Origin of the sequence: Asanoa sp. WMMD1127 (genome assembly GCF_029626225.1) — a bacterium.
In the GTDB taxonomy this organism is placed as follows: domain Bacteria; phylum Actinomycetota; class Actinomycetes; order Mycobacteriales; family Micromonosporaceae; genus Asanoa.
The window spans coordinates 112,129-339,091 of record NZ_JARUBP010000001.1; the positions used below are offsets into that span (position 1 = coordinate 112,129).

221 protein-coding genes, 3 tRNA genes, 1 pseudogene and 1 riboswitch (2 of these 226 running past the window's edge) are annotated in these 226,963 nt (G+C 71.7%); of the genes and pseudogenes, 110 read left to right on the forward strand and 115 right to left on the reverse strand.

The window, feature by feature from the left end:
• Positions 1-883: the 3' portion of an aspartate-semialdehyde dehydrogenase gene (locus O7635_RS00645; RefSeq protein WP_278078413.1), read on the forward strand. 140 nt of this gene lie to the left of the window's left edge; the window shows 883 of its 1,023 coding nt (coding positions 141-1,023); its start codon lies beyond the left edge, outside the window; the stop codon is at positions 881-883.
• Here the strand turns inward: O7635_RS00645 and O7635_RS00650 are convergent.
• A complete protein-coding gene (locus tag O7635_RS00650; RefSeq protein ID WP_278078414.1) occupies positions 840-1,619 on the reverse strand; it encodes an AraC family transcriptional regulator in 780 nt (259 codons plus the stop codon). The genes O7635_RS00645 and O7635_RS00650 overlap by 44 nt on opposite strands.
• 29 nt (positions 1,620-1,648) lie before the next feature.
• On the opposite strand from O7635_RS00650, the gene O7635_RS00655 reads away from it, so the two are divergent.
• Positions 1,649-2,071, forward strand: coding sequence for a PPOX class F420-dependent oxidoreductase (locus tag O7635_RS00655; RefSeq protein WP_278078415.1), 423 nt, complete (start codon positions 1,649-1,651; stop codon positions 2,069-2,071).
• On the opposite strand, the gene O7635_RS00660 is transcribed toward O7635_RS00655, so the two are convergent.
• Positions 2,068-3,417, reverse strand: a complete 1,350-nt coding sequence (locus O7635_RS00660) for a pitrilysin family protein (RefSeq protein WP_278078416.1) — start codon at positions 3,415-3,417, stop codon at positions 2,068-2,070. The two genes, O7635_RS00655 and O7635_RS00660, sit on opposite strands and share 4 nt — an antisense overlap.
• A 70-nt stretch (positions 3,418-3,487) precedes the next feature.
• Entirely contained in the window at positions 3,488-4,780 is a 1,293-nt protein-coding gene (locus O7635_RS00665; protein WP_278078417.1) for a pitrilysin family protein, read from the reverse strand.
• A gap of 41 nt (positions 4,781-4,821) precedes the next feature.
• Between O7635_RS00665 and O7635_RS00670 the strand changes: the two genes are divergently transcribed.
• Positions 4,822-6,294: a metallophosphoesterase gene (locus tag O7635_RS00670; protein ID WP_278078418.1), complete on the forward strand. Its 1,473-nt coding sequence runs from the start codon at positions 4,822-4,824 to the stop codon at positions 6,292-6,294.
• Here O7635_RS00670 and O7635_RS00675 read toward each other — a convergent pair.
• Positions 6,277-6,564 carry a GlsB/YeaQ/YmgE family stress response membrane protein gene (locus O7635_RS00675; protein WP_278078419.1) on the reverse strand — a complete coding sequence of 96 codons (288 nt, stop codon included), beginning with the start codon at positions 6,562-6,564 and terminating at the stop codon, positions 6,277-6,279. The genes O7635_RS00670 and O7635_RS00675 overlap by 18 nt on opposite strands.
• Positions 6,561-6,959: a YidB family protein gene (locus O7635_RS00680; protein WP_278078420.1), complete on the reverse strand. Its 399-nt coding sequence runs from the start codon at positions 6,957-6,959 to the stop codon at positions 6,561-6,563. Before O7635_RS00680 ends, O7635_RS00675 begins: the two co-directional genes overlap by 4 nt.
• 149 nt (positions 6,960-7,108) lie before the next feature.
• Here O7635_RS00680 and O7635_RS00685 point away from each other — a divergent pair, with 149 nt between their 5' ends.
• Positions 7,109-9,559 carry a penicillin-binding protein gene (locus O7635_RS00685; RefSeq protein ID WP_278078421.1) on the forward strand — a complete coding sequence of 817 codons (2,451 nt, stop codon included), beginning with the start codon at positions 7,109-7,111 and terminating at the stop codon, positions 9,557-9,559.
• A 48-nt stretch (positions 9,560-9,607) separates the two neighbouring features.
• Complete coding sequence (locus O7635_RS00690; protein ID WP_278078422.1) at positions 9,608-10,519, forward strand: aminoglycoside phosphotransferase family protein; 912 nt, start codon at positions 9,608-9,610, stop codon at positions 10,517-10,519.
• Here the strand turns inward: O7635_RS00690 and O7635_RS00695 are convergent.
• The 4 genes from O7635_RS00695 to O7635_RS00710 form a co-directional block, all read right to left on the reverse strand.
• Positions 10,506-11,447: a thioredoxin gene (locus O7635_RS00695; RefSeq protein WP_278078423.1), complete on the reverse strand. Its 942-nt coding sequence runs from the start codon at positions 11,445-11,447 to the stop codon at positions 10,506-10,508. The genes O7635_RS00690 and O7635_RS00695 overlap by 14 nt on opposite strands.
• Positions 11,444-12,649, reverse strand: coding sequence for an epoxide hydrolase family protein (locus O7635_RS00700; protein WP_278078424.1), 1,206 nt, complete (start codon positions 12,647-12,649; stop codon positions 11,444-11,446). Before O7635_RS00700 ends, O7635_RS00695 begins: the two co-directional genes overlap by 4 nt.
• A gap of 161 nt (positions 12,650-12,810) precedes the next feature.
• Positions 12,811-13,026, reverse strand: a complete 216-nt coding sequence (locus O7635_RS00705) for a hypothetical protein (protein WP_278078425.1) — start codon at positions 13,024-13,026, stop codon at positions 12,811-12,813.
• Between the two features lie 2 nt (positions 13,027-13,028).
• On the reverse strand, positions 13,029-13,319 hold the full coding sequence (locus O7635_RS00710) for a DUF6158 family protein (protein WP_278078426.1): 291 nt from the start codon (positions 13,317-13,319) through the stop codon (positions 13,029-13,031).
• Between the two features lie 99 nt (positions 13,320-13,418).
• Between O7635_RS00710 and O7635_RS00715 the strand changes: the two genes are divergently transcribed.
• From O7635_RS00715 to O7635_RS00730, 4 genes are all read left to right on the forward strand, one after another.
• Positions 13,419-13,883, forward strand: coding sequence for a hypothetical protein (locus tag O7635_RS00715; RefSeq protein WP_278078427.1), 465 nt, complete (start codon positions 13,419-13,421; stop codon positions 13,881-13,883).
• Between the two features lie 22 nt (positions 13,884-13,905).
• On the forward strand, positions 13,906-14,235 hold the full coding sequence (locus O7635_RS00720) for a DUF3817 domain-containing protein (protein WP_278078428.1): 330 nt from the start codon (positions 13,906-13,908) through the stop codon (positions 14,233-14,235).
• A 347-nt stretch (positions 14,236-14,582) separates the two neighbouring features.
• A complete protein-coding gene (locus O7635_RS00725) occupies positions 14,583-14,792 on the forward strand; it encodes a DUF397 domain-containing protein (RefSeq protein WP_278078429.1) in 210 nt (69 codons plus the stop codon).
• Between the two features lie 199 nt (positions 14,793-14,991).
• Positions 14,992-15,846: a helix-turn-helix transcriptional regulator gene (locus O7635_RS00730; RefSeq protein ID WP_278078430.1), complete on the forward strand. Its 855-nt coding sequence runs from the start codon at positions 14,992-14,994 to the stop codon at positions 15,844-15,846.
• Between the two features lie 275 nt (positions 15,847-16,121).
• Here O7635_RS00730 and O7635_RS00735 read toward each other — a convergent pair whose 3' ends face one another.
• The 7 genes from O7635_RS00735 to O7635_RS00765 form a co-directional block, all read right to left on the reverse strand.
• Entirely contained in the window at positions 16,122-16,619 is a 498-nt protein-coding gene (locus O7635_RS00735) for a DUF6232 family protein (RefSeq protein WP_278078431.1), read from the reverse strand.
• Positions 16,620-16,950: 331 nt separating this feature from the next.
• Positions 16,951-18,234, reverse strand: coding sequence for an ABC transporter substrate-binding protein (locus tag O7635_RS00740; protein ID WP_278078432.1), 1,284 nt, complete (start codon positions 18,232-18,234; stop codon positions 16,951-16,953).
• 9 nt (positions 18,235-18,243) lie between these two features.
• Positions 18,244-19,365: a branched-chain amino acid ABC transporter permease gene (locus O7635_RS00745; RefSeq protein WP_278078433.1), complete on the reverse strand. Its 1,122-nt coding sequence runs from the start codon at positions 19,363-19,365 to the stop codon at positions 18,244-18,246.
• Positions 19,362-20,246: a branched-chain amino acid ABC transporter permease gene (locus O7635_RS00750; RefSeq protein ID WP_278078434.1), complete on the reverse strand. Its 885-nt coding sequence runs from the start codon at positions 20,244-20,246 to the stop codon at positions 19,362-19,364. The genes O7635_RS00745 and O7635_RS00750 overlap by 4 nt, the downstream gene beginning before the upstream one ends.
• The gene (locus O7635_RS00755) at positions 20,243-22,114 is read right to left on the reverse strand and encodes an AMP-binding protein (protein ID WP_278078435.1); all 1,872 of its coding nucleotides are present in this window, start codon (positions 22,112-22,114) and stop codon (positions 20,243-20,245) included. Before O7635_RS00755 ends, O7635_RS00750 begins: the two co-directional genes overlap by 4 nt.
• A complete protein-coding gene (locus O7635_RS00760) occupies positions 22,111-22,887 on the reverse strand; it encodes an ABC transporter ATP-binding protein (protein WP_278078436.1) in 777 nt (258 codons plus the stop codon). The genes O7635_RS00755 and O7635_RS00760 overlap by 4 nt, the downstream gene beginning before the upstream one ends.
• Positions 22,884-23,636 (reverse strand): ABC transporter ATP-binding protein, encoded by a 753-nt coding sequence (locus O7635_RS00765; RefSeq protein WP_278085339.1) that lies wholly within the window; start codon positions 23,634-23,636, stop codon positions 22,884-22,886. The genes O7635_RS00760 and O7635_RS00765 overlap by 4 nt, the downstream gene beginning before the upstream one ends.
• A gap of 387 nt (positions 23,637-24,023) precedes the next feature.
• Positions 24,024-24,150, forward strand: a riboswitch (cyclic di-AMP (ydaO/yuaA leader).
• An 8-nt stretch (positions 24,151-24,158) separates the two neighbouring features.
• Here O7635_RS00765 and O7635_RS00770 point away from each other — a divergent pair.
• Entirely contained in the window at positions 24,159-25,115 is a 957-nt protein-coding gene (locus O7635_RS00770) for a C40 family peptidase (RefSeq protein ID WP_278078437.1), read from the forward strand.
• Positions 25,116-25,179: 64 nt separating this feature from the next.
• On the opposite strand, the gene O7635_RS00775 is transcribed toward O7635_RS00770, so the two are convergent.
• From O7635_RS00775 to O7635_RS00795, 5 genes are all read right to left on the reverse strand, one after another.
• Positions 25,180-26,121: a hypothetical protein gene (locus O7635_RS00775; RefSeq protein ID WP_278078438.1), complete on the reverse strand. Its 942-nt coding sequence runs from the start codon at positions 26,119-26,121 to the stop codon at positions 25,180-25,182.
• A gap of 87 nt (positions 26,122-26,208) precedes the next feature.
• Positions 26,209-27,159, reverse strand: a complete 951-nt coding sequence (locus O7635_RS00780) for a sigma-70 family RNA polymerase sigma factor (protein WP_278078439.1) — start codon at positions 27,157-27,159, stop codon at positions 26,209-26,211.
• A 369-nt stretch (positions 27,160-27,528) separates the two neighbouring features.
• Positions 27,529-28,440: an N-acetylmuramic acid 6-phosphate etherase gene (locus O7635_RS00785; RefSeq protein WP_278078440.1), complete on the reverse strand. Its 912-nt coding sequence runs from the start codon at positions 28,438-28,440 to the stop codon at positions 27,529-27,531.
• Entirely contained in the window at positions 28,437-29,342 is a 906-nt protein-coding gene (locus O7635_RS00790) for a MurR/RpiR family transcriptional regulator (RefSeq protein ID WP_278078441.1), read from the reverse strand. The genes O7635_RS00785 and O7635_RS00790 overlap by 4 nt, the downstream gene beginning before the upstream one ends.
• A gap of 36 nt (positions 29,343-29,378) precedes the next feature.
• The gene (locus O7635_RS00795) at positions 29,379-30,410 is read right to left on the reverse strand and encodes an NAD-dependent epimerase/dehydratase family protein (RefSeq protein ID WP_278078442.1); all 1,032 of its coding nucleotides are present in this window, start codon (positions 30,408-30,410) and stop codon (positions 29,379-29,381) included.
• Positions 30,411-30,484: 74 nt separating this feature from the next.
• On the opposite strand from O7635_RS00795, the gene O7635_RS00800 reads away from it, so the two are divergent.
• Positions 30,485-31,165, forward strand: a complete 681-nt coding sequence (locus O7635_RS00800) for an SDR family NAD(P)-dependent oxidoreductase (RefSeq protein WP_278078443.1) — start codon at positions 30,485-30,487, stop codon at positions 31,163-31,165.
• Here O7635_RS00800 and O7635_RS00805 read toward each other — a convergent pair.
• Positions 31,095-31,832 (reverse strand): dTMP kinase, encoded by a 738-nt coding sequence (locus O7635_RS00805; RefSeq protein WP_278078444.1) that lies wholly within the window; start codon positions 31,830-31,832, stop codon positions 31,095-31,097. The genes O7635_RS00800 and O7635_RS00805 overlap by 71 nt on opposite strands.
• Before the next feature lie 135 nt (positions 31,833-31,967).
• On the opposite strand from O7635_RS00805, the gene O7635_RS00810 reads away from it, so the two are divergent.
• The 10 genes from O7635_RS00810 to O7635_RS00855 all read left to right on the forward strand — a co-directional run bounded on the left by O7635_RS00810 (position 31,968) and on the right by O7635_RS00855 (position 41,160).
• Positions 31,968-32,546 carry a nucleotidyltransferase family protein gene (locus O7635_RS00810; RefSeq protein ID WP_278078445.1) on the forward strand — a complete coding sequence of 193 codons (579 nt, stop codon included), beginning with the start codon at positions 31,968-31,970 and terminating at the stop codon, positions 32,544-32,546.
• Entirely contained in the window at positions 32,543-32,785 is a 243-nt protein-coding gene (locus tag O7635_RS00815; protein WP_278078446.1) for a BON domain-containing protein, read from the forward strand. Before O7635_RS00810 ends, O7635_RS00815 begins: the two co-directional genes overlap by 4 nt.
• Positions 32,782-33,528: a metallophosphoesterase gene (locus O7635_RS00820; RefSeq protein WP_278078447.1), complete on the forward strand. Its 747-nt coding sequence runs from the start codon at positions 32,782-32,784 to the stop codon at positions 33,526-33,528. Before O7635_RS00815 ends, O7635_RS00820 begins: the two co-directional genes overlap by 4 nt.
• A 5-nt stretch (positions 33,529-33,533) precedes the next feature.
• Complete coding sequence (locus O7635_RS00825) at positions 33,534-33,677, forward strand: GPGG-motif small membrane protein (RefSeq protein WP_278078448.1); 144 nt, start codon at positions 33,534-33,536, stop codon at positions 33,675-33,677.
• 182 nt (positions 33,678-33,859) lie between these two features.
• Complete coding sequence (locus O7635_RS00830; RefSeq protein WP_278078449.1) at positions 33,860-34,684, forward strand: MHYT domain-containing protein; 825 nt, start codon at positions 33,860-33,862, stop codon at positions 34,682-34,684.
• 240 nt (positions 34,685-34,924) lie between these two features.
• The gene (locus tag O7635_RS00835) at positions 34,925-36,271 is read left to right on the forward strand and encodes an ABC transporter substrate-binding protein (protein WP_278078450.1); all 1,347 of its coding nucleotides are present in this window, start codon (positions 34,925-34,927) and stop codon (positions 36,269-36,271) included.
• A gap of 89 nt (positions 36,272-36,360) precedes the next feature.
• Positions 36,361-37,410, forward strand: coding sequence for a sugar ABC transporter permease (locus tag O7635_RS00840; RefSeq protein ID WP_278078451.1), 1,050 nt, complete (start codon positions 36,361-36,363; stop codon positions 37,408-37,410).
• A gap of 76 nt (positions 37,411-37,486) precedes the next feature.
• The gene (locus tag O7635_RS00845) at positions 37,487-38,452 is read left to right on the forward strand and encodes a carbohydrate ABC transporter permease (RefSeq protein WP_278078452.1); all 966 of its coding nucleotides are present in this window, start codon (positions 37,487-37,489) and stop codon (positions 38,450-38,452) included.
• A gap of 42 nt (positions 38,453-38,494) precedes the next feature.
• Entirely contained in the window at positions 38,495-39,517 is a 1,023-nt protein-coding gene (locus O7635_RS00850) for a LacI family DNA-binding transcriptional regulator (RefSeq protein ID WP_278078453.1), read from the forward strand.
• A gap of 32 nt (positions 39,518-39,549) precedes the next feature.
• A complete protein-coding gene (locus O7635_RS00855) occupies positions 39,550-41,160 on the forward strand; it encodes a glycoside hydrolase family 13 protein (RefSeq protein ID WP_278078454.1) in 1,611 nt (536 codons plus the stop codon).
• Positions 41,161-41,346: 186 nt separating this feature from the next.
• Here O7635_RS00855 and O7635_RS00860 read toward each other — a convergent pair whose 3' ends face one another.
• Together O7635_RS00860 and O7635_RS00865 are read right to left on the reverse strand one after the other, a co-directional pair.
• On the reverse strand, positions 41,347-42,786 hold the full coding sequence (locus tag O7635_RS00860) for an MFS transporter (protein WP_278078455.1): 1,440 nt from the start codon (positions 42,784-42,786) through the stop codon (positions 41,347-41,349).
• Between the two features lie 35 nt (positions 42,787-42,821).
• Complete coding sequence (locus tag O7635_RS00865) at positions 42,822-43,895, reverse strand: LysR family transcriptional regulator (protein ID WP_278078456.1); 1,074 nt, start codon at positions 43,893-43,895, stop codon at positions 42,822-42,824.
• A 357-nt stretch (positions 43,896-44,252) separates the two neighbouring features.
• On the opposite strand from O7635_RS00865, the gene O7635_RS00870 reads away from it, so the two are divergent.
• The gene (locus O7635_RS00870) at positions 44,253-44,576 is read left to right on the forward strand and encodes a hypothetical protein (RefSeq protein ID WP_278078457.1); all 324 of its coding nucleotides are present in this window, start codon (positions 44,253-44,255) and stop codon (positions 44,574-44,576) included.
• Positions 44,577-44,883: 307 nt separating this feature from the next.
• Here O7635_RS00870 and O7635_RS00875 read toward each other — a convergent pair whose 3' ends face one another.
• Positions 44,884-45,951 carry a LysR family transcriptional regulator gene (locus tag O7635_RS00875; RefSeq protein WP_278085340.1) on the reverse strand — a complete coding sequence of 356 codons (1,068 nt, stop codon included), beginning with the start codon at positions 45,949-45,951 and terminating at the stop codon, positions 44,884-44,886.
• 390 nt (positions 45,952-46,341) lie between these two features.
• On the opposite strand from O7635_RS00875, the gene O7635_RS00880 reads away from it, so the two are divergent.
• Positions 46,342-46,779 (forward strand): hypothetical protein, encoded by a 438-nt coding sequence (locus O7635_RS00880; protein ID WP_278078458.1) that lies wholly within the window; start codon positions 46,342-46,344, stop codon positions 46,777-46,779.
• Positions 46,776-47,066 carry a hypothetical protein gene (locus O7635_RS00885; protein ID WP_278078459.1) on the forward strand — a complete coding sequence of 97 codons (291 nt, stop codon included), beginning with the start codon at positions 46,776-46,778 and terminating at the stop codon, positions 47,064-47,066. The genes O7635_RS00880 and O7635_RS00885 overlap by 4 nt, the downstream gene beginning before the upstream one ends.
• A 75-nt stretch (positions 47,067-47,141) precedes the next feature.
• On the opposite strand, the gene O7635_RS00890 is transcribed toward O7635_RS00885, so the two are convergent.
• From O7635_RS00890 to xylA, 3 genes are read right to left on the reverse strand one after another with little or no spacing between them, the layout of a single operon-like run.
• Complete coding sequence (locus tag O7635_RS00890) at positions 47,142-51,488, reverse strand: AAA domain-containing protein (RefSeq protein WP_278078460.1); 4,347 nt, start codon at positions 51,486-51,488, stop codon at positions 47,142-47,144.
• Positions 51,489-51,527: 39 nt separating this feature from the next.
• Entirely contained in the window at positions 51,528-52,931 is a 1,404-nt protein-coding gene (gene xylB / locus O7635_RS00895) for a xylulokinase (protein ID WP_278078461.1), read from the reverse strand.
• Between the two features lie 11 nt (positions 52,932-52,942).
• Entirely contained in the window at positions 52,943-54,130 is a 1,188-nt protein-coding gene (gene xylA, locus O7635_RS00900; protein ID WP_278078462.1) for a xylose isomerase, read from the reverse strand.
• An 89-nt stretch (positions 54,131-54,219) separates the two neighbouring features.
• Here xylA and O7635_RS00905 point away from each other — a divergent pair, with 89 nt between their 5' ends.
• Positions 54,220-55,392 carry an ROK family transcriptional regulator gene (locus tag O7635_RS00905; RefSeq protein WP_278078463.1) on the forward strand — a complete coding sequence of 391 codons (1,173 nt, stop codon included), beginning with the start codon at positions 54,220-54,222 and terminating at the stop codon, positions 55,390-55,392.
• Here the strand turns inward: O7635_RS00905 and O7635_RS00910 are convergent.
• Positions 55,382-55,849 (reverse strand): MarR family transcriptional regulator, encoded by a 468-nt coding sequence (locus O7635_RS00910; RefSeq protein ID WP_278078464.1) that lies wholly within the window; start codon positions 55,847-55,849, stop codon positions 55,382-55,384. The genes O7635_RS00905 and O7635_RS00910 overlap by 11 nt on opposite strands.
• A 56-nt stretch (positions 55,850-55,905) precedes the next feature.
• Here O7635_RS00910 and O7635_RS00915 point away from each other — a divergent pair, with 56 nt between their 5' ends.
• The gene (locus O7635_RS00915; protein WP_278078465.1) at positions 55,906-57,045 is read left to right on the forward strand and encodes a PP2C family protein-serine/threonine phosphatase; all 1,140 of its coding nucleotides are present in this window, start codon (positions 55,906-55,908) and stop codon (positions 57,043-57,045) included.
• Here O7635_RS00915 and O7635_RS00920 read toward each other — a convergent pair.
• The 3 genes from O7635_RS00920 to O7635_RS00930 form a co-directional block, all read right to left on the reverse strand.
• Positions 57,039-58,472 carry a sugar transferase gene (locus tag O7635_RS00920; RefSeq protein WP_278085341.1) on the reverse strand — a complete coding sequence of 478 codons (1,434 nt, stop codon included), beginning with the start codon at positions 58,470-58,472 and terminating at the stop codon, positions 57,039-57,041. The two genes, O7635_RS00915 and O7635_RS00920, sit on opposite strands and share 7 nt — an antisense overlap.
• 227 nt (positions 58,473-58,699) lie before the next feature.
• On the reverse strand, positions 58,700-60,451 hold the full coding sequence (locus tag O7635_RS00925; protein WP_278078466.1) for a VWA domain-containing protein: 1,752 nt from the start codon (positions 60,449-60,451) through the stop codon (positions 58,700-58,702).
• Positions 60,452-60,598: 147 nt separating this feature from the next.
• Positions 60,599-61,672, reverse strand: a complete 1,074-nt coding sequence (locus tag O7635_RS00930) for a lactonase family protein (protein ID WP_278078467.1) — start codon at positions 61,670-61,672, stop codon at positions 60,599-60,601.
• 66 nt (positions 61,673-61,738) lie between these two features.
• On the opposite strand from O7635_RS00930, the gene O7635_RS00935 reads away from it, so the two are divergent.
• From O7635_RS00935 to O7635_RS00950, 4 genes are all read left to right on the forward strand, one after another.
• Positions 61,739-62,383: a GntR family transcriptional regulator gene (locus O7635_RS00935; RefSeq protein WP_278078468.1), complete on the forward strand. Its 645-nt coding sequence runs from the start codon at positions 61,739-61,741 to the stop codon at positions 62,381-62,383.
• Positions 62,384-62,385: 2 nt separating this feature from the next.
• The gene (locus tag O7635_RS00940; protein WP_278085342.1) at positions 62,386-63,090 is read left to right on the forward strand and encodes a (Fe-S)-binding protein; all 705 of its coding nucleotides are present in this window, start codon (positions 62,386-62,388) and stop codon (positions 63,088-63,090) included.
• Between the two features lie 73 nt (positions 63,091-63,163).
• A complete protein-coding gene (locus O7635_RS00945; RefSeq protein ID WP_278078469.1) occupies positions 63,164-64,600 on the forward strand; it encodes a LutB/LldF family L-lactate oxidation iron-sulfur protein in 1,437 nt (478 codons plus the stop codon).
• Entirely contained in the window at positions 64,584-65,219 is a 636-nt protein-coding gene (locus tag O7635_RS00950) for an LUD domain-containing protein (RefSeq protein WP_278078470.1), read from the forward strand. Before O7635_RS00945 ends, O7635_RS00950 begins: the two co-directional genes overlap by 17 nt.
• A gap of 3 nt (positions 65,220-65,222) precedes the next feature.
• On the opposite strand, the gene O7635_RS00955 is transcribed toward O7635_RS00950, so the two are convergent.
• The 6 genes from O7635_RS00955 to O7635_RS00980 all read right to left on the reverse strand — a co-directional run bounded on the left by O7635_RS00955 (position 65,223) and on the right by O7635_RS00980 (position 72,149).
• Positions 65,223-66,002 carry a hypothetical protein gene (locus O7635_RS00955; protein WP_278078471.1) on the reverse strand — a complete coding sequence of 260 codons (780 nt, stop codon included), beginning with the start codon at positions 66,000-66,002 and terminating at the stop codon, positions 65,223-65,225.
• An 83-nt stretch (positions 66,003-66,085) separates the two neighbouring features.
• Positions 66,086-68,359 carry a glycoside hydrolase family 6 protein gene (locus O7635_RS00960; RefSeq protein WP_278078472.1) on the reverse strand — a complete coding sequence of 758 codons (2,274 nt, stop codon included), beginning with the start codon at positions 68,357-68,359 and terminating at the stop codon, positions 66,086-66,088.
• 233 nt (positions 68,360-68,592) lie between these two features.
• A complete protein-coding gene (locus O7635_RS00965) occupies positions 68,593-69,780 on the reverse strand; it encodes a DUF6596 domain-containing protein (RefSeq protein WP_278085343.1) in 1,188 nt (395 codons plus the stop codon).
• Between the two features lie 13 nt (positions 69,781-69,793).
• A complete protein-coding gene (locus tag O7635_RS00970) occupies positions 69,794-70,147 on the reverse strand; it encodes a YciI family protein (RefSeq protein WP_278078473.1) in 354 nt (117 codons plus the stop codon).
• Between the two features lie 11 nt (positions 70,148-70,158).
• Positions 70,159-70,488 (reverse strand): hypothetical protein, encoded by a 330-nt coding sequence (locus tag O7635_RS00975; protein WP_278078474.1) that lies wholly within the window; start codon positions 70,486-70,488, stop codon positions 70,159-70,161.
• 5 nt (positions 70,489-70,493) lie between these two features.
• Complete coding sequence (locus O7635_RS00980) at positions 70,494-72,149, reverse strand: sodium:solute symporter family protein (RefSeq protein ID WP_278078475.1); 1,656 nt, start codon at positions 72,147-72,149, stop codon at positions 70,494-70,496.
• 180 nt (positions 72,150-72,329) lie between these two features.
• Between O7635_RS00980 and O7635_RS00985 the strand changes: the two genes are divergently transcribed.
• On the forward strand, positions 72,330-72,989 hold the full coding sequence (locus O7635_RS00985; protein ID WP_278078476.1) for a hypothetical protein: 660 nt from the start codon (positions 72,330-72,332) through the stop codon (positions 72,987-72,989).
• Between the two features lie 47 nt (positions 72,990-73,036).
• Here O7635_RS00985 and O7635_RS00990 read toward each other — a convergent pair whose 3' ends face one another.
• Positions 73,037-74,293: a hypothetical protein gene (locus tag O7635_RS00990; RefSeq protein ID WP_278078477.1), complete on the reverse strand. Its 1,257-nt coding sequence runs from the start codon at positions 74,291-74,293 to the stop codon at positions 73,037-73,039.
• Positions 74,294-74,310: 17 nt separating this feature from the next.
• Positions 74,311-74,886 (reverse strand): hypothetical protein, encoded by a 576-nt coding sequence (locus O7635_RS00995; protein ID WP_278078478.1) that lies wholly within the window; start codon positions 74,884-74,886, stop codon positions 74,311-74,313.
• Between the two features lie 235 nt (positions 74,887-75,121).
• Between O7635_RS00995 and O7635_RS01000 the strand changes: the two genes are divergently transcribed.
• The 10 genes from O7635_RS01000 to O7635_RS01045 all read left to right on the forward strand — a co-directional run bounded on the left by O7635_RS01000 (position 75,122) and on the right by O7635_RS01045 (position 88,774).
• The gene (locus O7635_RS01000) at positions 75,122-77,854 is read left to right on the forward strand and encodes a nitrate- and nitrite sensing domain-containing protein (protein ID WP_278078479.1); all 2,733 of its coding nucleotides are present in this window, start codon (positions 75,122-75,124) and stop codon (positions 77,852-77,854) included.
• A complete protein-coding gene (locus tag O7635_RS01005; RefSeq protein WP_278078480.1) occupies positions 77,855-78,289 on the forward strand; it encodes a roadblock/LC7 domain-containing protein in 435 nt (144 codons plus the stop codon).
• Positions 78,279-78,662 (forward strand): DUF742 domain-containing protein, encoded by a 384-nt coding sequence (locus tag O7635_RS01010; RefSeq protein ID WP_278078481.1) that lies wholly within the window; start codon positions 78,279-78,281, stop codon positions 78,660-78,662. The genes O7635_RS01005 and O7635_RS01010 overlap by 11 nt, the downstream gene beginning before the upstream one ends.
• Positions 78,643-79,245 carry an ATP/GTP-binding protein gene (locus O7635_RS01015; RefSeq protein WP_278078482.1) on the forward strand — a complete coding sequence of 201 codons (603 nt, stop codon included), beginning with the start codon at positions 78,643-78,645 and terminating at the stop codon, positions 79,243-79,245. The genes O7635_RS01010 and O7635_RS01015 overlap by 20 nt, the downstream gene beginning before the upstream one ends.
• 34 nt (positions 79,246-79,279) lie before the next feature.
• On the forward strand, positions 79,280-79,732 hold the full coding sequence (locus tag O7635_RS01020) for a VOC family protein (RefSeq protein WP_278078483.1): 453 nt from the start codon (positions 79,280-79,282) through the stop codon (positions 79,730-79,732).
• Between the two features lie 224 nt (positions 79,733-79,956).
• A complete protein-coding gene (locus O7635_RS01025) occupies positions 79,957-80,214 on the forward strand; it encodes a hypothetical protein (RefSeq protein WP_278078484.1) in 258 nt (85 codons plus the stop codon).
• Between the two features lie 495 nt (positions 80,215-80,709).
• Positions 80,710-81,948 carry an IS256 family transposase gene (locus O7635_RS01030; RefSeq protein WP_278078485.1) on the forward strand — a complete coding sequence of 413 codons (1,239 nt, stop codon included), beginning with the start codon at positions 80,710-80,712 and terminating at the stop codon, positions 81,946-81,948.
• A 2,387-nt stretch (positions 81,949-84,335) separates the two neighbouring features.
• On the forward strand, positions 84,336-85,910 hold the full coding sequence (locus tag O7635_RS01035; protein WP_278078486.1) for an ATP-binding protein: 1,575 nt from the start codon (positions 84,336-84,338) through the stop codon (positions 85,908-85,910).
• Positions 85,911-85,921: 11 nt separating this feature from the next.
• A complete protein-coding gene (ddaH, locus tag O7635_RS01040) occupies positions 85,922-86,692 on the forward strand; it encodes a dimethylargininase (protein ID WP_278078487.1) in 771 nt (256 codons plus the stop codon).
• A gap of 39 nt (positions 86,693-86,731) precedes the next feature.
• A complete protein-coding gene (locus tag O7635_RS01045; protein WP_278078488.1) occupies positions 86,732-88,774 on the forward strand; it encodes an MDR family MFS transporter in 2,043 nt (680 codons plus the stop codon).
• Here O7635_RS01045 and O7635_RS01050 read toward each other — a convergent pair.
• Complete coding sequence (locus O7635_RS01050) at positions 88,771-89,739, reverse strand: SDR family NAD(P)-dependent oxidoreductase (RefSeq protein WP_278078489.1); 969 nt, start codon at positions 89,737-89,739, stop codon at positions 88,771-88,773. The two genes, O7635_RS01045 and O7635_RS01050, sit on opposite strands and share 4 nt — an antisense overlap.
• Before the next feature lie 73 nt (positions 89,740-89,812).
• Here O7635_RS01050 and O7635_RS01055 point away from each other — a divergent pair, with 73 nt between their 5' ends.
• The 7 genes from O7635_RS01055 (at position 89,813) to O7635_RS01085 (ending at position 95,185) form a co-directional block, all read left to right on the forward strand.
• Positions 89,813-90,805 (forward strand): AraC family transcriptional regulator, encoded by a 993-nt coding sequence (locus tag O7635_RS01055; protein ID WP_278078490.1) that lies wholly within the window; start codon positions 89,813-89,815, stop codon positions 90,803-90,805.
• A complete protein-coding gene (locus O7635_RS01060) occupies positions 90,798-91,700 on the forward strand; it encodes an NAD(P)-dependent oxidoreductase (protein WP_278078491.1) in 903 nt (300 codons plus the stop codon). The genes O7635_RS01055 and O7635_RS01060 overlap by 8 nt, the downstream gene beginning before the upstream one ends.
• 10 nt (positions 91,701-91,710) lie before the next feature.
• Positions 91,711-92,103, forward strand: a complete 393-nt coding sequence (locus O7635_RS01065; RefSeq protein ID WP_278078492.1) for a VOC family protein — start codon at positions 91,711-91,713, stop codon at positions 92,101-92,103.
• A gap of 95 nt (positions 92,104-92,198) precedes the next feature.
• Complete coding sequence (locus tag O7635_RS01070; protein ID WP_278078493.1) at positions 92,199-92,549, forward strand: YciI family protein; 351 nt, start codon at positions 92,199-92,201, stop codon at positions 92,547-92,549.
• Between the two features lie 3 nt (positions 92,550-92,552).
• Complete coding sequence (locus O7635_RS01075) at positions 92,553-93,809, forward strand: RNA polymerase sigma factor (protein WP_278078494.1); 1,257 nt, start codon at positions 92,553-92,555, stop codon at positions 93,807-93,809.
• Positions 93,802-94,206: a tRNA (N6-threonylcarbamoyladenosine(37)-N6)-methyltransferase TrmO gene (gene tsaA, locus O7635_RS01080; protein ID WP_278078495.1), complete on the forward strand. Its 405-nt coding sequence runs from the start codon at positions 93,802-93,804 to the stop codon at positions 94,204-94,206. The genes O7635_RS01075 and tsaA overlap by 8 nt, the downstream gene beginning before the upstream one ends.
• 34 nt (positions 94,207-94,240) lie before the next feature.
• On the forward strand, positions 94,241-95,185 hold the full coding sequence (locus O7635_RS01085; RefSeq protein ID WP_278078496.1) for a zinc-binding dehydrogenase: 945 nt from the start codon (positions 94,241-94,243) through the stop codon (positions 95,183-95,185).
• Positions 95,186-95,247: 62 nt separating this feature from the next.
• Here the strand turns inward: O7635_RS01085 and O7635_RS01090 are convergent, their stop codons facing one another.
• A complete protein-coding gene (locus O7635_RS01090) occupies positions 95,248-96,027 on the reverse strand; it encodes an NAD(P)H-binding protein (RefSeq protein WP_278078497.1) in 780 nt (259 codons plus the stop codon).
• A 104-nt stretch (positions 96,028-96,131) separates the two neighbouring features.
• Here O7635_RS01090 and O7635_RS01095 point away from each other — a divergent pair, with 104 nt between their 5' ends.
• Genes O7635_RS01095 through O7635_RS01105 form a run of 3 tightly spaced genes read left to right on the forward strand, consistent with a single transcriptional unit; the run spans position 96,132 to position 98,021 of the window.
• Entirely contained in the window at positions 96,132-96,824 is a 693-nt protein-coding gene (locus O7635_RS01095) for a hypothetical protein (protein ID WP_278078498.1), read from the forward strand.
• A 54-nt stretch (positions 96,825-96,878) separates the two neighbouring features.
• Positions 96,879-97,487 carry a tyrosine-protein phosphatase gene (locus O7635_RS01100; RefSeq protein WP_278078499.1) on the forward strand — a complete coding sequence of 203 codons (609 nt, stop codon included), beginning with the start codon at positions 96,879-96,881 and terminating at the stop codon, positions 97,485-97,487.
• A 36-nt stretch (positions 97,488-97,523) separates the two neighbouring features.
• On the forward strand, positions 97,524-98,021 hold the full coding sequence (locus O7635_RS01105; RefSeq protein ID WP_278078500.1) for a hypothetical protein: 498 nt from the start codon (positions 97,524-97,526) through the stop codon (positions 98,019-98,021).
• A 318-nt stretch (positions 98,022-98,339) separates the two neighbouring features.
• Here the strand turns inward: O7635_RS01105 and O7635_RS01110 are convergent, their stop codons facing one another.
• Positions 98,340-98,879 (reverse strand): snapalysin family zinc-dependent metalloprotease, encoded by a 540-nt coding sequence (locus O7635_RS01110; protein WP_278078501.1) that lies wholly within the window; start codon positions 98,877-98,879, stop codon positions 98,340-98,342.
• 199 nt (positions 98,880-99,078) lie between these two features.
• On the opposite strand from O7635_RS01110, the gene O7635_RS01115 reads away from it, so the two are divergent.
• Both O7635_RS01115 and O7635_RS01120 read left to right on the forward strand, forming a co-directional pair.
• A complete protein-coding gene (locus O7635_RS01115) occupies positions 99,079-99,234 on the forward strand; it encodes a hypothetical protein (RefSeq protein WP_278078502.1) in 156 nt (51 codons plus the stop codon).
• A gap of 88 nt (positions 99,235-99,322) precedes the next feature.
• Positions 99,323-100,135: an alpha/beta hydrolase gene (locus O7635_RS01120; protein WP_278078503.1), complete on the forward strand. Its 813-nt coding sequence runs from the start codon at positions 99,323-99,325 to the stop codon at positions 100,133-100,135.
• Positions 100,136-100,152: 17 nt separating this feature from the next.
• Here O7635_RS01120 and rnhA read toward each other — a convergent pair whose 3' ends face one another.
• Positions 100,153-100,605 carry a ribonuclease HI gene (gene rnhA, locus O7635_RS01125; protein ID WP_278078504.1) on the reverse strand — a complete coding sequence of 151 codons (453 nt, stop codon included), beginning with the start codon at positions 100,603-100,605 and terminating at the stop codon, positions 100,153-100,155.
• Between the two features lie 33 nt (positions 100,606-100,638).
• Between rnhA and O7635_RS01130 the strand changes: the two genes are divergently transcribed.
• Positions 100,639-101,070: an SRPBCC family protein gene (locus O7635_RS01130; protein ID WP_278078505.1), complete on the forward strand. Its 432-nt coding sequence runs from the start codon at positions 100,639-100,641 to the stop codon at positions 101,068-101,070.
• Positions 101,067-101,621, forward strand: a complete 555-nt coding sequence (locus O7635_RS01135; protein WP_278078506.1) for a TetR/AcrR family transcriptional regulator — start codon at positions 101,067-101,069, stop codon at positions 101,619-101,621. Before O7635_RS01130 ends, O7635_RS01135 begins: the two co-directional genes overlap by 4 nt.
• Positions 101,622-101,630: 9 nt before the next feature.
• Here the strand turns inward: O7635_RS01135 and O7635_RS01140 are convergent.
• Positions 101,631-102,854, reverse strand: a pseudogene (locus O7635_RS01140) (MFS transporter); the annotation flags it as partial.
• A gap of 83 nt (positions 102,855-102,937) precedes the next feature.
• Here O7635_RS01140 and O7635_RS01145 point away from each other — a divergent pair.
• A complete protein-coding gene (locus O7635_RS01145) occupies positions 102,938-104,131 on the forward strand; it encodes an FAD-dependent oxidoreductase (protein ID WP_278078507.1) in 1,194 nt (397 codons plus the stop codon).
• Positions 104,132-104,373: 242 nt separating this feature from the next.
• Here the strand turns inward: O7635_RS01145 and O7635_RS01150 are convergent, their stop codons facing one another.
• From O7635_RS01150 to O7635_RS01160, 3 genes are all read right to left on the reverse strand, one after another.
• Positions 104,374-105,462 (reverse strand): hypothetical protein, encoded by a 1,089-nt coding sequence (locus O7635_RS01150; RefSeq protein WP_278078508.1) that lies wholly within the window; start codon positions 105,460-105,462, stop codon positions 104,374-104,376.
• 402 nt (positions 105,463-105,864) lie between these two features.
• Positions 105,865-106,632 carry an ABC transporter ATP-binding protein gene (locus O7635_RS01155; protein ID WP_278078509.1) on the reverse strand — a complete coding sequence of 256 codons (768 nt, stop codon included), beginning with the start codon at positions 106,630-106,632 and terminating at the stop codon, positions 105,865-105,867.
• Complete coding sequence (locus tag O7635_RS01160) at positions 106,629-107,540, reverse strand: TIGR03560 family F420-dependent LLM class oxidoreductase (protein WP_278078510.1); 912 nt, start codon at positions 107,538-107,540, stop codon at positions 106,629-106,631. Before O7635_RS01160 ends, O7635_RS01155 begins: the two co-directional genes overlap by 4 nt.
• Positions 107,541-107,708: 168 nt before the next feature.
• On the opposite strand from O7635_RS01160, the gene O7635_RS01165 reads away from it, so the two are divergent.
• The gene (locus tag O7635_RS01165; RefSeq protein WP_278078511.1) at positions 107,709-108,719 is read left to right on the forward strand and encodes an ABC transporter substrate-binding protein; all 1,011 of its coding nucleotides are present in this window, start codon (positions 107,709-107,711) and stop codon (positions 108,717-108,719) included.
• 53 nt (positions 108,720-108,772) lie between these two features.
• Positions 108,773-109,531: an ABC transporter permease gene (locus O7635_RS01170; protein ID WP_278078512.1), complete on the forward strand. Its 759-nt coding sequence runs from the start codon at positions 108,773-108,775 to the stop codon at positions 109,529-109,531.
• Between the two features lie 7 nt (positions 109,532-109,538).
• Here O7635_RS01170 and O7635_RS01175 read toward each other — a convergent pair whose 3' ends face one another.
• Positions 109,539-110,729, reverse strand: coding sequence for an ABC transporter substrate-binding protein (locus O7635_RS01175; protein ID WP_278078513.1), 1,191 nt, complete (start codon positions 110,727-110,729; stop codon positions 109,539-109,541).
• Between the two features lie 398 nt (positions 110,730-111,127).
• Here O7635_RS01175 and O7635_RS01180 point away from each other — a divergent pair, with 398 nt between their 5' ends.
• Genes O7635_RS01180 through O7635_RS01195 form a run of 4 tightly spaced genes read left to right on the forward strand, consistent with a single transcriptional unit; the run spans position 111,128 to position 115,473 of the window.
• Complete coding sequence (locus tag O7635_RS01180) at positions 111,128-114,046, forward strand: nitrate- and nitrite sensing domain-containing protein (protein WP_278078514.1); 2,919 nt, start codon at positions 111,128-111,130, stop codon at positions 114,044-114,046.
• Entirely contained in the window at positions 114,043-114,459 is a 417-nt protein-coding gene (locus tag O7635_RS01185) for a roadblock/LC7 domain-containing protein (RefSeq protein ID WP_278078515.1), read from the forward strand. The genes O7635_RS01180 and O7635_RS01185 overlap by 4 nt, the downstream gene beginning before the upstream one ends.
• Before the next feature lie 53 nt (positions 114,460-114,512).
• Entirely contained in the window at positions 114,513-114,878 is a 366-nt protein-coding gene (locus tag O7635_RS01190; protein WP_278078516.1) for a DUF742 domain-containing protein, read from the forward strand.
• Entirely contained in the window at positions 114,859-115,473 is a 615-nt protein-coding gene (locus O7635_RS01195; protein WP_278078517.1) for an ATP/GTP-binding protein, read from the forward strand. The genes O7635_RS01190 and O7635_RS01195 overlap by 20 nt, the downstream gene beginning before the upstream one ends.
• A gap of 22 nt (positions 115,474-115,495) precedes the next feature.
• Here the strand turns inward: O7635_RS01195 and O7635_RS01200 are convergent, their stop codons facing one another.
• Positions 115,496-116,440, reverse strand: a complete 945-nt coding sequence (locus O7635_RS01200; RefSeq protein WP_278078518.1) for a sugar phosphate isomerase/epimerase — start codon at positions 116,438-116,440, stop codon at positions 115,496-115,498.
• Positions 116,441-116,673: 233 nt separating this feature from the next.
• Here O7635_RS01200 and O7635_RS01205 point away from each other — a divergent pair, with 233 nt between their 5' ends.
• Together O7635_RS01205 and O7635_RS01210 are read left to right on the forward strand one after the other, a co-directional pair.
• On the forward strand, positions 116,674-117,711 hold the full coding sequence (locus tag O7635_RS01205; RefSeq protein ID WP_278078519.1) for a glutathione S-transferase C-terminal domain-containing protein: 1,038 nt from the start codon (positions 116,674-116,676) through the stop codon (positions 117,709-117,711).
• A 33-nt stretch (positions 117,712-117,744) separates the two neighbouring features.
• Entirely contained in the window at positions 117,745-119,088 is a 1,344-nt protein-coding gene (locus O7635_RS01210; protein ID WP_278078520.1) for an MFS transporter, read from the forward strand.
• Here O7635_RS01210 and O7635_RS01215 read toward each other — a convergent pair.
• The gene (locus O7635_RS01215; RefSeq protein ID WP_278078521.1) at positions 119,085-119,543 is read right to left on the reverse strand and encodes an SRPBCC domain-containing protein; all 459 of its coding nucleotides are present in this window, start codon (positions 119,541-119,543) and stop codon (positions 119,085-119,087) included. The two genes, O7635_RS01210 and O7635_RS01215, sit on opposite strands and share 4 nt — an antisense overlap.
• A gap of 97 nt (positions 119,544-119,640) precedes the next feature.
• On the opposite strand from O7635_RS01215, the gene O7635_RS01220 reads away from it, so the two are divergent.
• Entirely contained in the window at positions 119,641-120,870 is a 1,230-nt protein-coding gene (locus O7635_RS01220) for an alpha/beta fold hydrolase (protein WP_278078522.1), read from the forward strand.
• Here O7635_RS01220 and O7635_RS01225 read toward each other — a convergent pair.
• From O7635_RS01225 to O7635_RS01235, 3 genes are all read right to left on the reverse strand, one after another.
• On the reverse strand, positions 120,867-121,763 hold the full coding sequence (locus O7635_RS01225) for an IS5 family transposase (RefSeq protein WP_278078523.1): 897 nt from the start codon (positions 121,761-121,763) through the stop codon (positions 120,867-120,869). The two genes, O7635_RS01220 and O7635_RS01225, sit on opposite strands and share 4 nt — an antisense overlap.
• A 126-nt stretch (positions 121,764-121,889) precedes the next feature.
• The gene (locus tag O7635_RS01230) at positions 121,890-122,309 is read right to left on the reverse strand and encodes a hypothetical protein (RefSeq protein WP_278078524.1); all 420 of its coding nucleotides are present in this window, start codon (positions 122,307-122,309) and stop codon (positions 121,890-121,892) included.
• 85 nt (positions 122,310-122,394) lie between these two features.
• Positions 122,395-123,084, reverse strand: coding sequence for a hypothetical protein (locus O7635_RS01235; RefSeq protein WP_278078525.1), 690 nt, complete (start codon positions 123,082-123,084; stop codon positions 122,395-122,397).
• A gap of 140 nt (positions 123,085-123,224) precedes the next feature.
• Between O7635_RS01235 and O7635_RS01240 the strand changes: the two genes are divergently transcribed.
• Positions 123,225-123,992, forward strand: coding sequence for a maleylpyruvate isomerase family mycothiol-dependent enzyme (locus tag O7635_RS01240; protein WP_278078526.1), 768 nt, complete (start codon positions 123,225-123,227; stop codon positions 123,990-123,992).
• Here the strand turns inward: O7635_RS01240 and O7635_RS01245 are convergent.
• From O7635_RS01245 to O7635_RS01260, 4 genes are all read right to left on the reverse strand, one after another.
• Positions 123,989-124,537, reverse strand: a complete 549-nt coding sequence (locus O7635_RS01245) for a DUF305 domain-containing protein (protein ID WP_278078527.1) — start codon at positions 124,535-124,537, stop codon at positions 123,989-123,991. The two genes, O7635_RS01240 and O7635_RS01245, sit on opposite strands and share 4 nt — an antisense overlap.
• A gap of 151 nt (positions 124,538-124,688) precedes the next feature.
• Complete coding sequence (locus O7635_RS01250) at positions 124,689-125,402, reverse strand: lytic polysaccharide monooxygenase (protein ID WP_278078528.1); 714 nt, start codon at positions 125,400-125,402, stop codon at positions 124,689-124,691.
• A gap of 160 nt (positions 125,403-125,562) precedes the next feature.
• Positions 125,563-127,311, reverse strand: a complete 1,749-nt coding sequence (gene ctaD, locus O7635_RS01255) for a cytochrome c oxidase subunit I (protein ID WP_278078529.1) — start codon at positions 127,309-127,311, stop codon at positions 125,563-125,565.
• A gap of 92 nt (positions 127,312-127,403) precedes the next feature.
• Entirely contained in the window at positions 127,404-128,585 is a 1,182-nt protein-coding gene (locus O7635_RS01260; RefSeq protein WP_278078530.1) for an FAD-dependent monooxygenase, read from the reverse strand.
• An 85-nt stretch (positions 128,586-128,670) separates the two neighbouring features.
• Between O7635_RS01260 and O7635_RS01265 the strand changes: the two genes are divergently transcribed.
• The 4 genes from O7635_RS01265 (at position 128,671) to O7635_RS01280 (ending at position 131,965) form a co-directional block, all read left to right on the forward strand.
• A complete protein-coding gene (locus tag O7635_RS01265) occupies positions 128,671-129,375 on the forward strand; it encodes a TetR/AcrR family transcriptional regulator (protein WP_278078531.1) in 705 nt (234 codons plus the stop codon).
• A gap of 77 nt (positions 129,376-129,452) precedes the next feature.
• On the forward strand, positions 129,453-130,154 hold the full coding sequence (locus tag O7635_RS01270; RefSeq protein WP_278078532.1) for an acetate uptake transporter: 702 nt from the start codon (positions 129,453-129,455) through the stop codon (positions 130,152-130,154).
• Positions 130,155-130,205: 51 nt separating this feature from the next.
• The gene (locus O7635_RS01275) at positions 130,206-130,943 is read left to right on the forward strand and encodes a ThuA domain-containing protein (RefSeq protein ID WP_278078533.1); all 738 of its coding nucleotides are present in this window, start codon (positions 130,206-130,208) and stop codon (positions 130,941-130,943) included.
• Positions 130,943-131,965 (forward strand): Gfo/Idh/MocA family oxidoreductase, encoded by a 1,023-nt coding sequence (locus tag O7635_RS01280; protein WP_278078534.1) that lies wholly within the window; start codon positions 130,943-130,945, stop codon positions 131,963-131,965. Before O7635_RS01275 ends, O7635_RS01280 begins: the two co-directional genes overlap by 1 nt.
• Before the next feature lie 27 nt (positions 131,966-131,992).
• On the opposite strand, the gene O7635_RS01285 is transcribed toward O7635_RS01280, so the two are convergent.
• From O7635_RS01285 to O7635_RS01300, 4 genes are all read right to left on the reverse strand, one after another.
• Positions 131,993-133,135: an XRE family transcriptional regulator gene (locus O7635_RS01285; RefSeq protein ID WP_278078535.1), complete on the reverse strand. Its 1,143-nt coding sequence runs from the start codon at positions 133,133-133,135 to the stop codon at positions 131,993-131,995.
• The gene (locus O7635_RS01290; protein ID WP_278078536.1) at positions 133,128-133,832 is read right to left on the reverse strand and encodes a hypothetical protein; all 705 of its coding nucleotides are present in this window, start codon (positions 133,830-133,832) and stop codon (positions 133,128-133,130) included. The genes O7635_RS01285 and O7635_RS01290 overlap by 8 nt, the downstream gene beginning before the upstream one ends.
• 559 nt (positions 133,833-134,391) lie before the next feature.
• Positions 134,392-135,627, reverse strand: a complete 1,236-nt coding sequence (locus O7635_RS01295; protein ID WP_278078537.1) for an Ig-like domain-containing protein — start codon at positions 135,625-135,627, stop codon at positions 134,392-134,394.
• Positions 135,628-135,770: 143 nt separating this feature from the next.
• The gene (locus O7635_RS01300; RefSeq protein ID WP_278078538.1) at positions 135,771-137,042 is read right to left on the reverse strand and encodes an Ig-like domain-containing protein; all 1,272 of its coding nucleotides are present in this window, start codon (positions 137,040-137,042) and stop codon (positions 135,771-135,773) included.
• A gap of 329 nt (positions 137,043-137,371) precedes the next feature.
• Between O7635_RS01300 and O7635_RS01305 the strand changes: the two genes are divergently transcribed.
• Positions 137,372-137,447: transfer RNA gene (locus O7635_RS01305), tRNA-Lys, on the forward strand.
• A gap of 322 nt (positions 137,448-137,769) precedes the next feature.
• On the forward strand, positions 137,770-141,045 hold the full coding sequence (locus O7635_RS01310) for a S8 family serine peptidase (protein ID WP_278078539.1): 3,276 nt from the start codon (positions 137,770-137,772) through the stop codon (positions 141,043-141,045).
• A 58-nt stretch (positions 141,046-141,103) separates the two neighbouring features.
• Here the strand turns inward: O7635_RS01310 and O7635_RS01315 are convergent, their stop codons facing one another.
• On the reverse strand, positions 141,104-141,400 hold the full coding sequence (locus O7635_RS01315) for a hypothetical protein (protein ID WP_278078540.1): 297 nt from the start codon (positions 141,398-141,400) through the stop codon (positions 141,104-141,106).
• A gap of 497 nt (positions 141,401-141,897) precedes the next feature.
• On the opposite strand from O7635_RS01315, the gene O7635_RS01320 reads away from it, so the two are divergent.
• Complete coding sequence (locus O7635_RS01320; RefSeq protein ID WP_278085344.1) at positions 141,898-142,836, forward strand: permease; 939 nt, start codon at positions 141,898-141,900, stop codon at positions 142,834-142,836.
• On the forward strand, positions 142,833-143,555 hold the full coding sequence (locus O7635_RS01325; protein ID WP_278078541.1) for a TIGR03943 family protein: 723 nt from the start codon (positions 142,833-142,835) through the stop codon (positions 143,553-143,555). The genes O7635_RS01320 and O7635_RS01325 overlap by 4 nt, the downstream gene beginning before the upstream one ends.
• 3 nt (positions 143,556-143,558) lie before the next feature.
• Here the strand turns inward: O7635_RS01325 and O7635_RS01330 are convergent, their stop codons facing one another.
• A complete protein-coding gene (locus O7635_RS01330) occupies positions 143,559-144,506 on the reverse strand; it encodes a hypothetical protein (RefSeq protein ID WP_278078542.1) in 948 nt (315 codons plus the stop codon).
• Positions 144,507-144,960: 454 nt separating this feature from the next.
• Between O7635_RS01330 and O7635_RS01335 the strand changes: the two genes are divergently transcribed.
• From O7635_RS01335 to O7635_RS01350, 4 genes are read left to right on the forward strand one after another with little or no spacing between them, the layout of a single operon-like run.
• Entirely contained in the window at positions 144,961-145,848 is an 888-nt protein-coding gene (locus tag O7635_RS01335) for a zinc ABC transporter substrate-binding protein (RefSeq protein ID WP_278078543.1), read from the forward strand.
• Complete coding sequence (locus O7635_RS01340; RefSeq protein WP_278078544.1) at positions 145,848-146,666, forward strand: ABC transporter ATP-binding protein; 819 nt, start codon at positions 145,848-145,850, stop codon at positions 146,664-146,666. The genes O7635_RS01335 and O7635_RS01340 overlap by 1 nt, the downstream gene beginning before the upstream one ends.
• Complete coding sequence (locus O7635_RS01345) at positions 146,659-147,555, forward strand: metal ABC transporter permease (RefSeq protein ID WP_278078545.1); 897 nt, start codon at positions 146,659-146,661, stop codon at positions 147,553-147,555. The genes O7635_RS01340 and O7635_RS01345 overlap by 8 nt, the downstream gene beginning before the upstream one ends.
• Positions 147,556-147,573: 18 nt before the next feature.
• Entirely contained in the window at positions 147,574-147,918 is a 345-nt protein-coding gene (locus tag O7635_RS01350; protein ID WP_278078546.1) for a metalloregulator ArsR/SmtB family transcription factor, read from the forward strand.
• A gap of 3 nt (positions 147,919-147,921) precedes the next feature.
• Here O7635_RS01350 and O7635_RS01355 read toward each other — a convergent pair whose 3' ends face one another.
• From O7635_RS01355 to rpmB, 4 genes are all read right to left on the reverse strand, one after another.
• On the reverse strand, positions 147,922-148,593 hold the full coding sequence (locus O7635_RS01355; protein ID WP_278078547.1) for a hypothetical protein: 672 nt from the start codon (positions 148,591-148,593) through the stop codon (positions 147,922-147,924).
• 91 nt (positions 148,594-148,684) lie between these two features.
• Positions 148,685-148,987: a 30S ribosomal protein S14 gene (gene rpsN / locus O7635_RS01360; RefSeq protein ID WP_278078548.1), complete on the reverse strand. Its 303-nt coding sequence runs from the start codon at positions 148,985-148,987 to the stop codon at positions 148,685-148,687.
• The gene (rpmG, locus tag O7635_RS01365) at positions 148,987-149,154 is read right to left on the reverse strand and encodes a 50S ribosomal protein L33 (RefSeq protein ID WP_278078549.1); all 168 of its coding nucleotides are present in this window, start codon (positions 149,152-149,154) and stop codon (positions 148,987-148,989) included. Before rpmG ends, rpsN begins: the two co-directional genes overlap by 1 nt.
• Positions 149,154-149,390 carry a 50S ribosomal protein L28 gene (gene rpmB, locus O7635_RS01370; RefSeq protein ID WP_278078550.1) on the reverse strand — a complete coding sequence of 79 codons (237 nt, stop codon included), beginning with the start codon at positions 149,388-149,390 and terminating at the stop codon, positions 149,154-149,156. The genes rpmG and rpmB overlap by 1 nt, the downstream gene beginning before the upstream one ends.
• A 15-nt stretch (positions 149,391-149,405) precedes the next feature.
• On the opposite strand from rpmB, the gene O7635_RS01375 reads away from it, so the two are divergent.
• Complete coding sequence (locus tag O7635_RS01375) at positions 149,406-150,677, forward strand: GTP-binding protein (RefSeq protein ID WP_278078551.1); 1,272 nt, start codon at positions 149,406-149,408, stop codon at positions 150,675-150,677.
• Positions 150,678-150,733: 56 nt separating this feature from the next.
• Here the strand turns inward: O7635_RS01375 and O7635_RS01380 are convergent, their stop codons facing one another.
• From O7635_RS01380 to O7635_RS01425, 10 genes are all read right to left on the reverse strand, one after another.
• Positions 150,734-151,375 (reverse strand): choice-of-anchor M domain-containing protein, encoded by a 642-nt coding sequence (locus O7635_RS01380; protein ID WP_278078552.1) that lies wholly within the window; start codon positions 151,373-151,375, stop codon positions 150,734-150,736.
• Positions 151,372-152,025 (reverse strand): choice-of-anchor M domain-containing protein, encoded by a 654-nt coding sequence (locus O7635_RS01385; RefSeq protein WP_278078553.1) that lies wholly within the window; start codon positions 152,023-152,025, stop codon positions 151,372-151,374. The genes O7635_RS01380 and O7635_RS01385 overlap by 4 nt, the downstream gene beginning before the upstream one ends.
• A gap of 137 nt (positions 152,026-152,162) precedes the next feature.
• On the reverse strand, positions 152,163-152,567 hold the full coding sequence (locus O7635_RS01390; RefSeq protein WP_278078554.1) for a transcriptional repressor: 405 nt from the start codon (positions 152,565-152,567) through the stop codon (positions 152,163-152,165).
• Positions 152,568-152,681: 114 nt separating this feature from the next.
• Positions 152,682-154,229, reverse strand: coding sequence for a TIGR03773 family transporter-associated surface protein (locus O7635_RS01395; protein ID WP_278078555.1), 1,548 nt, complete (start codon positions 154,227-154,229; stop codon positions 152,682-152,684).
• Positions 154,226-155,263 (reverse strand): DUF916 domain-containing protein, encoded by a 1,038-nt coding sequence (locus O7635_RS01400; RefSeq protein ID WP_278078556.1) that lies wholly within the window; start codon positions 155,261-155,263, stop codon positions 154,226-154,228. Before O7635_RS01400 ends, O7635_RS01395 begins: the two co-directional genes overlap by 4 nt.
• A gap of 2 nt (positions 155,264-155,265) precedes the next feature.
• On the reverse strand, positions 155,266-156,666 hold the full coding sequence (locus O7635_RS01405; RefSeq protein WP_278085345.1) for a choice-of-anchor M domain-containing protein: 1,401 nt from the start codon (positions 156,664-156,666) through the stop codon (positions 155,266-155,268).
• A 148-nt stretch (positions 156,667-156,814) separates the two neighbouring features.
• Positions 156,815-157,669 carry an anchored repeat-type ABC transporter permease subunit gene (locus tag O7635_RS01410; RefSeq protein ID WP_278078557.1) on the reverse strand — a complete coding sequence of 285 codons (855 nt, stop codon included), beginning with the start codon at positions 157,667-157,669 and terminating at the stop codon, positions 156,815-156,817.
• Position 157,670: 1 nt separating this feature from the next.
• Positions 157,671-158,441, reverse strand: a complete 771-nt coding sequence (locus tag O7635_RS01415; protein ID WP_278078558.1) for an anchored repeat-type ABC transporter ATP-binding subunit — start codon at positions 158,439-158,441, stop codon at positions 157,671-157,673.
• Positions 158,438-159,322 carry a choice-of-anchor M domain-containing protein gene (locus O7635_RS01420; protein ID WP_278078559.1) on the reverse strand — a complete coding sequence of 295 codons (885 nt, stop codon included), beginning with the start codon at positions 159,320-159,322 and terminating at the stop codon, positions 158,438-158,440. The genes O7635_RS01415 and O7635_RS01420 overlap by 4 nt, the downstream gene beginning before the upstream one ends.
• A gap of 16 nt (positions 159,323-159,338) precedes the next feature.
• A complete protein-coding gene (locus O7635_RS01425; RefSeq protein ID WP_278085346.1) occupies positions 159,339-160,874 on the reverse strand; it encodes an anchored repeat ABC transporter, substrate-binding protein in 1,536 nt (511 codons plus the stop codon).
• Positions 160,875-161,005: 131 nt separating this feature from the next.
• Here O7635_RS01425 and O7635_RS01430 point away from each other — a divergent pair, with 131 nt between their 5' ends.
• Positions 161,006-162,121 (forward strand): hypothetical protein, encoded by a 1,116-nt coding sequence (locus O7635_RS01430; RefSeq protein WP_278078560.1) that lies wholly within the window; start codon positions 161,006-161,008, stop codon positions 162,119-162,121.
• A gap of 1 nt (position 162,122) precedes the next feature.
• Here O7635_RS01430 and O7635_RS01435 read toward each other — a convergent pair whose 3' ends face one another.
• From O7635_RS01435 to O7635_RS01450, 4 genes are read right to left on the reverse strand one after another with little or no spacing between them, the layout of a single operon-like run.
• On the reverse strand, positions 162,123-163,037 hold the full coding sequence (locus O7635_RS01435) for a phosphotransferase (protein ID WP_278078561.1): 915 nt from the start codon (positions 163,035-163,037) through the stop codon (positions 162,123-162,125).
• Between the two features lie 52 nt (positions 163,038-163,089).
• On the reverse strand, positions 163,090-164,385 hold the full coding sequence (locus O7635_RS01440; RefSeq protein ID WP_278078562.1) for a hypothetical protein: 1,296 nt from the start codon (positions 164,383-164,385) through the stop codon (positions 163,090-163,092).
• A gap of 27 nt (positions 164,386-164,412) precedes the next feature.
• The gene (locus tag O7635_RS01445) at positions 164,413-165,159 is read right to left on the reverse strand and encodes a DUF899 family protein (RefSeq protein WP_278078563.1); all 747 of its coding nucleotides are present in this window, start codon (positions 165,157-165,159) and stop codon (positions 164,413-164,415) included.
• Between the two features lie 21 nt (positions 165,160-165,180).
• Complete coding sequence (locus tag O7635_RS01450; RefSeq protein ID WP_278078564.1) at positions 165,181-165,372, reverse strand: hypothetical protein; 192 nt, start codon at positions 165,370-165,372, stop codon at positions 165,181-165,183.
• 88 nt (positions 165,373-165,460) lie between these two features.
• On the opposite strand from O7635_RS01450, the gene O7635_RS01455 reads away from it, so the two are divergent.
• Positions 165,461-166,309, forward strand: coding sequence for an alpha/beta hydrolase (locus O7635_RS01455; RefSeq protein ID WP_278078565.1), 849 nt, complete (start codon positions 165,461-165,463; stop codon positions 166,307-166,309).
• Here the strand turns inward: O7635_RS01455 and O7635_RS01460 are convergent.
• Entirely contained in the window at positions 166,297-169,239 is a 2,943-nt protein-coding gene (locus O7635_RS01460) for a BTAD domain-containing putative transcriptional regulator (protein ID WP_278078566.1), read from the reverse strand. The two genes, O7635_RS01455 and O7635_RS01460, sit on opposite strands and share 13 nt — an antisense overlap.
• Before the next feature lie 394 nt (positions 169,240-169,633).
• On the reverse strand, positions 169,634-170,314 hold the full coding sequence (locus O7635_RS01465; RefSeq protein WP_278078567.1) for a hypothetical protein: 681 nt from the start codon (positions 170,312-170,314) through the stop codon (positions 169,634-169,636).
• On the opposite strand from O7635_RS01465, the gene O7635_RS01470 reads away from it, so the two are divergent.
• A complete protein-coding gene (locus O7635_RS01470) occupies positions 170,307-171,353 on the forward strand; it encodes a hypothetical protein (protein WP_278078568.1) in 1,047 nt (348 codons plus the stop codon). The genes O7635_RS01465 and O7635_RS01470 overlap by 8 nt on opposite strands.
• Before the next feature lie 62 nt (positions 171,354-171,415).
• Here O7635_RS01470 and O7635_RS01475 read toward each other — a convergent pair whose 3' ends face one another.
• Both O7635_RS01475 and O7635_RS01480 read right to left on the reverse strand, forming a co-directional pair.
• Positions 171,416-172,711 carry a PHB depolymerase family esterase gene (locus tag O7635_RS01475; RefSeq protein WP_278078569.1) on the reverse strand — a complete coding sequence of 432 codons (1,296 nt, stop codon included), beginning with the start codon at positions 172,709-172,711 and terminating at the stop codon, positions 171,416-171,418.
• Between the two features lie 131 nt (positions 172,712-172,842).
• Positions 172,843-173,714 (reverse strand): IS5 family transposase gene (locus O7635_RS01480; RefSeq protein ID WP_278078570.1). Its coding sequence is split into 2 segments (ribosomal slippage): positions 172,843-173,354 and positions 173,354-173,714, totalling 873 coding nucleotides; the frame shifts between segments, so codons are not numbered across the junction.
• A gap of 566 nt (positions 173,715-174,280) precedes the next feature.
• Between O7635_RS01480 and O7635_RS01485 the strand changes: the two genes are divergently transcribed.
• Positions 174,281-174,553, forward strand: coding sequence for a winged helix-turn-helix domain-containing protein (locus O7635_RS01485; RefSeq protein WP_278078571.1), 273 nt, complete (start codon positions 174,281-174,283; stop codon positions 174,551-174,553).
• A gap of 258 nt (positions 174,554-174,811) precedes the next feature.
• Here O7635_RS01485 and O7635_RS01490 read toward each other — a convergent pair whose 3' ends face one another.
• Entirely contained in the window at positions 174,812-175,066 is a 255-nt protein-coding gene (locus O7635_RS01490; RefSeq protein ID WP_278078572.1) for a hypothetical protein, read from the reverse strand.
• 161 nt (positions 175,067-175,227) lie between these two features.
• Positions 175,228-176,049 carry a helix-turn-helix transcriptional regulator gene (locus O7635_RS01495; RefSeq protein ID WP_278078573.1) on the reverse strand — a complete coding sequence of 274 codons (822 nt, stop codon included), beginning with the start codon at positions 176,047-176,049 and terminating at the stop codon, positions 175,228-175,230.
• 155 nt (positions 176,050-176,204) lie between these two features.
• On the opposite strand from O7635_RS01495, the gene O7635_RS01500 reads away from it, so the two are divergent.
• On the forward strand, positions 176,205-177,617 hold the full coding sequence (locus tag O7635_RS01500) for an aldehyde dehydrogenase family protein (protein WP_278078574.1): 1,413 nt from the start codon (positions 176,205-176,207) through the stop codon (positions 177,615-177,617).
• Between the two features lie 29 nt (positions 177,618-177,646).
• Complete coding sequence (locus tag O7635_RS01505) at positions 177,647-178,459, forward strand: DUF72 domain-containing protein (RefSeq protein ID WP_278085347.1); 813 nt, start codon at positions 177,647-177,649, stop codon at positions 178,457-178,459.
• On the opposite strand, the gene O7635_RS01510 is transcribed toward O7635_RS01505, so the two are convergent.
• On the reverse strand, positions 178,456-178,929 hold the full coding sequence (locus tag O7635_RS01510; protein WP_278078575.1) for a carboxymuconolactone decarboxylase family protein: 474 nt from the start codon (positions 178,927-178,929) through the stop codon (positions 178,456-178,458). The genes O7635_RS01505 and O7635_RS01510 overlap by 4 nt on opposite strands.
• Before the next feature lie 411 nt (positions 178,930-179,340).
• On the reverse strand, positions 179,341-180,159 hold the full coding sequence (gene map / locus O7635_RS01515) for a type I methionyl aminopeptidase (RefSeq protein ID WP_278078576.1): 819 nt from the start codon (positions 180,157-180,159) through the stop codon (positions 179,341-179,343).
• Positions 180,160-180,217: 58 nt separating this feature from the next.
• Between map and O7635_RS01520 the strand changes: the two genes are divergently transcribed.
• Positions 180,218-180,487 carry a helix-turn-helix transcriptional regulator gene (locus O7635_RS01520; protein WP_278078577.1) on the forward strand — a complete coding sequence of 90 codons (270 nt, stop codon included), beginning with the start codon at positions 180,218-180,220 and terminating at the stop codon, positions 180,485-180,487.
• A 75-nt stretch (positions 180,488-180,562) separates the two neighbouring features.
• On the forward strand, positions 180,563-181,060 hold the full coding sequence (locus O7635_RS01525; RefSeq protein ID WP_278078578.1) for a hypothetical protein: 498 nt from the start codon (positions 180,563-180,565) through the stop codon (positions 181,058-181,060).
• 42 nt (positions 181,061-181,102) lie between these two features.
• Here the strand turns inward: O7635_RS01525 and O7635_RS01530 are convergent, their stop codons facing one another.
• The 7 genes from O7635_RS01530 to dhaK form a co-directional block, all read right to left on the reverse strand.
• On the reverse strand, positions 181,103-183,844 hold the full coding sequence (locus O7635_RS01530; protein WP_278078579.1) for a BTAD domain-containing putative transcriptional regulator: 2,742 nt from the start codon (positions 183,842-183,844) through the stop codon (positions 181,103-181,105).
• A 94-nt stretch (positions 183,845-183,938) separates the two neighbouring features.
• A complete protein-coding gene (locus tag O7635_RS01535) occupies positions 183,939-184,790 on the reverse strand; it encodes a fumarylacetoacetate hydrolase family protein (RefSeq protein ID WP_278078580.1) in 852 nt (283 codons plus the stop codon).
• Between the two features lie 78 nt (positions 184,791-184,868).
• Complete coding sequence (locus O7635_RS01540) at positions 184,869-185,159, reverse strand: HPr family phosphocarrier protein (RefSeq protein WP_278078581.1); 291 nt, start codon at positions 185,157-185,159, stop codon at positions 184,869-184,871.
• Positions 185,143-185,544 carry a dihydroxyacetone kinase phosphoryl donor subunit DhaM gene (gene dhaM, locus O7635_RS01545; RefSeq protein WP_278078582.1) on the reverse strand — a complete coding sequence of 134 codons (402 nt, stop codon included), beginning with the start codon at positions 185,542-185,544 and terminating at the stop codon, positions 185,143-185,145. Before dhaM ends, O7635_RS01540 begins: the two co-directional genes overlap by 17 nt.
• A complete protein-coding gene (locus O7635_RS01550; RefSeq protein WP_278078583.1) occupies positions 185,541-187,205 on the reverse strand; it encodes a putative PEP-binding protein in 1,665 nt (554 codons plus the stop codon). Before O7635_RS01550 ends, dhaM begins: the two co-directional genes overlap by 4 nt.
• Entirely contained in the window at positions 187,202-187,837 is a 636-nt protein-coding gene (dhaL, locus tag O7635_RS01555) for a dihydroxyacetone kinase subunit DhaL (RefSeq protein ID WP_278078584.1), read from the reverse strand. Before dhaL ends, O7635_RS01550 begins: the two co-directional genes overlap by 4 nt.
• Positions 187,837-188,823, reverse strand: a complete 987-nt coding sequence (gene dhaK / locus O7635_RS01560) for a dihydroxyacetone kinase subunit DhaK (protein WP_278078585.1) — start codon at positions 188,821-188,823, stop codon at positions 187,837-187,839. The genes dhaL and dhaK overlap by 1 nt, the downstream gene beginning before the upstream one ends.
• Positions 188,824-189,048: 225 nt before the next feature.
• Between dhaK and O7635_RS01565 the strand changes: the two genes are divergently transcribed.
• The 6 genes from O7635_RS01565 to O7635_RS01590 all read left to right on the forward strand — a co-directional run bounded on the left by O7635_RS01565 (position 189,049) and on the right by O7635_RS01590 (position 195,023).
• Positions 189,049-189,690, forward strand: a complete 642-nt coding sequence (locus O7635_RS01565) for a histidine phosphatase family protein (protein WP_278078586.1) — start codon at positions 189,049-189,051, stop codon at positions 189,688-189,690.
• Between the two features lie 4 nt (positions 189,691-189,694).
• Entirely contained in the window at positions 189,695-191,065 is a 1,371-nt protein-coding gene (locus O7635_RS01570; RefSeq protein WP_278078587.1) for an FGGY-family carbohydrate kinase, read from the forward strand.
• Positions 191,062-191,658, forward strand: coding sequence for a histidine phosphatase family protein (locus tag O7635_RS01575; protein ID WP_278078588.1), 597 nt, complete (start codon positions 191,062-191,064; stop codon positions 191,656-191,658). Before O7635_RS01570 ends, O7635_RS01575 begins: the two co-directional genes overlap by 4 nt.
• Positions 191,655-193,079 carry an FGGY-family carbohydrate kinase gene (locus O7635_RS01580; RefSeq protein ID WP_278078589.1) on the forward strand — a complete coding sequence of 475 codons (1,425 nt, stop codon included), beginning with the start codon at positions 191,655-191,657 and terminating at the stop codon, positions 193,077-193,079. The genes O7635_RS01575 and O7635_RS01580 overlap by 4 nt, the downstream gene beginning before the upstream one ends.
• Before the next feature lie 3 nt (positions 193,080-193,082).
• Positions 193,083-194,048 carry a 2-hydroxyacid dehydrogenase gene (locus O7635_RS01585; protein ID WP_278078590.1) on the forward strand — a complete coding sequence of 322 codons (966 nt, stop codon included), beginning with the start codon at positions 193,083-193,085 and terminating at the stop codon, positions 194,046-194,048.
• 306 nt (positions 194,049-194,354) lie between these two features.
• Entirely contained in the window at positions 194,355-195,023 is a 669-nt protein-coding gene (locus O7635_RS01590; protein WP_278078591.1) for a hypothetical protein, read from the forward strand.
• On the opposite strand, the gene O7635_RS01595 is transcribed toward O7635_RS01590, so the two are convergent.
• From O7635_RS01595 to O7635_RS01610, 4 genes are read right to left on the reverse strand one after another with little or no spacing between them, the layout of a single operon-like run.
• The gene (locus O7635_RS01595; protein ID WP_278078592.1) at positions 195,020-195,622 is read right to left on the reverse strand and encodes a M23 family metallopeptidase; all 603 of its coding nucleotides are present in this window, start codon (positions 195,620-195,622) and stop codon (positions 195,020-195,022) included. The genes O7635_RS01590 and O7635_RS01595 overlap by 4 nt on opposite strands.
• Entirely contained in the window at positions 195,619-196,287 is a 669-nt protein-coding gene (locus O7635_RS01600; RefSeq protein WP_278078593.1) for an alpha/beta hydrolase, read from the reverse strand. The genes O7635_RS01595 and O7635_RS01600 overlap by 4 nt, the downstream gene beginning before the upstream one ends.
• 22 nt (positions 196,288-196,309) lie before the next feature.
• Positions 196,310-196,627: a multidrug efflux SMR transporter gene (locus O7635_RS01605; protein WP_278078594.1), complete on the reverse strand. Its 318-nt coding sequence runs from the start codon at positions 196,625-196,627 to the stop codon at positions 196,310-196,312.
• Positions 196,628-196,629: 2 nt separating this feature from the next.
• Complete coding sequence (locus O7635_RS01610; protein WP_278078595.1) at positions 196,630-198,657, reverse strand: molybdopterin-dependent oxidoreductase; 2,028 nt, start codon at positions 198,655-198,657, stop codon at positions 196,630-196,632.
• Positions 198,658-198,761: 104 nt separating this feature from the next.
• On the opposite strand from O7635_RS01610, the gene O7635_RS01615 reads away from it, so the two are divergent.
• Both O7635_RS01615 and O7635_RS01620 read left to right on the forward strand, forming a co-directional pair.
• Entirely contained in the window at positions 198,762-198,965 is a 204-nt protein-coding gene (locus tag O7635_RS01615) for an antitoxin (RefSeq protein WP_347405254.1), read from the forward strand.
• Positions 198,966-199,002: 37 nt separating this feature from the next.
• On the forward strand, positions 199,003-199,389 hold the full coding sequence (locus tag O7635_RS01620) for an MmcQ/YjbR family DNA-binding protein (RefSeq protein WP_278078597.1): 387 nt from the start codon (positions 199,003-199,005) through the stop codon (positions 199,387-199,389).
• Positions 199,390-199,393: 4 nt separating this feature from the next.
• On the opposite strand, the gene O7635_RS01625 is transcribed toward O7635_RS01620, so the two are convergent.
• Positions 199,394-200,383: a hypothetical protein gene (locus O7635_RS01625; RefSeq protein ID WP_278078598.1), complete on the reverse strand. Its 990-nt coding sequence runs from the start codon at positions 200,381-200,383 to the stop codon at positions 199,394-199,396.
• Between the two features lie 53 nt (positions 200,384-200,436).
• Between O7635_RS01625 and O7635_RS01630 the strand changes: the two genes are divergently transcribed.
• Together O7635_RS01630 and O7635_RS01635 are read left to right on the forward strand one after the other, a co-directional pair.
• Positions 200,437-200,946 (forward strand): SigE family RNA polymerase sigma factor, encoded by a 510-nt coding sequence (locus O7635_RS01630; RefSeq protein WP_278078599.1) that lies wholly within the window; start codon positions 200,437-200,439, stop codon positions 200,944-200,946.
• Positions 200,943-202,226 carry a hypothetical protein gene (locus O7635_RS01635; RefSeq protein ID WP_278078600.1) on the forward strand — a complete coding sequence of 428 codons (1,284 nt, stop codon included), beginning with the start codon at positions 200,943-200,945 and terminating at the stop codon, positions 202,224-202,226. The genes O7635_RS01630 and O7635_RS01635 overlap by 4 nt, the downstream gene beginning before the upstream one ends.
• Here O7635_RS01635 and O7635_RS01640 read toward each other — a convergent pair.
• From O7635_RS01640 to orn, 3 genes are all read right to left on the reverse strand, one after another.
• Complete coding sequence (locus tag O7635_RS01640; protein WP_278078601.1) at positions 202,223-203,023, reverse strand: hypothetical protein; 801 nt, start codon at positions 203,021-203,023, stop codon at positions 202,223-202,225. The genes O7635_RS01635 and O7635_RS01640 overlap by 4 nt on opposite strands.
• A 109-nt stretch (positions 203,024-203,132) precedes the next feature.
• A tRNA-His gene (locus O7635_RS01645) sits at positions 203,133-203,208 on the reverse strand.
• Between the two features lie 82 nt (positions 203,209-203,290).
• Complete coding sequence (gene orn, locus O7635_RS01650) at positions 203,291-203,881, reverse strand: oligoribonuclease (RefSeq protein WP_278078602.1); 591 nt, start codon at positions 203,879-203,881, stop codon at positions 203,291-203,293.
• A 75-nt stretch (positions 203,882-203,956) separates the two neighbouring features.
• Here orn and O7635_RS01655 point away from each other — a divergent pair, with 75 nt between their 5' ends.
• Positions 203,957-205,144 carry a glycosyltransferase 87 family protein gene (locus O7635_RS01655; RefSeq protein WP_278078603.1) on the forward strand — a complete coding sequence of 396 codons (1,188 nt, stop codon included), beginning with the start codon at positions 203,957-203,959 and terminating at the stop codon, positions 205,142-205,144.
• Positions 205,145-205,267: 123 nt separating this feature from the next.
• On the opposite strand, the gene O7635_RS01660 is transcribed toward O7635_RS01655, so the two are convergent.
• From O7635_RS01660 to O7635_RS01675, 4 genes are all read right to left on the reverse strand, one after another.
• Positions 205,268-207,877 (reverse strand): hypothetical protein, encoded by a 2,610-nt coding sequence (locus O7635_RS01660; protein ID WP_278078604.1) that lies wholly within the window; start codon positions 207,875-207,877, stop codon positions 205,268-205,270.
• A 153-nt stretch (positions 207,878-208,030) separates the two neighbouring features.
• Positions 208,031-208,747 carry a YcnI family protein gene (locus O7635_RS01665; protein WP_278078605.1) on the reverse strand — a complete coding sequence of 239 codons (717 nt, stop codon included), beginning with the start codon at positions 208,745-208,747 and terminating at the stop codon, positions 208,031-208,033.
• 12 nt (positions 208,748-208,759) lie between these two features.
• Positions 208,760-210,412: a copper resistance protein CopC gene (locus O7635_RS01670; RefSeq protein WP_278078606.1), complete on the reverse strand. Its 1,653-nt coding sequence runs from the start codon at positions 210,410-210,412 to the stop codon at positions 208,760-208,762.
• Positions 210,409-211,017 carry a zf-HC2 domain-containing protein gene (locus O7635_RS01675; protein WP_278078607.1) on the reverse strand — a complete coding sequence of 203 codons (609 nt, stop codon included), beginning with the start codon at positions 211,015-211,017 and terminating at the stop codon, positions 210,409-210,411. Before O7635_RS01675 ends, O7635_RS01670 begins: the two co-directional genes overlap by 4 nt.
• A 124-nt stretch (positions 211,018-211,141) precedes the next feature.
• Here O7635_RS01675 and O7635_RS01680 point away from each other — a divergent pair, with 124 nt between their 5' ends.
• From O7635_RS01680 to O7635_RS01710, 7 genes are all read left to right on the forward strand, one after another.
• Entirely contained in the window at positions 211,142-211,735 is a 594-nt protein-coding gene (locus O7635_RS01680; RefSeq protein WP_278078608.1) for a sigma-70 family RNA polymerase sigma factor, read from the forward strand.
• 67 nt (positions 211,736-211,802) lie between these two features.
• Positions 211,803-212,297, forward strand: a complete 495-nt coding sequence (locus tag O7635_RS01685; protein WP_278078609.1) for a MauE/DoxX family redox-associated membrane protein — start codon at positions 211,803-211,805, stop codon at positions 212,295-212,297.
• A gap of 3 nt (positions 212,298-212,300) precedes the next feature.
• A complete protein-coding gene (locus tag O7635_RS01690) occupies positions 212,301-213,014 on the forward strand; it encodes a thioredoxin domain-containing protein (protein WP_278078610.1) in 714 nt (237 codons plus the stop codon).
• Complete coding sequence (locus tag O7635_RS01695) at positions 213,014-214,174, forward strand: hypothetical protein (protein WP_278078611.1); 1,161 nt, start codon at positions 213,014-213,016, stop codon at positions 214,172-214,174. The genes O7635_RS01690 and O7635_RS01695 overlap by 1 nt, the downstream gene beginning before the upstream one ends.
• A complete protein-coding gene (gene bcp / locus O7635_RS01700) occupies positions 214,171-214,641 on the forward strand; it encodes a thioredoxin-dependent thiol peroxidase (RefSeq protein WP_278078612.1) in 471 nt (156 codons plus the stop codon). The genes O7635_RS01695 and bcp overlap by 4 nt, the downstream gene beginning before the upstream one ends.
• Positions 214,642-214,694: 53 nt before the next feature.
• Positions 214,695-214,769 (forward strand) — tRNA-Leu (locus O7635_RS01705).
• A 438-nt stretch (positions 214,770-215,207) separates the two neighbouring features.
• A complete protein-coding gene (locus tag O7635_RS01710; protein ID WP_278078613.1) occupies positions 215,208-215,378 on the forward strand; it encodes a hypothetical protein in 171 nt (56 codons plus the stop codon).
• A gap of 1 nt (position 215,379) precedes the next feature.
• Here the strand turns inward: O7635_RS01710 and O7635_RS01715 are convergent, their stop codons facing one another.
• Positions 215,380-215,751: an STAS domain-containing protein gene (locus O7635_RS01715; RefSeq protein ID WP_278078614.1), complete on the reverse strand. Its 372-nt coding sequence runs from the start codon at positions 215,749-215,751 to the stop codon at positions 215,380-215,382.
• Between the two features lie 61 nt (positions 215,752-215,812).
• Positions 215,813-216,253 carry an ATP-binding protein gene (locus O7635_RS01720; protein ID WP_278078615.1) on the reverse strand — a complete coding sequence of 147 codons (441 nt, stop codon included), beginning with the start codon at positions 216,251-216,253 and terminating at the stop codon, positions 215,813-215,815.
• A 342-nt stretch (positions 216,254-216,595) separates the two neighbouring features.
• Between O7635_RS01720 and O7635_RS01725 the strand changes: the two genes are divergently transcribed.
• Entirely contained in the window at positions 216,596-217,852 is a 1,257-nt protein-coding gene (locus tag O7635_RS01725; RefSeq protein ID WP_278078616.1) for a PP2C family protein-serine/threonine phosphatase, read from the forward strand.
• Here the strand turns inward: O7635_RS01725 and O7635_RS01730 are convergent, their stop codons facing one another.
• From O7635_RS01730 to O7635_RS01740, 3 genes are all read right to left on the reverse strand, one after another.
• Positions 217,853-218,215, reverse strand: coding sequence for an STAS domain-containing protein (locus tag O7635_RS01730; RefSeq protein ID WP_278078617.1), 363 nt, complete (start codon positions 218,213-218,215; stop codon positions 217,853-217,855).
• Between the two features lie 323 nt (positions 218,216-218,538).
• Entirely contained in the window at positions 218,539-219,843 is a 1,305-nt protein-coding gene (locus tag O7635_RS01735) for a hypothetical protein (protein ID WP_278078618.1), read from the reverse strand.
• A gap of 489 nt (positions 219,844-220,332) precedes the next feature.
• Positions 220,333-221,190 (reverse strand): alpha/beta hydrolase, encoded by an 858-nt coding sequence (locus O7635_RS01740; protein ID WP_278078619.1) that lies wholly within the window; start codon positions 221,188-221,190, stop codon positions 220,333-220,335.
• A gap of 324 nt (positions 221,191-221,514) precedes the next feature.
• Here O7635_RS01740 and O7635_RS01745 point away from each other — a divergent pair, with 324 nt between their 5' ends.
• The 3 genes from O7635_RS01745 (at position 221,515) to O7635_RS01755 (ending at position 226,385) form a co-directional block, all read left to right on the forward strand.
• Positions 221,515-222,315, forward strand: coding sequence for a hypothetical protein (locus O7635_RS01745; RefSeq protein ID WP_278078620.1), 801 nt, complete (start codon positions 221,515-221,517; stop codon positions 222,313-222,315).
• 327 nt (positions 222,316-222,642) lie between these two features.
• A complete protein-coding gene (locus tag O7635_RS01750; protein ID WP_347405255.1) occupies positions 222,643-224,985 on the forward strand; it encodes a non-reducing end alpha-L-arabinofuranosidase family hydrolase in 2,343 nt (780 codons plus the stop codon).
• A gap of 80 nt (positions 224,986-225,065) precedes the next feature.
• Positions 225,066-226,385, forward strand: a complete 1,320-nt coding sequence (locus tag O7635_RS01755) for a ricin-type beta-trefoil lectin domain protein (protein ID WP_278078621.1) — start codon at positions 225,066-225,068, stop codon at positions 226,383-226,385.
• A gap of 54 nt (positions 226,386-226,439) precedes the next feature.
• Here the strand turns inward: O7635_RS01755 and O7635_RS01760 are convergent, their stop codons facing one another.
• Positions 226,440-226,607 carry a hypothetical protein gene (locus O7635_RS01760; protein WP_278078622.1) on the reverse strand — a complete coding sequence of 56 codons (168 nt, stop codon included), beginning with the start codon at positions 226,605-226,607 and terminating at the stop codon, positions 226,440-226,442.
• A gap of 166 nt (positions 226,608-226,773) precedes the next feature.
• On the opposite strand from O7635_RS01760, the gene O7635_RS01765 reads away from it, so the two are divergent.
• Positions 226,774-226,963, forward strand: the start of a protein-coding gene (locus O7635_RS01765; RefSeq protein WP_278078623.1) for an alpha/beta hydrolase. Its footprint extends 608 nt past the window's final position; 190 of the gene's 798 nt are visible here — the first part of the coding sequence; its start codon is at positions 226,774-226,776; the stop codon falls past the right edge of the window.

The following is a 226,963-nucleotide window of genomic DNA, read 5'->3' on the forward strand; positions in this document are numbered from 1 at the left end:
CGCCGAGGTCACCGTCGAGGACGCCGACACCGCTGACTACCGCGGGCTCGACGTGGTGCTGTTCTCGGCCGGCAAGGGCGCGTCGAAGACGCTCGCGCCCAAGGTCGCCGAGGCCGGCGCCGTGGTGATCGACAACTCGTCGGCCTGGCGGATGGACCCGGCGGTTCCGCTGGTCGTCGCCGAGGTCAACCCCCACGCGATCGCCGAGCGTCCGAGGGGCATCATCGCCAACCCCAACTGCACCACGATGGCGATCATGCCGGTGCTCAAGCCGCTGCACCGCGAGGCCGGGCTGGTCGCCATGGTCGTCGCGACCTACCAGGCGGTCTCCGGCGCCGGGCTGTCCGGCGTCGCCGAGCTCGACGAGCAGGTCCGCAAGGTCGTCGAGCGGGCCGCCGAGCTGACCCACGACGGCGCCGCGGTCGAGTTCCCGGAGCCGCGGCAGTTCGCCGAGCCGATCGCGTTCAACGTGCTGCCGCTGGCCGGCGCCGTGGTCGCCGACGGCTCCGCCGAGACCGAGGAGGAGCAGAAGCTCCGCAACGAGAGCCGCAAGATCCTCGAGATCCCGGGCCTGCGCGTCTCCGGAACCTGCGTCCGCGTGCCCGTCTTCACCGGCCACTCCATGCAGGTCAACGCCCGCTTCGCGAGCGAGCTGAGCCCGGCCCGGGCGGCCGAGCTGCTGGCCGACGCGCCCGGCGTCGCCGTCGACGACGTGCCGACGCCGCTCAAGGCCGCCGGCCGCGACCCGTCCTACGTCGGGCGGCTGCGGGCCGACGAGACCGCCGACAACGGCCTGGCCTTCTTCGTCTCCAACGACAACCTGCGCAAGGGCGCCGCGCTCAACGCGGTCCAGATCGCGGAGCTGGTGGCCCAGGCAGGCTGACGTGGTTGCGCTCCCGCGCCAGCGGTGAATAGGCCGTCGGCGTCAGCCCCGTCAGGGCGCGGAAGTCGTTGACCATGTGCGCCTGGTCGAAATAGCCGACCTCGTGCGCGGCCCGGGCCCAGTCGCGGTCCGGGCCGCCGACCGCGCCGAGCAACCGCTGCAGGCGCGCCACCCCGGCGTACCTCTTCGGCGTCAGCCCCACCCGGGCGAGGAACCGCCGCCGCAGGCTGCCGGTCGTCACGCCGAGCCGGTCACTCACCGCGCCCACGTCGAGCCCGCGACCCAGCCCCACGGCCGCGGCCGCCACGCGCCGGTCGACCGACGACAGCTCCGCCCGCCGGACCAGCTCGGACTGCAACAGCCCGAGCGCGGCCTGCGGTGAGGCCTCGCACAGCCGGTCCCGCAATCCAGACCACCCGAGATCGACGACCGGCTCGTCCAGCGCGTCCACCGGCCCGACGAACGGATATGCCCCTCCGGGCCGGAACACCACGCACACACAACGCCGCTGCTCCGCGGTGGAGATCTCCAGCGGCCCCGCCTGCGGAGGACAGAACCCGACTCCGCCGCGCACGTGTCGCCGCCCACCGGCGTACCAGCTCAGCTCGTCGGACGACAGATTGACCACCAGCTGAGCGTGACCAGTCGGCACCGTCCGCTCGCGCCCCGCCGGCAGGTCACTCTCGTAGTAGCCGATGCTCGAGACGAACGGCGCCAACTCCGGGCGGACAGGCATGACCCCAGTCTGCCGCGCATGATGGAGGCGTGCACGAGGTCTTCCACGAGCTGCTGAGCAGCCGCGACGCGGGCGTGCTGGCGACCATCCAACGCGACGGACGCCCGCACCTGTCCAACGTCAACTACACCTACGACCGGGCGGCGGGCACGATCCGCGTCTCGGTCACCGACCACCGGCAGAAGACGGTGAACCTGCGCCGCGACCCGCGCGCGAGCCTGGAGGTCACGACGCCCGACCTGGGCCGGTACGCGGTGGCCGAGGGCCGGGCCACGCTCTCCCCAGTGGCGGCCGACCCGCACGACGCCACCGTCGACGAGCTGGTCGACATCTATCGCCGCATCGCCGGCGAGCACCCGGACTGGGCCGAGTTCCGCGCCGCGATGGTCACCGACCGCCGCGTCGCCCTGACCCTGCACGTCGAGCGCCTCTACGGCTGGCCCAGAAGCTAGACCGCGGCCACGACCACGTCTCCCAGGCCCGTGGCTTCGAGTTCGGAGCGGATCACGGCCGCGTCGCCCTCGATGACCAGGGTGATGCCGTCGGGGTTGAGGTGGGCGGCGGTGGCGGCGGAGACCTCGTCGACGGTGGCGTGCAGCAGCGACTCCCGCAGCCGCGCGTGATAGTCGTCGGGCAGGTCGTGCACGACCAGCGTCGACAGCGCGCTCGCGTAGGCCCGCGGCGTCTGCAGGCCCACCGACAGCTGCCCGGCCCGCCAATCGCGGGCCACCGCCAGCTCGGGCTCGGTGACCCCTTCGGCCTGCGTACGGGCGATCTCGCCGACCGCGTCGACCAGGGCCGGCGCGGTCACCGCGGTCTGCACGCCGGCGCTGACCACGAACCGGCCGAACCGGCGCGACAGGCCGTATTCCGAGCGGATGCCGTAGGTGTAGCCGCGCACCTCGCGCAGCAGGTGGTTGAGCCGCGAGGTGAACGCGCCGCCGAGCACGATCGCGCCCAGCGTCATCGGCACGTAGTCGGGGTGCGAGCGGTGCGGCGCCGGGTGCCCTAGCCGCAGCGTCGACTGCACCGAGCCGGGCCGGTCGACCAGCACGATCCGGCGGGCCGAGCGCGCCGCGACCGGGAACGGGTCGCCGGCCAGCGGCGCGGCCTCGGTCGCCCCGGCGAACGCCGAGCGGCCCAGCGCGTCGAGGTCGATGCGGGACAGGTCGCCGACGACGAGCAGCGTGCCGGGGGCGGCGAACCAGGCGCGGTGGAAGGAGACCACGTCGTCGACCGAGAGCGCCGCGACGGACCGCGGGTCGCCGGAGAGCGGCCGCCCGTGCCGCACCTCGTTGCCGAACAGGTCGGCCCGCAGCACCGCGTCGGCCCGCGGGCCGGGGTTGGCCCAGTAGAGCCGCAGCGACTCGGCCTCGTCGTCGCGGACCCGTTCGACGTCGGCGGGGTCGAGCCTGGGCCGGCGGACCGCCTCGGCGAGGAGGTCGACCGCGGCCGGCAGCGCCGCGACCGGCACCTGGACGGTCGCCGCGAACGAGTCCCAGTCGACCGAAAGCGACAGGTCGGTGCCGAGCGACTCGAGAGCGACCGCGTAGTCGGCGGCCGACCGCGCGGTCGTGCCCTCCTCCAGCGCCTTGGCCAACACCTCGGCCACGCCCTCGACACCGAGCGACTCCCGCCCGCCACCGGCGTCCAGCAGCAAGGAGGCGACCGCCAGGTTGTGGCCCGGCAGGTCGGCGGCGACGATCGACCCGCCCGCCACCGTGCGCCGCACGACGGTCGGGAACCGGTAGGGCCGCGGCGTCCCCGGCTCCGGCCGCTGCGCAACAAGCTCCGTCATGCGCCTGCCTCGCTTCGCTCGGAGGAGCATGACTTGGCTACTGAGCCAAATGATTCGGTCGCAAGCTCCCTCATGCCACAGCCTCCATCGGCTCGTACACCAGCGTCACTCGGTCTTCGGGGCGCAGCACCCGGCGGGCCACCTCGGCCAGGTCGTCGGCGGTCACGGCGCGCCAGCCCGGCAGGCGGGCGCCGACCAGCGCCGGGTCGCCGAACAGCGTGGCGTAGCGGCTGAGCAGGTCGGCCCGGCCGTCCACGGTGGCCACCGAGGTCCACCAGTCGGTCTCCAGCAACGCCTTGGCCCGGGTCAGCTCGGCCTCGGTGACACCACCCGTGACCAGCTCGTCGACCACCTCGGCGAGCGCGGCGCCGAGCCGGGCGGCGGTGACGCCGGGGCGGGCGGTGGCCGAGACGATCAGCGGCGCGGGGGCATGGGCGAGGTCGACGCCGTACGCGGAGACCGTGTCCGGCTGTGCGAGCCGGGCGCCGTCGGCGAGCAGCCGGTAGAGCCGGCTCCCCCGGCCCTGGCCGAGCACCGTGGCCAGCACGGTGATCGCGTCGTAGTCCGGGGTGCCGTAGGGCGCGGTGCGGTGCGCCAGGTAGACCCGCGGCGCCGGCACCTCGGCCGCCACGACCGACGAGACCGGACCGGCCCACCCGGCCAGCGACCCCGTCGGCGCCGGCGGCCGCCCGTCGCCGGCCGGCACACCGCCGAAGTATTTCGCGGCCAAGGCAAACACCTCGGCCGGGGCCGCGTCGCCGACCACGGTCAGCACCGCGTTGTCGGGCCGGTAGTAGGTGCGGTGGAACGCCTGGAACGTGCCCAGCTCGGCCGCGTTCAGGTCGTCCATCGAGCCGATGGTCGGGTGGTGGTAGGGGTGGCCCTCCGGGTAGAGCAGCGGCAGCAACCGCAGCCAGGCGTCGCCGTAGGGCACGTTCTCGTAGCGCTGGCGCCGCTCGTTCTTGACCACGTCGCGCTGGTTGTCGAGGGTTTCCTGGACCAGCGCCGGCACCAGCCCGCCCATCCGGTCGGCCTCGAGCCAGAGCGCGAGCTCCAGGTGCTCGGCCGGCAGCGTCTCGAAGTAGTTGGTCCGGTCCGGGTTGGTCGTCGCGTTCAGCGAGCCGCCGTTGCCCTGCACCAGTCGCATGTGCTCGGTCTTCGGCACGTTGACCGATCCCTCGAACATCAGGTGCTCGAAGAGGTGCGCGAAGCCGGTCTGCCCGTCGGGCTCGTGCCGCGACCCCACGTCGTACCAGAGGTTGACCGCCACGACCGGCGCGCTGCGGTCCTCGCTGACCACCACGCGCATGCCGTTGGCGAGCCGGGTGGTCTCGATCGGCCAGGGATAACCCGTCTCGGACATGCAGCGACGTTATCCGATCAGCGCACCGGGATACTTGTCCGGTGCACAGCGAGCCGTACCTCCTGGACCCCTCGGCCGACGGCGTGCACGTCCTGTGGCACACCGGCGCGCACGCGACCGGCGCGGTGCTGATCGGCGGGCGGCGCGTCGAAGCGACCAGCTCCGCGCTGGTCACCCTCCACGACGACCAGGATGTACGCACGACCGTGCACCGGCACTGGGCGCTGGTCACCGGGCTCGGGGCGGCCGCCCGCACCCCGTACCGCGTGGTCTCGGACCTCGCCGGCGGCGACCGCGTCGAGTCGGCGACCTACTCACTGGCGCCCGCGGTCCCGCCCGGGCGGCCGGCCCGGCTGCTGCTCTCCAGCGACCACCAGATGTGGCGGATGACCCCGGCCAACATCGAGAAGGTGGCCGAGACGGTCGGGGTGGAGCTCGACGGCGTCCTCTTCGCGGGCGACATGGTCGGTGTGCCGGACCGGGCGGCCGACTGGTTCGACCCGCCGCGGGGGTTCTTCGCCAGCCTGACCGGGCGGGCCGACACGGAGATCGCCGGCCGGCGCTATCGGGGCGCGCCGCTGTTGCAGCACACCCCGCTGTTCCCGGCGATCGGCAACCACGAGGTGATGGGCCGCCGGGCCCGGCACCGCACGCTCCAGGCGCGCTTCGACGACCCGGCGCCGGATGCGTGGGACACGGCCACCTACGAGGCGCTGTTCCCGGTGCCCCGCGGCCCGGACGGCCCCCGCTGGTGGTCCCGCACCGTCGGCGACGTGTTCGTGGTCGCGCTGTTCGTCACCCGGGCGTGGCGGGACGCGGTGGCGACCTACGCCGAGCCGCCCGACCGGGCCGGCGATCCGATGGGCGGGCAGTTCCGCTACGCGCGGGTCGACGCGGGGTCGCCCCAGTACGGCTGGCTGGCCGGTGAGCTGGCGTCGCCGGCGGCCCGGGCGGCCCGCTACCGGGTGGTGCTGTTCCACCACGCCAGCCACGGGCTCGGCGCCCACTGCGTCCCGGCCTACACCGACCCGGTGCCCGACGGGGCGGGCGGCTACGCGTACCCGATCGCGGACGACGTCGTGCTGCGTGACCTGGCGCCGCTGTTCGCCGCCGCCGGGGTCGACCTGGTCGTCAACGGGCACTCGCACCTGTGGAACCGGTTCCGCGACCCGGCCGGCGTCAACTGGCTGGAGACGTCCAACGTCGGCAACTCGTACGGCGCGTTCCCCGACCGTGGCGACCCGGGCGGGCTGGCGGCGGTCATGCCCACCGTCGCGCCGCTGGCCGGCCCCGACGGGGCACCGCTGCCCTACGTCGCCGACAACGACGTCACGGTGTTCTCCGTGCTCGACTCGGGCGCCGGCGTGGTCCGGTCGTACCGCTTCGACACCCGCCACCCCGACGGCCCGGTCGTCCTGTTCGACGAACTGCCGCTTGAAAGGAACGGCCCGTTCCTAACGCTTTCCGCATGGGAACGGGCCGTTCCTAACGCCGAGCTACCGCTGCTCGAGTGATCGTTTGGCCGCGTCGCGGGCGGCCAGGCGGGTGAAGATCCAGACGAAGAGGATCGCCAGGCCGATCTGGATGCCGTGCCGGATCCAGTCGATGCCGCGGGTCTCACCGACCCCCAGGAAGTCCGCGATCACGCCGCCGACCAGCGCGGCGATGAAGCCGATGGTGATCGTGGCCCAGATCGAGATGTTCTGCCGCCCGGGCAGGATCAGCCGGGCGAGCGCGCCGATGATCACGCCACCGATGAGCGCCCAGAGCAAAGTGCCGATCATGCGTGGTCCTCCCTCGGTTCGCCCAGGAGGATCTGGTTGAACACCTCCTGGAGCGTGCTGGCGTCGGGCAGGGCGCCGGCCGGGCTGGCCCGGTCGACGATCTGGGGCAGCAGCTCGGCCAGCGTGTCGGCGGCGTGCTGCGGCGTCAGGCCGGCGTCGTCGGCCGAGGCGTCGAGGTTGGCCGCGCCCAGCGCGTCCTGGATCTGCGTCCCGGTGACCTCCCGGTTGGGCCCGATGTGGATCCACGACTGGACCTGCTGCTGGAGCCCACCCTGCTGGAGCTGGTCGAGCAGGCGGTTGAGGTCGAGATCGTCACCCGTTCGGCTCAGCACGCTGAGCAGCAGCCGGCGCACGCGTTCGTTCTGCGCCAGCTTGGTGATCTGGTCCAGATCCATCCCCCGCTCCATATCTGGCTTTTGCCCGTTTATAGGGAGGTTAAGCGGCGTGTCGGGGCGGTGGTGACCGGATTCACGCATCCCGACCCGCAACCGGGAGGGCGATTGACGCGTCTGGTCCAATACACGCCAAACGACCCGGGGGTCCTATGCACGCGCACGAAAACAGCCGGTTTCGCAATATCGCCACACTGGCCGCGGTCGGTGTGCTCTCCGGCGTGATCGTGGCCGCTGCGGCGTTCCCCCTGGCGGCGGCGTCCGGCCTGATCGCCAAGGCGGGCGCGATCTCCTTCGACGAGCTGCCGGCGAGCTTCACCGTCAAGCAGGCGCCCCAGGCGACCCAGGTGTTCGCCCGCGACGGCAAGACCCCGCTGGCGACGTTCTACGACGAGAACCGCAAGGACGTGCCGCTCTCGGCCATGGCGCCGACGATGGCGCAGGCCCTGGTGGCCGCCGAGGACCAGTCGTTCTACCGGCACAACGGCGTCGACGTGCGCGGCCTGACCCGGGCCGTCGTGGTCAACAAGACCACCGGCGCCCAGCAGGGCGGCTCGACCCTCGACATGCAGCTGGTCCGGATGCTCGCCACCTACTCGGCGACCGAGCCCCAGCAGGTCGTCGACGCGACCGAGAAGAGCACCAGCCGCAAGATCAAGGAGAGCCGGCAGGCCCTCGCGCTCGACAAGGAGCTCGGCAAGAACGGCGTGATCGAGCGCTACCTCAACATGGCGCCGTTCGGGCACAGCACCTACGGCGTCTACGCGGCGTCGAGCTACTACTTCGGCAAGACGCCCGACAAGCTCACCCTGTCGGAGTCGGCGCTGCTGGCCGGCGTGATCCGGGCGCCCAGCGTCTACGACCCGATGGACGAGGGCCAGCGGCCGCAGACCCTCGAACGGCGTGACTGGGTGCTCGACCAGATGGTCAAGACCGGCGCGATCAGCGCGGCGCAGGCTACGGAGGCCAAGCAGGTCGAGCTCAAGTTCGTCGGCAAGACGCCGAGCAACGGCTGCACCGCCACGACGCCCAACGACTTCGGCTTCTTCTGCGACTACTTCCAGCGCTGGTGGCTCGAGCAGGAGGCGTTCGGGAGCACGACGTACGACCGGGAGCGGCGGCTGCGCGGCGGCGGCTACCGGGTCGTGACGTCGCTGGACCCGGCCGTGCAGAAGGCCGCCCACAAGAACGTCACCGAGCAGCTCAGCGTCAACCGCAAGGAGGCGCTGATGGTCGCCGCGGTCGAGCCGGGCACCGGGCGGGTCCGGGCGCTGGCCACCAACCGGACGTTCGGCATCGACAGCTCGTCGAACCCGAAGAACAAGCCGCACAGCAACCCGGCCGAGGCGGAGCGCGGCGTGCGCGGCACGTACCCGGTGACCGCCAACCCCCTGATCACCGGCGGCGGCGGGGTCAACGGCTACCAGGCCGGGTCGACCTTCAAGATCTTCGCGGCGGTGGCGGCCCTGCAGAAGGGCATGCCGCTGGCCACGGAGATCAACGCGCAGCAGGTCTACCGCTCAGGCTACTACGCTCCGCAGGGCGAGCCGGGCAGCTGCAGCGACATCCCGCGCTACTGCCCGACCAACGACAACTCGCGCATGGCCGGCCGGCACGACATGTGGAGCGCGTTCGGCCAGTCGGTCAACACGTACTTCGTGCCGCTCGAGGAGCAGGCCGGCGCGTACAACACGATCCAGGCGGCGAAGGCGCTCGGCATCCGCTTCCTGGCCCCGTCGGAGGCGGCGCACGCCGCCGACAAGGCGGCGGCCGACACGTGGGGCTCGTTCACGCTGGGCGTCTCGGCCACGACGCCGCTCGACCTGGCCAACGCGTACGCGACGCTGGCCGCCGACGGCAAGCACTGTCAGCCGACGCCGGTGGAGCAGATCGTCGACTTCGAAGGCGCCAAGATCGATGTCGGCAACCCGCGCTGCGACCAGGCGGTGCCGACCGAGGTGGCGCGCGGCGCGATCGACATCGCCCGCTGCCCGGTGGGCGACAAGTCGGCGTTCGGCCAGTGCCGGGGCTCGACCGCCGGCGAGGTGCGCGACATCGTCGACCACCCGGTGGCCGGCAAGACCGGCACCACCGACAGCGACCGCACCGCGTCCCTGGTGGTCACCACGACGACGCTGGCCGTGGCCGGCATCATGGCGGACCCGGACTGGCCGGAGACGCCGGAGAACATGGACCACGACAAGATCAACCCGGCGGTGTACGAGACGCTGGCGGACGCGATGAAGGGCAAGCCCAGCGTCGACTTCCCGGCGCCCTCGCGGAACACCGCGTACGGGAACCAGAAGACCATCCCGGACGTGTCCTGCGACTCGGTCGACGAGGCGCGCAACCGCCTGCGGGAGGCCGGCTTCGAGGTCAAGGTCGACGAGGCCCGGGTGCCGTCCAACTGCCCGGAGGGCACGGTCGCCTACAGCGACCCGAACCGCCGCAGCGTCGAGGGCGCCACCGTCACGTTGAAGATCAGCGGTGGCCGGCCGGCGACGAACCCGAGCAACGAGCCGACGAACCCGAACGGCAACAACGCACCACCCGCCGACGGCAACCGCCCGGGCGACAACATCCTGGACGGCATCTTCAACTAGCGTCGCCGCCCGTCCCGCGCAGGCCCACTGCGGTGGTGGGATGGGCGGGTGCGGTGGTTGACGGAGTGCACGGCCGAAGGCGTCACCGCGGCCCTGCGCGAGGTCGTGCCGCGGCTCGGCGACGGACCCGTCGAGCTTCGTGACCGCGCCGTCGAGGACGACCCGCTGTGGTGGTCCTCGACGGCCGTCGTGAGCGGGCGCTACGTGGCCAAGTTCGCCTGGTCGCGACCGGCCGCGCAGCGGGTCGCGCACGAGCTGCGCGTGCTGAGCGCGCTGGCGAGGGAGCCCGCCGTCCCGTGCCTGCCGCAGGTCGTCGCGGCCAGCCTGGACCCGGTGCTGCTGGTCACCGAGCGCGTGCGCGGCCGATCGCTGTTCGCGGTGCTGCCGAGGCTCGACCCGGCGTGCGCCGGCCGGCAGCTGGCCCGGTTCCTCGCGGCGCTGCACGACACTGCGACCCGCGCCCGCGTCGACGACGCCGTCGGCCCACTGCCCCAGGCCCGGCATGGTCCCCAGCACCCCGTCGCGACTAGGGAGCTGCACGACCGGCTCGGCCCCTTCATCCGGCCCGACCAGCGGTCTCAGGTCGGGGATTGGTGCGACTGGGCCGATGCGACGCTGGTGCCACCCCGGCCGAGCGTGCTCGTGCACGCGGACCTGCACGGCGACAACCAGGTCTGGGCGGGCGACCGGCTCCGGCTGGTCGTCGACTTCGAGACCGCCGCCCTGGCCGAGCCCGAGTACGACCTGCGCGCCCTCGGCGGCCCGGGCCTGCTCGGCGCCACCGTCGCCCATTACGAGCGGATCAGCGACCGCCGGCTCGCGGTGGACCGCATCCTGGCCTGGCACCTGCGCACCACGCTCGGCGACGTGCTGTGGCGCGGCGAGGCCGGTCGGCTGACGCGCCGGGCGGCGGCGGACCGGGTCGACGACCTGGCCCGCCGCCTCGCTACCCGAACGTGAAGGCGTAGGCCTCGGCGCCCGGGCCCCCGAAGGCAATCTCGACGATCCGCTCCTCGACCGCCTCCGGCTGGCGGACCAGCTGGTAGAGGCGGCCCTCCCGGAGCACGCCCGCCCCGTCCGCGGCCACGTCGACCCCGTGCGCCGGGCCGGGCGCCGCGCCGTCGAGGAAGACCTGGAACGGGATCGGCTCGCCCGTCGGGTTGGCCAGCACCAGGTGCGCGTCGCGGGCCTGGAAGCGGAACGCGATCCGACCGTCGGGGCCGTCCAGCCGGATCCGCTCCCGGCCGATCGTCCACTCGCCGTCGAGGCCCCACTGGTTGAACGGCAGGAAGCCCGGGAAGGCGTACGCCCGGCTCTGGTCGAGGATCGGGCCCTCGGACGCGAAACCGCCGCCGCGGCCGTAGCCCAGGTAGGTCTCGGGTGTCCGCAGCGTGTCCCAGTCGGCGTCCGCCTCCACGCCCTGGCCCATGATTTCGCCGGCGACCAGCTCGCGCGAGACGCCGAGCAGGCGCTGGATCGACTGCTCCGACTCGACGTAGCGGCCCTCGCCGAAGTGCTGGTCGCGGATCTCCCCAGCACCGTCGACGAAGTAGAGCGCCGGCCAGAAATGGTTGTCGAACTCGGTCCAGATCCCGTAGTCGTCGTCCAGCGCCACAGGGTAGGTGATCTCCCGCTCGGCCGTGGCGAGCCGGACCAGGTCGGCGTCGTGCTCGAACGAGAACTCCGGCGTGTGCACGCCGACCACGAGCAGGCCGTCATCGGCGTACGCCTGGGACCACGCCCGGATCCACGGCTCGGTGCGCAGCCAGTTGATGCAGGTCAGCGTCCAGAAGTCGACGAGCACCACCCGGTCGCGCAGGTCCTCCGGGCGCAGCGGCGCGGTGTTGAGCCAGCCCGTCGCGCCGGCGAAGGTCGGCGGGGCGCTCATCGCAGCGGCCGCAGCCCGTCGCGCACCTCCGCGGCGAACAGCTCCGGCTCCTGCCAGGCCGCGAAGTGGTTGCCCATCTCGACCTCGTGGAAATACACCAGCTCCGGGTACGCCCGCTCGGTCCACGACCGCGGCGCCTGGTAGAGCTCGTGCGGGAAGACGCTGACCGCGGCCGGCGTCTGCACGCCCTTGACGTCGAAGAAGCCGACGGTGCTCTCCCAGTAGAGCCGGGCCGACGAGATGCCGGTGTTGGTGAGCCAGGCGAGCGTGACGTTGTCGAGCACCTCGTCGCGGGTGAGGTGGCCGACGGGCTCCTTCTGCACGAAGGCCGCCGAGATGTCCTCGTAGCTCTGCCTGTCGTGGTCGATCATCCAGGCGGCCAGCGCGACCGGCGAGTCGGCCAGGCCGTACAGCGTCTGCGGGTGCAGGGCCATCTCCAGCGCGTACCCGATGCCCTTGGTGTAGAGGAAGCTCAGCTGGTCGTAGGCGCGGCTCTCCTCCGCCGAGAGATCTGTCGGCTTGGGGTCGCCGGAGCCGAGCACGTTCGAGGTCATCGCCTTGAAGACGTCGGGCGGGACCGTGCCGGGCATGTTGGAGTGGATGCCGATCAGCCCGTCGGGGGCCTGCGCGCCCATGAGGTCCGTGATGATCGCGCCCCAGTCGCCGCCCTGCGCCGCGAAGCGCTGGTAGCCGACGCGGTTCATCAGCGTCACCCAGGCCCGGGCGATGTGGTCGGGTCCCCAGCCGGTGGCGTCCGGGCGCCCCGAGAAGCCGTACCCCGGGATCGACGGCACGACGACGTGGAACGCGTCCTGCGCCCGGCCGCCGTGCGCCTCCGGATCGGTCAGCAGGTCGATGGTCTGGAGGAACTCGACGACGGAGCCCGGCCAGCCGTGGGTGAGGATCAGCGGCAGCGCGTCGTCGTGCCGCGACCGCACGTGGATGAAGTGGATGTCCAGGCCGTCGATCTCGGTCATGAACTGCGGCAGGTCGTTGAGCCGCGACTCGATCCGCCGCAGGTCGTAGTCCGAGATCCAGTACCGGGCGAGTTCCTGCATGGTCTCGAGCTGCACGCCCTGGGTCAGGTCGGGCACGGTCTCGTGCTCGGGCCAGCGAGTGTTGTCGATCCGGTCGTGCAGGTCGTCCAGATCCCGCTGCGGGATGGTGACCGTGAACGGCCGGATCTCGGTGGCGGCGGACATGCGTGCGCTCCTCTCCGTTCCAGGCTCACTGGAGGGGAGCGAGGGCCTTCTGCCCTCTCGTGTGACAAACAGTCCAAGCCCCGACTCGGGCGGGCCACAGGTGTACGGGCCGGCTACCGGCCCACGCACCTCACGCTAGAACGCCCCGCCGGGCGCCGGGCTCAGTTCCCCGATCTGTCGCGCTCCTCGAGGCCGGACCAGCCGTGCGGGCTCTCCGACTCGCCGCGGTCCCGGCCCTCGGTGATCGACTCGTCGACCGCGGTGTCCTCGTGCTCGTTGGCGAAGTCGGCGCCGTCGGTGTCGTCGGTGGTGCCGCCCGGGTCGGCGGCGTCGGGGCCGGGCTCGCCCAGCGCCGGCGGGTCGTCGCGGTCAGCCATGGTCACTCCACCCCCGCGCCGTCGCGCAGGCGGTGCGGGTCGACCTCGCGACCCGGATGCCGGGCGAGGTATTCGGTCTCCAGCTCGGCGGTGCGCCGCAGGTGGTTGGCCAGGGACGGATCGGAGCCGTGCCGGAGCGTGTCCAGCCGGGTCCGGTGCAGGCTGTGCAGCTCGCGCATCAGGTCGTCGTCGGACAGCTCGCTCGGGTCGACGCCCACGTCCTCGCCGACGACCGACACCGTCACGTCGACGGACTCGGTCGGGGAACGGTCGCGCCCAACAGATTCGGTCATGGTTCGATACTGCCCATTTCCGACGCGGGGTAACCAAGATTCGTCCCGGCTACGACGCGCTGTCGGAGTCCTCAGCGAGCGCCGGTACCCTCATTCGACATGAGGCGTCTGGTCACCCCACCGATGCTCGCGAAGCATGTGCTGGCGATCGCGCTGATCGGCGGTTTCCTGGCGCTGGGCTGGTGGCAGATCTCCCGGGCGTCCGCCGGCAACACCTTGAGCTGGGCGTACGCGTTCGAGTGGCCGGTGTTCGCCGCGTTCGTCGGCTTCCTCTGGTACCGGGAGATCCGCGAGGCGCTCAGCACGCCGGCCGTCACCGCTCCGGAGGCGGCCGAACCGGTCAAGGAGGTGCCGGTCCTGCCGCCCGTGCTCGGCACCCGTACGCCCAAGATCGGTTCTGGTTTCCGGCGGCCGGTGCTGGTCCCCCGCCGCGCCACCGCGGGCGCCGCCCCCGCCGCTCCCGACCCGGAGCTGGACGAATACAACGACTATCTCGCCTGGCTCAACGCCAACCCGGGCGCGAAGGCGTCCGCATACCCGGGCCGCCGCCGCGGTCCTGGTTGATCAGGAAGGATCCCCCCGCACCATGCGCGCAGCCCTGACCCGCTACCGCATCATCGCCTACATCGTCGGCGTCGTGCTGATCGTGCTCGTGGTGATCGGCATGCCACTGAAGTACATCGGCGACAACGCGACCGTGGTCGAGACCGTCGGCCCGGCCCACGGCTTCCTCTACATGATCTACCTGATCGCCGTCTTCGACCTGGGCCGGCGGGCCCGCTGGCCCATCGGCCGGATGCTGCTGGTCATGCTGGCGGGCACGATCCCGTTCGTGTCGTTCTACGCGGAGCGCAAGGTGGCCCGCTGGACCCGCGCCCAGGCCGACGCCACGGACCCGGTCGCCGTCACCTCCTGAGCGGATTCCCTCGAAAGAGGCCGTAACCCACCACCCCGGGGCGGGGTTTTCAGCGCAGTGGCGACTCCGGCGCAAGCCGGACTTATGCCCATCAATAGCCTGGTCCACAAAGCAAGGTCACGCTGCGAAGAGTGACCACACCATTGGTGTGCCTACTTACCGTAATCGCAATTTCCCGTACCGGTGATCTTCGCACTCGATTGGGCCAACAAATCGCATCATCCGGGCCCCGACGCTTCCATTGTGGACGTTCGACCGCTAAATTCCTATCCTGGCCGGCCCCTGCGGCAATGTCGCATGCCGTGCTTTTTCTTTCCCAGAAAAGCCCCGAGCCTGCGGAGAACCAGATGTCCGACAGCAAGACGACCTCGCTCGCATTCCGCCGTAGCTCACGCTGCGAAGCGGCGAACTGCGTCGAGGTAGCTACCCTCGGTGACGGCACCGGAGCGGTCCTGCGAAACTCGACCGCCCCTGAGACGCACCTGTCCTTCGACGCTCCTTCTTGGCGTGGCTTCATCGCCGGCGTGGCGGCCGGCGAGTTCGACCTTTCGCGCTGACGCCAGTTCCTAAGCCGGCACGCCGCCGACCCCGGTTGGCGTGCCGGCTTATATATGGCCCTATGCCGATGCCCCGGTGTAGTCTCGATTAGCAAGATGCAAGGTGGCTAAACGCAAGGTTCCGGATGGCCAACCCTGATCATGGTTAATCCCCTTGATCATGGCTTAGCCCAAAAATATCCCCCGACCGGAGGCGGCCGTGACGACGGTCCAGGGGCCGACCGCCAGCCGGCGCAAATTGCGCTCGGCATTGCGGGCAGCCCGGGAAGACGCGAAGCTGACCCAAGATCATGTCGCCGAGGCGATGGACTGGTCCCTGAGCAAGCTCATCCGCATCGAGACCGGCCGGGTGAGCGTTTCCACCAACGACGTCCGCGCGCTGCTCGGCCTTTACGGCATCGACGGCAGCCCTGAGGCGCAGGAGCTCATCGCCCTGGCCCGGGTGGCGCGGCAGAAGCCGTGGTGGCAGGAGGCCCGAGCCTCGATCCAGCCGCAATACGCGCAGTTCATCGGCCTCGAAGCCGAAGCGTCGGCGATGCTGTGCTTCCAGTCGAGCCTGATGCCGGGCCTGGCCCAGACCCGCGACTACGCGCGAGCGGTGATCACCAATCGGGCGCCGGGACAGGTGCGGCTCGACGAGGTCGACACCAAGGTCGAGGTGCGCATGCGCCGCAAGGCGGAGATCCTCGAGCGCGACGACCCACCGCGGTTCGACATCATCCTCGACGAGGCGGTCCTGCACCGCGCGATCGGCGGCGTCGAGGTCCACCGCGAGCAGCTCGACCACCTCACCTCGCTGGCCGCCGCACCCAACATCACCATCCAGGTGGTCCGCTTCGACACGGGCCGGGTGACCGCGGCCGGATCATTCATGATCCTCCAGTTCACCGACGACGCCGACGTGGTCTATCTCGAGAGCGCCAACCTGGAAAACTTCCTCGAGCGCCCGACGGAGACCCAGCCCTACCACATCGAGTTCAACTGGCTGCGCGACAGCGCGCTGAACGAAACCGAGTCGCTGGCGCTGATCAAGCGCATCGCCGACGACCTCTGAGGTGCGGTCAACCCGACGAGCGGTAGCCGCTGTCGGGATCGGCGTCGGCTTCGTTCTCGTTCTGGTCGCGCTATCTCCGCTGGCACTCGTCTGGGCTTCCCACTGGCTGGAGCGATCTCCGGTCCAAACGGCGACCGTCCTGGATGAGGAGCACGAGGCGGCCGTTCACCGCGGCACCGGCGAGAACCCAGGAAAGAAGGTCGCCGGCGAACTCTAGGGAATTCGCCGGCGACCCGCGCCCGCCCGCCGTGCGGGCGCTCTCTATCCGGAAAGTCTTACCAGGGGTAGAGGTTGACCAGCGGCGGTGCGGCGAATCCGCCCATGCGGTCGACCTCCTGGGCGCGGAGCAGAGCCCGGGTCACCTGGCCGTATTCGCGTTCCTCGTCGGAGCTGAACAGCAGCACCGTCATGCCGCGGTAGTCGCCCCACAGCTCGTATGCCCGCGGGCGCATGCGCTGGCCGAAGGAGACCAGGGTGATCGGCACGAACGCCGCCGCGCCCAGCAGGAGGAAGGCCGTCGGGCTCAGCTGTGCGCCGCTGAAGCTCAGCGCGATGCCGACACTGCCCAGGACCGCGCCGGTGACCAGCACCGACCGCATCGTGAGGCGATCGTGCGGGCCGCGCGCCGTGCGGAGGTTGGACAGGTCGCGGACCGGGAACCGCCGGCCGGCCACCACGAACGCCTCGCTGGTGACGAGGATGCCGGGCTGCCGGTAGAGCGGGGTCGGTGCGGGGCTGGCCGAGGTGACGGGTTGCGGGCGGGTTGCGTTCACGGGGTGCCTCCAGCAGCTCCGTGTTGCGGGCTGAGCCAGTGACGTGCCGTTTCCCGATCGGCCCTCTGGTGAAGGCAGGTCGCGTTGATCCGCGGAGAGCCCGCTGCGGGTGCGGCGGAAAGCTCTACTGCCATTGTGCGAAACGCAAGCTAGAAGAGGGAAGTGCCGCAATCGGCCACCTGGCACATCGGGATGCGGCGGGCGGCGGTGTGGCCAGGTGTTTACCCAGGTTGGCGGCGGTATGCCCCCTCACTCCCGTGAGCGGGACCCGGAAATTGCGACAAAGCGGCCGCCGCGTCCGAGGGACGCGACGGCCGCCGAGGGTGGGTCGTCAGAGCTGTTCGAAGCAGGGCTTGTCGAGCGTGAACGCCTTGGCCGTCGGGCCTTCGAAGAGCGGCCGCACCGGCGTGACACCGGTCGGCGCCGTCGCGTCCACCTTGGAGATCTGCGTCTGCTTGAAGATGCCGCTGGGCCCACCGGCGTAGTTGCCGGCGCCCGTCGGCAGCATGCCCTCGTAGTCGACCGAGGAGAGCTGCTTGACCGCCGCCACCACGCCGGCCCGGGTCAGGTCGCCGTTCGAGTTCGCCTTCTCCAGGGCGGCCTTGATCGGGTACGACCAGATCCAGCCGGACGTGTAGCCGTCGGACGGCGTCTTGCCCGGGAGCGCCTCGCGCATCGCCTTGTGACCCGGCGTGTCGCTGCCCCACGAACCCCACGGCCCGCTCTGCTCGTAGAGCGCGGTCAGCGCCGGACCGGCCGGGCTCTGCAGCAGCGCCGGGTTCCAGGTCGGGCTCGTGCCGATGAACCGGCCCGTGAAGTTGCGGGCCGCCGCACCGCCGACCACCGCGGCCGCGTCGGCCGGGCCCATGGTCAGGATGACCACGTCCGGCTTCTGCTGCAGGATGGCGCCGATCGCGCCCGCCTGCTTGTCGGTGCCGGTGTCGGTCTGCACGGCGCTGAACTGGAAGCCGAGCTTCTCGGAGGCCAGCTTGGCGCCGGCCGCCGCGTCGTCGCCGTAGTCACCGGCCAGGTGCACCGCCATGACCTTCTTCGGCTTGTAGGTCTCGTTGGCGTAGTCCAGCGCGTTCATCGACTCGATGCAGTAGTTGGCGCCCGACTCGATGATCACGTCCTCGAACGCGTACGCCGAGGTCCACGCCGCCGGCGAGCCGACCACGTTGCTGGTCTTCATGTCCGGCAGGATCGCCGCGGTGGTCGGCGAGCCCAGCGTCTGCGCCAGGGCCAGGATGTTGGGCTTGATCTCCTGGTAGACCTGGTTGGTCACCTGCGGGTTGTATTTGTTGTCACGGACGTACTTGGTGACGTCGACCTCGTAGTCGCCGATGCCGCCGTTCTGGTTGACGCGCTTCCAGAACGCCTTCTGCGCATCGGTGATCGGCACCGCCAGCGCCCGGAACGGGCCCTCGGTCAGGTCGGAGATGATCCCGAGATAGATGCAGCCCTTGTCTTTGTTGACGGCTTCGGGGCACGGCTCCGCCGTGACACCGACGTCGGTCTTGACGCCGGACTCCCCGGTCTCCGCCTCGCCGCCTCGGCAACCGCCGAGCGCGACGGCGAGAAGGACGACCGCGGCACCGGATGCCAGTCGCTTCATGCGCACCTCTTAGTAGGAGAAGGGCCAGGACTTCCAGTAGTTGCGCGCGCGGACCCACAGGCCGAAGAGCCCGCGCGGTTCGAAAATCAGGAACACGATGATCAGGACGCCGTAGAGGATCGACTCGACCTGCAGCACGTTGGGTACCTCGTTGGCGTCCGTGCTGATGAACGGGAGGAACGCCTGCAGCTCACGGATGATCCGGGGCAGCAGGGTGATGAAGAACGCCCCCGCGATCGCACCCGAGATGGTGCCGGCGCCGCCGATCAACACCATCGCGATGTATTGCACCGACAGCAGCAGGCTGAACGAGCTCGGGTCGATGAACCCGGTCACCGTGAACAGCAGCGCGCCCGCACAGCCGGCGTAGAAGGACGAGACCGCGAACGCGATCGTCTTGTAACGGGCCAGGTTGACGCCGATCACCCCGGCCGCGATGTCGCGGTCGCGGATCGCCGTGAACGCCCGGCCCACCCGCGACCGGGCCAGGTTGCGGGCCGCGAGCGCGAACACCACCAGCAGGCCCGTCATCACCCAGAACAGCTTCTGGTCGCGGGTCGCGGAGGCCGTCGTGGTGGACAGCGAGTAACCGAAGACCTCCAGCGTCGGCGCGGGTCGCCCCACCCCGACGCCACCGGTCACTGTGGACCATTCGTTGAAGATGTGCTGGCCGATGAAGACCAGGCCGAGCGTGACGATCGCGAGGTAGAGACCGCGCAACCGGGTGGCCAGCGGCGCCACGACGACGCCGAAGAGACCCGCGACCAGCCCGGCGGCCGGCAGCCAGACGAGCATGTCGGTGACGCCCAGGCCGAGCGTCCGCCCGTCGGGGTCGCCGCTGATCACCGAAGCCGTGTAGGCGCCGATGCCCAGGAAGAACGCGTGCCCGAGCGACACCTGACCCGCGTACCCGGTGACGAGGCCCAGCCCGATCGCGCCGATCGCGGCGATGGCGCAGGTGGCCAGCAACTGCAGCTCGGCGTCGGCCAGCATGAAGGGCAGGACCGCGGTGACCGCGAGGAGCACGCCGAACGCGACCTTGCGGGTGGTCGTCGGAAAGAGCCCCATCTCGCTGCCGTACGACGTGAACAGCAGCGGCCTTCCGCGCGGGGCCTTGGTGGCAACCGTCATACCCGTTCGACCTCCCGGGTGCCGAACAGCCCGTAGGGGCGGACGAGCAGGACCAGCAGCATCAGCACGTACGGCGTGATCACCGAGACGTTGCCGCCGAGCCAGGGCATGTTGTTCTGGTAGGTGGCGACGAGCTCCTGCGCGACGCCGACGCCCAGCCCGCCGAGCACGGCGCCGGGCAGCGAGTCGAGCCCGCCGAGGATGATCACCGGCAGGGCGACCAGCGCCGTCAGCCAGAGCGTGCCGTCGAAGCTGCCACCCGCGGCCGCGAACGTGCCGCCGACCGCGGCCAGCGCGCCGGCCAGCGCCCAGCTCAGCGCGAACACCGCGCCGACCGAGACGCCCTGGGCCAGCGCCGCCTCCTGGTCGTCGGCGGCCGCCCGCATCGCCAGGCCCATCCGGCTGAACCGGAAGAACGCGAACAGCGCGGTGACCAGCACGGCCGTGGCCAGGAAGGCCGCGATGTGCCGCTGCTGCACCTGCAACGAGCCGAGGTGCCAGCTGGCCAGGCCCCACGGGTCGTGCACCGTGCGCACGTCGAGGCCGATGAAGATGTTGACGACGACCCGGATGGCGACGTCGACGCCGAGCGTGATGATGGCGACGACGAACGCCGGACGGCCCACCATCGGGCGCACCGCTCCGCGTTCGATGCCGAGCGCCAGCGTCGCCGTCAGCAGCGCGGCCAGCGGCAGCGCGACCCAGAAGCCGAGCGGGCCGGCCAGGTGGCTGACCAGCACGACGCCGGCGAGCATCAGGGCCGGCTGGGCGAAGCTGATCACCCGGGTCGCCTTGTAGATGATGACGAAGCCGAGCGCGAGCAGCGCGTAGACGCTCCCGGTCCCCAGCCCTCGCAGGACTCCTTCGAGAAACGCGGTCATGCCTTGACCCGCGCGGTGTAGATGTCGTCGACCAGGTCGCTGAACAGCTCGGCGACCGCGGAGCGGCGGACCTTCTGGGTCGCGGTCAGCTCGCCGTCCTCGTGGTCGAGCTCCTTGGGCAGCATGCGGAACTCGCGCACCTGCTCGACCGGCGCGTGCCGGCGGTTGACGTCGTCGACGACGGACTGCACCAGCGCGCGCACCTCGGCCTTGTCGGACAGGTCGCGATAGGTGGTGTAGCCGATGCCCTTCCGCTGCGCCCACTCGCCGACGGTGTCCCACTCGATGCCGATCAGGGCACCGAGGAACGGCTTGCGGTCGCCGATCAGGATCGCCTCCTTGACGTACGGCGATGCCTTGAGCGCGTTCTCGATCTCGCTCGGCGCGATGTTCTTGCCGCCCGAGGTGATCATGATGTCCTTGGCCCGGTCGGTGATCCGCAGGTGCGTGCGGCCGTCACCCTCCCACTCCCCCACGTCGCCGGTGCGCAGCCAGCCGTCGTCGGTCTTGGCCCGCGCCGTGGCCGCCGGGTCGTTGTAGTAGCCGACGAACACGCCGGGGTGCCGCAGCTGGATCTCGCCGGTGGCCGGGTCGAGCCGGAGCTCGGTGTCGTCCTCGGGCTCGCCGACGGTGCCGAGCCGCACGCGGCGGGGCCGGTTGCCGGTCGCGATCGCCGAGCTCTCGGTCATGCCGTAGACCTCGTACATCGGCACGCCGATGCCCATGAAGAAGCGCAGCACGTCGGGTGCGATCGGGGCGGCGCCGGAGGCCGCGAACCGGACCCGGCCGATGCCGACCCGCTCACGCAGCGCGCGATAGAAGAAGAGCCAACCTATGGCGTACGCCAGCCGGGTGCCCGTGGTGTGCACGCCGCCGGTGCGCACGAGCGTGCCGCCGATCCGGTCGGCCACCTTGAGCCAGAGGCGGGCGTTGGCGCGCTTGATCGGCGACGCGTTGGCCAGCTTGATCTGGACCGTGGCGAGCATCTTCTCCCAGATGCGGGGCACCCCGAACAGGATCGTCGGCTGCACCTCGCGCAGGTTGGCCTGCACGGTGGCGATCGACTCGGCGAAGTTGACCTGGATGCCCGCGCCCGCGTTGAACCAGATCGTGAAGATCCGCTCGGCCACGTGACACAGCGGCAGGTAGGAAACCAGCAGGTCGCGGGGGCCGGGTGGGGCGCCGGCGAAACCGCGGCCGGCGCTGATCGTGCGTACCGCGAAGTCCACATTGGCCACCGACAGCATCGCGCCCTTGGGCGGACCCGTGGTGCCCGAGGTGTAGATCAGCGTCGCGATGTCGTCGGGGGTCGCGGTGGCCATCAGGTCGGCGACCGCGTCCGGGTGCGCGGCGCGGTGCTCGCGGCCGAGGGCCAGCAGGTCGTCCCAGCCGAGCAGCGCCGGGTGGTCGTAGCGGTGCCGGATGCCCCGCGGCTCCAGGTAGATCACCCGTTGCAGGTCGGGGCAGCCGCCGATCACCTCGAGCGCCTTGTCGACCTGCTCCTGGTCTTCGGCGACCAGCACCTTGGCGCCCGAGTGGGCGAGCAGGTAGCCGACCTCGGGCGCGGGGTTGGTCGGGTAGAGGCCGACCGTCATCGCCCGCACCGCCACGGTGGCGATGTCGGTGAACAGCCACTCGGGGCGGTTGTCGGCGTGCACCGCGACCCGGTCGCCGGGCTCGATGCCGAGGGCCAGCAGGCCGTGCGCCACGGTCAGCGCCTGGTCCCAGTAGTCGGACCAGGTGTATTGCCGCCAGATGCCGTGGTGCTTCTCGCGCATCGCGACGCCCTGCGGCGTCTCGGCCGCCCGGTCGCGGATGCGCGACGCGATCGTGGTCACCGTGTCGGTGCGGGCCGGTGCGATCGTCATGCCCGCTCCACCTCCCCCAGGTAGGCGCGGATCACGTCGGGGTCGTGCTGGATCTCGGCGGGGACGCCGGTGGCGACGGGCCGGCCGAAGTCGACGACCATCACCCGGTCGGCCAGGTCCATGACCAGGCCCATGTCGTGCTCGACCAGCAGGATCGGGATGTCGAGCTCGTCGCGGATGTCGAGGATGTAGCGGGCCATGTCCTCGGTCTCCTCGACGTTCATGCCGCCCACCGGCTCGTCGAGGAGGAGCAGCTTGGGCTCCATGGCCAGGGCCCGGCCCAGCTCGACCCGCTTCTGCACGCCGTAGGGCAGCAGGCCGACCGGCAGCCGGCGCCACTGCTCGAGCTCGAGGAAGTCGATGATGTCCTCGACCCGCTCGCGCGCCGCGACCTCGGCCCGGCGCGCCTTGCCCACCCAGGCCAGGGCGGCCAGCGTCCCGTAGCCGATGTGGTGGTGGCGCCCGAGCATCAGGTTGTCGAGCACGGTGAGGTTGGCGAACAGCTCGACGTTCTGGAAGGTGCGGGCCATGCCGCGGGCGGCGATCTGGTGCGGCCGGCGGCCCACGAGGTCCGTGCCGTCGAAGAGCACGCGGCCGCGCTGCGGGCGGTAGACCCCGGAGAGCACGTTGAAGATCGAGGTCTTGCCGGCGCCGTTGGGCCCGATGATCGCGAACAGCTCACGGGCGCCGACGGTGAAGCTGATGCCGTCGATCGCCTTGACGCCCGCGAAGCTGAGGTGCACGTCGTCAAAGACGAGAATGTCTTCGCTCATGACAACCACCGCTTGCGCCGCTTGTAGTGCTTGACCTCGCGGAACGAGCGGCGCGCCGTGCCGGTGTCGGCGGCGCCGAGGCCGAGGTAGAACTCGCGCACGTCGTCGTCGGCCAGCAGCCGGTCGGCGGGCTTGTCGAGGACGACCTTGCCGGTCTCCAGCACGTAGCCGTGGCTCGCGATCGACAGCGCCATCGCCGCGTTCTGCTCGACGAGCAGCACCGCCGTGCCCGACTTGTTGATCTCGACGATGATCTCGCGGACCTGGTCGACCAGGCGCGGCGCGAGACCGAGGCTCGGCTCGTCGAGCAACAGGTAGCGAGGTTTCGCCATCAGCGCCCGCCCCATCGCGAGCATCTGCTGTTCACCTCCGGACAGGTAGCCGGCCACCTTGCGGCGACGCTCCTTGAGCACGGGGAACAGGCCGTAGACGTGGTCGAGCCGCGCACCCACCGCGCCCGGGTTGGTGTGGCCGCCGACCCGGAGGTTGTCCTCCACGCTCAGCTCGCCGAAGATCCGGCGGGCCTCCATCACCTGGCTGATGCCGCGCCGCACGATCGCGGCGGGGCGCAGGCCGTGGATGGGTTGGCCGTCGAGGGTCACCGAGCCTTTGGTCACCGCGCCGTCGTGGACGTCGAGCAGTCCGGTCAGGGCGCGCAGCAGTGTCGTCTTGCCCGCTCCGTTGGCGCCGAGCAGGGCGACGACGGCGCCGCTCGGGACGTCGAGCGAGACACCGCGTAACACAAGCATCACGTCGTCGTAGACGACCTCGAGATTTCGGACTTGCAGCACCGGGGGCGCCCCACTTATGCGGTCAGGCTGGCATGCGGAGATGGTCAGGTGTGGCCTGGGTCACAAGGTGAAACACATTTAACTACGTGGTAACCCGGCGTCGCTAGAGCTGCGACCAAGATTTTTGCACTGCCAATGAAATTTCTTTTGCCCACGGCGTGAGGTGTCCCGCTTTCGGCGCGGATCATTGCCTCGAAAGCCGCAGTTCGCCCCCGCTCGGCTTTGTGCTGGTGGGGCGCGGGGTTACGGTGAGGCGCCGGTGTGGTCCTCAGCCATCCCCCCGGGTGGCTCCGCGCCGGTGCCGCCGAATCGCCGGCCCGTGCCGCGCCCGTCCCCCGGGCGCCCAGACGACCCGGGCCCACGCTGGCGAATCGGGGACCCGACGGAGCACTGGGGTGAATCCGCACCGCGGTAGGGCGTCCTTCTCGTCCGAACCCGACAGCTAACCCGGTAGGCGGCTGCGGAAGAAGGGTCTGCCCTTTGTCGTCAGCACGGATGTCGCTGCGTGCGCTCGTGCTGGTCGCCATGGCGGTAGTCGTCGCGGTGCCCGCGGGCGCCGCGTCGGCCGAACCGTCGGCCAGCGAGCTCACCGCGAAGATCAACAAGTCCTCCGCCGAGCTGGAGAAGGTCGTCGAGGCCTACAACAAGCTCAACGAGGAGACGAAGGCAACCAAGAAGCAGGCGGGCCAGGTGGCCGACCGGCTGGGCCCGCTGCAGCAGCAGCTCGACGCGGCCCAGGCGGACGTCGGTGACATCGCCGTCGCGGCCTACCAGACCGGCCGGCTCGGCCCGGCCAGCGCTCTGCTGGCGGGTGGCGACGACATGCTGGACCGGATGGCGGCGCTGGACTCGCTGGCGCGGGAGCGCCAGACCCAGATCGACGCGTTCCGGAGCACCCGCGAGCAGCTCACGAGCGACCAGCAACGGCTGGCCACGGCCCGGGCGCAGCAGGACGCGCAGGCCAAGGAGCTGCAGGCCCGCAAGAAGAAGATCGAGAACGACCTCGACAAGTTGTACGACCTGCGCAGGCAGGCCTACGGCTCCTCGACGTCGAGCGGCTCATCCTATTCGGGGAAGATCCCGTCGGTCTCCGGCAAGGCGGGTGTCGCGGTCCGGTACGCGTACAACGCGATCGGGACGCCCTATGTCTGGGCCGCCGAAGGACCCAACGGTTACGACTGTTCGGGCCTGACGCTGGCCGCCTGGCGCGCGGCGGGCAAGACGCTGCCGCACAACGCCGCGATGCAATGGGACAAGGTCGCCCACATCTCGCGGAGCCAGCTGGCCGCCGGTGACCTGGTCTTCTATTCGGGGCTGGGGCACGTCGCCCTGTATGTCGGCGGCGGCCAGGTGATCCACGCGCCCACGTTCGGCGAGTCGGTGAAGCTGGCCTCAGTGGACATGATGTCGCCCTACGGCTACGGCCGCGTGCGCTGATCGACCACCCGCATGGGGAGGACCGGTTCGGTCCTCCCCATGCGTCGGTCACCGCGTCAAACGGTCAGGCCCGGACCGGGGTCGGGGTCTCGCACCACGGCAGGGCCGTGCGGGTGACGTAGGCCCACCAGCCGATGTGGCGGCCGTAGCGGGCGCGTAGCTCGTCGGGTGTCGGCGGTGGCGCGCCGTAGACCTGCTCGGCGGCCAGCCGGAACGGGCGCATCTCGAGCGGAACCTCGTCGGGCCGGCCCAGGCCGCGCAGCAGCAGCGCGTCGGCGGTGAACGGGCCCACGCCCGGCAGGGCCAGCAGCGCCGCGCGGGCGTTGGCGTGGGGCGCCGCGCGCAGCCACGTCTCCCCCAGCCCCGCCACGCCGGCGGCCACCTCGCGGACGCGGGCCGCGCGTTGGGCGTTGCCCGTGTAGGCCAGCAATCGGTCGTCGCTCAGGCCGGCCACCACGTCGAGGGCGGGGAACGCGCGGTAGACCACGTCGTCGACCACCATGGACGGGCCGAGGTCGGCCGCCATGCGTCGGCGGCGGGCGCCGGCGAACCACTCGGTGCTGCGGTGGGTGAGCGTGAAGTAGACCGTCGCCTCGGCCAGGGACGGGAAGCGCACCTGGTGGAGGCCCCGGGCGACGCGGAGCAGCGGCGCCATCGCCGGGTCGGCCTCGGCGACCGCGTGGAAACCGGTCAGGTCGTCACGCAGGCCGAGCCAGTCGGCGACGGCCCGCTCGACCGCGGTGGCCTCGTCGGGCGTCAGCGCCGAGGCGGCGTGCACCGCCAGCCGCACGCCGCCGGAGGCGTCGGCCCCGACCTCGGCCACCACGGCCGCCCCCGCGGCGGCCCTGGCGGCGTCGGGATGGGCGAACGCCCGCCGCACCCAGCCGTCGGCGATGCGGTGGTCGCCCGCCATGGGCGTGAAGCCCTCGAGCGCGCGGACGCTGAGGGCGAACTCGTAGACCGGAGCGGCCGGCAGGACCGCCCGATGAACCACGGAAGGTGTCATGGGTGAAGGCTCCCGCGGGGGTACGACAAGAACGGCTGGCGTCCCCCTATCGGACGCCAGCCGTTCGTCGCACTTGTATACCCGCCGTTACGCGGCCTGCAGACCCTCCGCACGGGCCAACTCGCGCAGCCGGCCGAGCGCCTGGATCTCGAGCTGGCGGATCCGCTCCCGGGAGAGCGAGAACCGCGACGCCACCTCGGTCAGCGAGTGCTCGCGACCGTCCTCGAGGCCGTAGCGCGCCCGCATGATGCCGGCCGACCGGTCGTCGAGGTGGTTGAGCAGGCTCTCGATGCGCTGCCGCTCGAGCGTCGACAGGACCACGTCCTCCGGCGACGGCGCGTCGTTGTCGGCGACCAGGTCGCCGAGGTTGGTGTCGCCGTCGTCGCCGACCGGGGTGTCCAGCGACACCGTGTCCTGCGACCAGCGGACCAGCTCGTGGACCCGCTCGACCGGCACGCCGAGCGCCGCCGCGATCTGCTCGGGCTCCGGGTCGGAACCGAGCTCGCGGGTGAGCTGGCGGGCGACGTTGCGCATCCGGTTGACGTCTTCCACGAGGTGCACCGGCAGTCGCACGGTGCGCTCCTGCTGCGCGATGGCCCGGCTGATCGCCTGCCGGATCCACCACGTCGCGTACGTGGAGAACTTGAAGCCGCGCTCGTAGTCGAACTTCTCGACGGCGCGGACCAGGCCCGTGTTGCCCTCCTGGATCAGGTCGAGCATCGGCATGCCGGACCGCACGTAGCGCCGTGCGATCGACACCACGAGCCGCAGGTTGGCGCGGATGAACAGGTCCTTGGCCCGGTCACCCTCGACGACCAGCTGCTTGAGCTCCTCGCGCTCCACTCCGGACGGGATCTTGTCCTCGTCGAGAAGGTATTCCGCGTAGAGGCCGGCCTCGATCGACTTGGAGAGCTCCACCTCCCGGGCCGCGTCGAGCAACGGCGTGCGGGAGATCTCGTGCAGGTAGACGCCGACCAGGTCGCGCTCTTCGGCGACCTCGTCCGTGCGCATCACGATGTTGTTCTCCACGTTGCCCACTGTCCCCTCGGTTACCCCAACGTTCTCGTGCTTCACACCGACCTGCCCCTCCCCGGTAACTCGCGAGGTGCCTCATCGGTGCTGACACCTACACAACAGTTGAGACGCTCCAGGGATTCCGTCTTGCGAGTCGAAACTGTCACGAATGCCTGAGTGGTTCCTGAGAGTGAGTGTCATATTCACTCTGCCAACTCTCAGGGATCTGAAGATCGGGTCGCGGGCCTGCCGCCGTTGGCCATCCGCGCGCCCTATTTATCACACCATTTCCCGCATTGCCGCCGCAGCGACGCAGGCCACTGAGCGCATGGGATTCGCGTCACTGCGTAGTGATACGCACCACAGAGCGCCCTGGTTCACGCCCGAAACAGCTCAGCCGAGCAGTGCGAGCGCTTCCCTGACCCGCTCGTTGGAACGCGCGAGGGCCGCCCGGGCTTCCGGAACGGCGGCGCCTGAGACCAGAGACACCAGTGCGGTCTTGAGATCGCCGGCCGCCGCGGTCAGCGCCCGCGTGCAGTCGGGTTCCGGACAGCCGGTCGCCTCCATCAGGATGGAGATCATCCGGCCGCGCAGCTTCGCGTTGGTGGCGGACAGGTCGATCATCAGGTTCGAGTAGACCCGGCCGAGGCGCACCATCACGGTCGTCGAGAACGCGTGCAACACCAGTTTCTGCGCGCTGGCGGCCTTCATCCGGGTCGAGCCGGTGACCACCTCGGGCCCGGTGTCGAGGCCGATGAACAGGTCGACCTCGGCGGCCGCGGCGGCGTGCGGGTCGGCCGCCACGAGCGCGGTCCGCGCCCCGAGTGACCGGGCCTCCCGCAGGGCGCCCAACACATAGGGCGTGCGCCCGGAGGCCGCGAGGCCCATCACCAGGTCGCCGGGGCGCACGCAGTCGCGCGCCTCCGCGGCGCCACCGAGGACGTCGTCCTCGGCGTCCTCGATCGCGCCCCACATGGCGTCGCGCCCGCCGGCCAGGTGCGGGCAGAACCAGTCGACCGGCGACCCGAACGTCGGTGGCAGCTCGGCCGCGTCGACCACGCCGACCCGACCCGACGTGCCGGCGCCGAAGTAGTGCACACGGCCGCCGGCGCCCAGCGCCTCGACCGCGAAGTCCACCGCGGCCACGACGGGGTCGAGCACGTCGGCCACCGCGCCCGGCACGGCCTGGTCGGCCTCGTTGATCAGCTTCAGCACGTCCCGGGTCGGCAGCAGATCGAGGTCGTACGAGGCCGGGTTGCGGCGTTCGGTCGGGGCCGCGACGCGGACCACCTCGGGTCCGCTCACCCGCGCCGCCGCGCGACCCGGCGGGACCGCACCGCCTCCGCGGTGACCTCCAGTGCCTTTCTGGCCTTGACTCTGTTGCGGGCGGCGACGCCGACGAAGAGACAGTCGACGACGGTGAGCTGGGCCAGCCGGCTGGCGGTGGCGCCGGCGCGGTAGGTCGTCTCCCGGGCGGCCGTGGTCAGCACGTGGTCGGCGACGTCGGCGATCGGCGACCGCGGGAAGTTGGTCAGCGCGACCGTCGTGGCGCCCCGGGAACGGGCCTCCTCCAGCACGTCGAGCACGTCGCCGGTGGTGCCGGTGTGCGAGATGCCCATCGCCACGTCGCCCTTGCCGAGCAGGGCCGCCGAGGTGAGCGCGGAGTGCACGTCGGGCCAGTAGTAGGCGGTGCGGCCGATCCGGTGCAGCTTCTGCTGGAAGTCGGAGGCGACGAAGCCGCTCGCGCCGGCGCCGTAGATCTCGATGCGGCTCGCCGAGTTGAGCGCCTCGACGACGGCCTCGCAGACCTCGGGGTCGAGTTGCTGCGCGGTCTCCTCGACGGCTCGGGCGTCGTTGAACGCGATCGTGGCGATGATCTGCGTGAGGTCGGCGCCGGGCGGGATGTCGCCGCCGACCACCCGGGCGTCGACCGGCTCGACCCGCCGGGCGGCTTCAGCGGCGAGGCGGATCCGCAGCTGGGGGTAGCCTTCGAGGCCGACGGACCGGCAGAACCGGATGACGGTCGCCTCGGAGGTCTCGGCGGCGGTCGCCAGGTCGGTGATGGTGCGCCGGGCCGCGTCGGCCGGGTCGGCCACCACCAGCCGGGCGACCCGCTGCTCGGCGGGAGACAGCGCCGGGAGCAGGCCACTGATCTGCACGATCAGGCCCGGCTCGGGCATCGCAGAAACCTTCGCTGTCTTCGCCACGCATGAAACTTACTTTCACGCGCCGAGCGCCGTCAACTACCCGTCGTGTGCGCCTCCGCCCGACCTGGCGTGCCAGTCGCGCAGCACGGCCGCTTCGTCGTCGACGGTCAGTCCGCCCGCCTTCACCTGGTCGGGCGCGGACTCCATCCAGTGGGCGGTACGCAGGGCGGTCTCGGCAATCGGACGCGCCGCCAGACCGGCCTCCACCGAGCGGGTCGTGTCCCTGGTCAGGAAGCCGCCGTATTCGGGCAACGGCAGCCAGAGCGGCAGTGCCCGCTCGCCCGACCACGGCCGCACGTCGTGCTCCACCAGGAAATCCTGGTCGACCCAGGTGAGCGTCGTGCCGGCGGGCGCGAGCGCGTCCCGCAGCTCGGTCAGGAACCGCTCACGGGACATGGGCAGACCCATCCCGTCGTACGCGCCGGCGAGCCCCGTGACGCCGGCCAGCAGCAGCCACTCGGCCAGGTCGTCGACGTCGACGAACTGCACCGACTCGTCCGGCGCGCCCGGCGCCAGCACCTCGCCGCCCCGGCGCATCCGAGCCACCCAGTAGGGGAACCGGTCGCTGCGGTCCTCGGGCCCCACGATCAGCCCGGCCCGGCAGATGAACACCCGCTCGGCGCCGATCCCGTCGCGGATCGCGTTCTCGCAGGCCACCTTGCACGGCCCGTACATGTCCATCTGGCCGTCGCGCGGGTTGTCGACCTCCGGCGGGGCCGGGTCGTGCAGCTTGGCGGTGTCGGCGCGCTGGCCCGGCGTCGCGTCGTCCGGATAGACGTTGCACGTCGACACGAACGAGTAGTGGCCGACGCGGCCGGCCAGTGCGGCGGCCGCGTTGCGGGCGTGGCTGGGCCGCAGCGTGACGTCGACCACGGCGTCGAAGGTTTCACCGTCCACAGCGGACAGACCGTCGGGCTCGTCGCGGTCGCCGGTCACGAACCGCACCCCCTCGATCGTGCCGCCGGACTCGCCACGGGCCAGACAGGTCACGTCGTGGCCGGCGGCCTGGGCGCGCCGGGCCACGGCGCGGCCGAGGAAGACAGTTCCACCGAGTACGAGTAGTCGCATCGCCCGATCATCCGGGGGGCGTGGCGCGGCTGAACAGAGGCTTTCACTGACAGCGGAACCGTTAGGTTGAGACCATGACTGGTCGGACCGTGGTGGTGACGGGTGCGCACGGCGGGCTCGGCGGCGCCGTCGTCGAGGAGTTCGTCGACGCCGGCTGGCGGGTGGTCGCCCCGGTCCGCACCCCGATGGCCACCGCGCGGCCCGAGGTGGTCGAGGTGGCCGCCGACCTCACCGATCCCGCCGCCGTCAAGGACGCGGTCGACCGGGCCGCGGCCGACCCCGACGCGCCGCTGCGGGCGGTGGTCAACCTCGTCGGCGGCTACGGCGGCGGCACGCTCGTCCACGAGACGCCCGTCGAAGAGGTCGAGCGGCTGCTGGCGCTCAACGTCCGGCCCACTTTCCTGGTCACCCAGGCCGCCCTGCCGCACCTGCTGCGCGACGGCGGCGCGGTGGTCTGCCTCGCCGCCCGGGCCGCCCTGGCGCCGTTCGCCACCGGCAGCGCGTACGCCCTGTCCAAGGCGGCCGTCCTGGCGTTCTCCAACGGGGTCGCGGCCGACTACAAGAACCGCGGGGTGCGCAGCAACACGATTCTGCCCAGCGTGATCGACACCCCGTTCAACCGCCGCGAGCAGCCTGACGCCGACTTCAGCAAGTGGGTCGCGCCGGCCGAGATCGCCCCGGTGATCAGGTTCCTGGCGAGCGACGAGTCGGCGCCGACGAGCGGGGCGGCGATTCCGGTCTACGGGCGGGCGTGACCGGCCCGTCGGGGTCCAGGTCCGGCGGCAGGTGCACCGGCGGCAGCCACGGCCGCAGCGCGGCCAACACGGCGGTGGTCACCTCGTCGGGCGCGCCACCCGCGTCGACGACCAGGAACCGCGGCGACTCGGGCAGCGACCGGAAGGCGGCGTCGGCGGCGCTCAGATAGGCCAGGCTCTCGTGGTCGGTGCCGCGGGCCTCGATCCGGCGGTACGCGTCGCGCGGGTCGACGGCCAGCAGCACGGTCACGTCCGGCGCGGGAAACAGCGCGTAGGCCAGCCGGGCCAGCCACTCGCCCCGGCCACCCGCGTGCGCCCGGATGCTCACGTACTGGTCGACGGCGTGCCGGTCCATCACCGCGATGTCGCGGGCGAAGGCGGAGCGCAGGGTGGTGCGGGCGATCGCCAGCCAGCGCAGCACCGACTCGACCCAGAGCATCCCGACGCGGCCGAAGAGCGCCGGCCCGTCGGCCCGCCCGAGCCGCCGCGCGAGGTGGCCGAACCAGGCCCGGCCGCCGGCGTTCTGGCGGTAGACGGCCGGCACACCCGCGTCGCCGAGCACCATCGCGAGCCGGTTGGCCTGGGTGGTCTTGCCGGAACCGTCGATGCCGACCAGCGCCACCGTGCGCAGCCGCGCGCCGGCCACCGGCCTGCCATCACCCGCCATGCCGGACAACGGTAGCGGGCCGGGTCACCACCGGGGTAGTAAGGGGATGAACCGGTTGGAATCACCCTCGTTACAGGTGTGAGCCCCGGAACCCACGGGTACGGGGATGGTTCCTGACACGACGGGAGAGGCGATATGGCTTCGCACGGGGACGATTCGCTGCTGCTGACCCTGAAGCGGGTCGCCGCCGTCCTCAAACAGTCCGAGATCCCGTTCGCGTTGGCCGGCAGCTTCGCCGTCTACGCGCACGGCGGCCACTCCAGCGACCACGACGTCGACTTCCTCATCAAGGAGGAGGACGCCGAGCGGGCCCTGGCGGCCCTCGTCGAGGCCGGCTTCACCGCCGAGCGGCCGCCGGAGGACTGGCTGGTCAAGGTCTACGACGAGGACGGTCACCTGGTCGACCTGATCCACCGGCCGATCGAGAGCCCGGTCACCGACGAGACGTTCGGCGACACCGTGACCCGCACGGTCGACGCCATCCAGATGCCGGTGGTCTCCGCGACCAGGTTGATGGAGCACAAGCTGCTCAGCTTCTCCCAGCACTACTGCGACTTCGCCCGGGGCCTGCCGCTGGCGCGGTCCCTGCGCGAGCAGATCGACTGGGACCGGGTGCGCAAGGAGACCGCGCAGTCGCCCTACGCGGAGGCGTTCCTGGTGCTGCTCGACCGGCTCGACGTCGTGCCGTACCCCGGCTACCGGAGGGACTCATGAACGACTACACGGAGGCCGAGGTGCAGCGCGCCCTGGCCGAGGATCTCGGCGTGGCCGAGCAGGGCATCACGGTCGTCCGCTCGGACGCCGGCCTGGTGCTCTGCGGCGAGGTGGAGAGCCCGCGGCGGCGGGAGGAGATCGTGCGCCTCGTGCGGGAACGGTTCCCGGGCATCGACATCGCGGCCGACATCGGGGTGACCCGGGCGGCCGCGCCGACCGAGGCGGAGGAGCTCGCGTGATCAGGATCGCTGCCGTCGGCGACGTGCACATCGACCGGGACGTGCTGGGCCGGTTCCGGCCGGCGCTGGAGGAGCTGCCCGACCGGGCCGACGTGCTGCTGCTCGCCGGCGACCTGACCCGGCACGGCACCGAGGCGGAGGCCAAGTGCGTGGCCACCGAGTTCGGCGGGCTGGGCGTACCCGTGATCGCCGTGCTCGGCAACCACGACCACCACTGCGACGAGGTGCCGGGCGTGCTGTCCGCCCTGACGGACGCCGGCATCACGGTGTTGGAGGGCGACAGCACGGTGGTCGACGTCGACGGGGTGCGGCTGGGCGTGGCCGGCGTCAAGGGGTTCGGCGGCGGCTTCGCCGGCCGCTGCGCCAGCGAGTTCGGCGAGCCCGAGATGAAGGCCTTCGTGCGCACGACGGGCGCGGTCGCCGAGCGGCTCGGCGCGGCGCTGCGCGACCTGGAGTGCGACGTGCGGGTGGCGCTGACCCACTACGCCCCGGTGCCGGACACGCTCGCCGGCGAACCGCTGGAGATCTATCCGTTCCTCGGGTCCTACCTGCTCGGCCAGGCGATCGACTCGGCGCCGACCGCGCTGGCGATCCACGGGCACGCGCACCACGGCACCGAGCGCGGGCGCACGCCGGGCGGTGTCCGGGTGCGCAACGTCGCCCATCCCGTCATCAAACAGGCGTACAGCGTGTTCAACCTCGCGGCGGAAAGCGTTTCCCCGTCGGCGGCATCGGGTATTTGATCAGCATGGACCTACTGCTTTGGATCCTCGCCGTGATCCTCGTCGTCGCCGGCATCTTCGCGCTGTTCCGGCGTCAGCTCCTCTGGGGCATCGTGCTCATCATCGTCGGCCTGCTGGTCGGCCCCGGCGGCGTCAGCATCTTCAATTGACGCCACGGCCTCCGGGCCGGTGACGCCGGCCCACGTCTCCATCCCTCCGATCCCGCCGGGGTCGTCACCGCGGTCCACACCGAGTGGACCCCGGTGACGGCCCCGGCGGCCGTTTGTGCCGCGCGTGATTAGCCGGACACTCTGTGCGTTAGTTTTTCGGGCGGCCGTGGGGGGATGGCCGGGTGGCCGAGATTCATCACTTCGCACATGGCGCCTTCAACCCGGTGGCGGCGTTCCTGCTGTCGTTCATCGGCTGTCTGCTCGGGCTGGTCTGCACCGCCCGGGCGCGGGCGACCCGGCAGCGCGGCCGCCGGGCGCGCTGGCTCGTGCTCGCCGCGATCGCGATCGGCGGCGCCGGCATCTGGCTGATGCACTTCATGGCGATCCTCGGGTTCGCCGTGCCGGCCAGTCCGTTGCGCTTCGACCCCTACCTCACCATGTCCAGCCTGGCGCTGTCGGTGCTCACCGTCGGCGGCGGGCTGTTCATCGTCGGCTTCGGCCGGCGCCGGACCCTCCGGGTGCTCGGCGGTGGCGTGGTGACCGGCCTCGGCGTGGTCGCCATGCACTACACCGGCATGCTCGCCATGCGGGTCTACGGCACGATCAACTACAACCCGCGGCTGGTGCTCGCGTCGGTCGGCGTGGCCGTGGTGGCCGCGACCGTCGCCCTCTGGTTCACCGTCACCGTCGGCAGCTGGAGCCGCATCGCGATCGCCTCGGTCGTGATGGCGCTGGCCGTCTGCGGCATGCACTACACCGGCATGGCCGCGATCCAGGTCCGGCTGCACGAGTCGGGCATCCACCACGTCCAGGGCGTCAACCCGATGCAACTGCTCGTGCCCATCGTGCTCATCACCTCGGCGGCGCTGATCGGCATGGCGTTCAGCGGCCTCAAGGCGATGACCGAGGAGGAGTTCGCCGCTCCGCCCATCCCGTCGCCGGGCGGCGGCCGCCACGGCGAAACCCCGTTCACCGTCGCCCTGCGGCCTGGCGGCGACACGTTCTAGTCGCCCCGTTGTCGTTATCGACCGGCTAAATGCCCGCCTGGAGCGTTTCCAGGCGGGCATGCCGTATTTGTCGAGGTCACAACCGTACATTTCTCTCTGTAGGTTTCTCGATTGTTACATCGTCGTGCCTTCCACGATCTGGACGGACTTCCGTGCAAGCGCTTGCATGTGAACACGCCCACATTCGACACCGGCACCGGGCCAGCGCGCCCGCGACCGCCGGCAAGGAAGGAGGACGGCATGGCGGTCTCTTCCAGACCTCGCCAAGCCCTCGTGCTCGCCACCACCCTGGCGCTCGCACTCAGCGCGGCCGCGTGCAGCGGCGACGAAGGTGGCGACAGCGGCAGCGGCAGCTCGGCTGACTGCGCCGCCTACGACGCCTACACCGGCAACGACGGCACCACCGTTTCCATTTACGCATCCATCCGTGACGCCGAGGCCGACCTCCTCGAGGAGTCCTGGAAGCAGTTCGAGGACTGCACCGGCATCACCATCGAATACGAGGGCAGCGGCGAGTTCGAGGCGCAGCTGCCGGTGCGGGTCGACGGCGGCAACGCCCCCGACATCGCCTTCATCCCGCAGCCGGGCCTGCTCAAGCGCTTCGCCGACGCCGGCAAGCTCAAGGAGGCCTCGGCCGACACCAAGACGATGGCGGAGGCCAACTACTCCAAGGAGTGGCTGGACTACGCGACCGTCGGCGGCAAGTTCTACGGCGCTCCGATGGGCTCCAACGTCAAGTCCTTCGTGTGGTACTCGCCGAAGCTCTTCGCCGAGAAGGGCTGGAAGGTCCCGACCACCTGGGACGAGATGATGCAGCTGACCGACACCATCGCGGCGGCCGGCATCAAGCCCTGGTGCGCGGGCATCGAGTCCGGTGACGCGACCGGCTGGCCGGCCACCGACTGGATCGAGGACGTCATGCTCCGCGACGCCGGTCCCGAGGCCTACGACCAGTGGGTCGAGCACACGATCCCGTTCAACGACCCCAAGGTCGTGTCGGCGGTCGACCGGGTCGGCAAGATCCTGAAGGACCCGAAGTACGTCAACGGCGGCTTCGGTGACGTCAAGAGCATCACGTCGACCTCGTTCCAGGAGGGCGGCACGCCGATCCTCGAGAACAAGTGCGGCATGTACCGGATGGCGTCCTTCTACGCCAACCAGTGGCCCGAGGGCACCAAGGTGGCCGAGGACGGCGACACGTTCGCCTTCTACCTGCCGCCGGTCGACCCCGCCAAGGGCAAGCCGGTGCTCGGCGGTGGCGAGTTCACCGTCGCGTTCGCCGACCGCCCCGAGGTCCAGAAGGTGCAGACCTACCTGGCTTCCGCCGAGGCCGCCAACAACCGGGCCAAGCTCGGCAACTGGGTCTCGGCCAACAAGAAGCTCGAGGTCTCCAACGTCGAGAACCCGATCGACAAGCTGGCCGTGGAGATCCTCCAGGACCAGAGCGCCGTCTTCCGGTTCGACGGTTCCGACCTGATGCCCGCCGCCGTCGGCGCCGGGACGTTCTGGAAGGGCATGGTCGACTGGATCAACGGCAAGAGCACCAGCGAGGTGCTCAACCAGATCGAGGGCTCCTGGCCCAAGTAAGGCGATGACGGTGGCCGGCCCCCTCAGGGGCCGGCCACCGCTTCGGTTCAACCCCCAATTCGTTCCACGCTCGCATCCCTGGAGGGCGGATGGAGTTCGAAGACTTCGCGCCGAAGCTGACGATGTTGTTGTACGGCGTGATCGGGTTCGTGGTGGTGGTCGGTGGACTGCTGCTGCTGCTCGACGTCGTGCCCAACTACTTCGCGCGGCGCCGCGAGGCCGCCCTCGTCGCGGCCTCCGTCAGCGGGACGTCCGCGCCCACCGGCCGGGGCGTCCGCAAGCACCGTGAGGGGATGCTGGGCCTCGCCTTCCTGCTCCCGGCCCTCCTGCTGCTGCTGATCGGCCTGGTCATCCCGGCGATCCGCACGATCATCCTGTCGCTGTTCAACGGCGACAGCACCGCGTTCGTCGGGCTGCGCAACTACACCTGGATCTTCCAGGAGAACGACATCGTCCGCGTGCTGCTCAACACCGCCGCCTGGGTGGTGCTGGTGCCGCTGCTGGCCACCTCGGTCGGCCTGCTCTACGCGGTGATGGTCGACCGGGCCCGGTTCGAGGCGGTCGCCAAGTCGCTGATCTTCCTGCCGATGGCCATCTCGTTCGTGGGCGCCGGCATCATCTGGCGCTTCGTCTACGCGTACCGCGGCGAGGGCGACCAGATCGGCCTGCTGAACTGGCTCTGGGTCACGGTCGGCGGCACACCGCAGCAGTGGCTCAACAACCCGCCGTTCAACACGTTCCTGCTGATCGTCGTCATGGTCTGGATCCAGGCCGGGTTCGCGATGGTCATCCTGTCCGCGGCCATCAAGGCGATCCCCTCCGACATCGTCGAGGCCGCCCGCCTCGACGGCGTGACGCCGTGGCAGATGTTCTGGCGGGTCACGCTGCCGAGCATCCGGCCCGCCCTGATCGTCGTGGTCGTCACGATCACGATCGCCACGATGAAGATCTTCGACATCGTCCGGACGATGACCAACGGCAACTTCGACACCAACGTCGTCGCGCTCGAGATGTACAACCAGGCCTTCCGCTACCAGCAGAACGGGCAGGGCTCGGCGCTCGCCGTCTTCCTGTTCATCCTGGTCATCCCGATCGTCATCTTCCAGATCCGCAACCTGCGCCGTCAGCGGGAGGGCTGAAAATGCGTGAGCGAAGCGAGCCCAGCCAACTCAGCCACCGGTGGTCATGCTCCGCCGACCGAAGGGAGGCGGCGGCATGACAACCACCACCCCCGTGCTCGCCGGCGAGGCCACCGCCGAGACCCAGCCCCGCACCGCGGCCGGGCGGGTGCGCAAGCGCCTCAACAGCCGCACCGCCACGATCGTCTCGATCGTCATCGCGCTGCTCTGGACGGTGCCGACGTTCGGGCTGCTGCTCTCCTCGTTCCGGCCGGAAGACGAGATCAAGCAGACCGGCTGGTGGACGTTCTTCAGCGACCCGCAGCTGACGTTCCAGAACTACAGCGACGTCCTCTTCGGACGGTCGTCGTCCTCCGGGCAGCTCGCCAACTACTTCGTGAACTCGCTGGTCATCACGATCCCGTCGGTGCTGTTCCCGATCGCGTTCGCCGCGCTGGCCGCGTACGCCCTGTCGTGGATCAACTTCCGCGGCCGGGACTGGCTCTACATCGCGGTCTTCGCGTTGCAGATCGTGCCGCTGCAGATGGCCCTCGTGCCGCTGCTGAGCTTCTTCTCCCGCGGCGTCTCGCTGGGCGGCATCACCATCCTGCCGGCCTGGGACCTCGACAACGAGGCGAAGTTCATCCAGGTCTGGTTCGCGCACACCTGCTTCGCGCTGCCGTTCGCGGTGTTCCTGCTGCACAACTTCATCTCGCAGCTGCCCGGCGAGCTGATGGAGGCGGCCCGGGTCGACGGCGCCGGCCACTCGAAGATCTTCCGGAGTGTGGTGCTGCCGCTGATCACGCCGGCGCTGGCCTCGCTGGCGATCTTCCAGTTCCTCTGGGTCTGGAACGACCTGCTGGTCGCGCTGATCTTCGCGGGTGGCGGGCGACAAACGGCGCCACTGACCGTACGGCTGGCGGAGCTGGCCGGCACGAGAGGCGGCGAGTGGCAACGGCTGACGGCGGGCGCGTTCGTGTCCATCGTCATCCCGATCATCGTGTTCCTGTCGCTGCAGCGCTACTTCGTCCGGGGGCTGTTGACCGGCAGCGTCAAGGGCTGAACCCCGCCGCGACGGTCCTTCCACAGGCGAGGTGACGGACCCGTGACGAGGATCGACGACGTGGCCCGGCTGGCGGGCGTCTCCACCGCCACCGTGTCCCGGGCGCTGCGCGGCCTGCCGACGGTCTCGCAGACGACCCGGGAGCGGGTGCTGGAGGCGGCCGCCCAGCTGGGTTACATCGCCTCGCCCAGCGCCTCCCGGCTGGCCGGTGGCAAGACCCGGGCGGTGGCGGTGGTCGTACCCCGGATCACGCCGTGGTTCTTCAGCACCGTGGTGGAGGCCGCCGAGGAACGGCTGCACCGGTCCGGCTACGACCTGCTGCTGTTCAACCTCGGCGGCAGCGAGCACGCCCGGCAGCGCCTGCTCTACACGAGCACGCTGCACAAGCGGGTCGACGCGCTGATGCTGGTCGCGACGCCGCTGGCCGGGGCCGACTTCGCCGCGGTGGCCAAGCTGGCCCTGCCGGGCGTGACGGTCAGCGCGGGCACCCCGGTGCCCGGCTGGCCCAGCGTGCGGATCGACGACCTGGAGACCGCCTGCACGGCCACCGACCATCTGATCTCGCTGGGGCACCGGCGCATCGCCCACATCTCCGGTGACTCCACCGACGAGCTGGCCATCTCGACCCACCTGGACCGCCGGCTGGGCTACCAGCGGCGGATGCGGGCGCACGGCATCGAACCCGACCCGGCCCTCGACGTCGAGGCGACGTTCACCATCGCCGGGGGCGGTCGGGCCACCGCCGAGCTCCTCCGCCGGGGCGAGCCGCCCACGGCGATCTTCGCCGCGTCAGACGAGATGGCGATGGGCGCGATCGCGGCGCTGCGCTCGGCCGGCCTGCGGGTGCCCGACGACGTCAGCGTGATCGGGGTCGACGACCACGACGTCTCAGGTGTGGTCGGGCTCACCACGGTGGCCCAGCCGGCGGCCGCACAGGGCCGGATCGCCGCGGAAACCCTGCTCGGGCCGCTGCGCGGCACGGACAGCGGCTATGGTGACCGGTCCGTGGTGCTGCCCACCCGGCTGGTCGTCCGTGATTCGACGGCGCCACCGCGGGCACACTAGGACTTTTGCCGGCACGAGCTTTGGAGCACCCCGTGAAGTGGTGGCGCGACGCCGTCATCTACCAGGTCTACCCGCGGTCGTTCGCCGACTCCGACGGGGACGGCATCGGCGACCTGCCCGGTGTGGTGGGCCGCCTCGACCACCTGGCCGCCCTCGGCGTCGACGCGGTCTGGCTCTCGCCGTTCTACCCGTCGCCACAGGCGGACGCGGGCTACGACGTGGCCGACTACCGCGACGTCGACCCGATCTTCGGGCGGCTCTCCGACGCCGACAAGCTGATCACCGAGGCGCACGCCCGGGGGCTGCGGGTGATCGTCGACCTGGTGCCCAACCACACGTCCGCGCAGCACGTCTGGTTCCAGGCGGCGCTGGCGGCCGCGCCGGGCAGCCGGGAGCGCGACCGCTACGTCTTCCGCGACGGCAAGGCCGACGGCGGGCCGCCCAACAGCTGGCAGAGCGTGTTCGGCGGGCCGGCGTGGAGCCAGCTGCCGGACGGTCAGTGGTACCTGCACCTGTTCGACACCGGGCAGCCCGACCTCAACTGGGACAACCCGGAGGTGCGGGCCGAGTTCGAGGACATCCTGCGGTTCTGGCTCGACCGGGGCGTCGACGGCTTCCGGGTCGACGTCGCGCACGGGCTGGTCAAGCAGGCCGACCTGGCCGACTGGCACCTGCCGATGATCCCGCTGACCACCGAGGGCACCGAGGGCGGCGCGCGGCCGCCGATGTGGGACCAGGACGGCGTCCACGAGATCTACCGGCGCTGGCGCAAGATCCTCGACAGCTACCCCGGCGAGCGGATCCTGGTGGCCGAGGCGTGGGTGCAGCCGGCCGAGCGGCTCGCCGCCTACATCCGGCCCGACGAGATGCACCAGGCGTTCAACTTCGAATACCTCGAAGCCGCGTGGACGGCGGCGGCCCAGCGCTCGGTGATCGAGCGGTCCCTGGCGGCCAGCGCGGCGGTCGGCGCACCCACCACCTGGGTGCTGTCCAACCACGACGTGATCCGGCACGCCTCGCGGCTCGGGCTGCCGGTCGGCACGCCCCGGCCCAACGGCATCGGCGCCGGCGACCCGCAGCCCGATGCCGGTTTGGGCCTGCGCCGCGCCCGGGCGGCCACGCTGCTGATGCTGGCGCTGCCCGGCTCGGCCTATCTCTACCAGGGCGAGGAGCTGGGCCTGCCCGAGCACACGACGCTGCCCGACGAGAGCCGCCAGGACCCGACCTGGTTCCGCACCAACGGCGCCTCGGTCGGCCGCGACGGCTGCCGGGTGCCGATCCCGTGGGAAGCCGACGCGCCTTCGTACGGGTTCGGGCCCAGCGATCGCAGCTGGCTTCCCCAGCCGCCGGTCTTCGCGGAGCTCGCCCTCGACCGCCAGGTGGGGGTTCCGGGGTCGACCTACGAGCTCTACGTGGCGGCCCTGCGGCTGCGGCGCGAAACCGGCCTGGGCCACGGCGAACTGTCCTGGGTGGACGTTCCGGGCGAGGTGGTCGCGTTCCGGACGGCTGACCTCCTGGTCCTGACGAACTTCGGCGCGACGCCGGCACAGCTCCCGGAGGGGGCCGAGGTGGTGCTCGCAAGCGGGCCGGTCGCGGGCCGCGAGGTCCCCACCGACGTGACGGTCTGGGCCCGACTGAGCTGACCTGTGGCGGCGCCGGCGGCCTCCACCGCCGGCGCCGGCCACGGCCTCAACCCAACCGCGGCGCCGGCGCAGTGGTTCTGCTCTGAGCGTGACCCGGCGCGAAGGCGGCAGCGGAGCGAAGCGGAGCGGTCCCTGGCGGGAGCTTCGGTCGCGCCCCGGACGAACCCGAGTCAACAGGCTCTTGATCTAGTGATGCGTGTGGTCGGGAGCGTCGTTGGTCGGCGTCCTGGCCGTCTCCTGCGCGCGTTTCTCCAGCAGTTGGTGCAGGCCGCGGATGTCGCGGGGTGAGGTGCGGGAGGCCAGCCAGTACATGATCCCGGTGGGGATGAAGAAGAGCTGGAACGCGGCCAGGCCGATCGAGTAGTTCAGCGGGGACGGGTATTTCGAGGCGAGTACCGCGAACGCGACCGGGATCAGGCCGTTGCCGGCCGCGCGGCCGACGCCGTTGGTGAGGTTGCCGAGGCTGTAGACGGTGCCGCGGTACTCCGGCGGGTTGATGTCGGCGATCAGGGCGAACCAGTTCGGCGAGTTGGCCGACGTGAACGCCAGCGCGACGATCGCGACCAGCAGCGTGAGCCCGACCGTCGGCTCGGTCACGACGCTGGCCAGGGCGGCGGCGAACACGGCGCCGGTGCCGGCGTCGGCGGGCACGTCGATGCGGAACGGCAGGAAGAACAGCACGAGATAGAGCGGCACGGCGGCCAGGATGCCGACGGAGGCGACCAGGGCGCGGCCGCGCAGAGTGCGGCGTTGGAGCTTGTCGCCGAGCAGGCCGCCGAGGATCGACAGGGCGCCGCCGAGCTGGAACAGGGTCGCGAACACGCTGCCGACGACGACCGCGGTGCTGGCCGAGTAGCCCTGGTCGATCGCCCGCTCGCGGAACAGCACCGGCAGCCAGACGAGCGAGCCGAACGCGATCTGGGCCGGCAGTCCCTGGAGCACCAGCCAGACGTTCGTGCGCCGCTGCGTGATGGCGGGCAGGCTCTTGAGGCTGATCCGGTAGTCGTACTCGTGGCCCTCGGCGATGGCCCCCGCGAGCTCCGGGTCGCTCTGGCCGCGCCGGATGTCGTAGGTGAAGAAGTAGGCGACCGTGGCGACCACGCCGACGACGCTGAGCACGAGGAACGGGCGGCGCCAGTCGGCCGCGCCGAGTACGCCGCCGAGCAGCGTGCCGAGGAACGTGCCGACGCCCTGCGACAGGCCCCACAGGCTCATCACCAGTCCCCGGCGTTTCGGCTTGATCAGGTCGCTGACCACGGAGAAGCCGACCGAGCTGACCGCGCCGAGGCCGACCGCGGCGGCGATCTGGGACACGAAGAACAGGAGGTACGTGCCGGCCACCGCGCTGCCGGTCATGCCGGCCGCCCAGAGCAGCGTGCCGATCATCAGCAGCGGCTTGCGGTTGCCCCGGTCGCCGTAATAGGCCCAGGCCACCGAGGCGACGGCGCTGACGAGGAACGACGTCGCGGTCACGGTGCCGATCAGCCCCTGGGCGACGTCGTACGAGTCGGCGATCGAGCCGTAGAGCGGCGGCACCAGGCCGACCGCGACGTTGTCGAGCGACGCCAGGACGATGAACACCACGACGCTGTAGATCCGGTGGAACCGGCCGCCGGTGGTGGTCATGCCGGGAGGCTACATCGGCCGCGGGCCCCGGCGATCTAGGTGCGCTGGGTCGGGATGGGTGTGGCGGATGGGAGCCGCGCGCCCGAGATGCGGTGCGCGCCGCGCTCGAGCGCGCGCACGCCGGCCCGCAGCGCCTCGATCACCGGACGCAGGGCCGCCTGGTGGGCGTCGCGGACGGTCACGCAGGTCTCCAGGCGCAGCGGCACCGTCCCCGCGTCGATCGGCACCCAGCGGAACCGGTCGGCGTCGCCACCGCCGAACACCATGCCCTCCTTGTAGGGCAGGGCGACGTCGGACGGCACGACCAGGACGCGCGCGCGTTCCCGCCCGCCTTGGCGGTGGCGGTGCCGCTCGCTGCGGAGCCTGATCACGCTGGTCGCGGTCTCGTAGGTCTCCATCGCGACGCGGGCGGCCGGGTCCGGGTCGGGGATGCCGGCCGCGGTGATCGCGTCTTCGAGCACGCGGCGGGCGCGCACGTCGCGCGGCTGGAGAAAGGCCGCATAGTCCCGGACGAGATCGGCGAGCGGCAGCCGGTCGTACGGGTAGTCGCGGTCGATCATCGCCTCGAGCCGGGCCTCGTAGAGCAGCGTGCTGCGCAGGCCGGGCCGGCGCACCGGGGGGCCGATGATCAGGTGGAACTCGTTGCGCAGGAGGCGGTCGACGGGGTCGCCGAAGAACTGGTGCTCGGCCCGGTTGTGCTGCGAGAGGTATTCGACGCGGATCTTGTCGCTTTCTTCGGCCGCGCGGAGCTGCTGCTCGGCGAGCGCGATGAACTGGGTGTGGTGGGGTCCGCAGGCCAGCGTCCAGACGGTCGGCTCGGCCGCGGCGGCGCCGATCCGCTCGTGCAGAGCGACGACCTGGCGGGCGATCTGCAGCACCCGCTCCCCCGCCGGCGTCAGCAGGTAGCGGCGGTCGACGTTGCGGCGCACCAGCGGCTCGCCGACGTAGCTCTCGACCTTGGAGATCCGGTGCTGCACGGATTGGCGGCTGTAACCGCCGTGGAGATCGGCCATCCGGCGGGCCGCGTCCTCATAGGAACGCTCTTCGGCGAGCGCGATGAACGCCCGGAAGTCCCACTCATCCAGTGGTTTCGGGCGCTGTTTTGACACTCGCTCAACGTAACGTGACCGGGCTGGCTCCAGAAGTGTCGCATTGACGATATCGAGTGCGCCCGGCCGTCTCCGGGTGGGCCGTCACGCAGAGAAACCGCTCTCCACCAAACTGTGAGCTGGATCACTTTTGGTTTGTCTTCTGTTATGGACTTGTCTGGATTTATCGCCTGGAGAGCCACGTTACGTTCCGTCGCGCATTACCCAGCGCGAATCTACTGCAAGCGCACGTTGCAGTTGCTCAAGGACCGGCCGCTCGCGGACGTCATCACGATGGCGCGAGAGGAGTAGAAAGACAGAACGGCTGCGCCGCCGGGGTTGGCAGCGGCCGTCTGCCCAACCGCCAAGGGAGCCGCCATGCCCAGCCGGAACCCTCCCCTCCTCCTCCGCCGCTGGCGCCGCGCCCTGCGCACCCCAGCCTCACACACCGACGGCCCGGGCAACGCACAGCCGGTGCGGCCGGCGCCGCACCTGGACAGCGCGGTCACGGAGGTACACGCGGCCCGGGTGGCGATGCGCAACGCCCTGCTCGCCCTCGACCAAGCCTTGGACGACGGCGAACGGATGGACGCGAGCTTCCGCCGCGTCATCCACGCGGAGATCAGCGGCACGCGCGAAGAAGCCGCCCTCCTCACCGCCCGCCTGGCCACAACACGCGAAAGGTCTCCAGCGGTGCGCTGAGGCCCGCGGCGTCCGCCTAGGGGTCTCCGGCCGCCCGCACTGTCGGGCCACTGACTCCTGCGGCGCAGTGACGCCCGCAGCATCCGTCCGCGGTTTTCGGCCGGCGCGCTCACGCCTGCAGCCTCCGACCCCGGCCTCCGGCCGGCGCGCTCACGCCTGCACCATCGGGCCGCGGCCTGCCGCGGGCACAGTGACGCCTGCAGCATGCGGCCGCGGTCTTCGGCGGCGTTGCCGCGCAGCGTTGGCTGCGCTCGTGCGTCTGGTCGGTCCGGGTCAGCGCGGCCAGGTCAGGCCGGCTGGTCCGGAGTCAGTCGCTTCGGGACGGACGCTGGACAGGGAGCGCCTTGGTCGGCGAGGCCACCGGTCCGCCCGAGATCGGATGGCGGGCGGCCTCCAGCCGCGCCACCCCGAAACGCAACGCCTCGATCACCGGACGCAAGACGTTGGCATCGTCCTTCCGGATGGTCACGTACGTCGGCAACCGAAGGGCTCCGGTGGCGTCATGGACCGGAACCCAGCGGAACCGGTCCGCGCCGCTGCCGCCAAATTCCATGCCGTCCTTGAATGGCTGAGCCACATCCGACGGGAGGACCATGACGCGGTCGCGGCCGCCGCGGCGGGGACGCTCCGTGCGCAGGCGCATGACGCTGGCGCCGGCCTCGGTGGTCTCCATCGCGATGCGGACGCTGCCGGGATCGACCACCTCCGACCGCCGGATCGCCTCCTCGAGCATCCGGCGGGCGCGGATGTCCTGCGGCTGCAGAAGCGCCTCGTAGCGGGTGACCAGATCCGCGAGTTGAAGTTCGGCGGCGCGATAACGGCGGTCGATCATGACCTCCAGCTGAGCCTGGTAGAGCTCGATCGAGCGAAGCGCCGGGTTCGCCACGCTGGGGCCGATGATCAGCCGGAGTTCCTTGCGCAGGAGCCGATCGACAGGCTCCCCCTGGAACTGGTGTTCCCCGCGATCTGTCCGCTCGAGGTATTCGACCTGGATCTTGTCGTCGCCGCCGTTCCGTTCGCGGAGCCAGTCGGCCGCGAGCGTGACGAACTGGGTGTGGTGCGGCGCGCAGGCCAGCGTCCACACCGTGGGCTGGACCGTGGAAGAGCCGATGCGCTCGTAGAGCGCGACGACCTGCCGCGCGGCGACCAGAAACTCCTCGCCCGCCGCGGTCAGCGAATAGCTGCCGTTGGCCTTGCGCTGCAACAGCGTCTGATTGACCCAGCTTTGCACCTTGCGGATGGCCCGCCCGACGGATTGGCGACTGTAGGTGTCGCGCGCTTCGGTCAATTGCCGCGCGGCCGCGTCGTAGGTGCGGTTTTCGGCGACCGCAATGAACACCCGGAACTCCCAATAGGTGGGTTTCTCCCGGTGCATTTCAGCCACGCGACCAACCTATCGTAATTGATTGGTTACGTAAAGTGTCGCCATGACAGTACGGGTCGGTCACATCCCGGAGCGTGATTACTGCCTGTCATTGTCACGCTCAGAGAACGTGCCGCAGCCAATAAAGTCGAGTCGCGTGCAAACGTCCCCGCAGATGGCCTGATTTATCAGGTTTTAAGGGTAGCAAAAGGTGCAGACTTCTACGTTACGTTCCGTAAGAGCTACCGAGCGCGAATCTTGTGAAAGCGGGCGTTGCGCGCGCTCAGATAACGGAACGTCATAACGACCGTGAAGGTCACCGATTGGCGGTACAAATGCAAGGCGGCTGCTCCGCTTCCACCGGAGCAGCCGCCACACGTCCCGACTGGTTGGAGTCAAAACGTGCTTGTCCCACACCGTACGCCAGAGCACTGGCATTTACCCACCCCCTTCTCCACCGCCGACGGTGGGCCGATCAGCCTGCGTCTTCCTCGGCCGAACCTCTATTGGCTCGTCTTCGTCGTCGGCTGGATCAACGTGGCGGAAGCCGCGCTCACCGCGCTCGAAATGCAGCATCACACACTGGTGAGGATCGCAGCGCACAGCGTGTCCGTCGTGCTGGCGACCATCTCGACCTGGGGCGTCAACCGTGTCGCGGATCCCGGGCGTTTCGCCCGCAGCGGCACCATCATCGCCGCCTTGCCGGCCCTGTACCTGCCGGCGCACCCCGGGCCGCTGCTGGAACCGACGCTCTTCGTCGGAGGCGCCATCCTGCTCACCGCAGCCGGCGAGATCGGCTACCGGCTGAGCAAGGAGTGCGGCTGCGGAGCGCGGTCGTGAGCGGCGGTTACCTGGACATCGCCGTCTCCGAGGTGCACGCAGCCCGCAACGCGCTGCGCGATGCGCTGATCGCCCTCTACGACGCTGTCGGATCCGGCGAATCGCTGGACCCGACGAGCCGGCGGGTCATCTACAGCGAGCTCGCGGGTGCGCGGGAGGAGGCCGCCGTTCTGGTCGCCCTGCTCGCCGACGCCGGCCGCGGGGCACCGCGGCCGCAACCGCTCCGGCCGTCGGCGGATGACCCCGGCACGCGCCGCGCCGCAACCGCCTGGGCCGTCGGCGGATGAGCCCGGCGCCGCGACCGCTCCAATCACCGGCAGACGATCCCGGCACGGTTGGAGCGCCGGCGAACGTCCAGGTCGTCAGGCGGCCCGGACGGGCGCCAGGCCCAGTTCCTCCGCCCGCGCCCAGACCGTTTCCATCGCCCGGTCCGGGTCGCGGTGGAAGAGGCTGGCCCGCAGGCGCACGAAGACGCAGTTGCCGACGCGTTCCAGGACCGCCTGCCGGCGCAGTTCCGCCGCGAAGGCGGCCGCGCCCCGATAACGGTCGTCGCAGGCGATCGCCAGCCGGCGTCCGTCGGGAGCGTTGACCACGAAGTCGATCTGGTAAGCCCCGAGCCGGAACCGCGGAATCGGCCGCAACCCCGCCGCGGTCAGCCGCCGCCACACCTCGCGGGTGAACTCCGTGTCCAACTCGCGCCCGTCGGCCGGTTCCGGCGCCGCCGTCGGCCGGGTGGCGTACGACAGCAGCAACCCCCGCGCGTCGTCCGGGTTCAGCTCGCCCGCGCTCACCGAGTGGAAGAGGAACAGCTGGTCCCGGGCCCGGGAGGCGGCCACATTGACCCGCCGGTGGTAGTCGCGCTTCGTGAACGCGCCGATTCCGCCGTCGGCGGTGGCCACCACCGTCGACACCAGCACCACGTCGCGTTCGTCGCCCTGGAACGTGTAGGGGTCGCCGACCCGCAACGACCGCCGCTCGAGTTCGTCGGTGCCCAGCTCGGCCCGGAGCCGGTGCTGCAGGTAGTCGGCCTGCCCGCTGGTCGAGAGCAGGCTGACCACGCCGATCGTCCTGCCGCGGTAGGCCGGGTCCGCGACGATCTCGGTCACCTTGGCCACCAGCGCCTCGGCCTCGGCGACGTTGACCTCGCCGTGCTCCGGCACCGCCACCCGCCGACCGTCCGGGACGTGGATCGGCACGACGGCGGCGCCCAGCCCGGCCGGCCGGTCGGCGCGCAGCGGCTGGATCTTGCCGTCGTAGTAGGTCTCGCTGGAGAACGCGATGATCGCCGGCACGCTGCGGAAGTGCTCGGTCAGCAGGATCCGCTGCGGCGAGCGGCGCACCGCGTGGTCGTAGAGGCTGCTCTCGGTGTCGAAGTGCACGGCCGAGGGCACGCCGGCCGGGGTCAGGTGGGCGCCGATCAGCGCGTTGACCCGGTCGGCGGGCAGGCCGACGAGCTGCGGGCCGATCTGCTGGTCGTCGCCGACCACGACCGCGCGGTGCGCGAGCCCGAGCACCGGCAGCGCGAAGATGTCGGCCTGCGACGCCTCGTCGACCACGACGACGTCGAACAGCGGCCCGGCGCCGGGGAACTGCTCGAGGGCACGATCAACCGACATGATCCACACGGGTACGGCGGTCGCCGCCTCGGCCATCGCCCGTTGCGCGGCGGCCTGCCAGTGTGCCGCGGTCTTGCCCGTCCCCTTGCCGATCTTGCGGAGCGCGGCGGCCCAGTCGGCGAGGGCGGCCTTGCGCCGGTCGTCGAGGGTACGGGCGACCTCCAGCCACGCCGACCCGACGACCAGCTCGCCGGTCAGCCGGCGCTCCTGGTCACGGGCCCGCTCGAGGCGCCGGCCGAGCTCGTCGTCGCCGACCCCGTCCGCGCCGGTGACCGCGTCGAACCAGGTCTGCGCCTGCCGCCAGGTCCAACCCCGCAGGGCCGCCTCGCCACTCTCGGGCGCCTCGCCCCGGTCGTAGCGGGCCGCCCAGCGCGGCGCCACCCCGGCCAGGCGGGCGTGCAGGGCGGCGTACCGCGTGGCATCCGGTTTGATGCTCCACAGTCGACGGATCTCGGCCAGCGCGCCGTTCCAGGCCAGGGCGTCCTCGGCCGACCAGGCGGCGGCCAGCGCCCGCAGCACGGGCGGCGCGCCGGGCGCCGCCGTGGCGTGGGCCAGCCACCGGGTCATGGCGTCGTGCTCGGCCTCGATCCGGTCGACGGTGAACACGGCCGCCGCGGCCTCGGTCAGGTCGGCCAGGTCGGCCAGCGTGGGCGGGTCGACGGCGCGGGGGCAGGCGGGCACGAGCACGGTGAGGTTGGCGCGGAGGGCGGGCCAGCGGCGGCTGTCCCAGTCGAGCGCGTCGAGGGCCTCGGCGAGCAGCCGCCCGGCCCACAGCTCCGGCTCGACCGCGGCCGGACCGCCGGCGACGGCACCGCCGCCGACCGCACCACCGCCAACCGCACCACCGCCGACCACACCGGGGTATCCCGCGGTCCCGCCGGGCATCGGCGCGTCCAGCCGGACGCACCACTCCGCCCAGCGGGCGGCGAGCTGGGCGCGCAGCTGTTCGCGCTCGACGGTGGCCACCAGCAGGTCGACGTCGTCGGTCGTGCGGGGCTGCTCGCCGTCGACGCGGCAGTCGGCGACGACCTTGGCCAGGTCGCCGTGGGTCAGGCGACGCACCGGCTTGCCGGCCGCGAAGCGCTCGCGGACCTGAGTGAGGTGCGCCAGCAGGCGGCGCGGCTGGGCGGCGTGCTCGGCGCCGATCTCCACACGGTGCCCCGACAGCGCGGCCGTGCGCCGGCCGAGCTCGGTCAGCAGCCGCTGGCTGGCCGCCACCTGCTCGTCCCAGACCGCCTGCCAGCTCGGCTCGCGGATGAGCTGGCCGAGCCGGTCGGTCCAGCTGCCGGCCCGCCGGGCCAGCGTCTCGGCTGCCGCCCGCAGCGCCGCGCCCAGCTCGTCGACCCCGGTCGGGCCCAGGCGGCGGGCCCCGTCGGCGTCGACGCCGCGGTCGCGGGCCTGGTCGAGCACCTTGCCGGCGTCGGCCAGCGCGGTCCGCTGCGCGGCCACCGCCTCACCCGTCGGCAGCTGCCCGTCGGCCGGCAGGTCGGCCAGGGCGTGCGCCCGGTCGGCCGGCGACAGCGTCCGCGCCAGGTCGCCGAGCAGCCCGAACTCGGCCGCGGTGAGCGGCGCCGGGGTGCCCGGCGGCACCGGGTCGGGCACGATCCCGTCGGCCTCGGTGCGGCGTAGCCACTCGCCGACCTCGGCCGGGGACGAGGGCACACCGCGGATCGGGTACGTCGTCGCCTCGCGCTCGGCCACCGCCAGCAGCTCGTCGCGGGCCGCGGTGAACCGGCCCTGCGCGCCGTCGATCTCGGCGGTGATCCGGGCCAGCTCCTCCGCCGCCGCGGAACGGTCGAGCGTGGCGGCCCGGTCGGACAGCTCGCGGGCGGCGATCTGGAGCTGCACGAGCTGGTCCGCCGAGCGGCCGAGCACCGCCAGGCAGAGTGGCTGGATTTCGGCCGGCAGCCCGTCGCGGAGCACCCGCAGCGGGTCCTCCTTCTGCGCGAGCACCAGCACGCGCTTGCCGTGGGCGACCAGATGGCAGATCAGGTTGCGGATGGTGTGCGTCTTGCCGGTGCCGGGCGGGCCTTGCACGGCCACGGTGCGGTGGGCGGCCAGCCGGGCGGCGATCGACTCCTGGGCCTCGTTGGTCGCCATCGGCATGAGCAGGCGCTCGCCCGTACGAGTCCAGGCGTCGGGGTCGTCGTCGGGCATCACCAGCGCGCTCGGCTCGTGCGCGAGGATGCCGGCCAGCGCGCCGACGCCCGCGGCGCCCGAGCCGGCCAGCCGGTCGCGCTCGGCCTCGAGGAACCGGCGGACCATCCGCTGCCGGGGACGCAGGAACAGCACACCGGTGTCGTGCACGTGCGGCTCGTCGAGCGGGTCGGTGCCGTACCGCAGCCGGGGTTCGAAGCCCAGCCGGCGCAGCGCGCGGGAGGCGAACTCCTGCCGCTCGGCGGCGTCCCACGGGTCGACGTCGACCAGACCGCCCGGGCCGGCCAGGTCGAGCAGGTCGCCGACCCGGCGGTTGTCGAGCCCGCCCAGCGCGTCGACCTGCAGCCGGGCCGGACCCTGCGGATGCACGGTGACCGTGGTGGTCTCGGGGTCGTAGTCGATCGCGACCGGCGTCGCCAGCAGCGGGTAGCGGACGGACTCCCCACCGAGCGGCGCGTCGAGGACGGCGTGGCCCCAGACGAGCTCGACCCGGGCCGAGTCGACGTCGACGCGGTAGCGCAGGTCGTAGAGGCGGTCGTGCAGGGCGCGGGCATCCGCGGCGCGGCGGTGGGCGACCGACCACGGCCGCCACTGTTCGTCCAGCCAGCGGGTGAACGCCGCCGCGCGCTGCTCGTCGTCGCCCTGCAACGTCGGTGGCCGGTCGGGCGTCAGGTCCCAGACCAGGTGGCGGAGCAACGGGGTCGGTATCGACGGCGGGGGCGGCGGCGCGGGGCGGCCGACCCGCAGCCAGCCGGCGCCGGGTTGCCGCGGGCCGAGCTCGACCGCCGGATGGGCCGGCAGGTCGTCGTGCCAGAACGCGTCGCCGGTGGGCACCGCGCGGACCGGCTTGTCGAGCAGGGCCCGCACGGCGAGCAGGTACTCCGCGAGCGCTACGGCGCGCGCGCGGATCTCATGTGGCGTGTCGGCCTGCTCCATCGCTGTCCGACGGTAACGCGCGGAGGCGAGTCGGGCGACTTATCCCGCCGGCCGGTCGTGCACCAGCTCGCGGACGGCCGCGTACTGCTCGCAGATCGCCGCCACCGGGCGGGCGTCGTAGCGCTCGGCCCGGCCGGTCGCCCAGGCCGGCGGCGCGGACTGGTCGGAGACCACCCAGGCGGCCTGGCGGGCGGCGCCGTCGGCGACGTATTCGCCCGGCGCCGGCACGACCACGCCGCAGCCGAAGACCTCCGGCGCGATGCGACGGACCGCCTCGCTGCGGGCGCCGCCGCCGATCAGGATCACCCGGTTGACCGCGGCGCCCTCGGCGATCAGCGCGTCGAGGCCGTCGGCGAGCGCGCAGAGCATGCCCTCGACCGCGGCCCGGGCGAAGTGCGCCGGTGTCGAGGTCTTCAGCGTCAGCCCGTGCACCGCGCCCGTCGACAGTGGCCGGTTGGGGGTCCGCTCGCCCTCGAGGTAGGGCACCATGACCAGCCCGTCGGCCCCGGACGGGGCCTGGGCGGCCAGCTCGGCCAGCCGGCTGTGGCTGACGCCGAGCAGCGCCGCCGCGGCGTCGAGCACCCGGGCCGCGTTGAGCGTGCAGACCAGCGGCAGGAACCGGCCGGTGGCGTCGGCGAAGCCGGCCACGATGCCGGTCGGGTCGGCCGCCGGCAGGTCGGCGACGCTGAACACGGTGCCGGAGGTGCCGATCGAGACGACCACGTCGCCGGGCTGGGCGCCGACGCCGAGCGCCGCCGCCGCGTTGTCGCCGGTGCCGGGGCCGAGCACGGCCCCGCCGGGCAGCTGGCCGGCCCGGCCGGTCGGCGCGAGCACGGTCGGCAGCTGGGGCTCCCGGCCGAACGCCAGCGAGAGCAGGTCGGTGCGGTAGACGCCGGTGGCCGGCGACCAGTAGCCGGTGCCGCTCGCGTCGCCGCGGTCGGTGCGCAGGTCGGCCAGCGCCCCGGCCCCGCCCAGCTTCCAGGTCAGCCAGTCGTGCGGCAGGCACACGGCGGCCGTGCGGTCGGCGTTGGCCGGCTCGTGCTCGGCCAGCCAGCGCAGCTTGGTGACGGTGAAGCTGGCCACCGGGACCGAGCCGACGGCGTCGGCCCAGGCCCGGGGGCCACCGAGCTCGGCGGTCAGGTCCGAGGCGGCCTGGGCCGAGCGGGTGTCGTTCCACAGCAGGGCCGGGCGGACCACCTCGCCCGACTCGTCGAGACAGACCATCCCGTGCTGCTGGCCGCCGACAGCGACCGCGGCCACGTCGTCGAGACCGCCGGCCTGGCGGCTGGCCTCGGTCAGGGCGCGCCACCAGGCGTCCGGATGCACCTCGGTGCCCTCCGGATGCGTGGCGCGCCCCTCGCGGACCAGCGCGCCGGTCTCGGCGTCGCGGACCACCACCTTGCACGACTGCGTGGACGAGTCGATGCCGGCGACCAGCGGCATGTTGTCTCTCCTTAGCGGGCGCCGAGCACGTGCTCGACGGCGAGCTGGTTGAGGCGGACGAAGCCGAAGCCCTTGGCGCCGGCGGCGTCGGCGTCGAAGTCCTCGTAGGACGCGCGGTCGGCGAGCAGGTCAGCGTGGCTCTCGCCGGCGCCGACGGTGCTCTCCCGCAGCTCGCCGACCTTGCTGGCGGCCAGCGCCTCCTGCACCTCGGGGTCGGCCCGGAACGCCTGCGCCCGCTCCTTGAGCAGCAGGTACATCCGCATGTTGGCGGCCGCCGAGGCCCACACCCCGTCGAAGTCCTCGGTGCGGGAGGGCTTGTAGTCGAAGTGCCGCGGACCGTCGTAGGCCGGGCCGCCGCCGGGCGCGCCGTGCTCGATCAGGTCGACCAGGGCGAACGCGTTGACCAGGTCACCGTGGCCGAACACCAGGTCCTGGTCGTACTTGATGCCGCGCTGGCCGTTGAGGTCGAGGTGGAAGAGCTTGCCGTGCCAGAGCGCCTGGGCGATGCCGTGCGCGTAGTTGAGGCCGGCCATCTGCTCGTGCCCGACCTCGGGGTTGAGGCCCACCAGCTCGTGGTGCTGGAGGCTCGAGATGAAGGCCAGCGCGTGGCCGACCGTCGGGAGCAGGATGTCGCCGCGCGGCTCGTTGGGCTTGGGCTCCAGGGCGAAGCGGAGGCCGAAACCGCGGTCGATCGAGTATTGCGCGAGGAAGTCGACGGCCTCGCGGTAGCGGTCGAGAGCGGCCTGCACGTCCTTGGCCAGGTCGTATTCCGAGCCCTCGCGGCCGCCCCACATCACGTAGGTCTGCGCGCCGAGCTCGGCGGCCAGCTCCATGTTGCGCATGACCTTGCGCAGCGCGAACCGGCGGACCTCGCGGTCGTTGCTGGTGAAGCCGCCGTCCTTGAAGACGGGGTGGGTGAACAGGTTGGTGGTCACCATCGGCACGACGATGCCGGTCTCGTCGAGCGCCTTGCGGAACCGGGAGATGTGCTCGGCCCGGCTGCTGTCGTCGGCGTCGAACGGGATCACGTCGTCGTCGTGGAACGTCACACCGTAGGCGCCCAGGTCGGAGAGCCGGTGCACGGACTCCACCGGGTCGAGCGGCGGCCGGGTCGCGTCACCGAACGGGTCGCGGGCCTGCCAGCCCACGGTCCAGAGACCGAACGAGAACTTGTCGGCGCGGGTGGGGTCGGCAGCCATGGGAGGGCCTCCTCCAGGAGTGACGTTACGGGCGCGTTAATTTGTTTAGCGGTTGAATTATTTGACTCCGCCGTGGCAGTGTCAAGGGCGTGAACGGCCAGTCCGCGGTGCGCCAGGCCAGTGTCCGGGCGCACAACCTGGCCCTCGTGCTGCGCCAGGTCGCGGCCGCGAGCCGGCCGCCGTCCCGGGCCGACCTGGCCACCCGCACCGGCCTCACCCGGGCCACCGTCTCCGCGCTCGTCGACGACCTGGTCGGCGGCGGGCTGCTGGCCGAGGTGGGTCCGGCGCCGCGGGCGGGCGCCGGGCGGCCGGCGACGGGCCTCGTGCTGCACGGGTACGGCCCGGCCGGGCTGGGCCTGGAGATCAACGTCGACTACCTCGCGGCCTGCGTGGTCGACCTGACCGGAACGGTCCGGCACCGCGCCGTCGTGCACGGCGACCAGCGCCCGCACTCCCCCGAAGCCGTGCTCGCGGCGGTGGCCGACCTCGGCGCCCGCCTGCGCGCGGAGGCCGCCGCGGCCGGCCGCACCGTCGCCGGCGCCGCCCTGGCCGTGCCGGGCCTCGTCTCGCCCACCGGCCTCGTGCACCGGGCACCCAACCTGGCCTGGCACGACGTCGACGCCGCCGGCACGCTGGCCGGCGGTCCGCTGGGCGACCTGCCGCTGACCGTCGACAACGAGGCCAACCTGGCCGCCCTGGCCGAGCTGCACGCCGGCGGCCCCGAGCTGGACAGCTTCGTCTACGTCTCGGGCGAGATCGGCATCGGCGCCGGGATCGTGCTGCACCGCGACCTGTTCCGCGGCGCCCGCGGCTGGAGCGGCGAGCTCGGGCACGTCTGCGTCGAGCCCGCCGGCCCACGCTGCCGGTGCGGGGCGCTGGGCTGCCTGGAGCAGTACGCGGGCCAGGAGGCGCTCCTGCGCGACCTGCCGGCCGGCGAGGCGGGCCTGGCCCGGCTGCGCGACGACACCGCCCTGGCGGGGCTCCGGCTGCCCGCCGCGGGCACCTCGCTCGGGGTCGCCCTGGCCGGCGTGGTCAACATGCTCGACGTGGGGGCCGTGGTGCTCGGCGGGATCTTCGGGCCGCTGGCGCCGTGGCTTGCGCCGGCCGTGGAGGCGGAGCTGTCCCGGCGGGTGCTGACCTCGGCCTGGTCGCCGGTGACGGTGCGGGCGTCGGCGCTCGGCACGGCGGCGGCCGCGGTCGGCGCCGGCGGCGCGGTGATCCGGGCCGTCCTCGCGGACCCGGCCGGTGCCCTCAGGCGCTGAGCACGTCGGAGTCGGGCTTGGCCATCGCGTCACCGAAGCCGCTGAGGCCACTGATCAGCGCCTGCCGGGCGGCGGGGGTCATCTGGCCCAGCACCTCGCTGAGCCGGCGGCGGCGCTCGGACCGCAGCTCGTCGAGGAGCCGCTGACCCGTGCGGGTCAGGTGCAGGGAGATCTCGCGGCGGTCGGTGCGGCCGGGGAAACGCTCGATCATGCCGGCGGCCACCAGGCGGTCGCAGAGTCGGCTGGCCGAGGACAGGATCATGCCGAGGCTGCTGGCCAGACCGCGCAGGTTTATCCCCTCGAACTCCTCCATCACCAGCATCGCGCGCAACTGTGAACCCGAGACACGGTCGGTCGCGCCCTCGCGGGCCGTGTCCCAGACGGACAGCAGCGCCTCGGCCGCGCTGTCGACAGCGGCGGCCTCCGCGGCCACATCGGGTGCATGGTGATCGGGCATGGTGGGAAAACCCTACAACGGCGGCGCCGGTCGCCACCTCGCCGAGGGGACCAACGATGAACGAACGGTTAGTCGATGTCGAACGCGCGCTTTCGCAGGCGGAGGCCGACGCGCTCACGGAGCGTCTCGGTGACGAGCTCGCGAAGCAGTACGGGGTCTCGGACGTGGAGCTCCTGCTGGTCGACTACCGGCTCTCCGCCCTGCTGCCGCTGGGGGGCGGGGAACCCGTGACGCGTCCCGGGCATCCCGCCTGGCGCAGCTTCGATCACCAGTCGGAGGTTCTGGAGGGCGACGTCCTGTTCCTCCCGGTCACGATGCGCGGCGACCGGCTCGGGGTGCTGCGGCTCGCCCCGGTCCGCGGCGACGACGACGAGATGCGCGGAGAGCTGGCACACATCGCCGACTCCCTCGGGCACGAGATCGCCGCCGTGCGCGGGAGCACCGACCGCTACCTGGTGGCCGCCCGCAGCCGCCGGCTGACCCTGGCCGCCGAGATGCAGTGGGAGCTGCTGCCCGGCCGCAGCCGGCACCGTTCGTCGTTCGCGCTCGGTGGCCAGTTGGAGCCGGCGTACGCCGTGCGGGGTGACAGCTTCGACTGGGCCGACGACGGCCACCGCCTGTGGATGTCGGCCGTCAACGGGTCCGGCGAGGGCATCGCCGCCGCAACCCTGACCAGCCTGGCCACCTTCGCCCTGCGCAACGCCCGGCGCGCCGGCCTGGCCCTGGCCGACCAGGTCGCGCTGGCTGACCAGGCCGTCTACGCCCGCTACCGGGGCGAGGAGCACCTCGCCGCGCTGCTGCTGGAGGTCGACCTGGACTCGGGCGTCGTGACCGCGGTCGACGCCGGCTCGCCCCGGCTGCTGCTGCTCCGCGGCGATGAGGTGAGCGACGTCGAGCTGGAGGCCCAGCTGCCGATGGGCATGTTCGACGGCACGATCTATCGCCCGCAGACGTTCGAGCTCGAGGTCGGCGACCGCCTGTTCGTGGTCAGCGACGGCGTCTACGACTCGGAGAGCGAGACCGGCGGCCGCTACGGCGAGACGGCGCTGACCAGGTTCGTCCGGCGCAGCCGGCACCAGGCGCCGCTGGACGCCGTGCGCGGGCTCCTCGGTGACGTGCGCGCGCACGTTTCGACCGACCTCGTCGACGACGCGGTCGCGGTCTGTCTCGACTGGACGGGCCCCAAGACTCAGTAGGCGCCGCGGCTGGCGATCACCGCACCCAGGGTCTTCCAGAGGATGGCCAGGTCGGCGGTGAGGCTCCAGTTCTCCACGTAGTAGAGGTCGAGCCGGATGCCGTCCTCCCAGCTCAGGTCGGACCGGCCGCTGACCTGCCAGAGGCCGGTGATGCCGGGCTTGACCAGCAGCCGGCGGGCGACGTCGCCGTCGTAGCGGGCCACCTCGCGGGGCAGCGGCGGGCGCGGACCGACCAGGCTCATCTGGCCGAGCAGCACGTTGACCAGCTGCGGCAGCTCGTCGAGCGAGTAGCGGCGCAGGAAGCGGCCGACCCGGGTCACCCGCGGGTCGTCGCGCATCTTGAACATCAGGCCGTCGGTCTCGTTGCGCGCCTTGAGCTGTGCCAGCACCTCTTCGGCGTTGACCACCATGGTGCGGAACTTGAAGACGCCGAACTCCTTGCCCGACATGCCGACCCGGATCTGGCGGAAGAACACCGGGCCGCGGCCGTCGAGCTTGATGGCGATCGCGATGGCGACCAGCAGCGGCAGCGCGAGGGTCAGGGCGACCAGCGCGAAGGCCCGGTCGAAGAAGCCCTTCACCAGCTTGCGGCCGCCTCGGAACTCGGGCGCCTCGACGTGGATCAGCGGCAGGCCGGCGACCGGGCGCGTGTGGATCCGCGGGCCGGCGACGTCGGTCAACGCCGGCGCGAGCACCATGTCGACGCCGGTGCCCTCCAGCTGCCAGCCGAGCCGGCGGAGCCGGATCGCGGTCAGCTCGCCGGACGTGGTGACCGCGACGGTGTCGACGCCGGTCGACTCGACCGCCTCGAGGACGGTGCGGAACGAGCCGACCACCGGCACGTCGCCGAGCCGCTGCGGCACCGGGGCGATCAGGGCGTCCGGGATGCACGCGCCGACCACGTGGTAGCCGGCGTAGGGCTCCCGCCGCAGCGTGGCGACGAGCTCGTTGATGTGCACGGCGTCGCCGACCACGAGCACCTGGCGCGACCAGGCGCCGTCGCGCTTGCGGGCGTGGTGCAGCCACTTGCGGGCGCCGTAGCGACCCACCACGAGGCCGACCAGGCCGAGCGCGAACGAGAGCACCAGGAACCAGCGGGCGACGCCGAGGTCGACCACGTAGCCGACGATCGCGATGGCGCCGGCGAGCCGGATCGTCGCAGCCGCCACCCGGCGGTATTCGTCGACGCCGTAGCCCAGCAGCCGCGGGTCGTAGCTGCGCATCAGCTTGAGCGAGACCAGCCAGACCAGGCCCAGACCAACCATGATCAGGGCGTACGGCCGCGAGTCGCGTGGCGCGCCGCCCCCGAACTGCTCGGAGAGGCCGCCGAAGCGGACGAAGTAGCCGCCGAGCACCGCGAGCGTGATCATCGCGATGTCGACCAGGAAAACGGCGCGCACATAAGCGCGTTGTCGGGCCCGCACCAGCGCCGCGTTGACGGCGTGTCGCCCGGAATCCGGGCGCGTGGAAGCAGGGTTGACCAGCGTCGCCGACGTCACCAAGCCCTCCCCAGCTCGTGGGTGTCGACGCACCGGAGAGCGGTGCCTGGACATCTTCGCCCATCACCCGTCCCCCGATGGAGCTGGGACGGAAAACCGTCACTTGCTTGACGGCGGTCGTTCGCCTGGCGAACGACCGCCGTCGCGCGCGGACGTCAGCGGGGCGTGTTCGGCCGCCTGGAGATGGCCTGCAGGAAAATGTCGCCGATCTTCGCCGGGTCCTCGGCGACGAAGACACCGCCGCCGGTGACCTTGGTGATCTGGTCGAGCGGACCGCGGTTCACCTCGTCGCCCAACCCGATGATGATCACCTGCACCGGCTTCTTGTCGTCCTTGATGTCCTTGAGCTGGTTGAGCAGCCCGGCGTGGTCGATGCCGCCGTCCGGGTCGTCGTTGCCGATGCCGTCGGTGAGGAGGACGATCGAGTTGACCCGGCCGTTCTGCCAACCGTTCTGCACGTTCTTGTAGGACGCCAGGATCGTGTCGTAGAGACCGGTGTCGCCGCCCTTCTTGGGCTTGATCGCCGCCAGTTGGCCGAGCAGGTCGGTCCGGCCGCTGGACACTGGCTGGATCGGGACCAGCTCCTTGTAGTCCTTGCCGCCACCCAGGTTGCTGGAGAACACCCAGAGCCCGACCGCCCAGTCGTCGCTGAACAGGCCGAGGCCGCGGGTCGCCGCCGCCTGGGTGAGCTGCATGCGGGTCTTGCCACCGGCGCTGGCCACCTTGCCGCCCATGGTGCCGGAGATGTCGATGACGGCGAGCAGCCGGCCGGGCAGCGTGACGGCGGTCCACGTCGCCAGCGTGCGGTCGACCACGGCCGGGTCGGAGGTGCCGGCGGCGGTGCCACCGGAGTCGCCCGACGGCTTCACCTGCGGGGTGCCGGCCGGGCTCGGCGCGCCGGCCGGGGCCTCGAAGCCGTCGCCCCAGGTGCCGTCGGGGCCGCGCAGGTGCTGTGCGCCGAGCCGGTTCTTGAAGTCGCCGTCCTCCAGCACGCGGAACAGGCCCTCGGCCGCCTTGGCCTTGATGGGGTCGGTGCCGGGCATCACGGCGTACGGGTAGTCGAGCGACGTCGGCGCCGGCTCGAGGTAGAGCGCGGCCAGCGGGATCGGCGGCTTGTTGGTGTTGAAGCCGATCACGTCCTCCTCGGACAGCGGCGCAGCCGAGAGGGCCTGCGCCACGCTCGCGGGGTCGATCGCGCTCGGGAACCGGGCCAGCAGGTCCTGGCGGAGGGCCGACTTGCCGACCGCGAGGGCCCGCAGCACCGCGGTCTGCGCCGACTGGGCCTTGTCGCCCAGCGTCGCGGCCTGCGCGCCGAGCGCCAGCAGGCCGGACAGGCCCGCGGCGTCGCGGGTCGGCTCGACGATGCCGGGCCGCAGCGAGGTGCCCTTGGTCAGCTCACCCAGCAGATCGGTCCACTCGACCTTCCGCTGCGGCCAGCCGATCTGCTGCGCGATCGGCTCGGGCATCGCGATGACGACCGGGCTGCGGGCGATCGACTTGCCGTTGCTCGGCGCGAAGCCGGAGGCGGCGCTCTGCAGGCGCATCAGCCAGGTGGACGAGTCGGGCACCCAGACGTCGGGCATCGTGGCGGTGCCGTTGGCGAGGCCGACGCCCGCGAGGGCGACACCGTGCTTGCCGGCGACCACCGCCGCCACGTCGACGGGCTCCTGCGCCACCACGTTGACCGCGACGCAGACGCCGTCGGCCGAGGCGCCGCCGTCGACCCACGACTGCGCCGCTTTCTGGATGGCGGGCGCTATCTCGCTCGCGGCGGCGACGTTCAACTTCGCCTCGCCTGAACAACCGGGCTGGGATACCTGTCGGTAACCGAAGTAGACGCCAACGGAGACGAGGACAAGCGCCATCGCGGCGGCGATGACGCCAGCCCCGCGAAGCTTCATTCGCATGCGATGCCGGCCAGACACCCGACCATCTTGCGTAGCCGACCGGCGCATCGCCAGGTACGTTCGGCCTAAAGTTACGGAGGAGAAACGAATCGATCGGTTTTCGTCACTTCCCGTGATTGCGTTACTGCGGCGGGTCCACGAAATCGCTTAGCTGACAACCTTTTCCGCGGATCCCGAAATGACGGTCTCGCGGGGCGTTAACACACAAGTCGGACTCCCCATCGCCATCGGTTCGCCTGCCTTCGTGGGGACTCCGGTCCGCGGGTCGAGCGCGAACACCGCGACCGAGTCGCCGAGCTGGTTCGCGACATAGAGGTGGTCGCCGATCAGCGCCAGGTGCCGGGGCCACCGCCCGCCGCAGTCGATCTCGCTGACCAGCCGCGGGGCGGCACCGTCCAACGCGAACACCGTCACGGTGTCGACGCCCCGGGTGGCGACGTAGAGATAACGGCCGTCAGCCCGACAGGCGATCTCGGACGGGAACTTCTCACCGGGCCGGGTGCTCGCCTCGAGCCGGTTGCGCTCACGCCAGTCCGTACCGTCGAGGTCGAAGCTCGTGACCATCGCGTCGAGCTCGCTCGCGAGATAGGCGCGGCGGCCGTCCGGATGCCGGGCGATGTGCCGCGGTCCGGTGCCCGGCGTGAGCCGGACCGGGTCGCCCGCCGGCACCAGCCGCTCGCCGTCGACGCGATAGGGATAGAGGCCGTCGGTGCCCAGGTCGACCGCGATCAGCGGGCCGCCGGCCGGGTCGATCGAGATCATGTGCAGGTGCGGGCCGGCCTGCCGGTCGCGGTCCGGGCCGTGCCCATCGTGGACGACGAGGTCGGTGCGCTCACCCACGATGCCGGTCACGGGGTCGAGCGGGTGCAGCGAGATCGACCCGCTGGCGTAGTTGGCGGCCAGCAGGTGCCATCCGTCGGCCGTGACCGCCACGTGGCACGGCTCCGCGCCGCCGGTGGCGGCGCGCCCGTGCGGCCGCAGCGGCGCGCCGGCGCCGTCCACCGCCCAGCCGCTCACCTCACCCTCGGCCAGCTCGTTGGCCGCGTAGATCACGGGCAGCGTGGGGTGCCAGGCCAGGAAGGACGGCGAGGGGGTGGCCGCGACGACGCCGATGGGGTCGAGCCGCCCCGACCCCGGGTCGCGGGTGGCGGCGACGATCCCGTGCCCCGCACCGCCAGATTCCTTCGTGTAGCAGCCGAGGTAGACGATCTCGTCGGTCACGCGTCGATCCAATCACCAGGACCGGCGGGCTGCGGGCCCCCGGGAAATCCTATAGGATCTTTGATCGTGCAGCCGGCGCGACGGATCACCCTCACCGACGACGTATACGCCGCCGTCCAGACCCTGATCATGGATCACGAGGTGGAGCCCGGTGCCCGCATCAACATCGACGCGCTGGCCCGCCGGCTCGCGGTCTCCCCGACGCCCGTACGCGAGGCCCTGGCCCGGCTCGAGTCCGACGGTCTGGTCAGCAAGCGACCGTTGGTCGGTTACACCGCCACACCGCTGCTGACCCGCGCCGAGTTCGAGGACCTGGTCGAGATGCGGCTGATCCTGGAGCCGACCGCCGCCGCGAAGGCCGCCGGCGCCGGGCTCGACGAGGCCGAGGTGGCCGCGCTGCGGGCCAAGGCCGACCTGCCCGCGGGTCCCGGCGAGATCGCCGCCTTCACCGCCCAGGACGCCCGCTTCCACCACAGCCTGGCCGCGCTGTCCGGCAACCGGATGCTGCACGACGCGGTGGTCCGGCTCCGGGCCCACCTGCACCTGTTCCGGCTGCACTTCCCAACCGCGCACTACGGCGTCAGCGCGAGCGAGCACCACCGGGTCGTCGACGCGGTCTGCGCCGGCGACCCCGACGCGGCCGCCGCCGCGATGCGCGCCCACCTCACGGCGGCCCGCGACCGCCACCTGCCCTTCTTCGAGAGCCGATGAGCATGCGGATCGCCCTCTTCGTCACGTGCGTCAACGACCTGATGTTCCCGGACACCGGCAAGGCGGTGGTGACCGTGCTCGAGCGGCTCGGTCACCGGGTCGAGTTCCCGCTCGACCAGACCTGCTGCGGGCAGATGCACGCCAACAGCGGCTACCGCGCCGAGGCGCTCCCGCTCGTGGCCAACTTCGTCAAGACCTTCGCGCCGTACGACGCGATCGTGGCGCCGTCGGCCTCCTGCGTGGCGATGGTCCGGGAGAGCTATCCGCGGCTGGCGCCGTCGCCGGAGCTGACCGCCGTGGCCGAACGCACCTACGAGCTGTCGGAGTTTCTCGTCGACCGGCTGGAGGTGACCGACGTGGGCGCCCGCTTCCCGCACACGGTGACCTATCACCCGACCTGCCACGGCCTGCGCATGCTGCGGCTCGGAGACCGGCCGCGGCGGCTGCTCGCGGCGGTGGACGGGTTGACGCTGACGCCGCTGGAGGGCGCCGAGGAGTGCTGCGGGTTCGGCGGCACGTTCGCGCTCAAGAACGCGGGCGTCTCGGGGGCGATGCTGGCCGACAAGTGCGCGGCGGTCGCCTCCACCGGCGCCGAATATCTCGCGGCCGCCGACAACTCCTGCCTGACCCACATCGGCGGCGGCCTGTCCCGCTCGGGCGCGGCGGCGACGCCCATCCACTACGCACAGATCCTGGCGGCGCAATGAGGGAGCGGAGCGAGCGAATCAGTCAGCTCAGTGAGCAGCGGTCATACCGCGCCTCGCGAAGCGAGGCTCGCGTATGACTGGCACGGGAAACATCGTCACGCCGTTGCCGTTCCCGACGGCGGCGAAGCGGGAGCTGGGTGACGACCAGCTGCGGCGGAACCTGCGCAAGGCCACCCACACGATCCGCGACAAGCGGCTGCGGGTCGTCGGCGAGGTGGCCGACTGGGAAGAGCTGCGGCTGGCCGGCGCGGGCATCAAGGACGACGTGCTGTCCCGGCTGCCGGAGCTGCTCGAGCAGTTCGAGGCGGCGGCCACGGCGGCCGGCGCGACCGTGCACTGGGCCCGCGACGCGCAGGAGGCCTGCGCGGTGGTGGCTGACCTCGTCAAGGCCACCGGCGCCGCCGAGGTGGTCAAGGTCAAGTCGATGGCCACGCAGGAGATCGGGCTCAACGAGGCGCTGGCCGCGGTCGGCGTCGACGCGGTGGAGACCGACCTGGCCGAGCTGATCGTCCAGCTGGCCGACGACACCCCGTCGCACATCCTGGTGCCGGCGATCCACTACAACCGCACGCAGATCCGCGACATCTTCGCCTCGCGCATGCCCGGGGTCGACGTCGACGCGCTGACCGACGACCCACCGGCCCTCGCCGAGGCGGCCCGGCGGCACCTGCGGTCCCGGTTCCTCTCGACCAAGGTCGGCATCTCCGGCGCCAACTTCGCGATCGCCGCGACCGGCACACTGGCCGTCGTCGAGTCGGAGGGCAACGGGCGGATGTGCCTGACGCTGCCCGAGACACTGATCTCGGTGGTCGGCATCGAGAAGCTGCTGCCGACGTTCGCCGACCTCGAGGTGTTCCTCCAGCTGCTGCCGCGGTCGTCGACCGGCGAGCGGATGAACCCGTACACCTCGCTCTGGACGGGTGTGACGCCCGGCGACGGCCCGCAGACGGTGCACATCGTGCTGGTCGACAACGGCCGCACCGACACGCTGGCGGACCCGGTCGGCCGTCAGGCGCTGCGGTGCATCCGGTGCTCGGCGTGCCTCAACGTGTGCCCGGTCTACGAGCGCGTCGGTGGGCACGCCTACGGGTCGGTCTATCCGGGCCCGATCGGCGCCATCCTGTCGCCGCAGATGAGTGGCGAGGGCGCCAACCGCACCCTGCCGTACGCGTCGACGCTCTGCGGCGCCTGTTTCGACGCGTGCCCGGTGCGGATCGACATCCCCCAGGTGCTGGTCCACCTGCGACAGTCCGGGGTGGACGCCGCGCGCGGCCGGCCGTCGCCGGAACGCACGGCGATGCGCACGATGGCGTTCGTCATGCGCGACCGCCGCCGCTACGCCGCCGCGCTGCGGGCCGCCCGCCGCGGCGCCGCCCCGCTGCGGGTCGGCGGCCGGCGCGCGCTCCGCCGGCTCCCGTGGCCGCTGTCGGCCTGGACCTCGGTGCGCGACGCGCCCCTGCCCCCCAAGCAGACCTTCCGCGAATGGTGGACCCGTGAGCACTCCTCTTGACGCCCGCGCCGAGGTCTTCCACCGCATCCGGGAGGCGCGGGCGAGCCTGCCTCCGGTCCAGGTTCCGCGCGACTACGCGTCCGGGGACGGCCCGGCCGGCGCCGAGGTCGTCGACCTGCTGGTCGACCGCCTGGAGGACTACCGCGCGACGGTCCGCCGCTCCCGGGCCGCCGCCCTCTCGGCCACGGTGGCGGAGTTCCTGACCGGCGTGCCGTCGCTGGTGCTGGCGCCGGGCTGCCCGTCGGTCTGGGTGTCCGCCTTCGGCGGCACGGTGGCCCGCGACGGCGACCCGGCCGTCCTGACGGTGGAGGACCTGGACGCACCGGGCGTGGCGGTGCTGACCGGCTGCGCGGTGGCGGTGGCCCAGACCGGCACGCTGATCCTGGACGCGGGCCCGGACCAGGGCCGCCGGGTGCTGTCGCTGGTGCCCGACCACCACATCTGCGTGGTCCGCGTGGACCAGATCGTCGAACGCCTACCGGCCGCGTTGCGCCGCCTCGACGACCCGACCCGCCCACTCACCATGATCTCGGGCCCGTCGGCCACGAGCGACATCGAGCTCAACCGCGTGGAGGGCGTACACGGCCCCCGCCGCCTGGACGTCGTCATCGTCGACTGACCGCTATCCCGGCGCGAAACGCCAGGTCCTCGACTCAAGGTCGTAGGTGACGAGGAGGTCGAATCGTTCTGGCCGGGGATCCCAGGACCGTGGCGGCGCGCTGACGGCGCTCAGGCCGATCGACACCGTGGTCGGCGACTGCGTCACCCAGAACCCGGCCCAGTACTCGCTCCTTGCGAGCAGGTCCCGCACGGCGGCGTCGTCCGGCTCCGCCACCGCGACCGGATCGACGGTCTCGTGAGCCAAGCCGGCATTGTTGGCCAGCAGCCGGGCCAACAGCGCCGCGCCGAACGCCTCGTCGGTCGACTCGAGCCAGAGGTAGTGGTCGTCGTGGCCGGCATACCAGAACGTCACGTCGGGGAGGGTTGGCAGCAGGCGGCCGTCGCGGTCATCCGTGCCGACGGCCAACGCGATCTCGTCCAACCGCTCTCGGGTCGGTGCGTTCAGCAGCCCGACGAGGGTGAGGTGGTCCGGCGTCCACCCGGTGACAAAGGCGGCCAAGTCCTCGGCGGCCAGCACGAGGCCTTCGCGGCTGATGTTCAGGCCGTCCGCCAACCCGCCGAAGTCGTGCACCGTCGCGCGGACGTCCTGCGCAGCCGCGATCTCGCTGGGCGACCACCGCGTGACGTTGTCGTCGTGGAAGAAGCTGCTGCTCGCCACCCTGACGACCGCGACGGTGCCCCCAGCGGCCGCCAGCAGGTCAGCGATGTCCTGGATCGCGGCCGGGGTGGCATCGACGATCACATGGCCACGGGCCCGCCACAGGCTGAAGGTGAAGTCCACGCCGAAGGATCTTGCCGCAGTCCAATGGAAACGGGTCCCCGCCCCGGCTGTCGTGACCGGAACGGGGACCCGCAGCTATTCAGTTAGGAGAGGGGTGGGTAGGCATTCGCCATCAGCTGGCGGAACTGCGCCGAGAACCAGGCGCCGGAGATCGGGGCGTCGGGTAGGGCGCCGGTCGGGTTGTTGCCGTTGAGACCGTTGCCGCCGTACGTCGGGTCGCACATGCGGTCGAAGCCCTTGCCGTCGTTGTTCGGGATCTCCTTGCTCGAGCCGTCGGACTCACCCGGCGGCTTGACCCACACGTACGCGTCGATGCCGCTGGCCGGCGCCGCGGTCGGACGCTCGCCGAGGCCCGCGCCGCTCTGGTTGCACCAGTTGCCGGCGTGGATACGGCGGTCGATGCGGGACTGGTCGACGAACGTGTTGACGTCGGTCGAGGTGCTCGGGGCGGTGGGCCGCGCCGAGCCGCCCCAGCCGTTGCGGGACGTGTCGATCAGCATGCCGATGTTGGCCGCGAAGCCCTGGCTGACCAGCTCGGTCCGGAACGCCTGGGCGAAGGTCAGCTCGTCGACGTACTGGTTCCAGTCGACCCACTTGGACTGCCGGATCTGCTGGCCGTTGACCGTCGTGCTGATGGTGAAGTGCTCCTCGCGCAGCGCCGAGTAGTTGGCGGTGTTGACGATGAAGCCGTGCACCTTGTCCACCGTCGAGCCCGCCGCGGTCGCGGCCTGCTTGAGCTTCTGGGCCGTCGGGCGGAAGTTGCTGTCCCAGCCGATCCAGCCGTGGTGGGCGGCGTCGATGTAGTTGTAGACGTTGGGGATCGCGCCGAGCTTGTTGAGCGCGTAGCCGACGCCGTTGACGTAGCCACCGTTGCTCTCCATCGTCGCGCACTTGGCGATGTTGAGGTTGGTGACCAGGTTCGGCAGCGAGTCGATCTCGATGATCGTGACGATCCGCAGGCTGCGGTACTTGGCGTCGCCCAGGATCGCCGCGATCGGGTCGATGTACTCGGCCTGGTAGCGCGGTAGGCCGTCGACGGGCAGCTCGCCGTTGGAGGCGAGGGCGGCGCAGTCGCGACCCGGCAGGTTGTAGATGACGAACTGGATGTAGCCGGCGCCCTGCGCGAGCGCCGCGTCCAGGTGGTCACGGACGCCCATCGGGCCGTTGGACTGGCTGTCCGGGGTGCCTTCGATGGCCGCGATCCGGTCGAGCCAGACGGCGGTCGGCTGGTTCGACACACGGGAGCCACCCGGCTCGGCGGCCGCCTTGGCGGACCACTCCGGGTTGACGTAGCCACGAGCACCGACGTACGGGTTGTCGACGCGCGGGCCGTTGGTGGGCGCGTCGTTGTCGGACTCCGTCGCCGTCACGCTCACGTTGCCGGCCGAGCTGGTCGCGGCGATCGTCGCGGTGCCGTTGGCCTGGTCGCTGTCCTCGGCCGCGCGTACGGTCACCGGCACGCCCGTGCTCCAGTTGCTGCTGGTCAGCGACAGGCTGGTCGGCGTGATGGTGATGTCGGCGTCACCGGTCTTGGCCAGCGACACGGCGACCGCGCTGGTCGGCGCGGCGCTCAGCCGGTAGGTGACCGTGGCGGTGCCACCTTCCGGCACGCTGACGGCGCCGGAGCTGGCCTGCAGGGTCGGCGTGGTGGTGCCGCCGCCGACGGTGAACGGCACGGCGGTGGTCGTGGTGGACAGGCCGCCGCCGTCGACCGCGCGGGCGGCCGCGGTGTGGCTGCCGGACGCGACGCCGGTGGCGCTGTACTCGTACGGCGCGGTGGTGTCGCTGTTGACCACGGTGCCGTCGATCAGGAACTCGACCCGGCTGACCGGCCCCTCGACGTCGCTGGCGGTGGCGGCGAGCGGGATGGCCGCGCCGGCGGCGAACGTGGCGCCGCTGGTCGGGCTCGACAGCGACACGGTCGGCGGCGTGTTGGTCGGCGAGGTGCCGCCGCAGGTCGTGCCGTTGACGGTGAACGAGGTCGGCTTGGGGTTGCTGCCGCTCCACGCGCCGTTGAACCCGATCGACGTGGACGCGCCGGTGGCGAGCGTGCCGTTGTATTCCATGCTCCGCGCGGTGACGTTCTGGCCGCTCTGGGTCCAGGTCGCCGACCAACCCTGCTGTACGCGCTGGCTGGCGTTCGGGAACGCGAAGCCGAGGGTCCAGCCGTTGAGCGGGTCGCCGGTGTTGCGCAAGGTCACGTTGGCGGTGAACCCGCCCGGCCAGTCGTTGGTGGTGTAGGTGACGTCGCAGGCGACAGCCGCCTGAGCCGGCGACGTGGGCGCGACGATGCCCGCGGCGGCGAGCAGGCCGGCCCCGGCGACGGCGAGCAGCCGCCGTCTAGTCGACAGAGTCATTGCCGTGTCTTCTCCTTGGCCAGACCGGGTCCGTACCCGGGGAATGGGGGTGGGTTGAAGCTGTTGTGCTTGGCTTGGCCCGGCCCGGTCAGGCGGCAGCGCGCGGCGTCACACCCGCCGTCCGGAGTGGACAAACTCCGGTGCCCTCGGCGATCATCGGTGCGCCCGCGTAGATGCGGCTCGATGGAGAGTCTGTCATGGGAGCGCTTCCATAGCAAGCGCCGGCTACGGATTCAGAGCAAGCCGGGATCGGCGGCCCGCGCCTCCAGGTAGGCCCGTTCGGCAGCGTTGCCGGCGAGGGCGGCGGCCCGCGAATACTCCACGGCCGCCTCGCCCGGGCGGCCCAGCCGGCGCAGCAGGTCGGCGCGGGCCGCGGGCAGCACGTGGTAGCCCGCGAGGCGCGCGTCCGCGGCCAGCACGTCCAGCTCCGCCAACCCCGCCGACGGCCCGGCCACCTCCGCGTAGGCCATGGTCCGGGCCAATGCCGCGACCGGCGACGGATGCACCGTGAGCAGGTCGTCGTAGAGCCGCACGATCGCCGCCCAGTCAGTGTCGGCGGCCGACGATGCCAGCGCGTGCACCGCCGCGATCGCCGCCTGGATGGCGTAGGGACCCCGCGGCGCCGGCCGCACCAGGGCCAACCCCTCGGCCACGAGCGACCGATCCCAGCGTGACCGGTCCTGGTCGGCCAGCAGGACCGGCGCCCCGGCCTCGTCCACCCGGGCCGGCCGCCGCGCCTCGGTCAGCAACAGCAACGCCAGCAGCCCGACCGCCTCCGGCTCCCCCGGCAGCAACGACGCCAGCACCCGGGCCAGGTCGACGGCTCGCGCGGTCACGTCCGCGGCGGTCAGTTCGAGCCCGCGCGGCGGCGTGTGGCCCTGCACGAAGAACAGGTAGATCGTGGCGAGCACGGCCGGCAGCCGCTCGGCCAGGTCGTCCGGCGACGGCACCCGATAAGGGATGCCGGCCGCCCGGATCTTCCGCTTGGCCCGGGTCACCCGCGCCGCCATCGTCGCCTCGGGCACGAGGAAGATCCGTCCGATGTCGGCAGTGGGCAGTCCACACACGACGTTGAGCGTCAGCGACACCCGGGCCGGCAGGTCGAGCGCCGGGTGACAGCAGGTGAACAGCAGCCGCAGCCGGTCGTCCGGGAACGGGTCGTCGGCCGGCGGCTCGTCGACGACCAGCAGCGGCAGGCGCCGCTCGACCGCCTCGAGATGGCGTCGCGCCGACACCGCCTTGCGCCGCGCCGTCGCCGTCAGCCAGGCGCCGGGGTTGTCCGGGACGCCGCGCACCCGCCACGCCGGCACGGCTGCCGCGAACGCCTCCTGCACCGCGTCCTGGGCGGCGTCGAGGTCGCGGGTCAGGCGCACCACCGTGGCGAGCACCTGGGCCCACTCACGGCGGTACGCCGTCGCCAGCGCGCGGTCGACCTCAGGCGAAATCGGAGATGTCCCAGATCGGGCGGATCTCCGTCGCCGTGCCGGTCGGGCACCGCCTGGCCGCTTCGATCGCCTCGTCGAGATCCTTGGCGTCGATGATGTAGTAGCCGCCGAGGCTCTCCTTGAGCTCCGCGTACGGCCCGTCGGTGACCACCATCTCGTCGCCGACCTTGCGCAGCGTGGTGGCCGTGCTGGGCCCCCGCAGCGCCTCACCGCCGACCTCGGCGATCCCCCGTTCCTTGAGCCAGGCCGAGAACGTGTCGTGCTCGGCCAGGCTCTCCCGCAGCTCGTCGGGGCGGGACTCCCAGTCGGTCTCGGGTTCGAAGAGCATGAGCATGTATTTCATGGCTTCCTCCTTCACCTGACCGACGCGTCGTCCTCCCCATTTTCGACATCGTCGCCGCCGGAGTCGGCGGAGTCGGCGGAAGCCGGCGCTTCCGCCGGAGAGAGCCACTGCCACACGAGGAACAGCAACCCCATGGCCAGCATCGCCAACCCGGCCCAGAGGTTGATCCGCACGCCCTGGGCCTTGTCGATCGCCCCCGAGCCGTCGAAGACGCCGACCAGGCTGACGATCACGCCGTACACCACGAACAACCCGCCGATCACCCGGCGGACGTCGAACATCCGCGCGGCGGCCGACCTGCGCTGTTCCTCGCTGTCGCTGAGCAGTTCTTCGTCACTCATCGCCCTCACCAGACCGGGATGTAGAACAACAGGGACAGGGCGAGCGCGATGCCGCCCAGCAGAAGCGGCGAGCGGTACCAGGCCGTGTCGCCCGCGATCACGTCACCCTTGAGGTCGACGCCGCCGAGCCCGCGGACCAGGCCACGGAGCTCGCTGTCCGGCTTGGGCTGGCCGAACCGGCTGAGCACGAACGCGACCACCAGCACCGTCACGAACGCGAGGCCGGCGCCCCAGAAGCTCTCCTCCAGGTCGGTGTCGAACGGCAGCGCACCCCCGAGATAGAGGAGGTACGTCGCCAGGGCCACCACGGTGCCCGACAGCAACGACCAGAAGCCGGCCGCCGCGGTCATCCGCTTCCAGAACATGCCGACGATGAACGTGGCGAACAGCGGGGCGTTGAAGACCGAGAACAGCGCCTGGATGTAGTTCATGATGTTGCTGAACCCGGCGGCGATGAACGCGGTGCCGATGCCGACCAGGATGCCGCCGACCGTCGCGATCCGGCCGATCCGGATGTAGTAGTCGTCCGAGCGCTCCTTCTTCACGTACGTCTGCCAGATGTCGTAGGTGAAGACGGTGTTGAAGCCGCTGACGTTGGCCGCCATGCCGGCCATGAAGGAGGCCATCAGACCGGTGACCGCGATGCCGAGCACGCCGTTGGGCAACAGGTCGCGCATCAGCAGCGGGATCGCGTTGTTGTAGACCAGGTCACCCTCGTCGGCACCGAGACCCTGGACCGTGACGACCGCGATCATGCCGGGAATCACGGTCACGAGGGGGATCAACAACTTCGGGTACGCGGCGATCAGCGGCGTACGCCGGGCGGCGCTCATGTTTCGGGCCGAGAGCGCCCGCTGCACCTCGGCGAAGTTCGTGGTCCAGTAGCCGAACGAGAGCACGAAGCCGAGGCCGAAGACGATGCCGAGCCAATGCGCGCCCAGCGGGTTGTCGGACGAGCCGGTGTTGGACCACGCGTGCAGGCCGGCCTCGCCGAGGTCGCTCTCCCGTACCTTGTCGAACAGGCCGTTGATGCCGCCGACCTTGACGAGGCCGAGCACCGTGATCGGGATGAGCCCGGCCAGGATGACGAAGAACTGCAGCACCTCGTTGTAGATCGCCGAGGTCAGGCCGCCGATGCTGATGTAGGTCAGCACGATCGCGGCGCCCACGATGATCGAGATCCACAGCGGCCAGCCGAGCAGCGCGTCGAGCACGAGGGCGAGCGCGTACAGGTTGACGCCGGCGATCAGCATCTGGGCGACGGCGAAGGTGATCGCGTTGAGCAGGTGGGCCTTCGTGTTGAACCGCCGGCGCAGGTACTCGGGTACCGAGCGGACCTTGGAGCCGTAGTAGAACGGCATCATCACGATGCCGAGGAAGACCATCGCCGGCACGGCGCCGATCCAGTAGTAGTGCGTGGTCATGATGCCGTACTGGGCGCCGTTGGCGGCCATGCCGATGATCTCGAGGGCGCCGAGGTTGGCGGAGACGAAGGCCAGCCCGGTCACCCAGGCGGGCAGCGAGCGCCCGGAGAGGAAGAAGTCGACGCTGGTCTTGATCGCCCGGCGGGCGGCGAACCCGACACCGAGCACGGTCACGAAGTAGAGCGCCAGTAACGCGTAGTCCAGCCAGTTCAGGTCCAGCCGCAGTCCACCGTCCACACCGTCCCCTTTCGCCCGCCGGTCCGAACGGCTCGGATCGATCCGCGGGCGACGTACCCCGGCTGGTGTTCCCGAAAACTCCTCATGTCGGAACCGGTTCGGCGCGCGGTGCGTGCTTGTCGGTGGACAGCCGGGACGGAAGGCTGTCTCCTGTAGGGAACGCCGTTACGGGGAGTGATCATGAAGCGCTTGGGAACCGCCATCACGCTCGTGGTCGGCCTCGCCGCCGGCGCCGGGCTGTTCGCCGCCAACAACGCCCTCACCGTGGCGCCGAAGCCGGCCGCGGCCGAGGAGGCCAAAGCGCCGCCGCCTGCTCCGTCGCCCACCGCGGCGCCGCCCGCCGACCGGGCCGTCACGCCACCGCCCGCCAAGGCGCAGGCGCAGCAGAAGGTCACGGTGACCTGGGCCGGTTCGGTGCGCGGCGGCGACGCCAGCATCGCGATCGCGGTCAAGGAGGGCGTGGCCATCGCGTACGTGTGTGACGGGAACCGGATCGAGGCCTGGTACCAGGGCACCGCCGTCGACGAGCGACTCGCCCTGGTCGGCAAGGACGGCAAGGTCAGCGGCTCGTTCAGCGAGAAGCGGGCCAAGGGCACGGTGACCGCGGGCCGCACGACCTACTCGTTCGACGTCGGCGCGGTGCGCAAGCCGTCCGGGCTCTACCGGGCGACCGCGTCGGTCCGCAACGCCCAGGTGCGCGGCGGCTGGATCGTGGTCGAGGGCCGGCAGGTCGGCATTCTCCAGGTCGACGGTGTCGCGCGGCCGGCCCCGCCGCTCGACCTGGGCACCGGCACGGTGACGGTCGACGGCGAGCGGGTCGTGCCGGAGCCGTTGGGTTGACGACAGAGGGCCCCCTGCCTCGGCAAGGGGCCCTCTGTCCGACGACGTCAGCTCTGCAGCATGCGGTCCAGGAAGTCGCGGTAGCGGCGGACGACCACCCGCAGGTGCTCGGTGTCGGTGCCCTCGGTGGCCTGCCAGCCGCCGAGGTCGTTGCGCATCGAGTCGAGCGCCGCGACCAGCGCGTCGGCCGCCTCCTCGGCGAGACTCTGCGCCTCGCCGGCGGCACCGCGCGGGTCGTCGACGAACCGGAGCTGGACCTCACGCCAGCGGTCCCGGAAGCCCTGCGCGGCCTCGACGGCGACCAGCGCGGTCACCGGCTCGACGTCGACCTGGCCCGGCATGAGCTCGGTCGGCTCGTCGTCGGCCCGCTCGTCGAGGGCCTCGGCGTCGTCGGGCTCGTCGGCGACCCGGTCCGCCACGTCGCCGAACCGCTCCTCGCGGTCGCCGAACCGGTCGTCCTCGACCCGGTCGTCGACCCCGTCCCGATCCGCGTCGACGCGGTCGGAGTCGGCCCGGTCCGCGTCGACGCGGTCCGAGTCGGCCCGGTCGGCCTGGCTGTCGACGGCCTCGGCGTCGGTGCGGGTGTCGGTGCGGTTGGCGGCCATCGCGGCCGCGGCGGCCGCGCCGCCGGCGGTGGCCGCGCCGAACGCGACCGGCGTCATCGCGCTGTCGGGGAACGTGGGGCCGCCGAACGCGCGGTCGTCGTCGGCGCGGTCCCGGTCGAGCTCGGCGTGGTCGACGCCGCTGCGCTCGGCGTCGGTGTCGACCGGCGAGGCGAGCACCGGGTCGTCGTAGCCGGACCGCTCGTCCTCGGCCTCGTGGTAGACGTCGGTGTCGTCGCGTCCCTCGGTGCTGTCGACGATGCCGTTGTCGTTGCGGTCGACGTCGTCGCGGGCCTCGGCCTCGTCGACCACGCCGTCACCGTCGCGGTCCGCGGCGGGCGCCTCGGCGCTGTCGGCCACACCGTCACCGTCGCGGTCGGCGTCGTCGCGCGCCTCGGCGCTGTCGACCACGCCGTCACCGTCGCGGTCCGCGTCGGCGCCCGTCACCACGTTGTCGTGGTAGCCGGCCTCCGGCGTGGTGCTGTCGTGGTAGCCGGGCTCCGGCGTGGTGCTGTCGTGGTAGCCGTCGTCGACCACGTTGCCCTCGAAGTGGCCCCGCTCGGTCTCGTCGTAGCCGCCGTCCACGGCGTCCGCGGTGCGGTCGGCGTCGTGCTCGTCGTCGGGCGCGGTCCGCTGCACCGGCACCGGGTCGGAACGCACTGCCTCGGGGTGTTCGTCGCTGCGCTGGTCCTGGTAGCTCATGGGGGATCTCCTCGAAGTTAGCGGGCGTCGGTGACCGGGCCGTCGTGGCGCGGGGTGTGCACGGGCTCGTCACCGAGCAGCTCCGCGACCAGGGAGCGGTAGTGGACGACGGCCTGGCGCAGCTGCTCGGTGCTGGCCTCGCCGCGCTCGTTGGCGAGATGGATGTCGTGCGCCTCGCGGTAGTTGCCGAGCGTGCGGGCGTGTTCGACGGAGAGGTGGGCGAGCTGGTCGTCGTAGTTGTCGGTGGGGTAGCCGCGCTCGGCGATCAGCCGGGTGACCAGCTCGTCGGCGGCGCCGACCGCGCGGGCGGGGTCGTCGACGAAGAGGACCTGCAGCTCCTCCCAGGCCTGGGCGTAGCGGGCCCGCGACTCCTCGGTCAACGGCGTGAGCGTCAGCTCGGCGTGCCGGCGCTCCCGCTCGCGCAGTTCGCGCTCCGCGGCGGTCCGGCTCTCCTGTTCTTCGACGACCCGGTCGTACTCCGGGCCGAACTTGCTCTGCAGTGCCCGACGACGCATCGCCTGCCACGCGAATATGCCGACCGCGACGAGCACCACGATGACGATGACGAGAACGACGATCCCTGTGGACGACATGGCGTTCCTCCTTCGGCCACTTATTTCCCAGATGGCAAAGGTCGCCAACCCTGCTGGACGAAACTTGTTTCGCACGCGTACGCCCAGCGACCGGGACATCGACGTCCGGCTGTAGTGTCGCCGGGCCCGGTTGCGTATCCTGCCCAAGGCGCATGCGTCACCGGCGGTGTCGGCTTTCTGGCGGGAGCGGGCAGGACGTGTGTCGTCGATCCTGCCAACCCTCGGGCGAGGACTGATGAATACGCGCAGCTGGTCGATCCGTTCGAAGATCATCTCCCTGGTCGCCGTGCCGATCGCGGCACTCACGGCATTGTGGATCTTCGCGACCACGTTGACGCTGGGTCCCGCGCTCAGCCTGCTGTCGGCGCAGGGGCTGCTCGACGACGTCGGCCGCCCCGGCGAGAACGTCGTCGCCGAGCTGCAGCAGGAACGCCGACTGTCCCTTGTCTACCTCGCCGGCCGGACGAGCCCGGAACGCCTGGCCGCCGCCCGGGTCGAGACCGACAACGCGATCGCCGAGTTCCGCCGCCGGTCCGCCGACGCCGACACCAGCGACGCGCTCGCCGAGCGGCTGGGCCAGCTCGACCAGGCGTTCGCCGTGCTGCCCTCGGGTCGGGACTTCATCGACCGCCGCGACATGGACAAGGCCGGCGCGCTCGGGCTCTACAACGGCGTGATCGACTCCGCCTTCCGGGCGTTCGCGGTGCTGGTCGCGTTGCCCGACGAGCAGCTGGCCCGCGACGCCCGCGCGATCACGTCCCTCGGCCGGGCCCGCGAGGTGCTCGCCCGCGCCGACGCCCTGCTGGCCGGGGTGTTCGCGGGCGGCCGGTTCGCCGCCGACGAGCACAGCCAGCTGGTGCAGATCGTCGGCACCGAGCGCTACCTCTACGAGTCCGCGGTCGCCGACCTGCCGGACGCCGACCGGGCCGCGTACACCCAGCTCACCGAGGGCGCCGCGGCCACCCAGCTCAACGACATGCTCAACACGCTGGTCAGCAAGGGCCGCACCAACGCGCCGCCGCCGATCGCCGCGACCGCCTGGCAGTCCGCCTACGACACGGTGCAGCACAACCTGCGCGAGTTCGAGCTCGCCGCCTCCGACCGGCTCGCCGACCGGTCCATCCCGGTCGCCACGGGCATCCTGGTCCGGCTCGGCCTGGCCGGCATCCTCGGGCTGATCGCCGTCGGTGTCGCCCTCTACATCTCGATCGGCGTGGGCCGCGGGCTGATCCGCCGCCTCGACGGCCTGCGGGCCGCCGCGCTCGAACTGGCCGACGAGCGGCTGCCCGCCCTGATCGGCCGGCTGCGGCGCGGCCAGGAGGTCGACGTCGCGGCCGAGTCGCCCCCGCTGGAGTTCGGCAACGACGAGCTGGGGCAGGTCGGGCAGGCGTTCGCGGCCGTCCAGCGCACCGCGGTCGCGTCCGCCGTCGACGAGGCCACCCTGCGCCGCGGCCTCAGCGACGTCTTCCTCAACATCGCCCGGCGCAGCCAGACGCTGCTGCACCGGCAGCTGGCGCTGCTCGACAAGATGGAGCGGCGCACCACCGACCCCGACGAGCTGGGCGACCTGTTCCGGGTCGACCACCTCGCCACCCGCATGCGCCGCCACGCCGAGGACCTCGTCGTGCTCGCCGGCGCCGCGCCGGGCCGGGGCTGGCGCACGCCGGTCCCGATGATCGACGTGATCCGTGGCGCGGTGTCCGAGGTGGAGGACTACCCGCGGGTCAACATCATGGCCATCGAGCCGGCCGCCGTCGCCGGTCGCGCCGTCGCCGACGTCATCCACCTGCTGGCCGAGCTGATCGAGAACGCGACCTCGTTCTCGCCGCCGCACACCAAGGTGCACGTCGCCGGCCAGAGCGTGCCCAACGGCTACGCCATCGAGATCGAGGACCGCGGCCTCGGCATGTCGCCCGAGGCGATCGACGAGGCCAACCAGCGCCTCTCCGAGCCGCCGGAGTTCGACCCGGCCAACTCCGCGCGCCTCGGCCTGTTCGTGGTGGCCCAGCTCGGCGCCCGGCACGGCGTACGCGTGCGGCTGCGCCCGTCCCCCTACGGCGGTGTGACCGCGGTGGCCCTGCTGCCGACGGCGCTGATCGGCGCCGGCACCGGCGCGCTGGCCCTGCCCGGGCGCGCGCCGGCCGAGGTCGAGGCGCCCGCCGACCTGGCCCTGCCGGCCGGCGAGGCGCAAGCGGTGCTGGTCCCCGCCGACGAGACGCCGATGTGGACGGTGCCGGCCTCGTCGGAGAACACGTCCACGGGCGCCTGGGCATCCTCGCCCGGCGCCAACTGGCCCACCGCACTCTCGGGCGGGCTGACCACGCCTCCCCCGTCCCCCGCCGATGCGTTGGCGGAGCCGACTCCGGTGCTGGGCCTGCCGGTGCAGCGGCGCCGGCGTCCGCCGGAGGAGGCGACCGCCGAGCTCGTGATCGGCGACGACGGCCTGCCCCGCCGCAACCGGCAACGGCACCTGGCGCCACAGCTGCGCCGGCCGGTCGACGAGCCGTCCGGCGGCTTCGCGACCCGGCCGTCCTCGGCCCCACCGGCGCCGCTCGACCCCGACGAGGTGCGGGCCCGGATGTCGGCCCTGCAGGCCGGCACCAACCGCGGCCGCCGCGAAAGCGCCAACCTGACCCCGGCGCCACCGGCCGCCGACGGCGGGTCGAAACCGATGTGGACACCGCCGCCACCCGCGGGCGACGACACCAGGGCGTTGCGGATCACCCGCTACACCTCGCCGACGACATCGGCGCCGGCCGACGGCGCGAGCACCGACGGCAACGGGGCCAACGGCAGCACCGGGCCGCACGACGGCGGTGCGGCCACCGAGGACGACGCGTCGGGTCAACTTCCCGACTCGACCGAGGGAACCGGGTCCACGACGCCGCCCGTACCCTCTGATCAACCACCGGCACCCGCTGCCGAGGGCGCGTCGCAGGTCAAGGATCCATCCGGAAAGGACGCGTAAGTGACGCAGACGACCAGGCCGCAGACCAACCTCGACTGGCTGCTCGAAGACCTCGTCGCCCGCGTGCCCGGGGCGGAGCAGGCGATCGTGCTCTCGGCCGACGGGCTGCTGATGGGTTCGACCCGCGGGTTGGAGCGCGACGACGCCGAGCACCTGGCCGCGATGGCCGCCGGCTTCCAGAGCCTCGCCAAGGGCGCGAGCCGGCACTTCGACGCCGGGCCCGTGCGCCAGACGATGGTGGAGATGGAGCAGGCCTACCTCTTCGTGACCGCCGCCGGGCAGGGCGCCTGCCTCGCGCTGCTGGCCACGTCGGAGACCGACATCGGGCTGGCCGCGTACGAGATGGCCATGCTCGTCACCCGGGTCGGCCAGACGCTGACCGCGCCGGCCCGGATCCCGCCGACCGCCCCGCCGGAGAGCGCCGATGGTGGCTGATCCCCGCACGCCCGGGCCCGACTGGCTCGACATGGAAGCCGGGCCGGTCGTCCGCCCGTACACGGTGACCGGCGGTCGGGTCCGCCCGGCGACTGGCTTCGACCTGGTGGCGTTCGTGGTGGCGGCGCCGCTCGACCGGGTCGACCTGGCGCCCCTGCAACCCGAGCACCGCGCGATCATCGAGGTCGCGCAGCGCCCGGTGGCCGTGGCCGAGCTCGCCGCCCGGGTCGACCTCGCGCTCGGCGTCGTCCGGGTGCTGCTCGGCGACCTGCTCACCGCGGGCCTCGTGGCGTCCTACGAGCCGCAGCCCGCGGCCTCCCTGCCCGACAACGACATACTCCAGGCGGTGGTCAATGGACTCCGTGCACTCTGACCGCTCCGGGGGCCCCGGGGAGGGGCAACACATCCCGATCGCCCTCAAGATCCTGATTGCGGGCGGTTTCGGAGTCGGCAAGACCACGCTGGTCGGCGCGGTGAGCGAGATCCGCCCGCTGCAGACCGAAGAGGTGCTCAGCTCGGCGAGCGAGGAGACCGACGACGTCTCCGGCGTCGAGGGCAAGAACACGACCACGGTCGCCATGGACTTCGGCCGGATCACGATCAACAAGGACCTGCAGGTCTATCTGTTCGGTACGCCCGGCCAGGACCGCTTCTGGTTCCTCTGGGACGAGCTGGCCTTCGGCGCCCTCGGCGCGGTCGTGCTGGCCGACACGCGGCGGCTGGCGGACTGTTTCCCGTCGGTGGACTACTTCGAGACCCGCAACACGCCGTTCGTGGTGGGCGTCAACTGCTTCGACGGCATCCAGAAGCACAGCGCCGACTCCGTCCGCAACGCCCTCGACCTCGACCCGGGCGTCCCGGTGCTGCTCTGCGACGCCCGCGACCGGCAGTCCGGCAAGGCGCTGCTGATCGCCCTGGTCGAGCACGTGGCGAGCCGGCGGGTGCCGACGGGCTGATTTCCTGTCATACCCGGGGTCGAACATGGACCCCATGACCACACGGATGCAGATCACCATCGATTGCGCGGAGCCGACCGCCCTGGCCCGCTTCTGGGCCACGGCACTGCACTACGACCCCGCTCCGCCGCCGTCAGGCTTCGCGAGCTGGCACGCGTGGTACCGCAGCGTCGGCGTGCCCGAGGAGGAGCTCGCGGGCCAGCCCGACGAGCCCGACCGCATCGTCGACCCGGCCGGCGTGGGGCCGAAGTTCTGGTTCCAGCGGGTCCCTGAGCCCAAGACGGTGAAAAACCGGGTCCACCTCGACCTCGACGTCAGCAAGGGCCGCGGCCAGCCGCTCGAGGAGCGACGCGCCGTGGTCGAGTCGGAGGTCGAGCGACTCCGCGCCGCCGGAGCGTCCGTGTTCCGCGTCCTCGACGATCCGGCCAACAGCTACTTCGCGGTGGTTCTGCAGGACCCGGAAGGCAACGAATTCTGCGTGTGCTGAGACCACCGGCGTCGCCGATCGCGGTCGGACGGATAGGGCCACACCTCGCTTTCCGACGCGAACCCCTATCGTTCCAGCATGCTGGATCCGAGCAACGTGGACCTGGATGAGATCGTCGACGCGCTCCAGGATCAAACCGCCGACGAGCACCGCTGGCTGATCAACCCGGCGACGGGCGAGATCGTCTTCTGGACGACGGACGGCGGCATCGACGGGACACGCCGATGGACCTCGACGACCTCGACGGCCTCGACCTGGTCGCGATCGACCCGCTACCGTCCCGCGTCTGGCACCGGGACATGGCCGACTTCGCCGAGGCAATCAGTGACGCCGTCGCCGGCCAGAGACTCGCACGGGCCATCCAGGGCCGTGGTGCGTTCCGTCGGTTCAAAACGAGCTCTACGAGGAGTACCCACACCTCCTACCCGCATGGCACGCCTTCCACGACGCACGCGCGCGGCGCCGGGCCATCGCCTGGCTGATCGACAACTCCCTGGTCGAGGCGGAGTCGGGTGAGCGCCTCGCGGCCCAACACCCTGATCCCGAACTCCCCTGACCTCTCCGGCCGCAGCTGCCATCATCGGACGCCGGGCCGCGGGTTGAGGGTTGGCAGTCACCGGTCGGTCGGCCCGGGCACTCAGCGCAGCGGCGAGCCCAGAGCCGCCGCAACGTTCGCGCACGCTGCCCGTTGGGCACGCACGAAATGCGGTCCGACGGACGGGTCCCTGCTGCTTGCCGACTCGGCCAGACAAGCGGCGATCCCGAACCCACCGCCGCTTCAGCGCGATGTGACCCCGTCACCTGGACGGAGTTTCATGTCCGATCACCTAAGCTGACGGCCATTCGCCGGCATCCGCGGAGGGTTGCGTCCACGGGCGTGGTGTATGACTCGCCCACTTTGGGCGAGATGACGGGGATGGGAACGGCCATCGCTTGATCCTTCGAAACGGCTAAGTCAACGAAGGAGAGATCAAGCGATGGCCGCACCTGTGAGTGTGGATGGTGCCGCGTTTCTACGCGAGCACATCGAGTCCGCGTCACCCGATCTGTTGCGGGCGATGGTCAAGACGTTCGCGGAGGCGTTGATGTCGGCGGAGGCTGACGCGGTCTGCGGCGCTGAGTACGGCGAACGCTGCCAGGATCGGGTGAACTCCCGCAACGGTTACCGGCGTCGGGAGTGGGATACCCGGGCTGGCAGCGTGGAGTTGGCGATCCCGAAGCTGCGTCACGGCTCGTATTTCCCGGAGTGGCTGTTGCAGCACCGCCGGCGTGCGGAGCAGGCCCTGGTGTCGGTGGTGGCCACGGCGTATCTGCTCGGGGTCTCGACCCGGCGGGTGGAGAAACTGGTCGAGCAGCTCGGCATCGCCTCGTTGTCCAAGAGCCAGGTCTCGGAGATGGCCGCGCACCTGGACACGCAGGTCGACGCGTTCCGTAACCGGCCGTTGGACGCGGCGCATTACACGTTCGTGTGGATGGACGCCCTGGTGGTCAAGGTGCGTGAGCACGGCCGGATCGTGAACGTCCACGCCCTGGTCGCGGTCGGGGTCAACGCCGACGGGCAGCGTGAGGTCCTCGGGCTGGACGTCTGCTCGGACGAGGAGGGCTGGTTGGCGTTCCTGCGGTCGCTGACCGCGCGGGGCTTGTCCGGGGTCCGGCTGGTCGTCTCCGACGCCCACCGGGGCCTGGTCGCGGCGATCGGTGCCGCGCTGCCCGGCGCCGGTTGGCAGCGCTGCCGCACCCACTACCTGCGCAACCTGCTGACCAAGGTCCCGAAGTCGGCGCAGCCGTGGGTCGCCACCTTGGTCCGCACCGTCTTCGACCAGCCCGATCCTGACAGTGTCCGAGCGCAGTACGACCGCGCCGTGACCGCGATCGCCGAACGGTTCCCAGCCGCTGCCGAGCACCTCGACGACGCCCGCGGCGAGCTCCTGGCGTTCACCGCGTTCCCGCGAGAGGTTTGGCGCCAGATCTGGTCGAACAATCCCCAGGAACGGTTGAACAAGGAAATCCGCCGCCGCACCGACGTGGTCGGGATCTTCCCGAACCGGGCCGCGATCATCCGCCTGGTCGGCGCGGTCCTGGCCGAACAGACCGACGAATGGATCGAGGGGCGCCGCTACATGGGCCTCGAGATCCTCGCCAAAGCCCGACTAACCGTGATCACGACCGAGGGAACCGACCACGCCACAGCCGCCACGGAGCTAGCAGCCGCCTAACATCAACCCAACTGGATCAAACGCTGGCCGTTCCTACACCACGCCAGCGGACGCGACCTCCGCGGAGCGTTGCCCGGTCGCCTTTCCCGTTCTTCGAAATTGGCATTCTTGATTCGCCCGCCAGGACCCCCGGAGCGCTGAGTTCGAGGATAATGGACACATGCGGCAGCTCCAGATGTTCACCAGCCGTGAATTGGCTGCCATGCGCGACCGGACCAGATCTCGTAACTATTCGCAAGAGGCAGACGAATTCCGTCGCGCACATCAACGCCATCGGGCTTGGGGATTGGCGCAGCGCCACGCCGAAAAGCTACGCCGTGCCAGCAACTCGTGGTCCGACCGGAGGCCGGCCCCAACTGCACCGCAGAGCGAGACCGGCCGTTTGGAGCCTCGCGGCTACGCGTCAGGCGCTAGCGAACCGACCCACCGCGAACCCCTGCCCGGCAGGCCCGAGCCGCCGGCTCTCAGGCGAGAGCCGAACCCGACCCCAGGCTCCAGGCCACTCGAGGTAACCGACCCCAGCCCAACCTCGTCGGTCGGGCCGCGCCCCGCCGGAACCGGCCGGCGCAAGCGCGTCCAGCCCGAGAGCGAGGCGGTCCGAGCGCAACGGTCCACCCAGCCATCTCCGCGACAGAACCGACCCACCTCAACGCAAGCGCGACCAACCACCAAGGCGGTCCGAACGCAACGGTCCACCCAGCCCATCTCCGCGACAGAACCGACCCACCTCAACGCAAGCGCGACCAACCACCAAGGCGGTCCGAACGCAACGGTCCACCCAAACCACCTCCGCAACAGAACCGACCCACCTCAACGCAAGCGCGACCAACCACCGAGGCGATCCGAGCGCAACGGTCCACCCAGCCCACCTCTACGACAGAACCGACCCACCTCAGCGCAAGCGCGACCAACCACCGAGGCGATCCGAGCGCAACGGTCCACCCAGCCCACCTCCGCGACAGAACCGACCCACCTCAACGCAAGCGCGACCAACCGCCCAGGCGATCCGAGCGCAACGGTCCACCCAGCCCACCTCCGCGACAGAACCGACCCACCTCAACGCAAGCGCGACCAACCACCAAGGCGGTCCGAACGCAACGGTCCACCCAGCCCATCTCCGCGACAGAACCGACCCACCTCAACGCAAGCGCGACCAACCACCAAGGCGGTCCGAACGCAACGGTCCACCCAAACCACCTCCGCAACAGAACCGACCCACCTCAACGCAAGCGCGACCAACCACCGAGGCGATCCGAGCGCAACGGTCCACCCAGCCCACCTCTACGACAGAACCGACCCACCTCAGCGCAAGCGCGACCAACCACCGAGGCGATCCGAGCGCAACGGTCCACCCAGCCCACCTCCGCGACAGAACCGACCCACCTCAACGCAAGCGCGACCAACCGCCCAGGCGATCCGAGCGCAACGGTCCACCCAGCCCACCTCCGCGACAGAACCGACCCACCTCAACGCAAGCGCGACCAACCGCCCAGGCGATCCGAGCGCAACGGTCCACCCAGCCCATCTCCGCGACAGAACCGACCCACCTCAGCGCAAGCGCGACCAACCGCCCAGGCGATCCCGCGCCGCCGGCCTCAGCTCAGCCCCACAGCGCAGTGGACGCGAACCCGGCGGGCGGTCAGGAAAAACAGCCGAGGTTGGCTGGCCGGCGACCTGGCGATTCGGCCCGGCACGACCGGCCTGGCCTGGCTGCGGCCATGCGCATTGGGTCTTGGCCGCCGAGCACAGGCAACGCTGGGCGGGCCAGCACGGCAACGAAAATCGCGACCACTCAGATCTCCCGGCGAACAAGGCCGATGCGGTAAGGCAAAGGGCAAGTGACCGAATAGGCGACCCACCAACAAAACGACGAGCCGAGCAGCCGGCTAAGTTGGCGCGCGATTTACCACATGGCGCAGCCACCGCTCCACAGCGTCGTAATAGTAAATTCGCGACAATCGCATTTGTGCGCCAGCTGTCCCGCAACGCGACTGCTGTGCCGGTGGTGCCTTCCGTCATGCCGCAAAGCGCCGAGACGGGATGGGTTCTCGAGTCCCTCAGCCGATGGGGCGGGCGTGGGTAACCAGCCGGATCAACGCTATGAGAATCGAGCGTCGAAGCGCCGGTCACGGAAATAACACGCCAACGTGCGGGCGAGCTCCGCCGCCTCCGCCCGAGCAAACGGCCGACAGGCCAGTCGACACCTAGTTCAGAAGCGACGTCGGGGAACGCACGCGGACAAAAAACCCTATACGGGACCGCAGGCACGGGTGCCGCCATCCCCCCACACCGAGCAAGGCCCGTTCTGGGCGCATCGGTGGTCGGGGTGGGCCCGGCGTGTCAGTCTTACGGTGCGGGTCGACCCGGTTTCTGACGGGGGTGGATCAATGTCGGATGGAGCCTCTAGCGGGCCGCGGCGCGGCGCCGAGACCGTCGAGGTGCTCGGTGGCCGGCTGGTGATCAACGATGGTCCGGCGATCATCGCGGCGGCGAGAGAAGATCGCGTGCGGCTGCTCGGGGGTGGCTACTTCCCGCCGCCCGTGCAGGACGTGCGCTACTGGCTGGACACCGCGACCGTCGACGGCGCCGCCATGCACCAGATGTCCGCCGACGTGAGCGTGCGCGGCGGGCCGACCGCCCGCACGATGTTCGACGCCGCCATGCTCGGGGCCGCCGCGCCGCTCGGCGCCATGCTGGCCCGGCGGTTCGGCAACGACGGGCCCGTGGCCAGCCGCATCGCCCAGGGCGCCGAGGTCATCGCGACCGTGCCCAGCCGGCTGGTCCGCACCATCTGGCCGCCCGACGACTACGGCGAGAAGGTCGACCCGCTGGCCGCCGCCAACGCGGCCGGGCTCAAGGCGACGATCACCTACCCCGGGCCGCCGGCCAGCGCCAAGCCCGGCAACGGCAACCCGTTCTCGGCGGAGGGGCCGCTGCGCAGCGGCCCACGTACGATCGCGATCCGGGCCGCCGTGCCCAGCGCCGAGATGACCACCGACCTGCTGCGCGAGATGACCCTGCTGGTCCTGCGCGTGGTCGGCGAGTTCGCGGGCGGCGAGGCGCCGCTGCGCGGGCGCACCTACGTGATCGGCCGCCGCGAGACCACCCAGCCGCCGCCCAACACCGCCAACCCGAGTGCCGCGTCGCCGGGGCCGACGCGCACCGAGAACGTCACGCTCGACCAGGTCGGCGGGCTCGACAAGATCGTCGGGCAGTTCCGCGAGATCGCGGTCAGCTTCCGCCACCCCGACATCATGGCCCGCTGGGGCGCGCGCCGGCCGCAGGGCATCCTGCTCTACGGGCCGCCCGGCACCGGCAAGACCATGCTGGCCCGGGCGCTGGCCAACGAGATCGGCGCGACGTTCCGCGAGATCCGCACGCCGGAGATCCTCGACAAGTGGCTCGGCGGCTCCGAACGCAACATCAAGACGATCTTCCAGGAGGCGCGGCGCTACCGGCACCCGACGGTGATGCTCTTCGACGAGTTCGACAGCATCATCAGCTACGCGGGTTCGGGCGGCGACGCGGCCAGCCAGGCCGTCAACGCCGTGGCCGGCATCTTCAAGCAGGAGATGAACAACCTGATCGAGGACAACCAGAACGTGATCGTGGTGGCGACGACCAACTTCCCGCACCGGGTCGACGACTCCCTGATCCGCTCCGGCCGCTTCGACGTCAAGCTGTCCATCCCGCTGCCCGACCCGAAGGGCCGCGAGGAGATCTTCAAGATGAAGATCCGCGACCTGGCCGAGCGCCACGAGTACACGGGCTTCACGATGTTCGCCGACGACGTCGACCCGGCCGAGCTCGCGGCGCACAGCCACGGCTTCAGCGGCGCCGACGTCGGCGAGGTGCTGCGCCGCGCCCAGCTGGCCAAGGCGATGCAGGAGGCCCGCGGCGGCAAGGGCGAGCCGATCACCCAGGCCGACCTCATGCAGATCACCACGACGCTGCGGCACTAGTCTCAAGAGCCATGAGCACGGGTACGGCGCTGGTCCGCGCGCCGAGTTCACGGCTGGCCGAGGGCATCGTCACGCACATCGCGCGTACGCCCGTCGACGTCGACCTGGCCCGGCGGCAGCATGACGCCTACCGCGCGGCGCTGGCCGACGCGGGCTGGTCCACCGTCGACGTGCCGCCGGCCGACGACTGCCCGGACAGCGTGTTCGTCGAGGACACGCTCGTCGTCTGCGGCGACCTCGCGATCGTGACCCGCCCCGGCGCGCCCGAACGCCGCGGCGAGATCCCCGGCGCCCGGGCCGCGGCCGAGTCCCTCCTGCTCGACGTGGTCGAGATCGAGGCGCCCGGCACCCTCGACGGCGGCGACGTGCTGCAGGTCGGCGACCGCGTCTACGTCGGCGTCGGCGGCCGCACCAACCAGGCCGGCTTCGACCAGCTCGCGACCCACCTGGCCGGCCGCGGCCGCACCGCGACGCCGGTCGCCCTGCATGGCGTGCTCCACCTCAAGTCGGCCGTCACCGCGCTGCCCGACGGCACCCTGGTCGCGCTGCCCAACCTCGTCGACATCCAGGCGCTGCCACAGCTCCTGCCGGTCGAGGAGGAAGGCGGCGCGCACGTGGTGCTGCTCGGCGAGGAGCGGGTGCTGATCGCCGCGTCGGCGCCGCGCACCGCCGACCTGATCCACCGGCTCGGGTTCGCGCCGGTCGTCGTCGACATCAGCGAGTACGAGAAGCTCGAAGGTTGCGTAACCTGCCTCAGCGTGCTGGTGCCGCCCATAAGCTGAGAACTCGGGCGGGCGTACGGGGGTGCGCGGGTGACGGTCATGACCACGGCAGAGGGCGACGACGTCCGGCCTCGTGAGCTGTCCCGGCGGCAGATCAACGTCATCTACGGCACGGTCGCGCTCGGCCTGCTGCTCGCCGCGATGGACCAGACGGTGGTGGCCACCGCGCTGCCCACGATCGTCGGCGACCTGGGCGGTGCCAACCATCTGTCCTGGGTGGTCACCGCGTACCTGCTCACCCAGACCATCGCCGCCGCCCTCGCCGGCAAGTTCGGTGACCAGTTCGGCCGGAAGCGGATCTTCCAGGTCAGCGCCCTCGTCTTCATCGTCGGCTCGCTGCTCTGCGGCGCCGCGCAGAGCCTGATCTGGCTGGTGTGCTCGCGCGCCGTGCAGGGCATCGGCGCCGGCGGCCTGCTGGTCACCGCGACCGCGCTGATCGGCGACGTGATCCCGCTCCGCGACCGCGGCCGCTACCAGGGCGGCCTCGGCGCCGTGTTCGGCTTGTCCACGGTGGTCGGCCCGCTGATCGGCGGCCTGTTCACCGACAGCGGCCTGGGCTGGCGCTGGGTCTTCTACATCAACGTCCCGCTGGCGGTCCTCGTCATCCTGGTCGCCGCCCGGACCATCCCGGCGATCACGAGCCGCGGCAAGCCGATCATCGACTACCTCGGCATCGTGCTGATCGGCGCCGGCGCGGCCGGCCTCACGCTGGCGACGAGCTGGGGCGGCACGGAGTACGCGTGGACCTCCCCCGTGATCATCGGCCTGTTCGCGGTGTCGGTGGTGCTGCTGGTCGCGTTCGGCTTCGCCGAGCGCCGGGCCCGCGAGCCGGTGCTGCCGATCCGGCTGTTCCAGTCGCGCGTGTTCGTGGTCTCGTCGGCGCTCAGCTTCGTCGTCGGCTTCACCCTGCTCGGCGCGCTCACCTTCCTGCCCACGTACCTGCAATGGGTTCAAGGTGTGTCGGCCACGGTCTCGGGCGTACGCACCCTGCCGCTCGTGATCGGCCTGCTCGTCACCGCCGTCCTGGCCGGCAACACGGTCAGCCGCACCGGCCGCTACAAGGCCTTCCCGATCGCCGGCGGCCTCGTCATGGCGCTCGGCCTCTATCTGCTGTCGCGGATGGGCAGTGACACGTCCACGCTGCTCACGTCGGTCTACATGTTCGTCTTCGGCGTCGGCATCGGCCTGTCCATGCAGATCCTGATCATCATCGTGCAGAACACGGTCGCCTACCGCGACCTCGGCGTCGCCACCTCGGGCGTCACGTTCCTGCGCACCCTCGGCAGCTCCTTCGGCGCGGCGGTGTTCGGCACGATCTTCGCGAACCAGCTCCAGCACCACCTGACCGACGCGTTGCGCCAGACCGGCGTGATCCCACCGCAGGTGCTCGGCCTCCCGACCGCGGTGCACGACCTGCCACCGGCCCAGTCAGGACCCATCATCGAGGCGTACGCCCAGTCGGTGCACAGCCTGTTCCTCTACGCCGTGCCGGTGCCGCTGGTGGCGTTCGCGCTGGCCTGGTTCCTCAAGGAGGTGCCGCTGCGCGACATGGCCCGCGCGGCCGCGCCCGACCTGGGCGAGGGCTTCGGCATGCCGGACGCCCAGAGCTCCGACGGCGAGCTCGAGCGCGCGATCTCCCGGGTCTTCCGCAGCGAGGGCCCGGCCGCGGCGCCGTCGGTGCTGGCCGCCTCGGGCACCAACCTGGGCGCCGCCGACGCGTGGTGCCTGGCCCAAATCCACCTGCGGACCCGTTATGCGGGCCCGATCGACCTGGCCGGCGTGGGCCGCGCCTACCACCTCCCAGGGGCGGTCCTCCGCCCCGCCTTCGCCGCCGCGGCGTGGCGGGGCCTGGTGGCGATCGACGACGACGAGTGCCTGAGCCTGACGGGACCGGGCGAGGAGGCCTACGGCAAGCTCGCCGAGGCCTGGAAGACCTGGCTGCTGACCAAGCTCCCGGAACGCGACGGCCAACGCCCGACCCGGGCCGATCTGGATGCCGCCCTCAGCCGGATCGCCACCCGCCTGGCCGACACGGAGAACACCCAACCCCCGGCCGCGGCCGCCCTCCACCCGGCCGGTTAGGGCACGGCCACGCTGGTCAGCGCGTGGCTGTCGGTCCACAGGTCGTCCGCGCGCACGGTGTCGTAGGACTCGTCCGACGAGCGGACGGCCGTACGCCCGTCGAAGTACCGACCCGTGGTGGTCGCCAGTTCCGGCGCGGTCGCGAGCCAGGCGAGCGCGCTGCCCGACTCGTGCGCGGAGTGGATGTTCGGCGTCACCACCCGGCGCAGAAGCCACGTCAGGTGAGGCAGGACGTGCCGGGAGACGAACCGCACGGGGGCCGGCAGCGAGCGTCCCAGACTCGTGCCCAGGACCATGCCAGGGTTGAAGGCGTTGGCGGTGATGCCATCCGGCAGGCGGCGGGCCAGGGCGTAGGTGAAGTAGACGTTGGCCAGTTTCGACGTGCTGTAGCGGCGCTGACCGGCGACGAATGCGTTGTCGCCGGCGGCCGACGGCGCGAGGGTGCCGCGGGAGAGGGCATCCGCGTTGCTCCACGCGGGGGCCGGGCCGAGCTCCAAGGCCGGGTCGTGGGTGTCGCTCGCGACCACGACGACGCGGGCGGGCGCCCGGAGCACCGGCAGCAGCTCATTGACCAGCACGAAGTGGCCCAGGTGGTTCACGCCGAAGGCGGTCTCGAAGCCGTCGGCGGTGTGGGTCAGGCGGGTCCCGGTCTGCACACCGGCGTTGCACACCAGAGCATGCACATGGGGGATCTCGCCCGACTCCACGCGGGCGGTCAGCCCACTGGCGAACGCCCTGACGGACGCGAGCGACGACAGATCCATCGTCATCGCCTCGACCGTGTTGCCTGGTGCGGCGCGGGCGGTCAGCGCTTCGACGGCGAGTTGGCCCCGGCCCGAGTCACGTACCGGCAACACGAGGTGCCACGGGCCGTTCTCCGACCCCAGGATCGCGGCGGCGGCTGCGAACCCGATGCCGCTGTTTCCGCCGGTGAGGACGATGGTTCGGGATGCGTTCTTGGACATAGTTCGAGGTTGTCACCGCAGATCTGGACGCTGAATAATTGTCGGTCCGCGTTTTTTGCGCGAGAGTGTCAACATGCGCAGTGACCAGCTGTCCGAGGTGTTCGAACTCGTCGAGATTCGAGGTGTCGTGGCCGGCGGGTTCGCCGCGCGTGGCCCCTGGGTGGCGCGGTCGCCCTGCCGGGATTCGCTGAAGCTCGTCGCCATGGTCTCCGGCCACGGCCGGCTGCTCACCGACGGCCTCGACGAGCCCGTCGAGCTCGCGCCGGGCGACGTCGCCATCCTCACCAACCGGTCATGGCTGCAGCACGAGGGCGGCAGCGGCACGGGACCACGCCGCCAGATCGGGCCCGAGGAGAACTTCACCGGCCTCACCGACGCCGACCGCAGCACCGACGACATCGTCCTCGGCACCGCCGTGGACATCAACCCGGCGGGCCGTGAGCTGCTGTTGCGGGCGATGCCACCCGTGGGACACGTCCGGGCGTCGGCCGCGACCAACCTGCGTAGCCTCCTGAACCAGCTGTTCGAGGAGGTCGCCGGCCAGCGCACCGGCTCCACGTTCGCGATCCGGCAGTACGCGCAGCTCCTCGTGCTCCACGCCCTCCGCGCCTACCTCGACCAGGCCGACGTGCCACCCGGATGGCTCCGCGTGCTGACCGACGAACGGCTGCGCCCCGCCTTGGAACTCATGCACTCCGAGCCCGGAAAGCCGTGGGGCCTGGCGGATCTGGCGGGTGCCGCCGCGATGTCACGGTCCTCGTTCGCCCGGCATTTCCGAGATGTGGCCGGTGTCCCACCGTTGACCTACCTCAGCCGCTACCGGATGCTCCTCGCGCAGCGCGCCCTGCGCGGCCAGGACGTACGCGTCGGTGCGCTCGCGGTCGAGCTGGGCTACGGCTCCGAGGCCGCCTTCAGCAACGCGTTCAAGCGAGAGGTCGGAGAGTCGCCCCTGCGTTACCGACATCGCGCCCGCAACGAGCGCCAGATACTCGGTGAGGTGTTTCCGGCCAACGCGCCAACCTCGAACGCGCCTGCGGGCGCGGTGGAAGGATGGGGTCATGACTGAGGCGACGCGGGTGGCGGTCATCGGCACCGGCAACATGGGTGGCGCGATGGTCGGGCGGTTGCGGGCCGCCGGCTTCCCCGTGACCGCGTGGAACCGCACCCGGGAGCGGGCCGACGACGTCGCGGCCCGAAGCGGAGCGACCGTCGCCGGCACACCGCGGGAGGCCACCGGCACCTCCGACGTCGTGATCGTGTCGCTCTCCAACGACGAGGCCGACCTGGCCGCCCACGAAGGGCGCGACGGCATCGTCGCCGGGCTGAGGCGCGGGACCGTCGTCGTCGACACGAGCACCATCGACCCGCGCACCACCCTGCGGCTGGCCGAGATGGTGCGCGGCGCCGGCGGCGTACACGTCGACTGCCCTGTCTCCGGCAGCGTCAGCAGCGTCGAGGCCGGCACCCTGACCGCGCTGGCCGCCGGCGACGCCGGAGACGTCGACCGGGTCCGACCCGTCCTCGAACATCTGAGCGGCAAGATCTTCCACATCGGACCGACCGGCACCGGCGCCACCATGAAGGTCGCGATCAACACCTTGCTGATCGCGATCAACCAGGGGCTTTCCGAGGCGTACGTGCTGGCCGAGGCGGCCGGGATCGACCGGGGCACCGCGTACGACGTGTTCGAGGCCGGTGCGACCGGCGCGCCGTTCCTGAAATACAAGCGGGGCGTGTTCGAGCATCCCGACGACACGCCGGTCGCGTTCACGCTGGGGCTGGTCAACAAGGATGCCGACCTGGTGCTGGCGCTGGCCGAGCGGGTCGGCGTGCCGGTGACGCAGGCGCAGGCCAACAAGGCGGCGATCGCGGCGGCACTGGACGACGGCTACGCCGAGCGGGACATCAGCACGATGGCCAAGCACCTGCGCGAGCTACGGAGCCGCTCCAGCCGCGGCTAGGTTGAGGCCCATGACCACGGTTAAGCAGATGCGACTCGTCGTCCAGGTCGACGACTACGACGCCGCGGTGGCGTTCTTCCGCGACACGCTGGGGCTCACCGAGGAGGCGGCGTTCAGCGGCGGTGACGACGCCCGGGTGATCATCCTCGAGGCCGGCCGGGCCACGCTCGAGCTGGCCAACCCGGCGCACCACCGCTACATCGACGAGGTCGAGGTCGGCCGGCCCGTCGCGCCCCGGTTCCGCCTCGCGTTCGAGGTCGACGACACGGAGGCGACCACGGAGGCGATCAAGACGGCGGCCGCGCCGGTCGCGCCGCCGACGGAGACGCCCTGGCGGTCGCTGAACGCCCGCTTCGACGCCCCCGGCGACCTGCACATCACCCTGTTCCAGGAGCTGGACTAAGAAATCTCCGCCGCGATGTCGATTGCGGCCGAGTCGATCGTCGTGAGGATGAGAGGTGGTCACCGACCACCGCCTGTCTGAGGGAGTAACACACCATGCGCTACCTGCTGCTCATCTACAGCGAGGAAACTCCGGGCGCCCCCGACCCCGCCGAGGCGGAGAAGGTGATGAACGAGTACTGGGCGTACTCCGACGCTGTCCAGAAGGCCGGGGTCAGCAACGCGAGCGACGCCCTGCAGGAGTCCTCGACCGCGACGACGGTGCGGGTCCGCGACGGCCAGCGGACGGTCACCGACGGCCCGTTCGCCGAGACCCGCGAGGTGCTCGGCGGCTTCTACGCGATCGACGTGCCCGACCTGGACGCCGCGATCGAGTGGGCCGAGCGCTGCCCCGGCGCCAAGTACGGGTCGATCGAGATCCGGCCCGTCATGGAGTTCGGCGACTAGCTCGTGCGTACGGGCGCCGCCTCCGTCGAGGCCGTCTTCCGCGAGGAGTGGGGACGGCTGCTGGCGACGCTCGTCCGTAGCCTGGGCGACCTCGACCTGGCCGAGGAGGTCGCGGCCGACGCGGTCGCCTCCGCCGTCGCCCGCTGGCCGAAAGACGGTGTCCCCGACCGCCCGGGGGCGTGGCTGCTCACTGTGGCCCGCCACCGGGCGGTCGACCTGCTCCGCCGCGACAAGGTGTTCGCCGCCAAGCTCGCGCTGCTCCAGGTCGAGGCCGACCGCCGCGACAGCCCGCCGCCGCTCGACCCGGTGTGGAGCGACGACGCGCCCGACGAGCGCCTGCGGCTCTTCTTCACCTGCTGCCACCCGTCCCTCGCGCCCGACGCCCAGCTCGCGCTCACCCTCACCTGCCTGGCCGGGCTGACCACGCCGGAGGCGGCGCGGGCCGTGCTGGTGCCGCCGGCCACGATGGCGCAGCGGGTGGTGCGGGCGAAACGCAAGATCCGCGAGGCCCGGATCCCGTTCCGCGTGCCGGACGCCGCCCAGCTACCCGACCGGCTGCCGGCGGTGCTGCGGGTGATCTACGTGATCTTCACCGAGGGGTACGCCGCCACGGCCGGCCCGCAGCTCGTCCGGGCCGACCTGGCCGAGGAGGCCATCCGTCTCGCCCGGATCCTGCACCGCCTGCTGCCGGCCGAGCGCGAGGTCGCCGGCCTGCTGGCGCTGATGCTGCAGGTCGACGCCCGCCGCCCGGCCCGGGTCGACGCGGCCGGCGACATGGTGCTGCTGGAGGACCAGGACCGCTCACTGTGGACGATCGACAAGATCGTCGAAGGGCGCCGGCTCGTGATCGAGGCGCTGACCGGCGGCCCGCCCGGCCCGTACGCCCTGCAGGCCGCCATCGCCGCGGTGCACAACGAGGCCGCCTCGGTGTCGACCACCGACTGGCCGCAGGTCGTCGCCCTCTACGACGTACTCCGCACGGTCGCGCCCTCGCCCCTCGTCGACCTGAATCGGGCCGTGGCGGTGGCGATGACGGACGGTCCGGCCGCGGGCCTCGCGCTGCTCGACGAGCTCGCCGAGGACCGGCACCTGGCCGCCTACCACCTGCTGCCCGCGGCCCGGGCCGACCTGCTGCGCCGGTTGGGCCGCACCGGTGAGGCGGCCGACGCCTACCGGGCCGCGCTGGCGTTGGTCGGCAACGAGCCCGAGCGCGCGTACCTCACCCGCCGCCTCGAATCGCTACGATCCCCGGATGTTTGAGATCTCCCCGGTCGGGGCCGTCTCGTCCCCGCTCACCGACCGCGCGAGCGCGCCGAAGCAGGGCGACGAGGGCGCGCCGGACGCGTGGCTGGTCTTCGAGCCCGCCGTCGCCGACGCCCTGGCCGACCTCGCGCCCGGCCAGGAGGTGCTGCTGCTCACCTGGTTCGACCGGGCAGCCCGGGACGTGCTGGCCGTGCGCCCGCGCGGCGCCGCCGACCGGCCGCTGACCGGCGTGTTCAGCACCCGCTCCCCCGACCGGCCCAACCCGATCGGCCTGCACCGCGTCACCGTGCTCGAGGTCGACGGGCTCCGGGTCAAGGTCTCCGGCCTCGAGGCGCTCGACGGCACGCCGATCGTCGACGTGAAGCCCGTGCTCGGCGGCGTCTCCGAGCGTTGACCTCAACCGCGGTTGAGGTGTGATCCTTCCGCGTATGCGAGTTGTCTGGTTGACGCGGTTCGGTGACCCGTCGGTGCTGACACCCGGCGAGGCGCCCGACCCGGTGCCCGGCCCCGGTCAGGCGCTGGTCGAGGTGGCCTTCGCCAACATCACCTTCATCGAGACCATGTTCCGCGCGACCGGTTTCGGCCCGTTCCAGGGCGCCCTCCCGATGGTGCCCGGCAACGGCGTCGGCGGCGTCGTCACCGCGGTCGGGGCGGGGGTCGACCCGGCGCTGGTCGGCACGCGGGTCGTGACCTCGACCGGCGGTTCCGGCGGGTACGCGTCGCAGGTGGCCGTCGACGCCACCGCCCTCGTGCCGGTGCCCGACGGTCTGGGCTTGGCCGACGCGGTGGCCCTCCTCGCCGACGGTCGCACCGCCCTGCTGCTCCTGCGCGCGGCCGCCCCCGGGCCCGGCGAGCGGGTCCTCGTCGAGGCGGCCGCCGGCGGCGTCGGCACGCTGCTCGTCCAGCTCGCGAAGGCGGCCGGCGCCACGGTCGTCGGTGCGGCCGGCCCCGGCAAGCTCGACCTCGTCCGCGACCTCGGCGCCGACCGACCGGTCGACTACACCGTCGCGGGCTGGGCCGCCACCGCCGGACCGGTCGACGTCGTGTTCGACGGCGTGGGCGGCGCGGTGGCCCGGCAGGCGTTCGATCTGCTCGAGCGCGGGGGTCGGATGGTCAGCTACGGCCTCTCCAGCGGCGCCTGGTCCGACGTCACCGACGACGAGGCCGCCGCCCGCGGCGTGACCCTGCTCCGCGGCGTCACGGGCCCGCCGGAGGAGCTGCGGGCGCTGACCGCCGAGGCGCTCGCCCGCGCCGCCGCCGGCGAGCTCCGCCCGGTGATCGGCCAGCGCTTCCCGCTGGAGGCGGCCGCCGACGCCCACGCGGCGATCGAGGCCCGCTCCACCGTGGGCAAGACCCTGCTGGTGGTGGCCTAGTGGCTGTCCCGAAGTCATGGCCGGAGCGGGGCAAGGCGTCGGCTGGGTCCGGCGCGGCCCGGTCAGGACCTCGGGACGGACCCTAGCCACTCCGCGAAGGTCGGGCCGCGCAGCACCGCGCCGTCGCCCGGGAGCTGCTCCGGACCGTTCATCGCCCGCCCGGCCCGCCCGGGCAGGCGCACCGGGACGACCGTGCGGCGCTGGCCCCGATGCCGCACCAGCTGCCGGGCCAGGTCGGGCAGGCGCTCGACCCGCGGGCCGCCGATGTCCGGCACTCGACCGGCCGGGCCGGCATCGACCACCTCGGCCAGCGCCTCGCCGACCTCGCCGGCCGCGATCGGCTGGGTGATCATCGCCGGCACCAACGCGAACCGGCCGACCGTCATCCGCTCCATCATCTGGCCGGCGAACTCGTGGAACTGGGTGGCCCGCAGCACCGTCGCCGGCACCGGACCGGTCAGCACGGCGTCCTCCTGCGCCAGCTTCGCGGTGTAGTAGCCGTAGGGCACCTTGTCGATGCCCACGATGCTCAGCACGACGTGGTGCGTGGCGCCCGCGTCGGCCGCGAGACGCCCGAGCCGCGTGGTGGTGTCGGTGAACCAGCGGACCGCCGTGCGGCGGGACATCGTCGTGATGTTGGCGCAGTCGACGACACAGTCCGCACCGGCCAGCGCCCGGTCGAGCCCCGCGCCGGTGGTGAGGTCGCCCTGGAACGCCTCGGTGCCGGCCGGCCCGGCGGTCCCCTGCCGGCTGAGCAGCGCGACCCGGTGGCCGCGCCGGACGAGTGCGCTCACGGTGGGTCGCCCGACCACGCCCGAGCCTCCGATGACTAGTACGCGCATACCGTGACGACGAGACGGCCACCCGGAAACGTGACGGGCGTGTCCGGCGTCACCGTGGAACCGGGCGGCCCGCGCGCGGCTCGTCACCAGCGGAGGTGGCGAACATGTCGAAAATCCTGCGCCACGTGCTGGCGGCGGCCCTGCTCGCGGTGGCCGTCGGTGCGATCGCCGCGCCCGGCCCGGCCCGCGCCGGTGGTTGGGCGTCGGCCGTCCTGGAGCCGATGCCGGCGCAACTGCGGCCCCACCAGACCTACACGGTCGGGCTGTGGGTGCTGCAGCACGGCTTCCATCCCTACGAGGGCGAGCTGGACAAGGTCGCCCTGCGGCTGGTCGACAGCAGGGGCACGGTCACGACGTACGACGCGGTGAAGCTTCCTGAGCCGGGCCACTACGCGGTGTCGATCGTGCTGCCGCACGAGGGCGCGTTCGCGGTCACCGGCATCCAGGGCTGGTTCCCGGAGTACGAGATCGGCACGATCAGCACCGACGGCGGCCTGCGCCAGTTGCCCACCGTCGCCGCGCCGACCGAGCAGCATCTGGCGGAGTACTGGCCGGGCGCGGTCAAGCCGCCGGTCCTGCCCGTCGACCAGAACCGTGACCCGTTCCGGCCCGCGGCCCCGCCACCGGCGGCGCCGGCCGCCTTCGACCCCGCACCGGCCGCCGCGACCGAGCCCGCGCCGGCGTCTTCCTCGCCCTCGCCGTGGCTGGCCGTGCTGGCCGGCGTCGCGGCGCTGTTCCTGGCCGGCTCGGTCCTCTTCGGACGACGGCGGTTCGCGCTGTCCCGCCGCCACCCGTAGCCGGCCGCCGGCCCCGTGGGGGATCATGAAGTCCCCCACGGGAAGGACCGTCGCGTGATCCTCGACTGGCCGGACTGCACCAACGTGCGCGACCTCGGCGGCCTCGCCACCGCCGACGGCCGGCGGATCCGGGCCGACGCACTGCTCCGCTCCGACAGCCACCACCTGTTGACCGCGGCCGCTGTCGAGGCGATCCGGTCCGGCGGCGTCCGGCGGATCGTCGACCTGCGCTGGCCTGCCGAGTGCGTCCTGCGGCCGAGCCCGTTCGCGCAGGACCCGCTCTACGTCAACGTGCCGCTGCTGGGCGAGGCGGATTACGCGTGGGTCCCGGAGAACTATGCCGGGATGCTGGAGTGCAACCGCCCGCAGATCGGCGCCGCGTTCCGGGCCGTCGCGGAGGCGCCGGCGGGCGGCGTCGTGGTGCACTGCCACGCGGGCCAGGACCGCACGGGCGTGCTGGTCGCGCTGGCGCTGCTGGTCGCCGGGGTGGCCGAGGACGACATCGCCGACGACTACGCGCTGACCGCCGAGGCCAGCCGGGACGTCATGGTCAACACCCTCGACCACCTGCGCGAGGCGTACGGCGACGTCACGAAGTACCTGGCCGACTGCGGGGTCGACGCCACCCACGTGGCAGCGATGCGCTCGCGCCTCGTCGAGTAGCCGGTGGGGCGGCCACCGGGCCGGTAGCGTGGCGGCATGGAGACCGCGGCGATGACCAGTGCGTTCCTCGTCGGTGTGGCCGCCGGCGGCCGCAGCATGACCGGCCTGGCGGCGATCGCCCTGACCACCCGGCCGGGCACCGGTTATGCCGTGCTGGACCGTGCGGCCAGCACCCCGGGACGCGCCGCGCTGACCGCGAGCGCCGCCGTCGAGCTCGGCGCCGACAAGCTGCCCCGCACTCCGAGCCGCCTCTCGACGGCCGGGCTGACCAGCCGCATCGCGTCCGGGGCGGCCGGCGGCGCGGCGCTGGCCCTGCGGGCGCGCCGCAACCCGCTGCTAGGTGCGGCGGTCGGCGCGGCGGGCGCGGTGGCGGGCAGCTACGCCGGCGCCTACTGGCGGCGCTGGATCGGCCGGGAGCAGGTCGCGGCCTTCGTCGCCGCGGTCGCCGAGGACTGCCTCACGGCCGCCACCGCCCTGGCCGCCTGCACCCTGGCCCCGCAACGCAACCCCACCGCGGGCGGCAGGCACGCGTGACGGCCGGCCGGCACGGCCCTGACGCCTGCACCCTGGCCCCGCAACGCAACCCCACCACGGGCGGCAGGCACCCATGACGGCCGGCCGCCACGCCGACACCCGCAGTCCGGCGCCACGCCGACGCCCGCGGTCGGCTCCGTTGCGATAGACGCGACCTCGGGTGCCAGAACGTCCTACTAGGGCGCCGGCCGCGCGACTCCGGTGACGCGATCTTGCGCCGCGGGCCTGGCAGGGTCGGGCCCCCAGGGCCCGGCCCGGTGTCCGGCGGGAGCGACGGTCGTGCCCCCGGCGGACCCGGGACAGCCTGCCCTTGATCGCTCAGGCAGCCGGTTGCCAGACGAACTCGCGCGTCGGGACGCTGGTCAGCGACCCGAACCTGTTGTTGACCTCGGCGGCCTCGCGGGCGTTGGGGAACGCGTTGGTGCAGGAGACCGGCGCGCTGCTGCCTGACATCAGGTCGCTGCACAGGCCCGTGCGGCGGTCAGGCAGGCCGAGCAGGTGGCCGAACTCGTGGGTCGAGATGCGCGGCTGGTAGTAGCCCTGGTTGACGGCCTGGCGGCCCATGATCCAGTAGCCGTTGCCGAGTGACTGCGTGTAGGCGCGGGGCCAGCCGTTGTCGGCGTAGACGCGGATGTTGGGCGTGCGGCCGGCCGGGACCGGTTCGAGCCGGACGTTGGTCACGCGGCTGTTCCAGTTGGACGCGCCCTGGCGGGCCACCGACACGAACTCCTGTGCCTGGCTGGTGTCGTAGTAGAGCACCCGGACCGCGGCCTGCGCGACGCCGACGCCGGCCAGTTGGACGCCGACCAGGGCGGCGGCGACGAGGAAGAGAGTGGACAGTCTGCGACGTAGGGCCATTGGGAGCCTCCTCATGGGAGCGAAGGAACTTCGGTTCCGTCACCCTATCGAGCTGCATCGATGAATGGCCATCCCGGCGGGCTCCTACCGCGGCGCGATGGTAGGGCTGGCGCTACCCCGGGTTGGGGTACCTGCGGCAGTGACCCGAACCCTGTCCGGCCGGAAGAGTGGGGTCAACGGTGACCCAGGGGGAGCGGTGATGGGCGGACGATCCACAGTGGGCATGCGGATGGCGGGGTTGCTGCTGCTGGCCCTGATCGGCATGACGATCGGTGGGGTGCTGGGGCGGCTGCCGGCGGTCGCGGACTACACGTCGGTGTCGGTCGTCGAGTGGATGGTGGGCGCGGCCTGGTGAGGCCGGGCGCGGGTTCCGTGACATTTAGGGCATAAGCCGCGTTATTGAATGCGGGCCCATGCCCTGACTGGAACCCACGGAGGCTTTGGTGAAGAGAATTTTGGTCGCGCTGGCCGCGCTCGCCCTGCTCGCGGTGCCGTCGGCGGTGGCCGCCGCCGGGCCCGCGCCGGCCGAGGACGCCTATCCCGTCAAGCCGACGGTCGTGCTGGTGCACGGCGCCTGGGCCGACGGCTCGTCCTGGAGCGCGGTGACGCGACGGCTGCGGGAGGCCGGCTACCCGGTGCGCGTGCCGCCGAACCCGTTGCGCGACCTGGCCGGCGACAGCGCCACCATCGCCGACTTCCTCTCGACCATCTCGGGCCCGATCGTCCTGGTCGGACACTCGTACGGCGGCGCCGTCATCACCAACGTCGTCAGCGCCAAGGTGCGGGCGCTGGTCTATGTGGACGCGTTCGTGCCCGACGAAGGCGAGACCGTGGCGCCGCTGGTCGGCGACGACTCGATCCTGGCCGGCGATCCGGGGCAGGTGTTCGACTTCGTGCCCTACCCGGGCGCGGCGGAGGACGACGCCGACCTCTACCTGAAGGAGCCGGTGTTCGTCACGGGCTTCGCCAGCGGCGTCCCGGCCGACGAGGCCCGCGCCCTGTGGGCGAGCCAGCGACCGCTCGCCGCCCGCGCGAGCAACCAGCCGTCCGGGCCCGCGGCGTGGCGGAGCCTGCCCTCCTGGTACGTGGTCGGCACGCAGGACCAGGTGATCCCCGAGGCGCGGCAGGTCGCGATGGCCGAGCGCGCGGACGCGGCGATCACCAAGGTCGAGGCGGGCCACCTGGCGCCGATCACCGCGCCCGACGAGGTGACGTCGGCGATCCTGGCCGCCGTCAAGAACGTCTCGGCCAACTGAGGTCGGCCGCGGCGCGCTCAGTGCGTGGCCGCGGCCTCCCGGGCCTCGCGCAGGCCGCGGTTGGCCAACCGGTCGGCGCGCTCGTTCTCGGGGTGCCCCGAGTGCCCCTTGACCCAGTGCCAGCTCACCTCGTGCGGCGTCAGCGCCGCCTCCAGGCGTTGCCACAGGTCGACGTTCTTCACCGGCGTCTTCGCGGCCGTCTGCCAACCGTTGGCCTTCCACCGGGGCAGCCACTTGGTGATGCCGTCGCGCACGTAGACGCTGTCGGTGTGCAGCCGGACCACCACCGGCCGGGTGAGACTCTCCAGCGCGCTGATCGGCGCCATGAGCTCCATCCGGTTGTTGGTGGTCGGCGTGGCCTCGCCGCCGCACATCTCCTTCTCGACCGTGCCGTAGCGCAGCACCGCGCCCCAACCGCCCGGCCCAGGGTTGCCGCTGCAGGCGCCGTCCGTCCAGATGTCCACGGTCATGGTCGGCACCCTATCGCCTGTACCATTTGGTACATGATGCTGACCACGAGCACCGAGGCCCGCGCCGACCTGGCCTCGACCTGGGCCGCGTTGCGTGACGTGACCGACTGGCCACGCTGGACGAGGTCCATGACGTCGGTGGAGCGGCTCGACGACGGCCCGCTGCGGTTGGGCAGTCGCGCGCGGGTCAAACAGCCGGGCATGCAACCGCTGGTGTGGGAGGTCACCACGTTCGCCGACGAGGCCGAGTTCTCGTGGACGAACCACTCCCCCGGCGTACGCACGATCGGCCGTCACCTGATCTCGCCCACCGCCGGCGGCGGCACGACGATCACGCTCGAGCTTGCGCAGACCGGCCCGCTGGCCGGGCTCCTCGGCCTGCTGTTCGGCCGGCGCAACCGGCGCTACCTGGCGATGGAGGTGGCGGGCCTGGCAGCCGCGAGCGAAGCCGCCGCCGGCCGGTGAGCGCCGCCCGGGAGGCGCTGCTCGACCGGTGCTTCGAGGTGGTCCGCCGCCACGGCTTCAGCCACCTGAGCCTGCGCGAGATCGCCGCCGAGGCCGGCACCAGCCATCGGATGCTGATCTATCACTTCGGCTCCCGCGACGGGCTGCTGGCCGAGGTGGTGGCCCGGATGGAGGCGGCGCAGCGGGCGTTGCTGGCCGACCTGGTCACCGACGAGGCCGACATCTTCGCCGTCTCGGCGACGTTCTGGGCGCAGCTGACGAGCCCCGAGGTGCTGCCGGCCCAGCGGCTGTTCTTCGAGATCTACGTGCAGGCGTTGTACGGGCGCGACTGGACCGCGGCCTTCCGCGAGTCGGTGATCCGGGCGTGGGAGGAGCCGCTGGCGGAGCTGTTCCGCCGCGCCGGGGTGCCGGATTCACGGGCCCGGGCGTACGCGCGGCTCGGTCTCGCGGTCACCCGCGGGCTCGGGCTCGACCTGCTGATGACCGGCGCCCGGGACGACGTCGACGCCGCGATGGAGCTGTTCGGGGAGCTGGTCCGCGCCGACGTCTGACCGCGCCGGCGCCGGCCGGCCCAGCGCCGCCGGGCCCCGGCCGGCCAGCGCGCGGAAGCTCAGCCCGGCCACGATGCACCCGACACCCTGGACGGTGAGCAGGGTGACCACGTCGTAGCGGTCGCCGAGCGCGCCCGCGATCCCGGCGCCGACGACCGAGGCGATCGACGCGCCCATCCAGATCGCCGAGAACGCGCGGCCGCGCAGCCGGTCCGGCGTCTCCGTCTGGAACAGCGTCCAGATCGCGCCGACGTGGATGCCGACCGGCACGCCGACCGCCACGAACAGGGCGAAGACCGGCCAGAACGAGGTGTCCCAGCGGGGATAGTTGAAGATCACCACGTCGATCACGCCGAACGTGGTCCAGCTCGTGGTGATCAGCGGGACGGGGCGGAAGCGGGCGGCCAGCCGGGTCGCGAACAGGCTGCCGATGATGCCGCCGACCGCCTGGGCCGACATCAACCAGCCGAACTCGCGGCCGCCGGCGTCGAGGGCCCGGGTCACGTACACCGCGAACAGGGTGCCCATCATTCCCTCACCGACCGACGAGACGCCGATGATCACGAAGATCGCCCGGACGATCCGGTTGTGCGCGACGGCGCGGAAGCCCTCGACGAGCTCGCGCCCGAGGTGGCGGTCCGGCGCCCCGTCCGGTGTGGCGCGGTGGGCGCCGCGGATCAGCCCGCACAACGCGGCGGCGACCGCGAACGTCGCCGCGTCGAAGATCGCCGCGCCGGCCAGCCCGCCGGTCACCGCGATGATGCCGCCCACCGCCGGGCCGACCAGCCGGGCGACGTTGTTGTTGAGCGAGTTGAGGGCGTTGGCCGCCGGCAGCTTCTCCGTGGTGACGAGCTGCGGCAGCAGGGCGTTCTCCGCCGGCTGGAAGAACTGCGCGAGCACCTGCGTCGCGAACGCGACCACCACCACGAGCCAGACCTGGTCCTCGGTGCGCACCAGCAGCAACGGGAGCAGCGCGAAGACCTGGAGGACGTTGACGACCACGACGACCCTGCGCCGGTCCCACCGGTCGACGTAGACCCCGGCCACCGCGCTGGCGGCGATGGTGCCGAGCAGCGACGCGGCCACGACGGCGGAGACGGCGGCCGGCGAGCCGGTCAGCCCGAGCACCGCCACGGGCAGGGCGACGTTGAGCACCCAGTTGCCGGTCAGCGAGATCAACCCGGCGGTGAAGAGCAGCGCGAAGTCCCGCTGCCGCAACGGGGTGAGGTCCATCGGCCGACTATTCCAGGCTTGACGCCGGCCGTTTGCTGAATCTATATTCAGTGAATGAGTGTTCACTCAATCGGGGGTACGCGATGCGGGTCGTGGTGATCGGCGGTGGTGTGGCGGGCGTCGTGAGCGCGCTCGCGCTGCGGCGGCGCGGGGCCGAGGTGACGGTCTACGAGGCGCATCCGGATCCGGCCGGCGAGGTCGGGTCGTTCGTGAGCCTGGCGGTCAACGGGCTGCGCGGGCTGGCCGCGGTCGACTGTCTGGAGCGGGTCCAGGCGCGCGGGCTGCCGATCGCCCGCCTGCGCATGTGGTCGGCCAAGGGCCACCGGCTCGCCGACGTGCCGCGCGGCCGCCGGGGCGACGACCCGCTGCACAGCGTGACGCTGATGCGCGGGCACCTGGTCGCCGAGCTGCGGGCGGCAGCGGCGGAGGCGGGCGTGGAGCTGGTCACGGGCGAGCGACTCACCACGGTGGACGCCGACGGCACGGCGCACTTCGCCGGCGGTCTCGAGGCGGCGGGCGACCTGCTGGTCGGCGCGGACGGCCTCCGGTCGGTGGTCCGCGGCGCGCTCGATCGCACGGCGCCGACGCCGCGCTATGCCGGCGTCTGGGTGATCTCGGGCCGCTCGCCGGGTGACGCGGTGGCCGCCGAAGGCACGTCCACCATGAGGGTCCCGGGCCACTCGCCGGGCGGCACCGCCGACGCCGACGGCACCTTCAACATGACCGTCGGCGCACACGGCGCGTTCATCCACGTCGTGCCACCCGGTGGCGGGGAGGTCTGGTGGCAGGCACAGGTCAACGGCCCGGTGCCGGCGGACCTTTCCGGCATCGGGCTGGACCGGCTCGACGACCTCTTCGCCGGTGAGCCGGTGGCCCGCGAGATCATCGCCGCCACGACGCGGCTGCACCGCCCGAGCGTCAACCACGTGCTCGACTCCGTGCGGGTGTGGCACGCCGGGAGGACCGTGCTGGTCGGCGACGCGGCGCACCCGGTCGGCGCGGGCCAGGGCGCCTCGATGGCGATCGAGGACGGCGTCGCCCTGGCCGCGACGCTCGACGGCGCCGCGTCGATCGCGGAAGGGCTCGCCCGCTACGAGGCGGTCCGCCGTCCGCGCGTCGACCGGGTCCTGCGAGCGGCCGACGACAACCGGGAGGTCAAGCAGGCGGGCCCGCTCCGCCGCCGCCTCACGGAGGTCGGCATGTCACTGTTCATGCCCCGCTTCTACGAGCGCGCGACCGGGTGGCTCTACGACTACGACCCGGTGCCTAAGCCCTGACGAACGCACCTCGCGCCCCACCAAACCACGATGTTCGGAGCTTCCCGCGGCCGACAGCGCCGCGAAGCACCGTCCCGCTTGCGACGCGGTTGCCGCGGCCCTACGACCCAGACGAAATGGTGAGCCGCAGTCAGCGGCAGACAGCGCGGCGCGGGCTTGACCGAGGAGGAGGAGGAGGCGGCGGCGGCGACGGTCGGTCACGCGGTTTCCGAGCCGGCTGGTTGCAGGCAGCCGCAGCAGGCTCAGACTGTTCGCGACGAACCCGGCCCGACCCCTCGGAACGCGGCGGCGATGTCCTTGACCGACGCGAGTCGGGTGGAGAAGGCAGGGTCGATCAACATCATCACACTTGCGAATGCCCACAGGCCCGCGATGGTGATAGCGCCGGTATCAAGAGGGGAAGGCAGTTTGATGCCCCGCCATTGCAACACCAGCACCGAGGCCAACGGCAACAGTCCGACCAGCAGCGCACGCGTCGCGTCGATGATCGACCGCGCGCGATGGGGTCGGCTCAACCGCAGTGTCGGATCAGCGGGTAGGGACGCCATTTCGCGTAGTGCAATCGCGCCGTATATACGGGCCAACGCACCCAGCAGATCATTTCGGGTGTTCGAACCAGGTGTCATGATCCAGATCTGATACTCGCGAACATGTTGTCCGACGTTCCGGAAATATTCACGTAGTGCGGCGTTGCTGGAGGCTGCCGGGAGCCACAGAATCCTCGGGAACGCATGTTCGATGATGTCGGCGGCCACTTCCAGGTGGGCCGACGCGTGCCGACGGGACGCGTGGTCGCGATGATGAAGATCGCTTCTTCTCAACCAGGCGATCACCCGCGCCACACGGATTGCGACGACGTCGTCGATAGATTTCAGGAGCAGCAACCTACGAACGGCGCTAAAGCCGAGGACCAAGAACAGGAGAACTGCCGTGGACGCCAGGCTTCCGGTAATACCGGCAGCGATTTGGATCGCGTGTCCCGCCGGACGAGGCTGGCCGAGGTCGACGTACCGGGGGTAGAAGTCGCCACTCGCATGAGCGCCGCCAACGCTCCAGGTGATGACGAGAAGAGACGTGAGAGCCAGTATGTTCAACTGAAACCAGGAGGTGCGCCATTGCATCTTGCTTCGCAGTCGCGGCACCATCAGGGAAAGGATGAAGGTGACGATGTAGGCGGCCGCCGCAGATCCCGCCGGACTGCCACCACTTAAAAACGAGGTCGTCGCAATGCCGGATACGGCAGTCGTGGCCGCAGCCACATAGGCCCATATCGCGAGTGCTTGACGCACCCGCAATTCCCGCTTCGCCAGGACGGCGAACCGTCCACGCACGCAGACTCGGAGTCCTTGGAAGTCCTGCCAGTCCAAGCGTTCCCTCAGGGCCGCATTTGCTTCTTTCTCCAGAGCCCTGAATTGTTTGATCGAGTTTCGAAGAAACTGCCGCGACTCTTTATCGGAGAATAGGCTCAATGGCGATTGCTGCGCTCGTTTAGGCGCCACTTTCCCCCGCTCACTCGCATATGAGAATCGTGCGAAACCGCAGCTTAGCCGAGGTGAAAGAAATATTCTTCCCTTGTAACTCCGACGGGTGACTCCGCCGGCGCAGCTCATGGGACGACGAGCTCGATTGAGCCGGGGACAGCCGTAGCGGCCTGCGCGCAGGGGGAGGCATGCACCAATCCGCCAGGGGTCCAGCGGCACTCATCGCGATGCACGTGGCACCTCGGTGCCTGGTTAAACCGGCGCGGACTCCCGGCGCATCAGGAGCTCATGCAGTTCGGCGCGGGCCGTGGCGACCTGGTCCAGGTGGGCCGTGCGGCCGAGCGACCGCGGGCGTGGGATGTCGATGTCGAGGATCTCGACGATCCGGCCCGGGCGCGGGCTGAGGACGACCACCCGGTCCGCCAGCAGGACGGCCTCGTCGATGGCGTGCGTGACGAACATGATGGTGGCGCGGGTCTCCATGTGGATGCGCTGCAACTCGGTGGACAGGTCCTCGCGGGTCAGCGCGTCCAGGGCCGCGAACGGCTCGTCCATCAGCAGCACGCGGGGCCGGGCCAGCAGCGAACGGCACAGTGCCACCCGCTGTTGCATGCCGCCCGACAGCTCGTGCGGCAGCCGCTTCTCGAAACCGCCCAGGCCGACCATCTCCAGCAGGTCGGCGGCCCGCGCCCGGACCGCCGACCGGTCGAGCTTGAAGATCTCCGCCGGCAGCAGGACGTTGTCGAGGACCGTGCGCCACGGCAGCAGCGCCGGGCGTTGGAACAGCATCGCGATGTCGCGGCGGGGTCGGGTGACCCGCTCGTCGCCCACCTGGATCTCGCCCTCGGTCGGCGGGATCAGCCCGGCCACGAGGCGCAGCAGCGTCGACTTGCCACAGCCGGACCGGCCGACCACGGCCACGAACTCGCCTTCGGCGATCTTCAGGTCGATGTCGCGCAACGCCTCCACCGAGCCGGCCCGGCCGGCGAACACCTGCGACACCCCGAACAGCTGGATCATCGCGCCACCTGCGGCAGGACCTCGGCGGCGAGCAGGTCCAGGTGGTCGAGGTCGGCCAGATCGGCGATCCGCAGGTACGCGCACCCGGCGCCGATCGCCGCGAACTGGCCGAGATGGTCGACGACCTCGTCGACCGAGCCGTAACAGCCGGACCCCGCCCCGCGTACGGGTGGCCGCAGCACCGCCGCCCGCCGCTCCACCGTGGCGGCGTCGCGGCCGACGGCCACCGACACGCACACGGAACGCCGCACCGGCGGTCGCCCCAGCCGGTCGCATTCGGCCTCGACGCGGCCGAACAACTCCTTGGTGTCGACGGGGCTGGCGAACTGCACGTTGTATTCGTCGGCGAACCGGGCGGCCAGCCGCGGCGTGCGCCGTGGCCCCTTGCCACCGACGATGATCGGCGGGTGGGGCCGCTGGGTGGTCCGCAATCCCGGCGCGCCGCTCAGCTGATAGTGCGCGCCGGCGTGGTCGAAGCGGTCCTCCGTCCACAGTCCCCGCACGATGGACAGTTGCTCGGCCAACCGATCGAACCGCTCGCCCAGCGGCGGCAGGGGGATGCCGAACGCCGCGTGCTCAGGCTCGTACCACCCGGTGCCGAGACCGAGCTCCACGCGCCCGCCGCTCATGTCGTCGACCTGGCTGACGGCGACCGCGAGCGCTCCCGGCGACCGGAACGTCGCCGCGCTCATCAGCGAGCCGATCCGGATCCGGCTGGTGTCGCGGGCCAGCCCGGCCAGCGTCGTCCACACGTCGGTCGGCGTGTGGTCGGGCGGGCCGCCCAACGGCAGGTAGTGGTCGGGTCGGAAGAACCCGTCGAAGCCGCAGGTCTCGGCATGCCGGGCCAGCCCGGCGATGTCGGCGTAGCTCGTGCCGCCCTTGGTGGAGGCGAAGATCCGCAGATGCATCGACGCCAGGTTATCCCTTTCCTGCCCGGATCGGATAGGTGTGCGGGCTGTGCCAATCGCCGGGTTTCCCCTAGGGTGGTGCGTCGTCCCACCCTCCCAATGAGTGTCAATACCTCGATGCCACGAAAGGGACTCCGCGTTATGAGAACCCTCCGCGCAGTAGTCGCCGTGGGCGCCGCAGCTCTGCTGCTGGCCACGACGGCCTGCTCCGGCTCCGACGACAAGGCGCCCGCCGGCAACACCCAGAACGCCGCCTCCGGTCCACTGGAGAAGGTCACCTACATGAGCGGCTTCGGCCTGTTCGGCCGCGAGTCCTATGTGTACGCCGCCATCGACAAGGGATACTTCCGGGAGGCCGGCCTCGAGGTCGAGGTCAAGCCGGGCCTGGGCACCAACCCGAACCTCAAGGCGCTGAGCTCCGGCACCGTCCAGTACGCGTCGATCGACCTCACCGGCGCGTTCCTCGAATACGGCCGGCAAGGTGGCATCAAGGACTTCACCATCGTCGGCGCGGTGCAGCAGCGCTCGCTGACCGCGCTGATGGCGCTCGAGGAGAGTGGCATCAGCACGCCGCGCGACCTGGAGAACAAGACGATCGGCGCCCAGCCGGGCTCGGTCAACCAGGTGCTGTTCCCGACCTACGCGCGACTCGCCGGCATCGACGCGGCCAAGGTGAAGTTCCAGAACGTCGCGCCGCAGCAGCAGCCGCAGCTCCTCGCGTCCAAGAAGGTCGACGTCATCACCCAGTTCCCCGTCGGCAAGCCCGGCGTCGAGCGGGCGGCCGGCGGCCGGAAGGCGGTCGTGCTGCCGTACACCGACGTGATCACCGACCTGTTCGGCGGCGCCATCGGCGTTTCCAAGCAGACGGCGCAGGAGAAGCCGGACCAGGTCAAGCGGTTCATGACGGCGCTGCTCAAGGGGCTCTCCGACACGATCAACAACCCGCAGGAAGCGGGCCAGATCTACGCCAAGTTCGAGAAGACGCAGCCGCCACCGGTCGCGTCGGCCGAGATGACGCTGATGCGGCCGTACGTCGACCTCGGCGCCGGCCTCGGCCAGATCGACCAGGCCCGGGCCGCCCGCAGCATCGCGATCCTGCAGGGCGCGGGCGCGATCCCGGACGGCCTCAAGCCGGAGGACGTCATCTCGTTCGACCTGATTCCCAAGCCGTCCGCCTGACCCGCGTCGGGGGCGGTGGCCCACGCCGCCCCCCGACCCAGCCTGGAGGATCGATGCACCGGGTCTACGCGATCGGCCTGCCGGTGGCCGGCACCGTGGCCGCCGTCGCGCTCTGGTGGTTGGCCGTCGTCGCGTTCGAGATCGAGCCCTACCTGGTGCCGACCCCGCCCGAGGTGCTGCGGGTGTTCGCCGACATGCCCGGTGACCTGTTCGCCGAGGCTCGGGTGACGCTGTGGGAAACCTTGGCCGGGTACGGCATCTCGGTGGTCGCCGGGGTGCTGATCGGCGCCCTGATCGCGGGCTCGCGCACGGTCGAGCGGGCCGTCTATCCCATGCTGGTCGCGCTCAACGCGGCGCCCAAGGTGGCGATCGTCCCCCTGCTGATCGTCTGGTTCGGGTTCGACAGCGCGCCGAAGATCGTGATGGCCGTGCTGTTCTGCTTCTTCCCCATCACCCTGGCCACGGCGGCCGGGCTGAGCAGCACGCCGGCCGAGCTCGTCGAGCTGACCCGGTCGCTGGACGCGTCGCGGCTGCAGACGTTCGCGAAGATCCGGTTTCCGGCCGCGCTGCCCCAGATCTTCGTCGGGCTCAAGGTGGCGCTGCCGCTCGCGGTGGTCGGCGCGGTCGTCGGCGAGCTGTTCGCGTCCGACGCCGGCCTGGGCTATCTGATCACCTCGTCCGGCGGCAGCGGCAACACCGCCCTGGCGTTCGCCTGCGTCGTGCTGCTGTCCGCGATGAGCATCGTGCTGTTCTACGCGCTCGCCTCGGTCGAGCGGCTGGTGCTGCCCTGGGTGCGCGGCACCACAGCCTGACTGCCCGTCAGCCGGCCAGGCGCCAGCGGCCGCCGCGGGCGACCAGCATCGTGAGCGACTGGCGCATGAGGCCGGAGTGGTTGTCGGGAGTCAGCCGGATCGCGCCGGAGAGACCGTCCATTTGCGACGTCTCGATCTGGTCCCGGATCGCGGCCCGGTCCGGCGCCTCCGGGTCGGCGTCGACCCGCACGGCCGCGTCGGTCACCAGCTGCAGCGCGTCGGCCGCGAACGACGCGATGCCGTGGTAGCTGCCGAACCGGGCCGTGTAGTCGCGGAACCACTGCTTGCGGGCGGCCTTCGCGGGCGTCGTCGCGATCACGTCGTCGATCACCATGGTCTGCGTGAACACCATCGTGGTGCCGTCGGGAGTGTTGCCGGCGTCGCCGGCGAGGAACAGGTCGCCGGCCGCGCCGGCGTCGAAGTAGAGCCGGCCGCGGTAGTCGTCCTCGGCCAGCGCGGCGCTGGCCTGGGCGGCCTGCTCGGCGCCCGTCCAGACGAGGATCCCGTCGGGCGCCTTGTCGGCGAGCGAGGCGACGCGCTCGTCGAGGTCGTCGTCGGTCGGCTTGACGGCCGTCTTGGCCGCCAGTTTCAGGCCGACCTTGCCCAGCTCCCGGTCGAGCGCCTCGACGCCCTCCGCACCGTAGCCGTCGCGGGTGTGCAGCAGGCCGAGCTTGCGCAACCCGGGCGTGCGGCTCAGCTCGGCGGCGAGCGCGGCGGCGTTGTCGTTGGCGTTGGGACCCACCTTGAACAGGAAGCGGCGCTCGGCGACCGGGCTGGCCACGGCGCCGGCGGCGGCCAGCGAGATCGCCGGGATGCCCTGGTCGTTGAGGGTCTTCGCGGCGTTGACCGCGCACAGGTCGCAGGAGCCGAGGATGATCGCGCTGACCGCCCGGTTCCTGCTGAAGTCGGCGAGGTTCCGCTGGCTCTCCGCCGGATCGGACCGGTTGTCCTTGACCTCCAGCCGGACCGTCCGGCCGCCGGTGAGGCCGGACCCGTTGAGCTGGTCGACCCGCAGCTCGAGCGCGCGCTGGAAGGCCCGGCCCTCGGCCGCGTCGGCGCCCGACAGCTCGAGGTCGGCGGCCACCACGATCGGGCCGCGGACGGTGCCCGCGACCGGGTCGCCACCACCGCAGCCGGCGGCGGTGACCACGAGCGCGGTCGCCACGAACGCGCGGGCCATCGAATTGACGAGCGTCACGGGATGCCTCCTGACCGGAGTTCCTCAGTGGAGAGACGACGACCGGGTGCGGCCCGGCAAGCGTTGAGAAACCTTGCCAAGCTCGCTCACTCCGGTCAAGCGCGAGAAATCCACGCATCTGAGTGTCTCGAATCATGGGAATCAAGTCCGATTGGTGGACATTACTTTGCGTGCGTGGGCGAACACGGAGATCGAGACCCGGCAGCTCAGCGCGTTGTCCGAATGGCCAGGTTGCGGCACCGACTGACCGATCCGCACTTGACGACCGTTTACTGCCCGTCTCCCCCTTCCGTACATCGTCAGACTCTGATGAAATCGCCGCCGTGCCGCGTGAGCCGCGGGGGCGCCGTGACGACCGGTGGCGGACCCGCCACGTAACCCACCACGGAGGCGATGGCGTGAGCACCGGACGGATGACGCTGTCCAACCGCCGCCCGGCAGCCGCCGGGCTGGAGCGCCGCGGGTTCCCGCGGCTCGCCGACGCGCGCATCCGGTCCAAGCTCGGCCTGCTGCTGCTGGTGCCGCTGATCGCCGTCGTCGCGCTCGCCGCGGTCCGGCTGGTCGACGTGTCCCGCCAGGCGTCCGACGCGACGCTCATCCGCTCCCTCAGCGAGCTGTCGATCGACGTATCGGCGTTGACGCAGAACCTGCACAAGGAGCGGATGGCCGCCGCCGCGTTCCTGGCCACGCCGGAGGCCAGGACCGACGCCTACAACCTGCGCGTGCGCGGCACGGACGAGCTGGTGGTGACCTACCGCGCCCGCCGGGCCAACCTGCCCGACCTCCCGGACACGGTCCGCGACCGGCTCGCCGCGATCGACGGCCACCTGGCCGGGCTCGCCGGCATCCGCGAGGAGACGCTGGCCCGCGGGCAGATGTCGGTCGCCGAGGCGGTGCTGCGCTATGGGGTGGTCCTCAACGACCTCGTGGCGTACGGCGAGGCGCTCGGTCAGGTGTCCGGCGAGGGCGACCTCGCGGAGAGCCTGCGGGCCATGGCCGCATTCGCCCGCGCCAAGGTCGCCACCGCCGAGGAGGAGGCGGTCGTCTTCGTCGCGCTGACCTCCGGCGGCCTGAGCGAGGAGCAGTTCTCCGCCTTCGTCGCGACGCTGACGAGCCAGCAGGAGGCGTTCGTCGCGTTCGCCGGCTCGGCGTCGGCCGCGCAGCGGGCGGCGGTCGACCGGACCGTGACCGGCGACGCGTCCCTGCTGGCCGACCAGGTCTCCGCCCAGCTGACCCGCTCGGTCGGCGAGCCGGCGCCGTTCCCGGCCGCGGTCGGCAGCCCCGCGATCGGCGCGGTCACCGACCTGATGCGCTACGCCGAGACCAACCTCGAACGCGACCTGCTCGGCCAGGCCGACGACGCCCGCTCCGCCGCCGTGCGGCAGGCCACCGTCGAGGGCACGCTCGTGCTCACCGTGCTGCTGATCGCGGTGCTGCTGGCGATCGTCATCGCCCGGTCGCTCAACCGCTCGCTGTTCCGCCTGCGCGACGGCGCGCTGACCGTGGCCAACCACAGCCTGCCCGAGAGCGTCGCCCGGCTGCGCGAGCTCGAGAAGGTCGGCGAGGGGGGCGTCGAGGAGATCGTCAGCGAGGTACGCGACCCGATCCAGCTGACCAACCGCGACGAGGTGGGCGAGGTCGCCGTCGCCTTCAACGTGGTGCACCGCGAGGCGGTGCGGATCGCGGCCGAACAGGCGGCGCTGCGCACCAGCGTCTCCGCGATGTTCCTGACGCTCGCCCGGCGCAGCCAGACGCTGGTCGACCGGATCATCGGCGAGCTCGACTCGATCGAGCGCGGCGAGGAGGACCCGAAGCGGCTGGCCAAGCTGTTCGTCCTCGACCACCTGGCGACCCGGATGCGCCGCAACGACGAGAATCTCCTCGTGCTGGCCGGCGCCGACACCGCGCCGCCGCGCCGCGAGGACGCGCTGCTGATCGACGCGCTGCGCGCCGCACAGTCCGAAGTGGAGTTCTACAACCGGATCGAGTTCGGCACCGTCGACCCCGACATCTCCGTGTCGGCGCACGCCGTCAACGACGTCGTGCGGATCCTCTCCGAGCTGCTCGACAACGCCACCCGGTTCTCGCCGCCCAACACGGTGGTGGTGGCCGACGCCCGGCGGATCCGGGACTACGTCGTCGTGCAGGTCGAGGACCGCGGCCTCGGCCTCGACGACGACCAGCTCGAGGTGCTCAACCACCGCCTGCGGTCGCCGTCGCCGGTCGACGTCTCCGCGTTCCGGTTGATGGGCCTGGCCGTGGTGTCCCGGCTCGCGGCCCGCTACCGCATCCTGGTCGAACTGCGCCGCACCCTCGACCAGGGCACGGTCGCGCTGGTCACGCTGCCCGCCGAGATCGTGGTGCTGCCGCAGGCGGGCCGGCCGCCGACGCTGCTGCCCCGCAAGCGGGTGCCGGCCGGGGCGGAGGTCGGCGGCGCGGCCGCCAGCAACGGCCATGTGCCCGGTGGCAGCGCCTGGGCCAACCGCGCGTCGGCCACCACCCTGGCGGAGCCGCCGCCCACGCCGGCGCAGTGGGACGTGCCCCTGCCGCAGCGCCCCGGCTTCGCCACCGACCCACTGCCACCCGCCGCGACGCCGATGGCCGGCGGTGGTTTCCCACGGCCACCCGTCGCGGGTGGCGACTCAGCCCTGCTCGCCGAGCCCAACCGGGAGGCGACCACCGAAATGCCGATCTTCCGGGAGATGGAAGCCGTCTGGTTCCAGTCCCACGGCCACAGCTCGACCCAGATCCTCAACCTCCCGGGCGACGCCTTGCCCCCGCCACGCCCGACCGCCGCTCCGGTTCCGCCGGGCGCCGGGTCCGTCCCGCCGATGGCCGCACCGGTTCCGCCGGGCGCCGGGTCCGTCCCGCCGATGGCCGCACCGGGTCGCGGGCCGCTCTTGCCGGGCGCCGAGCCGGTGGTGCTCGCTCCTGCCGCCGCACCATCGCCGGCGCCCATGCCACCACCCGTACCGCCGCCCGTTCCGCCCACCGTCCCGCCCCAGCGGACCGCCCCCGTCGGGGACCGGTCGGCGGGCGGCGACGATCTCTGGCGTACCGCTGCCGATGAGGGTTGGGACCGGGCGACCAAGGCCGCGAGCCCCTTGGCCGGCGGCACCACCCGCTCCGGCCTGCCGAAGCGGGTGCCGCAGGCCCAGCTCGTCCCCGGCGGCGTGGAGACCCGGCCGAGCCAGGGCGTCAAACGGGCGCCGGAAGAGGTCCGCGGGCTGCTCTCCGCCTACCACCGCGGCGTGCAACGCGGCCGGGTCGCCGGCGCCGAGCTCGACAACACCCCACCGAGCAAGGAGAACCGATGAACAGGGCACCGACCATGGGCGACATGGCCTGGCTGCTGAGCAACTTCGCCGACAGCGTGGCCGGCATCGCCCACGTGGTCGCGGTATCGGCCGACGGTCTCCTGCTCGCCTCCTCCCGGGACCTGCCGGCCGACCGGGCCGACCAGCTCGCCGCGATCACGTCCGGCGTGGTGAGCCTGACCAGCGGCGCCGCCCGGATGTTCGACGGCGGCAACGTGCTGCAAACCGTTATCGAGATGCACAGTGGATACCTGTTCCTGATGTCCATCAGCGACGGTTCGTCGATGGCCGTGCTGGCCGCCCGCAACAGCGACGTCGGCCAGGTCGGCTACGAGATGGCCCTGCTGGTCGAGCGCGTCGGCAAGGCCCTGTCGCCGGAGCGCCGCGAAGCCGCGATCGGCCGCCGGTCCTAGCGCCATGCACAGTGAAGTGCCGCCCCCGCACAGCAGTGAGGAGGTAACCGCGCATGGAACCGCCGCACGGCGATCCCCGCGGCGCGCTGGTGCGCCCGTACGCGGTTACCCGCGGCCGAACCGAGCCGTCCCGGCACATCGCGCTGGAAGCGGTGCTCTCGGCCAGCGAGCGGGCGGTGGTCGAGGCCCGGTTCGCGGGGCACGACAAGTACCGCATCGCGCAGATCTGCCAGTCGACGCCCCAGTCGCTGGCGGAGATCGCCGCGTACACCCGGCTTCCGCTCGGTGTCGCCCGGGTGATCGTCGCCGACATGGTCGCCGAGGGCCTGCTGACGCTGCACAGCGCCGCACCCGCGCAACGGTATGAGGAGCGGATGGAAGTGTTGGAGAGGGTGCTAAGTGGACTACGCAGGCTCTGACCGCGGCCACGGGCCGGGCATCATCTCGGCGAAGATCGTGATCGCCGGGGGCTTCGGCGTGGGCAAGACCACGATGGTCGGCGCCGTCTCCGAGATCACCCCGTTGACCACCGAGGCGCTGCTGACCCAGGCCGGCGAGGGGATCGACGACCGCTCGAAGGTGCCCGGCAAGGAGACCACGACCGTCGCGATGGACTTCGGCCGGATCACCATGGCCGACGACCTCATCCTCTATCTGTTCGGCACGCCCGGCCAGACCCGGTTCTGGTTCATGTGGGACGAGATCATCCGCGGCGCGGTCGGCGCGGTGGTGCTCGTCGACACCCGGCGGATCAGCGACGCGTTCGCGCCCCTCGACTATTTCGAGAACCAGAACCTGCCGTACATGGTGGCGCTCAACTGTTTCGACGGCGCGCCCGTCTACGAGGTCGACGAGGTGCGCGAGGCGCTCGCCATCTCCCCCAGGGTGCCGCTGGTGCTGACCGACGCGCGCCGGCGGGCGGCCGTCAAGGAGACGCTGATCGCGGTCGTGCAGCACGCGATGCAGGCGCTGCGCGAGGAGTTCGGCCGCGGCACGCCGACGCCGGTCGGCTAGCCGCGGCCGAACCCGGCGAGAGCTAGAAGCGCAGGTTGGCCAGGTAGTTGTAGCCCACCCGGGCCGTGTCGATCGCCTGGGCCGGCTGGCGCGGGTCGGTGCCCGCGTCGTCCCGCTCGATGATGAACTCGTCGATGCCCGCCTCGCGCCCGTGCCGGAAGATCCGGGCGAAGTCGATCAGGCCCTGACCGGCGTCCTCGAACGAGCCGTCGGCGTTCATGTCCTTGACGTGGAACTGCTTGATCCGACCGCGGTTCTCGTGGATGACGTCGACCGGGTCGTGCGCGCCCCGGGTGACCCAGAACAGGTCGACCTCGAGGTGCACCAGGTCGGGGTCGGTCTCCTGGGTGATGATGTCGAAGCCGGTGGTGGTGCCACCGTCGAGGCGGAAGAACTCGAAGTGGTGGTTGTGGTAGCCGAAGCGCAGCCCGGCACGCCTGGCCAGCGCGCCGGCCTTGTTGAGGTCGCGGGCGAACGCCCGGTAGGTCGCCGAGTCGCGGATGACGCCGTTGGCGCCCACGCCGAAGAACGGGTGGACGATGTAGCGCTGGCCCAACAGCTTGGCGTCGGCCAACGCGGCCTGCCACGTCGCGGCGTCGAACGGCTGCGGGATGCCGACGTGACCGGAGGTCGCCCGCAGCCCGGCGGCGTCGAGTTCGGCCTTGAACTGCGCGGCGGTGCGGCCGACGAAGCCGGCGTGCTCGACCCGGGTGTAGCCGATGTCGGCCAGCGCCCGCAGCGTGCCCGGCAGGTCGGCGGCCAGCTGGTCGCGCAGGGTGTAGAGCTGCACGCTGATGTGGTCGCGGGGCACCCGGCCGCGGCCGCTGCCGCCGCGCTCGCCCGCGCTGGCCGGGGTGGCGCCGGCGGCCAGCCCGCCCACGGCGCCGACGGCCCCCGCCGCCGCGGCGACGGTCGCGGCCCGCAGCGCGCCGCGCCGGGTCAGGGTGTGCAGCTGCTCCTCCGCCAACGGCGGGACGCTCTGGTGTGCTTCGTTACCGGTGACGCACATGGATGGATGCCTCCTGGCGTTCGGGACGGGAAACTCGACCAGCATCGATGCTCGGTCAAGCTACCGCGCTCCGCCACTCGAGAGGAAGATCTGGATGACCGGAAGGCTTGTCGATGCGGCAGCATCGACAAGGCTGAGGACGGGCGGGGCTGGCACTGCGGTCCGGCGGTTGGCGAGGCAGTATGGGACGCATGTCGGAAACCGCGACCGAGCAGGGCGTCTACGTCAACCCCTCCGGTGAGTTCACCCGCGACCAGCGCTACATCGCCACCCGGATCACCCGCGACGGGCGCGACGGCTACCCGGTGGAGCCCGGCCGCTACCGGCTCGTGGTCAGCCGGGCCTGCCCCTGGGCCAGCCGGGCGGTGATCGTCCGCCGCCTGCTCGGGCTGGAGGACGCGATCTCGATGGCCATCGCCGGCCCGACCCACGACAAGCGGAGCTGGACGTTCGACCTGGCCCCGGGCGGCCGCGACCCGGTGCTCGGCTACGAGCGCCTCCAGGAGGCGTTCTTCAAGCGCTTCCCCGGGTACGAGCGCGGCATCACCGTGCCGGCCGTCGTCGACGTGACCACCGGCGAGGTGGTGACCAACGACTATCCGCAGATCACCATCGACATGTCGCTGGAGTGGCGCGAGTTCCAGCGTGACGGCGCACCGGAGCTCTACCCGGAGGCGCTGCGCGAGGAGATCGACGCGGTCAACCAGGTGGTCTTCAAGGACGTCAACAACGGCGTCTACCGGGCCGGCTTCGCAGGGACACAGGAGGCGTACGAAAAGGCGTACACCCGGCTCTTCGATCGGCTCGACTGGTTGTCGGAGCGGCTGGCCGGCCAGCGCTATCTCGTCGGCGACACGATCACCGAGGCCGATGTGCGGCTGTTCACCACGCTGGTCCGGTTCGACCCGGTCTATCACGGCCACTTCAAGTGCAACCGGCAGAAGCTGACCGAGCTGCCGGTGCTCTGGGCGTACGCGCGGGACCTGTTCACGACTCCCGGCTTCGGCGACACCGTCGACTTCGACCACATCAAGCGCCACTACTACGAGGTGCACCGCGACATCAACCCGACCGGCATCGTGCCGGCAGGTCCCGACCTCGCCGGCTGGCTGACCCCGCACGGCCGCGAGGAGCTGGGCGGCCGGCCGTTCGGCGACGGCACCCCGCCCGGTCCCGTGCGGCCCGACGAGGTGGTCCCCGCGGAGCACACGCCGCTGAAACTCGGTTGACCTGAAGCGGGCTTCAAGTCGGATCATCGTGCGGTGACCGCCACCGCCACCGCGCCCTCCGCCACCCTCTTCGACCGCCGCCACGCGCTGGCCACGACCGGCGCGACCAGCCTGGTCTTCCTGGCCGCGTTCGAGGCGTTGGCGGTCACCACGGTGATGCCGGCGATCACGGACGACCTCGACGGACGCTCGCTCTACGCGCTGGCGTTCGTGGCCACCACCGCGGCCAACGTGGTCGGCAGCGTCGCGGCCGGCGCCTGGGCCGACCGCCGCGGGCCGCGCCGGGCGCTGCTGGTGGCGATCGCCGTCTTCGCGCTCGGCCTGGCCGTGGCGGGCACGGCCACCAGCATGACGGTCTTCGTGGTGGGCCGGTTGCTGCAGGGGTTGGGCGCCGGCGGCATCACGGTCGCGCTGTACGTGGTCGTCGCCGGGCTCTTCCCGGCCGCGCTGCACCCGCGGATCTTCGGGCTGTTCGCCGCGGCCTGGGTGGTGCCGTCGATGGTCGGCCCGTTCGTGGCCGGTCTGGTGGCCGACGCGTGGAGCTGGCACTGGGTGTTCCTCGGCGTGCTGGTGCTGGTCGCGGTCGCGACGCTGGTGATCCTGCCCGTGCTGCGGGTCGCCGTCGCGCCGTCGGGCGACGGCTCGCCCCGGGCCGGCCGGCGGATCGCCGCGGCGGCCGTGGTCGCCGTCGCCGCCGTGGTCGCGGGCGTGTCGAGCGAGCTGCCGGACGCCCGGGGCTGGCTGTTGCTGGCGGTCGCCGGCGCGGTCGTGGTCGCCACCGTCCGCGCGCTGCTGCCGCCCGGCACCCTGCGGGCCCGGCCCGGTCTGCCCGGCGCGGTGCTGCTCAGCGCCGCCGCCGGCGCCACCTTCTTCAGCACCGAGGTCTATCTGCCGCTGCTGCTGCACGACCGCTACGGGTTGCCGAGCTGGCTGTCCGGCTTCACGCTGACCGTCGGCGCGATCGCCTGGGCGACCGGCTCCCACGTGCAGGGCCGGCTCGGTTGGCCCGCGCAGCGCGTGCTCCGGCTCGGCGCCCTGCTCCTGGCCACCGGCGCCGCCGCCGAGCTCGCCACCGCCCTGATCACGCCGCACTGGGTGTTCGTCGGCGCCGGCTGGCTGCTGGCCGGCGGCGGGATGGGCCTGATGTATCCCCGCGTCTCGACCCTGGTGCTGGCCGCCTCGGCGCCGGGCACCCAGGGTTTCAACACAGCCGCCAAGAGCATCGCCGACGTGGTGGGCGCCAGCCTGGCGCTCGCGCTGACGGGCCTGCTCTTCCAGTCACTGGCCGGCGTCGGCGCCTGGTGGTCCTTCGCCGGCACCCTCACCCTCTCGACGCTCTTCGGCGCGGCCGCCGTCACCGTCGCCCGCCGCGTCTAGGACGCGCGGGACCGGTAGGACTCGAGGACGGCTGTCCAGCCGCCGTCGGCGGCGAAGCGGGCGTGGTCGGCGGTCTGGTCCGCGTGCCAGCCGCTGTGTTCGAGGCGCACGTCGGTGGCCGAGCCGTCCGGGGTGAAGCTCACGTCGACCAGGGTCGCGCCCGGGGTACGCAGTCCGTGCGTCCAGCTCAGCGCCACCCGGGCCGACAGCTCCCAGATGCCGACCTCGCCCCAGCCGTGCTCGGCGCCGTCCCGCGCCCGCTCGTAGATCCGACCGCCGACCCGGGACTCGAGCACCACGGCGGCCAGCGCGTCGCCGCTCGCCGTGAACGCGGGCGGCCACCAGTCGCCGATCTTGGCCGTGAACAGGTCGAACGCCTCCGTCGGCCCGACCGGCACGACCAGCTCGCGGACGATCGGCGGCAGCGCCGAATCCTCGTACCCCCGGCTCGTCATGATCCGTTTCTCCCCTGCTTTCGGCTTTCACCAGACTGCCAGTCCGGGGCGTGCGACGCTGGCCAGAGCCAGAGGCCAGCCCCAGGTGGAGGTTCCGATGACCAGAATCGGCGCCAAGGACGAGCTGTTCGGCGCGCACACGCTGCGAACCATGGGGCACGCCCCCTACGGCGGTGCCGACATCGGTGAATGTCTGGCCACGCTGGCCCGGGTCCAGGGCACCGACCTCTCCAGTTGGTACGGCGAGTGGACGCTGACCGCCAACCGCGTGCAGGCGCTGGCCGAGGCGGAGGAGACCGCCGGGCACGTGGAGAGCGCGCGGCTGGCCTACTGGCGGGCGTCGAACTACTTCCGCAACGCCGGGACGATGCTGCTCGGGGCCCCGCTCGACCGGCGGGCCGTCGAGGCCAACCTGCGGCAGACCGATGCCTTCCGGCGCGGCGCCCAGCTGATGCCCTCGCCGCCGCGGCAGGTGGAGATCCCGTGCGGCGACACCACTTTGCCCGGTTACCTGTTCCGGAGCGAGGGCCCGGCGGGCGACCGGCCGATGCTGATCGCGCTCGGCGGCTACGACGGCACGGCCGAGGAGAACTACTTCTTCAACGGGGCGGCCGCGCTGGCCCGCGGCTACGACGTGCTGACCTTCGACGGGCCCGGGCAGGGCGCGGCGCTGCTGCAGCGCGGCATGGTCATGCGGCCGGACTACGAGAACGTGATCACCCCGGTGGTCGACTTCGTGCTGCAGCAGACGGGGGTCGACCCCAACCGGATCGCCCTGGTGGGCCTGAGTCTCGGTGGCTATCTCGCGCCGCGGGCGGCCAGCGGCGAGCACCGGCTGGCGGCGTGCATCGCCGACGGGGGCCAGTACGACCTGTTCGACGCCGTGCTGCAGCGGATGCCGGCTCCGGTCGCGCGCGGGTTCGCCGAGGGACGCTCGTCGTCGGCGGCGATGCTCCGCCGGGTGCTGCGCGGGATGGAGCGGCGGCCGACGGCGGGCTGGTCGCTGCGCCGCGGCCAGCTCGTGCACGGCGCGGCCGACTCGGTGACCTACCTCGACATGCTGCGCGACTACACGCTCAAGGGCCGGGCCGGGCGGATCACCTGCCCGACGCTGGTCTGCCACGCCGAGTCCGACCCGCTGGGCGCCCAGGCCCCGGAGCTCTACGACGCGCTGACCGGTCGCAAGGAGCTGATCACCTTCACGGTGGCGGAGGGCGCGGGCGACCACTGCGAGGCGGGCGCTCGTACGCTCTTCCACGCGCGCGCCTTCGGCTGGCTCGACTCGATCCTGCGCCCGGCCCAGGTGCTGAGCGGCAGCGGCTACTAGGCCGTGTTTCGTAGGGCTCGGAGCCATTGGTTGATGGCCGCGATGGTCAGGGTGGCTTCGTAGCGCACGGCGAGTTTGTCGTACCTGGTGGCCATGGCGCGGTGGTGTTTGAGCTGGTTGATGCCGCACTCGACGGCGTGACGCGCCCGGTAGAGGTTGGGGTCGAAGGCGGGCGGACGGCCGCCCTTGGAGCCCTTGGCCTTACGGTGTTCGTCTTGGTCGGTCTTGCTCGGGATGCAGGCTCGGATGCCGCGGCGGCGCAGGTGGGCGCGGTTGGCTGCGGAGGTGTACGCCTTGTCTGCCAGGACGGTGTCCGGGCGGGTCCGGGGCCGGCCGCCATCGGCGCGCGTGACACGCACTTTGGCCAGCACGGGGATGAACTGAGGGCTGTCGCCGCGTTGGCCGGCGGTGACTATCGCGGCCATTAGTTTGCGGCCCTGCTCGCAGGCCAGATGGGTCTTGGTGGTCCAGCCGCCCCGGGACCGGCCGAGCGCGTGATCTGCCGGCTCGCTCTGCGTTCCGCCGGGCGGCTCCTTCTGCCCGTCACCGTCGCGGCGGGCGCCCGCGGCGTGCTGATGGGCGCGGCTGATGGTGGAGTCCACGCTCACCGTCCAGCCGATCAACCCGGCCGCGTCCGCCCGGGCCTGCAACACCGCCAGAATCTGCGCCCAGACCCCGTCGCGCTGCCAACGGCGGAACCATCGATACAGCGTCTGCCACGGCGGATACACCGCCGGAACGTCTCGCCACGGCGAGCCGGTCCGGACCCGCCACCGGATCCCGTCGATGATCATCCTCATGGTCCATTTGCGGGGCTGATCACGACCGGTTCCCGCCGGCAACGGCGGTTCGAGCACCGCCCACTGCACGTCGGTCAGGTCATGTCGCCTCACTGCCGCTACGCTCGGCACGAGGTCTCCGGTGTGAAGTTCTAGCTTGGTCGCTGAACCAACTACCGGAGACCTCTTCAGTTATCGATCACCGACACGCCGCAGCATCGACGCCCTACGAAACACGACCTAGCCCGGCCCGGCCTCGTGGCCGCGGCGGCCCTTGGTGCGCCGGCGCTCCTTCATCTCCGCCTCGAAGATGTGCTTCCGCCCGTCCGCCAGCTGGTCGCGGGCCCGGGCCTCGAGGTCGCGGAACGTCGCGTAGTAGCCCTCGTCGTAGTCCTCGACGATCTGGTAGGTCCACCGGCCCTCGATGACGTTGCGCCCGATCAGCTCGTCGCGGACGGCGTCGGCGAGCGCGTCGTGGCCCGCCTTGCGCAGCAGGTCGACGGCCTCGTCGAGCATCAGGTCGGCGTGGCCGGTGAGCTGGTGCAGGGAGTAGAGATGGCCGCGGACCCGCTCGACCGTCTCCAGCGCCTCGCTGAGCTTGCCGAGGGCGGCCACGGTGTCGTCGTCGAGTCCGGGCGGACGTTGATGCCGGTCGGTCACGATCTCGTTCCTACCCCACCGAGGCGCCGACAATGCCGGCGGTGGAGCCGCCCGTCGGGGCGACTCCACCTCGGCTGACGCTGGGTCAGGCCGCGTGCTTGCCGCGGCGACGGACACGGGTGGCCGCGACCACCACGGCGCCCCCGGCGAGCAGCACCAGGCCGCCCGCGACGACCGGGACCGGGTCGGGACCCGGGGTGACCGGCAGCTGGCCGCCGGGCACGGTCAGGTTGTCGACCGACGCCACGTCGTTGCCGGCGCCGGGCATGCTCTGCTCCGCGACGATCTTGTAGCGGCCGGGCCGCAGGGCCGGCGAGATCTGGCACGACCACCAGCCGTTCTGGGCCACGGTCGTGGTGCAGCGGCCGGCCGGGCTGGCGTCGCTCTCCGGCTGCTTGTTGTTCCAGTTGCCGTTGTTGGCGGGTCCGTTGCCGGGCCCGTTGCTCGGACCGTTGCCCGGGCCGTTGTTGGCGGGCCCGTTGCCCGGACCGTTGTTGGCCGGGCCGTTGTTGGCCGGGCCGTTGCCGGGACCGTTGTCCCCCGGGCGGCCGTTCCAGTGGTGGTTGCCGTTGTTGCCCTGACTGATCGCCTCGACCGCGACCCGGGCACCCGGCCGGCCCAGGCCCTTGACGGTCGGCGAGTTCGAGATGGTCGCGCCGCTCTGCGGACTGGTGATCTGGAACCCAGTGCCGTCCGCGAAGGCCGGCGCACCCAGCACCAGCCCGACTCCGACCACAGCCGCGCCCAAGCCCACCCTCGTGCGCAGTTTCCCCATTGGTTTCTCCCTTCACAACACTCCCAGGGCCGAATATATGCAGAGAAACTTCGCATAAGTGGGCAAACGCGGAACTTGCCCGAATCGCGGCGGTCCGCCCGGCGTGTCGGGCTTAGCGTTCTAAGCAGGAGGTGATCGCGATGGTGACCGACACCCGGCCCCACGCGCTGACGCGGCGCCAGGCGGCCGACATCGCCGCGACCGAGCTGCGGGCGTTCGGCGCCGCGATGGCCTCCCTCGACGACACCGACTGGGTGCGGGCCACGGACTGCTCCGAGTGGACGGTCAAGGACGTCGTGGCACACGTCTGCGGCCAGTACGAGGAGATCGCCAAGCCGACCGTCCTGCTGCGCCGGCTGCGCGTCGCGAAGCGGCGCTACCCCGACCGGACCGCGCTCGACGGCCACAACCAGGTGCAGCTCGACGACCTGGGCAAGCTGTCCCCACGCGCCCTCTTCGACCGGCTGGCCCGCCTCGGCCCGGTGGCGATCCGCCGGGCCCGGCTGATGCCCGGCCTGTTCCGCCGGATCTCGACGGACCGGTTCTTCCCCGACGGACCGACGATGGTCGAGGCCAACCTCGGCTACCTGGTCGACGTGATCCTGCCGCGGGACACCTGGATGCACCGACTCGAGCTGGCCCGCGCGACCGGACGCGTGTTCGACGTGGACGACCACGACTACGAGATCGTCGGCCAGGTGGTCCGCGACCTCGACCGGGCCTGGCAACGCCCGCCCCTGCGGCTGGAGCTGACCGGACCGGCCGGCGGCCTCTGGGAGCTCGGCGACGGCCCACCGGTCGAGTCGGTCACCGCCGACACGATGGCGATGATGCTGCACCTCTCCGGCCGCGACGGCGTCGACCTGCCGAAGGACAGCCCCCTCGAAGCCGCGCGCGTGGTGTTCTAGGCGATCATCCGCAGGAGCTTCTGGATCTGGGCGCGCACGGTCTCGTCCGTACGCGTGGCCAGCTCCTTGGTGTCCGGGTCCAGGCCGCCCGCGGTCTCCATCCGGGCCAGCTCCACCGCGCCGTGCTGATGGCCGACCAGCATGGTCAGGAACGTGCTGTCGAACTCGGCGCCCGACAGGCCCGCCAGCCGCAGCAGTTCGGCGTCGTCGAGCAGCGGCAGCCCGCCGTGCTCCTCGTGCGCGCCCGCGTGGGCGGTGGAGACCAGCGGTTGCCCCCAGGCCGTGAGCCGCTCGCGGATCGTGTCGGTCTCGCTCGCCTGGCCGGCCGCGAGCTCGCCGGCGACCGCCCGTACCTCCGGTCGGGTCCCCTGCTTCTCCCCCAGGGCCAGCAGCTTCGCCGCCGGTTCGTGGTGGGCGAGCAGCATCTGCAGGAACATCACGTCGGTGTCGTTGTAGGCGGGTGCCGGCGCGGCAACGTGGTCCGGTCCACCACAAGCGGCAAGAAGCAGCGCGGGAAGCGCGAACATCATCTGTCGTCGCCGCACTCCGACACCTCCAGTTCGGCTCACTTGCTCTGCATCCATCTACGCATCGCCTCGGCGGCCGGCCGATTCCCCTATGGATGCAGAGCAAATGCGGGAAGCAGGGCCCGCCCCGCCGGTCCGAGCGATCGGGCGGCGCGGGCCCGTTCAGCGCCTACGAGCAGGCGCCCTGGTCGCGCCAGACGCCCCACTCGCCGGTGGTGCCGGGCGTCTCGCCCTGCGTCCACCACTGGGCCTGCCAGCGCCGGCCGTTGTGGGAGACGATCGCGCCGCCGTTGTAGACCGCGCTCGCGCTCCACGGCGTGCCGCACGACGTGGGCGGCGGCGGGGGCGGCGGGTTGGTCCCACCACCGCCACCGCTGCCGACCTGCAGGTCGACACAGGCGTAGAACGCGTTGTTGGTGTCGGCGACGTTCCAGCGGGCCAGCACGGTCAACCGGCCGGTGCGGCCGCCGAGGCCCACGTTGTGCGACTTGGTGGCGCCGGGCTGCGCGCCGCCGTCGTTGAAGACGGCGATGCGGCTGCCGCCGACGAAGTACTCCCAGGTGCTGGTGGCGTGCCGGGCCGTGATGACCCAGTTGAACGTCACGCTCTGCCCGACCGACGTCGCGGGCCAGTTGCGGCTGTTGTCGTTGAGCACCGAGAACCGGCTGCCGCCGCCGTTGCACTGCATCGAGCCCTTGGGCGCCTCGACGCTCTGCGGCTCGTAGACGATGTCGCCACAGTTGGCCACCCGGCCCTGCGCGCACATCGCCTGCCGGCTGGGCGGTGAGGAGATGTAGCCGTGCGCCTGCGCGGGCGCGGCCAGGAACATCGAGACCAGCACGGCGGCGACTGTCAGCACCGGAAGCATGAAGCGTCTACGCATGAAGTCCTCCTCACTTCATAGAGAAACGCCGATCCGTTTGGTGGCCACCATAAGGTAAAGAAACCTAACAGTAAATAGACCTAACGAAATTTCTCGATGTCTTCGTACGCACGACAGCCCGCCCCCAGGCTCGGGAGCGGGCTGTGGCAGCGGGTCAGGGTCAGCGCCGGGGTTTGTCCTCCGGATACGAGGCCCCACCGTCGGACTCGCGGGTGAACGGCTTGGCGCCACCCTCCGGCGGGCCGGCGATCGACTGGGAGCCCGCGGCCAGCTCCGGGAACTTGGCGTCGAAGGCGGGCCGCTCGGAGCGGATGCGCGGCATGCGGTCGAAGTTGCGCAGCGGCGGCGGCGACGAGGTCGCCCACTCCAGCGAGTTGCCGTGCCCCCACGGGTCGTCGGCCAACACCAGCGGACCGGCCTTGTACGCCTTCCACACGTTGTAGAGGAACGGCAGCGTCGAGGCGCCGAGGATGAACGCGCCGATCGTCGAGATCTCGTTGAGCGTGGTGAACCCGTCGGTCGGCCGGTAGTCCGCGTAGCGCCGAGGCATTCCCTCGTTGCCCAGCCAGTGCTGCACCAGGAACGTGGTGTGGAAGCCGATGAACGTCATCCAGAAGTGGATCTTGCCCAGCCGGTCGTCGAGCATCCGCCCGAACATCTTCGGGAACCAGAAGTACACACCGGAGTAGACGGCGAACACGATGGTGCCGAAGAGCACGTAGTGGAAGTGCGCGACCACGAAGTACGAGTCGGAGACGTGCCAGTCCACCGGCGGGCTGGCCAGGAGCACGCCCGTCAGTCCACCCAGGAGGAACGTGACGAGGAAGCCCACCGCGAACAGCATCGGCGTCTCGAACGTGAGCTGGCCACGCCACATCGTGCCGATCCAGTTGAAGAACTTCATGCCGGTCGGCACCGCGATCAGATAGCTGAGGAAGCTGAAGAACGGCAGCAGCACCTGGCCCGTGGCGAACATGTGGTGCGCCCACACGCTCATGGACAGCGCCGCGATCGCCACGGTGGCGCCGACGAGGCCCTTGTAACCGAACACCGGCTTGCGCGAGAAGACGGGGATGACCTCGGTGACGATGCCGAAGAACGGCAGCGCGACGATGTAGACCTCGGGATGGCCGAAGAACCAGAACAGGTGCTGCCACAGCAGGGGTCCGCCGGTCGACGGCTCGTACACCTTGGCATCGAGGATCCGGTCGGCGCCGAGCGCGAACAGCGTCGCGGCCAGCAGCGGGAACACGAAGATGACCAGCACGCTGGTGATCAGGATGTTCCAGGTGAAGATCGGCATCCGGAACATCGTCATGCCGGGCGCCCGCAGCGTGACGATGGTGGTGATCATGTTCACCGCGCCGAGGATCGTGCCGAGGCCGGAGATGACCAGGCCGATCACCCACATGTTGGGGCCGACGCCGGGGGTGTTCTCGACGTCGCTCAGCGGCGTGTAGGCGAACCAGCCGAAGTCCGCGGCCCCGCTGGGCGTCGCGAAGCTGATCAGCACCATGGTGCCGCCGAACAGATAGAGCCAGTACGCGAACGCGTTGAGCCGTGGGAACGACACGTCCGGCGCGCCGATCTGCAACGGCACCACGAAGTTCGCGAACGCGAACACGATCGGCGTGGCGAACAGCAGCAGCATGATCGTGCCGTGCATCGTGAACAGCTGGTTGTACTGCTCAGGCGAGAGGAACTGCATCCCCGGCCGGGCGAGCTCGGCGCGCATCAGCAGCGCCATGATGCCGCCGGCCACGAAGAACCCGAAGCTCGTCGTCAGGTAGAGGATCCCGATCTGCTTCGCGTCGGTGGTCCGGATCAGGCGGCTGAGCGCGTTGCCCTTCACCTGTTCCCGCACCGGCCATGGACGCGTCACGATCGGCTTTGGAACTACGGACGTCAAAGCGGGCCCCCGGGGTTCGTCTGCCAACCAGCCTTGGGCCTAACGACCCGGCAGGGCCGGCGGACGCGCCCCGATCGGGGGAACCCACGTCGTCACGGGTAGTCGGGCAGGTCGGCCGCGCTGGCCAGGGCGGTCGAACTGCTGACGAGCAGCCGGCGGACGGCGGCGCGGCGGAACATCGTGTTGCGCAGCCACAGCCCCGTCCGGCTGGCCGGCGCCAGGAAATGACCCGGGCTCGCGCCCTTCTGCCAACGCCCGGCGTACGACCGCATCCGGTTCTCGTAGGCCGCGAATGCGGCTGGCACGTCGCCGCCGGTGCGGGCCAGCTCCCCGGCGAGCACATAGGCGCCGACCACGCCGGTGCCGACGCCCATGCCGCCGAGCGTGACGCCCCAGGCCGCGTCGCCGAGCAGCGCGATCCGTCCACTGTGCAAGGTGGGCACGGAGACCCGGCTGATCGCGTCGAAATAGAGGTCGGGGGCGGCGGTCAGCCCGTCCAGCAGCCTGGGCACGTGCCAGCCGAGGCCGGTGAAAGTGGCGGTGACCGCCTGTTTCTGGGCCGCGAGGTCCTGCCAGCCGACCCCGAGGGGGCCCGAGGACCAGACGAACAGCGCGCCGGCCAGCGTCGGGTCGCGGTCGTCGGCTGCCACGCTCGCCATCCGCCCGGGCACGTTGTACTGCTGGGCGACGGGGATCGCGCCGACGTCGTTGGGCATGTCCCAGCCGGCGATGTGATAGCCGAGGTGCTTGACGAACCGGTCCTCGGGACCCATGGCCAGGCGACGGACGGTCGAGTGGATGCCGTCGGCGCCCACCACCGCGTCGTACGTGCCTTCACCGCCGCCGCGGAACCGCACTTCGACGCCGTCGCGGCCGTCGCGCAGCGCGGTGATCGAGTCGCCGAACAGGTAGCGGACCCGGTCGGCGGACCGCCGGTGCAGCACCGCGCTCAGGTCGCGGCGCCGGACCTCGACGTCACCACCGGCGAACTCGGCCGGCAACTCGAAGATCGTGCGCCCGTCGGCGTCGACGGTGCGCATCGCGCCGGCATGGGTCTGCACCGCCTCGAGCTCGTCGAGGATGCCGAGCTTGGCCAGCACCTTCAGATGCGTCGGGCCGCGGAAGTCGACCGCGAAGCCGCTCTCCCGCAGCTTGGGGGCGATCTCGACGACGGTGGTCTCGGCGCCCGCGTCGGCCAGCCGGCAGGCCAGCGCCGGCCCGGCCACCCCGGCGCCGGAGACCAGGACCCGAAACCCGCTCAGTTCGTTGCTCATCGACTCTTCCTTATCTGTGTCTCTTGGATGCTGTTTACGATAGACACAGTTTTGGCAAGCCGGCAAGCCCTTAAGGTGGCGGACGATGGACAAGCTGTTGTGGGAACCACCGGCCAGGCCCCGGCGCGGCCCCCGGCCGGCGTTCACGCTGGACGACATCGCCCGGGCCGGCAGCGCGATCGCCGACGCTGACGGGCTCGCGGCCGTGACCATGCAGCGGATCGCCGACCAGCTCGGCGTCACCAAGATGGCGCTGTACCGCTATGTGCCCGGCAAGGCGGAGCTGGTCGCGCTGATGCTCGACCGCGCGCTGGGCGGCCCGCCGGCCACCGGGGGGCGGGACTGGCGTTCCGCGCTGGATGCCTGGTCCCGCGCGCTCTTCGCGGCGTTCGCCGCACACCCGTGGGCGCTGGAGGCCGCGGTGGGCGCCCGGATGGTCGGACCCAATGAGGTGGCCTGGCTCGAGGAAGCGGTCGCGGCGCTCACCGGCACTGGGCTGCACGGCGCGGAGATGCTCGACGTGGCGGTGACGCTCGTCGGTCACGTGCGCAACCTGGCCCAGCAGACCGCGGGCGGCGACCTGGAGGTGGCGCTCGACGACACGCTCGCGGCGCTCGTCGAGGAGCGGGCGGACCGGTTCCCGGCGTTGCACTCCGCGCTGCGCACCGCGCGGGGCAGCGGCCAGCAGGACCAGGCGCTCGACTTCGGGCTCGCCCGGATCCTGGACGGCGTGGGGGTGCTGATCGCCGAACGCGCGTCCGGCGCCACATCCGCCCATCCCGTCCCGTAACGCGGCGGTAGCTGGCCGGCTCCCGTACTCGGTGAAATAGTGGGAATTGCCCATGTTCTGCCGTTAAGGGGGTCGCGATGACCGACCAGACACCGAACCGGCCGATGGGTGGCCGGCCCGGAGACCCGCGCATGCCATCTCCTGAGCCGGCCTCCGCCGCGTCGGGCGTGCTGGGCGGTGTCGCCGATGCCACGCCGATGGGGTTGGCGGCGTTCGCACTGTCCACATTCCTGCTTTCCGCGTTCAATGCGGGCTGGACCAACGGGACGACGGCCTGGCTGAGCTTCGGCTTCGTCGCCGGCGGTCTCGTGCAGCTGCTCGCGGGCATGTGGGCGTTCCGCAATCGCAACCTGTTCAACACCGTCGCCTTCTCGATGTACGGCGCGTTCTTCCTCGGCCTGGCGCTGTATTTCACCCTCGTCGCGCCTGGCGCCAGCGCGGCGGCACAGCGCAACGACCTGGCGTGGATCCTGCTCGCGTTCGCGCTGTTCAACTTCTATCTGGTGCTGTGGGCGACACAGGTCAACGAGACGCTGTTCGGGGTGTTCTTCTTCCTCGGCGTCACCGAGGTGCTGCTCTGCATCGGCTTCTTCGTCGACAACGGCCAGGTGGTCCGGATCGGCGGCTATCTCGGGGTGCTGACGGCGCTGGTCGCCTGGTACGGGTCGTCCGGTGCGCTGATCAACGGGTTGCTGGGCCGGGAGGCGATCAGGTTGGGCGCGCCGCTGAAGCTCCGCGGTCTGGAGCAGCGGCTGACCCATCGGCCGGCCGCGCGCTGAGCTTTCCGAGCCGGTCTTTCGTGCCGGCGCTTCCTCGCCGAGAATGCCGGGATGGGTGACGAACCGATCCGGGTGACCGTGTGGGGCGAGGGCCGCCACGAGAAGCGCGACGCGAACGTGGCCGAGCTCTATCCCGACGGCATGCACGAGACGATCGCCGACGGCATCCGGTCGCAGGCGCGGGCCGAGGTGACCGTGCGATGCGCCACTTTGGACTCACCCGGCCAGGGCCTGCCGGACGAGGTGCTCGCCGGGACCGACGTGCTGACCTGGTGGGGGCACCTGGCCCACGACGAGGTCGCCGACGAGCTGGTCGACCGGGTGCAGCGGCAGGTGCTCGCCGGCATGGGCCTGGTCGTGCTGCACTCGGGCCACTGGTCGAAGATCTTCAAGCGGTTGATGGGCACGAGCTGCGCGCTGCGCTGGCGCAACGGCGACGACCGGGAGCTGGTCTGGACGGTCGACCCGACCCACCCGGTCGCGGCCGGCGTGCCGAGCCCGCTGGTCATCGACCGCCAGGAGATGTACGGCGAGTTCTTCGACATCCCCGCGCCCGACGAGCTCGTGTTCGTCAGCTCGTTCAGCGGCGGTGAGGTGTTCCGCAGCGGCTGCGCGTGGCGCCGCGGCCGGGGCCGGGTCTTCTACTTCAGCCCGGGCGACCAGGACTACCCCGTCTACCACCACGCCGGCGTGCGGCAGGTCATCGCCAACGCGGCGGTCTGGGCGGCGCCGTCGGGACCACGGGAGCAGACCCCCATCGCGTACGCCGCCCCCGGCTGGTTCGAATGATGCGCGCGGTCCTCGTCGGCGCCGGAGCGATGGGGGCCGAGTGGCTCGCGGCGATCGCGGCGAGCCCGGACGTGTTGCTGGCCGCGGTGGTCGACCTCGACGAGGCCGCAGCGGCCCGCGCGGCCGCCGGCGCGGTGCCATCGGCGACGAGCCTGACCGCGGTGGCTGCCGGCGCGGACTTCGTCGTCGACGCGACGGTGCCGGCCGCCCACTTCGCGGTGACGACGGAGGCGTTGCGGCTCGGCCTGCCGGTGCTGGGCGAGAAGCCGCTCGCGGCGACGCTGCCGGAGGCCCTGACGCTGGCGGCGCTGTCGTCGCTGACGGGTACGCCGTTCGTGATCAGCCAGTCCCGCCGCTACGAGCGGTCGCTGGCGGATTTCAAGACCGAGGTCGACGCTCTCGGCACGGTGGGCGCGCTGCACACGTCGTTCTATCGCGCGCCGCACTTCGGCGGCTTCCGCGAGACGATGCCGCACCCGTTGCTGCTCGACATGGCCATCCACCCGTTCGACACGGCGCGCTATCTGCTGTCCGACGAGCCGGTGTCGGTCTTCTGCGACGCGTGGAACCCGCCGTGGAGCTGGTACGCCGGCGCCGCCTCGGCCAACGCCTTGTTCCGCTTCGCTTCGGGGGCGCGGTACTCGTACACGGCGTCGTGGTGTGCCGCTGGCCAGGAGACGTCGTGGAACGGCAGCTGGCGGGCCGTGGCGGAGGGCGGCACAGCGGTCTGGGACGGCGAGGGCGCTCCTTCGTCAACGCTGCTGGAGACCATCGGCGCTTCGCTGGCGTCGTTCGTCGAGGCGCTGGGGGCGGGCACCCGACCGGCCACGTCGGTCCATCGCAACGTGCTGAGCCTCGCGATGGTCCTGTGCGCGGTCGAATCCGCGGACAGCGGCCGGGTCGTCGTCATCGACGAGACGTTGTCCCGCGCCCATGCGGACGCGGTCGCGGCCGCTCCGCCGGACGTGGCCGAGGTCCTCCGCTCCTGGCCCTCGGTGCGGGGCGCCCTGCTCGAGTCCTGAGACGCCCGGGGCCCGGCGGGACGAGCTTCACACGAGCCGTAGTTCCGGGCGCCGGTCGGTCATGCCGAGTAGTTCGCGGACCCGGTGCAGTGGCCAAGCGAGTTGGACGCCCAGGGCGGCCAACGTCAGGCCGTGCCCGGCGGCAACGTCGAAGGCGCGGGCCAGCAGGGCCGGCCGTTCGCCTTCGAAGCCGGAGATCGACTGGGCCGGAAAGGCGCCTTCCGCGCGCAGGCGGTCCAGGCGGCGGTAGCCGCGGGCGGCGGTCGAGTCGGAGTACAGGCCGAGCTCTCGGCAGCGGTAGAGCAGGCTGTTGATGGAGACGCCCCACACCTGCTGCAGGTCGGCGAGCGCCGTGAAGTTGAGGCGGGCGGGCAGGGCCGGGAGGATGCTGGCGCGCGGCGTGAGGAACTCCGCGGCGAAGGCGTCGGCCGCCCGCTCCTGGGCGGTGTCGCCGGGGATCGCGTCACCGTGCATGACGATGTGGCCGAGCTCGTGCGCCACCGTGAACCGGTGCCAGTAGACGTCGTCCGCCCGGTCGCGGGTGACCACCATCGTGGGGCGCGGCAGGTGTGAGGTCGAGAACGCGTCGACGGTGGCCACGTCGCCGTCGGCCAGCGGGGCCAGGGCGACGACGACGCCACGTGTCTCCAGGGTGCGCACCAGGTGCGGGATCGGGCCGGTGCCCAGGTTCCAGTGCCGACGCAGGGCCCGGGCCGCGTCCGCCGGCAGCTCCGCCTCGGTGCCGGTGGGCACGTCGACCTGCGGAAGGCGTACCCGCTGCTCCAAGGCGTGGGTCAGCTCCCAAAGCTGCTCCACCAGGGCGACGGCCTTCGCCCGCTGGTAGGAGCGCGTGGAGCGCAGGTGCCGGAAGTGCGCCGCGGACGCGTCGAGCTTGGCGTGCGGCCGTCCGGCCGCCAGGAACTGGATCGGCACGCCCAGGTAGCCGGCGAGCGGCTCGATGAGGTCGGGCCGGGGGCGGGTACCGGCCTCGTACTGACCGACGGCGGCCGGCGTCACCCCGATGGCGGCGGCGACCTCGCGCTTCGTGCGGCCGGCCAGGTGGCGGGCCTGGGTCAGCCGCGCCGGGTCGAAGATCTGCGCCACGGACGCCGCCGTCCACGACCCGCGGGCGCCGCCGGCCGCGTAGGCGAGCCGGGCCCGCTCACTCATCCGCGGTGCGCGGCAGCGGAACCGGGTCGAGCGACGGGATCGGCAGCGGCGCGTCGTCGAATCGGGCCATCCGCGGAGCCTCGCCGACGGCGACGGGCTTCTCGTCGCCGGGCAGTGGCAGCCATTCGACGTGGCGCCAGAGCAGCTCGCCCTCGGCCAGCGCGGCGTCGGCCAGACCGACCTTCAGGAGGCCCGACTGCTCGTTGGCCGCGAACACGACGAGCACGATGGCGGCCGGCTCGGCGTCGCCGAGCAGCCGCGGCTCCGCTTCCCCGGCCGCCGCCGGGGGAAACAGCACGTCGGACAGCGTCGGCTGAGCGGGCCCGGCGTCGGAGCCGAACTGGCCGAGCAGCTCCCGCCGCGTCTTGTTGAGCTTCCGGGCGACGCGCGGGTCGGTCAGGCTCGACGAATCCTCGGCGTAGCGGAACGGCACGAGCAGACAGCCGTTGAGCAGCACGAGGTGCATGGCGGACCCACGCGGATGAACGATCTCGGCGCCGTCGAGCGGCGCCAGGCGCCGAACGAGCTCCTCGTGCTGCGCGGGCCACGCGCCGCCGAAGGCGTGCAGGGTGTGCAGACCCGCGGCCGCATGCGCGTCCATCTGGCGAACCACCGCGGCCGCGATCGCCGCCGGCACCTCACGCACCACCGCCTCGGCATGCGACCCGAAGCGGTCCGCCAACCAGCTCGATGTCATGGGTCCCCCGCCCTTTCGCCCAGAACCGCAACCTAACACCGACGCTTTACTTTCACGCACCTACGCCGCGCCAAACGACCCGGCGCAGCCCGGCGCAGGCCGCCCGCCGCCACGAACCGGCACGCCCGGCCCAAGGCCGACGCGGCAAGACATCAGCGTGCCACCGCGGACCAGCGCGGACTGGGCACGCCTGCCAGGCTCGACGTGGCAGGCATCAGCGCGCGTCGCCGCGGACTGACACGGACCGGGCACGCCCTGACGCGGCAAGACGTCAGGGTGTTTCCCGCGGACCGGCACGCTGGCCCGAGGCCCGACACGGCAAGACGTCAGGGCGTGCCACCGCGGACCGGCACGTCCACCCAAGGCCCGACGCGCCAATACGTCAGGGCCCCCCGCGGACCGCGGATTTTGACACAGACGGCCGAAGGCCGACGCAAGCAAAGATCTAAGAGCGCAGCACCGCGAGCCTGGCAGGGTCGGCCCCCCAGGGCCGGCCCGGTCCCCGGCGGGAGCGACGGTCCGGACCACCGCGAACCCGGGACCGGCCTTGGAGGTTGCTCTATTGGTCGGAAAGGGGAATCGCGCTCAGTTCGGCGTATTCGGCGAACGACATGTTCCAGTCGGTCCAGCCGTTGCCGTTCTGGAGTTTGCGTTCCGTGCCTTTGACGGTGATCGGGTCGCCGATGCGGGTCTGGCCGAAGAGCCATTCGCCGTCTTTCATCGAGACGTTGACGCAGCCGTGTGAGACGTTGACCGAGCCCTGTTGGCCCTCGGACCACGGCGCCGCGTGGATGAACTCGCCGCCCCAGGTCAGGCGTTGCGCGAAGTCGATGTCGGTGCGGTAGCCCTCTTCCGGGCCGAGCTCCTCGAACGTGTCGAAGACGGTTTCGCGCTTCTTCTCGATCACGATCATCGTGCCGCTCGACGACGGGGTGGCCTTCTTGCCGAGGCTGACCTTGATCGTACGGATGACCTTGCCGTCCTTGGTGACCGTCATCCGCTTGGTCCTGTTGTCGACCGTCATCACCAGCGCCGGGCCGATCTTGAGGTCGACGGTGAGGTCGTTGCGCAGGTAGGAGCCGTTGCCCAGGGGCAGGCCGCCGGTCTGCAGCTTGTAGTGGACCTTGGTGTTGGCCTTCCAGAACTCCTTGGGCCGGAAGTGGATCTCGGTCGGGCTGATCCAGGCCCAGGTGCCCTCCTGCGCCGGCTCGGCGGTGACCTTCATCCGGCGCTGCACGTCGGCGCGGTCGCCCTGCGGGATCGCCTTGCCGAACTTGACGATCATCGGCATGCCGACGCCGACCACCGCGCCGTCGCCCAGGAAGCTGCTGACGGCGACGGTGTTGCCCGGCTTCTTCATCACCGTGAACGTGCTCTCGGCGGTGGCGGTCTTGCCGTCGTCGCCGGTCGCGCTCACCGTCGCCGTGTAGGTCTTGCCCCAGTCGAGCGCGCCGGTCGGCAGCCAGCTCTTCTTGTCGGCGGACAGGTTGCCCTCGACCTCTTCGCCGTCGGCCGACTTGACCTCGACGGCGGTCTCGACCGCGTCGGTGGTCTCGAAGGCGATCGCGGTGGACGCGGGCACGTTGTTGGCGTCGGCCGCCGGCTCGCTGATCGTCGCCTTGGCCTTGGTGTCGGGCTCGGCCGGCTGGGACGAGCCGGGTTGGGCACCGTCCTGCCAGGAGCTGTCGTTGCCCTTGCTGCACGCGGCGGTCACAGACAGCAATGCGGCCATCACGGCGGCTGCCAGCACGACGGCGCGTCGGCGACCGGGGTGGTGCCCTCGGCTGCTCACCATGAGATCCCCTCATCAAGTCCGTGGTCCGCAGTCATGTTGCCCCAAAGACGCTTCGGGACACGTCACGGTTTCGTGCCGTGTGCGGGAACACGCCAGACGAGTGTACGAACGATCGGGCGCAGCAACGGTACCCGAAAAGGGCGTTAATCGGTGGCCGTCGGTGTCGGGGTGGCGGTGGCGGGCGAGCCCTTCAGGGCGGCGGGAACCGGCAGCGCGCTGCCCTTGATGTAGTCCGACCAGGACAGGTTCCAGGCTGTCCAGCCGTTGCCGGCCTCGAGCTTGCGCTCCGTGCCCTTGATCGTGATCGGGTCACCGACCTTCGTCTGGCCGAACAACCAGCTCGCGTTGCCGGGCGCGAGGTTGACGCAACCGTGGGAGACGTTGCGTACGCCCTGGTCGCCGACGGACCACGGGGCCGAGTGGATGAACTCGCCGCCCCAGGTGAGCCGCTGCGCGAAGTCGATCTCGGTGCGGTAGCCCTCCTCCGGGCCCAGCTCCGCGAACGTGTCGAAGATCGTGTGCTCCTGCTTGTCCATCACGATCATCGTGCCGCTGGACGACGGGGTGCTCGGCTTGCCCAGGCTGACCGGGAACGTCTTGACCAGCTTGTCGTTCTTGAGGACCTGCATCTTCTTGGTCTTGTTGTCGACCTTCATGACGAACTTGTCGCCGATCTTGGCCGTCGCCTTGCGGTCCTGGTCGCCCACGCGTCCGTTGGACAGCGGGATGCCCTCGAGCGCCGCCCGCACCGTGATCTTCGTGCCGGCCTGCCAGTAGTCCGGCGCGCGGTAGTAGGCCTGCGTGCCGCTGCTGACCCAGTGCCAGACACCGGGCTGCGGCGGGTCGGTCTGCACGAAGAGCCGACGTTGTACGGCGGCCCGGTCCTTCTTCGGGATGCCAGGGCTGAACTCGACGACGACGGGCATGGCGACGCCGTACGTCTTGCCGTCGAAGAGGTAGAGGCCCGAGCCGATGTCGTTGCCGGACCGGCCGCGGGTCGAGAAGCTGATCTTCTTCGTCTCGGCCTGGCCGGCGGCGCTGGTGGCCACGACGGTCGCGGTGTAGCTCATGTCGTACTTCAGCGGCGCGCTCGGCACCCAGGACGACTTGTCGTCGCGCAGGTTGCCCTTGACCGACTTGCCGGACTTGTCGGTCAGGGTGACGCTGGTGACCTCGCCGCCGCTTACCTTTGTGCCGATCTCGGTGCTGACCGGCAGGTCCTTCTTCTTGTCAGCCGGCGTGATCGAGAACTCGAACGGGATTGCCGGGGTGGTGGGCGACGGCGTCGCGTTGACCTTGGGCGCCACGAAGGCGGGCCCTTGCGTGTTGTCACCACCGCACGCGGAAAGGGCTAACGCCGCGACCGCGAGTGCGGCGGCGATCTTGGCTGCTCGACGTGTCACGAACCGGCTCATGATGTCCCCGTTCCTCGCAACCTTGGGGTCATCGTGCCCCAGCCACACCCGCTATGTACCTCGATCCGGCAGGGTGCCAGATGCCGTCCATCCCCGCCTCAGCCACACGGCTATCCCTGAGTCCCGAACCGGTCGGAACCACCCAGTCGTGGCCATTTGTCCGAAGTAACCCCTGCTCAGCGGCCCTTTGGCACTCTGAGTGGAGGTTTGACGGCATTTCGGCGGAACGACGACACTCTATCTGCTCGCGATGGACCACCGCAGACCCACCGCCACCAGTTGGAGGACGGGCGGAGGGGCGTGCTAACGTACCTCTCGTTGCCGATCGAGCGCCGCTAGCTCAACTGGCAGAGCAGCGGACTCTTAATCCGCGGGTTCGGGGTTCGAGTCCCTGGCGGCGCACCAAAGCTTGTTTGGGCGGGCACCGGAACGTTGAGTTTCGGTCCCCGCCTCATTTGTTTGCGCGGTGCTCAGCCGCAGACCGTCCGTGGGTCGCCATGCGACCAGACCGAGAAGCCGGCCGTCCGATGTGGTCAGGCAACGCGCCGGAAGCTGATTCGTCCCAATAGCGCCGATGGCCTGGCCGCCTTTTGCACAGATGCACAATGTCTAATGTCACGAGACGGTCTCGAGGAAATACCTGGTAGTGACAGCTATCGCTCCGCGAGCGAAAGATGCGTCACACGCCCCTGTGTCGCAGGGCGTTCTCCCCTCGGAGGAACCAGACGTGACCAACCCCCAGAACCGGAGACGGCGCGTGGCTGCCGGTCTCCTCGCGACAGTCCTCATGACGGGCCTGTCGACGCTCGCCGTCGGCGTGCCGGCGGCCACCGCCGATCCCGGCGCCGACAGTCACGCTCTCAAGGAGAGCACCGTGGACACTCTCGGCGCCCACGACCTCGAGCTCCTGGCGGAAGCGCGCGCCAAGCGTGCGAAGACCGTGATGCTGATCGTCGCCACCGACAAGGGCGAGTCGGCGAAGGTGGCCGCCGGGCTGAAGAAGCTCGGCGCGACGGTCGCCAAGCGGGTCGACTCGGTCGGCTACGTCCGGGCCAGCGTGCCCACCGCCGCCGTGATCCCCGCCGCCAAGCTGCCCGGGGTCGCCGCCGTCGACCTCAACGAGGTCATTCCGCTGCCCGAGCCCGAGCCCACCGCCGCGCGCGCCAAGGTCGCGGCGCAGGCGGCGACGGCCGGACCGCCCGGTGCGGACACGCCCGCCGACAACCCCTACATGCCGACCGGCGAGACCGGATCGGTCGCCTTCAAGCAGGCGCACCCGCAGTGGGACGGCCGTGGCGTCACCATCGGCATCATGGACGCCGGCGTGGACCTCGACAACCCGGCGCTGCAGACCACCTCCACCGGCGAGCGGAAAATCGTCGACTGGTTCACCGCCACCGACCCCCTCTTCGACGGGGACGGCACGTGGCGGGCCATGCTGACCGATGTCGCGGGGCCCTCGTTCAGCTACCAGGGCCAGCAGTGGACGGCGCCGCGTGCCGGCGCCTTCAAGGTCAACCGGTTCAACGAGGCCATCACGGCGGGCAGCGCGCCGGGCGGCGACGTCAACCGCGACGGTGACACCGCCGACCTGTTCGGCGTGCTCTACGACCCGGCCAGCCACGACATCTGGGTCGACGTCAACCAGGACCGGGACTTCACCAACGACGGCGGCGCGATGCGGCCGTACGCGGAGAACTTCCAGGTTGGACACTTCGGCACCGACAACCCGGCCACCGCGGTGCGCGAGCAGATGCCATTCGTCGTCGAGTACCGCGAGGACGTCGACGTCACCCCGGCCGGGCTGCCGGGCGTGGCCGACTTCGTCAACATCGGCATCATCGAGGACCAGCACGGCTCGCACGTCGCGGGGATCACCGCCGCCAACGACATGTTCGGCAACGACAACCTGGACGGCCAGGCGCCGGGCGCGAAGCTCGTGTCGGCCCGCGCCTGTTCCTGGGGTGGCGGCTGCACCGCGGCCGCGCTGACCGACGGCATGGTGGACCTGGTCGTCAACCGGCACGTCGACGTCGTCAACATGTCGATCGGCGGCCTGCCGGCGCTCAACGACGGCAACAACGCCCGCGGTCAGCTCTACCAGCGGCTGATCAGTGACTACGGCGTGCAGCTCGTCTTCTCGGCCGGCAACGACGGTCCCGGTGTCAACACCGTCGGCGACCCTGGTGTCGCCGACGACGTCATCAGCGTGGCGGCGAGCATCAGCAAGGAGACCTGGCTGGCCAACTACGGTTCGGTCACGCGGACCCCGTACCAGCTGTTCAACTTCTCGTCCCGCGGACCGCGCGAGGACGGCGGTCTCGCGCCGACGATCGCGGCGCCCGGTTCGGCGATCTCCACCACGCCGCTCTGGCAGCCGGGTGTCGCGGTGCCGGAGGCCGGCTACGGGCTGCCGCCGGGCTACCAGATGATCAACGGTACGTCGATGGCGTCGCCCCAGGCGGCCGGCGGTGTCGCGCTGCTGCTGTCCGCGGCGAAGGCGACCGACAAGGCCGTGACCCCAGCGGCGCTGCGCCGGGCGATCGTGTCGTCGGCGTCGTGGATCGACGGTGTGCCCGCCTACGCGCAGGGCGACGGTCAGCTCGACGTGCCGGGCGCGTGGGACCTGCTGGCGCAGAGCCCGCTCGAGACCCGGTCCTACGACGTGCACGCACCCGTGTGCACGCCGATCTCGGACTTCCTGGCCACGCCCGACAAGGGCGACGGCATCTACAACCGGTGCGCGCCCAGCGAGGGCGGGCAACGGCCCAACGCCAAGAAGTCCTACACCGTGAAGGTCACCCGCACGACCGGCCCGAAGGGCGACATCAAGCACGCCGTCCGCTGGGTCGGCGACGACGGGTTCTACCGCAACGCGCCGAAGAACCTGATCCTGCCGCTGAACAAGACGGTGACGTTCACCGTCGAGACCCGCGGCGGCGAGGGCGTGCACAGCGCGATCATGCAGGTCGACGACCCGAAGACACCGGCCGTCGACTTCGAGTTCCTCAACACCGTGGTGATCGCCAACGTGCCGACGAAGAAGGAGTTCCGCTTCTCCACGAGCGGATCGGTGGACCGCAACGGATACACCTCCTACTTCGTCGCGGTGCCCGAGGGCGCGAAGGCCCTGCAGGTCAACCTCTCCGGCATCGCGACCGGGTCGCAGACGCGGTTCATCGCGATCAACCCCTGGGGTGTGCCGGTGGACGACACCGGCAGTCCTTCCTGCTACACCAACTACTCCGATCCGGCCGCCTGCAAGCCATCGGAGCGGTCCTATGAGGACCCGATCCCGGGCGTCTGGGAGCTCGAGGTCGAATCGCGCCGGACCTCGCCGTCGCTGGAGAACCCGTTCCAGCTCACGGCCCGTATCCAGGGGGTGGCGGTGGATCCCGCCGACCTCGAACTGCCGTCAGTGGCTGCCGGCGCGGCCACCCCGGTGACGTGGACCGTGCAGAACCGGTACGGCCCGATCCGGGTGTCGGGGCAGGGTGGCCCGCTGGGCAGCGCCCGGGTGAGCCGGCCGAGCATCGCCGAGGAGGCGGTGCAGACCTACGAGGTCGAGGTGCCGGCGGGCGCGTCACGCCTCGATGTCGCCATCGGCAACCCGAGCGACCTGAGCGCGGACCTCGACCTGACGGTCCGGCGCGACGGTGCCGTGGTGGGTCAGTCCGCCGACGGTGACTCGGAGGAGGCGGTTTCGATCGCCAATCCACCCGCCGGTGTCTATGAGGTCGAGGTCGTCGGCTACGCGGTTCCCGCGGGGACCACGGAGTACGACTACCGCGACGTGTTCTACTCCAGCTCGCTCGGAGCGGTGTCAGCGCCGGCGACGGTGGTCGACCTCGCCTACGGCGGCTCGACGACGATCAGCGGCACGGTCACCGCGCTGGCCGCGCCGGCCCCGGGCCGGGAGCTTTCAGGGGAGTTGCGAATCGTCACCGACGAGGGCGCGGTCGTCGGCCGCGGCAACGTGGTGATCGGTGCCGTGACGGGCTGAGCGCCGGTAGGACACGTGTGGCGGAGCCCGTCCCGTCCAAGGGCGGGCTCCGCCGTGCTCAGGCAGGGACGGCGCGGCTGACGACGAAGGGGACTCCCTGCTGGCACGTGCTTCGCACGCCGGGGTCGACGCGCCCGGTGACGGTGAGGCGGGCGCCGGCGCGGATGACGGCGCGGTCACCGCCGACCAGGAGGAACCCGTCGATCAGCAGGCAGTTCGGCTCCACGCCGGTCGTGACCGTCCCGGTCAGGGTCGAAGGGCTGGTTTGCCGCGCGCCCGGACCGGCAGGCTCTTTCGGCCGCACTCCGGTCGCGGGGAGCGGAAGATCCTCGGGTTGTTCGGCACGCGACGTCACAGAGGCCTCTGGGGGTCGTGGCGCTGCCGGCTCTGGCCGGGCGCCCGCACATCCGGACACCATCATCGTAGCCACCAAGGTGATCGCCAGCCCGGCCCGAACGCCACTCACGCTCCGTCAGACGCGGTCGGACGCCAATCCGTTCCGCTGCCCGCCCCGCCCTTACGGCCATTGCTTCATGAAAATGGAAACGGTTAGCGTTACCTCGTCCGCGGTGTGTACCTCCGGTGACGCGGACCCCGCCGACGTCTACGGGCCACTACCCCTTGCGCTCGTAGCGTCGGCGCGGAGTCTTGGCCGAACACGTCGCCACGATCAGTTGATAACGGTTGCGATTTGCAGGAAAGGAGGCCGAGAGTCCGTCGCGCGAAGCGACCCGAATCGCTACCGTGTCCGATGTGACGGCTCAGACCACTGGCGGGCAACAGACGTCCGACACCTCGGATCCGGCCCCGCCGCCGGAGGCGGGGCCTCCGCGGCGGCTTCTCGGCGACCGGATCGGTTCGGTCGAGATCCTGACGGCCATCCTGGTCCTGCTGGTCATCTTCCGCGAGCCGGTGTCGAACGCGATCTCCAGCCCGCGCCTGCAGACCTGGACCACGGTTTTCGTCTCGGTCATGGTCCAGGCCGTGCCGTTCCTGGTCTTCGGCGTCGTCCTCTCGGCGGTGATCGCCGTCTTCGTGCCGCAGTCGTTCTGGGCACGGGCCCTGCCCAAGCATCCCGCACTGGCGGTCCCCGTGGCCTCCGCCGCCGGCGTGGTCCTGCCGGGCTGCGAGTGCGGGTCCGTGCCGATCGCCGGGTCGCTGATCCGCCGTGGCGTGACACCCGCGGCGGCGCTCGCGTTCCTGCTCGCCGCTCCGGCGGTCAACCCGATCGTGCTGACCGCCACCGCGGTCGCGTTCCCCGACAACCCGGAGATGGTCGTCGGTCGGGGCGTCGCGAGCCTGATCGTCGCCATGATCATGGGTTGGCTGTGGCTGCGCCTCGGCAAGGCCGAATGGATCCGGCTCCCCCACCGCCACGACGACGGCACCGGCAAGTTCGTCGCGTTCTGGTCGGCGGTCCGCCACGACGTCATCCACGCCGGCGGGTTCCTGGTGCTGGGCGCGATGGCCGCGGCCACCATCAACGTCGTCGTGCCCGAGCGGTGGCTGCTGACGCTCGCCGACAACCCCGTGCTGTCGGTGCTGGCGTTGGCTCTGCTGGCCGTACTCCTGTCGATCTGTTCCGAGGCCGACGCGTTCGTCGCGGCGTCGCTGTCGCAGTTCTCGCTGACCTCGCGGCTGGTGTTCCTCGTCGTCGGCCCGATGGTCGACCTCAAACTCATCTCGATGCAGGCGGGCGTCTTCGGCCGGCGGTTCGCGACCCGGTTCTCGCCGGCCACGTTCGCCGTCGCGGTCCTGGGCGCCGTCGCGGTAGGAGCGGTGGTCCTGTGAACCGGCAAGCGCAAGGCGTCGTCCTGCTCCTCCTCGGCGGCGCCGTCCTCAAGGCCAGCCTGACCGACGTCTACCTGCGCTACGTCAAGGAGGGCCTGCGACCGTTCCTCGTCGCCGCCGGGGCCGTCCTCGTCGTCGCCGCCGTCATGACCCTCGTGCACGACCTGCGCCAGCAGTCGCGCGGCCCAGCCGACTCCGACGACGGTCACGGACACGGCCACCACGGCCCGGCGGTCGGCTGGCTGCTCGTGCTGCCCGTCCTCGGCCTGCTGCTGGTCGCGCCGCCGGCGCTCGGCGCCTTCGCCGCCGGACAGGCCGGCACCGCGCTGTCCAGCCAGGCCACCTCCGACTACCCGCCACTGCCGCCCGGCGACCCGGCGAAAATCAGCGTTCTGGAGTACGCGTCCCGCGCCGTCTACGACAACGGCACCTCCATCGGCGACCGCACCGTTCAGATGTCCGGCTTCGTCATCCCCGGCGAGAGCGGCGAGCTGATGCTGGCGCGCATGATCATGTCGTGCTGTGCCGCGGACGGCCGGCCTATCAAGGTCGGCATGACCGGCAGCGCGCCGGTCGACCTGCCCGCGGACACGTGGATCGAGGTCACCGGTAAATACAGCGAGAAAGCCGGCACCGACCCGGTCAACGGCGAGCAGATCCCCTACGTCGACGTGCGGACGTGGGTGCAGGTCGAGCCACCGCGCAACCAGTACCAGTGACCGTCAGGACAACGCCCGCAGCTCGATCACCGTCCAGGACACGCGGTCCTCGAAGCCGCTGGACCACCACAGGAAGCCGCCCGCGTAGCGCACGTTGATCGCGTCGGACGCGATGGTCACGGTGGCGGCGCGGGCGATGTCGTAGACCTGCAGTGGCCGCCCCTGGGCGGCGCGGGACGCGGGGTCGAGGCCGGTGAGCAGTTCGAACCGGTCGAGCACGGCGACGTCCGTCACCGGGAAACCGACGTCCGGCCCGGCGATCCGGCGGCGTTCCGTCCCGTCGACCCGGACGAGGTCGACACCGGCGGAGGCCCCGTCGTCGATCAGGATGGACCGGCACCAGGTCGCGCCACACGACGGGAAGTCCGCCGGGCCGACGGTGAACTCCTTTGTCGCGCGGTCGATCCGGTCCATCAACACGATGCGACCGCCGCCGACCGCGTCGGTGCTGTCGATCAGCCACGGCCAGGCCACCGGCGACCAGAGCCTGGGCACGGTCCTGGTCCGCGGGTCACCGCCGTCGAGGACGACCGAACGCAACTCCGTCGACATCTCGTCGCCCGGCACCACCGCCGTCCAGTGCAGCCGGCCGTCCACGATGGCCAGGTCGTAGGCGGAGTCGGTCTGTCGCACGTCGCCGGCGTCCGCGACGATGCGTCGGGGAGCACCGGTCAAGCCGGTGCCGATGACCCACATCGACGTCGTACGTTCGCCGGACGCGTCCTCCGCCGACTCCGCCCAGGCCACCCAACCGCTGCCGGACGTGAACCCGAACAACTGTGGGGCCGACTCGGCTCGCATCCGACGCAGCTCCCGAACAGCCCCCGCGTCCGGCACTACGAGCAGCCGCACGAACGCGCCGTCCGCCGTGACGGCCGAGCCGATCGACGTCTGCGCGTCGACGAAGAAGCCCGGCGTATAGACGCTGCCGTCGCCCAACGCGCTGGGCACGGATCCGCGGGGCACCTGGGGCCACACGGAACCGAAGCTCACCGCAGCGGGTCGTCGGGCCTCATCGACCGACGGCGGAGAGGACCACAACAGCCACGCCGCCGCCACCAGCGCCGCGAACAAGCCGGTCCACCGCACCGGGCGACCGGAAATCGGGGTCGTCGCCGCGCTGTCACCGACCACGCCGTGTCTCCCGCCCGTCGACGAACCAGACCGCAGCCTATCCAACGAACCAGTCCCGACCGCTGACCGTCCCCTATGGAACGTGCGTTTATTGTGATATCGCGATACTGGAATCATAATGAAAATCACTTTCAGGTACCTTGTGGTCTGAGCACCCTCTCGCCTAACGTCCTGCTGGTAATGAACGTCATTGTCAGTAAGCCGGACGTGGAAGGTGGCGATTCCGGTGCGCCGTAAACGCGCAGGTCTTGTAGGTGCTGTGGTGGTGTCGATGGCCATGCTGGCGTCGGCGTGCGGGTCCGGCGGAGACGAGGACGCCGCGGCGTCGCCGTCTGCGGCCTCGGCGGCGGCTGGCGACGTGTCGGTTGTCGCGTCCACCAACGTCTACGGCGACATCGCTCGGCAGATCGCCGGTGACAAGGTGGCGATCACGTCGATCATCAGCGATCCGTCCGCCGACCCTCACTCGTACGAGGCGAACACCCGCACCCAGCTCGAGCTCTCGAAGGCCGACGTGGTGATCGAGAACGGCGGCGGCTACGACGACTTCGTCGACACCATGCTCAAGTCGGCGAACAGCGACGCCAAGGTGCTCAACGCCGTCCAGATCTCAGGTCACGTCGCGACCGGTGGCGAGGAGCTCAACGAGCACGTCTGGTACGACCTGACCTCGGTGAGCAAGCTCGCCGACCAGATCGCGAGCGCCCTGTCGGCCGCCGATGCCGGCAATGCCGCGACGTTCACCGCCAACGCGACCGCCTTCAAGCAGAAGCTCCAGGAGCTGGAGGGCACCGCGGCCCAGATCAAGACGGCGCACAGCGGGGCCGGCGTGGCGATCACCGAGCCGGTGCCGGTCTACCTTCTGGAGGCCTGCGGGCTGACCAACAAGACGCCCGACGAGTTCAGTGAGGCGATCGAGGAGGGGACCGACGTGCCCGCGGCGGTGCTGCAGGAGACCCTCGACCTGTTCACCGGCAAGCAGGTCAAGATGCTCGCCTACAACGAGCAGACCGCCGGGCCGGAGACCGAGAAGATCCTCCAGGCCGCCAAGGACAACCAGGTCGGCGTGGTCCCGGTCACCGAGACGCTGCCCGCGGGCAAGGACTACCTGACCTGGATGACCGGAAACCTCGACGCCATCAAGACGGCGCTGGGCTGATGCCGGCGCCGGTGCTGGAGTTCGAGAACGCGGGGCTGAGCTTCGGGTCGCGGCGGCTCTGGGCGGACCTGTCGTTGCGGGTCGAGCTGGGCGAGTTCGTCGCGGTGCTCGGCGCCAACGGCTCGGGCAAGACCAGCCTGGTCCGCGCCATCCTCGGACTCACGCGCCTCAGCACCGGCCGGATCCGGGTGTCGGGCGGCCCGCCGCGTCGCGGGGCCGAGGACATCGGCTACGTGCCGCAGCAACGGCGGATCGATCCGCTCACGCCGATGCGCGCCCGCGACATCGTCGGCCAGGGCCTCGACGGGCACCGTTGGGGCCTCGGCCGGCGGGCCGGCCGCGCCGCGCGGATCACCGCGGCGCTCGAGTCGGTCGACGCGGCCCCGTTCGCGGACATGCCGATCGGCCTGCTCTCCGGTGGTGAGCAGCAGCGGGTACGCATCGCGCAGGCGCTCGTCGCCGACCCGCGGCTGCTGCTCTGCGACGAGCCGCTGCTCTCGCTCGACCTGCGCAGTCAGGGGACCATCACCGCGCTGGTCGACCGACGCCGCCGGGAGAAAGGCACCGCGGTCGTGTTCGTCACGCATGAGATCAATCCCGTGCTGCCCTATGTGGACCGGGTGCTGTACCTGGCCGATGGCAGGTTCCGGATCGGCACGGTCGAGGAGGTCTTCACCTCAGCCACGATGTCCGAGCTGTACGGCGTCCCCGTCGAGGTGCTGCGGCTGAACGGCCGGATCCTGGTGGCCGGCATACCGCAGGCCGACGAGGCGCACCACCACGACAACGGTGCCGTCTCGGGAGCGCGGCGTGGCTGACTCCGGGATCTGGTCCCAGGTCTTCAACTTCGCCGACTACGGCGAGTTGTTGGGCCTCGTCCACAACTCCCTGATCGCCGGCGCGGTGCTGGGGATCGTCGGCGGTCTGATCGGCACGTTCGTGATGATGCGCGACCTGCCCTTCGCCGTGCACAGCATCAGCGAACTGTCTTTCGCCGGCGCCTCCGGCGCTCTGCTGATGGGCGCCAACGTCGTGCTCGGCTCATTGACCGGCTCCATCCTCGCCGCACTGGTCATCGGCCTGTTGGGTAGCCGCGCCCGCGACCGCAACTCCGTCATCGGCGTTTTGATGCCGTTCGGTCTGGGGCTCGGCGTGCTGTTCCTGGCCCTCTACAAGGGGCGTGCCGCGAACAAGTTCGGCCTGCTCACCGGGCAGATCGTCGCCGTGGACACGCCGCAGCTCTCGTGGCTGCTGGTCACGTCGGCGGTGGTCGTGGTCGGGCTGCTGGTGATCTGGCGACCGCTCGCCTTCGCCAGCACGGATCCGGAACTGGCCGCGGGCCGTGGCGTGCCGGTTGCGGCGCTGTCGACCGTCTTCATGGTGCTGCTCGGGCTGACGGTCGCGATGTCGGTGCAGATCGTCGGCGCACTGCTCGTGCTCAGCGTCGTGTGCACCCCGGCTGCCGCCGCGATGCGGGTCAGCGCCTCGCCGCTGATGGTCACCGTGCTGAGCGTGCTGTTCGCCGTCGGCTCCGTCGTGGGCGGCATCCTGCTCGCCCTGGGCAGCACGATCCCGATCAGCCCGTACGTCACGACGATCTCGTTCCTGATCTACATCGTGTGCCGGATCGTGGGAGCGCGCCGGCAGCGGCGGGGCTGGCAGGTCATCCCCCGTCCGCGCGTCCCGCTGTCAGCCGCGGTTCGCTGACGTTCGGAAGGAGGCGACGTGGCCGAGCTGGAGGGTGTCTTCACGAGCGAGGCGGTCGAGGCCGTGACGGCCGTCCTGCAGGCGCTCGCCCTTCCGTTGCGGCTTCGGATCGTCCTCGACATCCTGGACCGGGAGGCGACGGCCGCCGACCTGGCCGATCGCCTCGACGTGGGCTACGGGACGCTGGCGCAGCACCTGCGGCATCTGCGGCTGGCCGGACTCGTGCAGCGGCGCCGGGCCGGCAACCACGTCCGGTACGTCGCGGCACCGTCGACCGCGGTGCTCGTCCGGGCGATCCTCGCGGAGGTCGCGCCCGAGGCGCGATCCGGGGCGCACATCAGCGGCGCACGCCCGCGACACTGAGCTTCAGTTCGGCACGCCTTCCGGCTCACCATCGGCGGTGAAGGCACCACTGCCCTGCTCGGTCTGCAGGTACACATGCTGGTGACCCAGCCCGGCGTCGATGTTGAGCTGGTCCAGCTGAGCCGCCGCGACCGACCAGCCCACGGTCGCGGTGCGCCGGGCCTGTTCGACCGAGCGCAACAGCGCTGGCCGGTTCGCCGGCGGCACCTCCAGCGAGGTCGCGTAGAGGTCGACGGCCAGGGCGAAGCCGTCCACCGCGGCCCGCAGGCCACCGCGCGCCACGTTCGTCGCGGTTGTTCCCGAGGGGCTGTCGGCGTGCTTGCGGACGAGACCACCCACAGTGGACTTCCACGCATCGACCTCGGCCGCCGTCGCCGGTCGGTCGGCGGCGACGGCGGCGTCCAGCTCGGTGAGCAGCTTTCCGAGCGCTTCCTGCGACCCCCGCGCCACGGTGGTCAGCTCCTTGGTCTGGGCGAGGTCGCGTACCGCCTCCTGCTTCCTGATCTCCTCGACGGCCCGGGTCGTCGCATCCGGCCGGCTGGCCAGGAAACCGCTCCCACCGCCGACGACCAGCAGGGCCGCCGCGGCCACCATGGCCGCCACCAAGGGAACCCGGCGCCGACGCTGCTCTTCGTCGCGCCGGACGTAGGAAGGCTTGCCGGTCTTACGCGACATCCGAACTCCCATCCTGGGCGACGAGAGCCGGCCGCCGCTGCCCGCACCGTAACGCGTGGCAGCAGCGTCCATCAAGAGACGCACATGATTATCAGGAGCCTTTGCGAACTCCTGGCAGCTCACCGCGCAGTGCCATCTCGCGGAACCGGATCCGAGATAGACCGAAGCCGCGCAGCACGCCACGCGGACGTCCGTCGACGCTGTCGCGATTCCGCCGGCGCACCGGGCTGGCGTCGCGGGGCAAGGCGGCGAGCCGGCGCACCGCATCCGCCCGCTCGGCAGGCTCCGTCAACGGCGCCACGATGAGCTGTTTGAGCGCGGTCCGACGCTCGGCATACCGGGCCACGAGTCGCGCGCGGCGCTTCTCGCGTTCAGTGAGGCCACGGCGGGCCATCAGCGCTCCTCGCGGAAGTCGACGTGTCGCCGGACCACCGGGTCGTACTTTCGCAGCACGAGACGGTCAGGGTCGTTGCGGCGGTTCTTGCGCGTCACGTAGGTGTAGCCGGTTCCGGCCGTGCTGCGGAGTTTGATGACGGGGCGGACGTCGGTGGTGCGGGCCATCAGGGCTTGCCTCCACGGGCACGCAGCCGCGCCACGACGGCCTCGATGCCGTCGCGGTCGATGGTGCGCAGGCCTCGGGCGCTGACCGTCAGTCGGACGTGCCGTCGCTCGCTGGGCAGCCAGAAGCGACGCTGTTGAAGGTTCGGGTTCCACCTGCGGCGGGTGCGGCGATGGGAGTGTGAGACGGCGTTGCCGAAACTCGGCTTGGCGCCGGTCACGTCACAAATCTTGGACATGCGACCAACTTTACAATGAAAACCATTTCCAACAAGATGGTGGGCATGAACTTCGACCCGATCACCGCAGCCCGGCGGCCGCCGGTCGAGCGGCAGCCCGCGGTCACCGTGCTGGCCGGCTTCCACCCCGAAGCCACGGCCGCGGTCGCCCGCCTCCTGCAGCTCGTCGACCCGCGACTCATCTCCGTCAGCCACGACATCACCGCGGTACGCGAGGGAGTCGTCCGGCGTGTGGTGCGGACGGCGACCGAGGTGATCGAAGACGTCACGGCCACGTTGGTGCATGGCTGCGTCTCCTGCACCTTGCGCGAGGACGTGCTGCCGACCCTGGTGCGGCTGAGCCGGGAGCGGCCTGACGGCGACATCGTGCTGCTGCTGCCGCGGGTCGTCGAGCCCGAAGCGGTCGCGGGATCCTGCGCGCACTGCGTGGTCGACGGCCAGCCGGTCACCGACGCCGTCCGCTTCGACTCCTACGTCACCGTCGTCGACGCCGCTCACCTGCTCGCCGACCTGGGAACTGCCGACGATCTGCGCCACCGCGACCTGCACGCTGCCGAGGAGGACCATCGCTCCGTCGCCGACGTGGTGGCCCGACAGATCGAGTTCGCCGACACCGTTGTCCTCTGGGGTGGCCCGCAGGTCGACGGGTACGAGCTGACCCGGGCGTCGGTGCTGCTCCAGCGGCTCGCGCCGTGGGCGACCCACCTGGCCGTCGACGCCAACCAGCGGATCGACTGCACCGACCTCGCGCGTCGCCTGCGCCACACCGGGCGGCATGATCCGCGGGTTCCCGGCATGCCCGGCCGGGCGCTGGAGGGCTACCCGATCGCGGCGCACTCCCCCGAGCCGGACTGCGGGGTCGTCTCGGTGCTGTTCGAAGCGCGCCGCCCGTTTCACCCGGGCCGCTTCCACGACGCGCTCGGCCCCCTCGCGACGGAGACGCTCCGCGGTCGTGGTCAACTGTGGATCGCCACCCAGCCGGACACCGCGATCGCGTTCGAGTCGGCCGGGGGCGGGGTCGCCTTGGGCACTCTCGGCTACTGGCTCGCCGCCCTGCCGGACGAACGCTGGTCCGAGGCGAGTCCCGAACGGCGGATGACCGCCGATTTCCATTGGGATCCCGACTTCGGCGATCGGCGTACCGCCCTCGCGTTCGTCGGCCTCGACGTGGCGGCCGACACCGTGACCGAGCTCCTGCGTTCCTGCCTGATGACCGACCACGAGCTGGCCGGCGTCGACCCCTTCGCCGGCTGCTTCCCATTGACCGGCACCGAGGCCGCGGACTGACGCTGCCGTCGACGGTGGGGCCGGGCTCAGTCGAGCCCGGCCCCACCGTTTGGCGATCAGCTGGCGAGAACCTGGAACGTAAAGGCTTTGGAGCCGGAGGTGACCGTCGCACCGGTCGACGCGAGTACGCCGGTGACGCTGAAGGTGACGGTGTAGGTGCCCGCGGCGTCGAAGCCCCAGTTGACGTGCGAGTGGGTCAGCCGCGGCAGCGTGAAGGTGTCGGGCAGGCCGTTGCCGCTGTCGAACAGGACCGTGGGCGTTCCGCCGGTGGCGGTGTAGACGCTGAAGCCGGCCGGTCCGCTGACGGCGGTGAGCCGGAACGTCACCTTGTTGTCGACGAACACGCCAGCGGGGATCTCGGTGGTGTTCCAGCCGGCCCAGAGCAGACCCGGGACGTTGTTCTGAGGCAGGACCCAGGCCGTGCCGCCGGTCCCGAGGAAGGACCAGGCGGGTGTGCCGGGGATGCCGGTGAGCTTGGCGGCGACCGGTACGCGGAACGTGACGTCGGACGGGTTCCGTTCGACCGCGGTCGTGCCGGTCTCGTCGAGGACCCGCAGGACGAGCGCGCCACCGCTGTAGTCGACGTCGAGGATGTCGACGTGGCCGCTCGTCAGGGTCACCGGCGCGGCGTGCGCCGGAGTGGCGACGGACCCGACGAGCAGCGCGGCGAGCAGCAGCGGCGCCACCGCCCGCCTCATGCCTGGACCTCGAAGCGGTAGAGACCGGCGTCGGCCACGGGCCGCCCCGTCGCGGCGAGTCTGCCGGTGACCGCGACGGTGATGCGGTAGGTGCCCGGCTCCTCGAAGGCCCAGTTCGCGTGCAGGTGGTCACCGGTGGGGAGGGCGAAGGTGTCGGGCTGGCCGTCGCCGGTGTCGACCAGGATGTCGGCCGGCAGTCCGAACGCGTTCTCGGTGTAGACGGCGACGTCACCCGGTCCCAGCACGGCGAACGTCACGTTGACCGTGTCGGCGCGCAGCACCCCGGCATCGATCTCCTCGGTGCCGAGCCCGGCCCAGATCAGGTCCGGGTCCTGGGTCTGCGGCAGGATCCACACCGGGTCACCGGCAGCACCCAGGAAGGCGTACGCGGGATCGGTCGGCACGCTGGTGGCGGCAGCCGGAAGGACGCGGAACCTGACGTCCTCGGGCTCCCGCTCCACATCCGGCTCGACGCTCTCGTCGTGTACGTGCAGGTGCAGGTTGCCGTCCTCGACGGCCACGCCGACCACGTCGACGTGGCCGTGGTCGATCACGATCAGGCCACCGGCCTGTGCCGGTGCCGCGGTGGCAGCCACCACGGCGGCCGCGAGCGTGCTCGACGCGACGAGCACACGGATGGAGCTTCGCACAGTCGCTCTCCTCCCCAGGGTCCCCAGTGGACTCCAAATATGAATACGATAATCGTTTTCATATGGATGCGATAGGCATGCCAGCGAAGGAGGATTCGTGAAGTCAGGTCAGGGCGGGGGGCCCACCCCGGTGGCGGTCAGCGCGCGCAGGCGGAGCAGGTGCCGAAGATCTCGAGCGTGTGCGCCACGTCGGTGTAGCCGTGCTGGTCGGCGACCTTCTCCGTCCACCGTTCCATGGCCGGGCCCTCGATCTCGACCGTCCGGCCGCACATGCGGCACACGAGGTGGTGGTGGTGCCGGGACCGGGAGCACTGCCGGAACAGCTGCTCGCCGTCCGGCGTCCGCGTCGAGTCCACCTCGCCGCTCTCGACCATGCGCTGCAGGGTGCGGTAGACGGTGGTCAGGCCGACCTTGGCGCCCCGCTCGCGAAGGATTCCGTGCAGCTGCTGCGCCGTGAGGAAATCGTTGACCTCTTGGAGCAGAGCGGTCACTTCGGTGCGCTGCCGCGTGGTGCGGCCGGGGAGTGGGGTCGAGCCGTTCACCAGGGGATTCCTCCTGTTCCGACGCGCGACCCTACCACATATGCGCAAACCGCTATCATTGCCGCCGGCGACCGGATGGTCCCGGTCGCCGGCGGATTCAGCTCCGGTCCGCGCTCACCGTTCGGCCGCCCGGCGCCGTCGAGTCCCGAGGACGACAAGTCCGCCGAGGACGACGGATCCGCCCCCGACCAGGACAGCGGCGATCGTCCACGACGTTCCGGTCTGGGCGAGCCGTCCCCCGTCGCCGCCGCTGCCCGGTCCGTCGTTCCCGGTGCCCGGATTGCCGCCCGGCGCGCCGAAAGCACGATTGGGATCGACGCTGCCGACCGCGAGATTGAGCGTCCGGCGGTCGACCAATGCCTTGCCGTCCTTGGTGGTGCCGGCCATCTCGACGCCGAGGTGATAGATCCCCGGTCTGGTGAAGGCCCAACTGCCGTGCGCATGGGTGTTCGGCGCGATCGCGAGTTGCTGTGGCAGCTTCTTGCCGGAGTCGAAAAGCACCTCGGGCCGGCCGAAGGATCCGGTGAGGAACAGCTTGAACTGGCCGGGGCCGCTGACGCTGGCGAGCCGCCAGGTGACGGACCCCTTGGTCCCGTTGACGACCGACGGGTCCTGAGTGTTCCAGCCGGGCCAGACGATGCCGGCCTGCTGGGCTTGCGGCAGCATCCACACGTCGGAGCCGGCCTGGCCGAGAAACGCGTAGTCCGAACCGGCCGGCACCTTGATCTTCGCCTTGTCGACGACGTGCAGGACGACGTCGGACAGGTTCCGCCAGACGGCCGGACTGGCGGTGTCGTCGCGGAGCCGGATCGTCCAGCTGCTGCCGTTCAACTGGGGGCCCATGTCGACGTGGCCGTCGGCGATCACCTTGCGCCCGCCGGCCGGTGCGGCCTTCGGCGCCGGGGCGGCCGCCTTGGGTGCCGCGACCTGCGGCACGGCGAGGGGCGTGTGCTCCGTCTCCGCGGCCCGCCGCAGCGCGGCGGGTGACGGCTGGGTGGCCGGTGGATCGACCGTCTCCACGGGGCTGATAGGTGGGACCTCCACACGGAAGGTGGCCTCGTCCCGCAACTCCCGACCGCCGCGGTCACGACCCGTGACGGCGAGCGCGACCCGATACGAGCCAGGTGTGTCGAACGCCCAGAGCACGCCTCCGCGGCGCTGGCCGGCACGCAGCACGGTGGTGGTGGGTTCGGCCGCCGCGCTGCCCAGAAGAACATCGACGGCGCCCAGACCGCGCTGCGCGTAGGCGTGGAACCGACCGGGACCCTCGACGCCGACGAGGTGCACGGTGAGCGTGTCGTCGACCAGCCGTCCGTTGGGGATTGCGGTGGCATCGAACGCGGGAAAGTCCCCGTCCGTGGCCAGCACCCATACCGGCGTCCCCGGCGGCCCCAGGAACGAGAACTCGTCGCGGGCCGGGGCAGCCCCGGTGAAGCCATCTCCGGCGTCGAGCGTGACGTGCGACGGGTCGGTTCCTGGGTGGCCGGCACGGATCTGGCCGGCGTCCCGCGCGTTGAGGACCAACCCATCGGACTCCAGGCGGACGGACACGAGGTCAGCGCCGGCGACCGGCAGTGTCCTCGGCTCTGCGCGGGCCGGCATGGGACCGGCCAGCACGGTGACAGCGACCCCGCACACGAGTGCGACGGTGGTTCGCTTCATGAGTTCTTTCCTCCGATGGAAGTGGTGGACAGAGCCTCGGCGCGGCCGGCGTCGCGGGCAGCGGCGAGCGCGCGTCGGCTGGCCCGCCGACGCCACCACCCGAGCCAGCCCAGGCCGGCCACGAGCAGCGACACGGCGATCTGCGGCCAGGGTGGCGCCCAGAGGGACGCGGTGTTCGTCACCGCGGGTGGTGCAGCACCCGGTGGCCCGACGGTTGTCGGCAGAAGGTCAAAGTGGACCGTCAGCCGGCCCAAAGGCAGGATCCCGTTCGCGCGTACGGTGGTGAGCACTTCACCGCCGGGCAGGATCTCCGGCACCGGATCCGTGCGGGCGACGCGACGGCCGACACCGAACGGGCCGGCGACCGTCGTCGTGGGTCGCCCGGTGAGCCGGACGTTGCCGGTGTTGCGGATCCGGTAGGTGGCCGTAACGACGCCGCCGCCCATCGGGTTGACGGTGCCGGTGTAGCTCACGGCGACGCGCTCGATGTCGACCGCCGGCCGCACCTCACCCGTGACTCGCAGGTACATACGCGCCCCGACGCGTCGGTCCACCTTCACCTGGCCGCCGTCGGCACTGACCGCGGTGCTCGCTACGGCGGCGACGATTCCGCCGGCGTGGTCGCCGGGCGTGGCGTTCTTCGGCACTGACAGCCGGAACGGCACGTCCATGCGGGACTTCGAGGGAATCGTCAGCCGGGCGAACCTGCTGTCGAACGACACCCAGCTGCCGACGTCGGTCGGCTCGCGCGCCGCCGGGAGCAGGTCGAAGCCCCCCTGCTCGGTGGTGAACGCGTCGCTGGCGTACAGGTCGAGGGTGATCGGTGCGGCGGAGTAGTTGGAGATGGCGGCATAGTCGGTGAGCGTCGCACCGGGGTCGAGCTTGTAGGTGAACGAGGCGCGGCCGTCCGGCCCGTTCCGGGTCGACGGCGCGATGCCCCATGTCTGCGGGGTGGTGGGTTCGGCGTGCGCCGCCGCCCCGACCGGCAGGACACCGGTCAGGGCGGCGACGACCGCCACGGCAAGCAGACGCATGGTCAGATGGCGGTCAGCGTCAGCGTCGCGGCGTACTGGCCGGCCGCGGTCTCGCTCGGCAGCTCGAGCCGCAACTCGGCGCCCAGCTGTGCCGTGCCGCGGCCGCTGCCGACCGGCGCCGAACCCAGCACGGCCCCACCCGCGATGCCGTTGCCGGCGGTGAAGCCCGGCGCCGCCACTGGACCGGCGACGACACCCTGTCCTTCGGCCTGGGCGAGCACGCGCGGGGTCCAGCCCAGGTATCTGCCGGCGAAACCGCCGCCGGCCGACGCGACGAAGTCGGACACCGAGCCGGATGCGTTCCAGCCCGGCCGGGCCGCCCTCGTGTCGGTCACCGTCACCGGGCGCAGCGCCCCCGAGGTCTCCAACCGGTCACCGCTGGCACCGACGGTGGCCGGCGGCAGGCTCACCGTGCGGTTGTTGGGATCCACACTGAGGACCAACGCACCGTCCGTCTCCCTGATCGTCGCGGTGATCGACTGGCTGGAGGCCGGGTCCCCAGGGTTGCCCTCCTCCTTGACGACGAGCGTGACCGGGTCGGCTTCGGCCACCGCCTGGTGGTCGTCGTCGTAAAGGACGGCCTTGTACTGGCAGCCGTCCAGCTCCGCGGTCGCGGTGAACTGGTAGGAGAAGGTGAGCTCGCCGGACACGACCGCGAAGTCCGGCGCACCGGGGCACTTGCTGAACCAGTGGAAGTGGTCCAGGTCGGTCTCCACGTCGGTCATCGCGACGAGGTTGACCTGCTGTCCCGGCCGGTAGCTGTCCTCCAGGCCGTAGATGTCGAGCTGGAGCGCCGGATCGGTCCCGTCTCCGACGAGGAACGTGTAGTCGACCGGACCGGACGACAGCTTCGTGCCGTCGGTGAGCGTCGCATCGGCCTGGAACTTCAGGGTGTAGGCGCCGGTAGCGCTGAACGCCCAGTTCGCATGGGCGTGGGTGTGCACCGGGACGTCCAAGGCGTCGGGTAGGCCGTCGTCGGTGCGGAACTTGTGCAGCGGCATCCCGATGGCGTCGGACATGAACACCCACACGTCGCCGGGCCCGTCGACGTCGACGAGGCTGAGCTTGACCGAGTCGCCGGCGAACACCCCGCCCGGCAGCGTCGTGGTGTTCCAGCCCGGCCAGAGCAGGTTGGGGTCCTGCACCTGGGGCAGGAGCCAGACGGTGGCGCCGGGCGCACCCAGGAAGCCGTACTGCGGGATGTCGGGCACCTGCACGGCGGACGTCGGCAGGGCCTGGAACGTGACGTCCGCCGGGTCACGGACGACCGAAGGCTCGACGGTGTCGTCGTGCACCTTGAGGCTCAGAGCCCCGTTCTCGTAGTGGACGTCCACCGCGTCGGTATGGCCCTGCGACAGGACCACCTTCTCCGCGGCGGCGGCCGGAGTCGCACCAATCGCCATGCCGGCCAGCAGGGCGACGGCGGTCGCGGCGACCGTCAACGGTCGCTCGCACGCTCGTAGTCTCATCCCTCCCCTTCCTTATTGGAAATGAGTTTCATTTTCATTGAGAGCGGAAGGTAGCACGGGTCGGGTGGGCTGTCGAGAACGATCAGGTCGCCGACAGGCGTGCGGCGATCAGGCCGTGCCGAGGAGCGAAGACCCAGGCGACCAGGAACGCCGCGGTGAGGACGAGGACGATCGTGCCGCCGACCGGAAGGTCCCACGACCAGGAGAGGTAGAGTCCGATCAGCGCTGACAGGCCGCCCAGCGCCGGCGCGAGCACCATCATCACGCCGAGCCGGTCAGTCAGGAGCCTGGCGGTCGCGGCCGGTGTGACCAGCAGCGCGAGCACCAGGATGTTGCCGATGGTCTGCACCGAGATGACCACGGCCAGGGTGACCAGCACGTACAGGGCGATGTCGAGCCAGAACGTACGCAGACCGGTTGCTCTGGCCATCTCGCGGTCGAGGGTGACGGCCACGAACTCCTTGTGCAGCAAAAGCACGGCGAGGATGACGCCCAGGCCGGTGAGAACCACCACGTAGACGTCCCGGTCGGGGATGCCGGTGATCGAGCCGAAGAGGAACTGCTGCAGGGATCCGGCGTAGCCGGGCGCCCGCGAGATGACGACGATGCCCAGCGCGAACGCCGAGACGAAGAACACGCCGATGACGGAGTCCTCTTTGAGCCGCCGGTTCTGCGCGAAGACCGCGACCAGGATCGCGGTGACGACGCCGGCGACCGTGCCGCCCAGCACGAGGTTGCCGGACACGACGAACGCCACCGCCAGCCCAGGGAACACGGCGTGGGCGACCGCGTCGCCGATGAACGCCATGCCGCGCAGGACCACGTAGGTGCCCACGACACCGCACACGATCGCGGCCACGACCGCGATCACCAATGCCTTCGGGAGAAAGGACAGGTCAGGGTTGACCAGGTCGTGCAGAAAGTCGACGGGAGACATCTCACGCTCCTCGCTCGACGGGCGCCCGGCTGTCGATCCCGATGCTGGCCAGCAGCGGGCTGCGCTCGCTCACGCCGAAGGCGTCCATCCACACGCGAGCGTCGCGCAGGTCGTCGGGCCGGCCGAAGGCGACCACTGTGCGGTTGAGCAGAGCCAGGCGATCGCAGGTGTGCATCGCGGACGCCAGGTCGTGGGTGGCCATGACGACCGCGTTCTCCTGTGCCAGGGCGGTGAACAGCTCGCCGAGTACCTCCTGGGTGGGCATGTCGAGGCCGGTGAACGGTTCGTCGAGCAGCAGGACCCGCGGGCGTAGCACCAGGGCCCTGGCCACCAGGACCCGCTGCCGTTGGCCACCCGACAGCTCCGCGACCGGCCGTCGGCGCAGGTCCGTCATCCGTACCCGCTCGAGGGCCTCGCCGACCGCACGCCAGTGCGCCACGTTCGGGCGGCGGAAGAGGCCGATGCGCCGTGCCAGGCCGGTCATCACCGCGTCCTGGACGGAGACCGGGAAGTCCCAGGTGAACGCATGGCGCTGTGGCACGTAGCCGATCGGTGAGCGGCCAGGGCGGGCCGGTAGCCCGGCCACCGTGATCCGGCCCGCCCTCGTGCGCACCAGCCCCAGCACCGCTCGCAACAGCGTCGTCTTGCCCGCGCCGTTCGGTCCGACGAGGCCGACCAGCTCGCGGTCCGCGACGTGGAGGTCGACGTCGCGCAGAACGGGCCTGCGGCCGAGGTCGACATCGACATGGTCGAGAGAGAGGACGGCGCTCACGGCTGCTGTTCCCGCTCCGCGCGTCGCCGGACGCGCCGGCCTCGCCAACCGACCCAGACGAGCCCCGCTGCGACAGCGGCGGCGGCGACGGCCACCCCGGCGGTCAGCACGGATGGACCGCGCTCCGGTGGGTCGGTTTCACTGTCCGGCGCGACGGCGGACGGCAACGGGTTGGTGAACGCCGCGGCGAAGGCGGCGTCGGCAGTGGTCCGATCCCCAACCGCGAACCTGAGCACCTCGCGCGCGGTGACCGTCTCGCCGCCCGCCAGCTCCGCGGCGAACTCGACGGTCGCGAGATAGACACCCGGGCGGGCGAACACCCAGTTGGCGTGCGTGTGTGTGTTGGTCTCGACCCAGACCGGCTGCGGGTACGGCTGCCGGCTGTTCCACAGCACGTCCGGGGCGCCGAGGCTGCCGGACTGCAGGAACACCGTCAGGTCGCCGGGGCCCTGGACGCCCAGGAGGCTCATCGTCACACCCCGGGCGACGGCGTCCATGACCCCGGGGTCCTGCGTGTTCCAGCCCACCCAGACGACGTCCGGGTCCTGCGTCTGCGGGATCACGTGCACCGGCGTGCCCGGCTCCTGGTCGAGGAACGCGTACGCCGGATCGTCGGGCACTTTCTGGACCGCCGCGTCCGGCACGCGGATCACCGCATCGCGCGGCGACCGCCACACGGGCGGGACGACCGTGTCGTCGTGCACGAGGACAGTCCACTCTCCGTCGTGGTAGCGCGGGCCGATGTCGACGTGACCGGCGCCCAACTCCGCCCGCCCCGCGGTCACAGCCTGGTCGGCCGCGACCCGCTGGTCGAGGTCGTCGGGGGACGGCGACGGCGCGAGGGCGAGGGCGATCACGGCCAGGACGCCGAGTGTTCTCATGTGCTGGGGCTCCCCATCAGGTCAGGCATCGCTTGAGCGAGTCGGCGTTGACGCGCATCATCTGCACGTACGTGGTCACGGTGTCGTCGAAGGCGTCGCCGTAGATGGGACACACCCGCCGTTGCTGCTCTTCCGCCACCTGGGCCAATGTGGACGATCGGGCGGCCAGGTTCGGTTCGAGGAACACCGCACGCACACGCAGGTTGCGAACGGTCTCGGTCAGCTTCCGCCGGTCCGCGATGCTCGGCTCGACCGCCGGGTTCGGCGTCACGAAACCGGCGACAGGGATCTGGTAGGCATGCGCCAGGTAGCCGAACGCGTCGTGGGTGGTGACCAGATATCGCTGCGGCGGCGGAATCGACGCGATCGTCTCCGCGACATAGGCGTCCAGCGCGCTCAACTCGCCCAGGTAGCGCTCCGCGTTGCGGCGGTAGGTGCTCGCCCCGGCCGGGTCGACGGCGGTCAGCGTGTCCCGGATGAGCTCCACGTAGGCCTGCGCGTTGCCGACGTCCTGCCACAGGTGCGGGTCGATCTCGCCGTGCACGTGCCGGCCGAGCACCGCCTGCGGCAACTGGTAGACCTGTTGTCCCGGCCGGCCCAGGAATCGGTAGCCGCGGCCGGCCGGCACTTCCTTCAGGGCCTTGGCCGGCACCTCGATCACCGTGCTCGCCGGGTCGTACACCTCCTGGTTGACGTCCCCGCCGCCGTGCGGGTCCGCGTAGAGGTAGAGACGCCCGGTGTCGAGGTCGGCGGAGATGTCCGCGTGGCCGGCCGCGAGCACCGTCGGCGCGGGGATGCCGGTTGCCGAGTGGGGGTCGACACCGACGGCGAAGGTGAACGTCTGCGTCCCGAGGTCGACCGGCCTGGCGTCGTGGGCCACCCGCAGTTTCGCGGACATGGTGAGCCGGTAGACGCCGGGTGCGGTGAACGCCCAGCTCATATGGGTGTGTGCGGCGGGCGGCAGCGTCGCCGTGTCGTCCCGGTAGCCGTCGGAGGGGTCGAAGCCGTCCGCGGAGTTGACGTAGAAGGCCGGATCTCCGAACGACTCCGTCAGGTAGGCGACGAGGTCACCGGGGCCGGACACGTCCGTGGCCGAGACCAGCACGTCGGATGCCCGGTCCGCGCCGCGCTGGGCGCCGGTGCCTCGCACCCGCAGGCCCAGCCAGATGGTGTCCAGCGAGACGTCCTCGACCAGCGGAATGATCTCGGCCGCGTACTTCGACGCGCGCTCGGCCAGGGCGATGTTCGGAACACCGTCGCGGAGGTTCGCGTCCAGCGCCTTGATGACGTTCTGCGCCTCCAGCAGGAGGTAATTGCTGAACGCGACGTCGGCGTACACGATGTTGCGCACGTCGCGCAGGCTCGGCTCGTAGACGTGTGAGTCGGCGTTGTCCGGCACGATCGAGTCCACGACGACGCGATCGCCGCCGACGTTGCGCGTCAGGTCGGCCAGGATGCCGGTCGTCGTGACCACCTGGAGCTGGTCGGTGGATCGGTTGAACGCCACGGGCGCCGTGCAGGCCCCGAGGACGAGAGCACAGCCGGCGGCCACCGCCGCCCACCCCCATTGCCTGTGCGCCGCCACCCGACCACTCCCCGCGACTTGACGGAAATGAAAACCGTTTTCGCATCGTACGGCCCGCGGCGCGCGTTGCAAAGCGGTGGGCGGCTACGGTTGCCGGCGTGAACGAAGCGCGCGAATCGGCGCCGGAGCCTCCGCCGCGCCGGCCCCGACCGCCCGCGCGCAGGGTGCTCGCCCTGGTCGGGGCCCTGGTGGCGACCGGCGCGCTCGTGGCGCAGACGCCGGAGGGGCCCCGCGCGCCGCAACCACCGCCGCCCGGGGTCGGAACCGTATGGCCGCAGGCTCAGCGCGCGAACGTTCCCGGTGTGCTGGCCGACGGCGCTTCGTACAACCCGGCCTTCTTCGTCGACGCGCGGGTTTCCGCCGGCACCGCCGTGGACGCCAACGGTAAGACGGTGCGCCTGCTGCTCCGCGCGGCCGACGGCACCGTGCGGGTGCTCCGCCGGCTCCCGGCTTCGGTCGGCCCGCAGTTCGAGGCGTTCGCCCTCGTGGGCAACCAGCTGGTGTGGGCGGAGACGGACGGGACGGCCCAGACCACGCTGTGGCGCGCCGATCTGTCCGGCGGCGCGCCACGAACGATCACCGACGACACCGGCTGGGCAACCTTCGCCGGCTCTGACTACGACCTCGTCGCGCGGGCCGACCGGCTGTTCTGGACAGCGACGGCGCCAGGCGACCAACCGGCGACGGAAGTGCGGTCGGTGCCCGTCGACGGCGGGCCGGTCGAGGTGCGCACCGAGCCGGGCGAGTGGACACTGTCGCGCTGGCCATGGCTGGTCACCCGGGGCGGCGGCGGCCCTCGGTTGCGCAGCCTCGACACCGCCGCGACCATCGAGGTGGACGCCGGCCGAGATCGTCCGGGCCAGTGCGCGCCAACGTGGTGTCGCGTGTACGTGCTGTCCGCCGACGGCCCGGCCCAAACGGAACTGATGCGTCCCGACGGATCGGAGCGGCTCCGGATAGCGGAGGACGGCGCGACCGCTTCGATCGTCGACGTGGCGCCGCTGGACCGGTTCGAGGTGCTCTCGAAGGACTCGAGCGCGCTGGGCGCCGCGCTCGGCGGGCAGGAGCTACTCGTATACGACCTCGAGAGCCGGCGGACGATCCTGGTCGCCGCAGCCGCGACCAGCGTGTCCTATCGATCCGGCGTGCTGTGGTGGTCCACCAACTCGCTCGGCGTCCTCTCCTGGCACACGCTCGACCTTCGCACGGTCTGACTCAGGCATGAGCCCGACGCAGGCGCTCGGCTGCCTGCGCCCGCAACGCATCGCCGCCCGCCGAGGCACCACCACACAACGCCATCTCCCGGGCGTTGTACGCGGCCATCCACACGCTGGCCGCCCAGGCGATCTCCAGCTCCACAGCCGTGAAGGAGCGCCCCCGAAAGTCCTGATAGGCAGTCAGGAACGCATCGGAGCTTTCGACCGGCGCCAACGTGGGCGGCCCGGAACTGGCGAACGACCCGCTCGCCGCGCCCACCAACGCGGCCTCCGGCTGCCAGGCCAGGCTGTCCCAGTCGTGCACCGCCCACAACTGTCGACCCCGCCACCGCAGGTTCTGCGCCTCGAAGTCGGCATGGCCGAGCACGCCCGGCGACGCGGCCGCCAACAGGCGCGTCCGAGCCCGCTGAGCCGTCTCCACGATGTGCGCGGGCACGGCACGCTGATCACGGTTGTCGAGAACGTCGATCGCGGGCCACGTCCCCGCATCGGCGTGGTCCCACCGCACCCAGGCCGGGTTCGGCAGCGGCGGCGCGACCGTCACGCCGGCGAGCGCCACCATCAGCCGGGCGAACACTCGCGCGCAGCGCACGGCGACGTCGGGCGAGTTCCCGTGCAACACGGCGCCGCCGGGCCGGAACTCCTCGGCGTGCACGGCCAACGCGCCGACCCGGACCACCGGCGTGAGCGGCCGGGCACACGGAAAGCCGCCCTCGGCCAGCCGGGCCTGCGCCGCGACACACGACCCGGCCCGCCCGTCATCGGCGCGCGCCTTGACCACGACGTCCCTGCCACCGACCAGGCGCAGCCCGAACACCGTCGAGACCTGTCGCGACGTGAACAGCACACCGGTTGGCTCGCCGCCCAGCTGGTCGAGACACCAGGCGGGCAACCATCCCGGCAGCTCGTCCACACGATGGACTGTGCCACAGCTCCGAACGCGGATCTCCGCCCGGCCGGCTCGGTCAGGCGGGTTTGCGATGCATCCGGTAGTGGAGGACCAGGAACGGTAGGCCGAAGACGCTGAAGGCGTGCTCCGCCACCAGGTCTCCGGCGGGGTTGACGAAGACGTCGAGGCGCTCGGCGAAGCCGTGCACGCTCAAGGCCGTCAGCCGTCGGGTCCGCGCGTCGACGTAGGTCAGGTAGTGGCCCGGCTGGTCGCCCTGCCCGCGGCTGCTCAACGTCAGCCCGCCGTCGGGACGGGGCCGGGGTTCCAGTGTGGCCGTGAAGCTCGCCTGGGGCAGCGGGAAGCCGACACTCACGTACCCCCTGTCGAGGTGCCGATAGGTGGTGTAGATGCCGACGTAGATCGGCTCGTCGGTGTCGGCGAACGACCGGATCCAACCGCGGACGCTGACCGTCGCGTCCTCCCGGCGCGTGATCGTGTCGATCCGGCTCAGGATGCCGCGTTGCGTCTCGCGCTGGTTCATCGGCACGTTGGCCTGGCCGAGCGGCCGCGCCACCAGCGTGCGGTAGAGCAGGTAGCCGGGCCGCACCCACAGTCGCCACTCCGGCACGATGTCGAGGGTGAAGCGGGTGGTGTGCTCGTAGAACTCGCGTACCCGCGGATCCACCTCGCTCGGCGCGAACGCGGGACCGGACAGGTCGTCGAGGCTGGCGACGATGCCGATATCGGGGTTGGCGGGGAGGTAGTCGCCGCCGATGACCGCCGCCAGCTCGCGCACGTAGCCGGTGCCGACGTAGCGGGTGCGGGCCTCGAGCGGCACGACGAACGGCAGGTCCGCCGGATCGACGTCCTCGGCGAGCAGGCTCACCTGGGCGTCGCGGAAGATCAGAGCCGACGCGGTACGGAAGACGACCACCGTCACGGCGGCGACCACCGCGGCCGGCACGTCACCCCAGATCGCGCCCAGCGCCCAGCCGACGCCGGCGCCGAGCAGCGGACCGAGCACGACCTTGTGCGGGCGGATGCCGAGCAGGCCCACGAGCGCCCCGGCCAGCACGCCGACGACGATCGGACCGAGCCCGAACAGCTTTCCCACCAGCCAGCCCAGTGGGGCGACGAGCGCGGCGCTCATGACGATGCGTGACCAGAGCGCCGGGATCTCGCCCGGCTTCTGCAGGGTTCGAGCGACCACGTCGGTCGCCGCGCCCACCGCGGCGCCGGCCACCGCGCCGATGACGATCGCGGTGGTGCCCCAACCGGCCGTCAGCGCCGCGCCGCCGAGGGCGCCGAGCGCACCGGCGAACACCGCCCCGCCGCGCCGGTCAGGGCCCTTCCGCCCACCATCGGTTTCCACGCCCAAGGTCTACATCATCGCGCCGCCTCAGCGTGCGGTCAGGTCGTCGGAGCGGCCGGCCTCGATGCGGGACCATTGCACGATCGGGCGGCCGTTCGTGCGCCAGACCTCGGGGTTGCGCGCGTCTCCCCAGCCCTGCGGCCAGCCCTCCGGGGAGTCCTCCCACGCCTCCTGGCGGCCGTAGACCGTCATGTCCCACAGGCCGTGCGTCGGTGTCATGATCTCGACGCCGCGGCCGCCCGTGTAGTAGGTCTCGAACACGCGCTCGCCGTCGCGGACGTAGAAGACCAGGTGGTGGCGCTGCCAGTCACGGCCTTCGAGAAGTTGCGGCGCCGTCTCGGCGGCCGAGTACCACGGCATGTCGAGGCCCAGGAAGTCCCGATAGCGGATGCTCTCCTCGAACGGACCCTTGCAGAGCACGGCGTACGTGGCGTCGCGTGAATGGATGTAGGACAGCTCGCGGATCTGGCTGTTGAAGAACGTGCAGCCCTCGCACTGCTCCGCGGCCGGTCGGCCCGGCCACCACGCGTGGTAATAGGCGATCAGCTGCTTGCGGCCCTCGAAGACGTCGAGGATCGTGACCGGGCCGTCGGGGCCGATGACCTCGATGCTCGCGTCGACCTCGACCATCGGCAGGCGCCGGCGGGCCGCGGCGATCGCGTCGCCCTCGCGGGTGTGTGCCTTCTCCCGTGCCAACAGTGCCTCGCGCGCCTCCTGCCAGGTCTTCCTGTCCACCACGGGTGGAAGGGCCGGGTCCGGTGTCTGGTCGCTCATGATTCGCCTCCAGCTTCGGTTCTAGTGGGTCGGCGCCGGGATGGTGCGCTTCTCGACGGTGTCGGCGAGTCGGCGCAGGGCCGCGGCGGTGAAGCGGCGCGCGCGTCGGCGGGGGGGCGCGGGCGCTCGGGTCGTGGGCGCCGTCGGGCGGGCGGACAGCACGTGCTGCCTGGTCGCGTTGTCGGCCATGACCATGGCGGTCGGTACGAGCATCGGACGCTCCTCTCGGCTGATGCAACCATTCGGTTGCTATAACCATATGGCAACCAGGCGGTTGCGTCAACCGGCGTACGCTCTGGTGGTGAGATCCACGAAGCGCGTCAACGGGGTCGAGCTGTGCGTCGAGACGTTCGGTGAGTCGACCGATCCACCCGTGCTGCTCATCGGGGTGACCATGCTGAGCTGGCCGGACGAGTTCTGTGCGGCGCTGGCCGGGCGGCACGTGGTGCGCTACGACCTGCGGGACGCGGGCGAGTCGACCTACGTCGACCCGGACGCGCCCGCATACGACCTGCGTGACCTGGTGAGCGACGCCGCCGCGCTGATCGACGCGCTCGGCCTCGGGCGCGCCCACGTCGTCGGGCTCGGCGTCGGCGGCTTCGTCGCCCAGCTGCTCGCTCTCGACCACCCCGACCGGGTCGCCTCGCTGACCCTGATCTCCACCCGGCCGGTCGCGCCCGGCCCGGTCGATCCCGACCTGCCGGAGCACGCGCCGGAGGTGATGGCCAACCTCTTCGAGCGGCCACAGCCCGACTGGACCGATCGCGAGAGCGTCGTCGACTACATGACGGAAGGCGGCCGGCTGATGGCGGGCTCGCGCGGCTTCACCGAGGCCGACGTCCGTGCGACCGCGGGTCGGGTCTTCGACCGGGCCGGCCGATCCGCGAAAGCGCAGCGGGCCAGCCATCTGGGCACCATGTTCGCGGCCATCGACAGCGGGCCGCGGTGGCGCGAGCGGCTCGGCGAGATCACCGTGCCCACGCTGGTGGTGCACGGCGACGAGGATCCGTTCTTCCCGCACGGCAACGGCGTCGCGCTGGCCGCGGAGATTCCCCACGCCACCTTGCTGACGCTGCCCGGCATCGGCCAGGGGCTCCCCCGGGTCGCCTGGCCGGTGGTGGCGGACGCGCTGTTACGTCACACCGCGTAGGTCTCCAGCAGCTCGTAGCCGTAGTCGCGGCAGATCGCCGACGCCTGCGCCGCGTAGTCGCCGGCCGCGGCGTCCGCGCCGCGCAGCCGATGAGCTTTGGCCAGGCCAATCAGGGCCTGCGCCTCCGCGTGCCGGGCGCCGTCGCCGCGGGACTGGGCGAGCACCTGTCGCAAGTGGACGATCGCGAGGTCGGCGTCGCCCGCCCGGAGGTCGAGCTCGGCCTGGGCGAGCAGGGCGTGGGCTTCCACCCACCGGTCGCCCACCTCGCGGCAGATGCGCAGGGCCTCGGTGGCCAGCGCCTGGGCCTCGACCGGGTCGGGGTGCGCGACGGCGAGCAGGCGCAGGATGTCGGCCTCGTTGCTGCGGGCGCCGGCCCGCCGATGCGTGGCCAGCGCGGCCTCGAGGTTGGTCAGCGCCTCCGCGCGCCGGCCCAGCAACAGATAGGCCTCGCCCAGGCACCCGTGCGCCGTGCCCTGGCCGTGCCACTCCCCGATCGTGGTCTCCAGATCGATGACCCGCCGGCAGTACGCGACCGCCTCAGTCAACCGCCCCTGCTGCAGCCGGATGTTGCCGAGGTTGGCCAACCGGGCGAGCTGCCCGGCGAGGCGGCCGATCCGGGTGTCGAGGTCGAGCGCCTCGAGGCTGTAGCGGGCCGCCAGGTCCAGTTGGCCCGTCTCGAACGCGACGTGCGCCAGGTTGCTCAGCGCCGAGGTCTGGCCTTCGGCCCAGCCACCGTCCCGGGCGAAGTCGAGCGCCCGCTGGAAGTCGTCGAGCGCCTGCGGGTAGTGGCATCGGGCCAGCAGGACGGTGGCCCGGCTCAGGTGGGCGGCGGCCTGGCCGAGCGGATCGTCGTCGGCCCGGGCGTACGCCAGCGCCGCCTCGGTGACCGGCAGCCATTCCGCGGACGGGGCCGTGAAGTCGAGGTGCCAGCGCAGGTGGTCGGTGAGGCGCCAGGCCGCCTCGCGGTGCGCCGGGCCGGCCGCCATGATCGCGGCGATCATGTTGTCGCGCTCGCTGTCGAGCCAGTGCGACGCGTCGGCGGCGCCGCCGAAGGCGACCCTGCGCGTCGGGTCCACAGTGGGCGGCAGCGGGAGGCGCACCACGTGCGGGTAGAGGAGATCCGCGGCGGCGTCCATCGTCGACAGGTAGTGGTCGTAGAGCCGGTCGAGCGCCGGGTCGCGGTCCGCGACGTCGCCGCGGCGACGGGCGTAGAGGCGCACCAGGTCGTGCCAGCGGTAGCGGCCGGGCGCCACCTGGTCGAGCAGGTGGTTGCGGGCCAGCGTGTCGAGCAGGGGTTCGACCTCGGCCGGCGACCCACCGGCCACAGCCGCGGCCGTCGGCACGGTGACCGTGTCGCCGGGGGCGGCGCCCAGCAGCCCGAACAGCCGGCGGGCGGCGGGCGGTTGGGCCTCGTACGACAGGTCGAAGGCCGTGGCCGTGGCCGTGGTGGCGTCGCCGGGCACACCGAGCGCGTCGAGCCGGTCGCCCGCCGCCAGCCGCCAGTTGTAGTGCCCGATGGGGATCAGCCCGGCGTTGAGGTTGGCGGCCGCGATCCGCACCGCCAGCGGGAGGTGACCGCAGAGCCGGGCCAGTTCGGCCGCCTCCGCCTCCGTGGCGCCGGGCACCAGCTTGCCGACCAGCTCGACCGCCTCGTCGGGCGCCAGCACGCCCAGTTCGAGCCCGACCGCGCCCTCCCGAGCGGTCAGCCCGCGCAGCTGGTCGCGGCTGGTCACCACCACCATGCAGCCGGGACCGCCGGGCAGCAGCGGCCGGACCTGGTCGGCCGTGGCGGCGTTGTCGAGCACCACGAGGATCCGGCGCACGGCGGTCACGCTGCGCCAGAGGCCCACGGCCTCGTCGAGCTCGCCCGGGATCTCGTCGGGCGCGACGCCCAGCGCGTGCAGGAAATGCGCCAGCGCCTCCATCGGCGCGACCGGTGGCCGGGCCGAGGCGCCCCGCAGGTCGAGACAGAGCTGGCCGTCGGGGAAGCGGTCGCGGGTGGAGTGTCCCCACTGGACGGCGGCGGCCGTCTTGCCGGCGCCGGCGAGCCCGGCGATGACGACGGGTGGGGCGGGCCGTCGCGCCGCGAGCGCGTCGAGGGTGGCGAACACGTCGTGCCGGCCGGCGAAGTCGACCACCGCGGCCGGTAGCTGCGCCGGCGTCACCGGGGCGACCGTGGGTGCGGCCAGCGTGCGGTCGTCGGTCAGCACCGCGTGTTCCAGGTCGCGGAGCTCCGGACCGGGCTCGATGCCGGTCTCGGTGACCAGCACGTCGCGTACGCGGCGGTAGGCCTCCAACGCCTCGGCCCGCCGGCCGCAGCGGTAGAGCGCGATCATCAGGTGCCGGGAGAGGCGCTCGCGCAGCGGATGCTCGCGCGCCAGGGTGGCGAGGTCCTCGACGATCTCGGTGTGCTGGCCCATCGCCAGCTGCGCACCGAACCGCTCCTCCAGCGCGGCGAGCCGGAGCTGTTCCAGGCGGGCGGCCTCGGCGGCGACCGTGAGCGTCGGCGGCACGTCGGCCAGCGCAGCGCCCCGCCACAGCGCCAGCGCGCCGGAGAGCTGCCGGGCCGCGTCGGCCATCCGGCCCTCGGCGACGTAGCGCCGGCCGCTGCGTACCATCCGCTCGAAGATCTGGATGTCGACCGCGTCCGCGTCGGTCACCAGCTCGTAGCCGGCCGCCCGGCTGACCACCTCGCCGGCCTCGCCCGCGCGCAGCAGCCGCCGCAGCCGCATGACGTAGCCGTTGACCGCGCTCGCCGCCGTGCGGGTCGGCCGCTCACCCCAGATCTCGTGGACCAGCCGGTCGCGTGGCACAGGCCGCCCCGGCTCGGCCAGCAGCACGGCCAGCACGATCCGGAGGTGTGTCGCGGTGATCGGCGCCCACTGCGCCCCGTCCCAGATCCGCACCGGACCCAGTGCTTGTATCCGCACGACCCAACCCCATCGATTTATCGCGGATTCATCGATGAATTATCACCCCTCTCTAGCGTCGCCGCAGGGCGTGGGATCGATCGACGTCGCGCGCTGTCCAGCCCATCGAGAGGAGAGGCCAGCCTATGAAATCGCCGTTTGGCGGCAGCGGGAGACCCGTCGCCGGAGCGTTGGCGGCCGTGGCCACGATCGCGCTGCTGATGGTGGTCGCGATCCAGGTCGTACCCCGGTCGCCGTTGACGATTCGTGCCGTCGCGGCGGAAGCGGGTGCGGATCCGGACACCTGTGTACGCGACATCGAGTACCGCGGAGTGAAGAGCCGCTGGGAGTTCGACCCGTGCATCTCGAACAGTGGGCCGTTGCCGGCCGACGTGATGCGGGAGTTGGAGGCCGATTATCGGGATTCGCAGCAGCCGGAGCCGGCGGACGAGCCCGAGTGTGAGACGACGGCCACGCCCGATGCGGTCGCGGCCCGGAATGTCGCGGCGGTCGGCACGGTGATCGCCGATCCGACCACCACGTGGGATCCGGAGCCGACTGCCAGTCCGAGCTCGAGTCCCAGTGGCAGTCCGAGTCCGAGCTCCAGTCCGTGCGCGAGTGGGTCGCCGTCGGGCAGTCCTAGCGGGTCGGCGAGTCCGAGCGGGTCCGCGAGCCCGAGCGGGTCCGCGAGCCCGAGCGAGTCGGCGAGTCCCAGCGAGTCGGCGAGTCCCAGCGAGTCGGCCAGCCCGAGCGAGTCCGCGAGCCCCAGCGAGTCGGCCAGTCCCAGTGGGTCGGCCGGTCCCAGTGGGTCGGCCGGTCCCAGTGAGTCGGCCAGTCCGTCGGCCAGTCCCAGTGAGTCCGCCAGCCCGTCGGCGAGCCCGAGCGAGTCGGCCAGCCCCAGCGAGTCCCCGTCGGAGACACCGACCGACCCGCCGACTGATCCGCCGACGGAGCCGACGGATCCGCCGACCGGTCCCCCGCCGCCCGACCCGAAGCCCTGCTCGGACGCGGGTAATGACGAGGAGATCGTCGACGCGCGCAAGGACCGCTTCTGCCCGGGCCGCGACCCCGCCAATCCGGTCGTCCTGGTGGCCACCGGCGACTCCGTCACGTCGGCGCACCTGCAGCGCACGTACCACTTCCCGATGGGCCAGTGCGTCGGCAACACGGCCGAGGACAACGTCCGGCACCTGCCGGGCAACGACATGATGTTCAGCTACGCCGGTAAGTACGCGACGAACCTCAACCGGAACGTCGTCGAGTACTTCAACTTCGCGCGTACGGGCTACACGACGTCGGACATCCTCGGCGCCGGCTGGGACACGCCCGACGCGTGCCACAACCCGTGGCACCGGAACTCGTCGCCCGCGGACCTGGCCGAGCGGGCGATCCGGCAGGCGAAGGCCGAGAAGAAGGCGGCCTACTTCGTGAGCACCGGTGGCGTCAACGACACCAACTGGACGGAGGTACTGACCGCGCTGACGGAGTGCGGCACGATCGACTACTACAAGCAGTTCGCGCAGGAGTACTTCACCAAGCACAACAAGCCCTGGCAGGCCGTGATGAAGTGGTTCGACGGCCAGGGCAACTACGCGGCCAAGTCCGCGGTCATCAACGGCGGCTCGTGCCACCTGCGGGTGGAGGGCGACATCACCGACCACGACTACTTCCACAAGAAGATCGACGTTCCTGTCTATAATGGACCGACCCACTACAACGCCATCAAGCAACGGGTCACCGACATCATCGAGACGATGCTGGCGGCCGGCGCCGACAAGGTGGTCTGGATGGGCTACTACGACATCAGTCCCGCCCGACTCGACTTCGGGGCGTTCGGTGAGACGTACCGCCAGAAGGTGTCGAAGGTTCTCCAGGACATGCTGCCCGGGCGGATCCCGTTCTCGGTGCGCCCGCTGCTCGACGACCCCGGCTGGCAACAGACCGTCGGACAATGGACGGCGGCGATGAACAACGCGATCTGGCAGGGCGTGCCGCAGAACGAGAAGGTGCGGTTCGTCACCCCGCCGGCGCTGCGTAGCGGCGACATCCAGCAGACGGGCCTGGGCGGTTGCCCGCACCCCAACGAGCCTGGCCACACCGCGCTGGCCAACGCTCTGGACCGCACGTTCGGCTGAACCCCTCATGTTAGGAACGGTCCGTTCCGATTGGAGCGGACCGTTCCTAACGGCGTCCGAACTCAGAGTGCGGTGCAGGTCAGCGCCGGGGTGGTGGGTGCGGTGCCGTTGGCCTGGAAGCCGAACTCGGTGGCCGTGTTCGCCGCCAGGCGGCCGTTGTAGGACACATTGGACACCTGAGTGGTGGCGCCGGTGCCGGAGAACTGGCCGCTCCAGGAGTTGACGACGGTGGAGCCCGCCGGCAGCGGCAGGCTAACCCGCCAGCCGTTGATGGCGGTGCCGCCGGCGGTGACGCGGACGGCGGCCACGTACCCGCCCTGCCAGGAGCTCGTCACCCGGAACGCCGCGGTGCAGCCGCCCTGGCCTGGACCGGGACCGGGGCCGGGTGGCGGCGTGGTGGGGCCGCCGGTCGGTGGGTCGGAGGTGGGCGGGTTCGACGGGCCGGCGGTGTTGAGGCCGAAGAAGGCGATCACGGCCGACGCCGGCACGGGCAGGTTGTGCGAGGTGTTGGCCATGCTGATCGCCTCGACCTGCACCTGACCCGAGCTGTTGGCATAGCGGGTGCGGGTCCAGCCCGACTGCGGGCTGTCGGTCGAGGTCGGCGTCTGGCTCAGCCCGTGCACGTTGGTCCACTGTTTGACGGCTTCGCCGAAGTTGACGTACGACAGCGTCTCGTCGTTGGTCCCGTGCCACAGCTGCACCCGCGGTCGTGGGCCGGTGTAGCCCGGATAGGCGTTGCGGACCAGGTCGCCCCACTGCTGCGGTGTGCGGGTGAGTTGGCCCTGCGCGCACTGACTGTTCCATTTGGACGGACCGGCGAAACAACCGAAGGGTACGCCCGCGAACGCCGAGCCGGCCCGGAACACGTCGGGGTAGGCGCCCAGCAGCACATTGGTCATCATGGCCCCGGAGGAGACGCCGGTGACGAACGTGCGCGCGGGGTCGGCGTTGTAGTTCTGCTGCACGTACCGCGTCATCGAAACGATGCTCAACGAGTCGCTGCCGCCGTTGTGGGTCAGGGTGGCGGTCGAGGCGACGTCGAAACACCCGTCGCTGGCGGTGACGGAGGGATAGACGACGATGTAGCCGTACTGGTCGGCGAGGCGCGCGTACTCGGTGCCGTTGTAGAAGGCCGGCCCGCTGCCGGTGCAGTAGTGGACGGCGACCAACAGCCCCGGGCGGGCGGCGACGCGGTCGGGGACGTAGAGGTACATCCGGAGGTTGCCGGGGTTGGCGCCGAAGTTGGTGACCTCGGTCAGGGACGCGGCCCGGGCCGGCGACGCCACGAGCAGAGTTGCCGCCACGACGGCGGCGGCCGCCACGATCCAGAGAGCATGCAGTGCCTTGGGAAGCCTCATCTCGCTCCTGATGCGGGAGGCGCGGGGACGCTGCCCGCGCGGTTCGAGCGCTGCCGTTGCCCTCGGCAGTTTGACGTGCGGCCGCGAAGCGGCCGAGGCTCCCGCCGGCAGACTAGGGCGTGTCCTGGCGATCATCGGAGCCAGATCAACGCGGCGACGAGGAGCAGGCTTGACCGGTAGAGGGCGGCGCGTTTGGCGAAGCGGGTGGCCAAGGCACGCCATTGTTTGAGCCGGTTGAAGCAGCGTTCCACGACGTTGCGTTGTCGGTAGACGTGCGGGTCGAACGTGGGTGGGCGTCCGCCGCGGCTGCCTTTGGCAGCCCGGCGGGCGACCTGGTCGGACCGTTCCGGGATGGTGTGTGGGATACCGCGCCGGCGTAGCCCGCTGCGGGTCGGGTCATGGGCGTAGGCCTTGTCCGCGATCAGCATCCGCGGCTTCTTACGCGCCCGACCGCGTCCAGACGTGTGGACCGCGATGGCGTCCAGCAGCGGGAACAACAGCGGATTGTCACCGGCTTGCCCGGCGGTCAGCAACACCGACAACGGCCGCCCGCGGCCGTCGACCGCGAGGTGGATTTTGGTGCTCAGGCCGCCCCGGGACCGGCCCAACGCCTCACCATCCGCCGCTGGTATGGCCACACCACCGGCAGATCCCCTTTTTTGCGTGCCCCGGCGGCGTGCTGGTGGGCACGCACAACACTGGAGTCCACGCTGATGATCCATTCGACTGGTTGGCCGTCGTCGTAGACCTGCGCCCGGGCCAGGATCAGTTCCCAGGTGCCGTCCGTGGTCCACCGCCGCAGCCGCTCGTGGCAGGTTTTCCACGGCCCGTAGCGTTCCGGCAAATCCCGCCAGGGCGCCCCGGTCCGCAACTTCCACAAGATCCCGTTGATCACCTGACGGTGATCACGCCACCGCCCGGACCGACGACCAGGCTCGGGCAGCAACGGCCCGATCACCGCCCAAGCCTTGTCCGTCAACTCACCACGACCTACACCCGACACATCAACCAGAAACGATCAACTGATCGCCAGGACACGCCCTAGGCCGCCGCCGTCTGGAGCAGCACCCGTTTTCGAAACCCGCGAGTTCCGGCGGGGCGTGACGGCTGCGCGGGGCCTGGCGCGATCCGGCGGCCCGGCGGTCAGATCCGGCCGAGCCGCTCGACACGGTCCGGCCGTCCGGCACCGGCACGGTCCGGTCCGGCGCGGCCGGGCGGTCCGGCGCGGCCGGGCGGTCCGGCGCGGCCGGGCGGTCCGGCGCGGCCGGGCGGTCCGGCGCGGCCGGGCGGTCCGGCGCGGCCGGGCGGTCCGGCGCGGCCGGGCGGTCCGGCGCGGCCGGGCGGTCCGGCGCGGCCGGGCGGTCCGGCGCGGCCGGGCGGTCCGGGGCGGTCGAGGGGCCGGCGGGGCCGGCGGTGAGTGCTGCCCGGCGCGGCCCGGCGGTCCGGCGGTCCGTGCGCGGCCCGGTCGGGTGGCTTGGCCAAGTTGGCACGAGGCGGCCTTGACGCGACCGTCCCGCGCAGCAATAGTAGCCATTGTAACCAGCGATGTAGTGATGGGAGGAGAGTGTGATGCCCCACCGGCCGAGCTACCTGGACATCGTCGACGACATCCGCCAGCAGATAGTCAGCGGCCAGCTAGCCCCCGGCGCCACGCTCCCCACCTGCCGCGAGATGTGCGTGACCTACCAGGTAAGCCGCCAGACCGTCGGGAGCGCGATGATCGTCCTCCGCACGCAAGGCCTGATCGTCGGCCACCAAGGGCGCGCGGTCTACGTAACGGCGGACCCCCATCGCATTCCATCGGCCGCGAACCCCGCGGGCAGCGAATCGCCGCACGCCTGAACCGATCGCATGCGCGGACTCAACGACCAACGCGGCGCGGTCGACTGGCGAAGCCAAGGCCGCACCGCGCCGCCGCCGTCTGACAGTCGTCATCCATAACCGGCGCCGGTCGGCTGCGGCTCGCGACAGGCGCCGACCGCCGCCAATTGCACGGCACGGCGGTGGCGACGTCGGCCGCCATGCGTCGCGTCGACCTGCGGCGTAGCCCGTCGCCAGCCACCGGCGATGAGCACGGCACGGCCGCGGCGACGTCGGCCGTCATGCGTCGCGTCGACCTGCGGCGTAGCCCGTCGCCAGCCGCCGGCAATGGGCACGCCACGGCCGCGCGATGTCGGCCGTCATGCGTCGCGTCGAGCTGCGGCGTAGCCCGTCGCCAGCCGCCGGCGATGGGCACGGCACGGCCGCGGCGACGTCGGCCGTCATGCGTCGCATCAACCTGCGGCGTAGCCCGTCGCCAGCCACCAGCACGGTGCCGACAAAGACGGCCGGCTCGCGGGCGCGCAACGTCGACATATCCACGATCATCGTTATAACTGACGTCATACATAACCCGCCGGTGCCGGTGGCGAGCGTCGACCGGCGTCGTCGCCGCCGTCCACAACCCGCGCTGGGCGGCGCCCGCCGTTATGACTGACGTCATACATAGCCGACAAGATGCGGGTTGCCGGTCGCGGCTAGCTGGCTGGGGCCGCGAGGAGGGTGAGCTTTTCTGCTGTGCCCGTGCCAGGGACCGGGGTGAGGACCTGCAGGGACTGGGAGTGGTCTGGGTCCAGGAGGATCTGACAGTTCAGGTCCAGGCGGCCCAAAGTCGGGTGGTCGATGCGTTTCACGCCGCAGTCCGCCGCCGCTACCGGATGCTCACGCCAGATCGCAGCGAACTCCGCGCTGCGGTCCAGCAACGCCCGCACCACTGCGCCGGCGCGGGAGTCCGGGCCCGAGCGGGTGTAGGAACGCCGCAGGTCCGCCACGATCAGGCGGCTGTGTCGGTCGTGCTCCGCGATCGGGTACAGCAGCCTTGACGTGGGGTCCGTGAACCAGCGGTAGTGCAGGCTGCCAGACAGTCCGGTGTGGACGGTCTGGTCACCCAGCAACAGAACGGCGAGCGGCGTCTGCGTCAGCGTTTCGCCCAGGTCGCCGACCACCTGGGCCGCCGCGCCGGACAGGCCCGCGAACACCTCGCGCATCCCCGGATTGACGCGGTCACCACCGGGCCGGGGCGGCGACGGGTAGCCGCCCAGCCGGTACAGGTGGTCCCGCTCCTCGGCCGTCAGCCGCAGGCCGGCGGCGATCGCCCCGAGCACCTGGCGCGACGGGTGCGGGCCGCGCTGCTGCTCGATGCGGCTGTAGTAATCCGTCGACACGCCGCTGCGCGCCGCCACCTCCTCGCGGCGCAACCCGCCCGTGCGGCGGCGACGGCCGCGCGGCAACCCCACGTCCTCCGGTTGCACGGCCGCCCGCCGCGTGCGGAGAAACGAGGCCAAGCCGGCGCGATCCATGACCGGTTCCCTTCATGCGACAGTGACCCGGGTCACCGGCGAGACAACGATGACCTCACAACACAAACCAACACCGCCGACAGCCGGCGTGTTTCCGCAGGCAGGGACACGTTGTCCCTGGTTAGCGCCCAAACGCCGAGCCAAGACTCGACCGTATGAGACTCCATCACTGGATCGACGGCACCCCGGCGGCGGCCGCCACCGACGCCACCATCGATGTCGTCAACCCCGCCAACGGCGAGATCGCCGGCGTGATCCCGGCCGGCACCGAGGCGGACGTCGACCGCGCCGTCGCCGTCGCGAAGGCCGCCTTCCCGGCCTGGTCGGCGACCGAGCCCAACCACCGAGCCGAGATCGTGCAGCGGATCGGCAACGGCCTAGACGCCCGCCGCGACCAGCTCGCCGCCGCCATCACCGCCGAGATGGGCGCGCCCGCCGCCCTCGCCCGCACCGCCCACATCGACTTCCCCACGGCGGTCGCGGAGTCGTTCGCCGACCTGGCCGCCACCTTCGAATGGACCAAGAGGATCGGCAACTCCCAGGTCGTACGCGAGCCCATCGGGGTCGTCGGCGCCATCACCCCGTGGAACTTCCCGCTCCAGCAGGTCATGTCGAAGATCGCGCCGGCCCTGATCGCCGGCGACACCGTGGTGCTCAAGCCCTCGGAGCTCGCACCCCTCACGGCCGGCATCCTCGCGGAGATCAGCAAGGAGGCGGGCCTGCCGCCCGGCGTCCTCAATGTGGTCCACGGGACCGGCCCGGTCGTCGGCGAAGCCATCTCGGCCCATCCCGACATCGACATGATCTCGTTCACCGGATCGACCCGTGCCGGCAAGCGGATCGGCGCCGTCGCCGCCCAGACGGTCAAGCGGGTCGCGCTCGAGCTCGGCGGCAAGGGCGCCAACGTGATCCTGGCGGGCGCCGACCTGTCCAGCGCGGTCGAGGTGGCTCTGGGTCGGGCCTTCGTCAACGGCGGCCAGGTCTGCGGCTCGTGGCCACGGCTGCTCGTACCCGCCGATCGGCATGACGAGATCGTCGAGCTGGCGGTCGAAGCGGCGCGGAAATACACGGTCGGCGACCCGAACGACCCCACCACCGTGATCGGCCCGCTGGCCACCGAGGCGCACCGGCAGAAGGTCGACGGCTACATCCGGCGCGGCATCGAGGACGGCGCCACGCTCGTCTTCGGCGGCCCGGGCCACCCCGACGGCCTCACCCACGGTGCGTACGCCCGACCGACGATCTTCGCCGACGTCGACCCGTACTCCGTGGTCGCGCAAGAGGAGATCTTCGGTCCGGTTCTGACCATCACGCGGTACGCCGACGAGGACGAAGCGGTCGCGATCGCCAACGCCACGGCGTACGGGCTGACGGGTGGGGTCTTCGGCCCGGCGCACCGCGCGCTCGCCGTGGCCAGCAGGATGCGCGCCGGCCAGATCGACGTCAACGGCGGCCACTGGAACGCGCTGGCCCCGTTCGGCGGCTACAAGCAGTCGGGCAACGGGCGCGAGTTCGGCGCGATGGGGCTGGAGGAGTTCCTGGAGACCAAGGCGATCCAACTACCGTAGGGCGCATGCGTCTTTCTGTGGGCTGCGCGATGTGGACGCTCAAGTCGTGGCACGGCCGGTTTCTGCCCGAGCGGTCGACGGAACGGCTGCGGTCGTACGCCGAGTGGTGTGACGCCGTCGAGGGCAACACCACGTTCTACGCGACGCCGGCCCGATCGACGGTGGAGTCCTGGGCGGCGCAGACGGACCCCGACTTCCGGTTCGTGGTCAAGCTGCCCCGCGAGATCACCCACGAGCGGCGGCTCGCCGAATGTGGCGAGCCCCTGCGGGCCTTCCTCGACGCGATCGAGCCGTTGGGCCCGCGTACGCACGCCCTCTGGATCCAGCTTCCCGGCTCGTTCGGACCCGCCGACATCGGGACGCTGGCGGCCTTCCTGCGCCGGCTGCCCGCGTTTTGCCGCTACGCCGTGGAGGTACGCCATACCGCGTTCTTCAACGACCGGCGCGCGGGGGCGGCCCTGGAGCAGGCGCTGGCACTGGTCGCGGCGGAGTGGATCCCGTTCGACACCACGGCGTTCTTCGCCCGACCGCCGACCAGCGCGGCGGAGCGGGAGGCCTGGTCGAAGAAACCGCGCATGCCGTTGCGTACGCGGGCGTTGACGCAGTTCCCGATCGTCCGCTACCTGGGCCGCGATGCCGCGGACGCGACGGTCGACGGCTGGCAGCGGTGGGTCGAGACCACGGCCGGCTGGCTGCGCGAGGGCCGCTCGCCGACGGTCTTCGTGCACACACCGGACAACGCCGACGCACCGGCGCTGGCCCGCCGCTTCCACGCGGAGGTACGGGCCCGGGTGCCGGACCTGCGGTCACTGCCCGAACCCGTACCGTCGACGCTCTTCTAGTCGAACATGCCGGGCTGGTAGCCGCCGGCCGGCTGCTGCACCATCACGTTGAAGCGGTTGAACGTGTTGATGATGGCGATCGCCGCGACCAGCGCGCCGAGTTGCTCCTCGTCGTAGTGCTTGGCCGCGGCGGCCCAGGCCTCGTCGCTCACCCCACCCGCCGCGTCGGCGATGCGGGTGCCCTGCTCGGCCAGCTCGAGCGCGGCCCGCTCGGCCTCGGTAAACACGGTCGCCTCCCGCCAGGCGGCCACCATGAGCAGGCGCTGCGCCGTCTCGCCGGCGGCCAGCGCGTCCTTGCTGTGCATGTCGACGCAGTACCCACACCCGTTGATCTGGCTGGCCCGCAGCTTCACGAGCTCCAACGTCGCGTAGGGCACGGTCGACTCCTTGACGGCCTTGCTGGCGGCGGTCAGGTACTTCATCGCCTTGCCGGCGACGGCGCTCTGAAACAGATCGAGGCGAGCTTCCATGACGAACTCCTGTGCGCTCGGAAACGGGTACACCCCTTCGACCGCACAGCCCCGCGCGATGTGAGCGACGACAGACCCGATGTGATCGGTGACACGGTCACGAGGCGCGACCCGGCGACCTCGAACCGCCGAGGGTCGAGGAGCGCCCTGGGTCTGCTCGAAGGTCGCTCGTCGCTCTGGGAGGCACTGCATTGCGGCGCGTCGTACCGGCACGCCGCCGCGCGGGCAACGGATTGAGATCTTGGTACGGGAACGCTCCTATAACGACATTAATTTACCTAGATCTGATCAGGCTCGCTCCAGACGTGGACCCGAAAGGTGCCGATGAAGATCGTTTGATCGCCGGTCGAGCGTGCTCCAGGAGCTTGAGGCTGATCGCTGCCCGTGGATGTCGGAGCGTTGCGCTGGTGGTCAGGAGGCTGCGCCTGGGTTCTGGGCCGGTTCAGCGGAGGTGGGGTCCGGTGTCGGGCGGGCGGTCAGGACCCGGGGGCCCGCGGCCGTGACCGCGACGGTGTGTTCCGAGTGGGCCGTGCGCGAGCCGTCGGCCGACCGGATCGTCCAGCCGTCCTTGTCGTATTTGATCTTGTCGGTCGTCGCGCACAGCCACGGCTCGATCGCGATCGTGAGGCCCGGCTCCAGCTTGATGCCGCGTCCCGCCCGGCCGTCGTTGGCCACGTGCGGTGACTCGTGCATCGTGCGGCCGATGCCGTGGCCGCCGAACTCGCCGTTGACGCGGTAGCCGTAGGAGTGCGCCACCTCGCCGATCGCCGCCGAGACGTCGCCCAGGCGGCCGCCCGGCTGGGCCGCTCGGATGCCGGCCGCGAGCGCCACCTCCGTGGCCTCGATCAACTTCAGGTCGTCCGGGGAAGGCGTGCCGACGACGAAGGACCAGGCCGAATCGGCGACCCAGCCGTCGATGCCGACCGCCATGTCGATGCTGAGGAGGTCGCCGTCGCGGAGGACGTAGTCGTGCGGTAGGCCGTGCAGTACTGCGTCGTTGACCGACAAACACAAAACGTTGCGGAACGGGCCGCGGCCGAAGGACGGGGCGTAGTCCCAGTAGCAGGACTCGGCGCCGCGTTCCTTGATGCGGCGGCGGGCGTGGTGTTCGACGTCCAGCAGGTTGACGCCGACCGCGGCGACGCCGCTCAGCTCGGCCAGCAGCTCGCCGACGAACTGGCCGGCCACCGCCATCCGGCCGATCTCCGCGTCGGACTTCAGCTCGATCACGCAATCTCCCATCGCCGGTATTTTTATACCACGCCCGAGGGAGGCTATCCTGGCCGGCATGGTTCGCCAACCGCTCACCCCCGCGCAGATCGCCGCGGGTCAGCGTCTCGGCGCCGCGCTGCGGGTCGCGCGGGGCGGTCGCAGCCTCGTCGAGGTGGCCCTGGCCGCCGGCATCTCCCCCGAGACCCTGCGCAAGATCGAGGCCGGTCGGCTGCCCGCCCCGGCTTTCGGGACCGTGGTCGGCCTCAGCCAGGCCCTCGCCGTCCCGCTCGGCGACCTCGCCGAGGTCTGGCTGACCGACGCCGTGCCGGTCCGCCAAGCGTCATAGGAAGAGCGCCACAACATCTCCACAACCGCGACCACCTAGGAAGTGAAAGGACCACGACCTAGGAGGCGATGATCGATGGGCAAGGCGACGGTGGCCGCGATCGCGGTGGGGCTGGTGGCGTCACTCGGGCAGGTCGCGCCGGGCGCGCCGGAGGTGCCCGGCTGCAGCGGGGCACGGCACCTCTCGATCGACGACGTGAGCGCGTTCGAAGGCGACACGCCCGCGCGGGCGGCCAGCCGGTTCGCGTTCAAGGTGACGAGCACCGGCTGCCCCGTCCCGATCGTCCTGTCCTACGAGGTCGCCTCGGTCGACGACGCCTCGCCGCTCGACGTGGATACGGGCGTCGGCTTCCTGTGGCTTCCGGCGGGCGACATGTCGTCGCGGACGATCACCGCGCAGGTCACGCCGGACAACTGGGCCGAGCACGACGAGGTGTTCGTGGTGTGGTTGAAGGATCCCGAGGTCCACGGCGTCGTGGTCGACAAGTGTGTCGGCGTCGGCACGATCGAGAACGACGACGTCGGCATCGTCTTCGGCCCCAAGATCTGGGCCCGCCTGCACTGCTCCGAATGACGTCAGGGCAGCCGGCGTGACGTCAGGGCTGCCGGCATGACGTCAGGGGAGCCGGCGCAGCTCCGCCCGGGCCCGGTCGGCCACGAAGTCGTCCGCCAGCTCCTCGGCGATGGCCAACGCCTCGTCCAACGGCTTGCCGGCCTCGGCACCCCGACCGGCCGCGATCAGCGTCGCACCGATCTCCACCAGCGTCCGCGCCTCGTAGCGCCGGTTGCCCGCCGCTCGCCGCAACGCCAGCGACGCCGCGAACGCCGCCAGCGCCGGCTCGGACGCCCCGGTCGAGCGGTGGGTCTCCCCGATGCCGTGCTGGATCGCGGCCTCGAGCCGCCGGTCGTCGGCGTCCCGCGCGAGTCGCAGCCCGGAGCGCAGCTGGAGCAGGCTCTCCTCGGGCTGACCGACGCGGGCATAGAGATGGCCGAGGTTGTTGAGCGCGAGGATCGCGCCGAGGGTGTGCGCGTTGGCGACGTGCACGGCGTGCGCCTCGTGGCAGGCGTCGATCGCCTCCTCGAAGCGGCCCAGCTCCCCGTATGCCGCCGCGAGGTTGTTGTAGGCGTGGCCGATCCCGCGCTTGTCCCCCGCCGCCGCCATCAGCCGCAGCGCCTCGCGGAGGTGGTCGAGCGCCGCCTCGTACTGGCGGGCCGCGATGTGGGCCACGCCCAACCCGCTGCGCATCAGCCCTTCGACGACCGGATCGTTGGCCTGTTGCGCCGCCGCCAGGCCCAGCCGGTTGATCGCGATTCGGCTGTCGGTGTGGCCCCGCGACTCGAAGTAACCGCTGATCAGATAGCTGAGCTGCCAGACGGCCCGGTGGTGGCCCGTGCGCAGGGCGAACGCCGCGACCGGCACCAGGTTGTCCCGCTCGCTGTCGAGGAACGCCAGCACCTCGTCGGGGTCGCCGCCGAACGGCAGCTCCCGGGGCGGGTGCGCGAGCGTGGCGACGACCCGGTCCCGGCCGCGGTCGAGCACCCGGTTGGCCGCGTCGGCGATCGCCACGTACCAGTCGAGCAGCCGGCCGACCGCGGCGCCGGACTCGCCGTCGGTCGCCGCGCACTCCACGGCGTAGCGGCGCATCAGGTCGTGGAACCGGTAGCGGCCGACCGCGACCTCGCTCAGCAGGTGCGCGGCGGCGAGCTCGTCGACGCCCCGCCGTCCCCGCCCGTGGGTGTCGCCGACGACCGCGGCCGCCAGCCACGACGAGACCGTGCTGCCCGGGTGCAGGCCGACGAGGCGGAACATCCGGGCGGCCGGATCGCTCAGGGCCTGGTAGGCGCCGGCGAACACCGCCCGGACACTGTGGTCGTCGACCGACAGCGCGTCGAGCCCGCTGTCGGACAGCTCGGCCACCAGCTCGGCGATCGGCTGGCGCGGCCGGCCGGACAGGCGGGCCGCAGCGACCCGCAACGCGATCGGGATCCGGCCGCACAGCTGGGCGAGCCGGTCGGTCGCGTCCGGCTCGGCGGCCACCCGCTCGGCGCCGAGGACCCGGGTGAGCAGGGCCTGCGCCTCACCGGCGGCCAGGGCGTCGAGTTCGACGTGCCGCACACTGTGGTACGCGGAGACGGCGGCGAGCCGGTGCCGGCTGGTGACGAGGATCCGGCTGGTCGGCGAGTTCGGCACGAGCGGCAGCACGTGGTCGGCCGTGCCGGCGTTGTCCAGCACGATCAGCGCCCGCCTCTCGTGGATCAGCGACCGGTAGAGCGCCGTCCGCTGCTCCACCGAGACCGGGCGCCGGTCGGGCGGCACGCCGAGGCCGTCGAGCACCCGCGCCACCACCTCGCCGGGCGTCAACGCCGCGTCCGGGTCGTGCCCGCGCAGGTCCACGAACACGATGCCGCCCGGGAACTGCTGAGCCGCCTCGTGCGCCCACTCCACGACGAGCGCGGTCTTGCCGATGCCGGCGGAACCGCGTACGACCGTGATCTGGGTTTCGGGTGTCCGCGTCGCGAGCCAGTCCCGCAGCAGGGCCAGCTCGGCGGAGCGGCCGGCGAAGTGGCCGACCCGGGGCGGGAGGCCGGCGGCCGACGGCGCGGACGACACCGCCAGCTCGCCGCGGAGGATCGCCGCGTGCAGGTCGTTGACCCGCGGGCCGGGGTCGACGCCGAACTCGGCGGCGAGATGGGCGCTCAGCCGGCGGTAGCGGTCGAGGGCGTCGACGTGGCGTCCACAGTGGAAGAGGGCGAGCATGAGCAGCTCGACGAGGCGTTCGCGGGTGGGGTGGGCGGCGGCGAGGCGTTCGAGCTCCGCGACGGCCTCGACGTGCCGGCCCAGGCGCAACCGGGCGTCCCAGAGGTCTTCGGTGGCCGCGAGCCGGATCTCCCCGAGCCGCTCCGCCTCGGCCCGGCCCCAGCCGTCGGGCTCGCCGTCGGCCAGGGCGTCGCCGCGCCAGGCGGCCAGGCCGTCGGTGAGCAGCGCCGCGGCCCGGTCCGGCTCGTCGGGCAGGCAGGCCCGGGCGTCGCGTACGGCGTCCTCGAACCGATGGGCGTCGACCTCGTCGCGCGGCAGCTGCAGCAGGTAGCCGGGCTCCCTGGTGAGCAACACCCCGGGGAGCCCACACGACTCGAGCGCCTGCCGCACGCGGGAGACGTGGCTGTGCAGCGTGCGCACCGCCGTGCGCGGCGGGTCCTCACCCCAGAGGGCGTCGACCAGCCGTGACCGGGGTACGACCGTGCCCGCAGCGAGGGCCAGCAGGGCGAGCAGGGTCCGCTGCCGGGCGCCGACCAGCGCGGCGGGCCCCGCCGGACCGTCGACGGTGACCGGGCCGAGCACGCGCACCCGCGGTGCCACCGCCGACCACCTGCCCTTCGCGCCGTCCGCGCCACCACCGTGGCACAAGGGGGTGGCGGCGCGGCGTCAAGTGCAGGCAAACAGACACCAGCGGTCAGGCTTGACCGACGCGCTGGCGCTGGCGACCCAGGCTCTCGATCTCGAGCTCCATGACGTCACCGGCGGCCAGATAGGGGAAGCGGCCGGACAGGGCCACGCCCTCGGGGGTGCCGGTGTTGAGCAGGTCGCCCGGCTCGAGCACGGTCACCTGGCTCAGCTGGTGGATCAACGTCGCCACGGAGAAGATCATGTCGGCGGTGGTCGAGTCCTGGCGCGGCTCACCGTTGACCCAGGACCGCAGCCGCAGCGCCTGCGGGTCGGCGATCTCGTCGGCGGTGACCAGCCACGGGCCCAGCGGGTTGAACGTCTCGCAGCTCTTGCCCTTGGACCACTGGCCGCCGCTCTGCTTGATCTGGAACTCGCGCTCCGACACGTCGTTGGCGATGGCGTAGCCCGCGACGTGGGACAGCGCCTCCTCCGGCGACGACAGGTAGCGGGCGCGCCGGCCGATCACGACCGCGAGCTCCACCTCCCAGTCGGTCTGCTTGGAGCCGCGCGGCACGAGCACCTCGTCGTCGGGGCCGACGACGGTGTTCGGCGCCTTGTAGAACATCACCGGCTGCTCCGGCGGCGTCGCGCCCGACTCAGCGGCGTGCGCGGCGTAGTTCATCCCGATGCAGAGCACGACGCTCGGCCGGGCGATCGGGGCGCCGACCCGCTGGCCGGTCGCGTCGAAGGCGGGCAGGGAACCGGCGGTGTGCGCGGCGCGGACCCGCTCGATGCCGTCGGCGGCGAAGAACGCCGGGTCGATGTCGGGCGTGACGCCGCTCAGGTCGAAATGTCGACCCGACGCGTCGAGCAGGACGGGACGCTCGGCGCCGGCCGGTCCGATCCGCATCAGTCGCATGCCGCTTCTCCTTCGCTCCGCCGGCGACGAGCCGCCGACCCTCCCAGGGCGAGTCGCACGCTACCCCGGCGGGCTGGGTCAGCTCTCGTCGGCTTCGGCGGCGGTCAGAATCCGGGCGGCCTCGTCGGCGACGGCGTCGGCGTCCGGACCGGTGACGGTGACGGTGACCTCGGTGCCGGTCACCGCGCCCATCGCCATCACGGCGAGTACGCCGCGGGCGTTGGCCTTCTTCTCCCCCGCGACGAGCTGGATGGTCGCGTCCTTGTGCCGCCCGGCGAGCTGGGCGAGCTGGCCGGCGGGCCGGGCGTGCAGCGCTTTGGGCAGCACCACCACCCGCTCCGCGACGCCGGCGTCAGAACTTGGGGGCATCCCGCGCCTCCTCGGCGGCCGTGGCGACCGCGTCCAGGTCGGCCCCGCTGCCGGCGGCCACCGCGGCGGCGACCGCGCCCTCGACGAACGGCGCGTCCACCAGGCGGGCGGTGACCTCGCCGCTCAGGTCGGCCAGCACCGTCCGGGCGCTGAGCACCGCGCTGCCGAGGTCGGGGATCAGCAGCACGCCGGAGCCCGCGTCGGCGTCGCCGATGGCGGACTCGATCAGGTCGGGGCTGGTGCCGAGGCCCCCGTCGCCGGTCCCGCCGGCCGGCACGACGGTCGCGCCACCGGAGATCTGCCGCACCAGCTCCGCCGCGCCCTCGGCGAGCCCGGCGCTGTGCGAGACCAGCACGATGCCCACGAGTCCCAGGCCTTCGGTCATGGCATGGCCACCTCGATCCGTTCCTCGACCAGCTCGGCGACGTCGGCGGCGCCGCCCAGGCGCAACGCGTCGGTGAACAGTGCCCGGCACTGCCCGGTGTCGAGCCGGCGCAGCCGCCACCGGGTCTCGTCGATCCGGGCGACGGCCACGCTCACGGCGCGCACGCCGGCGCCGAACAGCAACGGCAGCGTAGTCGGGTGCGAGCCGGCGTCGCCGCAGACGGTGAGCGGCGGCAGCCCGGCGCGGACGGACGCGTCCACCACCCGGCCGATCAGCGACAGCACGCGCGGGTGGGCGGCCAGCTCGGTGCGCGCCCGCGGGTCGACCCGGCTCAGGTCGAGCACCTCGGCGGTCAGGTCGTTGCTGCCGATCGAGACGAAGTCGACGACCTGGCAGACGGCGTCGATGTCGCGGACGGCGGCGATGGTCTCGATCATCGCGCCGACCGGCGGGGGTGGCACGCCGAGGGCGGCCGCGGCCGCCGCGACCGCCTCCCGGACCGGCGCCAGCTGCGCCGGGCTCGACACCATCGGCACCATGATCCGCAGGCCGACGTCGCGGCCGAGGTCGATGATCGCCCGGACCTGCGCGGTGACGGCGTCCGGGTTGGCCAGCAGCGTCGGCAGCCCGGCCGGCGGCGACAGGAACTGCGGGATCTTGTCGTTGGCGAAGTCGAGCAGGCGGACGGTGACCGGCCGGCCCCGCGCCTCGGCCAGCAGGGGGGCCAAGGTCCGCCGGTGGTCGGCCTCGCTGGGCCAGCGGTCCGCCTCCAGGAAGGGCAGCTCGGTGCGGACCAGGCCGCTGCCGATGGCCCCGCTGTCCAGGGCGAGGCGAACCTCCACATCGGACGCCACGTTGGCGTAGAGGGCGAAGGCCTGGTCGTCGGCCGTGACGTGCGGCAGGCCGCGCTCGGCGGCCAGGGCGGCCCGGCGCGACACCGCGCGGGCGGTCGCCGCGTCGGTGCGGGCCACCTCGTCGGCGGACGGCTCGGCCACCACGGCGCCGGCGTCGGCGTCGACCAGCAGGTCGGTCGCGTCGGGCAGGTCCAGCACCTCCGCGTCGATGCCCATGACCAGCGGGATGCCGACCGAGCGGGCGACGATCGCGGCGTGGGAGTTGGCGCCGCCCCGCACCGCGACGGCGCCGACGAGGCCCGCGCCGAGGTGCTCAATCAGGTCGGCCGGGCCGAGGTCGCCGGCGACCAGCACGAAGCGGTCGTCGGGCGCGCCCCGGCCACCGCCGGGATAGGCGAGCCGTTCCAGCACCCGGCGGCCGACCTGGCGCACGTCGGCGGCCCGCTGGCGCAGCGCGTCGTCGGGCAGCGAGTCGAGGATGGTGGCGTAGCCCTCGACCGCGTCGTGGACGGCCGGCAGCGGCGGGTCGGCGCCGGCCGCCTGCTTGGCCGAGTCGACGAGGTCCGGGTCGGCGGCGATCAGCGCCCCGACCGCGACGATGTCGGCGGCGGCGGTGCGGCCCTGCGCGCGTACCCGCTCGGCGACGCGGTCCAGGTCGGCCGCGACCGCCGCGAACGCCGCCTCGACGTCATCCGGTCCGATGTGGACGGCACCGGCCGGCAGCGGTCGGTCGGCCCGCCACGAGCCGGCGACCGCGGCGCCCGGCGCGACCCCCTGACCGGTCCACCGGTGCGCGACCGACGTCACGAGGCCTCACCGGCGGCCACCGTGGCCAGCGCGCGCAGGATCAGGGTGGTCGACGCCGCGCCGGGGTCCTCGTGACCGATGGTGCGCTCGCCGAGATAGCTGGCCCGGCCTTTGCGGGCCAGCATCGGCACGGTCTCCGCGAGGCCGCGTTCGGCCGCCTCCGCCGCCGCCCGGGCCGCCGCGGGCAGGTCGGCCCCGTCCTGGACGGCGACCTGGTAGGCGGTGACCGCCGGACCGAGCGCGTCCAGCATCGTCTTGTCGCCCTCCTGGGCGGCGCCGAGCTGCTTGATCCCGTTGAAGGCGGCCTCCAGCGCGCTGCCGAGCTTGGCCGCGTCGACCTCGGCGACGTCGGCCAGCGCCTTGCCGGCCTGGCGGAACCCGGTGCCGTAGAGCGGGCCGGACGCGCCGCCGGTCTTGCTGATGAGCGCCCGCCCGACCGTCTGCAGCACCGCGCCCGGCGTCTCCGCCTCCGCCTTGTCGAGCATCTCGTCCGCCGCCTGGAAGCCGCGGCGGAGGTTGATGCCGTGGTCGCCGTCGCCGATCGCGGCGTCGAGCCGGGTCAGCCGCTCGGCGTCCGCGGTGATCAGGCGGGACGCCTCGTGCACCCACGCGACGAACGCGCTGGTGTCCATCAACGGCCCCAACGCAGCGCCGGCGTCTGCACCGGCGCGTCCCACAGCTCGGTCAGCTCCGGCGTCAGCCGGGCCACGGTGATCGAGCAGCCGGCCATCTCCAGGCTGGTGATGTAGTTGCCGACCAGGTTGCGGGTGATCGTGGCACCGTGCCCCTCGAGCCATTCGGCGACCGCGGCGTAGACCACGTACAGCTCCAGCAGCGGGGTGCCGCCGAGGCCGTTGACCATCACCAGCACGTCGCCGGAGAGCGGCATGTCGGCGTGGATCGCCTCGAGCGCCACACCGGCGATCTCGCGGGCGGTGGTCATCTGGCCGCGGGCCCGCCCCGGCTCGCCGTGGATGCCGACGCCGATCTCGATCTCGTCGTCGCCGAGCTCGAAGCCGGGCTTGCCGGTGGCCGGGATGACGTTGGCGCTCAGCGCCACACCGAACGAGCGGGAACGATCGTTGACCTCGCGCCCGATGGCGGCGGTGGCGGCCAGGTCGGCGCCGCGCTCGGCGGCCGCGCCGGCGATCTTCTCGACGAAGACGGTGCCGCCGGTGCCCCGCCGACCCGCGGTGTAGGTGCTGTTCTCCACCGCCACGTCGTCGTTGACCAGCACCGACTCGACCTGGAGGCCGTCGTCGCCGGCCAGCTCCGCGGCCATCTGGAAGTTGAGCACGTCACCGGTGTAGTTCTTCACGATGTGCAGCACGCCCGCGCCGCCGTCGACCGACTTGGTGGCGGCCAGCAGCTGGTCGGGCACCGGGGAGGTGAACACCTCGCCCGGACACGCGGCGTCGAGCATCCCGTAGCCGACGAACCCGCCGTGCAGCGGCTCGTGCCCGGAGCCACCGCCGGAGACCAGGCCCACCTTGCCCGAGGTCGGGCCGCGGGTGATGTACCGGTCCTCCATGTTGACCGTCAGGTCCGGGTACGCGGCCGCGAACCCCACGAGCGCGTCGGTGAGCACGCCGTCCGGCGCGTTGATCAGCTTCTTCACGACTCTGACTCCTTATCCGGGCTGTACCGCGGGCGTCCTACTGGAGCGAGGCGGCGAAACCAGGATCAGCCCCGCGAAAGGTCGCGCCGGGCGCGTGGCCGCGCGATTGCGCGCGTAACGGCCACCCCTGCCAATATCAGCCTAGCCGCCGTCAAGGAGGGGAGTCGCGGTTTCCCTCCGGCCCGGGGGTTGAGAAGCAGGCCACGGGCGATAAAGATCAACCTCATGACCGCTCCCCGGGTACGGCTGGTGCTGGTGCGTCATGGCGAGTCGCACTGGAACGTCGAGGAGCGCTACCAGGGCCAGCAGGATTCTGGGCTGACACCGGCCGGGTTCGCCCAGGCGGAGATGGCCGCCGAGGTGCTGGTCGACCGCTTCGGCACCGCCGACCTGGTGGTCACCAGCGACCTGCCCCGGGCCCGCGACACCGCCGCCGCCTACCTGCGCCGGGTCGGCGGCGCCGCCCGCGAGGACGCCCGGCTACGCGAGATCGACGTCGGCACCTGGGGCGGCCGGACGCGGGCCGAGGTGGCGGCCGCCCACCCCGAGGAGATCGCCGCCTTCGAGCGCGGGGTCGACATCCCGCGCGGCGGCGGCGAGACGTTCGGTCAGCTACGTACGCGGGTGTGGGCGGCGCTGGAGGAGATCGCCGGCGCCGGGACCGTGGTCGTCTTCACCCATGGCGGGTGCGTCCGGGTGGCCACGGCGGCCGCGTTGCGCGTGCCGTCGCCGGGCGAGCGCGGGTTCGCGCCGGTCGGCAACTGCTCGTTGACCGTCATCGACCATGCCGGCGCGGACGGCGTCCACCGGCTCGTCGCCTACAACGCGCCGACCGCGGCCGGCACGCGGACGAACCGGGTGGAGTGAGGCGATGCTGTTCGCCGGCGTCGACGTGGGCACGCAGAGCCTGCGGGTGCTGCTCGCCGACGACGAGGGCGCGGTGGTGGCGCGGTCGACCGGGCCGCTGCGCAGCCGGCGGGTCGGTGACCGGCACGAGCAGGATCCGGCGCAGTGGTGGGCGGCGCTGGGACAGGCGTTCCGCGGTGTCCCGGCCGACCGGGTCGGCGGGGTGGCCATCTGCGGCACGTCGGGCACGTTCCTGCTCGCGGACCGCGACGGACGACCACAGACCCCGGCGCTGATGTACGACGACGCCCGCGCCCCCGCCGTCCCCGGGGCGCAGGGCACCTGGGCGCTGTCGAAGCTGGTGTGGCTGCTCCGCAACGGCCCCGCCGGGCTGGCCGCGGGGCGGCTCGTGGTGCGGCACTGCGGCGACCACCTGGCCGACCGGCTGACCGGCGACCTGGTCGCCACCGACTGGACGAGCGCCCTGAAGACCGGCTACGACGGTGGTTGGGCCGAGACGGCCGTGCCCGCGGCCGCGCTGCCCGAGGTGGTGCGCCCCGGCACGCTGATCGGCACCGTGGGGCCGGACGGCGCCGCGCACACCGGGCTGCGGGTCGGCGTGCCCGTGCGGGCCGGCCTGACCGACGGCTGCGCCGCGCAGGTCGCCGCCGGCGCGCTGGCCGTCGGCAACTGGAACTCCGTGCTCGGCACCACCCTCGTGGTCAAGGGCGTCACCGCGGACCGGCTGGCCGACCCGTCCGGCGCCGTCTATTCGCACCGCCATCCCGACGGCGGCTGGCTGCCCGGCGGAGCGTCCAATGTGGGCGCGGCTGTGGTCGACGAGTGGTTCCCGGGCGCGGATCGGGCTTCGCTGGACCGTGCGGCGGCCGCACACGAGCCCGCCGGCGCGCTCGTCTACCCGCTGCGGGGCCGGGGCGAGCGGTTCCCGTTCGTGCGACCCGATGCGGCCTCGTTCACGGTCGGCATCGCGGCGGGCGAGGCCGACCGCTACGCCGCCGTGCTGCAGGGCGTCGCCTACGTCGAGCGGCTCTGCTACGCGCACCTGCGCCGGCTCGGCGCCGACACGTCCGGGTCGCTGGCGCTGACGGGCGGCGCGACCCGCAGCCGTTACTGGTCGCAGCTGCGGGCCGACGTGCTCGGCCGGCCGGTCACGCTGCCGGCGACGCCGGAACCGGCGCTGGGGATGGCGGTCGTCGCCGCGGCCGGCGACGGCAGCCTGACCGCGACCGCGGCGCGGATGGTCCGGCCGGCGGAGACACTGGAACCGCGGGCCGGTGACCGGTTCACCGAGCCGTTCGCCCGGTTCGTCGACGCGCTGGCCGAGCGCGGCCATATCGACGCGGACCTCGCCGCCTACGCCAAGGAGCCGTCATGACGCGCACGACCGTGGTGCTGGCCCGGCACGGCCGCACGGCCTGGCACCAGCCGACCCGCTACACCGGGCGCAGCGACGTGCCGCTCGACGAGGTCGGCGCGGCGCAGGCGGCCCGGCTCGGCGAGTGGGCGGGGGCGCAGGGCTTCGCCGCGCTGGCCTGCTCGCACTTGGTGCGGGCGCGGCAGACCGCCGCCGCGGTGACCGGGCTGACGCCGGTGGTGGATCCGCGGCTGCGCGAGCTGGACTTCGGGGTCGCCGAGGGGCGCACGCTGGCCGAGCTGCGCGAGGATGACGCGGCGATGGTGGAGCGGTTCGAGGCCGACCCCGTGGGCGGGCACTTTCCGGGTGGCGAGCCGCCGGGGGAGGCGGCCGCCCGTGGGCTGGCGGCGGTCACCGAGCTCGCGTCCGCGTACGCCGGGGGGTCGGTGCTGGTGATCGCGCACAGCACGCTGATCCGGCTGGTGGTGTGCGCGGTGCTCGGTGTGCCGCTGGGTGAGTATCGGCGGCGGCTGCCGGTGCTCGAGCCGACCGCGACCACCACGCTGCGGTTTCCCGAACCGGTCGGTGTCGTCTCCTACAACGTCTCGCGATGAGCGTCGTCATCGGCGTTGACGCCGGCACCACGGTGACCAAGGCGGTCGCGTTCGATCCCGACGGCACCGCGCTGGCCCGGGCGGCCCGCCCGACGCGGCTCGACCGGGTCGGCGACGGCCGCTACGAGCAGGACGCCGACGCGGTCTTCGGCGCGGTGGTGGCGGTGCTGCGCGAGCTGCGGGAGCTGCTGCCCGGTCCGGTCACCGCGGTCGGCGTGACGGCGCAGGGCGACGGTCTGTGGCTGCTCGACGCCGACGGCCGGCCGGTCCGGCACGCGATCTCCTGGCTCGACGCCCGGGCGACCCCGATTCTCGACCGCTGGACGGCATCGGGGCTCGCGTCGCACGCGTACCGGCGGACCGGCAACTATCCGTTCCCGGGCAGCGCCGGGCCGTTGCTCGCCTGGCTCGACGCGCACGAGCCGCACGCGCTCGACCGGGCCGCCACCGCCGGCTACTGCAAGGACATGGTGGTGCAGCGGCTCACCGGCCTGCGGGCGACCGATCCGTCGGACGCGTCGGCGCCGTTCCTCGACCCTGTCCGGCGGCGGTACGACGAGGAGCTGATCGCCGCCTGCGGGCTCGACCATCGGCGGGGCCTGCTGGCCCCGGTGCGGGACGCGCCGCACGCGCCGCTGAGCGCCGCCGCGGCCGACGCCACCGGCCTGCCCGCCGGGCTGCCGGTGGTCGGTGCGCCCTACGACCTGCCGGCCTCGGCCTGGGGCGCCGGGGTCCGCGACGTCGGGGCCGGGCTGCTCACCGTCGGCACCACGCTCGCCTGCCAGGTCGTGTGGGACACAGTGGACACCAGCGGCGAGCCGGCCGGTCTCACGCTGAGCACCTGGCAGCCGGAGCGTTGGCTGCGGGCGCTGCCCGCGATGGTGGGCACCGCCGCCCTCGACTGGGTGCTGCGGCTGGTCGGCGCGACCGTCGCCGACGTGCCGGCGCTGCTGTCCGCGGGCCGCTCGACCGGGCTGACCGTGCTGCCCTTCTTCGCCGAGGCCGGCGAGCGCGCGCCCTTCGTCGCGCCGCGGGCCCGGGCTCGGATCGACGGGCTGCACCTCGGGCACGGGCCGGCCGACCTGATCCGGGCCACCTGCGAGGCGATCGCCTACAGCGCCCGGCACTGCCTGACCGCGGCCGGGTTGAGCGGCCCGCTGGCGGCCTGTGGCGGCGGGGTGGCGTCCGCGGAGTGGGCGCAGATCTTCGCCGACGTGCTGGACCGGCCGGTGCGGGTGCTGGCCGGCGAGGAGATCGGTGCGCGCGGCGCCGCGCTGGCCGCCCTGTCCACGGTGGATGCGGAGCCGACCGGGTGGACGCCCGCCGGGCAGGTCTTCACCCCGGTCTCGGCGGACCGCTACGCGGTCGGCTACGCGCGCTACCTGAGCCAGCTGGACCAGGCCCGACCGAACTGGAGCTGAACCGTGCGGATTCTCCTGGCCGGCGACCACTTCGTCACCAACGACCTGCTGGCCGCCGCTCTGCGCGACCGGGTCGAGGCCGAGCCGGTCACGCTCACACTGCCCTGGCCACACGTGCCGTTCGGTCCGGTGGCCGAGGTCGACGAGGCCTCCGGCGACGAGGCCACGCTGATCGCGGCTCTGTCCGGTGTGGACGTCGCGGTGACGCAGATGGCCCCGTTCACGGCCCGGGTGCTGGCCGCGGCCGACGCGCTCAAGCTGGTCGTGGTCTGCCGCGGTGGGCCGGTCAACGTCAATCTGGCCGCGGCCGAGGCGGCCGGGATCGCCGTGCGCACCACGCCCGGCCGCAACGCGATCGCCGCCGCGGAGCACACGATCGCGCTGATCCTGGCCGCGCTGCGGCAGATTCCGGACCGGCACGCGGGCGTACGCGCCGGCGAGTGGCGCAGCGACCTCTACGCGCTCGACCGGGTCGGCGCCGAACTGGCCGGCAGCACCGTCGGGCTCGTGGGTTACGGCGCGATCGGCCGCCGGGTGGGCCGGATCCTGGCCGCGTTCGGCGCCGAGGTGCTGGTGCACGATCCCTACGCGGCGGACGTGGTCGGTGTCGACCTGGCGGAGCTGCTGGAGCGGTCCACCGTGGTCAGTCTGCATGCCCGGCTCACTCCCGAGACCACGGGACTGATCGGGGCGGCGGAGCTGGCCCGGTTGCCGGCCGGGGCCGTGCTGGTGAACACGGCACGCGGTGGCCTGCTCGACTATGGCGCGGTGGTCGACGCGCTCGAGTCGGGTCGGCTGGGCGCGGCGGCGTTCGACGTCTTCGACGCGGAGCCCTTGCCGGCGGACTCCCGGTTGCGCACAGCGCCGCGGGTGGTGCTGACCCCGCACCTGGCCGGTGCCACCCGCCAGACCGCGGAACGCGCCGCGGCGCTGGCGGCGGACGCGGTGGCCGCGTTCGTGCGCTCGTGACGCGGGCGGCCCGCCATCTCGCGGCGGCGGCCTGGCTGGCGGAGCGGACCGACGCGGACCTGGCCGCGCGCCTGCGGGCCGCTCCGGCCGGGTCGGTCGGCATCGGCGGGGGCACCACGGTGGTCGACGTCGACGGCGGGCCGGTGTTCGTCAAACGGATCCCGCTGACCGACCGACCGCGAGCGCGCGCATCCGCGCAGCACGGCGAACCTGTTCGGTCTGCCGCGGTGGTGCCACTTCGGGATCGTCAGCCCGGGGTTCGGCGCCTGGCGGGAGCTGTCGGCGAACCTCACCGTCACCGAGGCCGTGCTGGCCGGCGAGACGGAGGCGTTCCCGCTGCTGCACCACTGGCGGGTGCTGCCGGGTCGCGCGCCGGTCGCGGCCGAGCACCTCGACATCGACGCGACGGTCGCCCAGCTCGGCGGCAGCCCGGCCGTGCGGGCCCGGCTCGACGAGCTGGCCCGGGCGGCGTACAGCCTGGTGTTGTTCTTCGAGCATCTCCCCCGCTCGCTCGGCGACTGGCTGGGTCAGGACCCGGTCGGGCGGGCCGGGAGCGTCGAGCGGCAGCTGGCCGGCATCACGGCGTTCCTGCGGGAGCGGGAGCTGCTGCACATGGACGGGCACTTCGGCAACATGCGGGCCGACGACGAGCGGGTCTACCTGACGGACTTCGGGCTGGTCACGTCGCCGCGGTTCGCGCTGTCGGCCGACGAGCGGGCGTTCGTCGCCCGGCATGCCGGCCACGACGCCGGCTATGCGGCGACGCAGCTCGTCAACTGGCTCGTGTCGGCGGTGTGCGGGATCGCCGAACCGGGGCCGCGCAACGAGTTCGTGCGCCGGTGTGCGGCCGGGGACATCCCGCCGGACGTGCCGACCCCGGTGGCGGAGGTGCTGGCCCGGAACGCCTGCGCCGCGACCCGGATGAACGACCTCTACTGGCGCCTGTTCGACGGCGACATCGAGGCGACGCTTTAGGGACAGTTGGCGCTCGTGCGTTCCAGCTCGAGCTCACGGTCGTCGGTGGTGATGCCGGAGGGTTCGCCGCCGAACCAGGCTTCCACCTTCTCCCTGGCGACCCGCTGCTCGTAGTGCAGGTGCGGGGCGCCGGAGTTGCCCGTGCTGCCCAGCTTGCCGATCTGCTGGCCGATCGCGACCTCGTCGCCGACCTCGACCAGGGGTGGTTCGAGCATGTGCAGGTACTGCGACTCCCAGCGACCACCGTGGTCGATCTTGACCCAGTAGCCGCCGCCGCGGCCCTTAGGGCCCCTGGGGTTCTGCGGCGTGCGGCCGCCGAGGGAGCCGTTGATGCCCGACTCGATGACGGTGCCCGACGCCGAGGCCAGCACCGGCCGGCCCCACGACTCGCCCTCGGTCGGGAACAGGTCGACGTCGAAGTCGTCGTGGCCCGGGTAGGTGGACAGCCGCCAGACCTCACCGCACGTCACCGGGAGCTGGAACAGCGGGCGCGGGCCGGGCCGGCGGAACCGGTCGACCAGCAGCAACGCCAGGACCGTGACCACGATGATGGCGACGCCGGCGCCGACGGCCTGGCCCCGGCGGGGTGGTGCGTTCATCGGCCGGCCAGAAAGGTCTCGACCGCGTCCGCGAACGCGTCGGGCGCCTCGGGGTGCACCAGGTGGCCCACGGGGATCGTGACCAGCTCGCCGGCCTGGATCCGCGCGGCCATCTTGGCCAGCACGTCCTGGGGCAGGAAGCTGGTCGGGCCGCCGGCGACGACCAGCACCGGCACCGGGATCGCCGACAGCTCGGCCCACCAGCGCGGGTCGGGGCCGTTCAACGTCTCCAGCACGGCCGGGCGGATCTCGCGGTCGTAGTAGGGGGCCGACGGCGGCAGGCCCGTCGGGACCGGGATGCCCAGCGGCACCGGCGGCGGGCACTCCTCCAGCACCAGCGCCTCGACCCGGTCGGGCGCGGCCAGCGTGGCGAGGAAGCTGACGAAACCGCCGAGCGAGTGGCCGACCAGCACGACCCGGTCGAGCGCGAGGCGGTCGAGCAGCGCCAGCAGGTCGTCACGGAAGACCGTCATCCCGTACGGGCCGGTCCGTTCGCTGCGGCCCATCCCCCGCAGGTCCGGGACGTGGACCGGGCGGCGCTGGGCGAACCGCGGCGCCAGCTCGTCCCAGGTGCTGCCGTCGCCACCGCCGCCGTGCAGCAGCACCATCGGCGTCGCGCCCGCGGGCCCGGGCAACGAGCGGCAGGCGAGCACGTACTGCGTCATGCCCGGACCCTACGCGGAACCGTCAAGCGCGCCCCAGTTCGAGGGCGACCACCCCGGCGATGATCAGCACCAGACCACCGATCTGCAGCGGGGACAGCGACTCGTGCAGGAACAGCGCGCCGATGACGGCGATGGCGGCGACACCGATCGCGGACCAGACGGCGTACGCGACACCGACGTTCATGCCGAGCTTGAGCGCCTGTGACAGCGCGTAGAACGCGAAGCCGTAGCCGATCACCAGGATGACCGTGGGCACGAGCCGGGTGAAACCCGCCGAGGCCCGCAGCGACAGGGTGGCCGCGATCTCGGAGACGATCGCGCCGGCCAGCCAGAACCACATGCTCAGCGGGCCGTCAGTTCGACGCGGATGTCGTGGAACGTCGGGGCGCCACCGAGGTCGGCGTCGCGTACGGCGGTCACGGCGTTGACGGTGTTGGCCCCGGGACTGCGCCGCGCCCAATAGGCCTTGAAGGTGAACGCCACCCCCGGCCGGGTCGCGTCGTCGACCGCGACGGCCGCCTCGAAGGACCCGTTGGCGTTGTGCACGCTGACCTCGGTGCCGTCGGCGAGCCCACGGGCGGCCGCGTCGGTCGGGTGGAGGTGGATCCGTGGCGGCCCCATCTTCTTCTCGTGCCAGGGCAGCGAGCCGAAGGTCGAGTTGAGGAAGAACCGGCCCGCGGCGGCGATCAGCACCAGCCCGTCACCGTCCTTCGCGGACGGCGGGGTGTAGCCGACGAGCGGGTCGACGCCGCGCGCGGTCAGCCGCGGGTCGTGCAGCCGGGCCCGGCCGGTCGGGGTCGGGAAGCCGCCCTTGGCGAACGGGGCGCTGCCGACCGGCACGCCGGTGGTGCGGGCCCAGGTGCGCTCGGCCAGCTCCTCGAAGGTGACCGGCCCGCCGGCCAGGTGCTGGCGCACCAGTTCGTCGTCGGTCTCGCGCAGCCGCGGATGGTCGAGCCCGAGCGCGGCCGCGATCCGGCGGAAGATCTCGGTGTTGGGCAGCGCCTCGCCGGGCGGCGTCGTGGCCGGCAGGTTGAGCGCCGTGTAGTGGTGCCCGTAGGAGCTGACCAGGTCGAGGTGCTCGGGCTGCATCGTCGCGGGCAGCACCACGTCGGCGTAGTCGCAGGTGTCGGTCCAGCGCTGCTCGAGCACGACGGTGAACAGGTCCGGGCGCAGCAGGCCCGCGCGCAGCCGGGTCTGGTCCGGCGCGGTGGCCGCCGGGTTGGCGTCGAAGACCACCAGCGACGTGACAGGCGGGTCGGCCTCGCCGGTCAGCACGGCGGCGAGCCGGCTCATGTTGATGCGGCGAGCCGTCGGCGTCGGCAGGTCGGCCGGGCGCGCGACATCGGCCCCGCCGGGGAAATGGCCCGAGGTCATGCACAGCGCGCCGCCGCCCGGATGCCGGAAGTCGCCGGTGACCAGCGGTATCGCGCAGATCGCCCGGATCGCCTGGCCGGCGCCCGCGTGCCGCTGCAGGCCGAGCCCGACCTTGATCGCGGTGGGCCGGGTGGTGGCGATCCGGTCGCCGAGGTCGCGCAGCACCGCCGGGTCGAGGCCGCACTCGGTGGCCGCGCGCTCGACCGGCCACTCCGCGAGCCGCTCGACCAGGTCGGGCCAGCCGTCGACGTGCGCGTCGAGCCACTCCTGGTCGGCCGCGCCGCCGTCGACCACGTGCCGCATCAGCCCCAGCGCCAGGGCGGCGTCGGTGCCGGGCAGCGGGGCCACGTGCGCGTCGCAGCGGCCGGCGGTGTCGGTGCGCAGCGGGTCGATCGCCACCACGTAGGCGCCCCGGCGGCGGGCCTCCTGGACGAACGGCCACAGGTGCAGGTGGGTGGAGAGCAGGTTGGCTCCCCAGAGCAGGATCAGCCGGGCCTCGACGATCGACTCCGGCTCGAAGCCGACCATCCCGCCGTAGAGCGACTCCAGCGCGGCGTTGGCCGCGGCGGTGCAGATGGTGGTGCGCAGCCGGCTGGCGCCGAGGTGGGCGAAGAGCCGCTGGCCCATCGTGTAGCCCTGGACGTCGCCCATCGTGCCGGCGAAGTAGTAGGGCAGGACCGACTCCGCGCCGTGCCGCTCGATGCTGTCCCGCAGGCCGGTGGCGACGCGGTCGAGCGCCTCGTCCCAGCTCGCCGGCCGGAACGCGATCTCCCCAACGCCCTTGGGCCCGACCCGGACCAGCGGCGTGGTGAGCCGATCGGCGCCGTTGACCGCGTCGAGGTAGCGGTTGACCTTGCCGCAGAGCACACCCCGGGTGAACGGGTGGTCGGCGTCGCCGCGGATCTCCACGGCCCGCCCGTCTTCGACGGTGAGCTGCCAGACACACGTGTCGGGGCAGTCGAGGGGGCAGGCGCCGCGGTGCGTGGTTCGGGCCATGCCCGGATGCTACGGCAGCCCCACCCGTACCAGCGCTCGCATTTTCCGCAGGTCAAGGTCGGTTTGGCCCGGATCGACCTGGGAAGACGGCCCCCATGGGTTTCATGGACCGACTCAAGAGCATGGCCGGCAAGCACGACGACAAGGTCGACAAGGGCCTCGACAAGGCCGGCGACAAGCTCAACGAGCGCACCGGCAACAAGTACCAGGACCACATCGACAAGGGTGTGGACGAGGCACAGCGCCGCACCGGAGGCGGCGACACGATGGGTGGCGACACGATGCCACCCGCCGACCCGATGCGCTGATTCCCGCGTCGCCGGGGTTGCCGTAACGTCCGTGGACATGGCAACCCTGGACGACGTGGCCCGCGTAGCGGCGCGGCTGCCCGAGGCGACCGAGGGCGAACGGCACGGCACCCGCGCCTGGTCGGTCGCGGGCAAGGTCTTCGCCTGGGAACGGCAGTTCAGCAAGGCCGACATCAAGCGGTACGGCGATGCGCCCGTGCCGCCGGGCCCGATCGTCGCCGCCGCTGTCGCGGACCTCGGCGAGAAGGAGGCCGTCCTCGCCGCGGGCAAGGCCGGCATCTTCACGATCCCGCACTTCGACGGCTACGCGGCCGTGCTGATCGAGCTCGACGAGGTGGAGCGGGCCACCCTCGAGGAGACCGTGCTCGACGCCTGGCTGGCCAAGGCGCCGGCACGGCTCACCGAGGCTTACCGCGCCGGCTGAGGGCTCATCGCGCCGGCTGACGCAGCGCGGCCAGCGCGTGGAACGCGAGCTTCGGTTCCCAGCCGCCGTCGGGCCGCACCGCGACCACGCCGTAGGACACCGTGTCGAGGTCGTGGGCCGGGTCCTCGGGCCGGTGCGGCAGCGCGAAGCCGGCGAAGGTGAACCAGAAGGCGCCGGCGATCCGCTCCGCGTCGAAGACCGCGTCGAGCTCGTGCAGGTAGCGCACCTGCTCGGGCTCGGACCGCGCGTACTCCGGCGGGATCGTCCGGTCCTCGCCGACGATCGTCCATCCCAGACCGCCGCGATCCGCCGCGCCACGGTAGGTGCAGCAGCCGAACTCGGTGACCACGACCGGGCGGCCGAACCGGTGGTAGGCGCGGAGGTCCGCGGCGTAGCGCGCGGCGTTGCCCTGGTCGCGGTAGGCGTTGACCGAGACGATGTCGAACTGGTCCCACTCCACCTGCTCCCACGCGCCCGCGGCGTAGGTGAGCCGGCCCTGGAACGCGCGGCGGGCCGCCGTGACGGTCTCCCGCTGCACCGCGCGGGCCCGGTCGAAGCCGGCCGTCGCCGCCCCGCTGGCCCAGGTTCGCGGGTCCGACATCGTCGCCGCTCGGCCGGCCAGTCCCTGCCCCGCGACGAAACCCTTGGCGAACAACGTCAGCTCGCCACCGAGCACCAGGACCACCTCCGTGGTGGCGGCCCGCCGCAACTCCTCGGCCCGGTCGGCGGCCCGGCTCAAGTGGTCGAGCAACTCCTCGGCGCCGAGGTCGTAGGGGAACGGCGAGAACCAGACGTCGAGACCCGCCGCGGTGGCGTGCCGGCCCGCGGCGAGGATGCGGTCCGGGTCGTCCCCCGTGATCCGGACCGCGGTGGCGTGCAGGTCGCCGGCGATCGCGGCCATGTCGCGCCGCACGTCGTCGTCGTCGAACGCCGGCCGGCTGTGGTAGTCGTCGAGCGCCTGCCCGGTGTCGTAGTTGATCCCGCGGATCTCCACGAATTCGACGCTACGCCTTCCAACCGAACGGTTCCTGAGAGCGTGTTACGGCCGTGAGCGGCTTCGACGGGTTCCGCGAGTTCGTGCAGGCGCATACCGGCGCGTGGTCCCGGCTGGCGTTCGTGCTCGCCGGCAGCCACCCGGCGGCCGAGGACCTGTTGCAGACGGCGCTGCTCAAGACGGCCAAGCGATGGAGCCGGATCCGGCGCTACGACCAACCCGAGGCGTACGTGCGCCGCGCGATCTACCACGCCGCCGTCTCACAGTGGCGGCGGCGCGACGAGTGGCCGGTCGCCGCCGTGCCGGAACAGGCGGTGGCCGACGACCGGATCGACGGGCTGGCCCGGCGGATGACCGTCGACGCGGCGCTGGCCCGGCTCACCCCGCGGCAGCGGGCGGTCCTGGTGCTGCGCTTCTACGAGGACCGGTCGGTGGCCGAGGCCGCCGACATCCTCGGCGTGACCGCCGGGACCGTGAAGAGCCAGACGGCGTACGCCCTCGAACGGTTGCGGGTCCTCGCGCCGCACCTGGTCGAGCTGACGATCGAGGAGGCCGGGCGATGACCGGGCTGCGCGAGCACTTCACCGAGACGGCCGCGGCGGCCAAGCACTACGACGTGACCGAGGTCGTGGTTCGCCGCGCGCGCCGGCACCGGCGGATCACCCACTCCCTCGGCGCGGCCGCGTTGGCGCTCGTCGCCGTCTCCGGCACGGTGCTATTGGTCGATCGCCCTCCGGCCAACCCGGCACTGACCGTGGTGGACGCGACCGCGCCGGCCGTCCCCGGCCGCCTCGACTGGCTGCCGGGGAGGACGTTCGCTCTTCCCGATGTCAAGGTGGTGCTCGAGTTGCCCGCCCGCCGGGACGTGGGGCTCGGTGCGCTGGTGTACCGGAGTGGCTCGTCGGAGACGCTGCTGACCAGCCAGGGTGCGCACTATCGGGTGCCCGGCGAGGTGCGCGGGCTGTCGCCGGACGGTCGGTGGCTGGCATACGCGGCCGGCGGCGAACTGGTCCTACGCTCGATCGCCGACACCCAGGTTCGCCGAGTGCCAGACAGTGACGTCACCGGGTGGTCGGTGGACGGCCGCCTCGTCGTGCTGAGCGAGCGGCGATCAGACGGTCGGCCACCGCAGGTGGCCACCGTCCTCGACCCTGCCACTGGTGCGACCCGGACAGTTTCCATCCCGGACCCGGCTTGGTGGGCGCCCCGTGGGCTGGCGACGAACGGCGAGCTGGTGCTGAGCGAGCGGCATCCGTTCCCGGCGACCACCGAACCGCCGCCGACGGCGCCACCCGACGTGTCGACCACAGCGCCGGTGGTCCCGCCGGCCGAGTCGATGAAACCGACTGGGCCGCTCGTGGGGCCCCCCAGAGACCTCGGGTTCGGGATGGCTTTCGTCGATCCGTCCGACGCTACCCGCCGGTCGGTGCCGGTGCTCGCGGCGACCGTCGGCCTCGACGACCAGGACGACTGGACCCAAGGTGTCGCCGTCGCCGGCCTGCCGGTGCGACCTGATACCGGAGGGGTGCTGTTCCAGCCGCGACGGGCGATCCCGGTCCAGGGCGGGATCCACTACGTGTCGGGCGACCTCTTCGAGGTCGATCCCCGCACCGGCCGACCACTTCGCCGTTTCCACCTGCCGCCGGTCACGGCGCGCGAAGCGCCCATGCTCAGGCTCCTCGGCGCGACCAGCGACGGCATCCTGCTCGCCGCGAGCCAGGACACCCCGTTCGGCACGGACCGGCTGGAGGTGCTCGACCCACTGACCGGCGTGCGCCGCACCGTGCTCGACCTGCCGGCCGATGTCTACTTCGGACTGACCCGTGGCGGCGTCGCGCGCTAGGTCGTGGCTTCGAGCGTCCAGCCGCCCTGGGCCTCGACCTCGATGACCGAGGTGTCCGGCGGCAGCGAGGTGGTGCCGCGGTAGCGGCCGATCTCGTTGACGAACAGGCCGATCCCGTCGTCGTCGCCGTAGCCGCGGACGACGAAGTTGTCGCGACCGGAGTGGGTGGCGGTGAGCCGGGGCGGGAGCCGGGTGCCCTCGGGCACGATGAACACCGCCGGCTTGCGGCCGGACGCCTCGCCGCGGAACGCCGGCGCCTTGCTCAGGTCGCGCAACACGATCTTCCACGTGCCCTGCGCGCGGACCCGGAAAGCGACGGGAGTCTCGCGCTCGCTCAGGCCGACCGTGCGGTCGCCGGAGTAGTCGCCGATCGCGTTGACGATCAGCGACAGCGGGCGGCCGCCGTCGCCGAGACCCTCCACCATGAAGTTGGAGGCGCCGTCGTGGGTGATCGTCGCGACGTAGACCGCGTCGGGTTCGAGGTCGACGTCGACCGTCCTGCTGCCGCGCCCGCTGACGGTGGCGTCCGAGCCCATCACGCGGGGCGGGTCCGGCAGCCGGGTGCCCTCGTCTGGGCCTGGCGTCACGCGCGGCATCGGCTCGGCCGACGCGGCACGCGGCGGCGCCGGCCGGCTGTCCGGACCCGACTCGCGGAGCGCGACGAACAGCCCGACCCCGCCGAGACAGAGGATCAGCACGAAGACCACCGCGCCGCCGACCAGCCAGGGCCACACCGGCATCGACCGCGGGGGCGGTGGTGGCGGCGGTGGTCCGTAAACAGGTGGCGGCTGGGTCACCGCCGAACGGTATGCCCACTGGCCCGTCCGCGCAGACCCGCGGCGGTCAACACATGATCACAAAGCAGTGCGGCCCGGCCGGAAAACCCGACCGGACCGCCGCACAACATGGGGTGACTGATGGGATTTGAACCCACGACACCCGGGACCACAACCCGGTGCTCTGCCAACTGAGCTACAGCCACCATGTCGACCCGCGCCGGCTTTCGCCGGGCGAGGCGCCGACCAATGATAGCCATAGGCCGCCCGGCGTCGTCGACAGGGTTGTCAGAGTTCGGCCGCGATCGCCTTCGCGCTCTCCACGTCGGGGCCCGGGAGGGGCACGAAGATCGTCCGGCGGTAGTACTCGAGCTCCCGGATGCTCTCCCGGATGTCGGCCAGGGCGCGGTGGGCCAGGCCCTTGGCCGGCTGGCCGAAGTAGACCCGCGGGTACCAGCGGCGGCACAGCTCCTTGATCGACGACACATCGATCATGCGGTAGTGCAGGTGGGCGTCGAGGCGGGGCATGTCGCGGGCGAGGAAACCCCGGTCGGTGGCGATCGAGTTGCCACACAGCGGCGCCGTGCGCGGGTCCTTCACGTAGGTCCTGATGTAGTCGAGCAGCTGGTCCTCGGCCTGTTCCAGGGTGACCGTGGACCGGCGTACCTCTTCCGTGAGACCCGATTTCGCGTGCATCTCGCGGACCACGTCGGGCATGCCGTCGAGTTGCGCGTCAGAGGCGTGGATGACCAGATCCACTCCCTCGCCGAGGACCTGGAGGTTGGGGTCCGTCACCAGCGCCGCGACCTCGATCAGCGCGTCCTTGCCGAGGTCGAGACCGGTCATCTCACAGTCGATCCAGACCAGAAGATCAGCCACGATCGACAGCCTACGCGCAGGTCAGCCTTCGCGGTCTCCACTAGGCTGCCGGTCGTGCAGGCAGCGGCCCCACCCATGAGGAAGATCAACCCCGGCACCGCGCGGCGGATCGCCGTGGTGACCGCGCTCACCGCTGCGGCGGTCGCGTTCATCTGGGTGTACGCGGCCCGCCGCGACTTCTTCGACCTGCGCATCTATGTCAGCGCGCTGCGGTGGTGGGCCGACGGACATCCGCTGTACGACTGGGCGCAGCCCGACCGGGTCCAGGGTGAGCTCTACTTCACCTATCCGCCGTTCGCGGCGCTGCTGCTCCGGCCGTTCGCGGCCGTCCCGGTCGGCTTCACAATCGGGTTCTTCTGCGTGTTCACGGTCGCCGCGGTGGCGGTGGCGGCATGGTGGCTGACAGGGCCGATCGCCGCGCGCCGTGGGCTGCCGCGCTGGCTGCTGGCCGGGCTGCTGTTCCCGGTGGCGCTGGCCGTCGAGCCGACGCGGGAGACGTACTTCTTCGGTCAGATCAACATGCTCCTGATCCTGCTGATCCTGGCCGACTTCTGCCACGCGGTGCCGCGGCGCTGGTTCTGGGCCGGCGCCGGGGTCGGGCTGGCCACCGCGATCAAGCTGTTCCCCGGGATCTTCATCCTGTATTTCCTGGTCACCCGCCGCTGGCGCGAGGCCGCGGTGTCCGCGGGGACCGCCGTCGCGGCCACCCTGCTGGCGGCCGCCGTGGCGCCCCGGGACTCGTGGCAGTTCTGGACCGACTCGCTGTTCTCGACGGAGCGGGTGGGCCGCACCGACTACACGGGCAACCAGTCTTTGCAGGGCTTGCTAGCGCGGTTGGTGGCGCCTTCCGACCCCGGGAAGGCTTGGTGGCTGCTGCTGGTGCTGGTGGTCACGGTCGTCGGCATGTGGCGGGCGGCCCGGGCCTGTCGGGCGGGCGACGACCTGTCCGGCGTGACCTTGACCGGCCTGGTGGGGGCACTGGTCAGCCCGATCACGTGGCCGCACCACGTGTTCTGGTTCGTACCGGCGCTGGTCGTCCTGGTCGACTCGGGCCGGCGGCGCGACCTGGCCCTCGCCGGCGCGACGCTGGCGGTCGCCCTCTACGGCGTGAACACGTTCATCGACTGGGGCGTGGATCCGGACCCCACCCGGTCGGTGGGCGACTTCCTGCTGCGCAACCTGTACGTCCTGGCCGCGCTGTCGCTGATCGCCCTCCTACCGGCGCGGGCCGGCCTAGATCCGCCCAGAAAGGGACAGACCTAGCCACTCGCCGCCGGAAGGGTTAAACTGGCATTAACGGATCGACTTCTCCAGTTGCACCGTTCCCCCGGTGAGAGCGGCCCTTCGCGTCGGCAGCGCGAAGGGCCGCTCTATATGTGTGGTTCGTCAGCTCGCCTGGTCCGTGGGGTTGGCCAGGTCCTGACGCGTGGCGGGCGGGGCCGCCTTGGTCGGGCGGCGGCGGGTGGTCGGCCGCTTGGCCGCCTGGGCGGAGACGGCGTTGGTCGCCGGTCCGACATCGGTCGCCTCGGGCGCCGGCAACCCGGCCGCGGTCTTCCGCCGCCGCGCCTTGGCCGGCGGCGCCATGGCCCCGAGCAGCCCGTTCCCGGCCGCGGGTTCGCTGCCCGCGCCACCCGGAACGGTGCCGGATCCGGTCGGTTCTCCCTCGCTCACTGCCGTCTCCCTACTCGCGGTGACCCCGTCAGCCGTCGCGCCGGGTGCCTTAGTGGCGGCTGCCATGTCGTCCGAGGCGGCGGTCGCTTTACGGCGCGGCGCGCGCGTCACCTTGGCCGGCTTGGTCTCCGACTCAGCGGTCGCGGCCTTCTTCGCGCGAGTGGCGCGACGTGCCGGCGCCTTGGTCTCGGCGGCCGACGCTTCGCCCGCGCTGGCCACGATGGCGCCGGTACCGACCGGAACGCCGGCCGACGCCGGGGCGTGCTCGGCGGCCGTCACGTCGACGCCGGACCCGGTCGACTCGATCACCTCGGTGCCGCTCTCCGTCGGCTCGACCGCCGCGGCCGCCTGGCGCGGCTTCCTGGTCCTAGTGCCGCTGCTGGCAGCCGCTTCGCCCACCGATGCCTTCGACCGCGCAGCGCGCGTCGTCGCCTTGGCCGGCTTGGCCGCGCCCGCTTCGCCGTCAGCCGCCGCCCGCGACTTCCGCCGGGTCGGCTTGGCCACCTGCGTCCCGTTGACATCGCTGTCGACGGCCGCCGTCGGGGCCGGACCAACGACCGCGGTCCCGGACACCAAGCTGCCAGCTTCACCGGCGACCGATTCCGCCGCGGCCTCGGCGCCGGCAGTCTCCGTGCCAGCCCCGGCAGTCGTCACGCCGCCTCCGGCCGCCGCGTCGCCAACAACAGGGGCGGGCTCGGCCGTGGCATCGCTTGCCAACTCGGCCTTCACGCCGGCCGCGGCGTCCGTTTCCGCGACACCGGCGTCAACGGCCGACCCGGCCGCGGCGTCGCTTGCCGACCTTGCCGTCGCTCCGTCCGCCGCGTCCACTGCCGCCCCCGGCGCGACCTCGGTCGCCGCACCATCCGGCGGGCCGGCCGCGACAGCCGCGTCCTCGGGAACCGCCGGATCAGCCGCGGCCGCGGTCATCGCGCCGGCCGCGTCGCGCGGCTGCGGGGCCGTCTTGGTCGTGCGGGTGGTCCGGCCACGGATCGCGACCACGGGCCGATCAGGGCTCTCCCCGGTCGGCTCGGTCGCCGTGTCCACGAACACCACAGGCCGCTTCTTCGCCCCCGCGGACCGCTTGGCCGAAACCTCATCGGTCTTCACCGCACGCAGATGCGCCACCTTGGCCCCGGCCGAACGCTGCGCCGGAGTCCGCGTGTCCCCATCCTCGGCCGACGGCCGGCTCTCACCCTCGGAACGCACGACGGGTGCAGTGCTCGCCGCACCAGCCGGCGCACCCGAGGTCGGCGCCGCCTCCACCGACAGCTGAGCCGCGACCACCGCGGGCAGGCCCGCGAGCCGAGCCGCCTCGGCCCGCCGCCAGGCGGCGGGAGCGTCGGCGTCCGTCGAGTACACGGGCTGCGCCGGGGGCCACGCCGGCCCCGGCGGCGGCGTCGCCGGCATCCCGGCCCCGGCGAGCGCGTCGGCGAGAGTCGCCGGCCGGCCGCTGGGCGCCGTTTCCGAGGGCCAGTCCGGCCACCCACCGTCGGCCGGCGTGACAGGCTCCCCCGGCAACACCGGCACCGGCGAGGCGACCTCGGCCGACGGCAGCGCCGGCCAGACCGGTGGCGGACCCACCGGGGCGGCAAGGCCACCGAGCCGGGCGGAGACCTGCGGCACCTGGCTCGGGTCGACGACGAAGACCACCTCGCGCGGCCGCGCCGGCCAGAGCAGCCCGGCGATGCCGCCGCCGACCAGCAGGACGCCGAGAACCACAAGGCTCCACGTGGTCGGGACCAGCCATCCGGGCGACGCGGACGCGCGGGCCGTGACGGTCATGCCGGCGGTGCCGTCGACGCGCATCACGACCAGGCTCATCTCGCGGCCGTCGACCTCGTTGGCGGTCCATTCGAGGCTGCCGCTGCCCTGCCGGGTCCAGAACGTCTGGCTGCCGGGTGTCACGCCCGACGCCGCCGGACCGGCCAGGCCGTCGGCACCGAACGGGGCCACCGCGACCGGCGCGACCCGCACCGGAAGGTCGCCGCGGGCGACCGAGACGGCGTCGACCTGCGAGTAGGCGGCGCCGGCCAGGTAGCCGCGCACCTCCGACGCCGGCGCCAGGCCCAGGAACGTGGCACCCGGCGTCGTCAACCGCAGCCGGGTGTCGCCGGCGCGGACGAACGGGGCGTCCTCGCGCAGCAGCGCGTCCACGTCGGGCACCACGATCGCGCGGCCCGACGTGTTGATCTGTTGCAGCGAGCCGCTGAACGCGCCGTCCGCGTCGCGATGCTGCATAAGTGTCCACAGTGCACCACCGACCAGCAGCACCGGCAGTCCGATGGTCAGCAACACCAGCCCGGCGACCGTGCGTACGACCCGCATCAGCGTCATCCCCCTTGATCGCATTACCAGGTCAAACTGTACTGAACGTGACGATCCGAACACACGACGCAGACGGCGTGGCACGCGGACAAAGAAAAACCCGCCGGTCCAGGGACAACGCCCTGGACCGGCGGGTTGCGGAAGCGAAAACCGTTACGCGGACGTACGACGGGTCCGGATGAACGCCATCCCGCCCAGCACGAGCCCGAGCACACCGGCGACCAGGCCGGCGATGCCCAGCCCGACAGCGGCGCCCGAGGACGACCACGAATCCGACGCCGCGACGGCCGAAACGGTCGGCCCGGTCGTGGGCCCGGCGGCCGCGTCGGCCGCCTTGGCCAGCTTGAGCACCGGCGCCGGGCTCTCCGGCTCCTCGCCACCCTCGACCGGCTCGTCGATCCACCGGACGACCTCACCGTCCGAATAGGTCTGCAGCGCCTTGAAGATCATCTGATCCTTCTCGGGCAGCGGCCCCATCGAGACCGGGAACTCCTGGAACGTGCCCGGCTTGATCTCCGACCCGGCGGACGCCGTCCAGGTGATCTTCCCGACCACTTCGGTCACCTGGCTGCCGTGCACCTCCAGCGGCGTCGACAGCGTGCGCTTCTCCACCGCCACCGTCCAACCCGGCACCGGCATCGTCGACACCGACGCCACCGGCGCGTCCTCGGGCAGGTTCACCTCGAGCTTGGTCGTCGACGCGGTGTCGCTCTCATTCGGCACCCGGAACGCCACCCGCCCGTACCCGCCCTGGGTAGCCGAGTTCGGGTTGACGGTGACGTGCGCGAACGCGGGCCCGGCGATGCCGAGCGCGACCACGACGGCGCCGACGCTGAGGGCGGCGGCCTTGGCCAGCCGGTTACGGATCATGGTGGACCTTTCCTACTGGACGGGCACGGTGGCGGTCACCGTGGCCTGGTCGATCTCGGAAATCCGGACGACGAACTTGAGCTCCCACTGCCCGGGGCGGGGCAGCTGGATGGCGCCGCTGGCGTGCGTGGGCGCGAGCCCGAGCAGCGGGATGTCGATGGCCTCGATGCCACCGGAGGGCAGCGACGCGGTGCCCTTCCACTCGACGACCACCTGCGGTTGGTTGTCCTTCGTGTACGCGTACAGGTGGATGTCGTTGTTGCCCTGCTTGGCCGGGTCGACCTCGACCTGCAGGTTGAGCTTCGAGTCGGTAGTGATCATGGTGGAGTAGTACGCGGGCTGCTGTTCCCCGACGGTCGCGTTGGCCGCGGCGGTGCGGGCCGGGGTGGTCTGCACGAGCACCGACGACAGCGCGAGCACGACCGCGATGCCCATGACCTCGGCGAGTACGAGCCGGCGCAGCGGCCGCGGGTCGTCCGGCGCGGTCCGCCTCCGCACGACGTTGCGGGACAGCGCGGCCACCCCGAGCACCACGGCGAAGAGCACGACCTTGGCGATGATCAGCTGCCCGTACGCCGTCGTGAACAGGGGTTTGATCGTCCCCACCTCGATCAGCGCCTGCACGACGCCCGCCAGGAACAGCGCCGTCACCGCGAGCGCGGCCCAGCGCGACCAGACGGGCAGGATCACGCCGAGCTCGCGTGGCGACGCCTGGCGGAACACGAACGCGACCAGCATGACCAGTCCGCCGAGCCAGACGGCCATGCCGGCGATGTGCGCGATGTCGACCACGACCGAGACCGCCGGCACCGGTGACGCGCCCGAGTGGCCGGAGAGCGGCCAGGTGGCCAGGCCCACGACGCCGAGGATCACCAGCAGCGCGCGGTCGGCGACGCCGCTGCGGCCGGACAGCAGCGGGCGGAGCAGGAACGCCGACGCCGCCAGCACACCGAGCCGGATCAGGTGGGCGGTGCCGAACGTGCTGCCGAGGACGTCCCGCAGCGCCGCGCCGTCGAAGTAGCCGCCGCCCGTCGTGTAAGGCGCCTGGAGGAACAGGTCGCCGAGCGTCGACAGGGCGATCAGCCCCACGCCCAGCCAGGCGAGGCGGGACGGCGCCTCCCGCGACAGCCGCTGGGGCCAGAGCAGCGCGAGCACGAGCGCGGGGCCGATCAGCAGGACCAGGCCGGCGTACCCGAGGTATTTGACGACCGGGAAGGCGATCTTGAGGAAGGTGCTCTCCTCGACCGCCGGCGCGTCGGTGTCGGTCGGCGGCGCGGCCGAGGGAGCGCCGACCGAGTAGGTGAAGGCGCCCGCGACCGGATGGCTGTCGGCCGAGATCACCCGGTAGTTGACCAGGTAGGTGCCGTTGGCCCCGCCCGACTTCAGCGGGATCGTGACCGAACTGTCGGCGAAGATCGGCTGGCCCGTGTCGGCCCGCGAGCCGTCCGGCGCGACCACGTGGATCTTGTCCGGCACCTGCCGGACGCCCTCGCTGAAGGTCAGCACGACCTCCGGCGGGGCGGCCGGGACGATCGAGTTGGCGGCGGGGCTGGTGCTCTCCAGCACGGCGTGCGCGCTGGCCGGGGCGGCCGGCGCCAGGAAGAGGGCCGCCCAGCCGACGACCAGCGCGGCCACGACGACGAGCCGCGAGACGACCTTGTTCACCCGCGACCTGCCGCGGTCGCGGTGGTCAACGAGGCGTTGCGCGGCGAGCCGAGCGCCCACAGCGCGGCGGCCTGGATGACGGCGGCCAGGTGGCCGATCTCGTGCAGGGCGGCGGCCCGGCCGCCGGCGACGTCGACGGCGCTGGTGACGGCGAGGCAGAGGGCGAGCACCAGAGCGACGGGTACGAGGGCCCGGGCGCGCTCCGGCCGCAGGGCGGCGAGGGCGAACCCGACCGCGAGGGCGACGTCGAAGCAGGCCATCTCCCGCGTCGCGTGCGCGCCGAGGCCGTTGCCGAACAGCGCCGGCACGGCGGAGACGAGCTGGGCGGCGGCGAGCACGCCGACCATGATCCGGAGCACCTGGCGGCGCTCGGCCGAGGCGCTGGACCGGCCGCGGTCGGCGGCCACCGCGGCGAGCACGCCGGCGGTCAGGTCGGGCACGGGCGCGGGATCGGCCTTGACCAGCCGGTCGAGGCGTTCCGCGCTGGCCGACCAGGCCTGGCAGCCGGTGCAGGTGGCGGTGTGCGCGTCGATCTCCGCGGTGGAGACCGGCACCGCCTCCCCATCGAGCCGCGCTGACAGCGCGGCCCGGACGTGCTCGCACATCATGGTCAGGTAGTCGTCGGCGGAGCCCGATTGGTTCCCGGTAATCTTTCAGGTCGGCGTGGTGCTCGACACGGGCCCGCCGGTAGAGCCGCGCACCGGGGTCGGGCGCGTACATTGGGTTGCCGTGATCCCCGCCCAGCGTGCGCCCGCGGCGACGCTTGCCACCGCGACCGGCGCCGATGCGGCGACCCGGTGGGCGCTGGCCGCGCGCGGTGGCGATCCGGCGGCTCAGGCGGCCTTCGTCCGTGCGACGCAGACCGAGGTCTGGCGGCTCGCGGCGGCGCTGGTCGATCCGGACGCGGCCGACGACCTGGCCCAGGAGACCTACCTGCGGGCGTTCCGGTCACTTCCGGACTTCGAGGGACGATCCAGCGCGCGCACCTGGCTGCTCGGCATCACCCGCCGGGTCTGCGCCGACCATCTCCGCTCCGTCGTGCGGCGCCGCCGGCTGCGCTCGCGCCTGCAGGCGCACCCGGAGCCCGAGCGCTCGCTGATGGCCGCCGCCGAGCCGGACCCGGCCGTGCGCTTCGACAGCGCGGAATTGTTGCGCCGGCTGCCCGCCGACCGCCGCGGCGCATTCGTGCTCACCCAGCTCATCGGCCTCTCCTACACCGAGGCGGCCGAGGTCGAAGGCGTGCCCGTCGGCACGATCCGGTCGCGGGTCGCCCGCGCCCGGGCCGAGCTGGTGGCGGTGCTGGACGAGGCGGGCGCCGGCTGATTCTCAGCAAACAGAAAGCTGGGAAAAAGCTGAGCTTTGGAACCTTTGCACGATACGGGGCGACTATATGAGCGTGACAACGTTGACCAGTGGCGTGTCCTGGCCGGGCATCCGCCCGTGGCTGGGCACCCTCGTGCGGCTGGGTCTGGCGGCGGTCTGGCTGTTCGCCGGCGCCGCCAAGGTGGGTGACCTCGCCGGCTCGGGGCGCGCGGTCAACGCGTACCAGGTGATGCCCTTCGAAGTTGCCAAGGTCATCGGGGCCGCCCTGCCGTTCGTCGAGATCGCCCTCGGCGTGCTGCTCGTGCTCGGCCTCGCGACCCGCGCGGCCGCCGCCATCTCGTCCGCGCTGCTCCTGGTCTTCATCGCCGGCATCTCGTCCGCGTGGGCACGCGGACTGTCCATCGACTGCGGTTGCTTCGGCTCGGGGGGCCAACTCGCCGCGGGTCAGAGTCCCAGTTACGCGCCCGAGATCGCGCGCGACATCGGTTTCCTGGTCCTGGCCGCATTCCTCCTCGTCTGGCCCCGCACGCGGTTGTCCGTCGACAGGTGGCTGGAGAGCTGACATATGAGCAAGCGTCAAGACCGCAAGAGCGCGGCCAAGGTCGTCCGCAAGCAGCTCGCGGCGGAGCGCCGCCGCAAGCGCACGATGTGGGTGTCGATCGCCGCGGTGGCCGTACTGGTGATCGCCGGGCTGATCGGGTGGGGGGTCTACCAGAGCCAGCGATCCGACGCCGGTCCGCTCGTCGCGCCGGCCTCGGCCACGACGACGACCGGTCCGACGGTCGGCAGCGGCCCCGTCCAGGTCAAGATCTACGAGGACTTCATCTGCCCGTTCTGCAAGCAGTTCGAGGAGAGCAGCGGGTCCGCGATCAACGACCTGGTCAACCAGGGCCGGATCACGGTCACCTACAACACGGTGGCGTTCCTGGATCCCGCGTCGACCACTGAGTACTCGACCCGCTCGGCGGCCGCCGCCGGGTGCGCCGCCGACGCCGGCAAGTTCTTGGACTACCACAACGCGTTGTACGCACAGCAGCCCGCCGAGGGCACGGCGGGGCTTTCTGACAGCCAGCTGATCTCGATCGGCACCGGGCTCGGCATCGACGAGGGCAGCTTCAGCCAGTGCGTCAACTCGGGCCGCTTCGAGCCGTGGGTCGCCTCCGTGACCGACGCGGCGTCGCGGGCCGGCGTGTCCGGCACACCGACCGTCCTGGTCAACGACAAGGTCGTCCAGAACCCGACGGCGGACTCGCTCGTCGCGGCCGTGAACGCGGCCTGATGCGTTTCCTCGCGGTCGGCGTCGGCGCTGTTCTGGCGGTGCTGGTGTCGGCCGCGCCGGCCTGGGCGCACGGCGGTGACGCGCCGGACGGCACCGACTACCGCACCGCGGTCACGTCGGTGACGCCGGCCGCCGCGGGCCTGCGGGTCCGCGCGGTCGAGGCCGGCGCCCGGTTGGAGCTCACCAACCACACGGGTACGACGGTCGAGGTGCTCGGCTACTCCAACGAGCCGTACCTCGAGGTGCGGCCCGACGGGGTCTACGAGAACGTGCACTCCCCGGCCGTCTACCTCAACGCCACCCTGGCCGGGGTGGCCACGCTGCCGGCGACCGCCGACCCGACCCTGCCGCCGGCGTGGCGCAAGGCGTCGTCGGTGCCGGTGGTCCGCTGGCACGACCACCGCTCCCACTGGATGCAGTCGGCCCGACCGCCGTCGGTGGCCGCCGACCCGTCCCGGCCGCAACGCATCCGCGACTGGGTGGTGCCGCTGCGCACCGACGGCGTCACCATGCTGGAGGCACGCGGAACGCTGGACTGGGTGCCGCCGCCCTCGCCCGGTGTGTGGTGGACGTGGTCCGTCGTCGGTGCCCTGGCGGTCGCGCTGCTCGGCCTCGTCGGGCGGCTGCGGGAGCTGGTCGCCTCGCTGACCGTGCGCTCCGGCCCCGCGCCGCGCCGATCCGTCGGCTGGGTGCTGCCGGCGCTGGCGTCCGTGTCGGTCGTCGCCGGCGTGGCGGCGCTCGTCTACGCCGTCGGACGTGAGGTCGACGCCGGCAACGACAGCTTCGGCGCGCTGGTGCGAGGGCTGTTCGCCGGTCAGATCTGGCCGGTCCTGACCGGACTGGCCGCCATCGCGGCAGCGGTGTACGCGCTGCTCCGGCGCCCCGCCGCCGACTTCGCGCTCGCGCTGGCCGGGGTGTGCGTGGCCATCTTCGCCGGCGCCGCGAACACGGCCGCCTTCGGCAACGGCGTCGTACCCGTACCGTGGACTGGATCTCTTGGTCGCCTCCTGATCGCCGTCGTGATCGCCGCGGGCGCCGGCGTGGCGGGCGCCGCGGCCCTGCGGATGCGCGCCACCGCCGACCGGCCGTCGGTCCCGGCGGCCCGCCAGCCGGCGCACGACGAGCCCGACGGAGCCCCGGCGGTAGAGTCGGGCGCATGACGGAACGCCTGAACCCCGGCGACGAGGCACCGAACTTCACCCTGCCCACCGACACCGGCGACACGGTCACGCTGGCCGACCTGCGCGGCCGCAAGGTGGTGCTCTACGCGTACCCGGCGGCGATGACCCCCGGCTGCACCAAGCAGGCCTGCGACTTCCGCGACTCGCTGGCGTCCCTGCAGGCGGCGGGCTACGAGGTCATCGGCATCTCCCCCGACAAGCCGGCGAAACTGGCCAAGTTCCGCGAACGCGACGCGCTGACCTTCCCGCTCCTCTCCGACGAGGACAAGAAGGTGCTGACGGCGTACGGGGCCTGGGGCGAGAAGCAGTCCTACGGCCGCACCATCACCGGCGTCATCCGCTCGACGTTCGTGATCGACGAAAAGGGCCGCATCGACCGCGCCCTCTACAACGTCAAGGCCACGGGCCACGTCGCCAAGCTGCGGCGGGACCTGGGCCTCGACTAGCCGGCCGTACGCACGTACGCCAGAATGTCGAAGGCCTGTGCGCTTGGCTTTCGGGGGTCGTAGCCCAATTGGCAGGAGGCAAACGGTTTAGGTCCGTTCCAGTGCGGGTTCGAGTCCCGCCGACCCCACAAATCCCTGCCCAGACCCTGTCCGCTGGCGCGGCCAGGGTCTGGGTGGGGATTTGTCATTCCTGTTCCGGGGGCGACCCCCGGAGGCCCCACGGTGTGGTGGGCGCTGGCCGCGGTATGCGAGGTCGGACCCAACGTTGCCGTTGGGTCCGAGCTCGCCGGCTCGGCGTCCCTGGCTTCCGCTTCAAAACCCGCCGCGGCGCTCGGTGGGGCACCGCCACGTCGCCGCCATGATGATCTGGTCCGAACCGGCGGATCCCCGGTCGGTTGCGACGGGTGCGCAGGTTCGAATCCTGCCAGGGGTACCGCCCACAACTGCGCACGATTCCTCGCACTAGAACGAGCAGCGCTCGAACTGAGGGCAGCAAACGCTAGCTGGGCAACCGCCAGGCCGCGCTGACGATCGCCAGGTCAGCGTCGACCGAATGCCGAGCACCGTTGTGGTACGTCAATGACAACCGCGGCGCCGGCGGCGCGCTTTCGGTTGGCAACTTAGGTGTCGCGTCGCTCGTCCTGCGCTGCTTCGGCCAGGTCGGCCTGGGCCACGGCGCGATGTCTGGCCGCTTGCTGGCGGTGATGGTTCGCATCGGTGCCGCCGTGGTCGGCTAGCTCACCTATCGGTTGCCGATGCCGGGCGGGGCTTGCCCGATGCCTGTGCCGGCCAGGCGGTGAGCATGGCGCCTTCGCCTAAGAGCTCCGCCACGCCGGTGATATCCAGGACACGGGCGACCGAACCGGTTGCGCCGTTCAGTCGCACGGAGCCGCCCGCCTCTTGGCACCGCTTCGCGGCGGTCAGCAGTGTGGCGATCCCACGGGAGTCGCAGAAGTCCAGTTCCTGAAGATCGATGATCAGGTTGGTACGGCCCAGTTCCCGCTGTTCGTCCAGACAGGTGGCAAGCTGCGGGGCGGTATCCATGTCGAGTTCACCGGCCACCAGCACGACAGCGCCGCGTGCCGTTGGTGTCACCGTGGTCGTCAGCACCGGGTGGCTCCTGACTGGATCGGCGAGGTGACGTGCCTGTGATGCCGGCGCCGTGAGCCGATCACGTGTTGCCTCCCGACTCGAGCGAGCCGTAGATATTGATCGTAGTCCCGTCAGGCCCGCTTGCGATGGTCAAGTGGTCACTCGTCTGCTGGGCCAGCCACAACCCCATCCCGCCGGTCGCCGCGGGCTGTGGCCGATGCTCGCGATGAAGGTGAGGCGTGGGATCGAACCCAGGTCCGTGGTCGATGACCTGGCACACGAGGTCCCCGTTTCGCCACAAGCGGAGCTTCCCGGTCCCGCCGCCGTGCCGCACGACGTTGGTCATGATCTCGTTGACCGCGGTGATGAAGTCGTCGAGTGTCTCGCCGTCCAACCGGCTCCGCGCCGCGGACGCTCGCACCTCGTGCCGCACAGCGCTGCAGGAATTGCCGTCGAAGGTGGCCGATAGCAACAGGGAGTAGCCGTCGCTTGACGTCCCCGCTCGGTTCACCCCCGCCACGGGATCCCCTCTGCCCAACAGAAGAACGCCTAAACGTTCCGGCCGGACGGATCCGACGGCTTCACCAGGAGAACACCCAGACCGGCGGCGCGCCACTTGCTTCTGCTGAGAAGCATCGGACCCTGACGGCGAGTCCGATTTTGTCCATGGTGGACTCGGTGACCGGCGACGCATTCCTTAGTCGAGCAACGCGGATGATGGTCTGCCCGCTGATCCGCTCTGCCAGGTTGACAGCGACGAGGCGCATGGTCGCGGCCCAGCCAAGGTCCAAGCCGACGACGCCGCTGAGCTGAGCCGCGACGTGGGTAGGCGGTGATCGAGCGGGTTTCGTAGGCTGCGGTCGTGGAAGGCATTCGAACGCCGGTCTTGGCCGACTTGCTGACCGCGGCGGAGAACGCGTCGCCGGTCGAGGCGGTCGAGGCGGTCACGCGCGAGCTGGGTGCGGCGCTGGGCGCACGTGCCGTGTCGTTCTTGATCGCTGATCTGAGCGGGCGGGCGCTGGTGCGGCTGGCGCACGTGCCGCTCGACGGTGGCGACGCCGGCCGTCGCGACGGCGAAGAGGTCGCCACCGTGCTGCCGTTCGACGGCGGTCCGGCCGAGCAGGCGCTGCGCACCCAGACGGTGCAGGTCTTCGCCAGGCCGGGCCGGTGGACGGTGCTGGCGCCGGTGACCGACCGTGGTGAGGCCATCGGTTTGTTGGAGATGGACCTGCCGGACCAGCCGGAGCCGCGGGTGCTGGACGAGATCGCGCGTACGGCGCATGTGTTGGCGTTCGTCGTGATCGCCAACCGCCGGTACACCGATCTTTTCGAGTGGGGGCAGCGCACGACGCCGTTCACGTTGTCGGCGGAGATCCAGCGGCGCCTGCTGCCGGGTTCGTTCACGTGTGAGGCGAGCGCGTTCAGTCTGTCGGGCTGGCTGGAACCGGCTGCCAGCATCGGTGGGGACACCTTCGACTACAGCTTGGCCCGTGACGTGCTGCACTTCAGCGTCACCGACGCGATGGGGCACGGCGTGACCAGCGCGCTGACCGCCACCCTCGGGGTCGGCAGTCTGCGCAACAGCCGCCGCCGGTCGGCCGGTCTTGTCGAGCAGGCCGACGCCGCCAACGCCGCGGTGTCCCAGAACGCTCCCGTGCCAGGCGCCTACATGACAGCCGTGCTGGGCCGTGTCGATCTGCGTACCGGAGTGTGCGCGCTGCTCAACGCAGGCCATCTGCCACCGCTGCTCGTACGCGCCGGCGCAACCGAGTCGCTCGCACTTCCGGGAAACTTCCCTCTGGGTATGTTCGCCCGGGCCGAGTTTCAAGCCGGCGCCTTCACGCTGCGACGGGGAGACAGGTTGGTGGTGATGACCGACGGCGTGCGGGAGCGGAGCGCCGCCAGCCTGGACCTGACCGTGCTGTTGCAGACGATCGCTGGGTTGCACCCGCGGGAGGCGGTGCGTGCGTTGGCCGATGCGGTGCTCAAGGTCAGTGGAGGGACGCTGTCGGATGACGCCACCCTGCTGATCCTCGACTGGCACGGCGGTCACAGCGAGGAGCGGGTCAGCAGCAGCGGCGCCGACCAGGCGCGGGCCAGCGCCGCCTGGTCCGACTGACTACCCTCTCGCGCTCTCCGCAGGGGGCACATCAGCTTCCGCGGCCTCGGCGGTGTCGTAGATATCGATCACCGAATCGAGCGACGTGATCTTGAGGACGGTCGCGACTTGGCGTTGGACGGCGGCGAGGGACAACCGGCCGCCGACATCCCGCAACGCTGTGAAAGTCAGAACGATGTCGCCCAGCGCGCTGGAGTCCATGAACGGGACGCCACCCAGGTCCACGACGACCTCGCGGTCACCCGCGTCGACCAGGCGCTGCAGTTCCGCGCGCAACTGCGGGGTCGTATCCATGTCGAGTTCGCCCCGCACCTCGACCACGACGTGGCGCGGCGCCCGTCGCGTCGACACCAGCAAGTCCACGACGCCTCCCCTCCGCTTTATCCGTGCCTACCCAAGGCGCTGGGCGGCCCAAACGTTCCCCAGGAAGGCACACCGCATGCCCGCTGACCGCCTCGCGTCGAGATTCGGGCGGTCCACGGGCGGGTGGGCGGACGAGCGAGCCTGGTCGCAGGCCAGGGGTCGGCGGCTGGGAGGCCCAAGGTCGAAGCCGGATCCGTGGTCGATGATCTGGCAGTGGAGGTCGGCGGACAGCCATAGGCGGAGGTGACCGAACCCACCGCCTTCACTGGCGGTCCCCGTCATCCGAGGTAGGAGCCCGGCTGCAACGGGCCACGAGTAGACGGCTAACCGCTTCTCGCGGCCTTTCGAGGCGCCGTCTTCTTGGCCGCCTTGGTCGCGGTCCTGGTCGACTTTCGAGGCGCCGTCTTGGCCGCGGTTCTGGTCGACTCTCGGGCCGCCGTCTTCTTCGCCGCCTTGGCCGCGGTCCTGGTCGACTCTCGGGCCGCCGTCTTCTTCGCCGCCTTGGCCGCGGTCCTGGTCGACTCGCGAGCCGCCGTCTCCTTCGCCGTCTTCTTCGCCACCTCGGCCGCGGTCCTGGTCGACTCTCGGGCCGCCGTCTTCTTCGCCACCTCGGCCGCGGTCCTGGTCGACTCTCGGGCCGCCGTCTTCTTCGCCACCTCGGTCGCGGTCCTGGTCGACTCTCGGGCCGCCGTCTCCTTCGCCGTCTTCTTTGCCACCTGGGTCGCGGTCTTCGCTGACTCTCGGGCCGCCGTCTTCTTCGCCACCTCGGTCGCGGTCCTGGCTGACTCTCGGGCCGCCGTCTTCTTCGCCACGTCGGTAGCGGTCCTCGCCGACTCTTGGGCCGCCGTCTCCCTCGCCGTCTCCTTCGCCACCTCGGTCGCGGTCCTGGCTGACTCCCGGGCCGCCGTCTCCTTCGCCACCTCGGTCGCAGTCCTGGCCGACTCCCGGGCCGCCGTCTCCTTCGCCACCTCGGTCGCAGTCCTGGCCGACTGCCGAGCCGCCGTCTCCCTCGCCACCTCGGTCGCAGTCCTCGCCGACTCCCGGGCCGCCGTCTCCTTCGCCACCTCAGCAGCGGTCCTCGCCGACTCCCGAGCCGCCGTCTCCTTCGCCACCTCAGCAGCGGTCCTCGCCGACTCCCGAGCCGCCGTCTCCTTCGCCACCTCGGTAGCCGTCCTGGCTGACTCCCGAGCCGCCGTCTCTCTCGCCACCTCGGTCGCGGTCCTGGTCAGCTCCCGGGCCGCCGTCTCCCTCGCCACCTCGGTCGCAGCCCTGGCAGCCACCGTGGCTGGTTCCTCGGCGGGCGACTCGTCCTCCTCGGTCTGGTCGTCCCGAGCTGACTCGTTCCTGGCCTTCTCACCCTTGGCCTGGCCGCCGCCTTCCGGATTGCCGTCGTCAGCGCGGTCGTCCTGGGAGCCCATCACGCCGTCGTCCGTAGCCGCGTTTTCCAGCGAGCCGCCCTCATCGATGGACTCCCTGCCACTGCGGGAACCGCCGTCGTCGCTGGAGGCGTAGTCGCTGGAGGCGTAGTCGGTGAGTCTGTCCGTGAGCGCGCCCGCGAAGTCCCGCAGGCCCGCGACCAACTTGCCGCCGATTGAACCGTTTCCGTTACCGTTCGTACCCTGGCTCACCTGTCGTCCCCTCCGGAACCCCGCATCGACGCCGCCCGTTCGGTGAGGCGGTCGCCGATCCTGCCGGCGGAGCGCGCGAAGGCGCCGACCGCGGCAGACTTGCCAGCGCGGCCGAGCTTGCTCACAAGGCCTCGGCGCGACGCCGATGAGTGGTCGCCCCGACGGTTGCTGGGGCTTTTCGCGCTGGCCGCGCGGCCATTCGACCGAGCATGAGCGTGGCGCGAAGCCGGTGCTGCCTTCCGGGCACCCCACGGTTACCGCCAGCGCTGTGCCCCACCAAGATTCATGACACACTTCCGCCCCTGGTGGGGACCGCAATGGCCGCGTACCCGCGGTCGGCGCAGCGAAACGCGGCTTACGTCACGAAGAGAAGGTTTGGCCGGTTCCAGCGTGATGCTGACGCTCGCCGAGTACGTGCCCGCGGTCTTCGGTCCCGGCAACTAGGTCTACTCGGTTCAGCCGAAACGGCGGGCCTCAGCTCGCCGCGCTTTATCTGACGTACGAGGCAAGCACAGACATGACCTCGCCGCCGCGGTCGAGGCCGACATTGTGCCCCGACGAGTCGCTGATGTGCAGGGTGGCGTTCGGTAGTTCGCGCGCCAGCCGACGGGCGAAGGCGATCGGCGCGTTGCGGTCACGGGCGCCGTGCCACAGATGCACGGGTGTAACCACCTCGCTGAGCGGAAACGTCCACGCGCGCTTGATCAGGGCGAGCTCCTGCACCGTGGCGCGGGTTCCCTGCCGCAACGCGTCAGCGACGGCCTCGAACTCGATGCGCGCGGCAGCGGCGTGCGCGGCATCCGGTGCGGCCGCCATCGCTTCGCGCAGGGCACGCTGGCGCCTCTTCGGGCTGAGCAGTTCCCGACGCATCGCTGCGACACGGAAAGTGTTGAGCGCAGGCACATTCCGGGCGAGCCAATTCATGACGCGGGCCTTCGCCGTCATGCCGACTCGCTCGGCCGGGCCCATCGGTCCCCCCGCGGCGATGAGCGCGACAACATCGACCCGGTCGGCGAGCTGACGCGCGGCGGCCAAGGTGAACGGGGCGCCGCCGGACTCCCCCGCCAGCGCGAACCGGTCCAGGCCGAGATGAGCGGCCAGCGCGAGAAGGTCGTCACTCCAGCCGGCGAGGCTGCGCTTCCGCTGGTGACCCGAGGCGCCGTAGCCGGGCTTGTCCGGGGAGATCCACCGCAGGCCGGCCGTCCGCGCGCTCTCGTCGTAGCAGGCTCCGCCGAGGCCCGATACCGGCGTCCCTGCCGTGTAAAGAACCGGGTATCCGTCCGGGTCCCCGAACTCATGCCAACTCAACGGCCTGCCGTCAGCAAGGGTCATGACGCCGGATGTCACGCACACATCCTTACCGCGTGGGTCAATGTGAATGGCTGCAAATCAGATGATTAACCGCACCTAGGCGACCGACTGCCGGCAAATCATGTCACCTAAACGGGGCTTTCGGCGAATTGCGCCAACTGAGGTGCATACGCTGCCCTGAGCGTTTCGTTGGCGGACGGCTGGTCACCCTGGCCGACCGCCTGGCCGGCGGGACGCGGGCCTTGAACCTCAGAGGTGGCTGGCGCAGCCGCGAGCGATACCGGCGACGCGGCGGCGCAGCCCGTCCAGGGAGGTGTCCACAGTGGCTGCCCTTGATCGCGCGAGAGAACGGGTGATGTGATGGCCGGCCGTCGCCCGTTGCCGATTCCTGACCACCGGCCGGCGAAGCTCCTCGCCGAGAAACTCCGTCTGCTCAAGGGCCGCGACATCTCGTACCGGGCCATGGGCAAGGCCGCGCAGACCGACCACCGTGCCTTGTCGACCACGGCTAACGGCAGCTACCAGAGCTGGTCGTCGGTCGAGCGATTCCTCGGCGCGCTGGCGAAACTTGGCCGCGCGGTGACCCAGGAGGACGTACGCGAGTGCCGGGCGCTGCATCGAATCGCCCACCGCAACCAGCAACCGCACACTCAGTCCACTATGGATGAGGCCGTGGCTGTTCCGCCGAGCCTGGCGCACGCCGTACACATGCAGGATCTGGTCACGTCTCTTGTGGACCTGGCGATGGAGAAGCGTCTCGACCTCGATGCGTGGCGGACCCGTAGTGCCGACTCGCACGAGGCGGGACGCAGCGGCAGCCCTGAGTGGGAGGTGCTCACCGGTCGCCGGCCGCCCACCTGGGCCGTGGTGCGACGGATCGTCGAGCAAGCCGGGGGCGGCAGCGTCGACCTGGCACGCTGGGAGGTGGTCTGGCGACGCGTCACCGGCGGCGAGGATGCGGCCGAAAGGACCGCGCCCGCTGGCACGGGTGACACGCCAGCCGAGGAAGGCGGCCAGACGCAGAAGGGCGAGCCGCGGAAGGACGCCTGGTGGCACCGGCGATGGTTCGGTCGCAACCGCGGCACACCGGACGACGCTCGCCAATCCGAGGCAGGCGCGACACGTCGACGTGGCTCACATCGCGCCACAGTCGCCCGCTGACGCATCTCGGACTCGCCGCGCCCCTGACCGCCTGGCCGAAACTATCGGCATCGAGCTGAAACTATCGCTTGAAAACCCTGGAACTTTCTGCGAGCATACAGGCCTATCTATCGATGTTAGCGCTCACATCGACATCCGGGCCGGCCTGGGCAGCCGCAGCCACGTGGGTGACGCACGGCCGGGCACGTGCGCCGCTCGAACGCCTAGTGTGACACTCATCCATGTTGGAGGGTCAGCATGAGTTCCCGAACCCGACCCCGGCCCTCGGGGCATCGGCTCCGAGCCCTTTTCTTATCCGGAACAGCGGCGATAATCGCGGCGCTCGTCGTGTCCTTGCTGCCCAATCTCGCCCAGGCCGCAGAGACCACACTCGGCGCGGCCGCGGCCCAGTCCGGGCGGTACTTCGGCGCCGCCGTCGCCGCCGGCAAGCTCGGCGACAGCGCGTACACGACGATCCTGAACCGCGAGTTCAACAGCGTCACGCCCGAGAACGAGATGAAGATCGACGCCACGGAGCCGCAGCAGAACAACTTCACGTTCGGCAACGCCGACCGGATCGTCAACCACGCCCTCAGCCGGGGTTGGCAGGTGCGGGGCCACACGCTGGCCTGGCACTCGCAGCAGCCGGGCTGGATGCAGGGCATGGAGGGCTCCGCGCTGCGCCAGGCGATGCTCAACCACGTCACCCGGGTGGCCACCTACTACCGGGGCAAGGTCGTCGCATGGGACGTGGTGAACGAGGCGTACGACGACGGCAACAGCGGCGCTCGGCGCAACTCGAACCTGCAGCGCACCGGCAACGACTGGATCGAGGCCGCGTTCCGCGCCGCCGACGCGGCGGACCCGAACGCGAAGCTCTGTTACAACGACTACAACACCGACAACTGGACCTGGGCCAAGACCCAGGCCGTCTACACCATGGTGCGCGACTTCAAGCAGCGCGGCGTGCCGATCGACTGCGTCGGGTTCCAGTCGCACTTCAACGCCAACTCGCCCTACAACAGCAACTACCGCACGACGCTGTCCAGCTTCGCCGCGCTCGGCGTCGACGTGCAGATCACCGAGCTCGACATCGAGGGCTCGGGGACGACGCAGGCCAACACCTACCGCAGCGTGGTCAACGACTGTCTGGCCGTCTCGCGCTGCAACGGCATCACGGTGTGGGGTGTGCGCGACTGTGACTCGTGGCGCTCCGGCGGCACGCCGCTGCTCTTCGAGTGCAATGGCACCAAGAAGGCCGCCTACACCGCCACCCTGGACGCGCTGAACAGCGCCGGCCCCGGCCCCTCGCCCACGCCTACGACGCCGGGCCCGACCCCGAGCGTCCCGCCCAGCACCGCATCCGAGATCGTCGGAACCCAGTCCGGTCGATGCGTCGACGTCCCCAACGCCTCCCAGTCCAACGGCACCCGCGTCCACCTCTGGGACTGCAACAAACAACCCAACCAAGCATGGACCTACACCTCCACCAAACAACTACGGGTGTACGCCAACATGTGCCTCGACGCCGCCGGCTCCGGCAACGGCGCCGCCGTCCAGATCTACACCTGCCACAACCAGACCAACCAGCAATGGAACATCAACACCAACGGCACCATCACCGGCGTCCAATCCGGACGCTGCCTCGACGTCTGGAGCACCGCCAACGGCGCCCAGATCCAGCTCTACGACTGCCACGGACAAACCAACCAACAATTCAGGCTCGCCGCGCTCGGCGGTCCCACCGATCCGCCACCCACGACGACCCCGCCGCCGACCGGCACATGCGCTCTTCCGTCGACCTACCGATGGTCGTCGACGGGCGCCCTGGCCCAGCCGAGGTCGGGGTGGGTCTCGCTGAAGGACTTCACCCACGCGCCGTACAACGGGCAGCAGCTCGTCTACGCGACGACACACGACACGGGTACGACCTGGGGCTCGATGAACTTCGGTCTCTTCTCGAGCTGGAACCAGATGGGGTCGGCGGCGCAGAACCAGATGCCGTTCGCGGCTGTCGCACCGTCGTTGTTCTACTTCGCACCGCGCAACGTCTGGGTCCTGGCCTACCAGTGGGGCGGGCCGGCCTTCTCGTACCGCACGTCGACCAACCCGTCCAATGTGAACAGCTGGTCGTCGGCGCAGACGCTGTTCACCGGCAGCATCTCCAACTCGAGCACCGGCCCGATCGACCAGGCGCTCATCGGTGACGACCAGAACATGTACCTGTTCTTCGCCGGTGACAACGGCCGGATCTACCGGGCCAGCATGCCGATCGGGAACTTCCCGGGCAGCTTCGGATCGAACTACACGACGATCATGACCGACTCGACGAACAACCTGTTCGAAGGGGTTCAGGTCTACAAGCTTCAGGGCGAGAACCGGTATCTCATGCTCGTCGAGGCCATCGGGGCCAACGGCCGCTACTTCCGGTCGTTCACGGCGACCAGCCTGGGCGGCACGTGGACACCGCAGGCCACGTCCGAGAGCAACCCGTTCGCCGGCAAGGCCAACAGCGGCGCCACCTGGACCAACGACATCAGCCACGGCGAGCTGATCCGCGCCAACGCCGACCAGACCATGACCGTCGACGCCTGCAACCTCCAGTTGCTCTACCAGGGGCGGTCCCCCACCTCCGGCGGCGACTACGGCCTTCTGCCGTACCGACCGGGCCTGCTGACGCTCCAACGCTGAGCATCCGACGGGGCGGGCCGCCCCGGTGGAGAACCGAGCCCGCCCGCCCCTTCACCCACCTCATCCAGGAGGTACGGACAGTGCGAAAACACACGCTCACGCTCGTCACGGCGATCGCGGCGGCCGTCGGGTTGTTCACCATCTCCGTTACGACCGGGTCGGCCTCGGCAGCCGACAACCCGTACCAGCGGGGCCCAGACCCCACCCGCGCCAGCGTCGCGGCCGTGAACGGCCCGTTCGCCACCGCGTCGGTCAGCGTCCCGACCGGGTACGGCTTCAACGGCGGTCGGATCTACTACCCCACCGACACCAGCCAGGGCACCTTCGGGGCCATCGCGATCTCGCCGGGCTACACGGCCTTGTTCTCCGCCGAACTGGCCTGGATGGGGCCGTGGCTGGCATCGCACGGCTTCGTCGTGATCGGCATCGAGACCAACAGTCGCAACGACTTCGACACGGCCCGCGGCACCCAGCTGCTCGCCGCGTTGGACTACCTGACGCAACAGAGCCCGGTACGGGACCGGGTCGACCCCAACCGGTTGGCCGTCTCCGGTCACTCGATGGGTGGCGGTGGAGCGCTGAGCGCGGCCATCCGGCGCCCGTCCTTGAAGGCGGTGGTCGGCATCGCGCCGTACTCACCGTCGTCGAACCTGGCCAATGACCGGGTGCCCACCATGATCTTCGCTGGGCAGGCGGACACGGTGGTCACCCCGTCCTACGCCACCGGCCTGTACAACAGCCTCCCGACGACGACGGAGAGCGTCTACCTGGAGGTGGCGGGGGCGGACCACGGGTTCATGGTCGGACGGTCGAACCCGGTGATGATCCGGACCATGCTGCCCTTCGTGAAGATGTTCATCGACAACGACACCCGCTACAGCCAGTTCCTCTGCCCGCTGCTGGACTCCAGCGGCGTGGTCACCTATCGCAGCACGTGTCCGCTCCTGCCGACAGCGCCGGGCACGCCCACCGCTTCGCCTACGACGCCGGGCCCGACCCCGAGCGTCCCGCCCAGCACCGCATCCGAGATCGTCGGAACCCAGTCCGGTCGATGCGTCGACGTCCCCAACGCCTCCCAGTCCAACGGCACCCGCGTCCACCTCTGGGACTGCAACAAACAACCCAACCAAGCATGGACCTACACCTCCACCAAACAACTACGGGTGTACGCCAACATGTGCCTCGACGCCGCCGGCTCCGGCAACGGCGCCGCCGTCCAGATCTACACCTGCCACAACCAGACCAACCAGCAATGGAACATCAACACCAACGGCACCATCACCGGCGTCCAATCCGGACGCTGCCTCGACGTCTGGAGCACCGCCAACGGCGCCCAGATCCAGCTCTACGACTGCCACGGACAAACCAACCAACAATTCAGGCTCGCCGCCCGCGGATGAGGCTTACCTGAGCAGACGGCCGGACTGAACCGGGCGGCCCGGGCGGGTCGCCCGTCAGCCCGGCCGCGCGGTGAGGCCGCCGACGAAGGCGAGCTGCAGCATCTGCGAGAACCATTGGCGGCGGAGCGCCGCACTACCAAGCGCCTCTTCGAACGGGCGGTCGAGCGCGCTGAGGTCGAGCAGTGTCTCGTTAACGTCGAATGCGATCACTCGCGTCGCCATTGGGTACTCCGTTCGGCTGCAGGGTCCCTGCTGAATTCGTCAGTATCAGATCCCGAGGACCAAGCCACCGCCCGGCGGTGCACCGGCTCAGATGCGCGGCCCATACTGACAGCCTGCATCGGCATGCAAGTTTGCCGCAGCCACGATGTGCGCGATCGGAGCCGCAATGGAGCACGTGGATGTCGAAGGGCTGCGAATCTGCTATGAACGGGCAGGGTCGGGGCCGACGATCCTTCTGTTGCACGGGTTCATCGGTGACGGCCGGTCCACCTGGTCCGCCCAGCTGGATGATCTGTCCGACGAGTTCACCGTCGTGGCCTGGGACGCCCCCGGCTCCGGCCAGTCGTCGCTTCCGC

Coding starts and splice junctions, on each gene's coding strand:
- O7635_RS01445 (WP_278078563.1), bottom strand. CDS start 165,159: ATGAGCGACCAGACACCGGACCCGGCCCTTCCACCCGTGGTGGACAGG.
- O7635_RS01375 (WP_278078551.1), top strand. CDS start 149,406: ATGAAAACCATTTCCAACAAGATGGTGGGCATGAACTTCGACCCGATC.
- dhaL (WP_278078584.1), bottom strand. CDS start 187,837: ATGGACACCAGCGCGTTCGTCGCGTGGGTGCACGAGGCGTCCCGCCTG.
- O7635_RS01565 (WP_278078586.1), top strand. CDS start 189,049: ATGACCGCTCCCCGGGTACGGCTGGTGCTGGTGCGTCATGGCGAGTCG.
- O7635_RS00750 (WP_278078434.1), bottom strand. CDS start 20,246: ATGACCGCGTTTCTCGAAGGAGTCCTGCGAGGGCTGGGGACCGGGAGC.
- O7635_RS01405 (WP_278085345.1), bottom strand. CDS start 156,666: ATGGCGATTGGTGCGACTCCGGCCGCCGCCGCGGAGAAGGTGGTCCTG.
- O7635_RS01160 (WP_278078510.1), bottom strand. CDS start 107,540: ATGCATCTGCGGATCTTCGCCTCCACCAAGGGCGGCACGAGCTACGCC.
- O7635_RS01410 (WP_278078557.1), bottom strand. CDS start 157,669: ATGTCTCCCGTCGACTTTCTGCACGACCTGGTCAACCCTGACCTGTCC.
- O7635_RS01185 (WP_278078515.1), top strand. CDS start 114,043: ATGAACAGGGCACCGACCATGGGCGACATGGCCTGGCTGCTGAGCAAC.
- O7635_RS00740 (WP_278078432.1), bottom strand. CDS start 18,234: ATGAAGCGACTGGCATCCGGTGCCGCGGTCGTCCTTCTCGCCGTCGCG.
- O7635_RS01495 (WP_278078573.1), bottom strand. CDS start 176,049: ATGGATCGCGCCGGCTTGGCCTCGTTTCTCCGCACGCGGCGGGCGGCC.
- O7635_RS01070 (WP_278078493.1), top strand. CDS start 92,199: ATGCGCTACCTGCTGCTCATCTACAGCGAGGAAACTCCGGGCGCCCCC.
- O7635_RS00995 (WP_278078478.1), bottom strand. CDS start 74,886: ATGTCGTCCACAGGGATCGTCGTTCTCGTCATCGTCATCGTGGTGCTC.
- O7635_RS01115 (WP_278078502.1), top strand. CDS start 99,079: ATGGGCGGACGATCCACAGTGGGCATGCGGATGGCGGGGTTGCTGCTG.
- O7635_RS00720 (WP_278078428.1), top strand. CDS start 13,906: ATGCGCGCAGCCCTGACCCGCTACCGCATCATCGCCTACATCGTCGGC.
- bcp (WP_278078612.1), top strand. CDS start 214,171: ATGACGGAACGCCTGAACCCCGGCGACGAGGCACCGAACTTCACCCTG.
- O7635_RS01600 (WP_278078593.1), bottom strand. CDS start 196,287: ATGACGCAGTACGTGCTCGCCTGCCGCTCGTTGCCCGGGCCCGCGGGC.
- O7635_RS01145 (WP_278078507.1), top strand. CDS start 102,938: ATGCGGGTCGTGGTGATCGGCGGTGGTGTGGCGGGCGTCGTGAGCGCG.
- O7635_RS00975 (WP_278078474.1), bottom strand. CDS start 70,488: ATGAGTGACGAAGAACTGCTCAGCGACAGCGAGGAACAGCGCAGGTCG.
- O7635_RS01130 (WP_278078505.1), top strand. CDS start 100,639: ATGATGCTGACCACGAGCACCGAGGCCCGCGCCGACCTGGCCTCGACC.
- O7635_RS01095 (WP_278078498.1), top strand. CDS start 96,132: ATGTCGAAAATCCTGCGCCACGTGCTGGCGGCGGCCCTGCTCGCGGTG.
- rpsN (WP_278078548.1), bottom strand. CDS start 148,987: ATGGCCCGCCGTGGCCTCACTGAACGCGAGAAGCGCCGCGCGCGACTC.
- O7635_RS01505 (WP_278085347.1), top strand. CDS start 177,647: ATGTGGACGCTCAAGTCGTGGCACGGCCGGTTTCTGCCCGAGCGGTCG.
- O7635_RS01290 (WP_278078536.1), bottom strand. CDS start 133,832: ATGACATCGAGCTGGTTGGCGGACCGCTTCGGGTCGCATGCCGAGGCG.
- O7635_RS01295 (WP_278078537.1), bottom strand. CDS start 135,627: ATGGTGAGCAGCCGAGGGCACCACCCCGGTCGCCGACGCGCCGTCGTG.
- O7635_RS01485 (WP_278078571.1), top strand. CDS start 174,281: ATGCCCCACCGGCCGAGCTACCTGGACATCGTCGACGACATCCGCCAG.
- O7635_RS01055 (WP_278078490.1), top strand. CDS start 89,813: ATGCGCAGTGACCAGCTGTCCGAGGTGTTCGAACTCGTCGAGATTCGA.
- O7635_RS01745 (WP_278078620.1), top strand. CDS start 221,515: ATGGCCGGCCGTCGCCCGTTGCCGATTCCTGACCACCGGCCGGCGAAG.
- O7635_RS01570 (WP_278078587.1), top strand. CDS start 189,695: ATGCTGTTCGCCGGCGTCGACGTGGGCACGCAGAGCCTGCGGGTGCTG.
- O7635_RS00970 (WP_278078473.1), bottom strand. CDS start 70,147: ATGAAATACATGCTCATGCTCTTCGAACCCGAGACCGACTGGGAGTCC.
- O7635_RS01660 (WP_278078604.1), bottom strand. CDS start 207,877: ATGCGGGTCGTACGCACGGTCGCCGGGCTGGTGTTGCTGACCATCGGA.
- O7635_RS01500 (WP_278078574.1), top strand. CDS start 176,205: ATGAGACTCCATCACTGGATCGACGGCACCCCGGCGGCGGCCGCCACC.
- O7635_RS01020 (WP_278078483.1), top strand. CDS start 79,280: ATGACCACACGGATGCAGATCACCATCGATTGCGCGGAGCCGACCGCC.
- O7635_RS00775 (WP_278078438.1), bottom strand. CDS start 26,121: ATGACACCTTCCGTGGTTCATCGGGCGGTCCTGCCGGCCGCTCCGGTC.
- O7635_RS01220 (WP_278078522.1), top strand. CDS start 119,641: ATGACCAGAATCGGCGCCAAGGACGAGCTGTTCGGCGCGCACACGCTG.
- O7635_RS01420 (WP_278078559.1), bottom strand. CDS start 159,322: ATGAGAACACTCGGCGTCCTGGCCGTGATCGCCCTCGCCCTCGCGCCG.
- O7635_RS01520 (WP_278078577.1), top strand. CDS start 180,218: ATGGTTCGCCAACCGCTCACCCCCGCGCAGATCGCCGCGGGTCAGCGT.
- O7635_RS01490 (WP_278078572.1), bottom strand. CDS start 175,066: ATGTCGACGTTGCGCGCCCGCGAGCCGGCCGTCTTTGTCGGCACCGTG.
- O7635_RS01450 (WP_278078564.1), bottom strand. CDS start 165,372: ATGCTCGTACCGACCGCCATGGTCATGGCCGACAACGCGACCAGGCAG.
- O7635_RS00795 (WP_278078442.1), bottom strand. CDS start 30,410: ATGCGACTACTCGTACTCGGTGGAACTGTCTTCCTCGGCCGCGCCGTG.
- O7635_RS00815 (WP_278078446.1), top strand. CDS start 32,543: ATGAACGACTACACGGAGGCCGAGGTGCAGCGCGCCCTGGCCGAGGAT.
- O7635_RS01205 (WP_278078519.1), top strand. CDS start 116,674: ATGTCGGAAACCGCGACCGAGCAGGGCGTCTACGTCAACCCCTCCGGT.
- O7635_RS01355 (WP_278078547.1), bottom strand. CDS start 148,593: ATGTCGCGTAAGACCGGCAAGCCTTCCTACGTCCGGCGCGACGAAGAG.
- O7635_RS01610 (WP_278078595.1), bottom strand. CDS start 198,657: ATGGCCCGAACCACGCACCGCGGCGCCTGCCCCCTCGACTGCCCCGAC.
- O7635_RS01395 (WP_278078555.1), bottom strand. CDS start 154,229: ATGAAGCGAACCACCGTCGCACTCGTGTGCGGGGTCGCTGTCACCGTG.
- O7635_RS01575 (WP_278078588.1), top strand. CDS start 191,062: ATGACGCGCACGACCGTGGTGCTGGCCCGGCACGGCCGCACGGCCTGG.
- O7635_RS01655 (WP_278078603.1), top strand. CDS start 203,957: ATGAGGAAGATCAACCCCGGCACCGCGCGGCGGATCGCCGTGGTGACC.
- O7635_RS01595 (WP_278078592.1), bottom strand. CDS start 195,622: ATGAACGCACCACCCCGCCGGGGCCAGGCCGTCGGCGCCGGCGTCGCC.
- O7635_RS00915 (WP_278078465.1), top strand. CDS start 55,906: ATGAACGAACGGTTAGTCGATGTCGAACGCGCGCTTTCGCAGGCGGAG.
- O7635_RS01675 (WP_278078607.1), bottom strand. CDS start 211,017: ATGTGCGAGCACGTCCGGGCCGCGCTGTCAGCGCGGCTCGATGGGGAG.
- O7635_RS00845 (WP_278078452.1), top strand. CDS start 37,487: ATGACAACCACCACCCCCGTGCTCGCCGGCGAGGCCACCGCCGAGACC.
- O7635_RS01535 (WP_278078580.1), bottom strand. CDS start 184,790: ATGCGACTGATGCGGATCGGACCGGCCGGCGCCGAGCGTCCCGTCCTG.
- O7635_RS00755 (WP_278078435.1), bottom strand. CDS start 22,114: ATGACGATCGCACCGGCCCGCACCGACACGGTGACCACGATCGCGTCG.
- O7635_RS01050 (WP_278078489.1), bottom strand. CDS start 89,739: ATGTCCAAGAACGCATCCCGAACCATCGTCCTCACCGGCGGAAACAGC.
- O7635_RS00860 (WP_278078455.1), bottom strand. CDS start 42,786: ATGACCACCACCGGCGGCCGGTTCCACCGGATCTACAGCGTCGTGGTG.
- O7635_RS00765 (WP_278085339.1), bottom strand. CDS start 23,636: ATGCTTGTGTTACGCGGTGTCTCGCTCGACGTCCCGAGCGGCGCCGTC.
- O7635_RS01540 (WP_278078581.1), bottom strand. CDS start 185,159: ATGCCCCCAAGTTCTGACGCCGGCGTCGCGGAGCGGGTGGTGGTGCTG.
- O7635_RS00840 (WP_278078451.1), top strand. CDS start 36,361: ATGGAGTTCGAAGACTTCGCGCCGAAGCTGACGATGTTGTTGTACGGC.
- O7635_RS01170 (WP_278078512.1), top strand. CDS start 108,773: ATGCACCGGGTCTACGCGATCGGCCTGCCGGTGGCCGGCACCGTGGCC.
- O7635_RS00710 (WP_278078426.1), bottom strand. CDS start 13,319: ATGACCGAATCTGTTGGGCGCGACCGTTCCCCGACCGAGTCCGTCGAC.
- O7635_RS01280 (WP_278078534.1), top strand. CDS start 130,943: ATGCGCGCGGTCCTCGTCGGCGCCGGAGCGATGGGGGCCGAGTGGCTC.
- O7635_RS01510 (WP_278078575.1), bottom strand. CDS start 178,929: ATGGAAGCTCGCCTCGATCTGTTTCAGAGCGCCGTCGCCGGCAAGGCG.
- O7635_RS00800 (WP_278078443.1), top strand. CDS start 30,485: ATGACTGGTCGGACCGTGGTGGTGACGGGTGCGCACGGCGGGCTCGGC.
- rpmB (WP_278078550.1), bottom strand. CDS start 149,390: ATGTCCAAGATTTGTGACGTGACCGGCGCCAAGCCGAGTTTCGGCAAC.
- O7635_RS00870 (WP_278078457.1), top strand. CDS start 44,253: ATGCCCAGCCGGAACCCTCCCCTCCTCCTCCGCCGCTGGCGCCGCGCC.
- O7635_RS01065 (WP_278078492.1), top strand. CDS start 91,711: ATGACCACGGTTAAGCAGATGCGACTCGTCGTCCAGGTCGACGACTAC.
- O7635_RS01035 (WP_278078486.1), top strand. CDS start 84,336: ATGTCGGATGGAGCCTCTAGCGGGCCGCGGCGCGGCGCCGAGACCGTC.
- rnhA (WP_278078504.1), bottom strand. CDS start 100,605: ATGACCGTGGACATCTGGACGGACGGCGCCTGCAGCGGCAACCCTGGG.
- O7635_RS01605 (WP_278078594.1), bottom strand. CDS start 196,627: ATGTGGTTCTGGCTGGCCGGCGCGATCGTCTCCGAGATCGCGGCCACC.
- O7635_RS01110 (WP_278078501.1), bottom strand. CDS start 98,879: ATGGCCCTACGTCGCAGACTGTCCACTCTCTTCCTCGTCGCCGCCGCC.
- O7635_RS00725 (WP_278078429.1), top strand. CDS start 14,583: ATGTCCGACAGCAAGACGACCTCGCTCGCATTCCGCCGTAGCTCACGC.
- O7635_RS01665 (WP_278078605.1), bottom strand. CDS start 208,747: ATGATCCGTAACCGGCTGGCCAAGGCCGCCGCCCTCAGCGTCGGCGCC.
- O7635_RS01300 (WP_278078538.1), bottom strand. CDS start 137,042: ATGAGCCGGTTCGTGACACGTCGAGCAGCCAAGATCGCCGCCGCACTC.
- O7635_RS01475 (WP_278078569.1), bottom strand. CDS start 172,711: ATGAGGCTTCCCAAGGCACTGCATGCTCTCTGGATCGTGGCGGCCGCC.
- O7635_RS00675 (WP_278078419.1), bottom strand. CDS start 6,564: ATGATCGGCACTTTGCTCTGGGCGCTCATCGGTGGCGTGATCATCGGC.
- O7635_RS01260 (WP_278078530.1), bottom strand. CDS start 128,585: ATGAGCAACGAACTGAGCGGGTTTCGGGTCCTGGTCTCCGGCGCCGGG.
- O7635_RS01045 (WP_278078488.1), top strand. CDS start 86,732: ATGACCACGGCAGAGGGCGACGACGTCCGGCCTCGTGAGCTGTCCCGG.
- O7635_RS01335 (WP_278078543.1), top strand. CDS start 144,961: ATGGCCATGCTGGCGTCGGCGTGCGGGTCCGGCGGAGACGAGGACGCC.
- O7635_RS01615 (WP_347405254.1), top strand. CDS start 198,762: ATGGACCGACTCAAGAGCATGGCCGGCAAGCACGACGACAAGGTCGAC.
- O7635_RS01240 (WP_278078526.1), top strand. CDS start 123,225: ATGGTGACCGACACCCGGCCCCACGCGCTGACGCGGCGCCAGGCGGCC.
- O7635_RS00875 (WP_278085340.1), bottom strand. CDS start 45,951: ATGCACCGGGAGAAACCCACCTATTGGGAGTTCCGGGTGTTCATTGCG.
- O7635_RS00985 (WP_278078476.1), top strand. CDS start 72,330: ATGAAGCGCTTGGGAACCGCCATCACGCTCGTGGTCGGCCTCGCCGCC.
- O7635_RS00680 (WP_278078420.1), bottom strand. CDS start 6,959: ATGGATCTGGACCAGATCACCAAGCTGGCGCAGAACGAACGCGTGCGC.
- O7635_RS00760 (WP_278078436.1), bottom strand. CDS start 22,887: ATGAGCGAAGACATTCTCGTCTTTGACGACGTGCACCTCAGCTTCGCG.
- O7635_RS00715 (WP_278078427.1), top strand. CDS start 13,419: ATGAGGCGTCTGGTCACCCCACCGATGCTCGCGAAGCATGTGCTGGCG.
- O7635_RS00660 (WP_278078416.1), bottom strand. CDS start 3,417: ATGACGGAGCTTGTTGCGCAGCGGCCGGAGCCGGGGACGCCGCGGCCC.
- O7635_RS01275 (WP_278078533.1), top strand. CDS start 130,206: ATGGGTGACGAACCGATCCGGGTGACCGTGTGGGGCGAGGGCCGCCAC.
- O7635_RS01085 (WP_278078496.1), top strand. CDS start 94,241: ATGCGAGTTGTCTGGTTGACGCGGTTCGGTGACCCGTCGGTGCTGACA.
- O7635_RS01635 (WP_278078600.1), top strand. CDS start 200,943: ATGACCGGGCTGCGCGAGCACTTCACCGAGACGGCCGCGGCGGCCAAG.
- O7635_RS00990 (WP_278078477.1), bottom strand. CDS start 74,293: ATGAGCTACCAGGACCAGCGCAGCGACGAACACCCCGAGGCAGTGCGT.
- O7635_RS01015 (WP_278078482.1), top strand. CDS start 78,643: ATGGACTCCGTGCACTCTGACCGCTCCGGGGGCCCCGGGGAGGGGCAA.
- O7635_RS01000 (WP_278078479.1), top strand. CDS start 75,122: ATGAATACGCGCAGCTGGTCGATCCGTTCGAAGATCATCTCCCTGGTC.
- O7635_RS00705 (WP_278078425.1), bottom strand. CDS start 13,026: ATGGCTGACCGCGACGACCCGCCGGCGCTGGGCGAGCCCGGCCCCGAC.
- O7635_RS01380 (WP_278078552.1), bottom strand. CDS start 151,375: ATGAGGCGGGCGGTGGCGCCGCTGCTGCTCGCCGCGCTGCTCGTCGGG.
- O7635_RS00695 (WP_278078423.1), bottom strand. CDS start 11,447: ATGAGCGCCCCGCCGACCTTCGCCGGCGCGACGGGCTGGCTCAACACC.
- O7635_RS01265 (WP_278078531.1), top strand. CDS start 128,671: ATGGACAAGCTGTTGTGGGAACCACCGGCCAGGCCCCGGCGCGGCCCC.
- ddaH (WP_278078487.1), top strand. CDS start 85,922: ATGAGCACGGGTACGGCGCTGGTCCGCGCGCCGAGTTCACGGCTGGCC.
- O7635_RS00810 (WP_278078445.1), top strand. CDS start 31,968: ATGGCTTCGCACGGGGACGATTCGCTGCTGCTGACCCTGAAGCGGGTC.
- xylA (WP_278078462.1), bottom strand. CDS start 54,130: ATGGCTGCCGACCCCACCCGCGCCGACAAGTTCTCGTTCGGTCTCTGG.
- O7635_RS00940 (WP_278085342.1), top strand. CDS start 62,386: ATGCGGATCGCCCTCTTCGTCACGTGCGTCAACGACCTGATGTTCCCG.
- O7635_RS00805 (WP_278078444.1), bottom strand. CDS start 31,832: ATGGCGGGTGATGGCAGGCCGGTGGCCGGCGCGCGGCTGCGCACGGTG.
- O7635_RS00685 (WP_278078421.1), top strand. CDS start 7,109: ATGCACGCGCACGAAAACAGCCGGTTTCGCAATATCGCCACACTGGCC.
- O7635_RS00650 (WP_278078414.1), bottom strand. CDS start 1,619: ATGCCTGTCCGCCCGGAGTTGGCGCCGTTCGTCTCGAGCATCGGCTAC.
- O7635_RS01010 (WP_278078481.1), top strand. CDS start 78,279: ATGGTGGCTGATCCCCGCACGCCCGGGCCCGACTGGCTCGACATGGAA.
- O7635_RS01235 (WP_278078525.1), bottom strand. CDS start 123,084: ATGGGGAAACTGCGCACGAGGGTGGGCTTGGGCGCGGCTGTGGTCGGA.
- O7635_RS01270 (WP_278078532.1), top strand. CDS start 129,453: ATGACCGACCAGACACCGAACCGGCCGATGGGTGGCCGGCCCGGAGAC.
- dhaM (WP_278078582.1), bottom strand. CDS start 185,544: ATGACCGAAGGCCTGGGACTCGTGGGCATCGTGCTGGTCTCGCACAGC.
- O7635_RS01580 (WP_278078589.1), top strand. CDS start 191,655: ATGAGCGTCGTCATCGGCGTTGACGCCGGCACCACGGTGACCAAGGCG.
- O7635_RS01030 (WP_278078485.1), top strand. CDS start 80,710: ATGGCCGCACCTGTGAGTGTGGATGGTGCCGCGTTTCTACGCGAGCAC.
- O7635_RS00960 (WP_278078472.1), bottom strand. CDS start 68,359: ATGACTCTGTCGACTAGACGGCGGCTGCTCGCCGTCGCCGGGGCCGGC.
- O7635_RS01190 (WP_278078516.1), top strand. CDS start 114,513: ATGGAACCGCCGCACGGCGATCCCCGCGGCGCGCTGGTGCGCCCGTAC.
- O7635_RS00890 (WP_278078460.1), bottom strand. CDS start 51,488: ATGGAGCAGGCCGACACGCCACATGAGATCCGCGCGCGCGCCGTAGCG.
- O7635_RS01695 (WP_278078611.1), top strand. CDS start 213,014: ATGCGTTTCCTCGCGGTCGGCGTCGGCGCTGTTCTGGCGGTGCTGGTG.
- O7635_RS01525 (WP_278078578.1), top strand. CDS start 180,563: ATGGGCAAGGCGACGGTGGCCGCGATCGCGGTGGGGCTGGTGGCGTCA.
- O7635_RS00700 (WP_278078424.1), bottom strand. CDS start 12,649: ATGTCCGCCGCCACCGAGATCCGGCCGTTCACGGTCACCATCCCGCAG.
- O7635_RS00945 (WP_278078469.1), top strand. CDS start 63,164: ATGACTGGCACGGGAAACATCGTCACGCCGTTGCCGTTCCCGACGGCG.
- O7635_RS01685 (WP_278078609.1), top strand. CDS start 211,803: ATGAGCGTGACAACGTTGACCAGTGGCGTGTCCTGGCCGGGCATCCGC.
- O7635_RS01105 (WP_278078500.1), top strand. CDS start 97,524: ATGGAGACCGCGGCGATGACCAGTGCGTTCCTCGTCGGTGTGGCCGCC.
- O7635_RS01090 (WP_278078497.1), bottom strand. CDS start 96,027: ATGCGCGTACTAGTCATCGGAGGCTCGGGCGTGGTCGGGCGACCCACC.
- O7635_RS01620 (WP_278078597.1), top strand. CDS start 199,003: ATGGCAACCCTGGACGACGTGGCCCGCGTAGCGGCGCGGCTGCCCGAG.
- O7635_RS01250 (WP_278078528.1), bottom strand. CDS start 125,402: ATGCGTAGACGCTTCATGCTTCCGGTGCTGACAGTCGCCGCCGTGCTG.
- O7635_RS01285 (WP_278078535.1), bottom strand. CDS start 133,135: ATGAGTGAGCGGGCCCGGCTCGCCTACGCGGCCGGCGGCGCCCGCGGG.
- O7635_RS01760 (WP_278078622.1), bottom strand. CDS start 226,607: ATGGCGACGCGAGTGATCGCATTCGACGTTAACGAGACACTGCTCGAC.
- O7635_RS01340 (WP_278078544.1), top strand. CDS start 145,848: ATGCCGGCGCCGGTGCTGGAGTTCGAGAACGCGGGGCTGAGCTTCGGG.
- O7635_RS00925 (WP_278078466.1), bottom strand. CDS start 60,451: ATGCGAATGAAGCTTCGCGGGGCTGGCGTCATCGCCGCCGCGATGGCG.
- O7635_RS00835 (WP_278078450.1), top strand. CDS start 34,925: ATGGCGGTCTCTTCCAGACCTCGCCAAGCCCTCGTGCTCGCCACCACC.
- O7635_RS00745 (WP_278078433.1), bottom strand. CDS start 19,365: ATGACGGTTGCCACCAAGGCCCCGCGCGGAAGGCCGCTGCTGTTCACG.
- tsaA (WP_278078495.1), top strand. CDS start 93,802: ATGTTTGAGATCTCCCCGGTCGGGGCCGTCTCGTCCCCGCTCACCGAC.
- O7635_RS01155 (WP_278078509.1), bottom strand. CDS start 106,632: ATGATCCAGCTGTTCGGGGTGTCGCAGGTGTTCGCCGGCCGGGCCGGC.
- O7635_RS00825 (WP_278078448.1), top strand. CDS start 33,534: ATGGACCTACTGCTTTGGATCCTCGCCGTGATCCTCGTCGTCGCCGGC.
- xylB (WP_278078461.1), bottom strand. CDS start 52,931: ATGCCGCTGGTCGCCGGCATCGACTCGTCCACGCAGTCGTGCAAGGTG.
- O7635_RS00665 (WP_278078417.1), bottom strand. CDS start 4,780: ATGTCCGAGACGGGTTATCCCTGGCCGATCGAGACCACCCGGCTCGCC.
- O7635_RS01025 (WP_278078484.1), top strand. CDS start 79,957: ATGGACCTCGACGACCTCGACGGCCTCGACCTGGTCGCGATCGACCCG.
- O7635_RS01400 (WP_278078556.1), bottom strand. CDS start 155,263: ATGCGTCTGCTTGCCGTGGCGGTCGTCGCCGCCCTGACCGGTGTCCTG.
- O7635_RS01215 (WP_278078521.1), bottom strand. CDS start 119,543: ATGACGAGCCGGGGGTACGAGGATTCGGCGCTGCCGCCGATCGTCCGC.
- O7635_RS01690 (WP_278078610.1), top strand. CDS start 212,301: ATGAGCAAGCGTCAAGACCGCAAGAGCGCGGCCAAGGTCGTCCGCAAG.
- rpmG (WP_278078549.1), bottom strand. CDS start 149,154: ATGGCCCGCACCACCGACGTCCGCCCCGTCATCAAACTCCGCAGCACG.
- O7635_RS01060 (WP_278078491.1), top strand. CDS start 90,798: ATGACTGAGGCGACGCGGGTGGCGGTCATCGGCACCGGCAACATGGGT.
- O7635_RS00910 (WP_278078464.1), bottom strand. CDS start 55,849: ATGCCCGATCACCATGCACCCGATGTGGCCGCGGAGGCCGCCGCTGTC.